227 protein-coding genes, 8 tRNA genes, 3 rRNA genes and 11 pseudogenes (2 of these 249 running past the window's edge) are annotated in these 222030 nt (G+C 63.2%); 100 read left to right on the forward strand and 149 right to left on the reverse strand.

What is annotated here, in order from left to right; translation table 11 throughout:
• From MET49242_RS18150 to MET49242_RS18175, 6 genes are all read left to right on the forward strand, one after another.
• A 16S ribosomal RNA gene (locus MET49242_RS18150) occupies window positions 1-199 on the forward strand; it begins 1287 nt to the left of the window's first position.
• A 189-nt stretch (window positions 200-388) separates the two neighbouring features.
• Window positions 389-465, forward strand: a tRNA-Ile gene (locus tag MET49242_RS18155).
• 33 nt (window positions 466-498) lie between these two features.
• Window positions 499-574 (forward strand) — tRNA-Ala (locus MET49242_RS18160).
• Between the two features lie 278 nt (window positions 575-852).
• Window positions 853-3694, forward strand: a 23S ribosomal RNA gene (locus MET49242_RS18165).
• A gap of 59 nt (window positions 3695-3753) precedes the next feature.
• Window positions 3754-3869 (forward strand): 5S ribosomal RNA (gene rrf, locus MET49242_RS18170).
• Together the 16S, 23S and 5S rRNA genes with 3 tRNA genes alongside form the textbook arrangement of a ribosomal RNA operon.
• Window positions 3870-3948: 79 nt before the next feature.
• Window positions 3949-4025, forward strand: a tRNA-Met gene (locus tag MET49242_RS18175).
• Between the two features lie 57 nt (window positions 4026-4082).
• Here MET49242_RS18175 and MET49242_RS26250 read toward each other — a convergent pair.
• Both MET49242_RS26250 and MET49242_RS18190 read right to left on the reverse strand, forming a co-directional pair.
• Window positions 4083-5068, reverse strand: a pseudogene (locus MET49242_RS26250) (IS630 family transposase); the annotation flags it as partial.
• A gap of 39 nt (window positions 5069-5107) precedes the next feature.
• Window positions 5108-6258, reverse strand: a protein-coding gene (locus MET49242_RS18190; protein ID WP_371212523.1) for an IS3 family transposase whose coding sequence is annotated in 2 segments (ribosomal slippage) — window positions 5108-5997 and window positions 5997-6258 — 1152 coding nt in all. Because the reading frame shifts where the segments join, the coding sequence is not laid out codon by codon here.
• A gap of 210 nt (window positions 6259-6468) precedes the next feature.
• Between MET49242_RS18190 and MET49242_RS25215 the strand changes: the two are divergent.
• From MET49242_RS25215 to MET49242_RS25880, 5 genes and pseudogenes are all read left to right on the forward strand, one after another.
• Window positions 6469-6606, forward strand: a pseudogene (locus tag MET49242_RS25215) (integrase core domain-containing protein); the annotation flags it as partial.
• Window positions 6607-7194: 588 nt separating this feature from the next.
• Window positions 7195-8274 carry a hypothetical protein gene (locus MET49242_RS18205; protein ID WP_036285079.1) on the forward strand — a complete coding sequence of 360 codons (1080 nt, stop codon included), beginning with the start codon at window positions 7195-7197 and terminating at the stop codon, window positions 8272-8274.
• Between the two features lie 1019 nt (window positions 8275-9293).
• Entirely contained in the window at window positions 9294-9497 is a 204-nt protein-coding gene (locus MET49242_RS18210; RefSeq protein WP_036285080.1) for a hypothetical protein, read from the forward strand.
• A 213-nt stretch (window positions 9498-9710) separates the two neighbouring features.
• On the forward strand, window positions 9711-11249 hold the full coding sequence (locus tag MET49242_RS18215) for a globin-coupled sensor protein (protein ID WP_084679187.1): 1539 nt from the start codon (window positions 9711-9713) through the stop codon (window positions 11247-11249).
• Window positions 11250-11480: 231 nt separating this feature from the next.
• Window positions 11481-12350 (forward strand): HD-GYP domain-containing protein, encoded by an 870-nt coding sequence (locus MET49242_RS25880; protein WP_210162339.1) that lies wholly within the window; start codon window positions 11481-11483, stop codon window positions 12348-12350.
• A 20-nt stretch (window positions 12351-12370) separates the two neighbouring features.
• Here MET49242_RS25880 and MET49242_RS18225 read toward each other — a convergent pair whose 3' ends face one another.
• Together MET49242_RS18225 and MET49242_RS23525 are read right to left on the reverse strand one after the other, a co-directional pair.
• Complete coding sequence (locus MET49242_RS18225; RefSeq protein ID WP_036285082.1) at window positions 12371-12988, reverse strand: response regulator transcription factor; 618 nt, start codon at window positions 12986-12988, stop codon at window positions 12371-12373.
• A complete protein-coding gene (locus MET49242_RS23525) occupies window positions 12981-16115 on the reverse strand; it encodes a PAS domain S-box protein (RefSeq protein ID WP_158497320.1) in 3135 nt (1044 codons plus the stop codon). The genes MET49242_RS18225 and MET49242_RS23525 overlap by 8 nt, the downstream gene beginning before the upstream one ends.
• A 489-nt stretch (window positions 16116-16604) precedes the next feature.
• Between MET49242_RS23525 and MET49242_RS18235 the strand changes: the two genes are divergently transcribed.
• Both MET49242_RS18235 and MET49242_RS18240 read left to right on the forward strand, forming a co-directional pair.
• Window positions 16605-18563, forward strand: coding sequence for an autotransporter assembly complex family protein (locus MET49242_RS18235; protein WP_036285084.1), 1959 nt, complete (start codon window positions 16605-16607; stop codon window positions 18561-18563).
• Window positions 18563-22864 carry a translocation/assembly module TamB domain-containing protein gene (locus MET49242_RS18240; RefSeq protein ID WP_036285087.1) on the forward strand — a complete coding sequence of 1434 codons (4302 nt, stop codon included), beginning with the start codon at window positions 18563-18565 and terminating at the stop codon, window positions 22862-22864. The genes MET49242_RS18235 and MET49242_RS18240 overlap by 1 nt, the downstream gene beginning before the upstream one ends.
• Window positions 22865-22868: 4 nt before the next feature.
• Here the strand turns inward: MET49242_RS18240 and MET49242_RS18245 are convergent, their stop codons facing one another.
• Complete coding sequence (locus tag MET49242_RS18245) at window positions 22869-24053, reverse strand: acetate/propionate family kinase (RefSeq protein ID WP_036288656.1); 1185 nt, start codon at window positions 24051-24053, stop codon at window positions 22869-22871.
• On the opposite strand from MET49242_RS18245, the gene MET49242_RS25220 reads away from it, so the two are divergent.
• The 10 genes from MET49242_RS25220 to MET49242_RS18295 all read left to right on the forward strand — a co-directional run bounded on the left by MET49242_RS25220 (window position 24043) and on the right by MET49242_RS18295 (window position 33241).
• A complete protein-coding gene (locus tag MET49242_RS25220) occupies window positions 24043-24267 on the forward strand; it encodes a hypothetical protein (protein ID WP_144259684.1) in 225 nt (74 codons plus the stop codon). The two genes, MET49242_RS18245 and MET49242_RS25220, sit on opposite strands and share 11 nt — an antisense overlap.
• Window positions 24268-24474: 207 nt before the next feature.
• The gene (locus tag MET49242_RS18250) at window positions 24475-24771 is read left to right on the forward strand and encodes an HdeA/HdeB family chaperone (RefSeq protein WP_036285089.1); all 297 of its coding nucleotides are present in this window, start codon (window positions 24475-24477) and stop codon (window positions 24769-24771) included.
• 24 nt (window positions 24772-24795) lie between these two features.
• On the forward strand, window positions 24796-25086 hold the full coding sequence (locus tag MET49242_RS18255; RefSeq protein WP_036285090.1) for an HdeA/HdeB family chaperone: 291 nt from the start codon (window positions 24796-24798) through the stop codon (window positions 25084-25086).
• Between the two features lie 606 nt (window positions 25087-25692).
• Window positions 25693-25911: a hypothetical protein gene (locus tag MET49242_RS18260; RefSeq protein ID WP_036285092.1), complete on the forward strand. Its 219-nt coding sequence runs from the start codon at window positions 25693-25695 to the stop codon at window positions 25909-25911.
• A gap of 133 nt (window positions 25912-26044) precedes the next feature.
• Window positions 26045-26281, forward strand: coding sequence for a hypothetical protein (locus MET49242_RS18265; protein ID WP_036285093.1), 237 nt, complete (start codon window positions 26045-26047; stop codon window positions 26279-26281).
• Window positions 26282-26523: 242 nt separating this feature from the next.
• Complete coding sequence (locus MET49242_RS18275) at window positions 26524-27339, forward strand: lytic transglycosylase domain-containing protein (protein ID WP_036285095.1); 816 nt, start codon at window positions 26524-26526, stop codon at window positions 27337-27339.
• A gap of 162 nt (window positions 27340-27501) precedes the next feature.
• Window positions 27502-28383 carry an outer membrane protein gene (locus tag MET49242_RS18280; protein WP_036285097.1) on the forward strand — a complete coding sequence of 294 codons (882 nt, stop codon included), beginning with the start codon at window positions 27502-27504 and terminating at the stop codon, window positions 28381-28383.
• A gap of 282 nt (window positions 28384-28665) precedes the next feature.
• Window positions 28666-29154 carry a polymer-forming cytoskeletal protein gene (locus MET49242_RS23530; RefSeq protein ID WP_158497321.1) on the forward strand — a complete coding sequence of 163 codons (489 nt, stop codon included), beginning with the start codon at window positions 28666-28668 and terminating at the stop codon, window positions 29152-29154.
• Window positions 29155-30011: 857 nt separating this feature from the next.
• Window positions 30012-31205, forward strand: coding sequence for a hypothetical protein (locus tag MET49242_RS18290; RefSeq protein ID WP_144259685.1), 1194 nt, complete (start codon window positions 30012-30014; stop codon window positions 31203-31205).
• Window positions 31206-31429: 224 nt separating this feature from the next.
• Window positions 31430-33241: a hypothetical protein gene (locus tag MET49242_RS18295; RefSeq protein ID WP_036285103.1), complete on the forward strand. Its 1812-nt coding sequence runs from the start codon at window positions 31430-31432 to the stop codon at window positions 33239-33241.
• 681 nt (window positions 33242-33922) lie between these two features.
• Here MET49242_RS18295 and MET49242_RS26255 read toward each other — a convergent pair.
• Together MET49242_RS26255 and MET49242_RS18310 are read right to left on the reverse strand one after the other, a co-directional pair.
• Window positions 33923-34114, reverse strand: a complete 192-nt coding sequence (locus tag MET49242_RS26255; protein ID WP_371212532.1) for an HdeA/HdeB family chaperone — start codon at window positions 34112-34114, stop codon at window positions 33923-33925.
• Between the two features lie 90 nt (window positions 34115-34204).
• The gene (locus tag MET49242_RS18310; RefSeq protein WP_158497322.1) at window positions 34205-34708 is read right to left on the reverse strand and encodes an SH3 domain-containing protein; all 504 of its coding nucleotides are present in this window, start codon (window positions 34706-34708) and stop codon (window positions 34205-34207) included.
• Between the two features lie 263 nt (window positions 34709-34971).
• Between MET49242_RS18310 and MET49242_RS18315 the strand changes: the two genes are divergently transcribed.
• From MET49242_RS18315 to MET49242_RS18325, 3 genes are read left to right on the forward strand one after another with little or no spacing between them, the layout of a single operon-like run.
• Complete coding sequence (locus MET49242_RS18315) at window positions 34972-35904, forward strand: polyphosphate kinase 2 family protein (protein ID WP_084679194.1); 933 nt, start codon at window positions 34972-34974, stop codon at window positions 35902-35904.
• Window positions 35901-37331 carry an MFS transporter gene (locus tag MET49242_RS18320; protein ID WP_036285108.1) on the forward strand — a complete coding sequence of 477 codons (1431 nt, stop codon included), beginning with the start codon at window positions 35901-35903 and terminating at the stop codon, window positions 37329-37331. Before MET49242_RS18315 ends, MET49242_RS18320 begins: the two co-directional genes overlap by 4 nt.
• Before the next feature lie 55 nt (window positions 37332-37386).
• Complete coding sequence (locus MET49242_RS18325; protein ID WP_051134301.1) at window positions 37387-37749, forward strand: MscL family protein; 363 nt, start codon at window positions 37387-37389, stop codon at window positions 37747-37749.
• Between the two features lie 1399 nt (window positions 37750-39148).
• Here MET49242_RS18325 and MET49242_RS24445 read toward each other — a convergent pair.
• Entirely contained in the window at window positions 39149-40255 is a 1107-nt protein-coding gene (locus tag MET49242_RS24445) for an AI-2E family transporter (protein ID WP_084679197.1), read from the reverse strand.
• A 250-nt stretch (window positions 40256-40505) separates the two neighbouring features.
• On the opposite strand from MET49242_RS24445, the gene MET49242_RS18345 reads away from it, so the two are divergent.
• Entirely contained in the window at window positions 40506-40853 is a 348-nt protein-coding gene (locus tag MET49242_RS18345) for a hypothetical protein (RefSeq protein ID WP_036285116.1), read from the forward strand.
• Window positions 40854-40961: 108 nt separating this feature from the next.
• Window positions 40962-41048, forward strand: a pseudogene (locus MET49242_RS25225) (transposase); the annotation flags it as partial.
• A gap of 161 nt (window positions 41049-41209) precedes the next feature.
• On the opposite strand, the pseudogene MET49242_RS18350 reads toward MET49242_RS25225, so the two are convergent.
• The 5 genes and pseudogenes from MET49242_RS18350 to MET49242_RS18365 all read right to left on the reverse strand — a co-directional run bounded on the left by MET49242_RS18350 (window position 41210) and on the right by MET49242_RS18365 (window position 46162).
• Window positions 41210-42024: pseudogene (locus MET49242_RS18350) on the reverse strand (IS5 family transposase).
• Window positions 42025-42234: 210 nt separating this feature from the next.
• Window positions 42235-42405: a hypothetical protein gene (locus MET49242_RS25585; protein ID WP_158497323.1), complete on the reverse strand. Its 171-nt coding sequence runs from the start codon at window positions 42403-42405 to the stop codon at window positions 42235-42237.
• A gap of 1 nt (window position 42406) precedes the next feature.
• Window positions 42407-42718, reverse strand: a complete 312-nt coding sequence (locus MET49242_RS25230; protein WP_144259686.1) for a DUF6626 family protein — start codon at window positions 42716-42718, stop codon at window positions 42407-42409.
• A 986-nt stretch (window positions 42719-43704) separates the two neighbouring features.
• Entirely contained in the window at window positions 43705-44496 is a 792-nt protein-coding gene (locus MET49242_RS18360; RefSeq protein WP_036288672.1) for an aminoglycoside phosphotransferase family protein, read from the reverse strand.
• 310 nt (window positions 44497-44806) lie between these two features.
• Complete coding sequence (locus MET49242_RS18365) at window positions 44807-46162, reverse strand: IS1380 family transposase (RefSeq protein WP_051134303.1); 1356 nt, start codon at window positions 46160-46162, stop codon at window positions 44807-44809.
• A gap of 902 nt (window positions 46163-47064) precedes the next feature.
• Between MET49242_RS18365 and MET49242_RS18370 the strand changes: the two genes are divergently transcribed.
• The 3 genes from MET49242_RS18370 to MET49242_RS18380 all read left to right on the forward strand — a co-directional run bounded on the left by MET49242_RS18370 (window position 47065) and on the right by MET49242_RS18380 (window position 49977).
• Window positions 47065-47388, forward strand: a complete 324-nt coding sequence (locus tag MET49242_RS18370) for a hypothetical protein (RefSeq protein WP_036285118.1) — start codon at window positions 47065-47067, stop codon at window positions 47386-47388.
• A 43-nt stretch (window positions 47389-47431) separates the two neighbouring features.
• Complete coding sequence (locus MET49242_RS18375) at window positions 47432-48445, forward strand: IS110 family transposase (RefSeq protein ID WP_036287984.1); 1014 nt, start codon at window positions 47432-47434, stop codon at window positions 48443-48445.
• A gap of 365 nt (window positions 48446-48810) precedes the next feature.
• The gene (locus MET49242_RS18380) at window positions 48811-49977 is read left to right on the forward strand and encodes an IS110 family transposase (RefSeq protein WP_244452947.1); all 1167 of its coding nucleotides are present in this window, start codon (window positions 48811-48813) and stop codon (window positions 49975-49977) included.
• A 428-nt stretch (window positions 49978-50405) separates the two neighbouring features.
• Here the strand turns inward: MET49242_RS18380 and MET49242_RS18385 are convergent, their stop codons facing one another.
• From MET49242_RS18385 to MET49242_RS18395, 3 genes are all read right to left on the reverse strand, one after another.
• Window positions 50406-51794 carry an ABC transporter ATP-binding protein gene (locus MET49242_RS18385; RefSeq protein ID WP_244430850.1) on the reverse strand — a complete coding sequence of 463 codons (1389 nt, stop codon included), beginning with the start codon at window positions 51792-51794 and terminating at the stop codon, window positions 50406-50408.
• A gap of 17 nt (window positions 51795-51811) precedes the next feature.
• Window positions 51812-53095 carry an FtsX-like permease family protein gene (locus tag MET49242_RS18390; protein WP_036285120.1) on the reverse strand — a complete coding sequence of 428 codons (1284 nt, stop codon included), beginning with the start codon at window positions 53093-53095 and terminating at the stop codon, window positions 51812-51814.
• Window positions 53096-53490: 395 nt separating this feature from the next.
• Window positions 53491-55161, reverse strand: a complete 1671-nt coding sequence (locus MET49242_RS18395; RefSeq protein WP_144259687.1) for a hypothetical protein — start codon at window positions 55159-55161, stop codon at window positions 53491-53493.
• A gap of 232 nt (window positions 55162-55393) precedes the next feature.
• Here MET49242_RS18395 and MET49242_RS18400 point away from each other — a divergent pair.
• Window positions 55394-56206 (forward strand): annotated as a pseudogene (locus tag MET49242_RS18400) (IS5 family transposase).
• 23 nt (window positions 56207-56229) lie between these two features.
• Here MET49242_RS18400 and MET49242_RS24455 read toward each other — a convergent pair.
• The 3 genes and pseudogenes from MET49242_RS24455 to istA (MET49242_RS18420) form a co-directional block, all read right to left on the reverse strand.
• Window positions 56230-56990, reverse strand: a protein-coding gene (locus tag MET49242_RS24455; RefSeq protein ID WP_144259567.1) for an IS5 family transposase whose coding sequence is annotated in 2 segments (ribosomal slippage) — window positions 56230-56657 and window positions 56657-56990 — 762 coding nt in all. Because the reading frame shifts where the segments join, the coding sequence is not laid out codon by codon here.
• Window positions 56991-57375: 385 nt separating this feature from the next.
• Window positions 57376-58219 (reverse strand): annotated as a pseudogene (gene istB / locus MET49242_RS18415) (IS21-like element helper ATPase IstB).
• A complete protein-coding gene (istA, locus tag MET49242_RS18420) occupies window positions 58216-59754 on the reverse strand; it encodes an IS21 family transposase (protein ID WP_051134304.1) in 1539 nt (512 codons plus the stop codon). Before istA (MET49242_RS18420) ends, istB (MET49242_RS18415) begins: the two are co-directional and overlap by 4 nt.
• Window positions 59755-59769: 15 nt before the next feature.
• Here istA (MET49242_RS18420) and MET49242_RS26675 point away from each other — a divergent pair, with 15 nt between their 5' ends.
• From MET49242_RS26675 to MET49242_RS18430, 3 genes are all read left to right on the forward strand, one after another.
• Window positions 59770-60330: a LysR substrate-binding domain-containing protein gene (locus tag MET49242_RS26675; RefSeq protein ID WP_084679201.1), complete on the forward strand. Its 561-nt coding sequence runs from the start codon at window positions 59770-59772 to the stop codon at window positions 60328-60330.
• A 96-nt stretch (window positions 60331-60426) separates the two neighbouring features.
• Window positions 60427-61239, forward strand: a complete 813-nt coding sequence (locus MET49242_RS18425; RefSeq protein WP_036279258.1) for an IS5 family transposase — start codon at window positions 60427-60429, stop codon at window positions 61237-61239.
• Between the two features lie 532 nt (window positions 61240-61771).
• Window positions 61772-62824, forward strand: a complete 1053-nt coding sequence (locus MET49242_RS18430) for a linear amide C-N hydrolase (RefSeq protein ID WP_036285121.1) — start codon at window positions 61772-61774, stop codon at window positions 62822-62824.
• A 138-nt stretch (window positions 62825-62962) separates the two neighbouring features.
• Here the strand turns inward: MET49242_RS18430 and MET49242_RS18435 are convergent, their stop codons facing one another.
• From MET49242_RS18435 to MET49242_RS18475, 10 genes and pseudogenes are all read right to left on the reverse strand, one after another.
• Window positions 62963-63772, reverse strand: coding sequence for a class I SAM-dependent methyltransferase (locus MET49242_RS18435; protein WP_036285123.1), 810 nt, complete (start codon window positions 63770-63772; stop codon window positions 62963-62965).
• Between the two features lie 5 nt (window positions 63773-63777).
• Window positions 63778-63969, reverse strand: a complete 192-nt coding sequence (locus MET49242_RS18440) for a hypothetical protein (protein WP_036285126.1) — start codon at window positions 63967-63969, stop codon at window positions 63778-63780.
• Window positions 63970-63995: 26 nt separating this feature from the next.
• Window positions 63996-64638 (reverse strand): annotated as a pseudogene (locus MET49242_RS18445) (arsenic resistance protein); the annotation flags it as partial.
• 116 nt (window positions 64639-64754) lie between these two features.
• Window positions 64755-66524, reverse strand: coding sequence for an arsenical pump-driving ATPase (gene arsA / locus MET49242_RS18450; RefSeq protein WP_036285129.1), 1770 nt, complete (start codon window positions 66522-66524; stop codon window positions 64755-64757).
• A gap of 9 nt (window positions 66525-66533) precedes the next feature.
• Window positions 66534-66893, reverse strand: coding sequence for an arsenite efflux transporter metallochaperone ArsD (gene arsD / locus MET49242_RS24465; protein WP_084679333.1), 360 nt, complete (start codon window positions 66891-66893; stop codon window positions 66534-66536).
• 27 nt (window positions 66894-66920) lie between these two features.
• A pseudogene (gene arsC / locus MET49242_RS18455) lies at window positions 66921-67325 on the reverse strand (arsenate reductase (glutaredoxin)); the annotation flags it as partial.
• Window positions 67326-67520: 195 nt separating this feature from the next.
• Window positions 67521-68018, reverse strand: a complete 498-nt coding sequence (locus MET49242_RS18460) for an ArsI/CadI family heavy metal resistance metalloenzyme (RefSeq protein ID WP_036285131.1) — start codon at window positions 68016-68018, stop codon at window positions 67521-67523.
• The gene (locus MET49242_RS18465) at window positions 67987-68355 is read right to left on the reverse strand and encodes a helix-turn-helix transcriptional regulator (protein ID WP_036285134.1); all 369 of its coding nucleotides are present in this window, start codon (window positions 68353-68355) and stop codon (window positions 67987-67989) included. The genes MET49242_RS18460 and MET49242_RS18465 overlap by 32 nt, the downstream gene beginning before the upstream one ends.
• 597 nt (window positions 68356-68952) lie before the next feature.
• Entirely contained in the window at window positions 68953-71076 is a 2124-nt protein-coding gene (locus MET49242_RS18470; protein WP_036285136.1) for an ABC transporter permease, read from the reverse strand.
• A gap of 26 nt (window positions 71077-71102) precedes the next feature.
• The gene (locus MET49242_RS18475; protein ID WP_036288690.1) at window positions 71103-72362 is read right to left on the reverse strand and encodes an efflux RND transporter periplasmic adaptor subunit; all 1260 of its coding nucleotides are present in this window, start codon (window positions 72360-72362) and stop codon (window positions 71103-71105) included.
• Between the two features lie 239 nt (window positions 72363-72601).
• On the opposite strand from MET49242_RS18475, the gene MET49242_RS18480 reads away from it, so the two are divergent.
• The 10 genes and pseudogenes from MET49242_RS18480 to MET49242_RS18530 all read left to right on the forward strand — a co-directional run bounded on the left by MET49242_RS18480 (window position 72602) and on the right by MET49242_RS18530 (window position 83385).
• Window positions 72602-73423 (forward strand): L,D-transpeptidase, encoded by an 822-nt coding sequence (locus tag MET49242_RS18480; RefSeq protein ID WP_084679203.1) that lies wholly within the window; start codon window positions 72602-72604, stop codon window positions 73421-73423.
• Between the two features lie 291 nt (window positions 73424-73714).
• Entirely contained in the window at window positions 73715-75253 is a 1539-nt protein-coding gene (istA, locus tag MET49242_RS18485) for an IS21 family transposase (protein ID WP_051134306.1), read from the forward strand.
• Window positions 75250-76093: pseudogene (gene istB, locus MET49242_RS18490) on the forward strand (IS21-like element helper ATPase IstB). The gene istA (MET49242_RS18485) and the pseudogene istB (MET49242_RS18490) overlap by 4 nt, the downstream one beginning before the upstream one ends.
• 888 nt (window positions 76094-76981) lie before the next feature.
• On the forward strand, window positions 76982-77836 hold the full coding sequence (locus MET49242_RS18500) for a hypothetical protein (protein WP_144259688.1): 855 nt from the start codon (window positions 76982-76984) through the stop codon (window positions 77834-77836).
• Window positions 77837-77890: 54 nt separating this feature from the next.
• Window positions 77891-78127: a hypothetical protein gene (locus tag MET49242_RS18505; RefSeq protein WP_144259689.1), complete on the forward strand. Its 237-nt coding sequence runs from the start codon at window positions 77891-77893 to the stop codon at window positions 78125-78127.
• Between the two features lie 315 nt (window positions 78128-78442).
• Window positions 78443-78973 (forward strand): bifunctional DNA primase/polymerase, encoded by a 531-nt coding sequence (locus tag MET49242_RS18510; protein ID WP_036285147.1) that lies wholly within the window; start codon window positions 78443-78445, stop codon window positions 78971-78973.
• A 3-nt stretch (window positions 78974-78976) separates the two neighbouring features.
• Window positions 78977-80668: a hypothetical protein gene (locus tag MET49242_RS18515; protein ID WP_144259690.1), complete on the forward strand. Its 1692-nt coding sequence runs from the start codon at window positions 78977-78979 to the stop codon at window positions 80666-80668.
• A gap of 501 nt (window positions 80669-81169) precedes the next feature.
• Entirely contained in the window at window positions 81170-82276 is a 1107-nt protein-coding gene (locus MET49242_RS18520) for a tyrosine-type recombinase/integrase (protein ID WP_036285151.1), read from the forward strand.
• Complete coding sequence (locus MET49242_RS25590) at window positions 82218-82409, forward strand: tyrosine-type recombinase/integrase (RefSeq protein WP_036285153.1); 192 nt, start codon at window positions 82218-82220, stop codon at window positions 82407-82409. The genes MET49242_RS18520 and MET49242_RS25590 overlap by 59 nt, the downstream gene beginning before the upstream one ends.
• 161 nt (window positions 82410-82570) lie before the next feature.
• Window positions 82571-83385, forward strand: a pseudogene (locus MET49242_RS18530) (IS5 family transposase).
• Between the two features lie 19 nt (window positions 83386-83404).
• On the opposite strand, the gene MET49242_RS18535 reads toward MET49242_RS18530, so the two are convergent.
• From MET49242_RS18535 to MET49242_RS18555, 5 genes are read right to left on the reverse strand one after another with little or no spacing between them, the layout of a single operon-like run.
• The gene (locus tag MET49242_RS18535; RefSeq protein ID WP_144259691.1) at window positions 83405-83929 is read right to left on the reverse strand and encodes a lipocalin family protein; all 525 of its coding nucleotides are present in this window, start codon (window positions 83927-83929) and stop codon (window positions 83405-83407) included.
• A gap of 26 nt (window positions 83930-83955) precedes the next feature.
• Complete coding sequence (locus MET49242_RS18540; RefSeq protein ID WP_036285154.1) at window positions 83956-84345, reverse strand: DUF2147 domain-containing protein; 390 nt, start codon at window positions 84343-84345, stop codon at window positions 83956-83958.
• 15 nt (window positions 84346-84360) lie between these two features.
• Window positions 84361-85599, reverse strand: a complete 1239-nt coding sequence (locus MET49242_RS18545; protein WP_036285156.1) for a cyclopropane-fatty-acyl-phospholipid synthase family protein — start codon at window positions 85597-85599, stop codon at window positions 84361-84363.
• Window positions 85587-86390, reverse strand: coding sequence for a DUF1365 domain-containing protein (locus MET49242_RS18550; RefSeq protein ID WP_036285158.1), 804 nt, complete (start codon window positions 86388-86390; stop codon window positions 85587-85589). Before MET49242_RS18550 ends, MET49242_RS18545 begins: the two co-directional genes overlap by 13 nt.
• Before the next feature lie 9 nt (window positions 86391-86399).
• Window positions 86400-87722 carry an NAD(P)/FAD-dependent oxidoreductase gene (locus MET49242_RS18555; protein ID WP_036285161.1) on the reverse strand — a complete coding sequence of 441 codons (1323 nt, stop codon included), beginning with the start codon at window positions 87720-87722 and terminating at the stop codon, window positions 86400-86402.
• 247 nt (window positions 87723-87969) lie between these two features.
• On the opposite strand from MET49242_RS18555, the gene MET49242_RS18560 reads away from it, so the two are divergent.
• From MET49242_RS18560 to MET49242_RS18580, 5 genes are read left to right on the forward strand one after another with little or no spacing between them, the layout of a single operon-like run.
• A complete protein-coding gene (locus tag MET49242_RS18560; protein ID WP_051134546.1) occupies window positions 87970-88548 on the forward strand; it encodes a sigma-70 family RNA polymerase sigma factor in 579 nt (192 codons plus the stop codon).
• Complete coding sequence (locus MET49242_RS18565) at window positions 88545-89210, forward strand: ChrR family anti-sigma-E factor (protein WP_084679209.1); 666 nt, start codon at window positions 88545-88547, stop codon at window positions 89208-89210. Before MET49242_RS18560 ends, MET49242_RS18565 begins: the two co-directional genes overlap by 4 nt.
• Complete coding sequence (locus MET49242_RS18570) at window positions 89207-90010, forward strand: DUF1295 domain-containing protein (RefSeq protein ID WP_036285164.1); 804 nt, start codon at window positions 89207-89209, stop codon at window positions 90008-90010. Before MET49242_RS18565 ends, MET49242_RS18570 begins: the two co-directional genes overlap by 4 nt.
• A gap of 25 nt (window positions 90011-90035) precedes the next feature.
• Complete coding sequence (locus tag MET49242_RS18575; RefSeq protein WP_036285166.1) at window positions 90036-91067, forward strand: cyclopropane-fatty-acyl-phospholipid synthase family protein; 1032 nt, start codon at window positions 90036-90038, stop codon at window positions 91065-91067.
• Complete coding sequence (locus MET49242_RS18580; protein WP_051134310.1) at window positions 91060-91632, forward strand: hypothetical protein; 573 nt, start codon at window positions 91060-91062, stop codon at window positions 91630-91632. The genes MET49242_RS18575 and MET49242_RS18580 overlap by 8 nt, the downstream gene beginning before the upstream one ends.
• Here the strand turns inward: MET49242_RS18580 and MET49242_RS18585 are convergent.
• The 4 genes from MET49242_RS18585 to MET49242_RS18600 form a co-directional block, all read right to left on the reverse strand.
• The gene (locus tag MET49242_RS18585) at window positions 91622-92041 is read right to left on the reverse strand and encodes a DUF2177 family protein (RefSeq protein ID WP_036285169.1); all 420 of its coding nucleotides are present in this window, start codon (window positions 92039-92041) and stop codon (window positions 91622-91624) included. The genes MET49242_RS18580 and MET49242_RS18585 overlap by 11 nt on opposite strands.
• Window positions 92042-92391: 350 nt before the next feature.
• A complete protein-coding gene (locus MET49242_RS25805) occupies window positions 92392-92703 on the reverse strand; it encodes a hypothetical protein (protein ID WP_192815608.1) in 312 nt (103 codons plus the stop codon).
• A 639-nt stretch (window positions 92704-93342) separates the two neighbouring features.
• Window positions 93343-93419 (reverse strand) — tRNA-His (locus tag MET49242_RS18595).
• A 147-nt stretch (window positions 93420-93566) separates the two neighbouring features.
• A complete protein-coding gene (locus MET49242_RS18600; protein ID WP_036285172.1) occupies window positions 93567-94091 on the reverse strand; it encodes a DUF721 domain-containing protein in 525 nt (174 codons plus the stop codon).
• Window positions 94092-94140: 49 nt separating this feature from the next.
• On the opposite strand from MET49242_RS18600, the gene mutY reads away from it, so the two are divergent.
• Window positions 94141-95208 (forward strand): A/G-specific adenine glycosylase, encoded by a 1068-nt coding sequence (mutY, locus tag MET49242_RS18605; RefSeq protein WP_036285175.1) that lies wholly within the window; start codon window positions 94141-94143, stop codon window positions 95206-95208.
• A gap of 28 nt (window positions 95209-95236) precedes the next feature.
• Window positions 95237-95533: an Imm74 family immunity protein gene (locus MET49242_RS18610; protein WP_227967039.1), complete on the forward strand. Its 297-nt coding sequence runs from the start codon at window positions 95237-95239 to the stop codon at window positions 95531-95533.
• Window positions 95534-95599: 66 nt separating this feature from the next.
• Here the strand turns inward: MET49242_RS18610 and glpK are convergent, their stop codons facing one another.
• Window positions 95600-97084, reverse strand: a complete 1485-nt coding sequence (gene glpK, locus MET49242_RS18615; RefSeq protein WP_036285178.1) for a glycerol kinase GlpK — start codon at window positions 97082-97084, stop codon at window positions 95600-95602.
• Between the two features lie 124 nt (window positions 97085-97208).
• Here glpK and MET49242_RS18620 point away from each other — a divergent pair, with 124 nt between their 5' ends.
• The 3 genes from MET49242_RS18620 to bfr all read left to right on the forward strand — a co-directional run bounded on the left by MET49242_RS18620 (window position 97209) and on the right by bfr (window position 98420).
• On the forward strand, window positions 97209-97442 hold the full coding sequence (locus MET49242_RS18620) for a hypothetical protein (RefSeq protein WP_036285181.1): 234 nt from the start codon (window positions 97209-97211) through the stop codon (window positions 97440-97442).
• 229 nt (window positions 97443-97671) lie between these two features.
• Window positions 97672-97908, forward strand: coding sequence for a bacterioferritin-associated ferredoxin (locus MET49242_RS18625; RefSeq protein WP_036285183.1), 237 nt, complete (start codon window positions 97672-97674; stop codon window positions 97906-97908).
• A gap of 32 nt (window positions 97909-97940) precedes the next feature.
• Complete coding sequence (gene bfr / locus MET49242_RS18630) at window positions 97941-98420, forward strand: bacterioferritin (RefSeq protein WP_036285185.1); 480 nt, start codon at window positions 97941-97943, stop codon at window positions 98418-98420.
• 24 nt (window positions 98421-98444) lie between these two features.
• Here the strand turns inward: bfr and MET49242_RS18635 are convergent, their stop codons facing one another.
• Both MET49242_RS18635 and MET49242_RS18640 read right to left on the reverse strand, forming a co-directional pair.
• Window positions 98445-99698: an MFS transporter gene (locus MET49242_RS18635; protein ID WP_051134311.1), complete on the reverse strand. Its 1254-nt coding sequence runs from the start codon at window positions 99696-99698 to the stop codon at window positions 98445-98447.
• A gap of 5 nt (window positions 99699-99703) precedes the next feature.
• Window positions 99704-100321: a helix-turn-helix domain-containing protein gene (locus tag MET49242_RS18640; RefSeq protein WP_036285187.1), complete on the reverse strand. Its 618-nt coding sequence runs from the start codon at window positions 100319-100321 to the stop codon at window positions 99704-99706.
• A 178-nt stretch (window positions 100322-100499) separates the two neighbouring features.
• Here MET49242_RS18640 and MET49242_RS18645 point away from each other — a divergent pair, with 178 nt between their 5' ends.
• Both MET49242_RS18645 and MET49242_RS18650 read left to right on the forward strand, forming a co-directional pair.
• Window positions 100500-101360 (forward strand): UDP-2,3-diacylglucosamine diphosphatase, encoded by an 861-nt coding sequence (locus tag MET49242_RS18645; protein WP_371212556.1) that lies wholly within the window; start codon window positions 100500-100502, stop codon window positions 101358-101360.
• Window positions 101360-102448: a glycosyltransferase family 1 protein gene (locus tag MET49242_RS18650; RefSeq protein ID WP_036285190.1), complete on the forward strand. Its 1089-nt coding sequence runs from the start codon at window positions 101360-101362 to the stop codon at window positions 102446-102448. The genes MET49242_RS18645 and MET49242_RS18650 overlap by 1 nt, the downstream gene beginning before the upstream one ends.
• Here MET49242_RS18650 and MET49242_RS18655 read toward each other — a convergent pair.
• On the reverse strand, window positions 102398-102967 hold the full coding sequence (locus MET49242_RS18655; RefSeq protein ID WP_036285192.1) for a hypothetical protein: 570 nt from the start codon (window positions 102965-102967) through the stop codon (window positions 102398-102400). The two genes, MET49242_RS18650 and MET49242_RS18655, sit on opposite strands and share 51 nt — an antisense overlap.
• A gap of 97 nt (window positions 102968-103064) precedes the next feature.
• On the opposite strand from MET49242_RS18655, the gene MET49242_RS18660 reads away from it, so the two are divergent.
• Window positions 103065-103847: a molybdopterin-synthase adenylyltransferase MoeB gene (locus MET49242_RS18660; RefSeq protein WP_036285195.1), complete on the forward strand. Its 783-nt coding sequence runs from the start codon at window positions 103065-103067 to the stop codon at window positions 103845-103847.
• On the opposite strand, the gene MET49242_RS18665 is transcribed toward MET49242_RS18660, so the two are convergent.
• From MET49242_RS18665 to MET49242_RS19015, 75 genes are all read right to left on the reverse strand, one after another.
• Window positions 103831-104184, reverse strand: a complete 354-nt coding sequence (locus MET49242_RS18665) for a RidA family protein (RefSeq protein ID WP_036285196.1) — start codon at window positions 104182-104184, stop codon at window positions 103831-103833. The genes MET49242_RS18660 and MET49242_RS18665 overlap by 17 nt on opposite strands.
• Window positions 104185-104342: 158 nt before the next feature.
• Entirely contained in the window at window positions 104343-104630 is a 288-nt protein-coding gene (locus tag MET49242_RS18670; protein WP_036285197.1) for a hypothetical protein, read from the reverse strand.
• Window positions 104631-104711: 81 nt separating this feature from the next.
• Window positions 104712-104948, reverse strand: a complete 237-nt coding sequence (locus MET49242_RS18675) for a DUF2312 domain-containing protein (RefSeq protein WP_036285199.1) — start codon at window positions 104946-104948, stop codon at window positions 104712-104714.
• 4 nt (window positions 104949-104952) lie between these two features.
• Complete coding sequence (locus MET49242_RS25595; protein WP_158497325.1) at window positions 104953-105093, reverse strand: hypothetical protein; 141 nt, start codon at window positions 105091-105093, stop codon at window positions 104953-104955.
• Window positions 105090-105389, reverse strand: coding sequence for a hypothetical protein (locus tag MET49242_RS18680; protein WP_036285201.1), 300 nt, complete (start codon window positions 105387-105389; stop codon window positions 105090-105092). Before MET49242_RS18680 ends, MET49242_RS25595 begins: the two co-directional genes overlap by 4 nt.
• Window positions 105386-106402 (reverse strand): phage late control D family protein, encoded by a 1017-nt coding sequence (locus tag MET49242_RS18685; protein WP_036285203.1) that lies wholly within the window; start codon window positions 106400-106402, stop codon window positions 105386-105388. The genes MET49242_RS18680 and MET49242_RS18685 overlap by 4 nt, the downstream gene beginning before the upstream one ends.
• Before the next feature lies 1 nt (window position 106403).
• Window positions 106404-106631, reverse strand: coding sequence for a hypothetical protein (locus MET49242_RS18690; protein WP_036285204.1), 228 nt, complete (start codon window positions 106629-106631; stop codon window positions 106404-106406).
• Window positions 106632-106636: 5 nt separating this feature from the next.
• Window positions 106637-106834 carry a tail protein X gene (locus MET49242_RS18695; protein WP_192815631.1) on the reverse strand — a complete coding sequence of 66 codons (198 nt, stop codon included), beginning with the start codon at window positions 106832-106834 and terminating at the stop codon, window positions 106637-106639.
• A gap of 5 nt (window positions 106835-106839) precedes the next feature.
• The gene (locus tag MET49242_RS18700; protein ID WP_036285209.1) at window positions 106840-107253 is read right to left on the reverse strand and encodes a phage tail protein; all 414 of its coding nucleotides are present in this window, start codon (window positions 107251-107253) and stop codon (window positions 106840-106842) included.
• Window positions 107254-107256: 3 nt separating this feature from the next.
• The gene (locus tag MET49242_RS18705; RefSeq protein WP_036285211.1) at window positions 107257-109377 is read right to left on the reverse strand and encodes a phage tail tape measure protein; all 2121 of its coding nucleotides are present in this window, start codon (window positions 109375-109377) and stop codon (window positions 107257-107259) included.
• Complete coding sequence (locus MET49242_RS25600; RefSeq protein ID WP_158497326.1) at window positions 109370-109507, reverse strand: hypothetical protein; 138 nt, start codon at window positions 109505-109507, stop codon at window positions 109370-109372. The genes MET49242_RS18705 and MET49242_RS25600 overlap by 8 nt, the downstream gene beginning before the upstream one ends.
• Window positions 109508-109572: 65 nt before the next feature.
• On the reverse strand, window positions 109573-110007 hold the full coding sequence (locus MET49242_RS18710) for a phage tail assembly protein (RefSeq protein ID WP_036285215.1): 435 nt from the start codon (window positions 110005-110007) through the stop codon (window positions 109573-109575).
• Window positions 110004-110534, reverse strand: a complete 531-nt coding sequence (locus tag MET49242_RS18715; RefSeq protein WP_036285217.1) for a phage major tail tube protein — start codon at window positions 110532-110534, stop codon at window positions 110004-110006. Before MET49242_RS18715 ends, MET49242_RS18710 begins: the two co-directional genes overlap by 4 nt.
• A 10-nt stretch (window positions 110535-110544) precedes the next feature.
• Window positions 110545-111828 (reverse strand): hypothetical protein, encoded by a 1284-nt coding sequence (locus tag MET49242_RS18720; protein WP_036285220.1) that lies wholly within the window; start codon window positions 111826-111828, stop codon window positions 110545-110547.
• Window positions 111829-112012: 184 nt separating this feature from the next.
• Entirely contained in the window at window positions 112013-112435 is a 423-nt protein-coding gene (locus MET49242_RS18725; protein ID WP_036285222.1) for a hypothetical protein, read from the reverse strand.
• Window positions 112436-112446: 11 nt separating this feature from the next.
• Window positions 112447-114180, reverse strand: coding sequence for a hypothetical protein (locus MET49242_RS23535; RefSeq protein WP_051134312.1), 1734 nt, complete (start codon window positions 114178-114180; stop codon window positions 112447-112449).
• Between the two features lie 4 nt (window positions 114181-114184).
• On the reverse strand, window positions 114185-114640 hold the full coding sequence (locus MET49242_RS18740; RefSeq protein ID WP_036285228.1) for a hypothetical protein: 456 nt from the start codon (window positions 114638-114640) through the stop codon (window positions 114185-114187).
• Window positions 114641-114656: 16 nt separating this feature from the next.
• Window positions 114657-116438, reverse strand: a complete 1782-nt coding sequence (locus MET49242_RS18745) for a hypothetical protein (protein ID WP_036285231.1) — start codon at window positions 116436-116438, stop codon at window positions 114657-114659.
• Window positions 116435-116854 (reverse strand): hypothetical protein, encoded by a 420-nt coding sequence (locus MET49242_RS18750; RefSeq protein ID WP_036285234.1) that lies wholly within the window; start codon window positions 116852-116854, stop codon window positions 116435-116437. Before MET49242_RS18750 ends, MET49242_RS18745 begins: the two co-directional genes overlap by 4 nt.
• A complete protein-coding gene (locus MET49242_RS18755) occupies window positions 116854-117309 on the reverse strand; it encodes a hypothetical protein (protein ID WP_036285236.1) in 456 nt (151 codons plus the stop codon). Before MET49242_RS18755 ends, MET49242_RS18750 begins: the two co-directional genes overlap by 1 nt.
• A gap of 6 nt (window positions 117310-117315) precedes the next feature.
• A complete protein-coding gene (locus tag MET49242_RS18760) occupies window positions 117316-118857 on the reverse strand; it encodes a phage tail protein (protein ID WP_036285239.1) in 1542 nt (513 codons plus the stop codon).
• On the reverse strand, window positions 118854-119459 hold the full coding sequence (locus MET49242_RS18765) for a phage tail protein (RefSeq protein WP_036285242.1): 606 nt from the start codon (window positions 119457-119459) through the stop codon (window positions 118854-118856). Before MET49242_RS18765 ends, MET49242_RS18760 begins: the two co-directional genes overlap by 4 nt.
• Window positions 119456-120400, reverse strand: a complete 945-nt coding sequence (locus MET49242_RS18770; RefSeq protein WP_036285245.1) for a baseplate J/gp47 family protein — start codon at window positions 120398-120400, stop codon at window positions 119456-119458. Before MET49242_RS18770 ends, MET49242_RS18765 begins: the two co-directional genes overlap by 4 nt.
• On the reverse strand, window positions 120397-120792 hold the full coding sequence (locus MET49242_RS18775) for a GPW/gp25 family protein (protein ID WP_036285247.1): 396 nt from the start codon (window positions 120790-120792) through the stop codon (window positions 120397-120399). Before MET49242_RS18775 ends, MET49242_RS18770 begins: the two co-directional genes overlap by 4 nt.
• Before the next feature lie 12 nt (window positions 120793-120804).
• Complete coding sequence (locus MET49242_RS18780) at window positions 120805-121032, reverse strand: hypothetical protein (protein WP_144259692.1); 228 nt, start codon at window positions 121030-121032, stop codon at window positions 120805-120807.
• Window positions 121033-121040: 8 nt separating this feature from the next.
• Window positions 121041-121670 carry a phage baseplate assembly protein V gene (locus MET49242_RS23540; protein WP_051134313.1) on the reverse strand — a complete coding sequence of 210 codons (630 nt, stop codon included), beginning with the start codon at window positions 121668-121670 and terminating at the stop codon, window positions 121041-121043.
• Window positions 121667-122188 carry a hypothetical protein gene (locus tag MET49242_RS18790; protein WP_036285252.1) on the reverse strand — a complete coding sequence of 174 codons (522 nt, stop codon included), beginning with the start codon at window positions 122186-122188 and terminating at the stop codon, window positions 121667-121669. The genes MET49242_RS23540 and MET49242_RS18790 overlap by 4 nt, the downstream gene beginning before the upstream one ends.
• Window positions 122185-122667, reverse strand: coding sequence for a phage virion morphogenesis protein (locus MET49242_RS18795; protein WP_036285254.1), 483 nt, complete (start codon window positions 122665-122667; stop codon window positions 122185-122187). Before MET49242_RS18795 ends, MET49242_RS18790 begins: the two co-directional genes overlap by 4 nt.
• Window positions 122667-123131: a phage protein Gp36 family protein gene (locus tag MET49242_RS18800; protein WP_036285256.1), complete on the reverse strand. Its 465-nt coding sequence runs from the start codon at window positions 123129-123131 to the stop codon at window positions 122667-122669. Before MET49242_RS18800 ends, MET49242_RS18795 begins: the two co-directional genes overlap by 1 nt.
• Window positions 123132-123272: 141 nt before the next feature.
• A tRNA-Met gene (locus MET49242_RS18805) sits at window positions 123273-123349 on the reverse strand.
• A 6-nt stretch (window positions 123350-123355) separates the two neighbouring features.
• Window positions 123356-123586: a hypothetical protein gene (locus MET49242_RS18810; RefSeq protein WP_036285258.1), complete on the reverse strand. Its 231-nt coding sequence runs from the start codon at window positions 123584-123586 to the stop codon at window positions 123356-123358.
• Between the two features lie 66 nt (window positions 123587-123652).
• Window positions 123653-124618 carry a hypothetical protein gene (locus MET49242_RS18815; protein WP_036285260.1) on the reverse strand — a complete coding sequence of 322 codons (966 nt, stop codon included), beginning with the start codon at window positions 124616-124618 and terminating at the stop codon, window positions 123653-123655.
• A gap of 35 nt (window positions 124619-124653) precedes the next feature.
• The gene (locus tag MET49242_RS18820) at window positions 124654-125028 is read right to left on the reverse strand and encodes a DUF2190 family protein (RefSeq protein ID WP_036285262.1); all 375 of its coding nucleotides are present in this window, start codon (window positions 125026-125028) and stop codon (window positions 124654-124656) included.
• A gap of 26 nt (window positions 125029-125054) precedes the next feature.
• The gene (locus MET49242_RS18825) at window positions 125055-126053 is read right to left on the reverse strand and encodes a phage protease (protein ID WP_036285265.1); all 999 of its coding nucleotides are present in this window, start codon (window positions 126051-126053) and stop codon (window positions 125055-125057) included.
• Between the two features lie 140 nt (window positions 126054-126193).
• Entirely contained in the window at window positions 126194-126490 is a 297-nt protein-coding gene (locus MET49242_RS18830) for a hypothetical protein (RefSeq protein ID WP_051134314.1), read from the reverse strand.
• Window positions 126471-127589, reverse strand: coding sequence for a phage minor head protein (locus tag MET49242_RS18835; RefSeq protein ID WP_051134315.1), 1119 nt, complete (start codon window positions 127587-127589; stop codon window positions 126471-126473). Before MET49242_RS18835 ends, MET49242_RS18830 begins: the two co-directional genes overlap by 20 nt.
• A gap of 1 nt (window position 127590) precedes the next feature.
• Complete coding sequence (locus MET49242_RS18840) at window positions 127591-129288, reverse strand: DUF935 family protein (protein WP_036285267.1); 1698 nt, start codon at window positions 129286-129288, stop codon at window positions 127591-127593.
• Window positions 129282-130868: a hypothetical protein gene (locus MET49242_RS18845; protein ID WP_144259693.1), complete on the reverse strand. Its 1587-nt coding sequence runs from the start codon at window positions 130866-130868 to the stop codon at window positions 129282-129284. Before MET49242_RS18845 ends, MET49242_RS18840 begins: the two co-directional genes overlap by 7 nt.
• Window positions 130865-131098 (reverse strand): hypothetical protein, encoded by a 234-nt coding sequence (locus MET49242_RS18850; protein WP_036285269.1) that lies wholly within the window; start codon window positions 131096-131098, stop codon window positions 130865-130867. Before MET49242_RS18850 ends, MET49242_RS18845 begins: the two co-directional genes overlap by 4 nt.
• Window positions 131095-131385, reverse strand: a complete 291-nt coding sequence (locus tag MET49242_RS18855; RefSeq protein ID WP_036285271.1) for a hypothetical protein — start codon at window positions 131383-131385, stop codon at window positions 131095-131097. Before MET49242_RS18855 ends, MET49242_RS18850 begins: the two co-directional genes overlap by 4 nt.
• On the reverse strand, window positions 131382-131948 hold the full coding sequence (locus MET49242_RS18860) for a phage protein Gp27 family protein (protein WP_036285273.1): 567 nt from the start codon (window positions 131946-131948) through the stop codon (window positions 131382-131384). The genes MET49242_RS18855 and MET49242_RS18860 overlap by 4 nt, the downstream gene beginning before the upstream one ends.
• A 1-nt stretch (window position 131949) precedes the next feature.
• The gene (locus tag MET49242_RS18865; protein ID WP_051134316.1) at window positions 131950-132243 is read right to left on the reverse strand and encodes a hypothetical protein; all 294 of its coding nucleotides are present in this window, start codon (window positions 132241-132243) and stop codon (window positions 131950-131952) included.
• A gap of 2 nt (window positions 132244-132245) precedes the next feature.
• The gene (locus MET49242_RS18870) at window positions 132246-132752 is read right to left on the reverse strand and encodes a DUF2730 family protein (RefSeq protein ID WP_036285279.1); all 507 of its coding nucleotides are present in this window, start codon (window positions 132750-132752) and stop codon (window positions 132246-132248) included.
• A 66-nt stretch (window positions 132753-132818) separates the two neighbouring features.
• Window positions 132819-133079 (reverse strand): hypothetical protein, encoded by a 261-nt coding sequence (locus MET49242_RS18875; protein WP_144259694.1) that lies wholly within the window; start codon window positions 133077-133079, stop codon window positions 132819-132821.
• Window positions 133033-133248, reverse strand: a complete 216-nt coding sequence (locus MET49242_RS18880) for a hypothetical protein (RefSeq protein ID WP_036285284.1) — start codon at window positions 133246-133248, stop codon at window positions 133033-133035. The genes MET49242_RS18875 and MET49242_RS18880 overlap by 47 nt, the downstream gene beginning before the upstream one ends.
• A 2-nt stretch (window positions 133249-133250) precedes the next feature.
• The gene (locus MET49242_RS18885; RefSeq protein WP_144259695.1) at window positions 133251-133526 is read right to left on the reverse strand and encodes a hypothetical protein; all 276 of its coding nucleotides are present in this window, start codon (window positions 133524-133526) and stop codon (window positions 133251-133253) included.
• Between the two features lie 26 nt (window positions 133527-133552).
• Window positions 133553-133726 (reverse strand): hypothetical protein, encoded by a 174-nt coding sequence (locus MET49242_RS25605; protein WP_158497327.1) that lies wholly within the window; start codon window positions 133724-133726, stop codon window positions 133553-133555.
• Window positions 133727-133851: 125 nt separating this feature from the next.
• On the reverse strand, window positions 133852-134028 hold the full coding sequence (locus MET49242_RS25610; protein WP_158497328.1) for a hypothetical protein: 177 nt from the start codon (window positions 134026-134028) through the stop codon (window positions 133852-133854).
• A gap of 37 nt (window positions 134029-134065) precedes the next feature.
• Window positions 134066-134191 (reverse strand): hypothetical protein, encoded by a 126-nt coding sequence (locus tag MET49242_RS26410; RefSeq protein WP_255679571.1) that lies wholly within the window; start codon window positions 134189-134191, stop codon window positions 134066-134068.
• 3 nt (window positions 134192-134194) lie between these two features.
• Entirely contained in the window at window positions 134195-134332 is a 138-nt protein-coding gene (locus MET49242_RS25615) for a hypothetical protein (protein ID WP_158497329.1), read from the reverse strand.
• Window positions 134329-134709 carry a M15 family metallopeptidase gene (locus MET49242_RS18895; protein WP_036285292.1) on the reverse strand — a complete coding sequence of 127 codons (381 nt, stop codon included), beginning with the start codon at window positions 134707-134709 and terminating at the stop codon, window positions 134329-134331. Before MET49242_RS18895 ends, MET49242_RS25615 begins: the two co-directional genes overlap by 4 nt.
• Before the next feature lies 1 nt (window position 134710).
• Entirely contained in the window at window positions 134711-135205 is a 495-nt protein-coding gene (locus MET49242_RS25885) for a septal ring lytic transglycosylase RlpA family protein (protein ID WP_051134317.1), read from the reverse strand.
• Window positions 135206-135299: 94 nt separating this feature from the next.
• Window positions 135300-135722 carry a hypothetical protein gene (locus MET49242_RS18905; protein WP_036285295.1) on the reverse strand — a complete coding sequence of 141 codons (423 nt, stop codon included), beginning with the start codon at window positions 135720-135722 and terminating at the stop codon, window positions 135300-135302.
• A complete protein-coding gene (locus MET49242_RS18910; protein ID WP_036285298.1) occupies window positions 135719-135940 on the reverse strand; it encodes a hypothetical protein in 222 nt (73 codons plus the stop codon). The genes MET49242_RS18905 and MET49242_RS18910 overlap by 4 nt, the downstream gene beginning before the upstream one ends.
• A complete protein-coding gene (locus MET49242_RS25620) occupies window positions 135937-136113 on the reverse strand; it encodes a hypothetical protein (RefSeq protein ID WP_158497330.1) in 177 nt (58 codons plus the stop codon). Before MET49242_RS25620 ends, MET49242_RS18910 begins: the two co-directional genes overlap by 4 nt.
• Window positions 136113-136661, reverse strand: a complete 549-nt coding sequence (locus MET49242_RS18920) for a phospholipase D-like domain-containing protein (RefSeq protein WP_051134318.1) — start codon at window positions 136659-136661, stop codon at window positions 136113-136115. The genes MET49242_RS25620 and MET49242_RS18920 overlap by 1 nt, the downstream gene beginning before the upstream one ends.
• A complete protein-coding gene (locus MET49242_RS18925) occupies window positions 136658-136873 on the reverse strand; it encodes a hypothetical protein (RefSeq protein ID WP_036285304.1) in 216 nt (71 codons plus the stop codon). The genes MET49242_RS18920 and MET49242_RS18925 overlap by 4 nt, the downstream gene beginning before the upstream one ends.
• Complete coding sequence (locus MET49242_RS18930) at window positions 136870-137250, reverse strand: hypothetical protein (protein WP_144259696.1); 381 nt, start codon at window positions 137248-137250, stop codon at window positions 136870-136872. Before MET49242_RS18930 ends, MET49242_RS18925 begins: the two co-directional genes overlap by 4 nt.
• 12 nt (window positions 137251-137262) lie before the next feature.
• On the reverse strand, window positions 137263-137619 hold the full coding sequence (locus tag MET49242_RS18935) for a hypothetical protein (protein WP_036285310.1): 357 nt from the start codon (window positions 137617-137619) through the stop codon (window positions 137263-137265).
• Between the two features lie 26 nt (window positions 137620-137645).
• Window positions 137646-138329: a regulatory protein GemA gene (locus MET49242_RS23550; protein ID WP_051134319.1), complete on the reverse strand. Its 684-nt coding sequence runs from the start codon at window positions 138327-138329 to the stop codon at window positions 137646-137648.
• A gap of 2 nt (window positions 138330-138331) precedes the next feature.
• Entirely contained in the window at window positions 138332-138529 is a 198-nt protein-coding gene (locus tag MET49242_RS18945; RefSeq protein ID WP_036285312.1) for a hypothetical protein, read from the reverse strand.
• Entirely contained in the window at window positions 138526-138765 is a 240-nt protein-coding gene (locus tag MET49242_RS18950) for a hypothetical protein (RefSeq protein ID WP_036285316.1), read from the reverse strand. The genes MET49242_RS18945 and MET49242_RS18950 overlap by 4 nt, the downstream gene beginning before the upstream one ends.
• Window positions 138762-138953, reverse strand: coding sequence for a hypothetical protein (locus MET49242_RS18955; RefSeq protein ID WP_036285319.1), 192 nt, complete (start codon window positions 138951-138953; stop codon window positions 138762-138764). The genes MET49242_RS18950 and MET49242_RS18955 overlap by 4 nt, the downstream gene beginning before the upstream one ends.
• Window positions 138953-139486, reverse strand: coding sequence for a host-nuclease inhibitor Gam family protein (locus tag MET49242_RS18960; protein WP_036285322.1), 534 nt, complete (start codon window positions 139484-139486; stop codon window positions 138953-138955). Before MET49242_RS18960 ends, MET49242_RS18955 begins: the two co-directional genes overlap by 1 nt.
• The gene (locus MET49242_RS18965; protein ID WP_036285325.1) at window positions 139479-140267 is read right to left on the reverse strand and encodes a helix-turn-helix domain-containing protein; all 789 of its coding nucleotides are present in this window, start codon (window positions 140265-140267) and stop codon (window positions 139479-139481) included. Before MET49242_RS18965 ends, MET49242_RS18960 begins: the two co-directional genes overlap by 8 nt.
• The gene (locus MET49242_RS18970) at window positions 140264-140527 is read right to left on the reverse strand and encodes a hypothetical protein (protein ID WP_036285328.1); all 264 of its coding nucleotides are present in this window, start codon (window positions 140525-140527) and stop codon (window positions 140264-140266) included. Before MET49242_RS18970 ends, MET49242_RS18965 begins: the two co-directional genes overlap by 4 nt.
• A complete protein-coding gene (locus MET49242_RS18975) occupies window positions 140524-140925 on the reverse strand; it encodes a hypothetical protein (protein WP_036285331.1) in 402 nt (133 codons plus the stop codon). The genes MET49242_RS18970 and MET49242_RS18975 overlap by 4 nt, the downstream gene beginning before the upstream one ends.
• Window positions 140918-141322 (reverse strand): hypothetical protein, encoded by a 405-nt coding sequence (locus MET49242_RS18980; RefSeq protein WP_036285334.1) that lies wholly within the window; start codon window positions 141320-141322, stop codon window positions 140918-140920. Before MET49242_RS18980 ends, MET49242_RS18975 begins: the two co-directional genes overlap by 8 nt.
• Window positions 141319-141960, reverse strand: coding sequence for a hypothetical protein (locus MET49242_RS23555; RefSeq protein WP_051134320.1), 642 nt, complete (start codon window positions 141958-141960; stop codon window positions 141319-141321). Before MET49242_RS23555 ends, MET49242_RS18980 begins: the two co-directional genes overlap by 4 nt.
• Window positions 141957-142745 carry an AAA family ATPase gene (locus MET49242_RS18990; RefSeq protein ID WP_036288748.1) on the reverse strand — a complete coding sequence of 263 codons (789 nt, stop codon included), beginning with the start codon at window positions 142743-142745 and terminating at the stop codon, window positions 141957-141959. The genes MET49242_RS23555 and MET49242_RS18990 overlap by 4 nt, the downstream gene beginning before the upstream one ends.
• Before the next feature lie 76 nt (window positions 142746-142821).
• Complete coding sequence (locus MET49242_RS18995) at window positions 142822-144939, reverse strand: DDE-type integrase/transposase/recombinase (protein ID WP_036285336.1); 2118 nt, start codon at window positions 144937-144939, stop codon at window positions 142822-142824.
• Between the two features lie 2 nt (window positions 144940-144941).
• A complete protein-coding gene (locus MET49242_RS19000; protein WP_036285338.1) occupies window positions 144942-145193 on the reverse strand; it encodes a hypothetical protein in 252 nt (83 codons plus the stop codon).
• Window positions 145180-146040 carry a ParB/RepB/Spo0J family partition protein gene (locus tag MET49242_RS19005; RefSeq protein WP_036285340.1) on the reverse strand — a complete coding sequence of 287 codons (861 nt, stop codon included), beginning with the start codon at window positions 146038-146040 and terminating at the stop codon, window positions 145180-145182. Before MET49242_RS19005 ends, MET49242_RS19000 begins: the two co-directional genes overlap by 14 nt.
• Window positions 146041-146226, reverse strand: a complete 186-nt coding sequence (locus MET49242_RS19010) for a hypothetical protein (RefSeq protein ID WP_036285342.1) — start codon at window positions 146224-146226, stop codon at window positions 146041-146043.
• A 117-nt stretch (window positions 146227-146343) separates the two neighbouring features.
• On the reverse strand, window positions 146344-146661 hold the full coding sequence (locus MET49242_RS19015; protein WP_158497331.1) for a helix-turn-helix domain-containing protein: 318 nt from the start codon (window positions 146659-146661) through the stop codon (window positions 146344-146346).
• A 98-nt stretch (window positions 146662-146759) separates the two neighbouring features.
• Between MET49242_RS19015 and MET49242_RS23560 the strand changes: the two genes are divergently transcribed.
• The 14 genes from MET49242_RS23560 (at window position 146760) to dinB (ending at window position 163699) form a co-directional block, all read left to right on the forward strand.
• Window positions 146760-147476 (forward strand): S24 family peptidase, encoded by a 717-nt coding sequence (locus MET49242_RS23560; RefSeq protein ID WP_158497332.1) that lies wholly within the window; start codon window positions 146760-146762, stop codon window positions 147474-147476.
• Window positions 147477-147488: 12 nt separating this feature from the next.
• Entirely contained in the window at window positions 147489-147836 is a 348-nt protein-coding gene (locus MET49242_RS19025) for a hypothetical protein (RefSeq protein ID WP_144259697.1), read from the forward strand.
• A gap of 448 nt (window positions 147837-148284) precedes the next feature.
• A tRNA-Phe gene (locus tag MET49242_RS19030) sits at window positions 148285-148360 on the forward strand.
• Window positions 148361-148634: 274 nt separating this feature from the next.
• The gene (locus MET49242_RS19035; RefSeq protein ID WP_036285346.1) at window positions 148635-149759 is read left to right on the forward strand and encodes an aminotransferase; all 1125 of its coding nucleotides are present in this window, start codon (window positions 148635-148637) and stop codon (window positions 149757-149759) included.
• 351 nt (window positions 149760-150110) lie between these two features.
• Window positions 150111-152636, forward strand: coding sequence for a TonB-dependent receptor (locus tag MET49242_RS19040; protein WP_036285349.1), 2526 nt, complete (start codon window positions 150111-150113; stop codon window positions 152634-152636).
• Window positions 152637-153072: 436 nt separating this feature from the next.
• Window positions 153073-153315, forward strand: coding sequence for a FeoA family protein (locus MET49242_RS19045; RefSeq protein WP_158497333.1), 243 nt, complete (start codon window positions 153073-153075; stop codon window positions 153313-153315).
• Window positions 153312-155318 (forward strand): ferrous iron transport protein B, encoded by a 2007-nt coding sequence (feoB, locus tag MET49242_RS19050; RefSeq protein ID WP_051134323.1) that lies wholly within the window; start codon window positions 153312-153314, stop codon window positions 155316-155318. The genes MET49242_RS19045 and feoB overlap by 4 nt, the downstream gene beginning before the upstream one ends.
• Window positions 155319-155320: 2 nt before the next feature.
• Window positions 155321-155620, forward strand: coding sequence for a hypothetical protein (locus MET49242_RS19055; protein ID WP_036285355.1), 300 nt, complete (start codon window positions 155321-155323; stop codon window positions 155618-155620).
• 74 nt (window positions 155621-155694) lie between these two features.
• Window positions 155695-157338, forward strand: coding sequence for an ABC-F family ATP-binding cassette domain-containing protein (locus tag MET49242_RS19060; protein WP_036285358.1), 1644 nt, complete (start codon window positions 155695-155697; stop codon window positions 157336-157338).
• 390 nt (window positions 157339-157728) lie between these two features.
• Complete coding sequence (locus MET49242_RS19065) at window positions 157729-158226, forward strand: spore coat U domain-containing protein (RefSeq protein WP_036285360.1); 498 nt, start codon at window positions 157729-157731, stop codon at window positions 158224-158226.
• An 11-nt stretch (window positions 158227-158237) separates the two neighbouring features.
• A complete protein-coding gene (locus MET49242_RS19070; protein WP_036285363.1) occupies window positions 158238-158960 on the forward strand; it encodes a molecular chaperone in 723 nt (240 codons plus the stop codon).
• Entirely contained in the window at window positions 158929-161400 is a 2472-nt protein-coding gene (locus MET49242_RS19075; protein ID WP_036285366.1) for a fimbria/pilus outer membrane usher protein, read from the forward strand. The genes MET49242_RS19070 and MET49242_RS19075 overlap by 32 nt, the downstream gene beginning before the upstream one ends.
• The gene (locus tag MET49242_RS19080) at window positions 161397-162377 is read left to right on the forward strand and encodes a spore coat protein U domain-containing protein (protein WP_036285369.1); all 981 of its coding nucleotides are present in this window, start codon (window positions 161397-161399) and stop codon (window positions 162375-162377) included. Before MET49242_RS19075 ends, MET49242_RS19080 begins: the two co-directional genes overlap by 4 nt.
• Before the next feature lie 173 nt (window positions 162378-162550).
• Window positions 162551-163699 (forward strand): DNA polymerase IV, encoded by a 1149-nt coding sequence (gene dinB, locus MET49242_RS19085; protein WP_084679219.1) that lies wholly within the window; start codon window positions 162551-162553, stop codon window positions 163697-163699.
• A 43-nt stretch (window positions 163700-163742) separates the two neighbouring features.
• On the opposite strand, the gene MET49242_RS19090 is transcribed toward dinB, so the two are convergent.
• The 4 genes from MET49242_RS19090 to MET49242_RS25245 all read right to left on the reverse strand — a co-directional run bounded on the left by MET49242_RS19090 (window position 163743) and on the right by MET49242_RS25245 (window position 165188).
• Complete coding sequence (locus MET49242_RS19090; RefSeq protein ID WP_036285372.1) at window positions 163743-164216, reverse strand: phosphate-starvation-inducible protein PsiE; 474 nt, start codon at window positions 164214-164216, stop codon at window positions 163743-163745.
• Between the two features lie 173 nt (window positions 164217-164389).
• The gene (locus tag MET49242_RS19095; protein WP_036285375.1) at window positions 164390-164689 is read right to left on the reverse strand and encodes a hypothetical protein; all 300 of its coding nucleotides are present in this window, start codon (window positions 164687-164689) and stop codon (window positions 164390-164392) included.
• A 106-nt stretch (window positions 164690-164795) separates the two neighbouring features.
• A tRNA-Thr gene (locus MET49242_RS19100) sits at window positions 164796-164870 on the reverse strand.
• Entirely contained in the window at window positions 164850-165188 is a 339-nt protein-coding gene (locus MET49242_RS25245; RefSeq protein ID WP_144259699.1) for a hypothetical protein, read from the reverse strand. Before MET49242_RS25245 ends, MET49242_RS19100 begins: the two co-directional genes overlap by 21 nt.
• Before the next feature lie 29 nt (window positions 165189-165217).
• Between MET49242_RS25245 and MET49242_RS19105 the strand changes: the two genes are divergently transcribed.
• Complete coding sequence (locus MET49242_RS19105) at window positions 165218-165586, forward strand: transposase (protein WP_051134550.1); 369 nt, start codon at window positions 165218-165220, stop codon at window positions 165584-165586.
• A gap of 42 nt (window positions 165587-165628) precedes the next feature.
• Here MET49242_RS19105 and MET49242_RS19110 read toward each other — a convergent pair whose 3' ends face one another.
• The 3 genes from MET49242_RS19110 to MET49242_RS19120 form a co-directional block, all read right to left on the reverse strand.
• Window positions 165629-166462: a transglutaminase family protein gene (locus MET49242_RS19110; RefSeq protein WP_036285381.1), complete on the reverse strand. Its 834-nt coding sequence runs from the start codon at window positions 166460-166462 to the stop codon at window positions 165629-165631.
• A gap of 9 nt (window positions 166463-166471) precedes the next feature.
• Window positions 166472-167419, reverse strand: a complete 948-nt coding sequence (locus tag MET49242_RS19115) for an alpha-E domain-containing protein (RefSeq protein ID WP_036288763.1) — start codon at window positions 167417-167419, stop codon at window positions 166472-166474.
• A 140-nt stretch (window positions 167420-167559) separates the two neighbouring features.
• Window positions 167560-168999, reverse strand: coding sequence for a circularly permuted type 2 ATP-grasp protein (locus MET49242_RS19120; RefSeq protein ID WP_036288766.1), 1440 nt, complete (start codon window positions 168997-168999; stop codon window positions 167560-167562).
• Window positions 169000-169282: 283 nt separating this feature from the next.
• Here MET49242_RS19120 and MET49242_RS19125 point away from each other — a divergent pair, with 283 nt between their 5' ends.
• A complete protein-coding gene (locus tag MET49242_RS19125) occupies window positions 169283-171391 on the forward strand; it encodes a carbohydrate porin (RefSeq protein WP_084679222.1) in 2109 nt (702 codons plus the stop codon).
• Between the two features lie 5 nt (window positions 171392-171396).
• Here the strand turns inward: MET49242_RS19125 and MET49242_RS19130 are convergent, their stop codons facing one another.
• The 3 genes from MET49242_RS19130 to MET49242_RS19140 are packed head-to-tail and all read right to left on the reverse strand — an operon-like array spanning window position 171397 to window position 173697.
• A complete protein-coding gene (locus tag MET49242_RS19130) occupies window positions 171397-171678 on the reverse strand; it encodes a hypothetical protein (protein WP_244430851.1) in 282 nt (93 codons plus the stop codon).
• The gene (locus tag MET49242_RS19135) at window positions 171675-172154 is read right to left on the reverse strand and encodes a glutathione peroxidase (protein WP_036285385.1); all 480 of its coding nucleotides are present in this window, start codon (window positions 172152-172154) and stop codon (window positions 171675-171677) included. Before MET49242_RS19135 ends, MET49242_RS19130 begins: the two co-directional genes overlap by 4 nt.
• 40 nt (window positions 172155-172194) lie before the next feature.
• Window positions 172195-173697 carry a sigma-54 dependent transcriptional regulator gene (locus tag MET49242_RS19140; RefSeq protein ID WP_036288773.1) on the reverse strand — a complete coding sequence of 501 codons (1503 nt, stop codon included), beginning with the start codon at window positions 173695-173697 and terminating at the stop codon, window positions 172195-172197.
• A 291-nt stretch (window positions 173698-173988) separates the two neighbouring features.
• Here MET49242_RS19140 and MET49242_RS19145 point away from each other — a divergent pair, with 291 nt between their 5' ends.
• Window positions 173989-175824, forward strand: coding sequence for a M3 family oligoendopeptidase (locus MET49242_RS19145; RefSeq protein ID WP_036285388.1), 1836 nt, complete (start codon window positions 173989-173991; stop codon window positions 175822-175824).
• 68 nt (window positions 175825-175892) lie between these two features.
• Here the strand turns inward: MET49242_RS19145 and MET49242_RS19150 are convergent, their stop codons facing one another.
• Window positions 175893-176261, reverse strand: coding sequence for a hypothetical protein (locus tag MET49242_RS19150; RefSeq protein WP_036285391.1), 369 nt, complete (start codon window positions 176259-176261; stop codon window positions 175893-175895).
• 204 nt (window positions 176262-176465) lie between these two features.
• Between MET49242_RS19150 and MET49242_RS19155 the strand changes: the two genes are divergently transcribed.
• Window positions 176466-177128, forward strand: coding sequence for an O-methyltransferase (locus MET49242_RS19155; RefSeq protein WP_036285394.1), 663 nt, complete (start codon window positions 176466-176468; stop codon window positions 177126-177128).
• Window positions 177129-177282: 154 nt separating this feature from the next.
• Here the strand turns inward: MET49242_RS19155 and MET49242_RS19160 are convergent, their stop codons facing one another.
• Both MET49242_RS19160 and MET49242_RS19165 read right to left on the reverse strand, forming a co-directional pair.
• Entirely contained in the window at window positions 177283-177723 is a 441-nt protein-coding gene (locus MET49242_RS19160) for a hypothetical protein (RefSeq protein ID WP_036285396.1), read from the reverse strand.
• A 181-nt stretch (window positions 177724-177904) separates the two neighbouring features.
• Window positions 177905-178297, reverse strand: a complete 393-nt coding sequence (locus tag MET49242_RS19165; protein ID WP_036285398.1) for a hypothetical protein — start codon at window positions 178295-178297, stop codon at window positions 177905-177907.
• A gap of 325 nt (window positions 178298-178622) precedes the next feature.
• On the opposite strand from MET49242_RS19165, the pseudogene MET49242_RS26680 reads away from it, so the two are divergent.
• A pseudogene (locus MET49242_RS26680) lies at window positions 178623-178988 on the forward strand (spore coat protein U domain-containing protein); the annotation flags it as partial.
• A 36-nt stretch (window positions 178989-179024) separates the two neighbouring features.
• The gene (locus MET49242_RS19170) at window positions 179025-180926 is read left to right on the forward strand and encodes a cytochrome-c peroxidase (protein ID WP_244430852.1); all 1902 of its coding nucleotides are present in this window, start codon (window positions 179025-179027) and stop codon (window positions 180924-180926) included.
• An 84-nt stretch (window positions 180927-181010) separates the two neighbouring features.
• On the opposite strand, the gene MET49242_RS19175 is transcribed toward MET49242_RS19170, so the two are convergent.
• The 8 genes from MET49242_RS19175 to MET49242_RS19210 all read right to left on the reverse strand — a co-directional run bounded on the left by MET49242_RS19175 (window position 181011) and on the right by MET49242_RS19210 (window position 187456).
• On the reverse strand, window positions 181011-181901 hold the full coding sequence (locus MET49242_RS19175; RefSeq protein WP_158497335.1) for a TadE/TadG family type IV pilus assembly protein: 891 nt from the start codon (window positions 181899-181901) through the stop codon (window positions 181011-181013).
• Between the two features lie 274 nt (window positions 181902-182175).
• Window positions 182176-183237: a GTPase ObgE gene (obgE, locus tag MET49242_RS19180; protein ID WP_036285401.1), complete on the reverse strand. Its 1062-nt coding sequence runs from the start codon at window positions 183235-183237 to the stop codon at window positions 182176-182178.
• 7 nt (window positions 183238-183244) lie between these two features.
• Entirely contained in the window at window positions 183245-183847 is a 603-nt protein-coding gene (locus MET49242_RS19185; protein ID WP_036288778.1) for a GNAT family N-acetyltransferase, read from the reverse strand.
• A 197-nt stretch (window positions 183848-184044) separates the two neighbouring features.
• Window positions 184045-184311, reverse strand: coding sequence for a 50S ribosomal protein L27 (rpmA, locus tag MET49242_RS19190; RefSeq protein WP_036285402.1), 267 nt, complete (start codon window positions 184309-184311; stop codon window positions 184045-184047).
• A gap of 126 nt (window positions 184312-184437) precedes the next feature.
• Window positions 184438-184746, reverse strand: coding sequence for a 50S ribosomal protein L21 (gene rplU, locus MET49242_RS19195; protein ID WP_036285404.1), 309 nt, complete (start codon window positions 184744-184746; stop codon window positions 184438-184440).
• A 191-nt stretch (window positions 184747-184937) separates the two neighbouring features.
• Window positions 184938-185276: a hypothetical protein gene (locus MET49242_RS19200; RefSeq protein ID WP_036288780.1), complete on the reverse strand. Its 339-nt coding sequence runs from the start codon at window positions 185274-185276 to the stop codon at window positions 184938-184940.
• Window positions 185277-185359: 83 nt separating this feature from the next.
• Complete coding sequence (locus tag MET49242_RS19205) at window positions 185360-186850, reverse strand: murein L,D-transpeptidase family protein (RefSeq protein ID WP_036285406.1); 1491 nt, start codon at window positions 186848-186850, stop codon at window positions 185360-185362.
• A gap of 78 nt (window positions 186851-186928) precedes the next feature.
• Window positions 186929-187456, reverse strand: a complete 528-nt coding sequence (locus MET49242_RS19210) for an adenine phosphoribosyltransferase (RefSeq protein ID WP_036285407.1) — start codon at window positions 187454-187456, stop codon at window positions 186929-186931.
• A gap of 119 nt (window positions 187457-187575) precedes the next feature.
• Here MET49242_RS19210 and MET49242_RS26415 point away from each other — a divergent pair, with 119 nt between their 5' ends.
• A complete protein-coding gene (locus MET49242_RS26415) occupies window positions 187576-187863 on the forward strand; it encodes a hypothetical protein (RefSeq protein ID WP_036285408.1) in 288 nt (95 codons plus the stop codon).
• Here MET49242_RS26415 and MET49242_RS19220 read toward each other — a convergent pair.
• Entirely contained in the window at window positions 187857-188738 is an 882-nt protein-coding gene (locus tag MET49242_RS19220) for an S-methyl-5'-thioadenosine phosphorylase (protein WP_036285411.1), read from the reverse strand. The genes MET49242_RS26415 and MET49242_RS19220 overlap by 7 nt on opposite strands.
• Before the next feature lie 240 nt (window positions 188739-188978).
• Here MET49242_RS19220 and MET49242_RS19225 point away from each other — a divergent pair, with 240 nt between their 5' ends.
• From MET49242_RS19225 to MET49242_RS19245, 5 genes are all read left to right on the forward strand, one after another.
• The gene (locus MET49242_RS19225; RefSeq protein WP_036285413.1) at window positions 188979-189542 is read left to right on the forward strand and encodes a F0F1 ATP synthase subunit delta; all 564 of its coding nucleotides are present in this window, start codon (window positions 188979-188981) and stop codon (window positions 189540-189542) included.
• Window positions 189542-191074 carry a F0F1 ATP synthase subunit alpha gene (gene atpA / locus MET49242_RS19230; RefSeq protein WP_036285417.1) on the forward strand — a complete coding sequence of 511 codons (1533 nt, stop codon included), beginning with the start codon at window positions 189542-189544 and terminating at the stop codon, window positions 191072-191074. The genes MET49242_RS19225 and atpA overlap by 1 nt, the downstream gene beginning before the upstream one ends.
• Before the next feature lie 67 nt (window positions 191075-191141).
• Window positions 191142-192023: a F0F1 ATP synthase subunit gamma gene (locus MET49242_RS19235; protein WP_036285418.1), complete on the forward strand. Its 882-nt coding sequence runs from the start codon at window positions 191142-191144 to the stop codon at window positions 192021-192023.
• A 25-nt stretch (window positions 192024-192048) separates the two neighbouring features.
• Window positions 192049-193485, forward strand: a complete 1437-nt coding sequence (atpD, locus tag MET49242_RS19240) for a F0F1 ATP synthase subunit beta (RefSeq protein WP_036285420.1) — start codon at window positions 192049-192051, stop codon at window positions 193483-193485.
• Window positions 193486-193595: 110 nt separating this feature from the next.
• On the forward strand, window positions 193596-193997 hold the full coding sequence (locus MET49242_RS19245) for a F0F1 ATP synthase subunit epsilon (protein ID WP_036288783.1): 402 nt from the start codon (window positions 193596-193598) through the stop codon (window positions 193995-193997).
• Between the two features lie 29 nt (window positions 193998-194026).
• On the opposite strand, the gene MET49242_RS19250 is transcribed toward MET49242_RS19245, so the two are convergent.
• The 3 genes from MET49242_RS19250 to recA form a co-directional block, all read right to left on the reverse strand.
• Window positions 194027-195265, reverse strand: coding sequence for a cyclic nucleotide-gated ion channel (locus MET49242_RS19250; protein WP_036285422.1), 1239 nt, complete (start codon window positions 195263-195265; stop codon window positions 194027-194029).
• The gene (gene alaS / locus MET49242_RS19255) at window positions 195262-197931 is read right to left on the reverse strand and encodes an alanine--tRNA ligase (RefSeq protein ID WP_036288786.1); all 2670 of its coding nucleotides are present in this window, start codon (window positions 197929-197931) and stop codon (window positions 195262-195264) included. Before alaS ends, MET49242_RS19250 begins: the two co-directional genes overlap by 4 nt.
• A gap of 280 nt (window positions 197932-198211) precedes the next feature.
• Window positions 198212-199282 (reverse strand): recombinase RecA, encoded by a 1071-nt coding sequence (gene recA, locus MET49242_RS19260; RefSeq protein WP_036285424.1) that lies wholly within the window; start codon window positions 199280-199282, stop codon window positions 198212-198214.
• A 230-nt stretch (window positions 199283-199512) separates the two neighbouring features.
• On the opposite strand from recA, the gene MET49242_RS19270 reads away from it, so the two are divergent.
• Window positions 199513-199941, forward strand: coding sequence for a universal stress protein (locus MET49242_RS19270; RefSeq protein WP_036285427.1), 429 nt, complete (start codon window positions 199513-199515; stop codon window positions 199939-199941).
• A 42-nt stretch (window positions 199942-199983) separates the two neighbouring features.
• Window positions 199984-200328 carry a cytochrome c gene (locus MET49242_RS19275; protein ID WP_036285430.1) on the forward strand — a complete coding sequence of 115 codons (345 nt, stop codon included), beginning with the start codon at window positions 199984-199986 and terminating at the stop codon, window positions 200326-200328.
• 5 nt (window positions 200329-200333) lie between these two features.
• Here MET49242_RS19275 and MET49242_RS19280 read toward each other — a convergent pair whose 3' ends face one another.
• Both MET49242_RS19280 and MET49242_RS19285 read right to left on the reverse strand, forming a co-directional pair.
• On the reverse strand, window positions 200334-200687 hold the full coding sequence (locus tag MET49242_RS19280) for a CZB domain-containing protein (protein WP_036285432.1): 354 nt from the start codon (window positions 200685-200687) through the stop codon (window positions 200334-200336).
• A 14-nt stretch (window positions 200688-200701) separates the two neighbouring features.
• The gene (locus tag MET49242_RS19285; RefSeq protein WP_036285434.1) at window positions 200702-200911 is read right to left on the reverse strand and encodes a hypothetical protein; all 210 of its coding nucleotides are present in this window, start codon (window positions 200909-200911) and stop codon (window positions 200702-200704) included.
• Between the two features lie 65 nt (window positions 200912-200976).
• Between MET49242_RS19285 and scpA the strand changes: the two genes are divergently transcribed.
• The 3 genes from scpA (at window position 200977) to MET49242_RS19300 (ending at window position 204485) form a co-directional block, all read left to right on the forward strand.
• A complete protein-coding gene (gene scpA / locus MET49242_RS19290) occupies window positions 200977-203139 on the forward strand; it encodes a methylmalonyl-CoA mutase (RefSeq protein WP_036285436.1) in 2163 nt (720 codons plus the stop codon).
• Between the two features lie 190 nt (window positions 203140-203329).
• Entirely contained in the window at window positions 203330-203728 is a 399-nt protein-coding gene (locus MET49242_RS19295) for a hypothetical protein (RefSeq protein WP_036285438.1), read from the forward strand.
• A gap of 76 nt (window positions 203729-203804) precedes the next feature.
• The gene (locus MET49242_RS19300) at window positions 203805-204485 is read left to right on the forward strand and encodes a sulfate transporter family protein (protein ID WP_036288789.1); all 681 of its coding nucleotides are present in this window, start codon (window positions 203805-203807) and stop codon (window positions 204483-204485) included.
• Between the two features lie 19 nt (window positions 204486-204504).
• On the opposite strand, the gene MET49242_RS19305 is transcribed toward MET49242_RS19300, so the two are convergent.
• Window positions 204505-205512 carry a complex I NDUFA9 subunit family protein gene (locus tag MET49242_RS19305; RefSeq protein ID WP_036288792.1) on the reverse strand — a complete coding sequence of 336 codons (1008 nt, stop codon included), beginning with the start codon at window positions 205510-205512 and terminating at the stop codon, window positions 204505-204507.
• 209 nt (window positions 205513-205721) lie between these two features.
• Between MET49242_RS19305 and MET49242_RS19310 the strand changes: the two genes are divergently transcribed.
• The 8 genes from MET49242_RS19310 to MET49242_RS19345 all read left to right on the forward strand — a co-directional run bounded on the left by MET49242_RS19310 (window position 205722) and on the right by MET49242_RS19345 (window position 215543).
• A tRNA-Leu gene (locus tag MET49242_RS19310) sits at window positions 205722-205806 on the forward strand.
• A 335-nt stretch (window positions 205807-206141) separates the two neighbouring features.
• On the forward strand, window positions 206142-207608 hold the full coding sequence (locus tag MET49242_RS19315) for a GAF domain-containing protein (RefSeq protein ID WP_144259700.1): 1467 nt from the start codon (window positions 206142-206144) through the stop codon (window positions 207606-207608).
• Between the two features lie 432 nt (window positions 207609-208040).
• On the forward strand, window positions 208041-209084 hold the full coding sequence (locus MET49242_RS19320) for a sulfate ABC transporter substrate-binding protein (protein ID WP_036285442.1): 1044 nt from the start codon (window positions 208041-208043) through the stop codon (window positions 209082-209084).
• Window positions 209081-209944, forward strand: coding sequence for a sulfate ABC transporter permease subunit CysT (gene cysT, locus MET49242_RS19325; RefSeq protein WP_036285444.1), 864 nt, complete (start codon window positions 209081-209083; stop codon window positions 209942-209944). Before MET49242_RS19320 ends, cysT begins: the two co-directional genes overlap by 4 nt.
• Window positions 209937-210824, forward strand: coding sequence for a sulfate ABC transporter permease subunit CysW (gene cysW, locus MET49242_RS19330; protein ID WP_036285446.1), 888 nt, complete (start codon window positions 209937-209939; stop codon window positions 210822-210824). Before cysT ends, cysW begins: the two co-directional genes overlap by 8 nt.
• A gap of 1 nt (window position 210825) precedes the next feature.
• On the forward strand, window positions 210826-211923 hold the full coding sequence (locus MET49242_RS19335; RefSeq protein ID WP_084679226.1) for a sulfate/molybdate ABC transporter ATP-binding protein: 1098 nt from the start codon (window positions 210826-210828) through the stop codon (window positions 211921-211923).
• The gene (gene tam, locus MET49242_RS19340) at window positions 211920-212738 is read left to right on the forward strand and encodes a trans-aconitate 2-methyltransferase (RefSeq protein ID WP_244430853.1); all 819 of its coding nucleotides are present in this window, start codon (window positions 211920-211922) and stop codon (window positions 212736-212738) included. The genes MET49242_RS19335 and tam overlap by 4 nt, the downstream gene beginning before the upstream one ends.
• A gap of 291 nt (window positions 212739-213029) precedes the next feature.
• On the forward strand, window positions 213030-215543 hold the full coding sequence (locus MET49242_RS19345; protein WP_036285449.1) for an alginate export family protein: 2514 nt from the start codon (window positions 213030-213032) through the stop codon (window positions 215541-215543).
• A gap of 388 nt (window positions 215544-215931) precedes the next feature.
• Here the strand turns inward: MET49242_RS19345 and MET49242_RS25250 are convergent, their stop codons facing one another.
• Window positions 215932-216294, reverse strand: a complete 363-nt coding sequence (locus MET49242_RS25250; protein ID WP_144259701.1) for a hypothetical protein — start codon at window positions 216292-216294, stop codon at window positions 215932-215934.
• A 465-nt stretch (window positions 216295-216759) separates the two neighbouring features.
• Window positions 216760-217662, reverse strand: coding sequence for an isoaspartyl peptidase/L-asparaginase family protein (locus MET49242_RS19350; RefSeq protein ID WP_036285451.1), 903 nt, complete (start codon window positions 217660-217662; stop codon window positions 216760-216762).
• Between the two features lie 688 nt (window positions 217663-218350).
• On the opposite strand from MET49242_RS19350, the gene MET49242_RS25625 reads away from it, so the two are divergent.
• The gene (locus MET49242_RS25625; RefSeq protein ID WP_158497336.1) at window positions 218351-218491 is read left to right on the forward strand and encodes a hypothetical protein; all 141 of its coding nucleotides are present in this window, start codon (window positions 218351-218353) and stop codon (window positions 218489-218491) included.
• Between the two features lie 420 nt (window positions 218492-218911).
• Here the strand turns inward: MET49242_RS25625 and MET49242_RS19360 are convergent, their stop codons facing one another.
• Together MET49242_RS19360 and MET49242_RS19365 are read right to left on the reverse strand one after the other, a co-directional pair.
• Complete coding sequence (locus MET49242_RS19360) at window positions 218912-219448, reverse strand: L,D-transpeptidase (RefSeq protein ID WP_244430854.1); 537 nt, start codon at window positions 219446-219448, stop codon at window positions 218912-218914.
• A 256-nt stretch (window positions 219449-219704) separates the two neighbouring features.
• Window positions 219705-220232 carry a hypothetical protein gene (locus MET49242_RS19365; RefSeq protein WP_144259702.1) on the reverse strand — a complete coding sequence of 176 codons (528 nt, stop codon included), beginning with the start codon at window positions 220230-220232 and terminating at the stop codon, window positions 219705-219707.
• A gap of 459 nt (window positions 220233-220691) precedes the next feature.
• Between MET49242_RS19365 and MET49242_RS19370 the strand changes: the two genes are divergently transcribed.
• Both MET49242_RS19370 and MET49242_RS19375 read left to right on the forward strand, forming a co-directional pair.
• The gene (locus tag MET49242_RS19370) at window positions 220692-221600 is read left to right on the forward strand and encodes an outer membrane protein (protein WP_036285460.1); all 909 of its coding nucleotides are present in this window, start codon (window positions 220692-220694) and stop codon (window positions 221598-221600) included.
• A 205-nt stretch (window positions 221601-221805) separates the two neighbouring features.
• On the forward strand, window positions 221806-222030 hold the start of the coding sequence (locus MET49242_RS19375) for an ethanolamine ammonia-lyase reactivating factor EutA (protein WP_036285462.1). 1206 nt of this gene lie beyond the right edge of the window; the window shows 225 of its 1431 coding nt (coding positions 1-225); the start codon lies at window positions 221806-221808; the stop codon falls past the right edge of the window.

Consider the following 222030-nt stretch of genomic DNA (forward strand, 5'->3'; position numbering starts at 1 on the left):
CTAGTAATCGCAGATCAGCACGCTGCGGTGAATACGTTCCCGGGCCTTGTACACACCGCCCGTCACACCATGGGAGTTGGTTTTACCCGAAGGCGTTTCGCCAACCGCAAGGAGGCAGGCGACCACGGTAGGGTCAGCGACTGGGGTGAAGTCGTAACAAGGTAGCCGTAGGGGAACCTGCGGCTGGATCACCTCCTTTCTAAGGAAGATCCTCAACAGCGGAGGTCATTCGTGATCTTTTCGCTTTCTGGATCTCTTGGAACAAAACGGCCAGTCAGGCCGATCATGCGGGACAGCCGCCGTCTTCGTTTCTCTTTCTTCATCAAGGACGAGCCCGCCCGGCGAGGGCGCCGGACGCGCGAGCGCTCTGGTGCGTTGGGCAAGTTTTGGGCTTGTAGCTCAGTTGGTTAGAGCGCGCGCTTGATAAGCGTGAGGTCGGAAGTTCAAGTCTTCCCAGGCCCACCATTCTTCCGCTCGCTTCCAATCGCTGCATGGCTCGGGGCCATAGCTCAGTTGGGAGAGCGCGTGCTTTGCAAGCATGAGGTCGTCGGTTCGATCCCGTCTGGCTCCACCAGACGGCGGATTGCCGGCGCCGCTCATTGGCTCGAGAAGTCCTTGAAACCGAATTCGCATCGTCGCGACAAGCGTGATGCGCGCTGTCTGTCATCGTGAAGAGGAAACATATCCGATCGTTTTGAGGGCTCTCGGGCCTGAAGGAACGAGCGCCAGTTGTGAATGCAGCTTGACCGCCGCATTCTCGGATATGTTTGAAGCAAATGGTCTTTCTATCGACGACATCGTCCTGGAAACGGGACGAGCCTCTGCCGAGGGGTGGGCGTCGATAATGAGAGCGATCAAGTGCCTTAAGGGTATTCGGTGGATGCCTTGGCGCTGAGAGGCGATGAAGGACGTGGTACGCTGCGATAAGCCGTGGGGAGGTGCGAACAACCTTTGATCCGCGGATTTCCGAATGGGGAAACCCACCTTCGATCTCTGTTATTCCGAAGAGTTCGTTCTGGCGCGCACAGCGCTGGAGCGACGTCATGCGTTTCGAAAGCGGCGCATGTCTTTGGACTAACAGAGATCATGAGAAGGTATTTATGGCTGAATCCATAGGTCATAAAAGCGAACCCGGTGAACTGAAACATCTAAGTAACCGGAGGAAAGGACATCAACGAGACTCCGTTAGTAGTGGCGAGCGAACGCGGACCAGGCCAATGCTTCAGTTCTTTCAACTCGAACCGATTGGAAAGTCGGGCCATAGTGGGTGACAGCCCCGTAGGGATTTCGAAGAACTGGAGATACGAGTAGGGCGGGACACGTGCAATCCTGTCTGAACATGGGGAGACCACTCTCCAAGCCTAAGTACTCCTCAGCGACCGATAGTGAACAAGTACCGTGAGGGAAAGGTGAAAAGCACCCCGACGAGGGGAGTGAAACAGTCCCTGAAACCGGATACCTACAAACAGTCGGAGCCCGCAAGGGTGACGGCGTACCTTTTGTATAATGGGTCAGCGACTTAAAGTAACGAGCAAGCTTAAGCCGGTAGGCGTAGGCGCAGCGAAAGCGAGTCTGAACAGGGCGTTCAGTTCGTTGCTTTAGACCCGAAACCGAGTGATCTAGCCATGAGCAGGTTGAAGGTGCAGTAACATGCACTGGAGGACCGAACCGGTGTCTGTTGAAATAGACTCGGATGACTTGTGGTTAGGGGTGAAAGGCCAACCAAACTCGGAAATAGCTGGTTCTCCGCGAAAGCTATTTAGGTAGCGCCTCGCATGAATACTCCAGGGGGTAGAGCACTGGATGGGCTAGGGGGTCCCACAGACTTACCAAACCCAACCAAACTCCGAATACCTGGAAGTACTATGCGGGAGACACACGGTGGGTGCTAACGTCCATCGTGGAGAGGGAAACAACCCAGACCAACAGCTAAGGCCCCCAATTCGTGGCTAAGTGGGAAAGGATGTAAGAATCCCAAAACAACCAGGAGGTTGGCTTAGAAGCAGCCATCCTTTAAAGAAAGCGTAACAGCTCACTGGTCTAAATAAGGGTTCTCGCGCCGAAGATGTAACGGGGCTCAAGCCACGAGCCGAAGCTTTGGGTTCATCCGCAAGGATGAGCGGTAGCGGAGCGTTCCGTAATCCGTTGAAGGAGCAGCCGTGAGGCGCTCTGGAGGTATCGGAAGTGCGAATGCTGACATGAGTAACGAGAAACACTGTGAAAGACAGTGTCGCCGAAAGTCCAAGGGTTCCTGCGTAAAGTTAATCTTCGCAGGGTTAGCCGGTCCCTAAGGCGAGGCCGAAAGGCGTAGTCGATGGGAATCACGTTAATATTCGTGAGCCAGCAGGTGGTGACGCGTTGCGAAAGTCGTTCGGACTTACTGGATTGTCCGGGCGGCCTGGCGGCGCCAGGAAATAGCCCCTGCATCAGACCGTACCCGAAACCGACACAGGTGGACTGGTAGAGTATACCAAGGCGCTTGAGAGAATGACGTTGAAGGAACTCGGCAATTTACCTCCGTAACTTCGGGATAAGGAGGCCTTCCGTTCGCGCAAGCGGGCGGGAGGGGCACAGACCAGGGGGTGGCAACTGTTTAACAAAAACACAGGGCTCTGCGAAATCGCAAGATGATGTATAGGGTCTGACGCCTGCCCGGTGCCGGAAGGTTAAGAGGAGGAGTGCAAGCTCTGAATTGAAGCCCCGGTAAACGGCGGCCGTAAATATAACGGTCCTAAGGTAGCGAAATTCCTTGTCGGGTAAGTTCCGACCTGCACGAATGGCGTAATGACTTCCCCGCTGTCTCCAACGTCAGCTCAGTGAAATTGAATTCCCCGTGAAGATGCGGGGTTCCTGCGGTCAGACGGAAAGACCCCGTGCACCTTTACTGTAACTTTGCATTGGCATTCGTGTCGGCATGTGTAGGATAGGTGGTAGGCTTTGAAGCATGGGCGCCAGCTCGTGTGGAGCCACCCTTGAAATACCACCCTTATCGTCATGGATGTCTAACCGAGACCCGTCATCCGGGCCCGGGACAATGCATGGTAGGCAGTTTGACTGGGGCGGTCGCCTCCCAAAGAGTAACGGAGGCGCGCGATGGTGGGCTCAGACCGGTCGGAAATCGGTCGTCGAGTGCAATGGCATAAGCCTGCCTGACTGCGAGACAGACAAGTCGAGCAGAGACGAAAGTCGGTCATAGTGATCCGGTGGTCCCTCGTGGAAGGGCCATCGCTCAACGGATAAAAGGTACGCCGGGGATAACAGGCTGATAACCCCCAAGAGTCCATATCGACGGGGTTGTTTGGCACCTCGATGTCGGCTCATCACATCCTGGGGCTGGAGAAGGTCCCAAGGGTTCGGCTGTTCGCCGATTAAAGTGGTACGTGAGCTGGGTTCAGAACGTCGTGAGACAGTTCGGTCCCTATCTGCCGTGGGTGTAGGAGAATTGAGAGGATTTGTCCCTAGTACGAGAGGACCGGGATGAACATACCTCTGGTGGACCTGTTGTGGCGCCAGCCGCAGTGCAGGGTAGCTATGTATGGACGGGATAACCGCTGAATGCATCTAAGCGGGAAACCCACCTCAAAACGAGTTCTCCCTCGAGAGCCGTGGAAGACGACCACGTTGATAGGCCGGGTGTGGAAGTGCGGCGACGCATGGAGCTTACCGGTACTAATAGCTCGATCGGCTTGATCGTTCTCATTATCAATGCCCACCAAAATAGAAATCCCATTTGCTTCAGATGTGTTTCGCCGGCCTGGTGGCCTTCGGCGAAGCGATCAGACCCGATCCCATCCCGAACTCGGCCGTCAAACGCTTCAGCGCCAATGGTACTATGTCTCAAGACCTGGGAGAGTAGGTCGTCGCCAGGCCTGCCAAACACATCAATATATCCTCCTCCGATAACCCCTCTTTATCGCGCCGCTCCATACGCGGCGCATTCCCCTTTGGCGCGGGGTGGAGCAGCCCGGTAGCTCGTCAGGCTCATAACCTGAAGGTCACAGGTTCAAATCCTGTCCCCGCATCCACATGAATGAAACACAACAAATATCAGCACTGAACGTAAATAAATATCGTACCAACGGTCATGACGGCTGACCGATATGCGCCCAATCTCGCATTCCGATTGAAGTTATGGTCTCTGGCTGGTTGATCAGCCTTTGCCATGCATCGCAGGCGGCGTCGATGATGGCGTCGTAGTTTTCGAAGACGCGGTTGGAGAGCCGGTTCTGACGAAGATACTGGCAGACGTTCTCGACCCGGTTCAGCTCCGGGGCGCGTGACGGCAACAGGATCGGCGTGATGTTTTCCGGCATGGCGAGCTTCGCCGTCGTGTGCCAGCCCGCGCGATCGAGCAGCAGCACGGCGTGCGCGCCCTTTGCGACATGGCGTGAGATTTCGTCGAGATGCAGTTGCATCATCTGCGTGTCGACATATGGGAGCGCCAGCGCCACGCCCTTGCCCCTGGCCGGGCAAATCGCACCAAACAGATAGGCGTTTTCGTAGCGCTGATCGGCGGGCCGACGCGGACGTGTTCCACGGCGAGCCCATTGTCACACCAAGCCGTTTTTCTGGCCGATGCGGGCTTCGTCACGGAACCAGATTTCGACGGGCGTTCGCGGCGGCAGATGAGCGAGAAGCGCCTTCAGCGTCGCGGCGAAGTTTTTTTTTAGGCATCGACGATCTCGCCGTCCTGCGCAGGATGGCGCGGCTTTGCGCTGATGTGAGAGAAGCCGAGTTTCTTCAGTAGAGTCCCCACATAGCGCTCGTGAAAATCGACGCCGAATTTCTCGGCGATGACGCGCTTGAGGTCGACGCGTCGCCAGCGCACGACGCCATCCCGCGCGCGAACCGGTCCGGCCTCGACGATTTTCACGAACGCGGCCAATTGCGCCGCCGACAGGCGCGACGTCGGACCGTCTGTCCATTGATCGAAGGGGCCGTCCGGCCCGGCGGCGTTGAAGCGATGGACCCAATCGCGCAGCGTCTGCCGATCCATGCCGCCAATCCTGGCGGCCTCGCCCCGGGCCTTCCCCTCGCGGACTGCCGCCAGTGACAACAAGCGCCGGCTCTGATGGACTGAGCTGCTGCCGGTTTCGTGGACACCGAGTTAAGTTACTCCCACCTTCTTTTCGAACTCAACCGGGCTGACGTAGCCGATCGTCGAATGCCTGCGGACGGGGTTGTAGAACCGCTCGACGTAATCGAAGACGTCTGCCCGGGCGTCGTCAGGCGTGCGGTAGAGTTTCTTCCCGATCCGCTCCGTCTTCAGTGAAGAGAAGAAGCTCTCCATCGCCGCATTGTCCCAGACATTGCCGGATCGGCTCATCGAGCAAACGACGCCATTGTCGGCCATGAGGCGCTGGAACTGCTCGCTCGTATATTGGCTGCCCCTGTCGGAGTGATGCAGCAAGGCGTCCGGCTTGCCGCGACGCCAGATCGCCATCATCAATGCATCCGCGACAAGACCAGCGGTCATCTCGGCTTTCATCGACCAGCCGACGACCCTTCGCGAGAACAGGTCGATGACTGCGGCGACGTAGAGCCAGCCTTCCGCCGTCCAAATATAGGTGAAGTCGGCGATCCACTTCTGGTTCGGCGCTTGCGCGGCGAACTGCCGGTCGAGAACATTCGGCGCGACGACCGCCGACCTTTGTCCGTCGTCCTTCGGCTGACCCCGGCGACGCGGTCGCGCCCGCAAGGCGTTTGCCCGCATCAACCGTTCGATCTTGTGCAGGCCGCAGGAGACGCCTTCGGCTAGAACGTCCCGCCAGACGCGGCGGGCGCCGTAGGTTCGGGCGCTGCCCACGAAGCTCGCGCGGATTTTCTTTGTCAGCTCCTCGTCCGCGACCGATCGGGCGCTCGGCCCGCGACGCAGCCAGGCGTGAAAGCCCGATCGGGACACGTCCAGCGCTTCGCAGAGCCACGCCACCGGCCAGACGCTCCGGTGCTTTGCGACGAAAGCGAACCTCATTTCGCTTCCCTCGCAAAGAAGGCTGCGGCCTTTTTTAGAATGTCGCGCTCCGCCCGCAGTTTGGCGACCTCACGGCGCAGCCTTTCGATCTCCAGTTGCTCCGGCTTCCGCTGGCCGTGTCCGGGGAAGGCCTGCACGGGATCCGTCGTCAGATCCCGAACCCAGCGCCGCAACACGTTCTCATGCACATCCAGATCGCGGCAGGCCTGCGCGACGGTGACGCCGCGCTCCTTCACCAACCGAACCGCCTCGACCTTGAACTCCCGACTGAATATCCGTCTCGCCATAACAAACCTCCGGCCTCATGAAACACCATTTCTCGGTGTCCACGAAACCGGCAGCAGCTCAGACGTCCTTCGAGCGCTGGGCCAAAGCCCGAAGCTCCCCAGCCGAGAAGTCCTCTCGAAGTTTCACCGCTGCTGGCATGGCGCGAATCTCCTCCGCGCCAAATGAGCCAGAAAATCCGCGCCAGGGGGATCCCCGGTGAGTCACAAAGCGAAGCCGTTGGTATGAGGCGCGCGTCGATCAGTCGGTATCTCGCGTTCTATAACGAGCGGCGCCCGCATTCGAGCCTTGACGGGCGCACGCCCGACGAGGCCTGCTTCGACAAACAGGAAACGGCGATGGCCGCATAATTGTCCCCTTCGATTTTGCCGCAGCTCTGGTCGGGCTACGCCCTCCCGACGCCGCGACAAAATCGAAACGCCCCGCGATCAGCAAAACCCGGCAGAGATCCACTTAAAATCCGCGGGGAGCTGTCCAAACAACCGGAGCCAGCTCTCGGCGAGAGCTCTCGGGCTATCTTGACTATGTTGTATCGCTCGACGCACCGCCTCTGTCGTGCGGGCGCTCCCGTGGAGACCGCCCATAGCGCATTCTTCCCGCCGCTGGAAAAGATTGCATCATCAAACCCTAGGATCAAACATCTAGGATTTTGTGCCAAAGTATACCCCCGATTTATGAATGAATGCCGATGCGCCAGTTCGGATGACGAACTCCGCTTCGACTTGCACTGTTGTGTCCGCCTTAAAAATCCTCTTTAGCTGCCTCTGCTTGAGTCGACCATAAAGGTCAGATATCAATGCTCGCCCAAGAGCGAAATCCGTGGTTGCCAAGCGGCGCGGCGAATGGCTCCATTATGGGACGCTGCCGGCCGAGCGGCGCGAGGAAAGCAAAGTCAGGCTCATCATGCGCGACGAGAGCCAAATCAGGCAGCCAGCGGAATGCATTTTATCATAGACTCCGATTCCGGCAATTCGATCAAGGGCTGGCTTGCGCCTGACAATCCTTCCGTTACGCCTACGATCATCATTATTATACCCGGGCGCAACGAAATCGCTATCCAGGCGAATGTGACGCGCGCGGGGATTCGCGACCTCGGACTCCATTCAACCGGTCTCGTCGGCTTCGACGTGAACACCAAAATCGTTCCGGATCTCGATCAGATCGATGATATCGAAATCGTCGAAGCGGAAACGAGATTGCCGATTTATCGGCGGCTCCAGAAGGGGCGCCACATCGAGCGGAAAATGTTTTTATTTGACTGCTCGATCATGCCTCAGCGCCGTATTTTGAGCGCTATTGAAAAACACTTCACACTTACTTACTCGAATTCCGAGCGGAACGGTCTCGAAACAACGATCAACATAATTAGTAATCCCTTCAATAGTTCAATCTTTATTTCTGGCCGTTCATTGCTCAGCCGCTATGACCAGTATCTGAAAAACAAGGGCTATGTCCGAGTTGCGCTGCTGCGGGAACCGTTCGAGGAACTCGCGGAACGGCTCTTGTTTCTGAATTTTCTCGCGAAGGAGGATGCGTCGTCCTATTTGGAAACGTATTCTACCGGCGTAACGACTCTTATCGATTTCGCTCGCGAACTGCCGCTAAACGATCCGCGTGGCCTGACAACGGCTTTCCGGGCGACCAGCGATCAGCAGCGCAGAGAACTAATGAGTCCGATGACGAAAGTCTTCGGATGCGATCTCGACGAGGTTCCAAAACGCGTGCATGTCTCAAAAGCCCTCGATAATCTAGCGACTATCGACGTCGTCGGCACAAGGGAACGATACGGCCTGTTCAAGGAATTGCTGTCGGGCGTTCTAGGTGTTGACGTGCTCGGCGAAGAGGGGCCGACGTCGTTTCGAACAGTCAAGGGCCTCGCGACGACACTATCGAGGATTGGCCTCGTTGCAGATCTTCTCGAGGAAGATCTTGCGCTGTATGCCTACGTCGATGAAGCGATTGCCGAAGGCATCTCTCATCATGGGGGCGAAATCCGCCGAGACGTCGCCTCGCGATAGCGTCTGACCTGTCTCTTCGAATTCGAATTTCAAAATTACCTCTTTTGGTCATATCATAATTAATAGCAACGCCATCTCGTTAAATCCGGCGTCCCGTTCCAGATCGTTCCGATAAGCTCACGCCATCGTGGGCAGGCGCGATTGCTTCGTCAATTCCCTTTCGTCAAATGCATCTGTTATCATTCCCGCCATGTCTCTTCATTGCGTGGCCGCGGGTTTGTTGCAACCTTGGTGAACCATGGAGGCGCCATGCGAGGAGTTCCCATCGGGAGGCTCTCTCAATCGATCAAGAAAGGCGTTTCACACGAGCGCATCCTGCGCATTTGTCACCCATTGCGGAGAACGAAAAAAAGAATGTCATTGCGCGCTGGAGATAGCGTGCAAAATAGATAGTTGGAAATCTTATCAACTTGCTGAAGGGACGCGAAGCGCAACAATCAATCGTGGCCTCACTCGCGGCCATGAAATCTGTCACGATTGCGTGCGATTGCAGTTCTGAGCTAGTTTGCATTCGAGATGACCGACCTGAAAAACAGGTCGGATTGTAATTTTGACATTCGGTTCTGAAGGCATCGGAATCTGACAACATCCCAAATGCAGTTGTTGCAGACAATTTCGCATCAGCCAGCCAATGAACGAATGAAGAGTTTGCGCGGCGCCTCGACGCAAGTCAGTGTTCATACGCACTGATGACGGCTGCACTGTGACGGAAAACGTTCAGTTAGTCACGACAACGACGCCGGAAATCCCTGCGGATGCAATCGGCAGCGTGTACATTGATATATGTCAACACTCTTTGTCGCTCCGTACTTCCCGGCCCTTATAGTTGCGCTGCAGGTCGGTTACTATGGATGTGTTAAGTCGAAAGCCAGGTAAGTCGAGCGACTGCAAATCCTCGATTTCCACGGCAGCAATGGATGAAACAAGAAGAATGATTTCGCCGACCGTTTGTCGACAGTCCTAGCGTATGTCCGCGGTTGGCGGACACCCCCAGCGCAATCGAATATTGAGCCAAACAAATGATGCAACAAGCCGTAAATCAAGTTGCCGCCTTCTCCCGCGAATCCCACGACACAAGCATTTCGACGGCCGTGTATGTCGCCGAAATGTCTGAAGAGCTCTCGAAGATCGCAACGCGTTCCGGGTTGCCGATGGTTGCTTACTTCCTCAAGCTTGCAGAATTGGAGGCTAAAGAATTCCTGAACGAATTTGACGAATTCTAATTGCGCAGCAACTGATGTCTGCATTCGAGTGCTCTGGTTTCGGCGAATTTGCCATCACTGTACGAAGGAGAGAATCAAAGCCCCCGGCTAACTAATTGACAGATATGAAATGTGAGACCTAGTATCCTACACTCGACGTGCATGACGCCGCCGCTCGTTGCCGGATGAACCGGATCCAATTCTCTCTTTCACGGTTCATTCCGGGGGCGTCCTGTGACAAATCTAGACAATTCGACTAGCACAGCTGTCTCAATATCCGAGCGGCTCGATTTTATCGGCCTCGATGAAAGGACAAGGGCCGAGCTTCGCAGCATGGCGCCTTTGATTGAAGAAAATATCGGTGGCGCTTTGACGGCCTTCTACGACAAGGTCCGCAAGACGCCGCACACGGCGAAATTCTTTTCCAGTGATAAGCATCTGGATGCTGCGAAGAGCCGGCAGGCGGCGCATTGGGGTGTGATAACTGGCGCCGCCTTCAATGAGACCTACGCGCAGGCAGTACGCGCTATCGGCAAGACGCATGCAAGATTGGGACTGGAGCCGCGCTGGTATATCGGTGGTTACACGCTCGTCATCGAGCAATTGATCCACGCTCTCGTAAAAGATCGCTGGCCGGGCATCATGGGCCACGGCAAGCATCGCGCCAGAGAAATGGCCGAATCGCTGTCGAGTCTCGTCAAGGCCTCCCTGCTCGATATGGAGCTGTCGATTTCGGTATATCTCGAGGAACTCGAGGAGAAGCGCAGACAAAGTGAGGCTGGGCGCCTGGCCGCCGAGGCGAATCAGACGCATGCGATAGAAGTTCTGGCTGAAGCCTTGAAGACGCTCGCTAGCGGCGATCTGCAGACGCGAATCAATGCAGATCTTGCCTCCGAGTTCGAGACGCTGAAGTCCGACTTCAATGAGACGGTCGAGCGCCTGCGGGAGTCGTTGACGTCCGTCGCCGAATCGGCGGCGATGATTGCCCAGGCGACCAATGAAATCGCCACCGCAGCGGATGACCTGTCCCGACGGACCGAATCGCAGGCTGCGAACCTCGAAGAAACGTCCGCCGCCCTGGCGGAAATCACCAACACCATCAACGAAACCGCAAAGACCACCCGCTCCGCCAACAACATAGTGTCGACGACAAAGGAGGAGGCCGAGAAGGCAAGCGTGATCGTCGCGAGCGCCGTCCAGGCAATGGCCGGCATTGAACGATCTTCTGAAAATATCGGCCAGATCATCGGCGTAATCGACGAAATTGCGTTTCAGACAAATCTTCTCGCTCTCAATGCTGGGGTGGAGGCGGCGCGAGCCGGTGAGGCAGGGCGGGGTTTCGCCGTGGTCGCGTCCGAAGTGCGCGCGCTGGCGCAACGATCCGCCGACGCTGCGAAGGAGATCAAGGGATTGATCTCGACATCGAGCGTAGAGGTTTCGAAAGGGGTGACGCTGGTTGGCGGAACGGGCGAGGCGCTTGCGACGATTGCAACCCGCGTCACGGAAGTCAGCGCGCTGGTGGCCGCGATTTCCGCCAATGCGCATGATCAGGCCATGGCGCTCAATCAGGTCAATGTCGCTGTCACTCAAATGGATCAAGCAACCCAGAGCAATGCGGCCATGGTCGAGGAGACGAACGCGGCGACGCAAAGCCTGAGACAGGGGACGATCGTTCTCGACGAGTCGATTTCCAAATTCAGCTTCGGAGACGCCGCGTATCGCCGCGCGCCGTCGAATCAGCCGCGCCCCGCGCTCAAAGTCGTGGGGAGATGATTGTCGGTCGACGACCAGAGCCAGGACGAGCGTCACGCTATGCTGATCTATTTCGAGCCATCTGGAGTTGACATCCGCTGCGCGGTGGATGCGCGGCCGGGCCACCCCGCAACGGCGGCGAAGTCGCCTGGAAGCGACGCTCCCATGTCGGCCTTCCTCGGTCTGGCGACGGAGGTCGAGGATGATCACGCCTTGCTTGCGCGCTTGCGGGAAGCAGCGGTCTCCTCGACCATGACGGTCCTCGTTTCCATTGCAAAACTGGACGCAAGGGATGAAGGCCGCCACGAAGAGACGTCATCGATCAGGCGGGTCGGCGAACTGCTGGAACAGGCTTTTCAATTTGCGCCGAAGCGAAAGCTTGTTGAATCGCCGCAGGAGAGAGATTTTTTCAGAGCCGAGATCGCCGCGCTGAGGGCGGAATTGGCGCGGCGCGACGCTGAAACCGGACGAGTCGAGCAGACGGCCATGCTTGCCTTGGCGTATCTGGCTGAAGCGCGCGACGCCGATACTGGAAACCACCTGCTGCGCACGCAACACTATGTCCGGCTGCTTGCGACAAAGCTGCGCGCATTCCCGCGTTTCTCACCCATTCTGACCGATCGCTATATCGACTTGCTGACATGGTCGGCGCCGCTGCACGATATCGGCAAAGTCGGCATACCGGATCGGATCCTGCTCAAGCCTGATCAGCTTACAGAGGAGGAGATGGCCATCATGCGAACCCATACGACGCTGGGCGCGCGAGTGATCGAGCAGACCGAACGGGACATGCGGCAGCCCGCGCCATTTCTCGCCGTGGCGAAGGAAATCGCTCATTGGCATCATGAGAGGTGGGACGGCAGCGGCTATCCTGATGGCCTTTCAGGCGCCGAGATCCCGCTGTCGGCGCGAGTAACCGCCATAGTGGATGTTTTCGACGCGCTGATATCGAATCGCGTCTACAAGCGCAGCCTGCCGTTCGAGGAGGCCCGCAAGATCATTGCGGCGGGAAGCGGCGCACAATTCGATCCTGACGTCACGGATGCTTTTCTGACTGGGTTCGACGACTTCGTGTCTGTCGCGGTCAATCATTCGGATCACTGTAGCGGCCCAACCGAATGACGCGACTAGCGCCATATTTCTCACCGTCGATCGAATTGCCCGATGAGGGACATGCGCACGAGGTCCGCGAAGCTTTCCGCTTGCATTTTCTCCATGATCGTTCCGCGATGGGTCTCGACCGTTCTCACCCCTATGCCGAGATTATGCGCGATGATCTTGTTCGAGCGCCCGGCGAGCAAGCCGTTCAGAACGTCGCGCTCTCTCGGGGTGAGGGTCGTAAGCCTCTCCTGTATCGCCTTGACCTCCGCTTCGCGCGCGCCCTGATCATTTTCATGAGCGAGGGCGCTGTTCACGACCGTCAGCAAGGTCGCATCGGTGAACGGTTTTTGAATGAGATCGATTGCCCCTTCCTTCATGACCTGAATCGCGAGCGGCACATCGGCGTAGGCCGTCATGACGACGACGGGAATCTTGATCGCCGACTCCTTCATTTTCATCAGAAGGTCGACGCCGCTCATTCCCGGCATGCGGATGTCGGTGAGAAGACAGCTGCAATCCTCGGGGCCAACCTCGGCGAGGAAATCCCTGGCTGACGAATAGGTTCGGACGACATGCCCGAGGCTTGTCAATAACAGTTTCAGCGCGTGACGGACGTCCGCGTCGTCATCGACGATGAATATCGTCTCCTTGTTACGCATCGGCCGCTCCGTTCGTCGCCGATGGCAATGTGAAACTGAATATGGCGCCGCCGTCGGGGTTTGGTTCAGCCCATAATTTTCCATAATGCGCTTCGATGATCGAGCGCGAGATCGACAGACCAACACCCATGCCGTAATCCTTTGTCGTGACAAATGGCTCGAACAATCTGGCCATGGTTTCCTGAGTGAGCCCGCAGCCCGTGTCGATAATATCGATGCGTATCATGTCATCCTCTATCGATTCGGTTGCAATGGTCAATTTCCGCGTCGTCGAATTGCTCATCGCCTGCTTGGCGTTCCGGATGAGGTTGTGAAGGACCTGCTTGATCTGCACCTTGTCCACGAGCACGCGATCCGGTTCCGCATTCAGTCGCAGGGTCAGTTCGACGTCCGCCTGTTTCAGACTATCCTCTGTGAGACTGCCGACGTTGCGGATCAGTTCGTGGAGATGCTGGAAGGTCTTGTCCGGCTCGCCGCTGGAGGCGAATTCGCGCAGGTGGTTGATGATCTGCCCCGCCCGCATGATCTGATTTGCGGCGAGGTCCAGCGTTTCCTCGATCGCGGGGAAATGTTGCGGCGTCTGCTTTCCCAATAGTTGCCGCGCCGTGTTGAGATAGGCGACGCTCGCCAGAAACGGCTGGTTGATCTCATGCGCCAGCGCGACCGCGATTCCGCCGATCGCCGTCGCGCGCTCCGTGCGCAACCGCTCGATATTCGCTTCGGCCTCGCGTTGGGCGGAGAGATCGCGCATGAAGCCCACGAACAGACGCGTCTTATCGAATTTGGCCTCGGAAATGGCGAGTTCGGCGGGAAACAGCGTCCCGTCCTTGCGTCGTCCTTCGACCTCCCTGCTGACGCCGATGATCTTGGCGACGCCGGTTCGCAGATAATTCTGAATATAGCCGTCGTGCGAGCTCCGGATTGGTTCGTTTGTCAGTAATTGAACCTTGCGGCCGATGATTTCGTCCCGCTCATAGCCGAACATGCGGACGCCGGCGGCATTGATCGACTGAATGACGCCGGTGTCGTCGATCGTGATGATCGCGTCGCCCGCGCCGTCGATCACTGCGCGCAGCCTCGCCTCGCTCGCCTTGATCTGCTCGGCGAGTTGCGCTTTCTCATGTAGCGAAAGCTCGAGACGACGCTCAACGGTTATATCACGAGCGACGCCGACGACGCGGACGGGCCGGTCGTCGTCGAAATGGACCTGTGCGTGCGAGCTGATCCATCGTTCGGCGCCGCTGTCCGGGCGGCGAATACGGTATTGCGCGCGATAACTGCCTCCGTCTCTCGGATCGAAAGCCTTGCGTCTCGCCTCGGCCACCATGGGCATATCGTCTGGAAAGATGCAGCGGTCGATCAGAGCCGTCGTGACAGGACTGTCGGGCGCAAATCCATACAGCTCGCGCCAGTTGTCGTCGACCACGACTGTGTCATGCAAGAGGTCGATGTCCAATGTGCCGATGGCGCCCGCGGCAACCGCCATGCGAAGGCGCTCGTTGTTCAATTCGGCTTTCTGGCGCGCTTCGTCCAGCTCCGCTGTGCGGGCGGCGACGCGCGCCTCCAGCTCGGCGTTCGCGCGCAGGATTTCGTTTCTCGCATTGACAATGCCGCTGATGTCCTCGGCAAAGATAACGATGCCGCCAACGGCGCCGCTGGCATTACGCCATGGACGCGCCTCCCAGCGCAGCCATTGGATGCTGCCGTCCTTGCGGACGAATTTGTCCTCGTTCGCCCGGACGACCTCTCCCGCCTGAGCCCTGCGGTGGACTTCCTTCCAGCGTTCGGGGATTTCGGGGAAGAGATCGTAATGCGAGCGCCCGATGATATCGCGCTCGTCGAGCGCATAATCATCCATCCAGCGATGGCTTGCGGAGAGATAACGCATCTCGCGGTCAAACATTGCCAGGGCGGCTGGCGCGTGTTCGATGAAAAGCTGCATCCTCTCTTCGCTTTCAATAAGCGCGAGTTCCGCTTTCTTGCGTTTCGTAATGTCCTGAACCGAACCGTAGGATCTGACAACCGCGCCGGTCGAATCTCGCTCCATCTCCGCGCGCATCGTGACCCATCTTGGCCCGCCGTCCGCCCGCGCCAGCTCGAGGTCGCATTCCCATCGCGTCCCGCCCGCCATGCATTTCGCGCGTTCCGCGACGAGTCGGGACCAGCTTTCGGGCGTGAAATATTTTTGCGTCTCCTGAAAGCCGGCGGGGCCGAGCGTGGGGTCACGTCCATAAATCTCGTAGACCGCGTCTGAATAATAGCCGGCGCCGGTGCGGAAATCCCACCACCAGGTTCCGAAGTCGCTCACCCTTTGCGCTTCGTCGAGCGCGGCCGTCTTGTTTCTCAGCTCGGCTTCGATCTTCTTGCGCTTCTCGATATTCTCGACGATGGCGATGATATAATCGGGTTCGCCATTCGGCTTTCTGCCGAGCGAAAGCGTGATATTGACCCAGAAAGCCTCCCCATCGGCGCGAATGTACCTTTTTTCAAATCCGTTTATCTGTATTTCGCCATCGATGAGCCGCTGGCGGTGCGAGAGACTTTCGGTCAGATCTTCAGGCTCCGTGATCTGCTGGAAGCTCATCGCCTGTAATTCGTCGGCGCTGTAGCCGAGCATCTCGCAAAGCTTGCGATTGACGAGGAAGAATCTGCCGTCGAGCCCTACGAGGCCGATGCCGACCGCCGCCTGATCGAAAATCGCCTCGAAGCGGCTTTCAATGCGCACATGCTTGCGGCGCAGACGCTCATGGGTGTCGCTGAAAAGATAGCCCATTGCCACGAAGCTGAGCGTCGACCAGGGGGGGATGAACTCCAGGCTCATCGCGCTGGCCTGCAATGGAATAAAGATGAACCACACCATCGCCGCGCCGAGGATCGTGCTCACGATCCCACCCCAGAAGCCGGTCCAGCGCGAGGCGAGGAAAACGGCCGGATAGACGAAAATCCAGATGCTGGGGGAAATCCACGGCCACAGCATCCACTCCATCAATCCGGCCGCGGCGGGCAGACATACGGCCAGCGCAAGACCCTGCCATGTAACTGGACTCGGCCACTGCCCGCCCGCAGGGAGCCAGCGTTTCAGGGCGGCGGCGGTTTGCTGGACTCGCCGCGACGGCGCATTGGTCATTTTCATGGTTTCGGGATTCTGAATCGCGAAAGGCGGCGATTTCGCCCGACGCCGATCTTCACATGCGGTCGGAAGCCAAGGCCGGGTGGGCGCGCATCACACTGCGAATAGGCTTCGAAAAATGACGCAACGCCCAAATCACTTTCCTCGCATCTTCGCCTGCGTCGATTTTACGGGAATTCGACCAAAGCGCCCAGCATGCGTGTTTCCAGAATCGTCATAGCTAGACCATTGCCGTACGGAAGACACAAGTCCTGTTTTGCCGAGGGACGCGCCGATCACGGTAATTCGGGCGTCGCCCCTGTCGGGCGCCTCGAAAAGCGGCGGCTCCGGACGGGTCCTCCGCGACATGGACCTTCTGTCGTCATATGAGTCGATCCGAACAATTCGTCCAGATTTTTAACCATCGCGACCCGCCCGAATATGCCGACATGGACCGGATTTGCGTTTCGGCTTATGGTTCCGGCTCGGATTTCAAGAAGGATTGCCGTGAAGCCGGACCGCCTTTCGTTCGTTGCGGCTGTCTGCGCCATTTTTGTTTTTGGCGGGAGCGAACCCTCGCGCGCCTTCGACTTCTTCGGGCTGTTCGGCGAACCGGAAAAGGCGACGCCGAATCCGGAGACGGTAGCCTACGAGGTCTCATTCGCCGGCCTCGACGGCGACGGGGCGCTCGATCAGAATCTGAAAGACGCGTCGAACAGCTGGCGCTTGCGGCTGGAGTCGCCCGACGCCGGCGTCGGGCTCGCCCGCCGCGTGGTCGCGGATTATCCGCGCCTGACCGACGCGCTCTGGGCGAACGGCTATTTCAACGCCACCGTCCGCGCGAGCGTCGCGGGCGTCGCGGTTTCGCCCGAGGGCCATGGCGTCGAAGCAGCAGCCGCGGCGGCCGAGCGCTACCGTAATGCGGCGCTCGTCCCCGTGCACTTCGAGATCGATCCGGGTCCGGTCTTCAAGCTTCGCCACGTCGTTGTTTACGACGCGCGGACGAATGCGCCTATCGATCCCACCCTCTTCTCGCGCAAGGCGCTCGGAGTCGAGCCCGACGAACCCGCCCGCGCCGCCGCGGTGCGCGCCCGCGAGGCCGAGTGGGTGGATCAGCTGCGCGACAAATCCTATCCGCTCGCCAAGGTCGTCTCCTCGCGCCCGGTCATCCTGCACCGGGAGCACGCGATGGACGTGGCGGTCACCATCGATCCGGGGCCGCGCGCCGGGATCGGCGAGGTTCAGCTCTCCGGATCATCCGGCGTCGATCCCGACGTCATCCGATCCTTCATCTATCTCGAGGAGGGCGAACCCTACAGTCCGAAGAAGCTCGCCGACACGCGCAGGTCCGTCGCGCGGATCGAGGCGCTGGGCGGGGTCAAGGTTTCGGACGGCGATCGTCTGGACAAGAACGGCAATCTGCCGATCCTCGTCGAAACCAGCGAGCGCAAGCGCCATGTGATCGGCGCCGCCGCGATGTTCTCCAATATCAACGGGCCGGCGCTGCGCGCCTATTGGATGGATCGAAATCTCTTCGGCGGCGGCGAGCGCCTGCGCGTCGATCTGGAAGGCGGCCTCGCCTATTACAACAATTCCTCGGCCTTTCTCGCCTTTCCGCATATCGAGGCCAGCAATCTCGTCGGCCTCGCCCATGTCGGCTTCCTCAAGCCCGCCCTTTGGGGCACGCGCAACGATCTGCTGCTGGACGCGTCCGCCGTGCGCGAGCGGACGGTCTATTACTGGGCGTCCTATGGCAATTTCACTGGCGCCATCCGCCACCGCTTCAGCGACACGGCGTCGATCCAGGGCGGAATCGAGGTCGAGGGCGGGCAGTTTTTCGACGCCTGGGGGCTGCACGATTATTCGCTTCTCGGTTTCCCCCTCTCCGGCAACTACGACAGCACCGACAATGCGCTGGCGCCGACGCGCGGCGTTCGCGTCGTCGGCCGCGTCACGCCCAATGTGAATGCGCTGCCGCATGGCGTCGGCATGGTGGAGTCGAAGGGACAGGCCTCCGCCTATTACGCGCTGGACGAAGACGCCTGGCGCATCATCGCCGGCCGCGTCGCCGTCGGGTCGATCGTCGGGGCGAGCATCGAGAATATCCCCGCGAGCCATCGCTTCTTCGCCGGCGGCGGAGGTTCGGTGCGCGGCTATCGCTACAAGTCCATCAGCCCGTATAACGGCTTCGATTTCCCTACCGGCGGGCGCAGCCTCTTCGAGGCCTCGCTGGAGGCGCGCCTCAGGGTGACGCAGAACATCGGCGTCGTGCCCTTCTTCGACATCGGCGCCGCTTTCTCGTCGCCATGGCCCGATTTCGGTTCGACCCTGCGCGCCGCAGCGGGGCTGGGCCTGCGTTACTACACCGCGATAGGCCCGATCCGCGTCGATGTCGCCACGCCGCTCAATCCGCGGCCGGTCGACAGCCGCATCGCTCTCTTCATCGGCATCGGGGAATCCTTCTGATGCGTTTGCGCCTCTCCCGCTCCAGGCTCGTCGCCGGTCTCGCCGCCCTGCTCATCGTCGGCGCGATTGGCGCCGCCGTGACCTTTCTCAACAGCGACAGGGGCGGGACGACGCTCGCGGGAATGATTTCGCGCGCCGTCTCCTCTCCAGACATGACGGTCGAGATCGGCGGCGTCGACGGCGTCGCCTCGTCCAGCCCGACGGCGCGCGACGTCACGCTCTCGGATCGCGACGGCGTCTGGCTCAGGATCGACCGGGTTTCGGCGAAATGGTCGCCTTTGGCGCTGCTGGCGCTGAAGCTAGACGTGGACCGCATCGACATCGGCCGGGTCGACGTGCTGCGCCGGCCGGCGCCGGGCACGGAGACGCAAAAGAAGCGGGAGCAGGCGAGCGGTTCATGGCGTCCCGATCTTCCGATCAGGGTCAGGCTCGGAGAGTTTTCCATCGGCCGGGTCGATCTCGACAAGCCCGTGCTCGACATGGCGGCGACGCTCGCCGTCGACGGCTCTGCGGAAATCGGCGGCGCCCGTCACGCGGCGCGCGCGAAGCTCGTGGCCCGGCGGCTCGACGCTCCTGGAACGATCGCCGCCAGCGCCGACTTTTCGCCGGCCGACGGGAAGCTCCAGGTCCGAGCCGCCGCGTCGGAGCCGGAGGGCGGCCTGATCGCGCGGCTTGCGAGGCTTCCTGGCCTGCCGCCGGTCGAGATCGCCCTCGATGGCGATGGGACGCTCGACGCCTTCGACGCGAAACTCGTCGCTCGCGCGGGGGAGGCGATCAGCGCCGAAGGCGGCGTGAAAGTCGTTCGCGACGGCGCGGCGAGACGCGTCGACCTCGGCCTCTCCGCGCGATTGGCGGAAATGCTGCCCAAGGAAGTCGCCGCGCTTTTCGCCGATGCGACGAAAGTTGAAGGCGTTGCGCATCTGGGCGACGACGGCGCCATCGCGCTGGATCGGCTGGCGTTGAGCGCTTCCGCCTTCAGGCTCGACGCCGCAGGCCGGCTCGCGGCCGACGGCGGGATCGAGGGCGCCGCCGCCCTTCACGGCGCCGAGGCCGGGGCGGGCTCCCGGTTCAGCGCAAGAAAATTCGAGGGCGAAGCCAATATCTCGGGCGCGCTGACCCGCCCCGCCGCACGGCTGCGCCTTCAGATCGAGGACGCAGACGGCCCCATCGGCCGCGTCGGCAAATTCGACATCGTCGCCAGGGCGGTCGCCGATGGCGATCTCGCCGACGCCGCCGCGCGGCTGGATATCGAGGCGGACGCCCAGGGCGACGGCCTCGCCTTCGCCGACGCCGCGCTCTCCGAGGCGGTGGGCGACAAATTCGGCCTCACGCTGCGCGCCCGCGCGAGCGGCGCGGGCGACGCGGAAATCGGCGTCGCCAAAATCGAAACGGGCGCGGGCGAGGCGAGTTTCACCGGTCGCGCGGGGCCCCATGCGCTCGACGGCAAGGCGCATGTCTCGGCGCCGGAGCTGCGCCGCTTTGCTGGGCTCGCCGGACGCGACCTGCGCGGCGCCCTGACGCTCGCCGCCGACCTCGAGGGCGCGCCGCAGGAAGGCCGCATCGCGGCGACGCTGAACGGCGCCATTTCGGGGCCGGGCGTCGGCGTGGCGGCGCTCGACGGATTGCTGGGCCGCCGCCTGTCGCTTTCCGGCAAGCTCGCGACGCTTCCCGACGGCGGCGTCTCCTTCGACAAGCTTGCCCTGCGCGGCGATCATGTCTCCGCGGTCGTCCAGGGCGAGGCGACCCGGGAGAAGGCCGCGATCGACGCGAAGATCGATCTGCCGGATCTGCGCCCGACCGGCCTGCCGCTCAGCGGCCGCGCCGATGTGGCGGCGGCGCTGTCAGGGTCGCTCGCAAAGCCCGACGTCATGCTGACGGCGACGCTTCGGGACGCCGCCGCCAATGGCCGGCCCATCCCGAAACTGACGTTGCAGGGCGAGGCGCATGACGTCCTGGGCGATCTGTCGGCGCTCGCCAGACTCGACGGCGTCATTGACGGAAAGCCGGCGCGCGGGCGCGTCCTCGCCGCGCGCGCCGGGGAGGGATGGAAGATCGACGATCTCGACCTTGCGGTGGGGAACGCGACCGCAAAAGGCGCGCTCGTTCTCGACGGCGCCGGCCTCGCCCGCGGCCGTCTCGCGGTCGCAGCGCCGGACCTCGACGATTTTTCCGCCTTCGCCCTGCAAAAACTCGCCGGCCGCGTGAACGCCAATATCACGCTCGACGCTGCCGGCGGCGGGCAGGATATTTCGGTCGACGCGCAGGGCGCGGGCGTCCGGGCGCAGGCCGCTTCGATCGAGCGGCTCACCGCGAAATTCTCGGCGCGCGATCTTTACCGCCGCCCGCTCCTCGACGGCGAGGTAAGCCTCGACAACGCCCGCGTCGGCGCGGAGACGATTGGAAAGGCCCGACTTCTCGCGAGCCCCGCAGGCGCCGGCGCGGCTGCGCTCGATCTCACGCTCGACGCGCGCGGCTTCAATATTACGGGTCGCGGAACGCTCACGCCCGGCGAGCGCACGCGGCTCGATATTTCCCAGTTCTCGGCGCAGCGCGCGGGAAGGAAGATCGCTCTCACGGCCCCCGCCGTCGTCACTTTTCACCGCGGCGCGCTCGATTTGCAAGGCGTCGCCGTCGCGCTCGGCGCGGGCCGTCTCGATGTGAGCGGAACGGTCGGCGACCGGCTCGACCTCACCGCGAGAGCGCGAGCCGTTCCGCTCTCCGTCGCCTCGATCGTCGATCCCTCCCTTGGGCTCGACGGGAATCTCGACGCCGAAGCGCGGATCACGGGCGCAAGGGCCGCGCCCGCCGGCGACTGGCGCGTGAGGGTCACAAAGGCGACGGCGCCGCAATTGCGCTCGAACGGCCTTCCGGCGCTCGATGTCTCGGCGAGCGGCCGGCTCGCCAATTCCAGAACGACGCTGGCCGCTGATATCACTGTCGGCGCGGCGAGCCGCCTCAAGGTGACGGGCTCCGCGCCGCTCGGCGCAGGGGCGCTCGACCTCACGGTGAAGGGTGCGCTCGACGCCGCGCTCGCAAATACGATGCTCGCCGCAAACGGCCAGACCGCCGCCGGCAAGGCGACTGTGGATCTGCGCCTCACAGGCCCCGCCGCCAGTCCGATCGTCGGCGGTTCGATCGCCATCGCCGACGGCGCCTTCAACGACCCGCTGAATGGCGTCAGCCTGACGAGGATCGCGGGACGGATCGAGGGGCGCGGCCATGATCTCGCGATTCCGGGCGTCACGGCGCAAACGAAAAACGGCGGACAGATCGCTCTCGCCGGCCGCGTGTCGGTCGCGCCGGGGTCCGGCATGCCCGGTTCGCTTCATGTTTTCGCGCAGAATGCGCAGCTCGCCAGCACCGACATCGTATCCTCCACGGGCGATCTCGATCTCACGATCAGCGGCGCCCTGGCGCGGGCTCCGAAGGTCGCCGGGCGCATCAAGCTCGACACGATGGAGGTGAACGTTCCCGATCGCCTCCCCGCAAATCTGAAGCCGCTGCCCGGATCGACACACATCGACGCCAGGGGCTTCGCCGCGCAGATGCTCGCGCTTGCGCGCAAGGAGAAAGAAAAGGCCGCCCGCCGCTCCAATTTCGACGTGGCGGTCGACCTCTCCGTCTCCGCGCCGGACCGCGTCTTCGTGAGGGGACGGGGGCTCGATGCGGAGTTCGGCGGCGAGGCGAAACTCACGGGCACGCTCCAGAAGCCCACCGTGCTGGGTGGTTTCGATCTGCGGCGCGGGAGGCTGCAACTGCTCACACAGCGTATCGACATCACGCGCGGCAAGCTCACTTTCACCGGCGGATTCCGGCCGGAGCTCGATTTCATGGCTGAGACGAGAGCCGCCGACATAACGGCGAAAATCGGAATCACCGGTCCCGCAGGCTCGCCGACTTTCACTTTCTCTTCCTCGCCGGAAATGCCGCAGGACGAGGTGCTGTCGCGCCTGCTGTTTGCGAAGGCCTCGGGTTCGTTGACGCCCTTCCAGGCGGTGCAGCTCGCAGCCGCGCTGGCGCAATATTCAGGGGCGGCCACCGGCGTCGACGCTTTCGAAAAAATGCGCAAGGCGCTGGGCGTCGATTCTCTCGACATCGATGCTGGCGGCGCCAATGGTCCGACGGTCGGCGCCTCGCGCTACATCATGGACGGCGTCAGTGTTGGCGTCAGAACAGGATCGAAGCCGGAGCAGACGTCGGTCAATGTCGGCGTGGACGTGACGAAAGGCGTGCGCGTGCAGAGCGAAACCCGCGTCGATGGCCAGACCTCCGCCGGCGTCGGCGTCGAATGGGAGTATTGAGAAATCACGTCGCGGGCGCGCCGCGTATTATCTCCGCCGTGCGCTTCGCGATTTCGAGCTCCTCGTTCGTCGGGATCACGAATGCGCCGACACGCGATTGCGGCGCGCTTATCAGCGTCTCGCCTCGCTGGTTCGCAGGGTCGTCCAGCGTCAACCCGAGCCAGCCGCATCCGGCCGCGACCTCGGCGCGCGTCGCCGCGTCATTTTCTCCGATCCCGGCCGTGAAGACCAATGCGTCGAGTCCGCCGAGCGCCGCCGCCATAGAGCCGATCTCGCGCACGATACGATAAATGAAAAGCGCGATCGCTTCCTTCGCGGCCGGGTCTCGGGACGCGCGCAGCGTCCGCATGTCGGAGGAAATGCCCGAGACGCCGAGAAGTCCGGATCTGCGATAGATGAAATCCTCGAGTTCGCGCGCGCCGAAACCGTATTGATCCATCAGATGGACGAGAACGCCCGGATCGATCGAACCGCAGCGCGTGCCCATCATGAGCCCGTCCGCGGCGGTAAAGCCCATCGTGCTTGCGACGCTTCGGCCATTCCTCACGGCGCAAAGGCTCGCGCCATTGCCGAGATGCGCGATGACGACGCGGCCTTCCGCGACCGCCGGCGCGACGGCGCGAAGGCGGCCCGCGACATATTCGTATGAAATGCCGTGGAAGCCGTAACGTCGAAGGCCGTCGTCCGAAAATTTTCTTGGAATGGCGAAAGTCTGCGCGATCGGCGGCTGGCTTCGATGGAAGGCGGTGTCGAAACAGGCCGTCTGCGGCAGCTGCGGATAAGCGGACCGGATCGCCCTGATGACCGCAAGATTATGCGGCTGGTGCAGAGGCGCCAGCGGAACGAAGGCGGCAAGCCTGTCGATGATTTGATCCGTTAGCAGCAGCGGCGCGGAATATTCGGCGCCACCGTGAACGACGCGGTGTCCCGCCGCTACAATGTCCTTGCCGTCGAGCCATCGGGCGCCGATCCGCATCATCGTTTGCGTTGCGGCTGCGTGATCGAAGCCCTCCCGGGGAAGCTCTTCCTGAAGAACGACATTGCCCTTCGCATCCGACAGTTTTGCGCGGGGCGTCGCGCCAATCCCTTCGATCTGCCCCTTCAGCAACAGAAGCGGCTCGGCCGCCGATTGAAAGACGGCGAATTTGATGCTCGATGAGCCTGCATTCAGGACGGCTATGCTCGACATGGTTTCATTATCCGGATTTTCAAAAAAAGCGCCCGTCATGGACGAGAAAGTTATAGTGGCGCTATTATCGCCATTGATAGCATCCTTCGCCGGGCGGGGCGTCTCACGCATTCCTTTCGATCGGGAATCGGAAGAGCCGTCCATTCGCGCGGCGCGCAAAAGCGTGCGCTTGGAAAACTGGATGGACGCGGAAAGCGCCGCAGGGCCATCTTGAACTATGCCATATGCGCCCGACAATCGGATGTGAACCCGCATCTGCGCGACAATCGCTCATTTCGCGGTGCATTGTCGCCCGTTTCAAGGCGACGACGCGCCGCGGCCTCTTGACTCTGCGCTTTAACCTTCGAATGAAAATAAAGTCTCACGTTTGATGTGTACATAAGACATTCTGAGACCCTACTGAATGTAGAAGGAGAGACGAATGAAACGACTGATATTCGCTTTGGCCATGGCGGCGGCGTTCGCGCCTTCATTGTCTCATGCGCAGGTGAAGGTCGATATGACCCGCGTCACCTGCGGCGAGCTTCTTGCCATGCCGGCCGACGACGCCGCAGATTTTGCCGCCTGGATGAGCGGCTGGTACGCCCAGAAGAGCGGCCGCACCTTCATCGATCTTGGCCTGTTCCAGAAGAATGTCGCAAGCGTGAGGGAGTGGTGCGGATCGCATCAATCCGAGTCTGTCATGGCGGGCCTGCAGCGCGCGATCGACAAAAAGTAATACAGGAACGATGGGGGAAGATCGATGAAACTCAAGCTCGCATACGCCGCCATTGTCGCCCTCGCCATGACGGCGCCGGCGTCGGCGCAGGTCATGATCGAAATGTCGGAAATCACCTGCAAGCAGTTTTCCGAATATGATCCGGAAACCAAGGCTTTCATTGGTTCCTGGATGAGCGGCTATTTCAGCGCCACGAAGAATCTCAGCGTCGTCGACTCGCGCTATGTCAAGCGCAACTACGACAAGATTCATGCTTACTGCAAGAAGCACTCCAAAGAATCGCTGATGAGCGCCATCGAGAAGAACGCGCGCTGACCCAAAGCGTTAGAAATTAATCGGAGCTGCGAGGACAGGGTCCGGCCCGCACCGCATTCGTGCATGGGGGCAGGAATGAACCTTCGCCTCGCAGCCTTTTCAATCCCCTCAGACGAATGCGATTGCTTTTCTCGAACTGGATATTGAAATCATACGAATTTCGAAGACCGACGTTCATGAAGTGAAGAGGCGCGTGACATAATGCGCGCGGAATATGACCCGCCTTCCCCCGCGCCGCCGATCACAGCAGACAAAAAGAGCCCGGCGCCAGGCCGGGCTAGTAGGAAGAGGGGAGGTTGGTTATTACCATTGAAGTAATGGAATCCTTGGGGGAAAACAGTCTATCGCTCGCCATTTCGGGCGCAGTTTTCGCCATCCGGCTCGTATCGGGCCGAATTGCCGCGGGCGCTGGAGATGATTTCAGCTCAGCTGTCGCTCGCCGGCTTGCCGGCGAATGAAAAAAAGGGGCCTGACCAACGAAAACGGCCCGCGCCTGTACATCCGAGGTCGCGAGCCGTTCTGTCTGGCGGTGGCGCCGCCTACTAATAAAAACTCTACGCGCCTGATTTGACCAAAAAATGGCGCGACGCCCCGCGGCCGCGGTCAATGGCGATGCTCGCGGATTTCGACGAGGACGAACGCGCCGCCCAACTCGGCCAGGCTGAAGGCGGCGCCGCAGACTCGAATTTCCCCCGACTTTTTATTTCGCCGCGCGTTCGGACAGAAAAAGCACACACATTTTATCGAACGCGCTCCAGACAGGAGCGTGCGCAGAAGGCGGTTGTTCTGATCGACAGACAAATTTCTGTCGTCGACGGCCCCTGAAGACATTTCCGTAGCGAGAGCCGTCATAGCGGAAAGGGCGGTCCTCACTGGCGGCTGCGCGGGTTTGCCGCTATCATTCGAGAATGCGAATACGAACGGCGTCGCCGACATTGGCGGCCTATCGAGGGTAACCATGCGCTTTTTGCTGCTTGCCGCTTTCTCCTTTGCGTTCATTGGCGGCGGCAATGCTCTTGCCGCCGACGATGAGACCGCGAAGGAAGACTATGCGCTTGAAGCATACGAACAGTCACTGAAAGCCTATCAGCTGTGCGCCGCGCGTAATTCCGCAAATCCACAAAATTGCAGCGCGCTCGCTCGCGTTATTGAGGCGGACAAAAAACGTTTCGAAATGAACAATTCGGGATTTTGAGCGCGAGGACGAGGGCTGACGACGCCATGCCGAATGCGATATGCGCGAATGACATGGACCTTCGTTGATATCTGTTCGATGAAGCCGATCGCGATTGGCGCGATAATCGATGGCGGACGTCGAGAAAGACCTTGCGATGCCTCTGTTTTGCGCGCGGCGACCGGCCGCCGGTTGCGGTTGTTGACGCGGCGACTTATCCAAACGCTGCGATGGGTCGAAGGACCGCTTCAGGGAGACCCAAGATGAACGTCCGCCAGACGCTGACCGCCGCCGCGCTTTTTCTGGTATGGACGAATGCCGCCGGCGCGGCGGCTTGCGGGAACTCCGCTGCGGGCTTCGGCGCGTGGCTGGAGGACTTCAAGCAGGAGGCGGCCTCAGAGGGGATGTCCCGGCATGTGATCGACGCTGCGCTTGCCGACGCCTCCTATGATCGTGCGGTCATCTCCCGCGACCGAGGTCAGAAGATCTTCCGCCAAAGCTTCGAGAAATTCTCGGCGCGCCTGATCACGCCCGCGCGCCTGAACCGCGGCCGCGCGCTGCTTCAGCGACATGCAAATCTGCTGCGTCAGATCGAAGCGCGTTACGGTGTGCCCGGTCCCGTCCTCGTCTCCATCTGGGGGCTGGAGACGGGATACGGGGCAGACAACGGAAACTTCAAGACGATGCAGGCGCTCGCGACCCTGGCGTACGACTGTCGGCGCTCCGCGCAGTTCACACAGGAATTGAAAGACGCGTTGAAGATAGTCCAGCGCGGCGACATGTCGCCAGCGCAAATGCGCGGCGATTGGGCCGGCGAAATCGGCCAGACGCAGTTCATGCCGTCGTCCTATCTGAAACATGCTGTCGATTTCGACGGCGACGGGCGGCGCGACCTCATCCATTCCACCGCCGACGCGCTGGCGTCGACCGCGAACTTCCTGCGAGGAAGCGGCTGGCGGCCGGACGCCGGCTGGGAGGAGGGCGAGCCAAATTTCCCGGTCTTCCTCGAGTGGAATCAGGCGCGGGTCTACGCCAGGACGCTTGCCTTGTTGGCCACCAAACTCAGCGGCGGGCAATGAGCGCAAACGAGGCGTTCCTCAAAGCCCGATTCTCGCAAGGCGTTGTCGGACCATCCATGGTCAATTGTTGTTGATTGATTAACCAAAGGCGTTAAGAATTTTCGAATGTCGACCCGAGCGGCAGGGCGACGGCAGTCGCGAACTGCAGATGGGAGTCCGCCGATGAAAAACGCTTTTCTCACGTTGACCCTGATGACCGGATCAGCGCTCGCGGCGGACCTCCCATCGAGCAAGGGGCCTGCGACGCTTCCGCCGCCTCCGTTGTGGACGGGCTTTTACCTCGGCCTGAACGCGGGTGGCGCGTGGAGCGACAATAATTCGGTACAGACCGCGACTTTCCCGATTTTCGACGCGATTCCGGCCGGATACGGGACCACGAGCGCCATCCTTGGAACGTTCAGCGCGCCCGCGAACGCGAGCGGCTTCATCGGCGGCGGTCAGATCGGCTACGATTACCAGTTCGGCGGCGCCTTTGTCGCCGGCGTCGAGGCGGATATTCAGGGCGTCGCCTCGAGCGACGGTTCTTCGTCCGTCGCCGGCGCTGCGTTCAACCCTGTCGTCCTCGGCGGCTCGACCGCGAGCCAACTGGCTACTGTCGGCAAATCACTCGATTATCTGGGCACGGCGCGAGGCCGCCTCGGCTATCTTGTCACGCCGACGTTGCTCGTTTTCGGCTCGAGCGGCCTCGCCTATGGCGGCGTTTCCGCAAACACGAGCATCTTCCAGAGCTATACGCCCGTCGCAGGCGCAACGAATATTTTTGCAAGCGGTTCCTATTCCGGCGCGCGAGCGGGCTGGACCGCCGGCGGCGGACTCGAATGGATGTTCGTGCCGAACTGGAGCGCCAAGGCGGAATACCTTTACTATGACCTTGGTAATGTAACTTATAGTGTCGCCCCGATGGTGAGCACGGTCATTGGCGTCGGCGCGCTCGCTTTCTCGGGCGCGTCGCATTCGTCGACCAGTTTTCGCGGCAATATCGTTCGCGCTGGCGTGAACTATCATTTCAACTGGGGCGCAGCGCCGCTTGTCGCCGGCTTCTGACCGTCACGACTATCCCTGACGGAAAGCCCGGCCGCATATCGACGATCGCTCCATTTCCCGCGCCCCGCATGCAGCAGCCCGGCTGGCCGTCGTCAGGCGGGGCAATCTCGCAAAGCAGTGCGGCGTGGGCGCAAGATCGAAGCCCTGCGTATTGACGAGACCTTGGCAATGAGCGACGGAATCGAGAGTTTGCAGCTCTTCGAGGCGGGCCATGAATTCGCCTCGTAACGGACGGAACGTCTTCGCCGTGCGCAAATGCGATTCGTCGAAGGAGAAGCCGCAATGGCTGAGTTCGAGGCTGAAGAAGGCGTCATTTTTGTCGGAAATGGCGCGAAGCTGACCGGCGTGCTTCGGGCTCAGGAATCCGTCGTGATCGATGGCGTGGTGGAGGGTGAAATCATAAGCAAAAGCTTGACTGTCGGGCCCTCCGGCGTCGTCAATGGTCAGATCGACGTTAGCGAGGCGGATATTTCCGGAGAGGTCGCCGGCTCCATCACAGCCAAGCATTTGCTCAAAGTGCGTTCTTCAGCGCGCGTGACAGGAAATTGGCTTTGTGGAGAAATCCTCGTCGAGAGAGGAGCCGTCTTGAACGGGATTGCCGGCGACGAGAAGCTGCGAGCGAGTTCCGACATGGCGCCGGAAGACCTTCGTTCGTCTTCTCGAGCGTCGACTGCGGACTTTGCCGAGCGGGGCGGAACTGTCGCCGCTCTCGCGCCCCGGCCGATAAAGCGCGCGCTTGGGGCAAAGCTCAACGCTCTCGGCCGCAAATAATCAGTCGGTTTTGCTTGAGCGACGCAATATTTTCGGTGATCGAGAAAATATAGGTCGGCCGCGCCGGGGAAGAACGCGCTGGAGGCGTCGCGGTGCGCGCCATTTCGACGACGAAGGGGCGCGTCAATCGCCCCGAACATTCTCGACACGCTACTCGAGGTCGAGCCGCCGGGTCAAAAAAGAAGCATAGATCACGCCTCTATCCTGACCGCAACAGGCTTGCCGCATGTCGTGGCTGGTGTGGTGCAATGCCGCATGATTCGGTCGACGACGGCAAACTTGCGATGGACAATTCCGAGTTCTGATTGTCGACAGCGGCGATGCGCGTTCGATGATGCGACCCGGGAATTTTCTGGTCGATGCGGCGATATCGAGCTCAGTCCTTGCGGCGCTGGCTCCGCGCGTCACTTCGGAAATCAAATTCGCGCGCGCGCCGCAAACCGAAAAATGGAATTACATTCATAATATTACATCCCTCGCGGAGGATTGATCGAGAGGCGGGCGAGCCGGCTGGATAGAGCCCGAAGCGAGCGGGCGGCATCCCAATGTTTCTTCAATCAAATGCCAAGGCGCAGCGCCGTTTTTACCATGCATGCGATCATATGAGCATTGCGACATTATGAATATAATTGCGTGTTGACTTCGCGCTCATCTTTCTCCATTTTCCGTGTCGACCGCTTCGATATTGATTGAAGTGGATGTGAGAGGGGCAGCCATCAACTCGACCGATTGGCGACCGGAAGCGACATTATGCTTCCGGAAGGCGCTCGCGGGATGATGGCCACCCTTTGCTAATTGATCCGCATAACTAGTCCTGCAACGGCGACTAATGCGGAGCTCTAGTGAAGGAGCTAACGATGAAAAAGATAGGTGTATTGCTTTCATTGGGCATGACGCTGACCGCAGGGTCCGCGCTTGCCGGTTGGAACGTCGCGAACACTTCCCAGAAGGGCAGTATCCTGATTTTCCCGCACATCACGGTCGAGCGTCACAGGGGCGCGGAAACGCTCGTCGAGATTTCGAACGACGGCCTCGGCAGCGTTCATATCCTTTGCACTTATGTGAACGAGAGCAAGGGCCGCAATACGTTCGACTTCACGATGACGGGCAAGCAGACCGTGTCGTGGACCGTCGGGGACCGCGATGGCGATGGAGTCACGCCTGGCGAATGGCCGAAGCAGGACGGCGGCTATAGGCCGGGAAGCCATTACCGCGGCGAACTGATTTGTTTCGCTGTCGACACTGGGGCCAATAACCAGATCGCCTTCAACCATCTGACGGGTAAGGCCACGGTGATCTACGGTGAAGGCAAAAAGCGCGACCTTACTGATCTTCAACGCATGCCCACCGACGTGAAGTCCGCCTTCCAATACAACGCCTGGCGGTTTGTCGCGCGCAACATGCGTGGTCTCCCGGCCGATCCTTACACGGTTCAGGGTGAACCGGGCAAGATCAAGCTCAATGGCATGGGCGGCCATTACGATGGTTGTCCGGCGTATAACACCGCCGAGTTCATGCCGAACGGCGCTGAATTGGGTCCGGTGAAGACCAAAGAAAATGATCTGGCGGTCGTCAGCTGCAACCAGGATCTGCGTCAGGACTTCGACTGGCATCTGACGAAGCTGAGCTTCGACGTGTGGAATTCGAGGGAACAGTCGTTCCACACCTCCTGGGTCTGCGTGGACAGCGTCAATTTCGTCCCGCTCGGATACAAGCGCTGGGATGACGAGCATAGCCACAATTGGCATGGAGAAAGAGGCGCCGAGGTTATCAACCCCGGCAACTTCGAATACAAGGTGATCAAGACGGAGAACGCCAGGTTTGCTGTGAAGGGCGTCGCCAGCACGCAATGCCCCAGGTCTGAAAATATGGGCCTGCTCGGCGTTCTCATGTCTTCCGTCCGAGTTGGCGACGACGGAAAGCCGGTGCCGTTGGCGGAATCCCAAGATCATGCCCCGGACTCGATCATCGGAAACACCACCACGGGCGCCGGTGTCACCACGGGTGGCATTCTGTGGGATCCGCATACCCCGCCCGCTCGTCCGAAGTGATATACGCGGGATAAACGACAGATGTTCCCCGGCCTAGCCGGGGGACATCGAGATAAGGCTCGCTGCCAGTCGTGGGAGCGAGCCTTTTTTGCGTGCGAGCCACCCAAGAATTCGGGCGCGGCGCCCATCGAGGAAATATCGGTCAAGATTTCCGGCCCGCTCGTCTCGAAGGAGTCCGGGGAGGATGAGCCGCGCGCAAGATTGAAAGCGGAGGGAAATCCGAAATGGCCGGCTGTCCGCGTGTGTTCATATTTGCAGGAATCGCTTCCGTATTGATTGCGACGCAGGTTGAGGCGCAACCGCAGTCGAACGAAGCCGGCGCCGTGACCGCGCCGACACGAGGCCAGCCGTCGCCGGCCGGCGGCGCGCTGCTTTATTCCTGCAATTATGTGACAGGCAGAAAGTTGTGCGGCGTCGAGACTTTCACGCGCACCGGCGCCAACGCTACGATGTTCGACAGCACGGGCAGACTGACCTTCGCGCCGAATAATCTGCTAGTCTACAGCAATACATTCTCCAACCCAGCCTGGAGCCATGCCGCAGCGAAAATCGCCCCCGCCGTCAAAGCTGATCCTTTCGGTGGAAAGGCCGGCTGGTCGATGCGATCGACGGCGAAAAAAGGCAGTTATTACCGGCAGGCTGTCAAAGTGGAGCCCGGTCTGAACTATCTCAACACGCTCTATCTCGCCCCCGGCGCAGCGTCCTGGGCGCAGATCGACCGATATGATGGTTCGTCTCATCCCTCATGGATAAATCTGTCGAGTTGCACGGCGGGAACGACGGCGCCAGGAACAACGTTGACCGTGACCGCCGTCAGCGGCGGCTGGTGCAAGGTCGACCAGGCCTTCGCTCCAGCGTCCGCGACTGTCTACCCGGGTTTCGCTCCCGCCAGCGGCGACAATGGCGGCCCCGCGATCGGCTCATCCATTCACATCTTTGGCGAACAATTGTCGCTCGTGACCTATCAGACGACCAGCGCCGACTATTATCCCACGAGCGAATCGCCCTATTACGGCCCGCGCTTCGGATACGCCTACAACGGCTCCGCCTGGGTTCCCGCAGGACTGATGTTGGAAGACGCCCGGCAAAATCAATTGCAATACAGTAACGATCTGACCAATCCGGTCTGGGTTCCCGGCGCGACGATGAAAGTCGCGCGCGACCAGATGGGCGTCGATGGCGTGGTCAATGGAGCATCCAGCCTGACAGGGGGCGCCGACAGCGCAACGAATACAATCTGCCAGGCCGCCAAAGCGTGGTTCCACGAACGTATATTTTCCGCCTATGTCAAGCGGATCAACGGCAGCGGCGTCGTGAACATGGCGACGGATGCGCAAACCATGGCCGGAACGAAGGCCACCTGGCGTACGATGACCATCACACCCGAGTGGACGCGCGTCTCATTCGTGCAACCGGGCATAACCGACCCGATAACCTGTTTTCAGATTACGACTCCCGGCGACAAGATCGCCGTGCAATATGTGCAGAATGAGAATGTTCCAAACGAGACGCGCCCGCTCGGCGCCACATCGCCCATAGCGACCACGTCCTCGCTCGTCGTCCGGGGCGACGAGATGCTCGTCAGCGAAAACCCGATTCTGCTCCAAGCCAAAGCCTTCGTGGTCGAAACCAGCGGTCAGCTACCAGCGACGGACATGGCTTTGCTTGGTCTCACCAGCGCCCGCGACGAGCTCGCGATCGGCCTTGGCGAAGATACCGACAACACGTTGTACAGCACCTTTTCCTTCCCTAAACTGTCCACGACCAACACTGCGATATGGAGCGGAACCAATCGCGCCGGCGTCGCCTGGGGCGACGAGCCGGTATGGAACGCCCTCTCGCTGAACGGCGGTCCCGTCGCCGCCGGGGACGGCGAACATGGCGTGCTGACGAAGATTTTCTGGGGTTCCGAACCTTTCGGCGGAAAGGCCTGCAATTGCTTCATCCGATCATGGGCTGCCTACTCCTCTCTGACGAAAGAGCAGTTGTCCGCAAAATCGGTCGTGGGCGCGCCTTTTTTAAGGCGAGTCCATTAAAAGCGCGGGCGGTCCTGCGTCCGACCGCGCGGCAAAATTGATGTGTGAGCGAATTCCGTTCAACGCAAATTCGCATCGGGCGGGCGCGTTTCCCGCTTCGACGCATTGAGGCGTCAATTGGCGTCCAATCCTGACCACAGCGCAAATGATCATGACATATTTATAATAATAGCAATCGGTGCTCTTACACTAGAAGCTATCGGTGCTCAGCCGTGATCCCGGCAAACCGTTCAAAGCGTAATTATTGCATTGTGAAATGAAAAATCGAGCGGAGGTCAATGTTCGACGCCGACTCACGGCGATCATGGCGCGAAAGACGACCGCGCCAAGGCCCGATATTACGCCGACCGCAACCGTGCAGAGCGTCAGGAGCCATCAAGCGATTTCGCAAGGCTCTGCGATGTTTTTTTCTTGCCTAGCGTGCTTTGTGCTCGGCGCCATCGCGTCCAATCGCCTCTAGGCGCGTGTTTATCAAGCAACTGCTCTGACGCGCCTGACAAGTTGAAGGACCGCCGTCGCTCCTTCTCCTCGGCGCCCGGCCGCCGATTCACATTTTATCCTTCACCTTCTTCGCTTCCGCCTCAACGCTGCGCCAGGCATTCTTCCGCTTTGCCAGAAAAGACTCTCCCGGCGCTTTCTTGCAGTCGTCGATGATCATCGGCACGACTTTCTCTGTGCCCTCTATGTCCACGATGGAGTCGGCCTTGCCGGCCTTTCCTTAGCGGTCGCGAAATAGACGACTTTGGGCTGGAAGTCGCTCTCGACGGCGAGAAACTCCTCGCAGGTCCACTTGGAGACCGGCTTCTTGGTGTCGGCGACAGCCCCCTGGGCGGCCAGCAGGCAGGCGACAAAAGCGAAATAGCGCAGTTTCATGGGGCCTCCCTGATGGGGCGAGGACCGACGCGCGGGCGCTGAAGCCTGATCGATCTTTCGATGACCATTCGCCGCCGGTCCACACCAAGATTAGTAGAAAGTCGTGGCGTAAGGGGCATTCTGGCGTCTCAGGACCAACCCGTTAACGAAGCCCGTCTGGCCTTCGTAGCTGATCTTGCACCAGCCATAGAGCCAGCCTTGCGAACAATATGCGACATCGACCTTCTCGCCAGAGGGAACCACTGCGAGTGAGGGCCAGTTCGTGCCCGGCCCCTTACGCAGATTTACGTTATCGATCGTGACGATGGGGGCGACGATGACGTCATTGGCGCCCGAGGGCGCCAGCGCGCCGACCTGCACATATCCCTTCACTTTCTTCCACTGCACGGCGCACCAGCCGCCTTGCCAGCCGGAGTAGCAGCCGGAGACATTTACATCGACTCCCGCCGGTATTTTCGCGATGGCCGGCCATTGAATTCCTGGCCCGGACCGAACGGTCGCGGGGCTAACAAGAGAATGCGCGTCCGCTTCGCCAGCCGTCGCGGCGAAAAAGGCCGCTGCAGCCGCGAGAAGCGTCATCTGCTTGAAACTCATTTTGTTCCTCCTTGACCCCTTATTTGACCACACGCTGGAGATAATGACGACGCAGCAGGTGACCGTTTTGAGCGCCGCTGCGCCGGTCTCACGGTTCCATGGAAGCCGGTGGTCCCGACCCCAGTCGATGCGTTTCGCAAGCACGCGCCTGTCCATAACGCGGACACTGATCATTTTGGCCAGTCGGCGACTTGACGGCTTGGGTCGCGCGCAGGACAAAATGATGCGAGAAAAGCCCTGTCCCGGGCAAACCGGAGCGCAAGATGAATTTCACGAAACGCTTGCGCATCGATCCCGGCTCGAAGGTTGACCTCTCGTCGATCGACCCGGGGTTTCACGGAACTCACGCGAACGACGTCGAGGCTGCCGAGGAGCTGCAACATCATTTGCAGCGCATTACCAAGGCCCAGCGCGCCCTCTATGCGGAGCGCAACCATTCGCTCCTGATCCTCCTTCAGGGCATCGACGGCGCGGGCAAGGACGGCTCGTGCTGGCATGTGATGAGCGCCATGGACCCGCAGGGGGTACAGGTGACGGGGTTCAAGCAGCCGACCGCCGAGGAGCGCGATCACGACTTCCTGTGGCGAATTCACCCGCATGCGCCGGCGCGCGGAAACGTCGCGATCTTCAACCGCTCGCACTACGAGGATGTGCTGGTCGTGCGCGTGCACAAGCTTGCTCCGAAGGAAATCTGGAAGCCGCGCTTCGACTTCATCAACGAATGGGAAAAGCTGCTGTCGGTCGAAAACAATACGACAATTCTGAAATTTTTCCTCTACATCTCGAAAGAGGAGCAGCTTGCGCGCTTCAAAGAGCGCCTCGACGATCCGACGCATCAGTGGAAGATCAGCGCGACCGATTATACCGAGCGCAACAAATGGGACGATTATATAGAGGCTTTCGAGGCGGCGCTCTCGCGCTGCTCGACCGAGCATGCGCCGTGGTTCGTGATCCCCTCCAACCACAAATGGTTCCGCAATCTCGCTATGTCCGCGATCGTCGCCGACGCGCTGGACGACATGAAGATCGAGGCTCCCAAGCCAACGGTCGACATAGAGGAAATCCGACGGCTGTATCGCCAGGCGAGCGAGGCCGAGACGCGCAAGGGAATGAAGAAGAAGAAAAAGAAGCGCGAGACGGATGGAGAGGCCGTGCCGCCGGAAGCAGAAACGACGCCGGAGCCGGCGCAGTCTTGAGCCCCGCCCCGCTTCCCAGGGGGCCGCTTTTCGGGGCGATCGACCAGGCACCGATGAACTGGCGTCATTACATGCTGTGGCTCGCCGCCAGCGGCGGCGCCTTTCTGGGTGGCTTCACCGTCGTCGCGCTGGGCCTCGCCGTGCCGCTGCTGAAACAGGATTTCTCGCTCGGTCCGCTGGTCATCGGCTTCATGGGCGCCGCCCTCGTGGTCGGCGCGGCGGCGAGCGGGTCGATCGGCGGCGTCCTCGCCGACAAGTTCGGCCGCAAGCGCGTCATGGTGATCGACATGGCGGTCGTCATCCTCGCCGCGCTGCTCGGCGCCTTCGCGTCGGACCCGTGGATGCTCGTTGCCGCGCAATTGCTATCGGGGGCGGGGGTCGGCGCGGATTTCCCGGCCAGCGCCACCTATGTTTCGGAGACGATGCCCGCCCGGACGCGCGCCCGCATGATCGTCGCGACGATCGGAACCCAGTCCGTAGGCATGGTCACGGCCGCGCTCGCCGGCATGGCGATCCTGAAGTTTCACCCAGCGGCGTCGGACTGGCGGCTGCTCGTCGGCGCGAGCGGCGTCATCGCGTCTCTCTATTTCCTCGCGCGTCTACGCGCGCCCGAAAGCCTGCGCTGGCTGGCGACGAAAGGGCGCGTCGAGGAGGCGCGGGCGCTTCTGTCGCAATTGGGCGCGCCGGCCCGCGACGCCGCGATGCCGGATGTCGCGGCGGCTCCGGCGCAACCGACCGCGCCGCCGCCCGCGCAACCGTCCCTTCATGGGGCGGGGCTCGGGACGCTGTTCAGCGCGCGCTATCGCGCCCGCACGCTGCTCGTCTCGCTGCCATGGCTGCTCATGGACGTCGCCACCTATGGCGTCGGCCTGTTCACGCCGGTGATCGTCGGCGCCTTTCATGTCGACGGCGCGAGCGGCGGGCTGATCGCGTCGGATTTCACTGACGCCGAGGGCAGCGCGGTCGTCGATCTGTTCCAGATGGACAGCTTTCTCGCCAGCATCTGGGCGGTTCCGATCTTCGGGCGCATCTTCATGCAGATCGCCGGCTTCGCTGGTATGGCGATCGGCATGACGCTGCTGCTGTTCGCGGCGGTCGCCAATGACGGCCCCATGATGCACATGAGCTTCGTGTTCGGCGGCTTCGTGCTGTTCAATTTCGCTATGAACGCCGGCCCCAACGCCACCACCTTCACCCTCGCGCCGACGCTCTTCCCGACCGCCATCCGCGCATCGGCGAGTGGCTTCGCGGCCGGCGCGGCGAAGGTCGGCGCGACGGCGGGTGTCTTCGTCGTGCCGCAACTGCAAGCGGCATGGGGCCTCGACGGCGTCGTCGCTTTGATGGCCCTCGTCAGCCTCGCGGGCCTTGCGGCGACAGCCTGGTTCGCCCATGCCGTCAACGACGAGGGCGCGCTGGAGGAGGATTAGCAGCCGGGCGAAGTTCGCTGATTAAGACGGAAAGCACTGGAGAAGAGCAGGAAAGATGCGCAGTCTCAAGGAATATCTCGCGCGGGCGGGTGCGCTCGACATCGCGCTCACCATCGTGCTGGCCCTGGCGATCGTGAAGGTGGTGGATTCTCTCGTCGTCGACATCATCATGCCGCTCATCAGCCATTTCGCCGGCAACAACCGCGACATGGCCGACTACTTCATTCCGGTGGGACCGGGCGTGCACGCCGATATGAGTTATGCGGAGGCGAAGCAGGTCGGCGCGGTGATCGGCTACGGCCAGTTCATCATCGCCCTCGTTTGCTTCATCATCGCCGCGACGCTGTTCTTCCTGATTTCGCATGGCCTGCGCGAGTGGCGACGCGAGGATCAGGCCAGGGAGCAGGCCGAGAAATAGCGGCGCGCGGGATCGGGCGGTTTGGGCCATGGGCAAGGGAAAAACGCGGCTTTCGGACTGGCTTCGATCGTTTCAGGGGGCGGTGAGAGAGGAACTCGTCAGCGATTTCGAGCTCCTTCTCGAACATCGCTACCTCGTCATTGCGCTGGCCGCGACGCTCTTCGGCGTTCTGCTGTTTTCGAATCCGCCCCCGCCCGGTCGCATCGTGCTCGCGGCCGGCGCGCCCGGCTCGGCCTATCGCTCCTTCGCCGAGGAATATCGTAAATTCTTTGCCGAGCGCGGCATCCGGCTCGAGATCGTTCAGACGCAGGGCGTGCTCGAAAACGCACGGCTCATCGGCGATCCGGGAAAGAAGATTGACGCAGCCTTCGTCCAGGCCGGGCTCGTCGACCCACGCGCGGCGGACCGCATCAGATCGCTGGGCAGCCTCAATTACGCGCCCGTCTGGCTGTTTTTCCGCGGCTCGGACAATGGCGGCAAGCTTCAGAAATTCATGGCGCTGGGCGAACGCCGCATCGCGACGGGCCCGCCGGAAAGCGGCTCCTACGCCGCCGCCATGCGGCTCCTGGCGCTCAACAGGCAGCCCGTCCCGAAAAATCTGATCATCATGCCCCCGGCCGAGGCTGTCGCCGCGATCAATCGGAACGAAGTGGACGCCGTGCTTCTCGTCGACGGCGCGGATTCGCCGAACATCCGCTCGCTAGTCGGCAATCCCCAACTGCAACTGGCGAATTTCGCCCGCGCGCCGGCCTATGCGCGGATCGTCAACCATTGGCAGGCGCTGGTGGTGCCGATGGGCGGCCTCGACCTTGCGCGTAACTTCCCGCCGCAGGACGCCCACATCATCGCGACGACGACCGATCTCGTGGTCAAGGAGTCGCTTCACCCCGCCATTCAGATGCTGTTTCTGCAAGCCGCGGAGGCCGTCAATGGACGCCCCGCCTTCTTCGAAAAGCGGGGAGAGTTCCCGGCGTTCAAGAACGACGACATTCCGGAAAGCGACGAGGCGAAGATCTTCTACAAGAGCGGCGCGCCGTTTCTGATGAGATACATGCCGTTCTGGCTCGCGGAATTTTTCAGCCGGCTGTCGTTCTACGTCGTGCCGCTGTTTCTTCTGTCCTATCCGACGATCAAGCTCATCTTCGATTATCGGGTCAAGCAGGGTCGGATAAAGATCGGCGCGGTCTACAAACGTCTGGCCGCGCTCGAAAAGAGCGTCATCGACTCTCCGGGCGAAACGGGACGCGAGGCCTGGCTCGACCCGTTGAACGAGATGGAGCGCGCCGCGATGGCCCTGCGTCTGCCGCGCGAGCTTTCGGGCGACTATTTCGTCCTGCGTTCGCACATCGATTACGTCCGCACCTGTCTCTCACGCGGCGCGCCCTACGCAAAGCGAGAGTCAGCGTCCACTCCCGGCGTCACGATCGTGAAGCCAGGCGTCGGCAAGATTCCAGGCGACGGCGACGACGATCGGTCCCACGAAGAGGCCGATGATGCCATGCGCCAATATGCCGCCGATCACGCCGACAAATGTGACGATCATCGGCGTCGTGAGACCGCGCGAGAGGAAGAAGGGCTTGACCAGCGCGTCTGACAGGCTAACCGCGCCGAGGCAGATGGTGAGGCCCAAGGCGGGCAGGGGAGAAAGACTGAGCCAGGCCCAGATCGCCACCGGAACCGTAACGAGGCCGGGTCCGACTTGCACGATGCCGAGGATGAGCACGAGCAGCGTCAGCACGCTCGCGCCCGGCACGGCGGCGAGCGTCATGCCCGCGCCCGCGACGACCGCCTGAAGCAGGGAGACGCCGATGACGCCGCGCGATACGGCGCGGATCGTGTCGCCCGCGAGAGCGACGAAGCGCGCGCCCTGCGCGCCGTCGATCCGAGACGCGAGATTTTCGACCACGGCGACGAGAGGCTCGGCGTAAAGGAACAGAAACCCCATGACGACGACCGACAGCAGGAATTTCAGCGTGCCGACGCCGGCGCTGCTGACCGCCTCGATAAGCTTCTCGCCGAGCGGCTTCAATTGCGGGAGCAAAGGCGCGAGCGCGCTGCGCATATTGGTCGAGGCGAGTGACCAGAAGTCGTAGAGCTGCTGCCCGATGAGCGGCCATTCCTTCACCGACGCCACCGGCGGCGGAACGGCAAGCTTCCCCGCGTTGACGCTGTCGATTAGGCCCGTCGAGGCTTCGATCAGATCGAGGCCGAGCCAGGTGACGGGGCCGACGACCAGCACGAGGCTCATGCAGGTGAGCGCCACGGCGGCCAGACGCGGCCGGCCGCCGAGACGGGACGAAAGCCATGCGAAAACAGGATAAAGCGCGACCGCCATGATCACGCTCCAGGCGATGATCGGCGCGAATGGAAAAACGATGACCGCCGTCCAATAGATGAGGATGGCGATGAGCGAGAGCCGGATAGCGAGCTCGATCGCATTGTGGTCGCGTAGCGAGGCCCCATCGCCTGCTTCGGGCTTTCTTGCGCTTTTCCAAAAAACATCCATCCATCTGTGACTTCTGGGAGCGACGATCCGTTCGTCCGGTGGAGGGCTCATGGGGGGCCATATGTTGGAGTTGAGTATCAGAATACGTTGGCGCGATCGCGCGGCCAAGGCGACCGCCGCTCGAAACGAGCAGGGAACTCATTGACCGATCAACGACCGCTTTTATACTCCTGTCGTTCGGACAATCGCTCAAATTCGTGAGTTATTTTATGCGAGCGATTTTTTCCCGCCCTACAAAAGGAGCGCTTCCATGCTCGATCCAACCGCTGGATTGCCCACCGGGGTGTTTGGTCTCACTGCGAATGGCACGGTCATCGCGCAAGATGTCGCGCAGGCCCTTCTTCTCGCAAAGGCGGCGCCGGCTGGGGCGTCGGGGTTCATTCTCTTCGTGGATCCGGATCTTGACGGCTATCTTGCCGAGATCGTTTCTGCGCTCGAGACGGCCGCCGCAGCGAAGCCACCTCAGTATCGCCGTTGGGCGCTCGTTGTCCCCGACGACGCCGTCAGTGAAGCCGAACAATATAAAGGCGGCGGAGAGCCGACCATCTTCCCGTGCAGCCGCCGCCAGGACGCCCTCTCATGGGCGAGTGGAGAGTGAGCGCGGCGAGAGGGGCAACTGCTGCGCCGAACGCAATGCCTGGGAGATGTTGCGCACACTCTAGAGGGTGTTATGTACTTTGGTGATTGATTGTCTTAGTAGAATCGGATGTCTCCGATTCGCAAACCTTATCCGTCTGACGTCAGCGACGAAGAATGGTCGCTGGTTGCGCCTTATCTGACGCTCATGGACGAATGTCAATGGCGGGGACAAAATGTGCATGAAGGCGGGGTAAAAGTGTACCGGTCTGGTTTCGAGAAAAGGGCCGCACGGCCCTTGTAGTTTAGTTGACGCGCGCGTTGAACCGCGCTGCGCTACGCTCCGCGCGCCTCAACGCCCGCGTCAACTAGAGGGTGTTATGCACCTTGGATCATGAAATCTGCTGCGCGCTTGAGCATGAGACATGCGAAGGCGACGACGTGGAGTCCTGCGAGGGTCTGAGCATAGCGCTCGTAGTCTTTGACGAGCCGCCTGCATCGCGTCGCCCAGGCGAATGAACGCTCGACCACCCAGCGCTTGGGCAGCAACACGAAGCCTTTTTTGGCCTCGGCGAGTTTGACGACGCAAGGCTCGGCGCCCTGCGCCTTTGCGGCCTCGGACGCCTTTTCGCCGGTGTAGCCCTGATCGACATAAACGAGTTCGACGCTTTCGCCTGTCACATCCTGCACGGCTGCGATGAGCTTGCCGGCCTCGGCGCGGTCATCGACATTCGCCGGCGTGACATGCAACGCCAGCAAAGGGCCCAATGTGTCGACTGCCATGTGCAGCTTCGAGCCGCGCTTTCGCTTCGCGCCGTCATAGCCCGCTCGTGGGCCGCTCTCAGGGGTCGAGCGCAAGGTGCGGCTGTCGATGATCGCCGCCGTCGGCTCCGCCGCCCGCCCGGAAGCGACGCGCAACTGGGCGCGCAGATCCTGCGCAAGCGCCTCGAACACGCCCGCCGACAGCCAGCGCTGCGATTGCTGATACACGGCGAACCATGGCGGCAGATCGTTGGGCATGGCGCGCGCCAGGCGATGCCGTAGCGCAGCACGTAACGCAGGCCGTTGAACAGCTCGCGCAGCGAATGTTGACGCTGCGGCGCGCCTTCGTCCATGAGCGTCAGATAAGGCGCAACCAGCGACCATTCTTCGTCGCTGACGTCAGACGGATAAGGTTTGCGAATCGGAGACATCCGATTCTACTAAGACAATCAATCACCAAAGTACATAACACCCTCTAAACTACAAGGGCCGTGCGGCCCTTTTCTCGAAACCAGACCGGTACACTTTTACGCCGCCTTCATGCACATTTTGTCCCCGCCATTGACAACAGATTACGTTTACAAAATCAATAACTCGAACATGAATAGCCGATATCTGCCGAACTTTGACCCTGCACCTGACTATGCCTGCTGAGCCCGCAGCAAGCCCTGTTGTGCCTTTCGCAGACGCAGCTGGGCTTTTTGTACCTTCACCGCCTTCTTGTCGGCCTTGATCTTGTTCTCCTTGGTCTTGATGGCGATAGCCTGCGGGTCAACGGTCTCATCCACGGGAAGAATTTCAGCGATACGCATCTCAAGCCTCATACTCGACGAACACGGCTTCGGCACAGGCTTCTGCCAGCTCCTTCATCCGTTCGGCAACTTTTTGAACTTTTGGCGGTTGTTCGACCGAGGTGAGCAGATTGCTAGCTCGGCGGAGACGCATGGAGCAGTGAGCAAGCACTCTCGGACTTGGCTGGCGGTCTCGTGACCTCAAGCAATGCAGATAGCCGGCGTTCATGCCAAGCCAATTGACGCTGAAATCATTCGTGCTGCGTACAGCCCCAAGCTGCTTCAGTTCATTGAAAATGTTTTCGATAAATTGCCTGTTTTCTGAATGGGTCATAGGTCCTCCAATGAATTTTATATTGTAACTATTTATGCAATTTCAGCGTCCTTAAACGCAAGAATATCGCAACCAAAACTACATTGAGCGTATAAATAAACAAGCAACGGAAACAGGTGACGACATGAAGCCAATAGACAGAAAAACACATAGGACATCAAGCCAGAATGATCGGCCAAGGCACAACGCCAGCTACGCCAACTCGAAGACCATGCGAGTGATCGATTTTACCACAGCTAAAACCAAACGTGAGAAGGCCGAAAGGTTCTCGCAATACAAGATTGCTATGGCTCGGGTTTTATACGGCTGGAACAATGAGCCAGGGGAGAAATACCCCGAGACTTGGCGTCCAGAACGAAATCGCAGAGAATATCGGAATTTTTGATCTTTTTTGTCGTCGATGTGAGTCTCGTTGCTAAATAAACTTGTCAAGCGTCGTTCTCGGAGAAATGGGAGCTCGCGGCATCGAAATTGCCCTGCAGTGATATCGCCTTTGTTTAAATGGGGTTTTCTCTCATCTGCGCCTCGAGTCTCGCGCACAGCGTTCCAGCAAACCGGAATCGGAATGCTCACGCGAATTCGAGCAGAAATCAAAAGGATTAATTTACCGTAAAGCCGGAGCGCCATTGAGATAGAAAACGCCGATCGCGCAATTGGCTGATTGCCCGACCTGAGCAAGCGGAGAATTTTAATTCGGTCCTTTCGGGGAAATCAAAAACGGCATTCGAGCCTTGTCCATGACCTCCGCAGCCTCGCCCGTATCGAGGCCGACGGCGTCTGAAAACAAGGCTACCGCCCGAGTGTCACGACATTCAGCGTCCATCACTTCGTCGCCGCTAGGCGAGAGCGGCAGGGACGGTTCGAAACACGGGTCAATTGCTTGCGGAAATTTCCCGTTTCGCCGAGCCGTTTTCTCCGTGAAAATCGACGCTCGATCAAAGATGACGGGCTCCAGATCTCCTCATGACGATCACTGGACTGGACCTTCAATTTAATTCCGCCGCCGCCGCTTCCGCCACGGCAAGACGCAGGCTCGCTTCGTCGGGATCATGAGACAACCACGTGACGGACCAACCCGCGTAGGAAAGAACCCATTGCAGCAACCGTCGACGCTCGAGCCCCGCAGCTTCGGCAATCACGGTGGCTTGCCGCGCGAGGCGACCACCCGCCAATGCTAAGTCGCTGTCCGGATTGCAGAAGATATTTGCGTAATCGAATCCTCGCTCGCCGAGGCCGGGAATGGAATCGATCGCAAGCCAGCCTCGAGCGCCAAAATGGAGAATATTGTCGTGATGAATGTCGCCATGCAGCACGACAACGTCTTGCGGCGCTGCGAGCAAGTCCTTTGCCGCGGCGGCCGCCGTCACCAATATTCCCCCAAGTCCCGCAGCCGTTGATTCGAACCCCTCGAGGCATTTGTCTAGCGGCAGGAGCCCGCCCGGCGGATCGGGTCTGGGAGCATGGAGGCCTGCTATGACTTCGCACATGATGCGACTTGCCTCGTCATCTCTCCCGTTTCTCGCCAAGTCGGCGAGCGAGATATTGTTCTCGGCCCACTCCAGCAGGATTGCTGCGCCGTCTCTCGCTAGGACACGCGCCGCTCGGTCTCCACCCCACCATGACATGATGACGCCGCCGACCTTTTCGCGCTCGGTCAAAGCTATTTTGAGCATTGCCGCGACGCCATATCGCCTCACCGGCAACAATCTGCTGCTGTGAGTGACGACAGGCTCGCCGACAGGAGTCAGCTCCCATCGATCGAGGTAATCCGCAAACATGGCGCTAACCATACCACAATCCGGATTCGCCGGGAGCCCCCCCGCGGGGAAAACAGCCGGTTCGTTGATTTGATGCCGATTTCGGAACGCTTCTATCCGGGATTCGCCAGATGACCCCGGGTTCGGAGGTAAGCTTTGCGTCATTTGGACGCTTTGGCAAGTCCGAGGCGCGGGTCTGAGCAGCCTCAGGGGCGGATACGGGCCGGTGATCGACCGAACCCGCCGGGGACCAACCAGCACTGGCTGGATTTTCCATCATCGAGACGCACCTCTTCCGTCCTTTGGCTCGAACTCATGACGCGGAAACGCCCTATGCCGTTGACGACAAGGGCGGCGCTCGCAACGCGGCGATCATCCGCAAGATGTCAGCGAACGAGCTTCGCGGAATCGCGACCTCCGCCATCTGGAAGGCGACATAGCGAGCGTGAGCGACGACCTTCGCGCCAATCTTGATCAGCTTTTCCTTGAGCGTCGTCAGCGACCAATCTTTGATCGGCTCGGGCGTCGCGAGCGTGCGCAGGAAGTTGCCGAGGTTGTAAGCGAGCGCATGAAGCTGGAGACGCACGGCGTTGGCAGCGAAGGAGCGACAGGACAGCCGGGTCCAATTGATCGCCCCTTTGCCTTCCTTGATGTATTGCTCGCAAGTCCCGCGCTTGTTGTAGAAAGCGACAACATTCTCGGCGCGCCTCGCCATGTTGGTGACGATGAACCCGACGCGCGGATAAAGCTCGCCCACATGCCATTCGACTTTCGCGACGACCCGGCGCGGTTTCCTCCGGCTTCCAGCCTGATAGCGGAAGCTCGCATAGAAGCGCCGGACGGCATTCGGCGGGCGTCCCACGGGGCGCGTCAATAGATGTGCAATCCGCTCTTGCAAGACGCGGTTCGTCGGCAGGCGAATGGCGTATTTGAGGCCCTCGGCTTCGAGACAATCGTAAATCTCAGGATTGGCGAAGCCGGCGTCGCCGCGGAAGTAGATGCGCGAGACGCGACCTTTGTAGCGCGCCAGGACCGGCTTGAGCACGCTCTCCCAGCCGTCGGCGCTATGGACGTTGCCCGGCCGCAGCGCGCAGCGCTCCAGATCGCCGAACTGGTTGAACAAGAACAACGGATGATAGCAGGTACACTCGTAGTGCCCGTTCCAGCAGCTCTTTTCCTGTTCGTCGTGGGTAGGACTGACGCTCGAATCCATGTCGAGCAGGATGCCTCTTGGCGGTCGGCGGCTGTGGACGCGGTCGATCCATCTGCCTGAAAGATCGGCCAGGGCGGAGAGGTTCTTCTCGGCGGCGAGCCAGCGCGTCTCGAAGCGGCCGATTTGGCTTGGCGACGCCGCGCCGGAGATGGCGGCCCTGCCGCCGACGACCCAGCGCATTGCCGGATCACGCCGTAGCCGCTCGGCGTCGTTCACGTCCTCATACCCGGCGAGCCGCCCGAACACAGACTGTCGAAACATTCCGACGAGACCATGCCGGCCATTCTTTCCGGTGCGGGCGTCGGCGAGAGTCTCGCCTGCCAAGGCGCTCAGGCCAAGCGCGTCGTCCAGTTCGCGGTAGGCGAGCAATCCGGCATCGGAGGTCACGACCGAACCGCGAAACTGAAGCATCAATCGCCGGTCGAATTCGAGCCGGAGAACCTCGCGGTTTGATTCACCCGTCGGGTTCGCCATAGCCGCCTCGACCAATCGAGCACAAGATCCTGAAAATTATGCACCAATAGTCGGGTTCGTACAAGAAATTCGTGCGTCATCCGGCGAATGCGGGTTAAAGACAATGGATTGAGCGGTTGGACGGTCTGCAGAGGAGCAAAGGGCGAATTGACATATCGAAGACATGGACCAGACATCTGTTCTGAAGTCCGAGCCATGAGTGGGCTCTGTTGACTACCTGCAACCCACAGACCACAGCTGGTCGTTCGCATGGCCAGCTGCTCGGTCGCGTTTGAATAAAGTCTGCACATAATGGTCGACAGCCAAACCACCCCTACCTCGTAAAAGAGACTGTGCAATGCGGATGACCGACGCCTCATCAGAATGGCGATGAACTTTAGCCCCAAAACGGGGCTAAGTATGACCTGTCCTATCAGAATAGCTCATCGAGAAAATAATCAATGAAACAAAATCGCTATCGAGCTCGACTGATGCGAGTTGATCGAGCATCAAGAGCGAAGATAGCTGCATCCAAGCATCGAGCGTGGTGCATTCAGCTCAGACAATATCATCCCACACAGCAATCAATCCCAATCACAGAAAATCATATATGCGGCTGACCAAGGCATGATTTTTTGGTCGTTAGTCAGGTCATTGTGTTTCGAACAATCGATTTTTGGATTTCTAGTTCAGGACTTTTTGTGGGTGATTTTTACATCGATTTAGAATGAATAGATTCAATTACTTGTCTCATCTGAAATTCTTTTAAGAAGCTCAAAATGGATGGCCATCTATGTGCTGTGACTGATCTATTTTCTGGTCTTTTATCGAACAAAAAAATGAATTTTTCAGCTTCGTTTATTGAGCAGCTCGGACAGCTGAGATTACAATGTTAGCATAACACATTTTGGAGGTGACGAATTATGAATATTGAGATGTTTTATGAATGCAAGGATATGTATAGAATTGTTGTGGTTCTTGGTGATGACGATGATGATGCAATAGACCGTGCTCAGGCGACCTGGCAGGATTACCGCGAAGTATGGCTTGGCGATGTAGGCACTTCGTTGCATGAAGCCTTGCTCTCCGCCGTCACTCGTTCCACGCATGAATATGAATGGGGAGATTCGAACTACTACTATATCGAGTTTCCAAACAAACGGACTGCAAATAGGGTTCTCAATCAGGCAGCTGCTACGGGCTATGAACTGATGGGGTGGATGCCCCCTCCACCCAGCATTGTGTGATGCTGGGTCGGCGCCGGGAGGCGCAGTTATGGAGGACGTGCATATGTCTGAAGTTCATGTTTTGGCGATCGATTTGGCGAAACGCAGTTTTCAGCTTTGCGGGACGGATCGCGGTGGGGCGGTTCTGTTCAATCGGACCGTGTCTCGTTCGAAACTCGAGCAAATCCTCCGGGCGCAGCCGCCCTGCATCGTCGCGATGGAAGCCTGCGCGACGAGCCATTACTGGGGCCGAATGGGAGTTGCTTGTGGACACGAGGTTCGTCTGATCCCGCCGATCTACGTCAAGCCGTTCGTGAAGCGTCAGAAGAATGACGCCGCGGATGCTGCGGCGATCGCCGAGGCCGCTTTGCGGCCGAACATGCATTGCGTGGCGGTCAAGAGCGCCGAACATCAGGCGCGGGCCGTCGCCTTCCGCGCCCATCAATGCTTCGTCGGACAACGCACGCAATTGATCAACGCGCTTCGCGGTCACCTGGCGGAGTTCGGACTGGTCGTCGCGAAAGGCCCCGCGAATTTGAAGTCACTCGTCGACATGATGAAGGATGAAAGCGTCGATGTCCCAGAAGCAGTGCGGGACGTCGTCCAGCTCTTCCTCGATCAGATCGAAGCGATTACTTCCAAGATCGAGGATCTGGCTCTGCGGCTCAAAAAAGCGACGAAGGAAAACGACGAGATGCGGCGTCTTTGCACTGTCCCGGACGTTGGCCCTGTGACCGCCGGAGCCGTGCTCGCCTTCGCTCCGGACTTGCGGGCTTTTTCGAGCGGCAGAAATTTCGCCGCCTGGCTCGGCCTTGTGCCACGCCAGCATTCGACAGGCGGGAAAACCCGACTGGGGGCGGTCAGCAAGATGGGGCAGAACGATATCCGCCGGTTGCTGATCGTCGGCGCCATGAGCAGGATCCGCTGGATCGTGCGCAAGGGCGTATTGCCCGACAATTGGCTTGGCCGCATTCTCGGCCGCAAGCCGAGGATGGTCGCAGCCGTCGCCCTCGCGAACAAAATGGCGCGCATCATCTGGGCCATGATGACCAGGGAACAGAATTACCGAATGGCGTGATCCGCGAAAGCCCAACCGGGCGCGAAGCGGAAAAGCGCTGACAGGGCCGGCGTAGCGCCGGTTCCGGCGAGGAGATCGACCGACGACATATGCGGCAAGGACTTCAATGTTCAGAATGGGGAAAGCCGGTCCCGGGGCTCGAGCCAACCAAGCTCTCTGAACCGATGTGGACCCTGTTCTTCGAACGGCATGCCGGCCCGTGACGCAAAGCAGGCCACGTCAAGAGGCCTGACACACGACCGATAGAAGCGCCGCGCTGAAATGTCGCCGAAGAATCACCTTGCCAAAACGGGGGCAATGGTATGGACCCCGCCCTTGGCCTAGGCTGGGATGTCGAACTGTCACTCGCAGAGCAGGAGACGACCATGCACATCGTCCGTATCGGCCTCGATCTCGCGAAATATGTTTTCCATCTTCACGGTGTTGACGAACGCGGCAAAGTCGTTTTGCGTAAGACTTTACGCCGCCCGGCCGTTGCGCTCTTCTTCGCGAATCTTCCGCCCTGCATTGTTGGAATGGAAGCCTCGAACGGCGCGCATTATTGGGCCAAGACGTTCTCCGAGCTTGGGCATGACGTTCGATTGATCAGCCCGCAGTTCGTCACGCCATACGTAAAATCCAACAAGAATGATCGGAATGACGCCGAGGCGATCTGTGAAGCAGTCGGCCGTCCGAACATGCGGTTCGTTCCGGTCAAATCCGCCGAACAGCTGGCGATCCAGGCTATTCATCGGATTCGCAGTCGTCTAGTCGCCAATAGGGTTAGACTTGTGAACCAGATCCGCGGCCTACTCGGCGAGCACGGCGTCGTTATTGCGCAGACCATCGGCAATCTTCGGCGCGCTTTGCCGCGGATCGTCGACGAGGAAAGCAACGGTCTGAACAGCATTGTTCGGGAGTTGATCGGCGAATTGCGGGAGGAATTGATCGACCTTGATAGGCGGGTCGCAATTTACGATCGCAAAATCCGGGAATTGTATCGAACAAGCGCAGCATGTCAGCGCCTCGGCATGGTCGAAGGAATTGGACCTATTACTGCGACAGCGCTGGTCGCAGCGGCTGGCGATGCAAAATGCTTCAAGAATGGACGGCAGTTCGCGGCATGGATCGGACTTGTCCCGAGACAACGATCGAGTGGCGGCCGATCGCGGCTGCTCGGCATCAGCAAACGCGGCGACCGATATCTTCGTACCTTGCTTATCCACGGCGCACGCGCCGCCTTGGGCCGGATACGAGGGAAGCAGGATCCGAGAAGCCTTTGGCTGCTCAAAGCGCGCGAACGCCATCATCCAAATGTCGTCGCCGTCGCGCTCGCCAACAAGAACGCGCTCTTCGCGGGCTCAGACGGCGGCGCCGAGAACTGGGCGATCGTCGCCTCGCTCATCGAAACGTGCAAGCTCAATGGCGTCGATCCGCTCGCCTACATGACCGACGTGCTCATCAAGATTGTCAACGGCCATCTCTCGAGCAAGCTCGACGAACTCATGCCTTGGGCCTACGCGCCGCCCGTCGGAATCAAAGACGTGGCCTGAAAACATCGGATACTGATCATCTGAACGAACTCATATTGGATCAGGATGTCTTTTGGATCGACCGTATGCTTAGGCTTGCTAGATTTCGATTTCGTCATGGGCTTCCCCGAGCGTTGAGCGGCTTGACGAAAATCATAAGCTGCTCAGAATGGCCAGCCCCCAAGTGCTCAACTTGAGCAGGGACCTCGCAGCGGGCAAATTGTAGGCAGAAGCAGACGCGTCCTTCGTTCATTATATCTCGCGCCAGGTGATTGCGTAGGTAGCGACTCGAAGCTGCGGCCGAGCCAACCGCCGTTTTGCTCCAACCGGAAGCAAGATTGTCGGTGCGGCGACCACTTCCGACCACACATTACTCGAAAAATCTCCTCGTCGGCCCCGTCTTTTACCCAGAACACGCTCCGTGGGGTTCTCAATTACCAAGTCTCATTCTAATGCGGCGGCATCCAGATCCATAAAGGCGGCGCGCTCGGGAAGTGGACGTCCTTGAGGATTGTTTCGTCGGAAACGTCGTCCGGCTTCAGATAGACGTAATAGTTGTCGTTGCGCTGGAACAACTCATCCTTCGGCGTGCTCTCAGGGCTAATCAACATGTTATTGGCGAAACGCACATGCATGTAGTGGGGAAGCAGTTCGGTGAATTTGTCGACACTTGCCTCAAGCGTAAAGCGATAGAGCTGGCGGCCCGTAACTTTCAGCACCGCCGCGGTCGCTTCCGCGATCGGCGTGAGCGGCGCCTCCTGCCAGCCGGTCCCAACCTGCACAAAGGCCAGCACGCTTGGCGACATGACATAGATCGGCGGGTCCTGACGGGTGTTTTCGATATAAATCGTCACCTCGAAGCGGTTAGCGCCGAGACTCGTGATCGAGGCAATATCACTGCGCAGGGTCGAGGTTGCGAGTTCCTCCAAAGCGGCGAGACGCGCGCGGTGCGCCTCAATTTCATACCGTTGGTAGCGAGCCACGCCCTCGTTCAGCAGGAACGCGAGCCCAAACAATACTCCGGCGACGACGCCCGCCCGCCGAACGCCCGCCCAGAGATTGCCGCCAAGCCTATGAAACGCCTGCGCGCCCTCGGTCGCGGCGACGATCGGTGGCTCATGTCGGGCTGGCGCAGGCAGCACAATTGGCGTAGCGAAGCGCGGCGGCGCCTCGATGCAGACGCCGCCGAGCGCCGTGAGGACGCCCTGCTGCATTTCCAGGACGCGGTCCGCGAGTCCGGCAAGGTCCCGATTGTGCGTGACCATCACCATGCCGAAGCCCTCTTCGGCCCGCAGCGCCTGCAGCAACGATACGATCTCCCGCTCGGTTTCTTCGTCGAGATCGCTCGTCGGCTCGTCGGCGAGAAGCAGGCGCGGCGCATTGATTAGCGCCCGAGCGATGGCGACGCGACGCTGCTCGCCGCCCGACATTTCACCAGGGAAAGCCGACAAGCGGCGAGACAGGCCGACTCGTGTCAGTAGATCATGCGCACGCGCGTAAACCTGCTCGGGCGGGGCATCCCCGCCGAGCAGCGCGGGAAGCGCCACATTGTCGATGGCGCGCAGATTGGAGAGCATGCTCGAAAACTGGAAGATGAAACCGATCTCTCGACGGCGGACGTCGGCGAGGCGCGTCTCGGGGAGCGACCAGAGGATCTCGCCACCGATGGCGATTTCCCCGCCTGTGGGCCGCGTGAGCGCGCCAATCATGGCAAGCAACGTCGATTTGCCCGATCCCGACCGGCCCACGATAGAAACGAACTCCCCCGCCTCGACCAAGAGATCGGCGTCCGCCACTGCGTCCACGCGCTTTTCGCCGTCGCCGTAGGACTTCTGCAAGCGTGTCGCCCGGAGGATCATGGCGCGCTTTCCATCTGAATCATGCGGGCCGGCTCCAGGCGCATCGCCTGACGGCTCGCCAACAGGGCGCCGATGAGGCCGAGCATGAGGCCGAAACACAGGGACGCGGCGCCCGCGCCGATGATGAAGCCATCCGGCGGGCCCTCGAAGGGCACGCCCAGCGAGGTGAAATAAAACCCGAGGGAGCGCGCCGCGAGGAAGATCAGGGATATGCCGAATACGACGCCGGCAACTCCTCCTATTCCGGTGATGAGGAGCGCCTCGAGCAAAGTGAGCGTGATGATCTGGCGGGGCCGCGCACCCATCGCGCGCAACATGCCGATCTCGCGATAGCGCTCCTGCACGATCGCCGAAAACAGCAGCGATACGACGAACAGCAGCGCCATCAGGAGCAGCGCGGCGAAAGCGCCGGCGCCCCACACGAGGGTCCCGAGCGATTGACGCGCTGCGGTGAAGATCGGATTGCCCGAAACGACCTTGATCGCCGGTATCTGTCCGATGGCGAAACGCGCCTGTTCGAGCGAGGCGCCCGGCGCCAGTTGCAGCAGAAAGGCGGAAACCCTTCCTGGCGCGAGGTCCGGCAGACATTCGGCGCCCATGTGGTGGTGATGGTGCGAATCGCCGGTCTCGTGCGGCGCCGGCGCGCCGTCTGGACGCATCTGTCGGGCCGCATCGATCAGCTGTTCGAGACCGGCGAAAGTGAGAAAGTAGGATTCGTCCACGGGACCGACGCCCGTATGGCCCAGCCTGCCATCGATCGTCAGGGTTCGGCCACAAACCGAGAGCGCTTCACCGGGCTTTTGCGTCACCCTTTCACCGACGAGCAGCCCGGTAGGGGCAAGTGAACGGCGTTGGCCTTGTGGCAACCACGGCTCGACCGTGAAGTCGGCGTCCGGATCATAGGCGATAAGCCGGATTGCACGACCCTCGACGCCCGCCTCGACGAGCCGTTGCGGCGCCACTTTGGCGACCCCGGGAATTTGATGAAGCGCCTCTCCGAGCTGTGTATCCAGTTCGAGTTCCGTCGGTTGCACTGTGAGAAGCGTGCTGGTGAGATTGACCAGCGTTCCCTGCGGCACGATGCCGAGATCGGCGCCCATGCGCGAGAAGCTGGTGACGATACCGTCCCGCAACGACCATCCGAGAATAGCCCCGGAAAATCCGACGCCAACCGCGATCATGATGGCGAGGCCGAGGAAGACGCTGCGCAGCAGCCGGCGGGCGACATTTTGCGAGGCGAGCCTCAGCAGAAGAAAGCGCGCGCGGGACCGGTATGACATGGGAGGCTCAGGGTTACGCGTAAAAGCGGCCCGACGTTGAAGTCGGGCCGCCGTTGTTGTCGGGATGCTTACTGATCCCTGAAGCAGGCGAGATGAAAAGACCGTCGTGACGGCTTCCCACTCACGCCATAGGTGCAGACCCGCATTTGCACAGGGTTTTCCAGGAGGCCAACCGTGCAAAAACCAGGCTCAACAGACTCATAAGCCACGCTACCGATGACACAGGAGAAATTCGTCTTCGCCGAGTTCTGGAGTGGGATCCCACAGCTCACGACATAGACCCCTTCACTCGTCATTTCGCATTTATCGATCAGATACCCGCGCGCGATCGAACCATCGGCGTTGATGACGCAAGCGAGACGATGTTCAAAAGCAGCCACTCAACCTCTCCTGCCTCAGACAGTCGTCGAGCGACTGTGGATCAGTTCCTGATTGTTTCTCGGAACAATCACGCAGTCATGGTGCCCGCCGAAGTTCGGGATGTAGCCGACAGGCTCGAGTGTATCTTGGGTGAAGATGAAAGTCCCGCCTTCCAGCCGCTGGAAGCCGCTGAAGATCGCCAGAACATATTTGCCGTCGTAAGTGACATGCATCGTCTGCGTGTCGACGCCGACATTCTCGAAGCGTTTGATCGTCGTCCAGCTCTTGGTGTCGACGACGACGATCGAGCTTTTTGCCGGCTTTTGATGCAACTCGGAGACGAACATTTTCGAGGCGTCCATCGAGAAGGTGATGTGGAAGGGACTCGGCGTCGATCCTGTCCAATGAGAGTCCTTGAAGACGGTGACGCGCTTCCAGTTGCGCGGATCGCGATCCTCGCAGTTGAACACGCCCATGCTGTTCTGACGGGTGTTGTTGGTCATGGTGAACCACTTGCCGTCGGGGCTGAAGCCGCATTCATGGCCCGAGGTCACGACGTTGTCGAGCGTCAGTTCCCAGATGCCGTCGGCGATCTTCTTGATGGGAAGCGCGTCTTTCGACGTGCCATCCGGTGAGGAAACCGCGGCGACCGGCTCCATGGTCGTGCGGTCGAAGACCACGCCGACAGAGAACATGCGAAGCGTCACGAGCGACAGCGGGTGGATCGGGTGATGCACGCAGTTGTCCGCGCCCGTCAGCGCCTTGACGTCGCTGCCGGGAAGCTGGCCGGTATAAGCGAGATATTCGCCCATCGGCACCATTTCCCATTCCAGCTTGTTGCCCTTGATCCCGCGATAATCATAGAGGCCGGTTTCGGGCGCCTTGACGAGGCGGCTGATGCGCACCTTGCCGCCCTTGAACCAGTTGTCCTGCAGCAAACCGTTGGACTCGTTGCCGATCCAGTCGAAACGGAAGGCGTCGATCACTTCGGTCTTGTTGTATCCGGTGGCGCGCTTGAAAAAAGCGACGATGTCCTTCTGACCGTCGGAGACTGAGAAGCCCGATGCATCCGGGAAAATCACCGTGTGGACGCCAAGGCCGATGCCCGTGGTCTCGGCGATATTCTCCAGCAGGTTCATCTGCTGGCCATCAAAACCAACGCGATAAATCTGGTTGCCTTGACCCCACAGCGGATCGAGCATGCCATGTTCGCGGATTTGTGTGGGAATCCCGTAGATGAGGACATTCTGAGCGCCTTGCGTGGAATTCAGGAATTCGAAGCCCTTCCGCGGATCAGCCGATGGGAAGGCGGCGAGATGGTGGGCGATCGGGCAGCTGTCGCCATAGTTCCAATATTCGATCCAGGCCATCGTCTTGCCGGTCGCGAGATCCTGAACCTGCGCGCCGCCGCCGAGTTTGGTCGGTGTAAGCCAAACGTAATCGCCCAGCGTGGCGAGACGGAGCGCGCTGGATTCCGCCGCGGAAGCGGAGGGAGCCAGCGGATTGGATTCTCCCATCAGCCGCGACAGGAGACCTCCCGCAGTGGCCGATCGAGCGCCCAGAATGCTCCCCACGATGCCGGTCGTCGCGGCGGTCAACAGCTTCCGTCGATCGATCGGGCCGCGCTGATTATAAAGACGCGTCACGTTCGGCGCGCTTGCGCCCGCTGCCTCTGCGCCCTTTTTCATGTTCTGATCATTGGACATGGCGTGCTCCAAATGGATTCTTATCGCGAGCCCCGGTGACGTTCTACCATCCGGGCGGACCGGCTTCCAACCTGACGGGCGTCTGAGACACGAAAATCCTCAATCGCGGAGGTTCAGTCAATCGGCGTGCTGCTCAAAGTGAGTGGCAAGAATTTGACAGACGGTCTTAGTTTAGACCTAGGTTTTAGATGGTGTTATGTACTTTAGCGATTGATTGCCTTAATAGAATCGGATGTCTCCGCTTCGAAAGCCTTATCCGTCCGGCGTCAGCGACGAAGAATGGTCGCTGGTCGTGCCTTATTTGACGTGCAAGGACGAAGCGCGCCGCAGCGTCAACATCCGCTGCGCGAGCTGTTTAATGGCCTTCATTACGTTCTGCGTTACGGGATCGCATGGCGCGCCATGCCCAACGATCTGCCGCCGTGGTCGGCCGTGTATCAACAATCGCAGCGGTGGCTGGGGGCGGGCGTGTTCGAGGCGCTGGCGCAGGATCTGCGCGCCTTCTTGCGCGTCGCTTTCGGGCGCGCCGCGGAGCCGACGGCAGTGATCATCGACAGCCGCACCTTGCGCGACTCCGGAGAGCGGCCCACGAGCGGGCTATGACGGCGCGAAGCGAAAGCGCGGCTCGAAGCTGCACATGGCAGTCGACACATTGGGCCATTTGCTGGCGTTGCATGTCACGCCGGCGAATGTCGACGGCCGCGCCGAAGTCGGCAAGCTCGCCGCCGCCATACAGGAGGCGACCGACGAGAGCGTTGAGCTGATTTATGTCGATCAGGGCTACACCGGCGAGAAGGCGGCAGAGGCTGCCAAGGCGCAGGATGTCGAGCTTTGCGTCGCCAAATTGGCCGAGGCGAAGAAGGTCTTCGTTCTCTTGCCCAAGCGCTGAGTAGTCGAGCGTTCATTCGCCTGGGCGATCCGATGCAGAAGGCTCGTCAAAGACTACGAGCGCTATGCTCAGACCCTCGCAGGACTCCACGTCGTCGCCTTCGCATGTCTCATGCTCAATCGCACCGCAGAAGATTTCATGCTCCAAAGTGCATAACACCCTCTAGGTCCTGTGGACACTTACCTTAACCAGAGGACGATGGCTGCGACTGTCACAACTGCGAGGTAGTTTTTCGCGGTTTTTTCATATCTCGTGGCGACGCGCCTGAATTGCTTGAGCTTGCTGAAGGAGCACTCGACGAGGTGACGCTGCGCATAGTGATGCGCGTCGAGCGGATGCTTTATGGCCCGGGATGGGTTGTTGGGAATGACGGCCGTCGCATTTTTGGCTGCGATCGCTTTGCGGAACGCATCGGAATCATAGGCTGTGTCGGCCATGACGAGGTCCGCTTGCAGACCTTCGACAAGGGCGAGGGCTTGCGGCGCGTCGCCCGACTGCCCGGCGGTGAGGCGAAAGCGAACAGGACAACCGAGCCCGCGCACGGCGAGATGGATTTTCGTGCTCAGGCCACCGCGCGAGCGGCCGATGGCCTGATTTTGAGCCCCCCTTTTGCGCCGCTGGCGTGCTGATGCGCCCGGACGATGGTGGAGTCGACGATCAGATATTCAAAGTCGGGATCGTCAGCCAAGGCCTCGAACAACCGAAACCATACGCCCTTCTCGCTCCAGCGGCTGAAACGCCGAAACACGCTGTTCCATTCACCAAAGGCTTCGGGAAGGTCGCGCCAGGGCGAACCCGTGCGCACCAGCCACAGAACCCCTTCAACGAACATGCGATTGTCGCGCCCCGTGGACCCACGCTGATCCGGGCGGCCAATGATCAAGCCAGATATCCGAGCCCATTGCGGATCCGTAAGAACCAGTCGCTCCGAGACGCCCAAGGCTTCCTCCTCAAAAGAAAGCCTTGAATCATCTCGACCCCGATTCGGGAATCCCCCCAAGAGTCCACAGGACCTAGCGTCCACGCTCAGCGGACAAAGCGGCGGGCGCGGACGTCTGCAAACGTTTGTCCGCCGAGCGGATAGGCCTTAACTCAGTATGGGTGGCGATCTTTCTTCGCCTGCCAAGCGCGGTATGCTTTGAGGTCGGTGTCACGTTCGAAGTTGGGCGTTTGTCAATGGCGGGGACAAAATGTGCATGAAGGCGGGGTAAAAGTGTACCGGTCTGGTTTCGAGAAAAGGGCCGCACGGCCCTTGTAGTTTAGTTGACGCGGGCGTTGAGGCGCGCGGAGCGTAGCGCAGCGCGGTTCAACGCGCGCGACGGCGATCAGTTCGTCGTGTCGGCGCCTCCTTTGTCGATTGCGGGCGCGTCGGGGAGATCGCGGTTTCGCCGTTGCGCTTTCTTTGCGGTCGCCAGCCGATAGCTCTCGCCGTTCATTTCCAGAATGTGGACATGATGGGTGAGCCGGTCGAGCAATGCGCCGGTGAGACGCTCGGAGCCAAACACCGACGTCCATTCATCAAAGGGCAGATTGCTGGTCACCAGCGTCGCGCCGCGTTCGTAGCGCTGGCTGAAGACCTCGAAGAGCAGCTCTGAGCCGACCGTCGTGAACGGCGCATAGCCCAGCTCGTCGACGATCAGCAGTTTGACGGTGTTGAGATGCTTTTGCAGCGCGCGCAGGCGGCGCTCGTCGCGCGCCTCCATCAGTTCGTGCACAAGAGCCGCGGCGGTCGTGAACGCGACGCTGAACCCCTTCTGGCAGGCGGCGGAGCCCCAGGGCGAGCGCGACGTGGGTCTTCCCCGTTCCGCTTGGCCCAAGGGCGATGCAGTTCTGTCGCTTCTCGATCCATTCGCACCGCGCCAGCTCCAGCACGAGCGGCTTGTTGAGTGAAGGCTGGGCGGTAAAGTCAAATGTGTCGAGGCTTTTGACCTGCGTAAAGCGCGCCAGCCGGATGCGGCGCTCGACATTGCGCCGCTCGCGATCAATGCGCTCCAGTTCGCACAGGCGTAGCAGATAGCGCGGGTAATCGGCGCGGTCCTGCGCCGACTCCAGCGCCACCTTCTCATATTCGCGCGCGAAGGTGGGAAGCTTCAGCGCCTTGAGATGATTACCCAGCAGCACCTGCGGCGCGACGATCGTCTGCGAACCTGGCTCATGCGAGATGGTCATGCCGGCCCCCCCGCGTTCGAGTCCATGACGCCCGCGATGACGCTCGCGCCGGCGACGAGCCCGAGATAGGCGCGCGGATCCGTCGCGCCGACCGTAGCCGCCGGCAGGTAGGGGTAGAATGTCAGATCGAGCCGCGCGGGCCGGTTCTCCAGCCTGGCCAGCAGCAGCATCTTCACTGCGTCAAAGCTGATCGCGCCAAGACGCAGCGCCTCCGCGACCGCCTGTTCGACCTGATGCTGATGAAAGTCCTCCATCAGCCGCAGCACCTGGATGAACTCGCGGCGCCCGCTATTCCCCATGCGCGCCTCCATCAGCCGCCGCAGACGATGCACGCAGTCGGCAAGCCGCCAGTCGTCGAGCGGCGCGGCCTGATCGAGCGCGCGGCTCTTGTGTTCGAGTAAAGCGAGATAATGCAGCGGGTTGTAGATGAACTCGGCCTTGCCGTAGCTGCGCGCATGCACGGCGATGGTCTCCCCGCCGCAGACAATCTCGACCCGATCGACATAGCCCTTGGCCAGCGCCTCCCGATGGCCGAAGCGCATCGGGACCGAGTAATCGTTGTTGCGGTAGCGCACCAGCGCCATCGACGACACGCGCGTCGCGACCTTGTGACAGGCGTCATAGGGAGCCGGCGGCGCCGGCAGGAATGCCGCCATATCCGCCTGCATGCGTTCGCCGATCGGCGTCGACTGGCCGCGCAGGATCGCCCGCCGTCGTTTCGTGCAGGCGTCCAGGAACCTCGCGTTCAGCGCCTCGAAACTCTCCGCCACGGGCAGTGGCGTCATGAAGTTGCGCCGGACATAGCCGACAAGCCCCTCGACCTTGCCCTTGTCATTCCCCTTGCCGGGCCGGCCAAAGCGATCAGCAAAAAGGTAATGGCTCTGGAGTTCCGCAAACATTTGCGAACGCAGACGCTCTCCACCCTTCACGATCCTGGCGACCGCGAGACGCGTATTGTCGTAAAGAATGGACTGGGGGACGCCGCCAAAGAAGGCGAAGGCCGCGACATGGCCGTCGCAGAAGGCTTCCGCCGTCTCCGCCGGATAGGCCTTGACGAAGCAGCCGTCCGAATGCGGCAGGTCCATGCAAAAATAATGAAAGCGGACCTTCCTGCCGGCGATATAGGCGTCCGCCTCGCCAAAATCCGCCTGCGCATTCCCCGGTCGATGGCTGAGTGGAATAAACATCTCGCGCGACCGCAACTGCGCCTGCGCGACATATTCCCGGACGATCGTGTAACCGCCGGAAAACCCTTCTTCGTCCCGCAGCCGTTCGAATATCCGCTGTGCCGTATGACGCTGCTTGGCGTGAACAAGCCGATCATCCGCCAGGACCTTGTCGATCCAGGCCATATACGGCCCCAGCTTCTTCGAGATCGGCCGCTCCCGACGCCGATACCCCGGCGGAACCGAATATTGAAGCATCTTCGTGATCGTATTGCGGTGCACGCCGAAGCGCCTGGCCGCTTCCCGGCGGCTCAGCCCTTCCGCCATCACCGCGCGTCTCACCCGGGCATAGAGTTCCACTGTGAACATCCTTTCGGCCTCTCCATGCCAGTCGATGACATCGAGTTCGGCCTATCAGGACCGGTACACTTTTGCGCCGCCGTCAAAGCAGCCCCCAAAGCCGGTTCAGTGGTACACTTTGCCGCCGCTGTTCATAGTCGACTGGCTCACCAGTACATGCGTGTATGCGCATCGCCATCCTATATTGCGACGAGAGGGGTTCCAGTTAAGCTGGGCGATCTCTCGACACACACGGCCGTTCTATACGGGAGAGGCAGTCAGGTATTGCCTTGGCAATTCACACGTCGCCACGGAGACATCGCCACCGTCACGCCGCCGCACAAGCTGCGTCTCGACGACCTCGGCGCAATTCGCGACGCAGTGATTGCTGGAGCCGGTCTTGCATGGCTGCCTTGGTGGCTCGTGAGAAATGATCTAGCTGAAGGGCGCTTAGTACCCGTGCTCGATGCTTTAACATCGCATGTGACCGATACGCACGCAGTCTGGCCTGAAGCTACTCACCTGCCGCTGCGCGTCCGAGTTGCCATTGATGCGCTCGCTGCGGAACTACCCCGAGTGACAGAGATGAACGACTTTAAGACGTAGGTCTCGTCACCTTAACGAGTCGCTGCTCCGACTTGTAGAGGAGCAAGTCTAGAGGGTGTTATGTACTTTGGTGATTGATTGTCTTAGTAGAATCGGATGTCTCCGATTCGCAAACCTTATCCGTCTGACGTCAGCGACGAAGAATGGTCGCTGGTTGCGCCTTATCTGACGCTCATGGACGAAGGCGCGCCGCAGCGTCAACATTCGCTGCGCGAGCTGTTCAACGGCCTGCGTTACGTGCTGCGCTACGGCATCGCCTGGCGCGCCATGCCCAACGATCTGCCGCCATGGTTCGCCGTGTATCAGCAATCGCAGCGCTGGCTGTCGGCGGGCGTGTTCGAGGCGCTTGCGCAGGATCTGCGCGCCCAGTTGCGCGTCGCTTCCGGGCGGGCGGCGGAGCCGACGGCGGCGATCATCGACAGCCGCACCTTGCGCTCGACCCCTGAGAGCGGCCCACGAGCGGGCTATGACGGCGCGAAGCGAAAGCGCGGCTCGAAGCTGCACATGGCAGTCGACACATTGGGCCATTTGCTGGCGTTGCATGTCACGCCGGCGAATGTCGATGACCGCGCCGAGGTCGGCAAGCTCATCGCAGCCGTGCAGGATGTGACAGGCGAAAGCGTCGAACTCGTTTATGTCGATCAGGGCTACACCGGCGAAAAGGCGTCCGAGGCCGCAAAGGCGCAGGGCGCCGAGCTTTGCGTCGTCAAACTCGCCGAGGCCAAAAAAGGCTTCGTGTTGCTGCCCAAGCGCTGGGTGGTCGAGCGTTCATTCGCCTGGGCGACGCGATGCAGGCGGCTCGTCAAAGACTACGAGCGCTATGCTCAGACCCTCGCAGGACTCCACGTCGTCGCCTTCGCATGTCTCATGCTCAAGCGCGCAGCAGATTTCATGATCCAAGGTGCATAACACCCTCTAGTCCTGTCGCATAAATCAAGAATTCCGCAACACGGGCCGACCTCCCGAAAATCAGGGCTTTGCGAGGTGCAAGAGTTTGTTGCGAAAGTCGGGTGAGTGCGGTTCGATCGGAGCCGTGACAATAGCCGCCTTGGGTGATGTGCAGAACTAAAGCGTCCCGCGCCACCTGTTCACCCGCCCTTACAATCGCCTCCCCGCGATTCAACAAGGAGCGTCAGATGCGGATGAGGGACGAGGCAATGCGAAATGAACGGCCATCGCGCCGTCGGGATGCATTCGCGGCGTCGGCGCGGCATTCCCGTGCATTCCCGGTTCTGCAGCACAGGCCCGGAATTCCGCACGCCGCCGCGCGGCGCCCGTTGGAGCAGTTCTGAAGGTTACACTCAAGCTGGTGCCAAAACCCGTCATAAAATAAGCTGCTTGGGTGACTTGACGGGGACCACCGGACGGGCTGGAACGACGAGCCTTTAGGCCGATTGCACAAGTCGCACATTCGACGGAAAGCGACTTAGGAGGCATTCAAATGCGTCATGGCTTGCGACGAGCATTTGCTGTTGTTGTTATTGTGCTGTTTTCAACTTCAAGCGCCTTGCCATGCACGCGCGTTCTCTGGAGCGCCGGGGATGGGCAGGTGTTCGTCGGCCGGACGCAGGACTGGACCGAGAAGGCCAGTTCCGCCTTTCGCATCTATCCACGCGGGATCGAGCGAAAGGGAGCTGTGGCCGAGAATCCACACAAGTGGACCTCCAAATATGGAAGCGCGGTCCTTTCGGCCTATGACATCGGCACCCATGAGGGGGTCAACGAGAAGGGCCTGAGCGCTCACGCATTATATCTGGCCGTCGAAGCCGCCTTCGGCGAACGTGACCCGAAGCGCGAAGCGATCGGCATCATGCAATGGGTGCAGTATTACCTCGACAATTACGCGACGGTTGCTGAAGCTGTCGAAGCGCAGGAGTCATTCACGTTTCAAATCGAACCGCTGATTTTGCCGAACGGCTATCCGACGCTGGTGCATGTTTCGCTCTCAGACAAATCCGGCGACTCGGCTGTGATCGAATACATCGACGGCAAGGCTAGGATTTATCACGACAAGCGGTTCACCGTGATGACCAACGAGCCGACCTACGACAAGCAGATCGAGAACCTGAAGCAGTATCGCACGTTCGGCGAAGACAAGCCCTTGCCCGGCGAGCGGACCCCGACGGACCGATTCGTGCGGGCGGCGTATTACGCCAACGGCCTGCCAACGCCAGCCAGCCGCGAGGAAGGTGCGGCATTCATGTTCAGCGTCATCCGGAATGTTTCGGTGCCCTTTGGCCTTGGCGACCCGGACAGGCCGAATGTCGCCAGCACGATCTTCCGGACGGTGCAGGACCTGACAAGAGGGCGCTACTACTTTGAGAGCACTTACGCGCCGAACGTGATCTGGATCGACTACGCCAAGCTCGACTTCAGCAAAGGGATGCCCGAGATGGAACTGCAGGTCGAGAAAAAGATTTTCTCGCTCGACGACGACGTGACCAGCCAATTGGCGAAGGCAAAGCCGTTCATGTTCGGCATGAACAAACGCTGAGGCTCATTCTGGCCTCAGCGTCCGAAACGGGCGTCAGATTCGAGTGGCCACTTCGGGTCATAAGCGCCCCTTCGAAGATAGCCGCTTTGCGCCATTTCCTGACCTTCGGGCAGATCTCTCAATGCAGCTTATGGGCTCCTACTTGACGGTCACGCTATAGAGAACGTTCGTCGTGATCTTTTCGCATCCATCCAAGAGCACGAGATTCCTCGTGCGAACCCGAGCCAAGGTCGCAGCGTCAAGTTGGGCGAGGGTGCCACGATAGCCGCTGCCCATGGCGATCAGCCACCAATCGAGGGGAGAATTGAGCGGGTGGCTTCCGGCTTCCGCGACAACTTCGGTCTTCTCGATTCCTGCCTCGCCGAGCATCTCGCGCAGCCCCGCAGGCGTCGAAATCCGCTCCCAAGGGTTGAAGCCCTTCATAAGGTCGGGGCGTTCCGTGCGAATGGCTTCCCAAAAGGCGCTATTGGCGGGCTCGAAGAGGTCCGGCCCCCATGTTGTGATTGCCAGCCGCCCGCCGGGGCGTAACATGCGCCACAGCTCCTTGGTGGCCGCCGCCATGTCGGGAACGAAGAAAATCCCGAAGACGCAGACCGCCACATCGAAGCTGGCGTCGGGGTAGCCGAGCGCCAGCATATCGCCCGTACTGAATTCGATATTGCCGAGCCCCTTCTCGCGCGCCTTCGCCGCCCCCAAGGCGACAAGCCGCTCAGCGAGATCGACCGCAACAACTTTTCCTTTCGGACCGACGAATTCGGCAGCGGGCAAAGCCGACCCGCCGCTCCCGCAGCATACGTCGAGAACGGTTTCACCCTCGCGCAGGTCTAGGCGCTCCACCGTCCGCCGTCCGAAGCGGTGCCAGAAGGAGCTGACAGGATGGTCAAAATAGTCCGCCGCAGCGTTATAGGCGGCGGCGGCCTTGGCTTTCGCCTCTTCCATTTCACCCATGGGATCTAGCCAATCCCCTCGACGATCCGCCCGGTTCCGTCGCAGCGTTCGCAGGGCTCCGCCGTGGGCTGGCCCGTCTTTTTGTCGACCTGTTTGCCGGTCCCGTGGCATTCCGGGCAGACATCTTCCCCGGTGCCAGGCGTGCCGGCTTCCGGGTCGTCGTCAGGCGTGTGATGGCGAAGCGGGTTTTTCGACATTTCAATTGCCTCGTCTGAGCTAGGGGTTAAGCCGCTTTGTGTTCATACCATCCACGCGAGCGGCGGACGATATGGACGACGGAGAGCATGACCGGGCGTCTCGACGAGCACGCGACGACCGTCGCCAGGGCCGCGCCCGACTGGAAGCCGAACAGCGCGATTGCCGTCGCGACAGCCAGCTCGAAGAAGTTGCGCGCCGATCAGCGCCGGAGGCCCGGCGACGCGCCACTCGACGCCAAGGGCGCGGTTGAGCAGATAGGCTGGCCCCGAAATGAAATAGACCTGAATCAGGATCGGCACGGCCAGCCGGCCGATGACGAGCGGCTGGCGTATGATCTGTTCGCCCCGCAGGCTGAAGAGGATGACGAGGGTCAATAGCAGGGCCGAAAGCGACAGCTGGCCGAGCCGCGTGAGAGTCTTCTGCAGGGCGTCTTGCCCGCCTTGCGCTAGCAGCGCCCGCCGCCAGAGGTGCGCGATGATGACCGGTTCGACGATGTAGAGCACAATTGACAGCAGCAGCGTGTTCCATGACACACTGATGGACGAGAGGCCAAGTAGCAAAGCGACAATCGGCGCGAAGGCGATCACCATGATGCTGTCATTGAGGGCGACCTGCGACAGCGTGAAATGCGGCTCGCCCTCTACGAGGTTTGACCAGACGAAGACCACCCCGGCGACGATGCAGAGCGCGACCCAGAGCGTCAGGTAACGCTCGAATACGCCCATGGCGGGCGCGGGAGGGTTGAGGCTTCACTCATGGCCGATACTCTTCCTCTAAAGCAGGCTTAGGCCGGTTCTCTGACGGGCGCGGCCAGTTTGAGAAGGCGCTCGACGCCGACTGGCTCTTCTTCAAGCAGCGGCACTGCGGCGTAGCGGCGGGCGTGGACCGTCGCCACCTTCTTCACTTCGCCCAGCTCGTTTTGAGCGCGCTTGCGCAAGAGGGGCGAACGCGGCCGCGCCGCCGCCACGCTGTTATTGATGACCCATGCCCAAGGTTCGATACCGGCGCGCCGCAGATCGGCTTGCAGGTTGACGGCTTCGAGGACGGGTGTGGTTTCCGCCAAAGTGACGAGAAGGACCTTGGTGCGCTTCTCGTCCTGAAGCTGCATCATCGGGGTGGTGTAATGCGCGCCTTTGGCGTCGAGCATGCGCGCGACCTCGCGGTGATAGGCTCCGGTCGCGTCCAGCAGCAGCAGGGTGTGGCCGGTCGGCGCCGTGTCCATGACCACGAATTTTTCGCCAGCCTCGCGGATGATGCGCGAGAAGGCCTGAAAGACGGCTATTTCCTCGGTGCAGGGCGAGCGCAAATCCTCTTCGAGCAAAGCGCGCCCTTGGGAATCGAGGCTCCCGCCCTTCGTCCGCAGCACTTCCTGCCGGTAGCGTTCGGTTTCGGCGTGCGGGTCGATACGGCTGACCGCCAGATGCTCCATGGAGCCATGCAGCGTCTCAGTGAGATGCGCGGCGGGGTCGGAAGTAGTGAGGTGAACCGGCAGCCCGCGCCGCGCCAGTTCGACGGCGACGGCCGCCGCCAGCGTCGTCTTGCCGACGCCGCCCTTGCCCATCAGCATGACCAGCCCATGGCCGTCAGCGGCGATGTCATCCACGAGATCGGAGAGGCTTGGCGCGCGCAGATCAACCGGCTCCCCACTCGCCGCGTCCGGCTGGGACCAGGTTTCCACAAGGAGCTGGCGCAAGGCATCGAGGCCGACGAGGCTGAACGGCTTCAAAGGCAAATCATCGCGGGGCAAGGCGCGCAGTTCGTCCGGCATCGCGGCCAAGGCCGCTTGCTCGCGTCCGTAGATCGCCTTGGCGAGCGGATCGAGCGCCGCTTCCTCCTCGGGCAGCAGCCCGTTGACGATCAGGAATTGGTGAGTGAGGCCGATTGCCGCCAGCTCGCCATGGGTGCGCGCCGCTTCGCGCAGCGCCGAATTCTGGGGGCGGGCGACAAGGACGAGGCGGGTGCGTTGCCCGTCCGCGAGCGCCTGCACGGCGGCGTTGTATTGTGCGCGTTGTTTTTCGAGCCCTGCCAGCGGCCCGAGGCATGACGCGTCGCCTTTCCCAGCTTCAAGGAATCCTGACCATGCGACGGGCAGCTGCAGCAGGCGGATGGTGTGGCCGGTCGGCGCGGTGTCAAAAACGATATGATCGTAAGCCGTAGTGATTTCCGCATCAGTCAGCAGGGCGGTAAATTCATCGAAGGAGGCGATTTCCGTCGTGCAGGCTCCGGAAAGCTGTTCCTCGATGCTCTTGACCACGGGGGCCGGCAGCTTGCCGCGCACCGGGTCGACGATACGGTCGCGATAGGCTTGCGCCGCCGCTTCCGGGTCGATTTCAAGCGCAAACAGCCGGGGAACGTCACTAATCGGTGTGATGTTGTTTCCGATAGAGACCCCGAAAACCTGCCCGACATTTGACGCCGGATCGGTGCTGACCAGCAGCACCCTGCGTCCTGCTTCCGAGAGCTGGATCGCGGTGGCGCAGGCAATCGACGTTTTGCCGACGCCGCCCTTGCCGGTGAAGAAGAGGAAGCGGGGCGCGCCTTCGAGGAATTTCATGGCGTTCCTTCAGCAGCAGGAGGTCTTGCCGCCGCAGCATGAGCCCTGTTGCGGCTCAGTCGCTTCCTTGACGCCCGCCCAGCGCGCCAGCTCGGCGCGGTTCGGATAGCGCCCGGCTAGCGCAATGTCGCCATTGACGAGGATCAGCGGCAGCGCCTCCTGACCGGAGCGCTCGAGAAAGCCTTTCACCGTGGCGTTGTCGGCAAAGGCCATAGGTTGCTGCGCAAGGTTGAAGCGCTCGATATGCGCGCCGTTCGTTTTCGCCCAATCGACATCCGCCGCAAAGCTGACAAGCGCCTGATCGGCATCGACGCCGCAGACGCCGCTGCTGCAACAAAGGGCGGGATCGAAAACGTGAATGGTGGCCATGGGAATCCTTTCAGGCTTGGGGTTGAGCGCCTTGCGGGTGACAACTTCCCCATCTTCCTTGGTGAAGTCGCCAATGTCCGGGTTGGGCAGAATATCGAGCACGGCCTCGGAAGGGCGGCACAGCCGCACGCCTTTCGGCGTCACGACAATAGGCCGGTTGATAAGGATCGGATGTTCGAGCATGAAGCCAATCAGCTCGTCTTCCGTCCAGTTGGGATCGGCAAGGCCGAGCGCATCATAAGGCGTGCCCTTCTGCCGCAGCAGCTCGCGTGCGGTAATGCCCATGGCCTTGATCAGCTCGACGAGCCGTTCGCGGGTGGGTGTGTCTTTCAGATATTCGACGACGACCGGCTCCTCGCCGCTTTGTCGAATCATCGCCAGCGTGCTCCGCGAGGTGCCGCAAGCCAGATTGTGGTAAATGGTGATCGTCACGACTAGGCCTCTGTTTTATGGCCGTGGATTACGACTTCCGCGTCGCCGATTTCTCGAAGGCGGTTGCTCAGCGCCAGCTTGTCGAGGCGGTGAATCGGCGTCGCCAGCAGCAAGGAATGCGTGTCTTCGTTTAGCGGAACGATCGCGCGGTATTGCCGCCGGCGCAGAGAAAGAAGACATTGTAAACGTGCTCGTTCATTTGTTGGCTCCTGTTCCAGAACAACAAACGGCTTCAACGACAGGCGCAGGTTTGGAGCTGCAGCAGGGGGAGGCCTCCACCTTCTCGCGACTCGTGCGGAATCCCACCAGCTTTTCATCGTCGCCGTAAACCGTGCTTTCGCCGGTCGTCAGGAACGCCTCCCACAAAAGCCCTTGCGGGTCCGAGGTCCACGCTTTCTCGGAGTTGGCGTAGCAGCAGGTGGTCGCGCCTTCTTCAAGCACAGGCCGTTCAGCCTGTTGCAGCCGGCTATAAACTTCTCTCAACTCTTCGGGCGTCTCGACCTGAATTCCGAGGTGATCGACGCCCGCCTTTCCGCCCCGCGCCGAAATCGCGAAATTAACGCGCGGATCATCGAGCATCCATTTTGCGTAGTCGGGTTTGGCGACGGTCGGCTCAGACCCGAAAAGCGCGCTGTAAAAGTGAACGGACCCCGCAAGGTCATCAACGGAAACGTGCAGGTGCAGGCGTTTCATGGCTTCCCTTTGGCTGGCAAGTTGGAGGAGCAGCGGCTTCGCATGAAGCGATTGCGCCCTGGCAGCAATTCTCTGTCATGTAAGCGAGCAGTGCGTTCATGACCGGATAGGCCGCCGTATAAATCAGCGATCGGCTTTCGCGTCGGAACGTCACGAGGTCTGCGTGTTTGAGCTGGCTGAGATGAAAGGACAGCGTTGCAGGCGGGAGCCCAAGCTGCTCGCCGATTTTCCCCGCAGGAATTCCCTCGGGGCCGGCCTGCATGAGCAGCCTAAAAATATCGAGCCGCGTCTCGTGCCCGAGCGCGACGAGGGCCGCGATGGCTTCTTGTTTTTCCATATTTCTAATATGGTGGAAATATAAGACGCGTCAAGCCTGGACACGGACAGGGTAATCTTGAAATTCAAATCGGTTGCGGCCTCCAAACGATAGGCTCGAAACTCGAGCGCCATTCCGTCCCCGGCCTTTGGTGGATGACCGCTTCGGGTGAGAAATGGTAGTTCAAGCCAACCACTAATCGGCAGAGCACCGTCGATGTTTGGCGATTCTGACGACATCTAAGGCTGAGCGGCTGCGGCCCCGTCCGCCAATTTCGTATGGCTCTATGCATGCGCACGTACGAAAGGAAAGCGCTTCTGCGGCTTTTGGCCCGACAGGAGAACCTCAAAATCGGCCGCAAGCGTAAACCATGCCGCGCCGGTCAACGCGCCGGCGTCCATCTCCACCAATCGCCCGGCGGCGAAGCCGATTATCTCTCGCGACATATCGGCGTCTGGCGGGCTTCTCCACGAGCGCGCGCAGGTTCATCATTTCGTCGGTCACCGGCGGTTCCTCGGTTGCGTTGGACTTTCGCAACCTGATCCCACCGGCGAATCGCCGATAACCGCCGCGAGCCGCTTGCTCACATCCAGCTACGCCACCCCGGGGAAACGACCGTCATTCGTAGCGCAGCGCCTGGATCGGATCCAGATGAGCCGCCTTGCGGGCCGGATAATAGCCAAAAAATATCCCGACTGCGGCGGAGAACAGGAAACCGATTGCTATCGCCGACAGGGAGACCGGCGACGACCATTCCGAAAATAGGGAAATGACCAGCGACACGCCGACGCCCGCCGCGATTCCGGCGACGCCGCCGGTCACGCTGATCAGCACGGCCTCCGCCAGAAACTGCGTGAGGACATGCAGGCGCCGCGCGCCGACGGCCATGCGCAGGCCGATTTCGCGTGTCCGTTCCGTCACGGACACGAGCAATATGTTCATGATGCCGATGCCGCCGACAACGAGCGAGATCGAGGCGACGACAGCCAGAAGAACCGCCATCACCTTGCTGCTGCTTTCGGCCGTCTCTGCGATCTGGCTGAGATTACGGATATGGAAATCCTTCTCGGCGCCCGGCTTGACGCGGTGCCGGCGCATGAGGACCTCATTGATTTCGTCGATCACTGGCCGAATGCGATCGGGCGACGAAGCCTGCACAAAGATCTGATTCACATAGCCTGTCAGCCGAGGCTTCAGATTGAAGGGATTGGGCGGCGGCGGATAAGCGACGGTGAGATTCGTCTGCTGCGCCGGCGCGGCGACGCCAAGAACCTTCTGTTCGGCCGTTCTGAAAGGGATCATCACCAGATCATCCTGGTCCTGTCCCCACATGCTCTGGCCTTTCGCCGCCAGCACGCCCACGACCTGCACCGGCGCGCCCTTCACCAGGATCGACGCGCCGAGCGGATTTTCATCACGCGGGAACAACTCGCGGTAGACGGTTCGTCCGATCACTGCGACCATCGCGGCGCTCCTGTCGTCCTCCTCGCCGAGACCACGCCCCGCCTGGATGCGCCAGTTGGTGACCGGCGGATAGTTCGCCGAGACCCCCTGCACAATCGTCGTCCAGTTCTTGTTGGCGTATTGCACCTGGCCGGACTGGCGCGTGAGGTAGGCGACGAGCCCGGCCGACGCCGCCTCGCGGCGGATCGCCTGGGCGTCGGCCACAGTAAGCGTCGATGCGCTGCCGAAGCCCGCCCTTGCGCCTCCCGAAGTGACCGCGCCGGGGACCACCACGACGAGGTTGGTGCCGAGGCTCTGGATTTGTCGACGCACGGCCTCATTGGCGCCCTTGCCGACCGCGACCATCGCGATCAGAGCAGCGACGCCGATGAAGACGCCGAGCATGGTGAGCGCAGAGCGCAGCTTGTTGCGGGCGATCGCCTGGATGGCGGCCGAAATGACCATGGAGCCGAAGGCCGCGGCCGAGATGCGCGCGACTCCTGCCTGCGCGGGCGCGCGGGCGGAGTCGAAAAGCGCCGCCGCTGCGCGCCGGCCGGCCTCCCGCATGGGCGAAGGCGCTCCGGACGCCAATGCGGCGCCGGGCCCGCGGCGCTCGTCGGAAATGATCGCCCCATCGCGCATCGTGACGACGCGGTCCGCATAGGCGGCGATATCGGATTCATGCGTGACGACGATGATCGTCACTTTCTGGTCGCGATTGAGCGCCGCCAGCGTCTCCATGATTTCGTGCGACGTCTTCGTGTCGAGATTGCCTGTCGGCTCGTCGGCGAATAGGACGCTCGGCGCATTGATGAGCGCGCGCGCGATTGCAACCCGCTGCTGCTGGCCCCCCGAGAGCTGCGAAGGCGTGTTGTTCTCACGATCGGCGAGGCCCATCGAAGCAAGCGCCATGCGCGCCTTTTCGCGCCTCTCCCGTCCATCGCTTTCGGCGCCGGAATAGAACAGGGGCAAGGCCACGTTCTCGAGGGCGCTCGTCCGCGCCAGCAGATTGAAGCTCTGGAAAACGAAGCCGAGTTTCTCGCTGCGGAGGCGGGCCAGCTCCGGCTCCGTCGCCGCGGCCACGTCAGCGCCCTCGAGCAGATAGCGCCCGCCGCTCGGCCGATCGAGGCACCCCAGGATCGCCATGAGGGTCGACTTTCCAGATCCGGAGGCGCCCATGATCGCTACGAATTCGCCCCGCGCGATTTTCAGATTCACCCCGCGCAGGGCCTGAACCTCGACTTCGCCGACAGTGAATGTCCGCGTGACATTTCGCACTTCGATCACAGCGTCGTTCATGGTCTCGACCGGCTTCCTTCTGGCGGTCAGCGACGCGATGAAGCGCGGGCCGGCGGACGGGGAGACTCGGCTGTTTCCTCCTCGCCGATGATCACCTCGTCGCCGACCCGGATTTCGCCCTCGACGATCTCGGTAAAGGCGTCGTCGTCGAGTCCGGGCAGAACGACGACAGGCTGCGGGCGTCCATCCCGCAGGACCCAGAGCCGCGCGCGGCCCTCGGGAACCTCGCCGGACGCGGAGAGCGTTGCGAGACCGCCGGGGGCGTAGCGAAACGCCTGATCGGCCACGCGCAGGACGTCCTTGCGTTCATCGACAGTGATGCGCGCGGTGGCTGTCATGCCGGGCTTCAGCAGTCCATCGCGGTTCGGCGCGCTGATGACCGCGTCATAGGTCACGACGTTCTGTATTGTCTGCGGCGATTGCCGCACCTGTGTGACTTCGCCGTGGAAAACCCGCTTCGGGAAGGATTCGACCGTGAAGGACGCCTTGTCGCCGAGCTTCACTTCGCCGATGTCGCTCTCGGAGACATTGGTGTCGACCTGCATGGCGGTCAGATCCTCGGCGATCAGGAAAAGCGTCGGCGTCTGAAAGCTCGCGGCCACGGTTTGACCTGTCTCGACGCTGCGGGAGACGACCGTTCCATCGACGGGCGAAATGATGCCCGTGTATCCGAGATTGATTTCCGCCGCGCGCAACTCCGCTTCGCGCTGAGCGACCATCGCCTCGTCCAGCCCGACTTGCGCCTGCGCCTGGTCATAGACGCTTTTGGCGTTGTCCACGACATCAGGGGAAACGGCTTTCGTCGCCGCCAAACGACGGCTGCGCTCGTAATTTATGCGCGCATAGGCGAGACCTGCCTTGTCTTTGGCGAGCTGAGCGCGGGCGACGGCGAGGCTGGCTTTGTTTTGATCGACGACGATCTGATAGGGGCGCGGGTCTATCTTGGCGCAAAGCTGTCCTTTGACGACGCGCGTGTTGTAATCACAATAGCGCGCCTGGATCACGCCGGAAACGTAACTGCCGATCTGCACGGTAATGACCGGATTGATGGCGCCGCTCGCCGTCACCTTTCGCGTCACCGGCCCGCGCGTAACCTTGCGGGTCACGAAGCGCGTCGCGCCGTCCGCGCCCAGCGTCCAGTAAAGCGCCGCCCCCGCGACCGCGGCCGCAAGCGCGAGGATCGCCAGCGCGAGCCGCCATGGCCGACGTCGCCCCACGGCGCTTGCCGGCGCGGCGCGCCTTGCTCCCCACTCCGCCTGTTGCTCAGGAGCGTTTGTCTCAGTCATGTCTCCCGACATCCGGCCTGCTTCACGCCTTGACGCGGCCACGATAAACGCGAACTCTGTCGATGGCGAGCGGTTCCGGCGTCGCCCCCCCTTTGGCGCGCGGGCATGCCTGACGGCGCGGCCCGGTCGCAACCGAAAGGCGGCGAGGCGTCCGCGAGTCTCTCCTCGCGCGGCCTTGTAATTCGAGCGACTGTCTTTACTTCTACCACGATGCGGCGGAACGCAAGAGTGGGATCATAATGCTGGAACGGCCGAAGTCTCGCCTCGCATGTCTGATCGGGGGCGCAGCATTGCTGTTGGGGGGCTGCTCGACGGGCCAACAATATGCGCATTACCTTGACTATTCACGCGCGACAGAGCCAAGTTATTCAGGACCGCCCGAGTCCTATGGCGCGGGCGCTCCCGACGTCGAACCGCCGAAAGATGAGCGGGACTTCGGGGCTGCGCCCGGCGAGACATTGGATCAGGAATATGTCCCCGACGCCGAACCGCGCGCGACGCTCCCGCCTCGCGCCAATCCGCAGCGCAAGGTCCGCGTCGCCGCGCTTCCGCCCGACGCTGATCCGGCCTATTCGACCCCGGTCGATCTCGACGCCGACATTGATCCGACCGCGACGACGCGAAACTTCGTAGACGATACGACCGGCCAGCCCCCGGGAACCGTCACAATCAACACCAGAACGCGCAAGCTTTATCTGTCGCTGAAGGATGGTCAGGCGATCGAATATGGCGTCGGTGTGGGACGGCAGGGGTTCGAGTGGAAGGGCGTGGCCGAAATCGGCCGCAAAGCCTTTTGGCCAGGATGGACGCCGCCAAAGGAAATGCTGCTGCGTCGTCCCGACCTGCCGACGCATATGGATGGCAGCCTGGAAAATCCGCTCGGCGCGCGGGCGCTTTATCTGTTCAAGGGTGGCAAGGACACGTTGTTTCGCATCCACGGCACCAATGAGCCCGACACGATCGGCAAGGCGGTGTCCTCGGGATGCATTCGCATGATGAATGCGGACGCCATCGATCTTTATCGCCGCGTCTCGAAAGGAACGCGGGTCGTGGTGCTCTGAGCGGCCTGATCGGGATAGGCCGGCTCAATCACGAAGCGCTTTCACCCCCGCGAGGGGACGGCAGAATCGCGTTGCAACCATGGCTGGCGGCAAGTCGCATGATCGACGCGCACGCCGAACTCTCCTGATCGCTTGCCGGAACGCGCAAAAATGCTGAAGGGTTGTATGAACAGCGGCGGCAAAGTGTACCACTGAACCGGCTTTGGGGGCTGCTTTGACGGCGGCGCAAAAGTGTACCGGTCCTGATAGGCCGAACTCGATGTCATCGACTGGCATGGAGAGGCCGAAAGGATGTTCACAGTGGAACTCTATGCCCGGGTGAGACGCGCGGTGATGGCGGAAGGGCTGAGCCGCCGGGAAGCGGCCAGGCGCTTCGGCGTGCACCGCAATACGATCACGAAGATGCTTCAATATTCGGTTCCGCCGGGGTATCGGCGTCGGGAGCGGCCGATCTCGAAGAAGCTGGGGCCGTATATGGCCTGGATCGACAAGGTCCTGGCGGATGATCGGCTTGTTCACGCCAAGCAGCGTCATACGGCACAGCGGATATTCGAACGGCTGCGGGACGAAGAAGGGTTTTCCGGCGGTTACACGATCGTCCGGGAATATGTCGCGCAGGCGCAGTTGCGGTCGCGCGAGATGTTTATTCCACTCAGCCATCGACCGGGGAATGCGCAGGCGGATTTTGGCGAGGCGGACGCCTATATCGCCGGCAGGAAGGTCCGCTTTCATTATTTTTGCATGGACCTGCCGCATTCGGACGGCTGCTTCGTCAAGGCCTATCCGGCGGAGACGGCGGAAGCCTTCTGCGACGGCCATGTCGCGGCCTTCGCCTTCTTTGGCGGCGTCCCCCAGTCCATTCTTTACGACAATACGCGTCTCGCGGTCGCCAGGATCGTGAAGGGTGGAGAGCGTCTGCGTTCGCAAATGTTTGCGGAACTCCAGAGCCATTACCTTTTTGCTGATCGCTTTGGCCGGCCCGGCAAGGGGAATGACAAGGGCAAGGTCGAGGGGCTTGTCGGCTATGTCCGGCGCAACTTCATGACGCCACTGCCCGTGGCGGAGAGTTTCGAGGCGCTGAACGCGAGGTTCCTGGACGCCTGCACGAAACGACGGCGGGCGATCCTGCGCGGCCAGTCGACGCCGATCGGCGAACGCATGCAGGCGGATATGGCGGCATTCCTGCCGGCGCCGCCGGCTCCCTATGACGCCTGTCACAAGGTCGCGACGCGCGTGTCGTCGATGGCGCTGGTGCGCTACCGCAACAACGATTACTCGGTCCCGACGCGCTTCGGCCATCGGGAGGCGCTGGCCAAGGGCTATGTCGATCGGGTCGAGATTGTCTGCGGCGGGGAGACCATCGCCGTGCATGCGCGCAGCTACGACAAGGCCGAGTTCATCTACAACCCGCTGCATTATCTCGCCCTGCTCGAACACAAGAGCCGCGCGCTCGATCAGGCCGCGCCGCTCGACGACTGGCGGCTTGCCGACTGCGTGCATCGTCTGCGGCGGCTGATGGAGGCGCGCATGGGGAATAGCGGGCGCCGCGAGTTCATCCAGGTGCTGCGGCTGATGGAGGACTTTCATCAGCATCAGGTCGAACAGGCGGTCGCGGAGGCGCTGCGTCTTGGCGCGATCAGCTTTGACGCAGTGAAGATGCTGCTGCTGGCCAGGCTGGAGAACCGGCCCGCGCGGCTCGATCTGACATTCTACCCCTACCTGCCGGCGGCTACGGTCGGCGCGACGGATCCGCGCGCCTATCTCGGGCTCGTCGCCGGCGCGAGCGTCATCGCGGGCGTCATGGACTCGAACGCGGGGGGGCCGGCATGACCATCTCGCATGAGCCAGGTTCGCAGACGATCGTCGCGCCGCAGGTGCTGCTGGGTAATCATCTCAAGGCGCTGAAGCTTCCCACCTTCGCGCGCGAATATGAGAAGGTGGCGCTGGAGTCGGCGCAGGACCGCGCCGATTACCCGCGCTATCTGCTACGCCTGTGCGAACTGGAGCGCATTGATCGCGAGCGGCGCAATGTCGAGCGCCGCATCCGGCTGGCGCGCTTTACGCAGGTCAAAAGCCTCGACACATTTGACTTTACCGCCCAGCCTTCACTCAACAAGCCGCTCGTGCTGGAGCTGGCGCGGTGCGAATGGATCGAGAAGCGACAGAACTGCATCGCCCTTGGGCCAAGCGGAACGGGGAAGACCCACGTCGCGCTCGCCCTGGGGCTCCGCCGCCTGCCAGAAGGGGTTCAGCGTCGCGTTCACGACCGCCGCGGCTCTTGTGCACGAACTGATGGAGGCGCGCGACGAGCGCCGCCTGCGCGCGCTGCAAAAGCATCTCAACACCGTCAAACTGCTGATCGTCGACGAGCTGGGCTATGCGCCGTTCACGACGGTCGGCTCAGAGCTGCTCTTCGAGGTCTTCAGCCAGCGCTACGAACGCGGCGCGACGCTGGTGACCAGCAATCTGCCCTTTGATGAATGGACGTCGGTGTTTGGCTCCGAGCGTCTCACCGGCGCATTGCTCGACCGGCTCACCCATCATGTCCACATTCTGGAAATGAACGGCGAGAGCTATCGGCTGGCGACCGCAAAGAAAGCGCAACGGCGAAACCGCGATCTCCCCGACGCGCCCGCAATCGACAAAGGAGGCGCCGACACGACGAACTGATCGCCGTCGCGCGCGTTGAACCGCGCTGCGCTACGCTCCGCGCGCCTCAACGCCCGCGTCAACTAAACTACAAGGGCCGTGCGGCCCTTTTCTCGAAACCAGACCGGTACACTTTTACCCCGCCTTCATGCACATTTTGTCCCCGCCATTGACACCATTCTATGTCGGGCCGAGCAAGCTAATGGCGACGCGATGGCGCATAGCCTGCGCCTGCACTATGATCCCCATGACTTCGACGTTGGCGCGGCATCCAGCCAGATGGCGCAACTTGTTCCGATACTCTTGCGCCGCTTTGACTTTGGTGGCTGGACCCCTTTTTGGGAATGCCTTGGCTGCAGCCGCCGCCGATGGGTGCTTTATGGACCGCTGGACAGTTCGTTTAGATGCTCCAGCTGTCATCGCTTGAGTTACATCAGCGGCCTTATCTCCAAGCCTAGACAGGCCGAACGGCGCTACGCCCAAATTCGAAAGCGCCTCGGAGCCCAGACTAGCGACTATCCCAGGCGAAGGCTCGTGCCGAGCGTCCCGCCGCCGCCGCCGCGCCCCAAGGGGATGCCGAAGCAGGACTATGAGGCAGCTGAGCGGGTCGCACTCAGGTTGGAAGACCAGCTCTGGCAATACAGAGAAAAGCTAGTCGCGAGGCTGTTTCGATGATCAGCGCGATGCGGCTTTGCTGGGTGGATGAACGGCTAGGGCTGGACGCTGATTACATTGTTTGGCTTAACGACGTATTATGCGCGCGGCGGGAAACGCCTGGGATCTTTGTGCTCGCTACCTCCTCACGCATGTGTGGACCAGCATAGTAACGGATTGCTGAGATGTCGCCTCTTTCGGCTCCGTGCGGCCACGGACGGGCTTCATTCACTCCAGATATAGCTTCACCAATTCATGACGGCGCTCGGCGCGCTCTTCCTTCAGGTAGAAGTCATGAGCGTTAGTGCGGCGGCTATGCGAGTATGGCGCAATCAGCATCAGTCACTCTTGGTCGCCCGAAGCGTTCGCATGGTGATGGGCCGAACACGAATTCATGAGGTTGATCCGATGCCAAAAAAGCCGGCGAAAATTGCGAAGAATCCCACTACTTCGAGGCGAAGCAAGCGTCCGCAAGTAAACTATGACTCAATTTCGGATTATGCCAAGAATTACCAAGGACCGAGGACAAATTCGACATTGGGTCCCGAGGACTTTGCATGGATTGGCAAAGACGGCACGTTGGACGGTGAAGCGCTGCTGGAGAATGTTGGCTATGAACCAGAGGGGCCGCTTCGGCTGATTTTAGGCGCCATCATCGCTGCTCATCCCACCGACGAGAAAAGAACCAACGAGGACCGCCTACTTGAAGCTGAAGCGGCGTTGCTGGGCACGCACCGAAAGCGTGGGAATCGCGAGAGCGACGACGAGGAGCTCCTGCACGAAATCGGCAATAGGTTTTTCGAAGAGTGGCTCAAAGACACAAACGCCACAATTGATGTCGGTCCAATAGTAAGGAAGGTTCTGAACGATCGTGAGATCCGTTTTCGCATGGTCACTGAAGAGTCGGTCGTGCGAAGGCTTCAACGAAAATTTGATAAAGACCGCGACCGAATTCTCGCCCGCGTGACGAGGTCGTTGAAATGGTATTTGCTCGATTTCTACAAGCGCCTTCTTCGTGTCATTTCAGACCTTCAAGCACTGGGAGTCGAGGTGGACAGTTCACTGCTATGGCGCCGCATCAATCCCGGGGAGCCAAAAGCGCACGAATAACTACGTGGATTTTCTGACCGAAGCGCCGTTATTTAGCTCCACGGAGAGATTCCAATGAAAGCACCGATGCCGATGGACGCAGATCACACTACTCTGGATGCCAGCAACTCGCTAGTCCACAAACTCGATAAGCTGCGCACGTTCCGCGAGGCCGCTGAGCTGAGCGGACTCAAATATCATGTGATTCAGAGAGCCGCAAAGAAAGGCTTGCTGAAGACATACTCGCTTGGGTCTTCGAAAAAATTCGTGACCCTGAGGGGCATCTATAGCGCCGCGACGAACGAAAGCTAACGCCCTCGGTCGGCCCAACGGCCCCAAAAATTCAGTCTCAACTCCGCTAATTCCTAACGCGCGGCCACCGTTTGCGCGCACGGGATCGGCTTCTCTAAAGGAACCGGAAATGAATGAGGCTCCGGACGTTTCTCAACCGTCGCCGGCTTGCTGCTGTTGCCCGCTCCGGCCGCAGTGTAACTTCATGCGCCCTTTCGCGAGCTGGTATACCGCGCGGAGCGCGCCCGTCTCCACTTTGGTCATTCGCGTCAACGAGCACGACATGGTCGATCACGACCAGGATCATCTGCTGCGCGATTTCCAGGAGTGGCGCTCATGACTGCAAGAATATTTGCGGAACACGCGCCGCTTTATCGCGCTGCCGGCTTTTGGCCCCGTCCTGTGTCGCTCGGTTCGAAAGCCTGCCACGTGCGCGATTGGCAGAAGCCCGACGGCGAACTGCCGCCCGAGACGCTGCAGTCGTGGCTGAAGTCGCATTGCTACTTGGGCATCGGGCTCCTCATGGGGAGCCCGTTTCCGGACGGCACGACGCTCGGCGCGCTCGACATCGACCATGACGCCTACACGCGCGTCGGCCATGCTCTGCTCGGCGATCCGCCCTGCTGTCGGTTTGGCAGAAAGGGAATGGTCGTCTTCGTCCGTGTCCGCGGCGAGCCGCGCAATCTCGAGTTTCGCGTCAAGGGCGATGTGGGCAAGCGCTTCGGAAAGGTCGCGGAGTGCCTGTTCTCGAAGAAGCTCTGCGTGGTCCCGCCGACCATCCATCGCGAGACAGGTCGGCCATACCGCTGGGTTGGCCAATCGTTGCTCGATGTTGACTTCAACTCCCTCCCCCTCGTGGAGATATAGACAATGCAACACTCCGTAGTCGTATCCATCGGGATGATCAAAGCAGTCTTCGAGAGCGAGCATGTCCCCGTCCTCTTGCAAGGAGAAGCGACACATGACGCCGCGACGCGCTTCGTTGCGCAGCTCGTCCGCTTCACTGCTGACGAAGGTCGCATCCTCGCGCTCGTCGCCGCCACCCTACCAGAGGATTACGGTGGAAACACCCTGAACGAGGTCCCCGCTATGATCGCTGGAGCGCTTCAGAAGGGTTTCGATGCGCATCCCAAAGCTGGCGTGAAACGGAAGCTCAAGCCCATTGAAGTGCTGATGGAGTGCTTTGACGCCGTGGGCCCCGAGCTCTTTCAAAGCCCGCTACGCAACGCCTTCATCGCCTTGCCAGTGAAAGGCGGCGACGGCGTCGTCAACGTCGGCGTCCCTTCACGAGCCTGCAAGCTGTTCCTGCGGGAGCTTTACTTCCGCAACACCGGTCGGGCTATCCCGACGCGCGATCTGGACGAATTTCTTGAACTCCTCAAAGCGCGCGCCGTTTTCGATTCGCCGATGCGCGACGTGTTCATCCGCGTCGGCGGCGACCACAATCTGGTTTGCCATGACCCCGGCCGTGAGGATGGAGCCGTTGTCGAGATAACTGCCGACGGCTACTCGGTCACGCACAGACCGAGAATCAATTTGATCCGCTCCCATGGCATGCGCCCATTGCCGCTTCCGCGAGCCGGGTCCACGCCCTATTCCGGCTTCGAAATGTTCAAGCGGCTTGCCAGCCTCGACGAACGAACTTGGCCGCTTGTGTTGTCCTTCCTCATTGGCGCAATGCGGCCTGACGGTCCTTTTACATGCTTGGCCGTCGAAGGCGAGCAGGGCAGCGGTAAGAGCACGATCTGCGAGATGTGCAAGCGCGCGATAGACCCTTCGATCCCTATGCGATCAAACCTGCCGGATAGCGCCCAGGATTTGATGATTGTCGCGCAGCATCGGCACGTCGTCGTTTTCGACAATCTGTCCGGCGTCAAGAACGATATGTCGGACGCGCTCGCTGCGCTGGCGACAAAAGCCGGGTTCGAGAAAAGGCAGCTCTATACGGATGGCGAACTCTATACGATCGAGGTGGCGCGGCCATTCGCGCTGAATGGTAATGGCGACTTCATCCATCGGCCCGATCTGATGGATCGGGCCATCCCGCTCCTGCTGGAAGCCCTGCCCGCCGGCGCTCGACGTACCGAAGAGCGGATTTGGTGCGAATTGGAGGCGCTGCTTCCGGAGTTTCTACACGACCTCTATTCTGCGGTATCCTGCGCCATTCGCAATCTTGTGACGACGCCCGCGCCTACAACGCTGCGCATGGTGGACGCGGCGCATTGGATTGCCGCCGCAGAGTCAGCCACGGGACTCGCGCCGGGAACGATGCTAACGGCCCTGGAAGAAGCTCAGGCTTCCATCCAGGCCGATCTCGCGATGAATGATTCGCTGTTTTCCGCGCTGGAGCGGGTGTTGCTCAGGGGCCCATTCGAAGGCCGCGCCTCCGAGCTGCTAAATTTGCTCTGCGAGGACGAGAATAGGCGCTTCGACCGCTTCTTTCCGACGACGCCGCAGGCCTTGGCTACGAAGCTCAGACGCATGCGGCAATCGCTCGGCAAAGCCGGCGTCATGGTCGAGTTCCTGCGGCGAACGAGAGAAGGACGCAAGCTGACGGCATAATTGACCGAGCAAGCCGCCGCAGCGGCGGCGGAAGCCAGGAAAAACGAAATGACGCATCTCAGTGACTGGAGCCAATACTGATGGACGGCGCCAACAAACCGTGTGACGATGTGACGAGCGTGACGGCGATTCCCCCTACCTTGCACACAAAAGAAAAAAGGAGAGGTGGAGGTGTCGTGGGCGTCGACGTGTCCGGAAGGTGGCCGATTCGTCGTCACGGTCGTCACATTGTCACGGGATGCCTCTCGCGCCGCACATGCGCGACCCCCAGCTATGCCAGCGGGAAGCTAGGCAGCCTCATCGCCTGACCAGCGCCTCTTCCCGCCCGTGCGGCAACGTCGGTGCTCGGCTTCGTGAACGCTGCACCGGGGCTTCTTGCGGTCGTGGTTTCACATGCGGTTACACCCGCGACGCCGAGAGGCCGTCTCCAATGCGCTCAAAAAATTGTTGACGTTTCTAACGCGTGTTTTCGTTTTGGCAACGCACTCGGAACGAACTGACATGGCTCTCGACATCAACATCACCAAGCGCCTCCGCCACCGCAAGCTCGCTTCCGGCGAGACGGTGGAGCAGCTGCGCTACGTCCTCAACTGGCGTGATCCGCGCACCGGCGCGCGCGAGCAACGCTTCTTCGAACGCCAGAAGGATGCCCAGGAGAAGCGCGTCGAACTCATCGCTGCATATGAGCGCGGGACCTATAGCGCCGAACGAAAAACGCTCACCGTCGCCGACGCCGTCGCAGCCTGGCTCGACGCGAACCGCGACGCCGTGCGGCCGAACACTTTCGCCAGCTACGAATTCCAGGCCCGCTACGTCACCGGCCCGCTGCTGCCCGCCGCGGCGCGCCTGGCGACGAAGCAGTCGGGCGTCGGCGCGAGGCCCAACGTTCGTCCACTTGCCCTGCTTGGCCATGTCAAAGTCCAGGAGCTGACCACCCGGCAGATACGCGCCTGGCACAGGCCGGTCTCCGAGGAGGTGTCGATCTATTTGGCGAACAAGGCGATGGCGATCCTGAAGGCGGCGCTGGCCCTCGCTGCCGAGGACCATGAGTTCCGCTCGCCAGCGATGCCGACGGGCCTGCAGCGCCAACGCGACAAGGCGCGAAAGGCTGTGCTAACCCCCGATGAGGTGGCGCGCCTGCTCGACGCTGCGCGCGAAGATCACGACAAGGGCGTCTACATCGCCTTTCCGTTTCTCGCCGGAACGCGTCCGTCGGAGCAACTGGGGCTGTTGTGGGACGACGTCGACTTCAGCGCCAACCTCGTCCACATTCATCGCATTCAGTTGAAGGACGGAACGCTCTCCGAGGTGACCAAGACCGCCGCCGGCGCGCGGTCGATCCTGATGTCGCCGCTGCTGCGCGAGATGCTACTCGCCTGGCGGCTGCGCTGCCCGCGCAAGGATGGCGCGTTGCATCGGGTGTTCCCGACGCTGGGCAAGCGTCGCGCCTGGCGGCTGCTGCGCGAGAATGGCGGCGGGGGCGCTACTCTACAACAACTTCCGCGCTCGGATTTGGGCGCCGACGCTAAAGCTGCTGAGCCTGGCGGCGGTGGCGCCGCACTCGGCGCGTCATTCCTTCATCTCGACGCTGCAGGCGCAGGGCGTTGAAGTCGGGCTCGTCGCCAAGCTCGCTGGCCACAAGAGCGCGGTGGTGACGCTGTCTCACTACACCCATGCAATGCGCGGCGGCGAAGACGCGGTGGAGGCGCTCGATCGCGCCTATGGGGGAGCGGCGAGATGACCGCCATATATTCGTCGATGCGTCGGAGCGTGCATCGCTCGATCAGCGATGCGCGGCTACGAAGTCGTCCGAACATGACGTCGCCAAAGCCTGAGCGCAGAAGCTCTCGAGCGCTAGAGGGTGTTATGTACTTTGGTGATTGATTGTCTTAGTAGAATCGGATGTCTCCGATTCGCAAACCTTATCCGTCTGACGTCAGCGACGAAGAATGGTCGCTGGTTGCGCCTTATCTGACGCTCATGGACGAAGGCGCGCCGCAGCGTCAACATTCGCTGCGCGAGCTGTTCAACGGCCTGCGTTACGTGCTGCGCTACGGCATCGCCTGGCGCGCGCCATGCCCAACGATCTGCCGCCATGGTTCGCCGTGTATCAGCAATCGCAGCGCTGGCTGTCGGCGGGCGTGTTCGAGGCGCTTGCGCAGGATCTGCGCGCCCAGTTGCGCGTCGCTTCCGGGCGGGCGGCGGAGCCGACGGCGGCGATCATCGACAGCCGCACCTTGCGCTCGACCCCTGAGAGCGGCCCACGAGCGGGCTATGACGGCGCGAAGCGAAAGCGCGGCTCGAAGCTGCACATGGCAGTCGACACATTGGGCCATTTGCTGGCGTTGCATGTCACGCCGGCGAATGTCGATGACCGCGCCGAGGTCGGCAAGCTCATCGCAGCCGTGCAGGATGTGACAGGCGAAAGCGTCGAACTCGTTTATGTCGATCAGGGCTACACCGGCGAAAAGGCGTCCGAGGCGGCGAAGGCGCAAGGCGCCGAACTGTGCGTCGTCAAACTTGCCGAAGCGAAGAAGGGCTTCGTGTTGCTGCCCAAGCGCTGGGTGGTCGAGCGTTCATTCGCCTGGGCGACGCGATGCAGGCGGCTCGTCAAAGACTACGAGCGCTATGCTCAGACCCTCGCAGGACTCCACGTCGTCGCCTTCGCATGTCTCATGCTCAAGCGCGCAGCAGATTTCATGATCCAAGGTGCATAACACCCTCTAGAGCGGGCGCCTATTCGCTCCAGGGAAATTCGAGCTTCGACGTATCGTAGCCCAGCCGCCGCGTGTGGTTGACGAGCTCCGTCAGCTGCTTTCGTGATGGAGGTTTGCGCGTAAAGATGAAGACATTGTCGAGCGTCGGGCTGGCCTCGATGAACCAGCTATAGTCCGGCGCGTGGTCGACGATGTTGTATTCGACAGAGAGAAGCGGATTGTAGCGCACCATCAGCTTCGAGTTGACGCCCGGATCGAGAATCTCCGCCTCGCCGTTCAGCACGGTCTCCTCAGCGCCCTTGCGGCAGGCGTCGCGCAGGAGAATGCGGTTCAGCGCGGCCGTGCGCGTATAGCCCGTCGTGCCCTTGATGCAGCCATCGGTAATCCACATCGGACGGCGCGCCACTTCCAGCCATGTTCCCCTGTAGAAGCGAGCCGGATCGATCCGGCGTGCGGCGTGCTCCTGCGCCAGCGCGTCGACGCCAACGCCAAAAGCGAAAACCGCGACAAGCGCGGAAAGCGGGCGGACCATCTGGCTTTTCATTTTTGCTCCTCCAACGCGACGGACGATCAGCGCGACAGGCGCGTCCAACTGATCGATTTGCAAATAATGCCGGCCAGCACGCAGCCGCGCGTCTGCATCGCCTCCGGCCCGTAATCAATCTCCAGGCTGTAATTGAGCTTGCGCTGCGGATCATAGGCGGTGCCGGACATGGACGAGCCGGCGCCCGAAACCTTCATCACCAGGCGATCGCCGACATGTTCGCCGCTCGACGGGTCTCGGATCCAGGTGTTGATGGCGCAGAGCGCGCCGCCGCAGGGCGCGATTCGCACACGCGCATTGCCGTCGCCGCGCGCCCAATTGCCGACGATGCCTTCGCTCCTCGCCGGCGCAGACAGAAGTATCAGCGCCGATGCGACAAGCGTGGCAAGGGCCCCGACGGTGAGACATTTGCGCATCGCTTCCTCCCTTCTTCACGCATGCGAAAGGCGATACAGTCCGACATCAATGGCTCCGGCGCGGAACCCGCCCTCGCAATAGCAGAGGTAATAATCCCACAGCCGCCTGAAGGACGGATCGAAGCCCAGCGCTTCGATCTCGTGCCAGTTCGCATGGAAGCGACGCCGCCAGTCGACCAGCGTTCGCGCATAGCCCTCGCCGAATGCCTCGACCACTTCGAGGCGCAGGCCGGCGCGCGCCGCTTCGTCCTGGAGCGCGCGCGGACAAGGCAGCGCGCCGCCGGGGAAGATGTAGCGCTGGATGAAGTCCGGCGTGCTCATATACTTGTCGAAGCGGCAGTCCTCGATCGTGATCGCCTGCAGCACGATATGGCCGCCTTTCGCGAGTCGATCGCGCAATGTCGCGAAATAGACCGGCCAATAATCGCGGCCGACCGCTTCGATCATCTCGATGGACACGATCCGGTCGAAGACGCCGCCGACGTCGCGATAGTCCTGCAGCCGCAGATCGACCTGCGCCTGCAGCCCGTGCTTTGAAGAGACATCCCGCGCATTGGCGAGCTGCTCCTTCGAGAGGGTCAGGCCGGTGATCGCGCCGGCGCCGGCTTTCGCCATTTCCGGTGCCAGACCGCCCCAGCCACAGCCGACCTCGAGAACCGTTTCGCCCTTATGGGCATCGAGCAGTTCGACCACACGGTCGATCTTGTTGCGCTGCGCCTGCTCGAGCGTGTCGTCATCCGACCGGTAGATGCCGGAGGAATAGAACATCTGCGGGTCGAGCCACAGGCGGTAAAAGTCATTGCCGAGATCGTAATGCGCGGCGATGTTGCGACGGCTGCCCGAGCGCGAATTGGCGCGCAACCTATGCATCAGCCAGTTGGCGAAGCGCGCTGGCGCGGAGCCCTCCACCGCGCGCATGAAGGCGTCGCCATTCACCGCCGCGACTTCGATCGCCGCCGCGAGATTGGGGCTGCTCCATTCGCCGCGAACGAAGGCCTCGGCAAATGCGACGTCGCCCGAGAACAATAGGCGGCGCAGCGCGGACGTTTTGTGAATGATGATGGTGGCTTCTGGTCCGCCTCGCGCGCCGCGGCAGTCGACGCGCGTTCCATCGGGAAGGACGAAGGTCAGCCGACCCTTTTCCATGGCCGCCATCACTTTGCGCAGAACGAGCGCTGCGAGCCCCATGCCGCTCCCGGCGATAACGCTGGAGAGCGAAACGGATGGCGTGCCGGGGGAAATCAGATCTGACATGAAACGCTTTCCTTTTCCCTGTTCTTGTTGGCGACGGTGACAGCGTGGCCGGGCGGCGGCGGCCGCACGTGCAGCGCGACTCCCTTGAGCCAGATCAGCAACGCTTCGTAATGGATGCCTGCGATCACTTTCAGCGTGAGCAGCGGATGCGAGAGGAAGACCCGCATCAGCGCGCGATCGTCGAGCGCCTCGCGCGAGAGATGCTGCGTGGCGAACAGCATGTCGCCGTCTTTGTCGGCTACCGAGATCGAGACGGCGTAGGCCTCATCCGGCGGCTTGATCCGAAAGCTGTAGGTCATGTCCATCGCCATGAAGGGCGAGACATAGAACTGCTTCGCGCAGGCGTGGCGCAGCGTGCGGTCGTCTGTCCCGACCGGAAAGAGATAGCAATGACGCTGGCCGAATGTGTTGTGGACCTCGTAGAGGATCGCCTGCAGCGCGCCATCGACGCGATAGCAGAAGAAGATGCTGAGCGGATTGAAGCCATAACCGAGGATGCGTGGCATCGTCAGCAGGCGGATCGCGCCGCCTTTGGCGTCAAGACCGGCGTCACGCAGCAACGCCTCGACCTCGCCGCGAAGATCGCCGCTGCGCGCGAAGAGATGATCCTGAGGGCGGAAACCGAAAAGATTGAACCGGCCGAGCGAAAACAGCCGAAGCTTGCGATCGAGAGCCGGCAGTTCGTCGAGATCGAGCAGAAGCGCAAAAACGCGATAGCGCAGCCGATGCGATTTCGGCCGAATCCGCCGGTGCGCGACCGAGCCGACATAGAGCGCGGATTTCATTGTCATAATCCGCTCCTATGTCGTTGGCGCGGGGCCGACATGAATGCGGCTGGATTCATTTTCGACGGTCCATGGCCGGCGCACGCCGCCGAGCTGCTCGGCGACAGCGAGGCCCGCCTGTAGCCCGTCCTCGTGAAAACCGGAACCGAAATAGGAGCCGCAGAACCAGGTGCGGCGCACGCCCTGCAGTGACCAGAGTTCACGTTGCGCGTCGATGGCGGCGAGATCGAAAATCGGATGCTCGTAAACGAAACGCCGGGAGACGAGATCTTCTCGAGGCGCCGCCATCGCGTTCAGCGTGACAAATAGCGGAGTCGACGGCGACAGCCCTTGCAATCGATTCATCCAGTAGGTGACGCAAAGCGGCGCATCTGGTCCCGAGGCTAGATAGTTCCAGCTCGACCAGATGGAACGCATTTTCGGCATCAGCCGGGCGTCGCCATGGAGGATGGTTTCGTTGCGGCTATATTTGAAGCAGGACAGCAGGCGCGTTTCCTCTGCCGATGGATCGGCGAGCATGCCCAGCGCCTGATCGGCATGCGCGGCGATCACGACATGATCGAAACGCCGTGAGCCGCCGGGCCATTTGACGGTGACCCCATCGGCGTCACGCGTTACGCGCTGGATCGGCGCATTGAGCAGTACGCGCTCGCCGACCGGGGCAATCAGCTTCCTGACGTATTCCCGGCTTCCGCCGGCGACCGTTCGCCAGACGGGACGCCCGGCGATCTTCAGCAGACCGTGATTTTCGCAAAAGCGCGTGAAGGCCCTCGCCGGATAGGCGGCGATGTCCCGGGCCGGCAGCGACCAGATCGCCGCCGCCATGGGATAAAGATGATCCTCGCGGAAGGGCGCGCCATAGCCGTGCGCGTCGAGATAGTCGCCGAGCGTCACGCCGTCCATTTGCACGATATGGCCGGGGGCCTCCGCGTAAAAGCGCCGGATGTCGAGGAGCATAGACCAGAAGCGGCGACTGACAATGTTCTTCTTCTGCGCAAAGAGCGTGAAGAGGTCGTTTCCTGCATATTCCAGCGCGCCATTCGCGATCGACACCGCGAAAGTCATCTCGGTAGGAATGGTCGCCACGTCGAGATGGCGGAAAAGACTGGTCAGGTTTGGATAGGCGGGCTCATTGTAGACGATGAAGCCGGTATCTACGGCGATGGCGCCGTCCCGCCCCATGACATCGACAGTATTGCTGTGTCCGCCGGGGTAATCGCCCTGCTCGAAGACGGTGACGTCATGGGCGTCCGATAGCAGCCACGATGCGGAAAGCCCTGCGACGCCGGCGCCGAGCACGGCGATTTTCAGCCGCTGATTCAGGCCACTAGCCGCCATACGCCGCCTCTTGCGAAAAGTCTCTCTGGCACGCCGTCACAATCATGTCCTTTGCAAGTCATTTTGTTATACGCTCGGGCTCGGCGCTTGGATCACTGGCTGTGTCTTTGCGGAAAATGGCGAAGCTATGATCCAAATTTGCTGGCCGACAGTATAAGGGAGCATGATTGGCGCCGTTGCTGCAGAAACGATCGAGACCGCTGAACGGAGATGCGCGCCGGGAATCCCCGCGCGCAGAACGCCGCCGATGAATGTGCGGACGGCTCCCGTCACAGTTTCCGCCGCAGAGGCGAGCAGCCTGATTAGGAAGATCGCCAACGCGCATGATCGACAGGCCTTCGCGATCCTCTTCGCTTATTATTTTCCGCGCGTGAAGGCATACATGCTTCGCGTCGGCGCGTCGCCCGCCGCGGCGGAGGAGCTGGCGCAGGAGACGCTCCTGCGCGTCTGGCGTAGAGCTGCGAGCTTTGATCCCGCCGTCGCCGCAGCCTCGACCTGGATATTTGTCATCGCCCGCAATCTGCGCATTGATCGCCTCCGCGGCGAGCGTAGCGCCGACGCCTTCGATCCCGATCCGAGCGACCAGCCTGACTCTCCGCCGACCGGCGAGGCGCTCGCAATTCTTAACGAACGCCGTTCACGCGTGCGCGGCGCGCTTGCCGCGCTCTCCGCGGAGCAGGCGCGCATCATCGAACTTTTTTATTTCGAGGAGCTTCCGCACTCGGAGATCGCGCGAATTCTGGACCTGCCGCTCGGCACCGTTAAGTCGCGCGTCCGGCTGGCGATCCAGCGCCTGCGCGCGGAGCTCGAGGATCTCGGATCATGATGGATCTCAGCCGCGCGCCTGAAGACCTTCTGCTGCGCCATGCGGCGGGCGCTCTCGACCCCGCATTTGCGCTGCTCATTGAGACGCATCTTTCGATGTCGCCCGCCTCCCGGCGGCTGCATGGGCAGTTCGAGGCGCTGGGCGGCGCGTTGCTCGACGAAATCGAACCCGCTGATGTCGATCCAGCCGCCCTGAACCGCGCGCTCAATGCGCTGGAAGATGCGGAACCGGCGATCGCTGGCCATGCAGGTGCGCCGAAGGCTGCAAAGCATCCCGACATGCCGGAGGGATTTTCCTTGCCAGCGCCGCTTCGCGCCGTCGACATTGGCCCATGGCGCTGGATTGCGCCGGGCGTGCGCTCCGCGCGCATCGCTTTGCCCGTCTCATCCGCTACACGGGCCTTCATGCTGGAGATTGCGGCTGGGGCCACCGTTCCCCGTCACGGCCATGAGGGCGATGAAGCAACATGTGTGCTGCGCGGCGGCTTCCGCGATCGTGACGCGCAGTTCGGACCGGGAGACATCGCGCAGGTCGATGAGACGATCGAGCACGACATCGTGGTAGATCCCGGGGTTCCATGTCTCTGTCTCATCGCCATGGAGGGACGCACGGTGCCAAGCAGCTGGTTCGGCCGGCTCTATCAGAAGTTCAGGGACATATGAACGTCAGCCTTCTCTTTGTCGCGACGGCCTGCGGCCTTTCCGCGCTGATGGCCTTTGCGTGGCTGCTTCAGCGCAAGACCGGACAGTCGGGCTGGATCGACGCGACCTGGTCGTTCGCCATCGGCGCCGCGGGCGCCTTCCTCTCGCTTGCGCCGATTGACGGAGAAGGGCCCGGAGCGCGGCAATATATCGTGGCTGCCTTCGCGGTCGCGGGCGCCGCACGGCTTGGCCTCCACATCGTGGCGCGCAGCATCAATGCGGGCGAAGATCCGCGCTACCACGAGCTTGCCCTCGAATGGGGCGCGGATTTTCCGCGACGCTTGTTTGGCTTCCTTCAGATTCAGGCGGCCTGCGCGTTTCTCCTGTCTCTCGCGGTCTTTCTCGCGGCTCGCAATCCGATCGCTTTTCCGGCGCTCACCGACTTTGCCGGCGTCGCCATTCTCGTCGCGGCGATTGCCGGCGAAGCCTGGTCCGACGCGACGCTCGCGCGCTTTCGCGCGACGCAGGGTCCGGGCAAGAGCGTCTGCAGAAGCGGGCCATGGGCGTGGTCGCGGCATCCCAACTACTTCTTCCAGTGGCTGAGCTGGGTCGGTTTCGCGGTCATCGCGATGAATGGCACGGGCGCTTGGCCTCAGGGTTGGCTAGCCCTCCTCGCGCCAGCCTTCATGTATTGGCTGCTCGCGCATGTGTCCGGCGTGCCGCCGCTCGAAAAATATATGCTGGCGTCGCGCGGCGCCGCGTTCCGCGCCTATCAGGCGCAGGTCAATGTCTTTTTTCCGGGGCCGCAAAAGCGCGCGTGAAACCGGTTTTCTGGAGGATAACGCCATGTCACTGATCGCTTCCGCCGTCAGCGTCGTCGAACGCGCGCCGCTTCCCGACGCCGTCTTGCGCATGGGCGTCGGTTATCTCGTCGGCCGCACCCGCGAGCGTCTCAGCGCCGCGCCGCCAACCTCTGTCGACGCCTTTGCGCGGGATATGGCCAATTATCCCATCGCCATCCATACCCGCGAAGCCAACGCCCAGCATTACGAAGTGCCGGCGCGCTTCTTCGAGTTGGCGCTCGGTCCGCGCCGCAAATATTCCTGCTGTTTTTACGAAAGGCCCGAGACGACTCTGGCAGAGGCGGAAGTGCGCGCGCTGGAAGAGACAGTGCGGCATGCTGACCTCGCAGATGGCCAGAGCATCCTCGAACTCGGCTGCGGCTGGGGATCGCTCTCCCTCTCCATGGCGCAAACCTTCCCCAAAGCGCGCATTACCGCCGTCTCCAACTCATCGAGCCAGCGCGCGCATATCGAAACCGAGATCGCGCGGCAGGGACTCGCGAATTTGCGCGTGATCACCGCCGACATGAACGACTTCAGGACGGAGGGGCCTTTCGACCGCATCGTGTCGGTCGAGATGTTCGAGCACATGTCCAACTGGCGCCCGCTTCTTTCGCGCGTCCGTGAATGGCTTGCGGCGGACGGGAAGCTGTTCATCCACATCTTCACCCATCGCAATCAGCCCTACCGCTTCGACCACAACGAGAAGGCGGACTGGATTGCGCAGCACTTCTTCACAGGCGGAATCATGCCCAGCCGCCAGCTCATTCACAGCTTTGGCGACCTCTTCGAGGTCGAGCAGGAATGGCTCTGGAACGGCGTACATTACCAGCGCACAGCGCTGGACTGGCTGCGCAATTTCGATGCGCGGCGCGACGAGATTGACGCAGTCCTGCGGGACGCATATGCCTCCGACGCCGCATTGTGGCGCCGGCGCTGGCGGCTGTTCTTCCTCGCGACCGAAGGCCTCTTCGGCGACAGCAATGGCGAGGAATGGGCGGTGAGCCATTATCGCCTGCGTCCATCGCGTGGCTGATTTCGAGGCCCTGTGGCGGCGTGTGCGGGATTACGTCGCCGCCCCCGACCCGCTGACGGCGACGTCGAACAGGCTGGCGCTGATCCTCGCGTCGAACCAGCCTTTTTACCCATTCTATGTGAGCTGGTCCACCGGGGACGCGAGCCCGCTTCTCGCGCTGACGCTCTTGTCGACGCCGTTCTTCCTGGCGTCGCCTTGGGTCGCGCGACGGCTGCCGGACGTCGGGCGATTGTGGTTCCCGGCCGTCGGCGCGGCCAACACCTTCTTCTGCGCTTTCGTATTCGGCCAAAGATCCGGCATCGAATTCTTTCTCGCGCCCTGTCTCATCATCGCCGCCCTCTCCTGCCGTCGGGCGCATATCCGCGCCCTTGCCGGTTACGTGGCCGCGTTTCTCGGCGGTTACCTGCTACTGCACGGAAATTACGGTTCACCGCTCTACCCGCTGGATGCGCGCCAGCAGGACGCTCTCGGCTCCCTCAATTTCTATAGCGCCATGTCATTGAGCGTGATCGCAGTGTGGATGTTCCTGCCGGCGCGGCAAGACTCTCTGCGCATCACGCGGTGAAACGTTTATTATTGCGGCGTCTAGCCGCGAGATAGCCGGCTGTGGCGGCGACTGCCGTGAGCAACGCACCCCAGCACAGATCGATGAGCGTCACCAGCACCGGCCAAAGCTTCAGCGTCGCCTGATTGGTCAGATCATATGTGCCATAGGCCACAAGGCCCAGCATGGCGCCGTTTAGCGCCGCCTTTCGCCAGTCGTCTTCCTCCAGCGCCGGCGCCGCAGCAAAATAGACGACGCCGCAAAGATAGAGCGCATAGAAGGCGATCGCCGGCCCAGCCCGGAACTCATCAGCAAGCAGCGGCCCAAGTTGCGGGCGATAGAGCCTCTCCGCCATCGACGACAGCCAGATCGCATCCAGCGCCAGCATGCCGAAAGCGGCGCCCGCGTAGGCAAAGACGAAGCGGAACATTGTTGCTCCTCAGGACCTTGATGCTGTTTACGAGCGTGACCGCGAAACGGATCAGCTAAACCAACTTAGAGCGCTCGTTTTTTTATCCTTGCGCCAGGCCCGGTCCCAAGGTCAGCAACTGGGGCATCGGAGATATGGGGTGACAGCGGACAGTAGCCCGTTGCAAACTTTCCCCGGATCGCTAATCCTACGCCCATAGGCACGCAAATCGTTGCACCGGATGATGGAGGCCGATATCGCCTACACGACGCAGCGTTCATCATTGCGCGTATGCCTTGTCCGAGCAACCGGAACGATAGGCCGAGCGACGCTGCGCGCGCTCCTGACGCGCGGACATAGCGTGGTTTGCTTCATTCGCCCCGCTTGCGGGCGGTTGCCGGTCCCTCTTGCCGGAGAGCAATAAGGCGCTGTTCGATGGCGCCGCCGTGAGATTCGTCGATGTTTCGAAACTCGCATCGTTCGTGAAAGACGGATTTCGGGGCGAACGGTTCGACGCCGTCATATCCTGCATGGTCTCCTGAACGGGGGCGCCCAAGGACGCCTGGGCGATCGATCATCAGGCGCATTTGAATTTGCTCATTGCAGCGCAGGAAGTCGGCGTCTCCCATTTCGTGCAGCTCTCGGCGATCTGTGTACAAAAGCCGATCATCGAATTTCAGCACGCGAAACTCGCGTTCGAGACGGCCCCCATGGCGTCAGCTATTCGATCGTAAGGCCGACCGCATTTTTCAAATCGCTCTCAGGACACGTTGCGCGTTTGCAGCGCGGGGCCCGGGGGATGCAATCACGCCAAGGCAGCAGGGAGAGTTCCTTTTTGCGCTCCTGCGCCGTCCGCCTCTGTTTCGCAGCGTTCCGCTCGCATTGCTCGACGGCATTGTCGGGGCCCTTGGCATGGCTGCCCGGGTTGCGCCTCATATTGCGGAAAAGGCCGAACTCGCGCGGACCGGCCGTTATTACGCTATCGAATCCATGCTTTGGCTGAACCCTGAGACCGGCCACTACGACTCGGCCGGCACGCCGTCGACAGGCACCGAGACACTCTTCGACTTTTACAGATCGGTGATTGCTGGCGACCAAACGCCAAGCGGGGAGATCACGCCGTTTTCTGAACGCGCAAATTCCGGGAAGAATGTCCGCTTTTGGCGCATCGCGGCCCGACTGATCGTGCTCTTTTCCGAACTTGTAACCACGCGGCTCCGCTCACGCCTCCTCTCATTCGCCCAAGAGCGGCGCTTGCGTTTCCCGATTGCACGAGAGTGCGCGACCGTTCACCTCCGTCTACCGGAAATTGCAGGAGAAAATGGTACCGCCACCCCGGCTCGAACGGGGGACCCCCAGATCCACAATCTGGTGCTCTAACCAACTGAGCTATGGCGGCCCAACGCGGCGGAACCTAAAAGCAAGCGACGACGATTGCAAGCCTGTCCGGGCGCTGAAATTCACATGACGCCCGCCCGTGCGCGAGAGGGTCCGCCCCTTTGCTCCCGCTGCCCGGCGGCGCGCCGGAACGCTGCGGCGCGAGGAGCTATTTCTTCGGGCGCGACGGGGCGAGCGCGTGCTCCCCGAGTCTCACCAGCGCCGCGCGCAGCCCCTCCTCCTCGATGCCCTGAGTCGCCGCCTCGGCGCGGGCGTGGACGCCGGGATCGGTCGGCGGCGGCGCCCTGCGGAGGCTGCGACCCTGCGGCTCGCGCTGAAGCGTCTGCTGGCGCAGAACGATCCGTGAGACGCAGCGCCAGCCCAGATGCGCGTTGACGCGATCGACGATCGCCGGCGCCAGATGCTGGATTTCGAGGCCGAAGCCCGGCTCCACGCGCAGCACGAGGGTCGCCGGCTCCTGCGGCTTGTCGGGCGCAGGCTTCTTCGCGCGGGGCGGCCATTGCAGGCGCTCGGGCGCGCAAATGTCTGCGATGCGCGGGCCGACGATCTCGCGCCAGCGCATGAGGAGCGACGATTCGCCGAAGCCCTGCCTGGCGACGAGCGGGTCGATCTGGCGCAGGACATAGTCCGCCAGTGGCCGCGCCCACGCGCCCTTGCGCGGCGAAACGCCCATGCGCCTCTCTCCCTTGCCTGAACGGGGCCGCGCCCCTAATGACCGCGGGATGATAAAGACCTCCCGCCCCGGGCGAAAGCCCGCCGCCGCGCTGCTCGCCTGGTACGACGCGCATCGGCGCGAACTGCCCTGGCGCGCGCGGCCGGGGGAGGCGGTCGACCCCTATGCCGTCTGGCTTTCCGAGATCATGCTGCAGCAGACGACGGTCGCGACGGTCAAGGGCTACTTCCTGAAATTTCTCGCGCGCTGGCCGAGCGTCGAGGCGCTCGCCGAGACCCCGCTGGAGGAGACGCTCGCGGAATGGGCGGGACTCGGATATTACGCCCGCGCCCGCAATCTCCACGCCTGCGCGGGAGTCGTCGCGCGCGAGTTCGGCGGCCGCTTTCCGGCGAGCGAGGAGGCGCTGCTGGGCCTGCCCGGAATCGGGCCCTATACGGCGGCGGCAATTGCGGCGATCGCCTTCAACCAACCTTGCGTCGCCGTCGACGGCAATGTCGAGCGCGTCATCGCGCGGCTTCATGCGATCGACACGCCGCCGCGCCGAGCGAAGCCGCTCATCCGCGAGACGACGCAGGCGATGCTGCCGCCCTCGCGCGCGGGCGATTTCGCGCAGGCGCTGATGGATCTCGGCGCAACCGTCTGCGCGCCGCGCGCGCCGGATTGCCCGGCCTGTCCGCTCGCCGATTTCTGCGCGGCCTGTCGCGACGGGACGCAGGACCGCTACCCCGTAAAGGAGGCGAGGGCAGAGAAGCCGAAGCGGCGCGGCGCGATTTTCATCCTTCGGCGCGGCGACGAGGTGCTGCTGCGCCGGCGCCCGCCGAAGGGGCTACTGGGCGGCATGAATGAATTTCCCTCGACGCCGCTGACGCAGGACGTCGCGCCGAAAGAGCTGCGCGACCACGCGCCCTGCGCAGCGCCTTGGCGCGCTCTCGAGGAGCCCGTGTCGCATGTCTTCACGCATTTTTCGCTTTCCGCGACGGTTTTTGTCGCCAAAACGGCCGCGGCCGCGCCGCCGGCGCATAATTGCCGCTGGGCGGCGTGCGACAATCTCGATAAAGAGGGATTGCCGACGCTGATGCGAAAGGCGGCCATTCGCGCAGGTCTCGTCGAAGGTTGAAGCATCTTCCGCCGGGCAGGCGGAGAAAATGCGTGATCAGTTTCAGCAGGAGGCGATCATGGCCCGTCGCGCGAGCGCATTCGAGGTCGAGGTCACGGAAGGCGCCATTCGCGTGCGCCACGGGGGCCGCACGCTCACCATTCCCGCCGCCCCGCCTGACGCCGAATCGGACGAGGACGCCGATTTCATCGTGCGGCTCGACGACATAGAGCATTGGGACGCGCCCGACGACGAGACGCCGATCGACATCGTCGAATTGCAGAAGATTCTCGACGCCGTCGAGAAGCAGCTCGAGAAGCACGGGCTGAGCGTCGATTTCGACTGAGGGGCGTTCAGGAAAAGCGCGAGCGATTTTCCGTCCGAACGTGCGATATTTCAAACGCTTCAGCCTTCATGCCGCCCACCCCAGCGAGCGCTCCACCGCCTTCTCCCATGATGCGACGAGGCGCGCGCGCTGCTGTTGCGTCATTGTCGGCGCGAAGCGGCGCTCCGCGCTCCAATGCGCGGCGATATCGTCGACGCTCCTGAAAACGCCCACCGCAAGGCCGGCGGCGTAAGCGGCGCCAAGCGACGTTGTTTCCAGATGGCGCGGCCGCACGACGGGCGCGTCGAGAATGTCGGCCTGAAATTGCATGAGCAGATCATTGGCGGCCATGCCGCCGTCGACTTTGAGCTCGGATATTGCAACGCCCGAATCCGCAACCATCGCGGCGAGCACTTCGCGGGTCTGGAAGGCCGCGGCCTCCAGAGCGGCGCGGGCGATATGGCCCTTGTTGGAGAAGCGCGTGAGCCCCGCGATGATTCCGCGCGCGTCCTCGCGCCAGCGCGGCGCATAGAGCCCGGAGAAGGCCGGCACGAAATAGACGTCGCCATTGTCCTCGACGCTTTTCGCCAAAGCTTCGACCTCGGCGCTGCTGTCGATGATGCCGAGATTGTCGCGCAGCCATTGCACCAGCGCCCCGGCGATGGCGATGGAGCCTTCGAGCGCATAGGCCGGTTTTTCATTTCCCAGTTTATAGGCGAGCGTGGTGACCAGCCCTTTTGTCGAGACATGAGGCGTCTCGCCGGTGTTCATCAGCAGGAAGCAGCCGGTCCCGTATGTATTCTTCGCCTCGCCAGGCCCGAGGCAGGCCTGACCCAGAAGCGCGGCGTGCTGGTCGCCGAGAGCGCCGGCGAGTGGAACCCCCGAGAGCGCGCCGACGCAGTCGCCGTAGATTTCACTGGACGACCGGATGTCCGGCAGGCAGGCGCGCGGAATATCGAAGAGGCGCAGCAGCTCGTCGTCCCATTGCAGCTTGCGCAGGTCCATGAGTTGCGTGCGCGAGGCGTTGGTGGCGTCGGTCGCATGGCGGCCGCCGGTCAGGTTCCAGATCGTCCAGCAGTCCATCGTGCCGAAGAGCGCCTCGCCCCGCGCCGCTTTCTCGCGCGCGCCGGGGATCGTGTCGAGGAGCCAGCTCAGCTTGAGCGCAGAGAAATAGGTCGCAAGCGGCAGGCCGGTTTTCGCGCGCACGAGGTCGGCGACGCCTTGCGCATTGAAACGCTCGACGAGCGGCTGCGTGCGCGTGTCCATCCACACGAGCGCATTGTGCAGGGGCGCGCCTGTTGCGCGGTCCCACAACAGGCTTGTTTCACGCTGGTTCGTGACGCCGACGGCGGCAAGATCGCGTGGCCCGAGCCCCGCCGTCGCCAAAGCGCCCTCGATCACCGCCTGCGTGTTGCGCCAGATCTCCGCGGCGTCATGCTCCACCCAGCCGGGGCGGGGACAGATCTGCGCATGTTCGCGCTGGTCGAAGGCGCGGACGTCGCCGCTCTCGTCGACGATGACGAAACGGGTGCTCGTCGTTCCCTGGTCGATTGCGCCGATGAATCGGGACATGTCGCGTCTCCTGGAGAAGGCCCAATTCCGGCCATGCGATGAACAGGCGTTTCAGTATCCATTCAGCCCGGGGGCTTCAGCCTGATTCTCATTGAACAACAGGTCTGTGAAAGGAGAATGAGCGATGAAATCCGACACCGTCAAAGCAGCGCTCGCCACGCTCGTCGTCATTGGCTTCTCCGGCGTCGAAAAGACGCGCTGGGTGTGCGGGCCCTACCGCTGCTGGCGGCGCCCAAATCATTTTTACTATGGCGGCGGGCCGGCGAATTACGGCTGGAGCGGCTATGGGTGGGGCGGCGGTTACGGCGGCTGGGGCGGTTACGGCTATGGCTGGCGCCCGCGCCCCTATTGGTGGTGACGATGATGTTTGCCGCGGCGCTAGGCGCGCTGCGGCTTTTTTGATCGGGGAGATTGCAAGTCCCTGACATCGACCAAACTTACAAAAGTAGGCACGCCCCTTGCGATGACAGCATGGGCGGCCGGTCCATTGTCAGGAAGCCGACAATGCCGGTTGCGAAAATGGGGGAAAAGTTGTAACCTACTGATGTAAAAGGTAGTTTGCAACCTTTCCAAACTAGGCGAAGGTGATGATCGTCTGTTCCTGCAACGTCCTGTCCGACCGCGACGTCCGAGATTCCCTTGGCGGGAGGGGCGACCGCCCGACCGTCGGGGCTGTCTTCCGGCACATGGGTTGCGAGGCGAAATGCGGGCGTTGCGTGCGCAGCATCGTCGCCATCGTCGACCAGCATGCCGCATCGAGACTGGACGAATGCGCGGGAAGCGGCGATTGTGACAGCTGCCGCGCCGACGATCTCGCGGCGTAAGGTCGGCACACGGTCATGGAAAGGATTTGCACATGCGCGGTGACGCAAAGGTCATCGAATATCTCAATCGCGGGTTGCGCGCCGAGCTGACGGCGGTCAACCAGTATTGGCTGCATTATCGCATTTTCGACAATTGGGGCTTTCTCGAACTCGCCAAGAAATGGCGCGAGGAGTCCATCGAGGAGATGCGCCATGCGGACCACTTCGCAAAACGCATCCTGTTCCTCGAAGGTTTCCCCAATATGCAAGTGCTCGATCCGCTGCGCATCGGCCAGACGGTCGAGGAGATCATCAAATGCGATCTCGCGACGGAGCTGGACGCCCGCGCCATGTATATCGAAGCCGCGGCCTACTGCCTCTCGATCAACGACCGCGTGTCGGAGGAGCTGTTCAAGGACATCATCAAGAGCGAGGAGGGCCACATCGACTTCCTCGAGACGCAGCTCGAGCTGATCAAGCAGCTCGGTGTGCAGCTCTATTCGCAGAAGCACGTCGGCGGGCTGGACTCCTGACGGATCGTTCCGCGGCCTGAAGCGTCAGGCGGTGGGATCTCTTTCATTCACGAGAGCAGGGCGGGCGACCGGCGTCGTTCGCCTTTCGTCTTTTATGACGCCATTGCGCACCGCCGCCGCGACAGGAAGGGACAGCAACAGTCCCGCGCCCGCCATCGCGGCCATGGCAAGATAACCCTGCACGCCGAAAGCGGCGTTCAACGGCCCGGAGAAATAGAGAGAGGCGCTCAGCGTCACGCCATTGGCGGCCGCGAGCCAGCCATGCACCCGCGCCGTATAGGCCTTGCCGCCCAGCTCCGCGATCAGATAGGCGGGCCCGAGCGTCAGCGCCGCGCCCGAGAATGGCTGCATCAGCAGCGCCGCGATGATCCCGGCCGGGCCAGGGTCGCTCGCGAGCAGCGCCCAGCGCAGCACTGCGCCGGCGGCCCCCGCCGCCATCAGCGGCGCCGCGTGCCTTTCGCCGCCGAACCAGCGGGTGGCCGAAAGAAAGAACGCCACTTCGGAGAAGGCGGCGGCGCTCCAGGCGATGGAGATGAAAGTGGCGTCGAACCCTTTCGCCGCCCATTGCAGCGAACCGAAGACGGTGATGAATCCGTGACTGCCGTGGACCAGCGCGGCGCAGGCGATGATCAGGGCGAGGAGCCCGGGACGACGCAGCGGCGTCGGGTCGTCGATGGGCCGGGCGGGCTCTCGCGGCCGGCCAGCCTCGAAGCCCCGCAGCAGGAAAAAGCTCGTGACGAGCGAAAAGACCGAGATCGCCGCCATGATCAGGATCAGCGCGTCGTCGGGCATGGCGCGTGCGACGGGCCCGGCCCCGAGCATGAAGACCAGCACGGCGCCAGCCGCCCATGCGCGCACCCGCGCGAGCCGCAGGGCCGGCAAACCCGCCTCGCGTCGCCGCCGCGCTTCGTCGAGCACGAGGCCGTCATTGAGCGGTCCGATCGGCCCCTGCACGAAGCACAAAGCCGTGTGGCCGGCGAAAAGGGCGAGGAAGCCATAGGCGAAATCCATGGCGATGAAGATCAGCGCGACGCCAAGGAGATGCAGAAGGATCAGCCGCCCATAATCGCCGCGGCGATCGCCGAAATGGGTTCCCGCGAGATTGGACACGATGCGCGCGGCCGGCGCGGCGGCGAGCAGCGTCGCGATTTCCCCGCCGCCGAGGCCGCGCGCCCCGAACCAGATCGGAAAAAATGCGACCTGCACCCCGCCGATCGCCGAAATGGCGGCGGCGAGCATCGACAGCCGCCGCTCGGCGTCATCCTTGACCTTGGCCATTAAGCCTATTCCATCACGGCGGCCTTAAGAATGCACACCATCATGGCCTGCGCGGGCGTCGCGCCGAGATTTCTGATCACATGGGGCCGGTCGCAGCGGTAGCGCAGCGTCTCGCCCGCCTTCACGGTTTCCTTAACGCCTGCGACCTCGACCTCGAGTTCGCCTTCGCGCACGGAGAGGCTCTCGACCGAGCCGCGCTGATGGGCGTCCGACTCGAGCACGCCGCCGGGATCGGCCGAGAATTCGTAGCATTGCAGCCATTCGACCGTCTTGATCCAGCCTATGATAGCGAGCCGGCACTTTCCGTCGTCCGACAGCAGGATCGGCGTGTCGGCCTTTGTGACCTTTTCCAGAAAGGGCTCGTCCTCGGTCGTCTGCAACACGCGCTCGATCGAGACGTCGAGGGCCTGCGCCAGGCGCCAGATGGTCGCGAGCGTCGGATTGGTCTCGTTGCGCTCGATCTGGCTGATGATCGATTTGGCGACCCCAGACTGCTGCGAGAGCTCTGAAAGCGAGAGATTATAGGCCTTGCGCAGCCGCTGAACGGTCGCGCCGAGCTGGCCGGAAAGCGCCAGAGCTCCGGCCTCGAGGATTTTCTGCTTGTCGCGACCTTCGACGCCCATGGCCTTCGGCGCCCTTGCGGCGCCCGCTCCTTCGATTCGAAACCGGACGGCACACTAGCCGATTTCGTTCGAAATATCGAACGCAACCGCGGACGGCGATCCGGCCCCGCTGTCATCGGACTGTGACGTGAATCTGGTGAATGTCCTTAAGCGGCGAAGGCGGGAGGCGATGACGCTCATGCCCGAAACGAACTCAACGGAATTCATGACGGACGATATGACGGATATTGCCGCCAGGCGGTATCGCACGATTTTCCTTTCCGACCTGCATCTGGGAGCGCGCGGCGCGCAGGCCCACCTTCTCCTGGATTTCCTCAAGCACAATGACGCCGATCAGATCTATCTCGTCGGCGACATCGTGGACGGCTGGAAACTGAAGAACGGCTGGTACTGGCCGCAGGCGCACAATGACGTGGTGCAGAAGCTGCTGCGCAAGGCGCGCAAGGGCGTCCGCGTGATCTACGTGCCCGGCAACCACGACGAATTCGCCCGCGACTATGCGGGTTTGACTTTCGGCGGCGTCGAGGTGATCGAGGAAGCGGTCCACGAAACCGCCGACGGGAAGAAAATGCTCGTCATCCATGGCGACCAGTTCGACATCGTCGTGCGCAACGCCCGCTGGCTCGCCTTCCTCGGCGACTGGGCCTATGACCTCGCCATCGTCGCCAACACCTGGCTCAACCGCGCGCGCCGCCTGTTCGGCGTCGGCTACTGGTCGCTCTCCGCCTGGGCCAAGATGAAAGTGAAGAACGCGGTCAATTTCATCGGCGACTTCGAGAAGACATTGGCCGCCGAGGCCGGGCGCCGCGGAGTTGACGGCGTGATCTGCGGCCATATCCACCATGCGACGATCAAGACGATCGAGGGCGTGCTTTATCTCAACACCGGCGATTTCGTGGAAAGCTGCACGGCGATCGTCGAACATGACGGCGGCGGCTTCGAAATCATTCATTGGCGGACCACGGCCGCGGAGCGCGAGGCTGCGCTCGCGGCGAGGAGAGTGAAGGCGTTGCCGCCGCCTCGGGCGGCGGCGGCCTGATGCGCATTCTCGTCGCGACGGACGCCTGGCGCCCGCAGGTCAATGGCGTCGTGCGCTCGCTGGAGTCGCTGTCCCAATCGGCGCGGGCGCTCGGCGCGGAGATCGACTTTCTGACGCCGCGCGACTTCATGGCTTTTCCGATGCCCAGCTATCCGGAGATTTCGCTGGCGCTGGCGACGCCCCGCGCCGTGCGGCGACGGCTGGCGAGCGGTTACGATCATGTGCATATCGCCACGGAAGGGCCGATCGGGCTCGCGACGCGCGCCGTCTGCCTGCGCGACGGAAGGTGCTTTACGACGAGCTTCCACACGCGCTTCCCCGAATACATCCACGCCCGTTCCAGACTTCCGGTCGGCCTGTCCTACGCCGCCTTGCGCCGCTTCCACAACGCCGGCGCGGGGGTGATGGTGTCCACGCCGAGCCTCGCCCGCGAACTCGACGGACGGGGCTTCCGCCGCCTGCTGCGCTGGTCGCGCGGCGTAGACCATGGGGTGTTCTCTCCCCGCGCGGCGACGGCCCTCGATTTTCCGCGGCCGATCTTCCTCTACGCCGGCCGCCTCGCGGTGGAGAAAAACATCGAGGCGTTTCTCGCGCTCGATCTGCCCGGAACGAAGCTCGTCGCCGGCGACGGCCCGGCCCGGGCTTCGCTCGAAGCGCGCTTCCCCGACGGGCATTTTCTGGGCCTGAAGAACAGCCGTGAACTCGCGGCGCTTTACGCGTCATCCGACGTCTTCGTCTTCCCCAGCCGCACCGATACTTTTGGCATGGTGCTGCTCGAGGCGATGGCCTGCGGCCTGCCGGTGGCCGCCTATCCCGTGATGGGGCCGCTCGACGTCGTCGGCGCGAGCGGCGCCGGCGCGCTGGACGAGGATTTGCGCGCGGCGGCGCTCGCGGCGCGCGACATTCCACGCGCCGCTGCGCGCGCCCATGCGCTGAGCTTCACCTGGGAGAATTGCGCGCGTCAGTTTCTCGACAATATCGCCTATGCGCGCGGCGCCGCCTCCCTCGGGGGAGTCGGCGTCGAGGCACTGCGCAATTCAGGCGAAGAGCGACATCCGGTCGACAAGCGGCAGCCGATCCAGCCATAACAGCGCCTCGAGACGCGGATCGACCGGCGCGGGTTCTGGCGCCGCCTCGGGCTCCGGCCTCGCATCCATCGCCATGATCGGCTCCGGCGCCGAGGCGAGCGGCTCCGGCTGCGCCGCGGGCGCGGCGATCGGGGCGACGGCGATTTCAGGCGCAGCGCTCCCGGGCTCTTGTGCCGCCGCGCGTTTCCGCGCCGCGCCGCCAGCCCCATTGAACTCCCGCGCCAGCGCGTCGATCTTGCCGCAGACGAAATCCTCGACGCCGCGTTCGCGAAGCGACCAGGAGAGTTCGCTCAGGCGTTCGGCGATGCTGAACGCCTCCGCCGGCGCCAGCGCGTTCTGCGCCTCGAGCCGCGCCTCCAGCCGTTCGATCGCCGCCAGCATGCGCGCGCTCTCGGCGTCGCGCACGCGTCGCGCATATTCGGCCAGAAACCAGCGGCCGCGCGCCGTCTCCATGACGGCGGCCTCGATTTCTTCATAGTCCTCCGGCTGGAGGCCGGACGGCGGAGCCGCTATGGTCATCAGGGAAAGCCGACCTGCTGTTCTGGGCGCGAATCAACGTCTTCGCAGCATCGCCGGGCTGACGTTTTATGCAAGCGCCCTGCGCGCCGAGGATTGAATGAGCCTTACCAGCGAGGAGATCGAACGCTACGCCCGACATCTGGTGCTGCGCGAGGTCGGCGGTCCCGGCCAGCAGAAACTGAAGCGCGCCCGCGCGCTCGTCGTCGGCGCCGGCGGGTTGGGGGCGCCGCTGCTGCAATATCTCGCCGCCGCCGGGGTGGGGACCATCGGGATCGTCGACGACGACGTCGTCTCACTCTCCAATCTGCAGCGGCAGGTGATTCATGCGACCGACGCCGTCGGGCGGCCCAAGGTCGAGAGCGCGCAGGAGGCCATCGCGCGCCTCAATCCGCATGTCGCGGTCGAGAAACATGCGCTGCGGCTGAACGACGACAACGCCCGCGGGCTCATTGCGCAATATGACATCGTCGCCGACGGCTCCGACAATTTCGCCACGCGATATCTGGTCTCGGACGCCTGCTTTCATGAAAAAAAGCCGCTGGTGACGGCGGCGGTGGGGGGCTTCGACGCCTCGCTCACCACGCTGCGGCCATTCGAGACGGCCCCCGACGGTCGGCCGAACCCGACCTATCGCTGCCTGTTTCCCGAGCCGCCGCCGCCGGGAACCGTCCCGAGCTGCGAGGAGGCGGGAATTCTCGGCGCGCTGACCGGGGTCGTCGGGGCCATGATGGCGCTCGAAGTCGTGCGCGAGATCGTCGGCTTCGGCGAGGGCCTCGTCGGCCGCCTCCTGCTGATCGACACGCGGGCAATGCGTTTCGAGACGCTGCGCTACGCCTACGACCCCGACAATCCGCTCTCGGGCGTCACTTCGCAGCGATGACGGCGATCTCGACCTTGTAGTCGGGCGTGACGAGCTTCGCCTCGACCGTCGCGCGGGCCGGCGGGTTCTGCTTGTCGACCCAGACGTCCCAGACGCTGTTCATCTCGGCGAAGGTCGAGATGTCGGAGAGATAGATGGTCGCCGAGAGGATTTTCGCCTTCTCGCTGCCGGCTTCGGCCAGCAACTCGTCGATCAGCGCGAGAATTTCGCGGGTCTGATCGGCGACGGAGCCGCCCTTGGTCTTTTCCGCCACCTGGCCCGCCGTATAGACCGCGTTGCCGCGCACGACCGCCTTGCTCATGCGCGGACCCGCGCCGATTCGCCTGATATCGCTCATATCGCCTCCTGTTTCGGGCGCGGGTTTAGGCGATGCGCCCGCCGCCGGCAAGGGCGGGAGCCGGGGAGTCGCGGCCGGCGGCGGACAGGCAGGACGAAAAATGCCTGTAGCGCGACAAAACAAATGGCAGTTCGCGACAAATCATTTGGCATAGCCCCTCAGCCTTGGCCGTCTATGCCCTGAAGCCGCGCCCTGACTGCCTCTGGCAATCGGTCTTCGCAGGCCTTGCGGGCCTCCGCGCCGGTGAGGGAGACGCCGGTCCCGCTGTTGGCGGGCGCGCCATCCGGCCCGATCTGCACGAACCACGCCCATCGCCCGTCCTGCGGGCCTCCCTTCAGCCGGTAAAGCCGGGCGAGGGAGAGGCCGCCGTCCGAGAGGCTCCAGTCGTCCTCCATAACGTCGATTGAGCCGTCGAGCCGCTTGAATGCCGTTCTGCGCCACTTCATGCCGCCTCCGATTCGCCCCCGAGGATGAAGTTTTAGGGCGGCTGGAAGGGGCTTTGAAAGGCCGTTCAATCGGGGCTGGGGCTACGCCATCCCCAGCGCGGAGAGGTAGAGGTCCAGAATTTCCGCCTCCTCGTCGCGCTTGGCCCGGTCCTGCCGCCGCAGGGAGACAATCTTTCGCATCACCTTTGGGTCATAACCCGCGCCCTTGGCCTCGCCGTAGACGTCCCTGATGTCGTCGCCGAGCGCCCGCTTCTCTTCTTCGAGCTTTTCGACCCGCTCGATCAGCGCCTTCAGATGGCCGCTGTCCACTTCGCTCATTGGCTCAACCCTCCCTCACGAGAAAAACCCAGACCACCGTCAGCATCACGACGCCGCAGGCGACGCCGGCGGCGCTCGCGACAGCCAGCGCGCAGGCCAGTTCGGCGGGCCCCACGCCGGCGAGATGCTCGAAGAGGGCGCTCACGGCGCCAGCTCCCAGTCCTCAGCGAGGATGTCGTCGTCGTGCCGGTCCCACCGCCAATCCGAACCTTCCCGGTAGTAGCGTTCCCGAAACGCGCCGCCGCAGGGATAGGCCCCGGCCAGAAAGATTTCGGTCCTGCCCTCCCAGCTCCGCCGCCGCACCGCCTTGCCTTCCTTCAGCAGCGCCAGAGCCCGCCCGAAGCCGAAGGGGCCGCTTGCCGCAGCGGCGGCCAGCTCAGCGCGCGCCTCCGCTACCGCCTTTGCGAGCTTCTCCTCATGCTTCCGGAGAGCGTTCCTCATCCCTTCTTCCCCTTCTGATCGTCGCCCGCCTTCACGGTCACGGTGGTCATGAAGCCGCCGCGGGCGTCCCATGTCTTTTCGACCGTCTCTGCCTTCCAGCTCCCGTCGAGCGGCTTGCCGAAGCCCGAGACCGTCACCTGCGCCTCGGCGTGGGCGCGGGGCAGGCCGGGGCAGTCGAAATGCCCGCCGGCCGTGTCATTGCCCATCTCATAGGCCTGCGACTCGGCGGCCGCCTTGGCCTCGTCCTCGCTGCGGAACGGATGCGGCAGCATGTGCAGCGGGCCGTCGCGGCCGGTCTTGTGGGTCTTGGCCTTGCGCTTGCCGGCCTTCTCGTCGTGCCAGTGGGCCTCCACCTCGCCGACCTCGGGCCGGGGCTCGATCTCCGCCTCATAGGCGAAGCACTCCGCGCGGCGGATCGTGATCGGCGTCAGCTCCTTGCCGGAGGCGCTCTTGCCCGAGCCGCGCTTGACGGCGATGAGCTTGCCGCCCGCGGGCTTGCAGATCGCCCCCACATGCTCGGACAGCTCGGTGAGGCAGTCGATGTGCGACTGCCGCCAGCGCAGCCAGTAGGGGATTTTGACCTTTGCCACGTCCTGGTCGACCTGCGCCTTCAGCCCGACCTTCTTGGCGATGTCCTCGACGATGTCGCCATAGGTCTTGTCGTCATAGTGCTTCGAGGCGTGCGCCTTCAGCTTGTCGACATAGTCGGCGGCGCGCAGCTGAATCGTGATCGTGTCGCCCGACTCGGCGTCGCCGGCGCAGACGATCTTCTGGACCGTGAAACGGCCCTGCTCGACCGGGCCTTCGTCCTCCCAGCCGCCGAGGATCGTGAATTCGTCGCCGCGCCCCGGCAGGCCGAACCGGCCGGGCGGCCCCACCATCACGATCTCGGCCGTGTCGCTCTCGCCGCCCGCCTGTTCGGTCACGCGCGCCGAGATCCACAGGCCGGCGAGGCCGGGCAGGATATTCTTGCCGGAGCCGTTGACGATTTGCAGGACAGGGCGGCGGCGCATGTCAGGCGGTGATGTGCTTCACCGCCCACATCACCGCTTCTTCGATCTTCGTCCGGGCGATCGAAAGCTCGCGGCTCTGGCCCAGCGCCTCGATCTGCCCGAGGAAGGCTGCGCCCATGTCCTTCACGGCCAGCATATCGGCCTTCTCCTTGTCGGAGAGCACGCGATACTGATGGCGCACGGCGCTGTTGACGGTGCGGGCGTCGGAAACGGAATCGACCTGAGACATTTGCTTCACTCCCACGGGTTGACGGTCGGGACCGCCGGCGGCGCGGGCGGCGCGGGGATTTCAACCTCGCGCGGCGCCTGCAGATAGGGGCCGCCGTCGGCGAGCCCCGGATTGGCGTTCAAAAGGGCTTCGAAAGCCCCGTCGCCGGCCTTGCCCATCGTCTCGGCGGCCAGAATGTCGAGCCGCAGCGGCTCGGTGATCATGCGCTTCAAAACACGCCTCCCGCCGTCTCGCCCACATAGAGCAGCTCGACCGTGAACTCCCATCGCCAGCCCATGCCGTCGGGGGCGATGCGCTGCTCCTCCTTGGAGACCGTCTCGACCGCGACGAGGCCCTGATAGCCGCCGACGAGGCCGCTCATGCGGATGAAGGGGACGGGCCGGCGCTCGCGGCAGGCGCGCTGCAGGGCGCGGTAATTGTCGAGCCCGCCCATCACATGCGGCCGGCAGGCGAGATGCAGCGTCTCGCGGTGCTCGCCGCCGCCGACCGGCTGGTAATAGGGCTCGCTGTCGAAGACCATGTGCCGCGCCCAATTGGCCTCCATGGTCTCCGCGAAGCCCATCGGGCTTATCCCGATGACCTCGCAGGTCGCTGCTCCGATGAGGGCGAGGGGCTGCGACATGGGTCAGGCCAGATCATGCAACGCGGCGTCGCGCGACGAGCGGATGCGGCGGGCCTCCAGCGCGGCGAGCTGGCGATACATGGAGCGGGCGTCGCGCACGCCGTGGAAATGCGCCTGCGCGATCTGCACGCCGCCGCGCCCGCCGGCGCGGGCCTGCTTGCCCGGCGTCGTCGCGGCCGGAGCCGCCGGAGCGCCCCCGCCCGTCGAGCCGCCGGCGCCCCGCCCGCCGGTGAGCGAGGGGCCGACGCGGATGGCCGCGCCCGGCGCGCCGAAACTCGAAAGAGCCGCCCGCACCGCCGCCCCGGTCGCCTGCGCCTTGGCGACGAGCGCGTCCATCGCGGCCGAGGCCGGGCCGATGTTCACGCCGGGCGTCACTGTCGTCGAGAGCTTCTGCAGGGCGTCATAGAGGCTGTTCGCCTTGGCCACGCCGTCGGCGACGGCCGTGTCGATCTGCTTCACGTCGATATGCGGCGACGCGCCCTCGATCTGCTGGAACATGGGCTTCGGCGCGGGAGCCCGGTTGAGCCGCAGCCGCGTCTCATAGGCCGAAACCGACTCGCCCACGGGCGTCGCCATGGCCCGCGTCGCGGCCGAGCGCTGCGTGGCCTCGCGCCAGCGGTTGGCGGCGGCCGCCCATTTGTCGGAGACGCTGTCGAGCCACGGCAGCACGATCGGCTTGGCCGCCTGCGCCGCAATGTCGAGCAGCGCCTGCTTCAGCCTGTTGAGCTTCGCCTCGGTGGTGCCGAGGTCGATGTCCATGGCCTTCTGGATCGAGCCGTCGAAGCCGCCCTTGGCCAGCGCGTCGCGCAGGCGGATGAGTTCGGGCAGCGCCTCCTTCATGCGCAGGATTTCGTCGAACCATTCGCCGCCGCCGATGTCGTTGGCGATCTTGACCGGGTTTTTGGCCTTGCCGAGCCGGTCCAGCAGATCGACCATGGTTTGCAGCGCATTGGCCTGCATGCCCTGCTCGACGCCTTCGGCGGAGAGCCCAAGCTCCTTGAAGGCCGCCTGCGCGTCCTTGGAGAGCGTGGAGGCGCGGCGCAGCTTCGAGGAAAACTGGCCGAAGAAGCGCGCCGCCACCTCGTCCTGCATGCCGACGCCGCGCAGCGCGGTCATCGCCACCATGGCGTCGTCATAGGTGACGCCCGCGGCCTTTGCGCCCGCCGAGGCGCGCTGCCACATCACCCCGATGTCCTTTTCGGCCGCCGCCGAAATGTCGCCCAGAAAATTCACCTTGTCGGCGAAGGTCTCCAGCTCGCGATTGTTCCATCGCGTCTGGCCCTTCACCTCGGTCAGCATCTGCGCGGCTTCCTTCGCGCCGATGTCCCATGCGGTGGCGACCTTCGCGCCGAGCATGGCGAAGCCTTCGAGGTCCTTGGTCGCGACGTTTCCCTGCCCGCCCTGGGCGAAGATCGCCGCCGCCTGCTCATAGCTCATGCCGATCGAGGTCGAGACCTTGGCGACCTTGCGGTCGAGGTCTTCCCAGCTCTGGCCGGCGTCGAGGTTCACCTTCTTCTGGATTTCCGCGAAGGCCTTGTTGCGCGAGATGGCCTCGCGCGTCGCCAGCGCCGCCGCGCCGAGCCCCGTCGCCGCCGTCGCGCCGATGGCCGCCCCGGCGATCACCGCGCCGCCCGCGCCGATGAGATAGCCCTCGGGGGAGAGGCGCGATGCCGCTTCGGCGAGCCCCTCCTTCATCGCCCGGCGCCGCCGCGCCGTCGCGCCGCCGGCGGCCCCGGCCGCGACAGCCGCGCCCGCGCCGAGGCCCTCGCCGCCGCCGGCGAAGCGACCGCGCGCGTCGCGCAGCCTGCGGTCGGCCGCCGTCGTCGATTTCGCCAGCCGGTCCACGGCGGCCCGCGTGCGGTCGATGTCGCGCGCCTCCGCGCCGATGCGGTTGAGCGCCCCGGCCGTGCGCGCGGCGGCGGAGGCGCTCTTGTCCAGCGCCCCGCCGAGCTTTGCGGAGGCCGTCCACGCCCTGGTCAGCGAACCGGAGAAGCGGCCGGAGGCGGAGCCCGAGAGCTTTGCGCTCGCCTTGCCGAAATCATTGAGGGCGCGCGCCGCGCCCTTGAGCTGATCCTGCCCTTGCGTGAGGAATTTGAGCCTTACCGCGACGTCGAGATCAGCCATTGCCGCCACCTGTCAGAGATTGGACGAGCGCGTCGAGCGCCCTGATCTGCGCCCCCGCGCCCTCCTCGGCCTCGATCTCCTGCCCCTCGAACACGCCGAGGATCACCTCGCCCAGCGGCAGGCGCAGCACGCGCGACCACGGCTCGTGCAGAAATCGGCAGGCCAGCAGGCCGACTCGGCGCAGCTCGCCCGGCTCTATGTGGAGGCGCTGTCCTCCCCGGCGCGGGGCAAGAAAGGGAGGCAGGCGTCCGTCAGCCTGTCGGCGTCGCCGGCCTCCATGCCGCGGATCACCGCCGCCGGCAGGCCGGTCATGGCGGCGAAGAAGTCCATGTTGGTCACGGCGCGCCCCGCGGCCTGCGCCCGCTCCGACAGGCGCAGCGCCTCGCCGAAGGAGAGGCGGCGGATCGTCACCATGCGGACCTCGCGCCCGTCGAGACGGAAGGGGAAGGCGAGGTCGACCGTCGCGCTCATGGCGGCGGGGTCGAGGAAGTCGAGCGCGGCCGCCTCCTCCGGGGCGTCGGCGCGGGCGGGCGCGCCGGGCGCCTCGCCCTCCGTTCCCTCGGGCGGGAGCGGGAAGGCCGAAAAATCGGCTTTCGGGGCGCCTTCAAGAGAGTTTGAACGCGGGCTCAAAGCGCCGTCCCTCCGCTGATCGCGAGGTTCGTGGCCATCTCGGCGAAGAGGGCGACGCCGCCGACGATCGTCGCGCCGGGGCCGGCGAACTGGTCGAAGCGATGCGTCACCGCGCCGCCCGTCACGTCCTCGTAGCGCACGATGGTCGAAAACTCATATTCGGTGCCGCTCGCCTTCACGCCCTTGCGCGCGTCCGGCTTCACCGAATTGAGCAGCCCCTTGAGAAGGATGACGCGGCCGCGGTTCGTCCCGTCGCGGAAGCTGCGCAGGTTCTCGTAATAGGTCGCAGTCACATAGGCGCCGGGCTCGCGCCCGCAGAGCCCGCGCACGCGCGGGTCGTCGCTCTTGAGCTTGATGGTCGCCTTGAGCGGCTGCATCTCCTCCGGCCAGGCGACTGCCATGTTGTGGCCGCCGGGGACGAAGTCCTCGGTGTTGAAGGTCAGCTCGGGGAGCGTCACCTCGTCGAGCACGCGCCAGGCGTTGAGCGCGTCGAAATACCAGTTCCCGCCTCGGACGATGTAATCCATGGAGCCCTCCTCAGACGGTCAGCTGGCCGGTGACGTTGTATTGCGCCATCGCCGCCTGAATTTCGGTGGCGAGAATGTCGAAGCTCGCCTCGCGCCGGCCGGTGTAGATCTGCAGATCGACGAGCGCCGGGCTCTCCTCCCAATAGGCGGAGAAAACGAGCCCGCCGACGCGCATGACGGCGTTCGAATTGAGGTCGCGGTCCCAGCGCACCTCGTAGCCCGGCAGGATCGCGGGCTCCGGAAGCGACGCCAGCTCGCCGAGGAAGTCGAGCACGCTCTGGCGCAGCACGACGGCGAGATGCGAGCCGATGTTCTTGCCGATGTATTTGACCAGCGTGCGCGGGATCACTTCGCGGATCGCCTTGCGCGTGCGCACGACATTGATCATGCGCCACAGCGGATCGTCGCTGCTGTTGAAGAAGCCCCAGAAGATTTTCCCTTGCGGCGAGTTCACGCTGCGCGAGGTGCGGTTCTTTTCGAGCTGCACGATGCTGTTGACGCCCCGCTGCAGCAGCCAGTTGGCCTCGCTGTCGGGGTCGGAGATATTGACGCTCACGGCGCGCGAGGGTCCGAGAATGCCCATGAGCGGCTGATTGCCCGGATTGTAATAGGGCCCGCCCATGGCCTTGTCGGTCTTCACCATCAGCGCCGCGACATAGGGCGACGCCGCACGCGTGATCGGCAAACCATTGAGCGAGACGCGCACGCCCTGGCCGACGGGGATGACGTTGAGAGTGTCCGCCCAGTCGGCCGCCCATTCGACGGCGACCGTCTTGTCGGCGGAGGGCGTGTCGGCGACCACGACCGGCGTGATGAGCCGCTCGCAGATGGCGTCGAAGGCGGTGACGATGGGGTTGGCGGCGTTCCCCGGCCGCAGAGACGAGAAGTTGGGGGCGATGAGGATGTCGGGAACCGAGCCCGTCTCGGCCTGCGCCTCGAGCAGCGCCCACGCGCCCGTCTTGGCGGTGGCGTCGCCGACCATCTTGGTCATCGACTGCACGACGGTGTCGTCGGCCAGAATGTCCGGCACGACCGCGACGATGGAGGCGACGACGCCGGAGGCGATGCAGGCGTCGATCGTCTGCTTCAGCGTGCCCGTGCCGGCCGCCGCGATCATGTCCGCATCGTCGGTAGTGAAATGGACCGGCGTGTCGACGGGGAACTTCGCGCGGTCGATGCCCGTGCCGGGCGTGAACACGCCGCCGATGGTCGACATGTCGGCGATGAGGAACGGGACCTTGTCGATCCTGTCGAGAAACGTCCTTACGCCGACGTTCGGGGTGGTCGCTGGCATTGAGCAAATCCTCGCTTGACGCGCCCTTGAGAGAGCTTCAAGCTACGTTTGCCCCCTGAAAACATTGCCCCCGAACGCATTCGGCCCGCTTGCCCGCGCCGCGCCGAAAAGTGCGAAGCGGTTTTCGGATGCAGCGGCGCGAAGAAAAAGCTGCGCGGCGCTTTTCGGATGAAGCGGCGCGAAGCTACTGCGCCGGCGTCACCGTGATCGGCGCGACGGCGGCGCGGGCGGCCTCGGCGGCCTGCGCCTGCTCATAGCTCACGACATAGGTCATCATGCCGTTGATCAGCCCCTGCGAGATCGCGCGCATCAGCTCCTCGCCGGTCGGCGGGCGCATGACGGCGGGCGTCGGCGTGCAGGGCTGCGGCGGGTCGCTGGCGAGCATCTCGTGGCAGTCGACCGCCGGGCTCGCCTCCACGCCGTTCGGGAAATAGGCGGCGGCATAGGCGGCGACGATGCGGCCCATGTCGGCGTCGGGCACATTGACCGTGATGGTCGTCGGCGGCTGCGCCCCGATCTGGCTCGTGAGCTGCAGCGAGCCGGCGAGCGCCGGCAGGGCGGCGAGGGCGAAGGCGAGGGCGAAGGCGAGAAGCCTAAAGAAGCGCATGGGGTCTCCTGTTAGTCGATGAGCCAGTTTGCGCCGTCGCTGTAGACCGGCACTTTATTTGAGCCGCCGCCGGTAACAATGGCGCCGTGGTCAGCGGCGAGGGTGCCCGTCGCGTCGGTGACGAATGCTCTCGCGCCGGCACCGGCAGTCGCAGCGGATGGCAGAGAGGCGACGGTAGTTGGAGTGGTGACGATGGCGCCAAAGCCGTTAGCGCTAGCGCCGCTAACGATCTTCACCACCCCGGTTGTGACTCGACCAAGCGCGGTGTCTACCGCGCCATAAAATTCAGAAGTGCCCGTCCAGATGTATCCCGCGGAGGAACTCACGCCGAAGCCAGAAATTCCAGCAGAGTTGTTTTTCACACCTTGCTTATTGCCCGAAAGTGCAATGTTCGTGTCATCTCGAAGGCCAATCCAGGCTGCCATCGAATATTGACTTGTCGCCGTCGCTATTATTTGAGACCCGCTGAAGCCAGTTTTACCCAGTGTAATTGCACCTGGCTGCATACCGAGTGCATTTTCGCCACCGACTACAAACTGGATGTTCCTCGCCAGCCCCGTTCCGCCCTTTTCGGTTCCGATACGCAGGACATTAGCGGTCGCCTGCCAGTCGAAGACGCCGCGCTCGTAATTCGCGGCGTCGGTGTAGGAGGCGTAGACGATCAGGCGCTGGGCGTTGGCGCCGTTGCGCAACTCAGTGACATTCGGCGCAGGCGCGTAAATCGTCGCATTCGGGCTCGCAAGCGAGCCGCCCAGCGAGAGGGACGACGTCAGTTTGAGAGCGCCGCTCGCATAGGCCAGCGACGCCCCATCGCCGAGCGACAACGTCGAGCCCGACAGCGTGAGCCCCGCGCCGATCGTATAGGTCCCCGCCGCGCCCGCGTCGCCCCTCGGGATCACGAGATTGAGCGTCTGGTTCGGCGTGGTCCCGGTGATCGTCGCCGCCGCCGCCGAACCCGGCGCGGCGGTCGTCACCGTGCCGATCGTCAGCGTGTTCGCCGGGCCAGCATCCCCGCGCGGGATGGTGAGGCTCAGCGTCTGGTTCGGGGCGGCGCCCGTAATCGTCGCCGCGGCGGATGAGCCCGCCGCGCCGGTCGTCACGGTCCCGATCGTCAGCGTGTTCACCGGCCCAGCCGCGCCAGCCGCGCCCTGCGGACCAGCGGGCCCCTGCGCGCCGGCAGGCCCCTGCGGCCCCGCCGGGCCCGGCTCGCCCTGCGGGCCGCGCTGGCCGCGCGCGAGCATGGTCATCACGGTCTGCTGGCTCGCCCCGGCGATGTCCTCCACCGGCCCCCAGGCCGGCAGATCGTCCCACGCCGGCGCGGGCGGCGGCGGGGTCTGCGTCACGCCCTTGCGGATGTTCCAGGCGAATGACCCGAGGTTCGCGCTCTCGCCGCCATCGGCGTAGACCAGATCGGCGACATAGGCGCCCGAGAGCGCCTGCATCTCCGCCTGCGAGGCGAGCAGCGTGAGCACGACGCGCTTGGCCGGCGCGTCCACCGCCGTCACGCGCAGATTGCCGATGGCCGTCGACCAGGAATGATCGAGCGGCGCGTCCGGCCGGCGGCGCAGATCGAGCCGGAACACGCCCGCCGGCGGCATGTCGTAGCCCGGCATGGCGACGGTGATGGAGCGCGCGAGGTTGGCGTTGTTGACCGCGCTCACCTCCACCGGCGCGGGCGCCGACGCTCGCAGCGGCCCCGCGACGAGCGCGACGATAACGGCGAGGGCGAGGGCGATGAGCTTCATGACGTCACTTCTTCATCAGCACGCGCAGGCTCGCGAGCGTGCTCACGCGGATTTCCTTGTTCTCTTCGAGCGCCAGTTCTTCGGGCGTGAGCGTGTAGAGCGTCACCTCCTTCGTCTCGCTCCCCAGCGCGATCAGCTGCTCCATCACGGCGGCGCGGGTCGCGTCCGTCTCGGTCGCGCGCAACTTCATGATCGTCGCCTGCGGGGCGCGCAGCGCGTCGCGCAGGGCCTCGATATTCTCGGCGATGGCGAGACGGACATTGACGCTGAACTTGAACGCCTGCGGCACGGCGCTCTTCTTCGCGCCGTCCTCCACCGCCACCGTCGCGCCATCGAGCTTACCGAGGGCGTCGGTCAGATCGAGCATCTCATTGACCGAGAGCGTGAAGCTCTTCTTCTCGGCAGCCTGCGCGAACATGGGGGCGAGGCAGGCGAGGACGATCATCAGTTTACGCATCATGCATTTGCTCCTTTGGTTAAAAGCCCGGCACATAGCGGTTCGCGCCGCCCGTGCCCTTGATCACGATCCACTCCTGCACGCTCGCGTGCGCGCCCGCCGGCCCGACCGAGCCGAGCGTGGTGGCGACGCTTCCATTGGCGGCGACGGGAGCGGTGATGCTGGTGTCGATGACGATGTTGTGGCCGTAGATCGTCGACCATTGCGCGAAGCTCGATCCAAGCGTGCGGGCGTTGTCGATCTGCGGCCCGAAGCGGACGGCGTTCCAGAGGTAAAGATTGCCGCCGTTATAGGTGCTGAGAAAACCGCTGTGCGACGCGGCCACGCGCAGGAACAGGTTCTCGCCGTCCGAGTAGATGTCGCCGGCGTTCGCGCCCGCCGGGCCGCTCCAATGGAGCGACGCATTGGCCTTGCCGCTGATGGCCGACGTCGGCATGTCGAGCGCATAGCCGAGCCCCGTCCCGTCGAGAGACGTCGACAGCGAACCGTCGCGGAACACGATGCCAGCGAGGAAGGGGGTGCTGTTGTTGAAGATGTAGAGCGCGCCCGAGCATTCGTCGCCGCCCGCCGAACCGCCGCCGCAGCCGAGCGTCAACGTCGTCGTCACATGCGCGAAATTTGCCGTGTGAGGGGCGATGCGATGCGCGCCCCAGCCATTGTAGATTTCGAACTCGCCGAATGTCGCCTGCGCGGTCGGGCCGTCCGCCGCGGGCATTGCGAATGTGACGCCGTAGAGGCTCCACAAATGCACGTCTTCGCCATTGATGGCCTTGTCGTCGCCGACATTGAAGAGGCGCAGCACATGATTGTCCTGCACGGCGCCGTCGCTCGATCGATGCGCGAAGATCGGCCCGCCGATGCCGCCCGGCAGGCCCGTCACGATGAGCGGCGACGAGGTCTGCGGATTATTGCCGACGAAGCCCGAGAAATAGCCGTTGAGCCAGTTCGCGCCGTCCTTCGACGCGCCGCCGATATAGGCGGCCTGCGCGCCGAGCGTGTTCACGCGCACCGTCGACGTGGACGAATACATGTCGCGGCGGATGTTGAGGTTCGCCGTCTGCGTATCCGCCGGGGCCGACATGCCGGGCGGGGCCGGCGGGCCGGCGGGCGTCCATACGGCGGCGCAGGTGATCGTGATGCTCGTCGACGTCTTGGCGACGATCTGATTGCGCGCCACGCCATGCGGCACGATGCAGCCCGGCACGACGAGCGTGTAGCTGTTGCCCGAGACCGTGACGCTCTTTCCGCCCGTCACCTCGTCGCCGATGTTGAGGCCCGTCGTGTCGATATTGTCGATCGTCGTCGAGCCCGCCGTGAGATCGCCGGTCCGCACGACGCGGCCGAGGATCTGCGGGAAAAGGCTCGTGCCGATCGTCGTGACCGGGCCGAAGAGGGCCAGCGCCTGCGACGCTGACGTCGCCGCCGCCGTGGCCGCCGTCTGCGCCTGGTTGCGCGCCAGCTCCGCCGCCGCGCGGGCGGTCGCCGCGCCGTCGCGGTCGACGCGGGCGCGATTGGCGAAGCCCTGCGCCAGCAGCACCGGGCTCATGGTGAGCGGCGCGCCCCACTGGCCCAAGGCTTTCGGGCCCCACACCTTGCCGGCCGCGGCGTCGAAGGCCCAGTCGCAATCGCGGCCGAATGACGGGGCGGGCGCGCCCGTCGTCGGCAGCACCGAGCAGCCCTGATCGCCCTTCGGCCCGCGCGGCGTGATGCTGTTCGGGAAGGTCGGCGCGTTGGTGTAGCCGCCGGCCTGCGCAGCCGTGGCGAGACCGAGAAAAACGAGCGTGGCGAGACGGCGGATCACGCAGTGGCTCCCTGAATGGTGAGGGTGATGATGGCGACGCGGCTCCGCGCCGGGCCGAAGGGACCGCCGCGCGGGCGCACATGGATAAGGTCGCCGACATAGTCGCCGGCCGGGGCCTGGCGGATTTCGTCCTCGGCAGCGCTGAAGGAGAGGGAGAGCTTCCCTTCCTCATAGGCCCCGAGGGTGAGGTTCGGGACCGAATAGGCGGAGGAGAAGCGCAGGAAGGTTTGAACGTCGCCGCGAACGCGCTTGAAGGCGATTTCAAAGACGCTTCCATCGCTCTCGGGCGTCTCGGCTCCGCCCGGGCCCGGGGCCGAGCCCCCGCCTTCGACGGCGTAGTCCATCGGCACGTCGATCGTGAGGTCGAGCGTCTCGCCCTGCACGACGGTCCAGGCATATTGGAGCGGCGCCGCCATCAGAACCTCGCGGCGAGGGCGGCGGCCTCGGCCGGGCACGGCGGCCAGTGCGAATTGAGGCCATAGGTCGCGTCCTCCTCCGCGATGAGGGTGGCGCAGACGGCTCGCATCGCCGCAACCCATTCGACGCCCGCGACGAAGGCCGCCTGCGCGGCTTCCGCGTCCGCCTCGCCGGGCCAGCCGGCGGCGGCGGCGGAGGCCATGTTGCGCTGGGCCACCTCATCCGCGACCGCGAGGATGCGCTGCGCGCACATCGCCTTGACGAAGCCCGGGGCGAAGGCCGCCTGCGCGCGCGGGGCCGGGGCCGCCCAGCCGCCGCCGTCGAGCGGGCGCGAGCCGATCACGATCCCCTCGACGCCCGTCACGTCGCGAACGTCATATCCCTCGACGTCGGCCCATGCGGGACGCTCGTCGAAAAGCTCGCGGACCGCGCCGTTCATGATCAGTGCAAACATCTCAGATCACCCGATTGCGAGAAGGAGGGCCGCGCCGTGCTTGCCGGCGCCGGCCTGCGGAAAGAGGCCGAAGGTCGCGCCGGAGGCGGAGCCGCCGCCGCCGTAGAATTCGCCGGGGCTGCCTTCGGTCTGCGACGAGATGAAATGCGTGAGGCTCGGCGGCATGCAGAAGGACGCGCCGCCCGCGCCGGCCTGCCAGGGCGCGCCCTTGCCGCTCTTGCCGCCCGGCACGCCGAAGCCGCCGAGGCCGCCGGTTCCGCCGTCGACGGCGGGCGCATAGGTCGCCGTCGCCGAGCCGATGCCGCCATCGCCGCCTATGGCCAGCACGAGCGAGCCGATGGAGGTGCTGCCGCCCGGCGCGCCGTCGCCCCCATTGTTGGGGCTGGGCTGCCCGCCCGCGCCGATCGCGACCGGCAGCACGTCGCCCGGATCATAGTCAACGCCCGCGACGAGCACGCCGAAGCGGCATTCCGCGCCGCCGCCGCCCGAGCCCGCGCCGCCATTGTTGCCGCGCCCGCCCGCGCCGCCGCCGGCCCAAGCGATGTAGAAGATCGCGCGCGACCATGTCGGCGTCGCATAGTTGAAATTGCCCGGCGTCTTGTAGGCCGAGAAGGCGCGCGAGAGGTCGGGGGTGAAGAGGTCGCGCAGCGAGGCGAGCGTGAACTTCTTGTAGCTTGCCGGCGTCTGCCCCACGGCCGGGCGCAGCAGCGCGACGATGTCGGTGAGAGCGGGGGTCGTGGTCGCGAGCGGCTCATAGTCGAGATTGACCGTGCGGTTTTCCGCGACGCGCACGCCGACGCCCGATGCATAGGTGAGGATCGCGTTCTTGACCTGCTGGATGGACGGCCACGGGAACTGAAACACGCCCGGCCCCGCCGCCGCCTGCCCGGCCGCGAATTCCGCGTCCGTCGCCTGCCGCCCATAGCCGGTGAGAGCGGAGGTCGCGGCGCGGATGCGATAGAGCACGTCGAGCCAGCCGTTGGACAGCATGGTGTCGACGCGTTCGAGCGGCAATTGCACGCGCGGATGATGCGCGTTGATCATCAGGATCACGTCGAGGATCGTCGCGAAGGCTGCGCTGGGCGGCGTGAGGATGACATTGCCGTTCGAGACCTTCTCCGCCGCGATCCATGCGAGATCGGAGAGGCCGCCATTGGCCGAGACGAATTTCGCCATGGCCGTCGTGCCCACGAGGCAGACGTCGCCGTTTTCGTCGGTGATGGCGTATTCCGTCACCCAGAAGGGGCCGATCTCCTCGCCGCTCCCGTCCACCGCCGGCACGACGCAGAGGATGTCGACCTGGGCGGCGTCGGTCGGGTTGACCGTGACGCCCTGCACCCATGAGCCGCGCCCGACCTCGTGGATCACGCCGCCGGCGGCGAGGAGGGCGGAGATGAGCGGGATCTCGCCATTGCCGTCGCCGACGATCACCTCGCCCTGCGTGAAATTGACCGGCGTCCCGCCCGCCTGCGCGGCGGCGATGCGATTGAGGTAATGCTGCGTGGCCTTGGTCGAGACCACCACCGTGCTGATCGTCGGCAGCGTCATTGCGGATTGATCCTGATCTGCGGGAGGAAGCGCGCGCCCGCGCCGTGGAAGAGGTTGCGACTGCGCGGCTCGACGGTGCGGATGCGCACCGAGAAGAAGCTCGCGGAGCCGTGGAAGAGATTGCCGTTGGAGTTGCGGTAATGCGGGCGGACCTTCGCCGGCCAGTCGCGCACATTCTTGCGGCGCATGACCGAGCGCATCACGGCGTCGAGGTTCGGCGGCTCCTCGCCGGGATAGACGAGACTCTCGACGATGATATCAGGCCATTCCAGCTCGCGGTCCTCGAAATATTCGACGATGCGAACCTCCTGCCCCGTGTCCCGCGCAATCTCCTCTTCGAGTTTCGCGGGCGTGCCATAGGCGAGATGATCGTCGAAGCTCTCGGCCGTGCGCGCGCGCTTCGCGGCGAGCCCGCCGGCATATTGGTGCACGCTGCGCTCGGCCGCGAGGAACGGCAGGAAGGCGGCGTCGCACCGCGCGGGGTCGCGCTCGCGGCGAATGACGGCCGTGTCGGTGTCGAGAATGCGCGCCGAGGTTTTCGACTGCGCCTGCTCCCAGGCTGTCGCATTGCCGGGCAGGAGGTCGTCCGGTTCGTCGCTCATGCCGCCCGCCAGTTGAGCCGGATGCCCGTGCAGACCGGCGCGTCGAAATGGCCGCCGCCGATGACGGGCGGGTTGGCCGGGTTGAATGTCGTGAAGGGCGCGCGCATCTCGACGCCCAGCACCACGCGCGGGTCGTCGTGGCCGATTGCGTCGAAGAGGCCCGAGGGCGTCACCGAGCCGCCGATGAGCCGGCGCATGGCCGCATATTTCTGGACCGCCGCATATTGCGCGTCGCGCACCACCTGCGCGTCCGCGCCGCCGGGCAGCACCAGCGTCGCGTCGACCTCATAGGGGACGATCCGCGCCGCGCGCACGACGATCTTGTCATTGACCTTGCGCGCGTCGCGCGACGCGAAACGCGCGCGCACGCGATCGAGCAGCGCGGGCGGCGTGCGGCCGAGCGGCGAATTGCCGAGCACGACGATATGCACCTCGCCCTTCGGCACGCCGGGCGCCTCGTGCCCATAGACCGCGACGTCGAGAATATCGACCGGCGCGACCGAGCGCGCCTGATATTCATAGCCGCCATAGGAGCCGCCGATGGAGAGGTTCTCCCAGGCGAGGATGGCGCGCAGACGCAGCGACGCGTCGCTCTCGCCCGGCGCGCGAATGGTGTTGTATTCGGCGGCCCGCGCGTCGAGATCGGCGCCCTTGGCGAAGAGCAGAAACGTCGCCAGCACCGCCTCGTTGACGCGCTGGCGCACGAGCCCCTCGCGAAAGGCGTCGACCTGCTGGAGGATGACGGCCGGGTCGCTTTCGAGCAGGGCGACCGTGAATTCCGGCGCCCCCGGATCGTCGCCGTGGGCCGCGTTCCAGTATCGCAGGAAGGTGTCGAGCCGCGCGGCGAGAATGGCCTCGAAGGTCCATGTCTCCAGCGCCGCTGGCGTCGCGACGGCGGCCGGGTTGACGGGATCGAAGCGGCGGGTCGCGAGGATCGTCATGCCGCGCCCCGCTTGATGAGGGCGAGCGGAATGTTGAAATTGGCCGGCTCCTCGACGGCGTAATTGCCGTAGCGCCCCTCGGGGAAGTAACGCCCTTCGAGATAGATCGCGAGGCCGCCCGTCCGGTCGACCGAGACGAGCTGCATGCGCACGATGCGGAACTCCGGCTCCCATTTATGGATAGCGGTCACGAGGTTGCGATAGAGATGCGCCGCGAGCTGCGGCGAGATGTTGCGGCCGAGCCGCCGCGCCGGGTCGAGCCCGAAGTCGAGCCGCATGACGCGCTCGGTCGGGATCGTCATGATGATCTTGTCGAGCGACTGCGCGAGATGCGCATAGCCGGAGAGCGGAGCGCCCGTCGTCGACGAAATCCCGGTGCGGTAGCGGATCATTCAACGGCCCTTTCAGGCGCTTTCAGAGCTGCTTTCGGGCGCGTTTTTTTTTGCGCGCGGCTGGGCGAGGACGATCGTCTGCTGGGCCAGCTCATATTCGGCCTCGGCGTCCGTGAGACGCAGCTCGTGGCCGACCGTCGGGCGCGCGGGCTTGCCCTCCTCATAGACGGGCGGGATGCGATGGCCGGCGACGACGAAGCCGGCGCGCTCGGTGGTGACGTAGGTCTTCTTCTCGCTCATGGTTCTTCTCACGCGCTGGTCGGCAGCAGGGCTTCCTCGCGAATGCGAAAGGCCTGCCCGCCGACGATGAATTTGATCTTGTCGATGCTGTCGCCGTGGACGTAGCTCGTCTTGCCCTTGAGACGCGCCTCCTCGCCCTCGATCGATGCCTTCTTGTCGGCCTTGACGCTGATGTCCTTCTCGGCCGTGACGCTCACATCCTCTTTCGACTGCGCGATCGAGGTCTTCTCGGTCGTGAGGGCGAGCGAGTCCTTTTTCTGCGAGATGCGCGTCTTGTCGTATTCGCGCGCGCTCTCGTCCTTGTCCTGCTGGGGCCGCTTCAGCTCGTCGTCGAAGGCGGAGGGCACGGCGTAGGAGGCCGCGCCGACAATGCCCGAGGGGCTCATCATGCGCATGCGGTCGCCCACGGCCGGGAGCGGCGGCGAATATTTATAGGCGCCCGCGCTGTTCGAATGCGGCTTCATCCAGGGCGAGAGGATGGGCTTGTCGTCCTCGTCGCGGCCGATCTCGAGCCGCACCTTCCACTTCTTTTCGTCGCGCTCGGCGACAATGCCCTCGACATGCGAGAGGGCGAGCCGGCGATTGACCCGCACCAGCTCGCGGCGCGCGCGGCGAAGCTCCTGCGCGGCGAGGCTCATGCGTCGTCTCCCGTGAAGAAGGACGCGTCGGCGACGGCGTAGAGCGTCTGCTTCCACGTCACGGCGTAATAGACGCAGCCCTGCGCGAAATCCCTCGCGGTGAAGAGCGGGGCGGCGCTTGCCTCGCGGGCTTCGCCGATGTTCTCGACGCCCCAGCGCGCGAAATCGTCGTCGGTGAGCGCCTTCAGCAGCCCTTCGCAGATCGCGAGCGCCATCTCGTCGCGCTCGACGCGGCGGCCCGCGACCATCAGATCCTCGGCGACGACATAGGCGGTCATCTGCGCCTCGAAATCGTCGGCGCCCGAGAGCCGCCCGTCGGGCAGGATGCGCGTCGCGGCGACATAGACGCCGGGCGCGTTGAAGACGCCCTTCTTCATCACGTCGGAGATGTCGAGCTTGCCGTAATGCGCCTTCACCTCGATGTCGGCGAAGCGCGCGGCGAGGGCGGCGACGATCGCGTCGCGCAGCGCATGGACGCGGGCCTGATCGATAAGTGAGGCGCGGGTGAAGGCGGTCACAGCATCGCCCTCATGAAGTCGGTGACGAGTTCTTCGATTTCCCGCGCGTCATCGGCCGAGACGCCGACGAAGGGGCGCGCCGGGATCGTCACGCTTTTCGCGAAGACGCGTTTAGGCCCGAGCATGAAGGCCAGCCGCTCCGCGTTTTTCGGCGTGATGGTCGCGCCATCTTGATGGACGTGAGCGAATTCCCAGCTGTCGCCCCATTCGCCGCTGCTCCCCGACGACGAGGAGGCGACGTAGTAGCGCAGATGGTCGCCCGTACGCATGAGGATCGGCGTGCCGGTGAGGTTCGGCGGCCAGGCTTCGCCGTCGGGGCCGGGGCCGCCGCTCTCGATGCGCTTGCGCGTCTGGTTTTCGCCGAGGTCCACGATCTCCGCGACCAGCTCGCCCGCGTCGAATTCCGTGAGCCGCGTGACGAGCGCGTTGACGCGCGCCAGATCGGCCATGTCGATCTCGATGCGGACGCCGATGTCCATCACCAGCCCCCCATATTGTCGCGGGTGAACTGGCGCGGCGGCGCGATGACGATGGCTTCGCCCGGCGACGTCGTCGGCGTCGCGCCGTCGACCGAGCCGCCGCCGGAAAGGAAGGTGAGCCCGCCGCGGCCCTTCACGATGCCTTCGAGCCGCGCGACGGCGGTGTCGTAGCGCGCCTTCATCTCCTCCGAGCCGCGCGCGAAGGAGAGAGCGACGCGATGCATGGCCATGTCGATGGCGAAGAGACGCAGCGCGCCGAGCGACTCCTCGTCGAGATCGTCGATCTGCGCGCGCGTGTAGCGGCCCTGCAGGATGATGCGGATTTCCATCGACACGTCGGCGAGGGCGGCGTCGAAGCGCGCCCAGTCCGGCAGCCGCGTCGCCTCGTCGGCGCAGACGAGCTGCGCCTCGTTGGGATAGCGGGCCTGCACGTCGTCGATGGTGGCGAAAGGTGTGGCGGCCATGATGTCTCGCGGGATGGGGCGCCGGCCTTCCACCGGCTTGGCGCTTGCCGCTGCGCTAGCGGGATCGTCCGGCGGGTCTCACGCCCGCTCCCGATAAAGGCGAAGCCAGAACCGGGCGCTGCACGGCATTGCGGACGAAACTGGATGCGGGGGCTGGATTTGAACCAGCGACCTGCAGGGTATGAACCTGCCGAGCTACCGGGCTGCTCTACCCCGCAGAAAACTCACTTCCACTCGCCTTCGATCGCGCCGAGAGCGGAGAGCGTCTCCCATTCGGCGCGGGTGAGCTTCGCCTTCTCGCCCGGCGCGAAGGTTCCCGCGCTCGCGACGACCTTGAAGACGGCGGCGAATTCCTGCGTCTTCTCCTTGGCCGCTTTCGTTTCGGCCGCCGGCTCGGCGGGGGACGTCGCGCCCTGTTCGGCCGTCGTCGCGGCGCCCTGATCTGTTCTGGCCATGATGCGTCTCGATGCTTGAAGGAAAGATGCGCGCCCGACGTCCGGGCGCGCGGTTTATTGGAGCGATCAGCTCACCGCATTGGTGATGAGCGCGCCCGCGTCCTTGGCCATCACCAGCTCGGTGATCTTCTCGCCGACGCGGATTTCCTCGCCGCCCTCCAGGCCGACGTCCGAGTCCATGACCGAGCCCGCGATGCGCTCGCCGAACTGGGGCGAGAGGCCCCACGTCACGCCGCCGTCGGGGCGCGCCGCGCGGTCGATGTAAGTGAGCGAGATGTGCTTGCCCCACACGCGCTGGAGACTGGCCGCCTGCCCCTTGCGCGCGGTGTTCACCCAGCCCTCGCCGACGAAGAGGTTCTTGATCTCGAAGAAGTCGGCGAACTGCTTGCGCGTGATCATGCCCTCGCCGGAATAGCTGTTAGCGATGGCCTTCACGAGCTTGGGATGCGAGCGCAGCTTCTGCCACACCGCAAAGCCCATCGTGACCGTGTTCGGCCGATAGATGAGCGTCGAGTCGAGCGCGGCGTTGATGACGCCGATCGGGTCGCTGTTCGCATAGTCCTCGAAGCGGGCAGTTCCCGTGAGCGCGGTGATGCGCGCCGGGGCGTAATTGGCCGTATTCTGCATCATGGCCGCGACGCGGACCTCGCGGTCGAGCATGAGCAGATTGGTGAGCCAGTTCACGGCATGCGCGCGCGGGTCATAGCTGGAGATGCCGGCGCGGCGCTGCGCCTCGGCTGCCTTGATGTCGGAATTGGGGATCACGTCGCCGAGGCCATAGCTGTCGACGGCGCCATTCTGCTCGATCGCGCTGAATTCGACGAGCGGAACGCGGCCCTTGCGTCCGACCTTGGTGTCGGGGAGCGAGAAGCCTTCGGCCAGAGGGTATTCAAGCCATTTGAAGCTTTCGCCAGCGACCGGCACGCGCGGCAGCACCTGGTCGGCGATGAGCGTGAGGTCGGGGTTGGAATAGCCGATCGCATAGCCGGTGAGCACCGGGTTGACGACGAAGGGGCGAGCAGGAGCAGCCATGATTGCCTCGATTGCGAAAGAGGGGCGTCAGCCGGTCAGCCGGCGATGACGCCCTTGGAGACCTGGAAGGGGATGACGTCACCGGCGACGCCCGAAACGAGCGCGAAGCCGATGACGTGCTTCATCTGGCCGGAGGTGAAGGTCGCCGCGACAGCCTTGCTGTTGGCGTCCGACGTGAGCGGGTCGCCGGCGGCGACCGTGCCGCCCAGCGTGACCTCGTGGACGTCGTCGATGGCGACGTCGACCATCTGTCCGGCCCCGGTCGCGCCCATGTCGATGACGCCCGCGATCTTGTCGGTCGCCGCCGTCGCCGGCGCGACCTCGCCGCGGTTCGATGTGTATTTGACGATCGTCTTCGCCGCTGCGGCGGCGGTGATCGAGAAGCTCTTGAAGCAGGGGCTGGCGCTCATCGCTTAAGTCCTGTCGTTAGCGGAGGTCAGGCCGTGGCCTGATATTTGGCTTCGAGGGCCGCCATGGCGGACATGAAGTCGGGAGCCTTGCCGGCGGAGACGAGGCCGCGCGCTTCAGCGGCGAGCTGCGCGCCGGTCGGGACGCCGCCGCCCTCCGGCGGCTTCTTGTCGTCGAGGCCGGAGCCGGAGAGCACGGGCGTCTTCGCCGAGAGCAGCGCCTTCACCGTCTCCAGGCCGGCGTCGGTGGCGCAGAGCCGCGCATAATGCTCGCGCTCGGCGGGAACGATCTTCTTTCCCTTCACCGCGTCCTCGAGCAGCGCGTCGACCTGCGCCTTGCGGCCCGCGGCCTTGATGTCGGAAAGCTCCTTCGACGTCGCGGCGAGCTGCGCCAGCGTTTCGTCGTGAACCTTCTTCTCCACGAAGCCGGCTTCGAGAGCCGTCAGCATGGCGGCCTCATTGGCGCCGGCCGTGACGCCGAGCGCGCTGGCGAGTTTGTCCATCATGTTCTCCTGGGAGGATGCGGCGGCGAGCGCCTTCTGATTGCCGAGCGCCGGGGCCGTGACGAGCGCGACCGATCGCAGCCATGTCGGCCTGCGCTCCGGCGTGTGGAAAAAGTCGGGGGAGACGAAGCGGTATTTCCGCGCCGCGAGCAGCGCCTTGCCTTCGTCGAGCCATTCGACGCGGCCCTGCAACGCGCCGCCGTCGACGCGAAGCTCCCTGATCCAGCCGATCGCGTCGGCGCGGGAGCCGGTGAGCGCGGCGTGATGCGTGGCGTGATTGACGTCGACCGGCAGGTCGACGCCGTCCGCATTGAAGCGGGAGACGAGCAGCTCGGGGTCTACATCGAAAGACCTCCCGTCACGGGTGTCGACGCGACCGCGCTTTGCGAAGATCGTGATCCACTCCGGCGGCGCGTCGCTTTCGGGAAGCACGGCGGCCAGAGCGTGAAATGCGAAATCGGCTTGCGAAGCGGTCTGCATGTCGGCAAGATGCAATTGCCGGCCGGGAGCAATGGCCCCGAACATGTTCGGCCCGCCCCGAGAGGCGCAAGCGCGAACCGCGCGCGACCCCTTCAGATAAAATCGACGTTAAAAGGGTATTGAAAGCCCTGGACGCGCGTTTTCAGCCACAATGGCCGAAGACAGCGGAAATCGCATTCGACGCATCAGCGGCCGTTTCTGCGGCCCGCGCCTTTCCTCTCTGGCAGGCGCTCCAGAACGAGTTTCGAATAGCCCGCGTCGTCGCGCCAGTGCTCCAGCTCGGCGAAGTCGCCGCAGAGCAGCCGCGCGAGCTTCGTGGCCTTGAGATCGAGCGCGCTGCGCATCGTCGGCGGCATGCGCTCCCAGTTGGGCGCGCCGCGCATAAGCTCCTTGAGCGACTGCTCCAGCTCCGCGACCGCGCCGAAGTCGCCATGCGTCGTCTCGCGCGCGGCGAGCAGCGGATCACGCGGGGTCTTTCGCATCGTCTTTCCCGAAGCTCAAAATCTGCAGCAGGCGCGACAGCGACAGCCGCCAGCGCGTCCTGGCAATCAGCGCGCGCAGCGTGAAGCCGCGCGGCTTCTCGCCCGCCTCGCGCTTCGCGGCCTCGTCGATCACGCGCTGCACGAGCGGAAGATCCTGCGCGCGCACGCGCGGCCTCTTGCCCGTGAGCGCGCCGCTCGGCGCGGTGACGATCCTGCCGTCCATCACGGCGGCGGGAATGTCGAAGCTCGCGCCGGGGATCGTCGCGAGGAAGCGCGGCGCGGGCGAGGCGACGAATTCCGCGATCGACTTGCGTGCGGCCTCTTCGCCCGCGTCCGCGAGCCGCGCCGAGAAATTCTCGACGAGCGTCCGGGCGCGGGCGAGGCCGGGGTTCGTCTGCCAGCCGGGGTCGATCCCGACGGGCACCTGCGTCACCTCGCCGGTGCGGTTATTGACGAAGGTCGTCGTCTCCATGGACGGCCGGTCGGTCGTGTAGCCGTCCTGTCCGTCGAGCCGCTGGAATTCGAATTTCGTGATCTGCCGCACGGCGCATTTGCAGCCCCAGCCGTTGGGCGGGAAATGCGTCTTCCAGAAATCGTCGTCCACGGGCAGGATCACGCCCGCCCAGACGAGATGCTCGGGCCGCGGCTCGACGCTCGCCGTGCGCACATAGAGCAGATAGGGCAGGCCGCGCTTGGTGCGCTGGATGCGCTCCCACTGCCCGGCGGCGCGCGCGGCGCGGACATTGTGCCAGAAGATCGTCTGCAGCCGCGCGGGCTTCGAGAAGTCGACGATCTTCGACTTCCACCGCCCCTCGGGATCCGCGACCTTGCGGCGGCCATACCAGCCGAGCCGCTGCAGCTCGGGAACGATCCCCTGCCGCCACGTCTCGAAGCCCTGACCGTTTTCGAGCGCCTTTTGAATGGAGCTTTTGAAGAGGTTCAAAAGCTCGAGATCGACGGCCTTGGCGACGGTGAAGGCGTGGGCGTGCTCCTCGCCGTAAACATCCTTCCACGAGAAGGAGGGCTTCAACCCCTTGTCGGCGAAATAGCGGATGACCTCCGGCGGCGTCTGGAAACCGCGCTGGGCGGGCGGCTTCACGTCAGTCTCTCACGTCGCCGAGGCCGCGCGATTTCGCGGTCGCCTTCGCCAGCGCGTCGACGAGTGGGCCGCTGTCGATCTGCGCCGCGGCGAGCTTCGCCAGCGCGTCCTCGAAGGACGTCGCCTCGCCGATCGCCGAGAGCAGGCCCGCGAGCAGCGGGTCTCGGATTTCGCGCCAGTCGGAGAGCGCATCGTCCGTGATCGCGTCCGTGTCGTCGAGCGCCGTGAAGCCCTGCGCCGGATCGTCGGCGGCGAGGCGGGCGGTTCGCGTCTCGCCGCAATTCGGGCATGTGCAGCCGAAGGCGGCGAGATTGGCCTGGTCGCTCCCCGGCTTCTCGTTCTTGGCGCGCGCCGCCCCCTTGTCGCCGTCCTTCGGCTGCTCCGCCGCATTCGTTTCGTCGCCAGCGGCGCTGTCTTCCCCGCCGCTCGAAACATCTGCGGCGGGCTTCTCGCCCATAAGCTCGTCGTCTTCGTCCGGCTCCGGAATCGAGGCGCGCTTGCGCACATATTTCTGGCCGACCTGAAGACCGAGCGGGATCGTCTTTTCGAGGAAGGTCGCGAGCGCCGCGAGGTCTTCGTTCTCCGCCAGCTCCATCTCGACGATCGGATAGACGTCCTGCGGGCCGAAGTTCATGGCCACGGCCGGGCGCACCAGGTCGCGATTGATCGTCGCCGCCGACTGGCGCAGGTCCGCGCGGGTGATGTCGGTGCGGACATTCTCCTGCACCTTCGCCTGGGCGAGCGAGCCGCCCGACGACGAGACCTCCGACGTCATCGTCTGGCCGAGAATGATGAGCGACACCTTGCGGTCGAGATAGTCGATGAAATTGCCGAACACCGCCTCGCCGCGCGAGCCATTGACCTCGTGGAATTCGATCTGCGTCGCCTCGGGAATGATGGCGGCCGCGTCATTGGCGATCGAGCGCACCGCGCGCAGCAATGTCGCCTTGTCCCGGTCGGTCGCGGAGGCGTGATATTTGCCGACGCGAAACGGAAGGCCATAGACCTCGCAGAAGGCCGCCCAGTCCTGCAGCGCGAAGGTCTGCATGACGAAGGCCCATGCGGCCGAGCGGGCGTAGCCGCGCCGCACCGGCGAGCCCGCGCGCAGGAAGGGCTCGTGCCGGATGAAATAGGGCGCCGTGATCTCGGCGCCGGGAAGCCCCGAGTCCTCCAGCAGGCAGAGCGTGTCGAGCCCCGTCTCGTCGTAGCGGAACCAGCGCGCGTCGCGGTGCTTGTATTTCACCGGCCGCAGCGCCTTCTGCTGATATTCCCAGATCGGCTCGACGACGGAATAGCCCTTGCCGACGCCGTCCTGCAGGGCCGAGACCATGTCGGGGAACATCGGGTCCGCGATGAGGCTCTCGACGAAATCGACGGCCTCCGGCTTCACACCCTTGGGCGCGGAGACCGAGACCGTCGCGCCGTCGAGCGCGAGGCGGCGGGTCTGCAATTGCGAGGCGTAATGGAGGTAGCGCTCCTCCATGTCGATCGCGAGCGTGAGATAGGGCTTGGCGTGCCCGAGGTTCGCGCCCTTCATGATCTCGGCGAGGCGCTGCGGCGTGAGGCCGGAGGCCTCGGAATAATAGACCAGCGCCCGCGCGCCCTGCTTCTCGGGGCTCGCGATCTCGCCGGTGAGCAGCGGGACTTCGATCGGGCGGCCGTCGGGGCCGAGGATCGAGGATCGGCGGGTCGCTACCATAGGGCGCGCTCATGGCTGGAGGATTCGGGAAAGAGCCAGTCGCCCGGCTCGTCGCGCCCTTTCGACGCGGGGGTGTAATCGATCTCGACGACGCCTGTCCGCGTCGCCGCATAGGCCAGCATCAGGGCGACGGCGGCGTCGCCGTGGCGGTCCTTCTTGACGCCGCTCTTGAGCGCCGGCACCTGCGGCACGCCGTTCTTCACGACCAGCAGGCGCAGGTCGGAGGCGATGTCGGCGTCGGCGGGGATCTCGATCCAGTCGTCTTCAAAGGCCGTTTTCAGCGGCTGCGCGTTCTCGCGATACCAAGGCACATTGAGCATCACGGCCTCGGTCCGCAGCTCGCCATAGGTCTGCACGGCGAATTCGGCCGTCGACATGCCGAGGCCGGTGGCGTCGTGCTTCGACGCCGAGAAGCGCGGCAGGCGGTCGCAGATGAATTTGAGCACCTGCCGCTGCTGGTCGAAGGGCATGTTGCGCATCTCGACGACGAAGGGCGTCACGCGCTTGAGCGTCTGCGTCACGGCCAGCGGCCAGAGCACGGTGAGGTCGGAGACGCGGCCATAGTCGCCGCCGAGATAATGCGCGCGGGACTTGTCGAGCGTCGCGAGCAGCGGCGCCAGCTCCGCCTCGCACCATTCGCGCACGTCGCGCTCGCGCAGCTCCGCGCGCCAGTGCGTGAAATCATTGGGCCGCGAGAGGCGCAGCACGGGGACGCCCTGCCGCGCGCGCGCCTCGATGAGCGGCGCGGGCAGGAAGGCGCCGTCGCCCTCCGAGGGGATGCAGAAAAGCTCCTCGTCCGCTGCGTCGCCATAGAAGGCGATGACGTCGTCGCGCCATTTCGCCTCGCCCTCGGGGCTCCACGCCTCGCCGCTCTTGAGCATGATGCGGCGCGCGAGCCCGTCGTCGAGCGCCTCATCGAGATCGACGCGCAGCAGCGCATATGGCTTGTCGCCGCCGCGCGCCGCGCAGCTCCTGATCAGGCGGTTATAGGCGTTGTCGACGCCATTATGCGTCGAGATGACCAGCACGCGGCCGCCCCACATCAGCAGCGCGAAAGCCGCTTTCAAAAGCTCTTCAAGGTCGTCGTGAAAGGCCGCCTCGTCGACGCAGACGAAGCCCTGCATGCCGCGCAGAGAGCGGGCGCGCGAGGGCAGCGCGACGATGTGATGGCCCGAGGCGAAGGTGATGCGAAACGCCTTGATGGCCTTGTCGGCCTCATCGTCGAAAAGGAACTCCTCCACCGCGCTCGCGGCCTGGTCGAAGTGTTTCGCCCATTCGGCGCAGGTGTCGATCGCCTCGCGCGCCATTTCGAGATTGTAGCCGATGTAGAAGCAGTCCATGCCGCCCGCCGCGGCGGCGGAAATGAGCACCATGGCCGCGCAGCCCGCCCAGGTGACGCCGGTGCGGCGGCTCTTCTCGACGACCGTCACCTTCTCGCTCATCGCGAGTTCCACGAGCCGCTTCTGATAGGGCAGCAGCACGTCCGGCGTCGCGCCCTCGTCCGGCAGCGGATGCGCGCGGCGATGCGCGATCCATTCGTCGCGGGTGATGAGACGGGGGCTTTTGGCCTCGTCGGTCATGCGTCGCCCTCTATGTTGGCGCACACGTCACGGGGATCGCCGCCGGCGGCTTTGAAGCCTTGGCAATAGGCGGCGATGTAGGAATAGTCCGCCTCGCCGCCGCAATTCGCGCAGCGATATTTCGCGATCCAGTTCGCTTCGAGCGACGGGAAGCGATGTTCGACGCAGGAGCCGAGCCTGCGCCTGTTCTCGCTGATTTCAGCGACGATCCTTTGCGTGTCGGGCGTCACGCCGTCGCCTCGAATCCGAACGCCTTGAGCGAGCCCTCGGGGATGTCGTGGCCCGGCCCGACGCGGAAGACCTTCTCGCCCGTGTTGCGCACATAGGAGACCGGCCACGGGCCGCGGCGGTTCACGCCGCCGCCTTGCTCCACGGCCTCGCGCGAGAGCTGGATGCAATGGCGCGCATAGCCGAGGCGATCCCTCCCCGCGCCGACATTGGCGATGATCTCCTCATCGCTCATGCCCGCTTTCACCATCCTCTCGACTCTTTCCCGCAGCGTGTAGTGATGGCTCATTTCTTGATCCCCAAAATCTGCGCCTTCAATTCGTCGACCATCTCCGGCTTCAGGCCGCGCGACTTCGCCACGGCGTCGACCGCCACGGCGGCCTTGCTCTGGAACTCCGCGACGAGCTTCGCGCGGTGCTCGCTCGATTTCTTCTGGCCCTCGATCGCCGCCTTGTAGCCGCTGGCCAGCTCCATCGCGCCCTTGGGCGAAATCCTGCCCGCGCCGGCCGAGATGATCTCGGTGATGAGCGTCTTGATGAATTCGCCGAGCACGATGTTGCCCTCGTCGATCGACTCGGGCGTGAACTGGTCGGCGATGCCGGCGAAGAGCGCGCGCTGCTCGGCGATGCGCTGGCTCGCGGCGTAGGAGCGCACCGCGCGGCGGTTGAAGGCGCTCTTCGAGATCGGCGCAATGCCCTTCGCCGCGAGGCGGTCGTTCAGCTCGAAGAGAATGTCCGCCTGCGTGCGCTGGCGCCGGTTGAGTTCGTCCATCGCCCAGCAGACGTCGTCCTGCCCCTCCTCGGGGATCAGGTCGATCGACGACAGCCGGCCGCGGCTCTGGCGATCCTCCACGTCACGCCTCCGGGCTGGGGCGCTTAACGCCGGTGATGATCATGCGGCGCTCGACGTGATCGAGGCCCTTGGTCGTCAGCGAGGCGATGAGCACGCTCGATCTTTCGATGATCGTGACGGCGCCCATGGTCTCCAGCCAGCGCAATTCGTCATGCACCCATTCGCGCGGCCTGTTGATCGCCCAGCGCAATTCGAGGTCTTCGCGCAGCGCCTCGCTGTTCCATCGCCGGTCGGGCTGTTCGGCCAGGTCGCGCAGGATGATGAGGCGGGCGTGTTCGCGGATGATGTCGGTCATGCTCATTTCCGGTCTTCCCTTTCGGCCAGACGGTCCTGCGCGCGTTCGTTCTGCGAGATCAGCGTGTCGATCTGCCGCGACAGCGACTCGAACCGCGCTTCGAGCGTCGCGGCGATGCCGGTGATCTTCACGTCGATGCGATGCACCTCCTCGCGAGTCGGGAGATGCTTGATCTCCGTCTCGACGGTCGCCATGCGCTGCTCGACCTTGTCGACGCGCTCGAAGAGGCGGGCGTCGTCCTTGCGCAATTCGTCGATGTCGTCCCTGATCGCGCTGAGCGTCGCTTCGTCGCGCCGCGAGAAGGCCGCCCACAACGCAATGAGCAGCGCCGCAGCCGACGATACCCATGGTGCGACCCATTGCGCGATCGAGCCCCATTCGACGCCGCCGTGATCACTCACCAGAACCTCCCCTCGAAAAAAAAACGCCATGAGCGCGAGGATCGCGGGCGCGGCCGCGATTGCGCTGATGACGGCGACGCCGAGCGCGTCCTTCGTTTTCCTATGCATGGCGCCGCGCCTTCAGCTTCCAGAGCCATGCGGTGAGCGCCACGGCGCGCATCAGCGTGCGGGCGATCATTGCGCGCCCCCGCATTTGCGCCTGTAGTTCTCATTGTTCGCGGCCACGTCGCGGATGAAGGGCGCGAGGTCGGCGCAGATCGTGTTCGCGCTGGCCTCGCCCTTCGGGCACTGGCTCTTGAGCCATTGCTTCAGCGCCGGGCTGGCCTTCGCCGCGCGCATCGTCTCGCAGGTCGAATCGACATAGACGGGCCCGCCCATGGCGAGCGCCTCAGAGCCGATCGACAGCGTCGTCAAAATCACCGCGATCGATCTCATGGCGCGTCTCCGCTGATCTGGCTGCGTCCGTCGCCCGGTCGCGCGCGGCTTGCAGGTCTTTTTCGAGCTGTTCGGCCTTCGTGGCCTTGGCGACGGTCTTGCCGTAGCGCGCGAGCAATGCTCCGCCGGCGACGACGATGGCGAGGGCGATGAGGGTGAAGATCGGCATGGTCAGACGCCCTTGGTCGGAACATAAGGATCGTCGACCAGCCCCTTCGTGATCACGTCATAGTCGCCCGACCAGGCGTCGAGCGTCGCGATCATGTCGCGGCCCGAGTCGTCCCAGTCCTCATAGACGCCGTCCTCCGCCGCCTGGGCGATGCGCGCGGCGTAATGCTCCAGGCGCCGATTTGCTGCGGCCAATTCGCCTCGCAGCACGAGGAGCTGCAGGCCGATCAGCCCGACCGAGAAGGCGATGAAGGCGAGAAGGATTTCGATATTCGTCAATGTGCGCTCCTGATGATCGAGGGGGCTCACGCGGCCAAAGCGCGCTGACGGCGGCGTGCGCATTCCCGCGCCTGTCCGCGAGCGCGTATCTCACGCAGGGCCGCGCCGTCGTAGCGTGAGCGCTTTGGCGCATAGTCTCGCCGCGCGGTTCCATGCGCGACACGGTGCAGATCGCGGGTCGCGAGGAGAGCGCTCATCATCGTGTTTCTCATCGACAACGCTGCAAAGGCCGAGGCCATGAGAGAAAAACGCCCAGAAAACATTTGTTGCTCCTGATGATCGAGGGGAACGCCGGCCGCGTGTTGCGGCCGGCTTGAAAGCGGCTTTAAACGCCGACCTTGTTGATGGCGCTGCGCGCAGCGCCGACGCCCGCTCCGGCGATCATGGTCATCACCCAGCTCGGCACCTCGTAGCCCAGCGCCTGAAGGCCGCCGACGACGAAAGTCGCGAGCATCACGAGATAGGTCTTCTTGCCGTCGAGCACGGCCATCCAGTCTTTCATTGCTTTCTTCCCTGTCTGCCCGCGAGGCGGGCCTTGCTTACTGGGCGAGTTCCCAGCGCATTTCCTCCGCGACGGAGAGCCCGACGCGAATGATGAGGTTCGCGCCCATCGCGACGACGGCCGCCGTCATGAGCGCGTAAATGAAGCCGCGAGGATCGATCATGGCTCACCGTCCCGTTCGCGGATTGACGATTTTCTTGACGACGTAGCCGCCGATCATCAGCGCGTCGCGCGGCCCCTCCGGGCTGGCGCAGCCGGAGAGCGCGAGGGCGACGATCGCGAGGGCGAGCGCGGCGCGTCTCATGCCGGATACTTCGCCCAGGGCAGCTGGAAATGCGGGCCGTCCTTGAGGCTGCGCCAGTCGCCGCCCCATTCGATCGGCACGCCGACGGCGGCGGCGGCCTTTTTCATGTCCGCCGCGAGACGGGCGTAGAGCGGCCAGTCCCAACGCACCTTTCCGCCCACCTTCACGGCGAGGTCGATGGCGTGGCCGGTGAGATGGCGGGACTTCAGCGTCTTCGACGCGCCGGCGGCGACGAGCGCCTTCTGCCGCTCCATCGTGCGCCGGCCCTCGGTCACGATGAATTCGATCTTCGAGTCCTTCGCGCATCGCCGCACGACCTTTGCAAGATCGGCGTGCACGCCGTTGAGACGGGATTCGCTGCGGGTGTCCATGGGCATGTCAGCCTCCAATCCTGACCGACACGCGGGCGACGCCCGCGCCGATCATGCCGATGCGGGCGGCGGCGCCGCGCGCGAGGTCGAGGGAGCGGCCGGTCCAGGCGGCGGGGCCGCGATCATTGACGCGCACCGTCACGCAGCCATGCAGGCAGACGGTGAGGCGCGTGCCGAAAGGCAGGCTGCGATGCGCGGCGGTGTAGCCGCCGGCATTGAAGCGCTCGCCGGTCGCGGTGTGGGCGTTGAGGCGCTCGCCGCCGCCGTAGTAGCTCGCGACCATGCTGCGCGCGCCCTCTGGCGTGACGAAATGCGCGCGCTCGATCTGGCGGCGCAGATGCGGGCGGCGCCAGCCGGTGTTGGAGGGATGCAGCGCGGCTTCCTGCGCGCCGAATATCTCGTCGAGAAAGCCCGCATGGGCGGGCGCGAGCCACAGCAGCGCGAGCGCGAAAGAAAGCGCCGCGATGAAGGAGCCGATGATTTCGAGTGATGATTTGCTCATGCCCCGCAGGCTATGAGCAGGGCCGTCCCGCAATAGGCCCGAACGCGTTCGGGCGGGCGCTTCGCCGTCGATTCAATATGCCGCCGAACGCGGCTTAAAACAAGTTGCCCTGCCGATTGTCGCGCAGGCGCAGCCGCTGGCGCAATTTCTCGATCGTGCGCAGATGCAGGCCGGAGGCGCGCGCGGCAGCCGGGTTGCTCGCGCCCGAAAGCAGCATGTCGACCGCGCGGCGGCGCGCCTTCGCGACGACGCTGGTGACGCCGAGCGGGATGACGATCTTGAGGCCGTGATGCGAGGGCTCGGCGTCGCTCGGCATGTAGCAGGCGTAATGCCGGCAGATGGCGTCGGCGGCGGTGCGCCCCACGCATTGCACGAGCCAGTGGCCCTCCGGCGCCCGCGCGGGGATATAGACCGCCTGCCCGCCGCGCGCCTCGGCGAGCTTCAGCGCCGCGTCGAGACCCGCGACCTCCGCGATCTCGGCGAGCTGCTGCGGGAGATAGGCGAAGTCGTCGCTCATGATTCCCTCGGGGAGAGCACCGTGACGACGTTGAAGCCGACGACGCGGTAACGCACGCCCTCGGCGTTGATCACATAGGAGCCGCCGCCGATCCCCTCCGCCGCGTCGGCCGCGCGCAGCAGCCGCTGGCGCATGTCCTCGCGCAGCCGCTCGATGTCGACGCCGTGGATCCGTTCGATGTAACGCAGCACGGCGTGGTCGGTGACGTGGAGCGTCATTTGCCGTTCGCCTCCTTCGCGCGGCGCTTTTCCTGCGCCGCGATGATGCGGTCCATGATCGCCTCGATGTGCTTCTCGAACAGCTCACGCTGCGACGGCGTGAGGCGCACCCGGCCATGGGCGAGATCGATGGCGGTGCGCAGCGCGGAGAGCTGGCTCTGGTCGCTGATCATCAGCGCCTCCACATGGTTTCAAAGGCCGTTTCAAAGCGCGTGACAGCCGGCTTGCAGCGCAGCGCGATGAGCGAATTGTCCTGCCGCGTGAGGCCCGAATGGGAGAAATTGCCGGCGCCCTCGCGCAGCAGTTCGCCGTCGATGGCGTAGGCCTTCAGATGCATGAAAGGGGCGGGCTCGGCCTTGTAGCGGATCTCGACATTCATGCGCGCGGCGAGCCGGTCATAGGGCGCGGCGAGCGCGCGCGGCATGGGCTGGTCCGCGCCGTCGCGATAAAGCCGAACGGCGACGCCGCGCGCGGCCGCCGCGTCCAGCGCCTCCACGACGCGAATATTGGTGAGCACATAGGCCGCGAAGTCGATACGGCGGCGCGCCTGGCCGATGAGCGCGACGTCGATCGCCTCCAGATTGTCGGCGGGCGCATAGGCGAGCCGCTCGACGCGGCAGCTCGCGGGAAAGGGCGGCTCGTCGACGGCGCCCAGGGCGAGCGCGCCCGCGCCGAGCGCGGCGGTGAGATAGGCGACGAAAGCAGTTTTCGCGGCGGTCATCTGGCGGCTCTCTTTTTGTTGCATTTCACGCAGGGCGGGCCGTCGGCGCGGTCCTCGGGCTCGCAGCGGATCATGCCGCTCTTGAGCCCGCATTGATGACACTCGAACCAGGCGACCGACTCGCCCCGCACATTCCAGCCGGCGTCGACGAAGCTCATCCTGATCTCGCGCGGCTTCGAGACGCGCTTGAAGAAATCGAGCTGCAGGGTCATGCGGCCGGCTCCTCCCGCGCATCGCGACGCGCGAGAGTCATCAGCCTGCCCGCTATCGAATTGGGAGCGCGGCCGAGGGTCCGCCCGATCTCGGAATAAGATGCGCCCTCGGCCTCCAGTTTCAGCAGCAGGGAATCTTCGACGGGCGTGAATCGGCGAACGACATGATTCCCCCTGACCATGGAGGCCGGCCCTTTCACACTCGACCAGCATTTGGCGACGACCGGCGGCTCGACGCCCATCTTCAGACAGTAGTAGGAGATTGAATTCCCGCTTATCCCGAAGCGCTGGCCAATGCGGGCGTATGTCCATCCGGCTTCCCGCAATTCCGCGATTTCCTGCATGTCGCGATCAGAGAATCGACGCCTCCTCGTCATGCGCCCCTCCTCTCAAACCCGATAGACGCCGTCCGCGCCCTTGCGGGCGTCGATGGCGCCGCCGTAATGCGGCAAGGCGGCGGGGGCGGCCGTGCGGCGGATGGCCTCGCGCGCGGCGCGTTTCACGGCGGTCACGGCGCGGGCGGCGAGGTCAGCGGCGCGGTCAACGTCCACGCCATAGCGACGCAGGGCCGCGCGGGCGCCGGAGGGCTGCGCCTTCACGGCGACGGTCGCCACGGCCTTCGCGGCCTTCGCCTCACGCCACGCCTCGCTGATCGCCGCGCCGAATTCCATGCCGCCGGCGCGCAGCTCATGGGCGCGGCGCATCACGGCCGCGCGGTCATAGTTCGATTTACGTTGCTTCTTCATCGTTTCTCTCCTTTGCAAAATGGCCGTCACGCGGCCTCCTTCTTCATCGCTTCGAGCCGCACGCGCAGGCGCTTGCCGAGCGCGCTCGCGAGCTTGTCCCAATGCTCGCCGGTGTAGAATTCGAAGCTCGCCGGATTGCCGACCGCATAGCCATAGCGTTCGAGATTGGCGTCGACGGTGTTGTTCTGGCCCTCGCGAATGAATGGCCTGAAGCAGCCCGTCTCGATGCAGCGCGCCGCGACCGCCATGGCGACCGCCTTCTTGATGTCGGCGGGCGAATCCGTCTCCGGCCAGTCGATCTTCGCGCCGCGCGAGACCATGGATTTGAGCGCCTCGATCGCCTTCATCGCGTCGGCGGGCTCGGTGAGGAAGCGCGTGTGCGAGAGCTTCGTCTGCCGCTCGACGAAGGCGATGAGCGCCTTGTCGTCGCGCGAGCGCACCAGGCCCAAATTCCACGCGCTGATCCACAGCGCGCGCAGCTTGCCGGCATAGGGGCCGGAGGCCGTGTCGCTGGCGCGGCGCACGCGGGCGTGACTGCCCGCGAGAACCTTCAGCATGTCGATGAGTTTCGCGGCCTGCCGTTCCGAGAGCAGCGACGAGGACGAGACGGAGAAATTGTCGCGCAGCAGGGCGCGATAGTCGTCATCCGTGAAATGCGCGACCTGCTTGCGCAGCGAATGAATGGCGCGGGTTTGCGCGGCGGTGGTCATGATCAGCCTCCCCTGTGTCCGGAGCCGCCGCGGCAGGCGCAGCCAAAGGCGATGAGCAGCGCGACGCCGCCATGGCCGATGAGCGCGAAAAGCGCCGCGAAGCCCAGTGATCCGCGCCACAGGCAGAAGCCGGCGCCCGCATAGGTCGCGAGCATGAACATGCCGAGGGCGATGAGAAAGATGCGCTCTGTCGGTTTCATGCGGCCTTCTCCAGTCTGTAGCGACGCGCCATCTGCCGCCTGAAGGCTTCGGCGTTCGAGAAATTGTGAAAGGTGAGAACGTCCTTCCCCTTGGCGAAGGCGAGCCAGCTTTCGCCGACGCGGGCTTCGACGACGAAGACCAGGTCGACGAATTGCGTGTCGACGGCTTCGCCCTCGCAGAGAAAGCGGACGCCGCGCGTGCGCAGCTCGGTGACTCTCGGGTCGACCCTTTTCATGCCGCCTGCTCCATCTGCTCCGGCCGATGCAGCGCATCGACGTCGACCGAGAAGGTCATGCGATTGGCGGCGCGCACCAGCGCGCGGCCATCGACGACGGCTTCGAGCGTGGCGAGGACATGCGCCTCGCCGTCGCTTGTCTCGACGGCGAAGGCCACCGTCTCTCCGATCTGAAGGGACTCGCGCATCACTCCGCCCCCGTCAGTTCGGCCTCGAAGGGCTCGACCGAGAAATTCTCGCCGGCCGTGCCGATGGTGACGCCGGCGATGAGGCGGGCCTTGTCGGGCTCGCGCAGCATGGCTTCCTTGTCGATCTCGGTCTTCTCGCGCAGGAACAGCAAGAGGCCGAGCGTGCGGATGCGCGCGATGACCTCGTCCACGCCCTTGATCGTCACGCGCGGCGGCGCGAAGCGCCATTCGATGCGGCCCGTGCCCAGCTCCGCGTGCTTGCGCTTGCCATTGTCAGTGAGGCTCACGCGGTTCGCCTCCGCCCAGGTGCGCAGGCCGTCCGTCAGCTCCTCGATGCGCGAGCGATAGGGCAGCGCATTCGCCTCCGCCGTCTTCTTGGCGAGGGCAATCTCGTCGTTCATGTCGGCCTCGATGCGCGCGATCGCGCGCTGCGCCTCGCCGATGTCGTGGATGAAGCGCGCCGCCTCCTCGCGGCTTTGCGGCACCGGAACATTCGAGCCGCGGGTCTTCGCCTTCGTTGCAGCCTTAGCCATTGGTTTCTTGCTCCTTGCGAGCGTTGTCCGGAAATCTCTTTGAAAGCACGTTCACGGCGCGCTGGTAGCGCGCCTGCGCATCGCGTTCGGCGGCGGTGTATTCGGCCCGCCGCAAGATGTCGGCGGCCACGACGAGCGCGCGAATGTCGTCGTCGTCGACGCGATCCCGCAGACTGTCGATCGCGCGGTCGCGCAGCTCCCGCAGATTGATCGAGGGGCTGCGCCGGTAGCCCGCCTCCAGCGCGAGGAAGTCTCTGACGAGCGTCGACAGCGCGACCGGCGGGGCCGGGACAAGGACCGGCGCCGGCGCACCGTTCTCTGTCTCGAAGTCATGCGCGCTGATCAGCGCCTCGCACAGTTCGAGCACATGGTCGGGGGAGACGCGCATCGCCGCGCGTCGCCCCCCCGCCATGATGCGCCGCGCGAGATCGTGCGGGACGATCGGCTCGACGGGCGCGGGCAGGACGCCCCGCCCGCGCATCATCGAAAGCGAGACGCAGGCAAGCTCCAGCGCATAGACATGCTCCGCGAAGGTCGCGTCCTCCGCGACCCGCGCGGCGATCCTGTCGCGGCCATGCAGCACGCTCGTATGATCGCGCCGCATGAGGAGCCCGATCTGCGGCAGGCTTTTGTCAGTCAGTTTCGCCGCCAGATAGGCGGCGATGTGCCGCGGCTCGACGAGCCTGCCCGTGCGCCGCGCCGACCGGATGTCGGTCTGCGTCACCCGATACTGCTCGCAGACAACCTCGATGATGTCGGAGATATGGACGGGGGCGCTCATGCGTCACCTCGCATGACGGAACACCGCGAAAACCCGTTCCCGAGGTTCGTCATCAGGGCAGACAACGCATTGGCGCGATGCTCCGGCGCCAACATAGCGATGAAGGACATGATGGTCGCGTGGACGTTCGCCTCGATGGCTATGCTCAGATCATCGACCGTCGCGCCGCACGCCGCCTTGAGAACATAGAAGCGATGCACATCGTCGAAGGTGACTGCGGCCATCTCTTCGGTGAGGTCGGTCTTGGTGGAGGTCGTCATGCGGCGTCTCCCGGGTCGCGGTCGGCTTCGATCTGCGCGGCGATGTCGGCGGCAAGCGCGTCGGCCATGTTTTCCTGCATCTCGCGGGCGAAGACGCCGCGCAGGTCGATGACCTTGCCCGCGCATTCGGCCTCATGGATCGCGATATTGCGCAGCGCCTCGCCGACGTGATCCGTCGATTTCAGCGCCGCGATGCGCGCATCGGCGGCGGCGAGATGCGTGGTCGCGCGCCGCAGCCCGTCTTCGAGCATGCGCGCCTCGCTGGCGAGCAGATCGAGCGAGCGCGCGAGGTCGATCGCGCTGGCCCGCGTGAACTCGCAATTCTGATCGACGATCATGCGCACCCAGCCGGCGAGCGCCGATATGTCGCGCGAAAGGAAGGGGGGATGATCAGACATCCGCGCCTCCCTCGTTGCGGATGCGGGAATGCGGGCAGCCGTTGCGGCATTCGTGATAGAGCGCCGTGCGCGCGGCCGATGAGCCCACGAACTTCTTGCCCTGCTCCTGCAGGCACTGGTCGCGGCCGATCTCGCCCAGGACGGGGCAGATCACCATGGCGCCCATCAGCGCGCCGCGCACCGAGCCTTCGACGGAGGCGATGTCGCCCGCATATTTGCCTCGGCAGATGCTGGTGACGACGCTCGACGAATAGCCGATGCGCTTCGCGGCCTGCACGCCGGAGGTCTGCGAGGCGTATTTCGCCAGCTCCTCCACCCAGTCCGGCAGCGCGTCGCCATAGGCCTCGCGCGCCGTTGCGAGATAGTCGGTCTTCAATTGTGTTTTGACGGCGGTCATTGACGCGCCTCCGTGACGATGGCCGCGCCGAGGACGCGGGAAGAGTTGGGATCGAAGACGAAGCCGGCGTTGCAGACCTTGGGCGCCTGCGGGCCGGTGTTGGCGGTCTTGAGCAGGCGATAGACGCCCGCCGTCGCGCCCTGCGGCGCGCCCGAGGCGCTCTTGCCGCTGGCCCGCGCGGGCGCCGTCACCACCTGCAGCACGCCCGCCTGGACGAGCTTCTGCACATAAAGCTCCGCCGCGCGCAGCGAGACCGGGCGCTCCTCCGTCGCGGCCGCAACGGCAAGCTCCCGCGCCGTGAACTGCGACAGCGTGCGGATGGCGTTCCACATGGCGTCGCGCGCGGTGAGCGGGCGCGACGCCGGGTCCGGCCGCTCGATCGGCGCCTTCGTCTGCCGCTTCTTCACGGCGTAGACGTTCTGCGTGGCGTAGCCGTCGAGCTTCTTGCCGATCTTCAGGACATAGCCCTGCTTTTCGAGAAACCAGACGTAGCGCTTGACCGTGTCATAGGCGACGCCCTCGGAGGCGAGCGCGATGGCGCGGATGGTGAAGCCCTTCGCGCCAGCGGAGAGCATCGCCTTCCAGTAATGCGCCGGGCCCGAGGGCATGGCGACTTCGATGTGGATGGGCTTTCTCACGCAGCCCTCCCGCCATTCGCCTTTGCGGCGTTGATGCGGATGGAGCGCGCGCGGGGCGGCTCGCCGGTGTAGATCGCGCCCGTGTAGCTCTCGCGCGTGACGGTCTTCGCGCCGTTGTTCTTGGCCCAGTTGGCGACGCCGTCGAGCGAGGTGGCGATGCGGCGCGCGCGGCCTTCGCCCTTCACGCGGATGTCGTCGAGCAGATCATCGCTGATCGCGACCGGCGCGAGCAGCAGATCGGCGAGCGCGCGCGCGTCTTCGAGATCGCAGGGCTCGGCGCCATACCAGTCGAGAATGCGGTTATGCACGCGCTCGACGCGGGAGAGCTTTTGCGGCAGCAGCTCCTCGCCGATGAGCAGCACGGGCACATTGGAGCCCATGGCGATCTCGCGCACGAGTTCGATATAGCCCTTGTCGCAAATCTTGTCGGCTTCATCGATGAACAGGGGGCGCTTCAGCTCGCTCGCCAGCTCCGCGATCACCTGCTGCGACAGCTCCGAGATCGAGCCCTGCGGCCGCACGACGCCGCATTCCTGCAGGATCGCGGTGAGCAGCGTCTTGCGCGTCCAGGTGTCGCCGACTTCGACGCGGATCGCGCGCGTCCTGTTCTGCGCATAGATCGAGGCATAGGTCTTGCCGTAGCCGGAGTGCCCGTACATCACGCCGATATTCGGCAGGCTCGGCGCGCGGTCGCGCACGCGGAAAACCAGCTCCAGAAAGGCGGAGACGTTCTTGAGCGCGCCGATCGTGCCGCGCGGTTTGACGGGAGGTTGTATCTCTGTCATTATTCCCTCGTGCTTTTTGATGATTGAGGGGCGCGTCCGTTGCACCGGGCGCGCCTCTCGCCTTTTCGGGCGACGGCTATTTGAGCGCCGCCTCCCCGAATTCCTCGAACATCTCCTTCATCGCGAGATATTCAGCGCCGGTCTGGTAGCCGACGAGCCAGCGCATCTCCTCCATGTCGATGCGCTCATTGTTCGCGAGCCGCGCCTCCAGTTCGCGCGCGCGCCGATAGCGCTGCTGGCGCGTCTCGGGCAGGCGATGGACATGCGTCTCGATGGCCGTTGCAGCCGGTTTGGCGGGCGCTTCAACGGGCGTTGAAGCGTCGCTCACGGCCGCCTTCGCGGCCTCCAGCCCCGGCGTCGTGTAGCTCTCGACGGGCTTCGGGAACTCGACCAGCTTGCCCGCGTCGCGCGCCGCGTTGCGCACGATCACGTCGACCATGTCGCGCGGCTTGATCTTCTTCATGTCGGCGCGCAGCCGAGCGGCGTTTTCGTCGAGCAGCCGTTTCTGCTGCACGCGCGCCTCGGCCACGGCGGCGGCCGGATCGACGCCCGCCAGCTCGGGACAGATCGCCTCGCCGAGGAACTCCGCGCCGTCGTCCGAAAACAGCCAGGCGCGGCCCATGTCCTCGGGGTCCATGCGCACGAAGACGCGCGTCTCGGGCAGCACATTCGGCGCGAGATAATAGGAGCCGTCGATGCGGACGCCGCGCTTGGTGACGATACGCGTGCCGTCCCCGGCCGCGATCGGCGCGAGCAGCAGATCGAGCGCGCGAATATCGTCGATGCGGCGCACGACGCCGGCAAAGGCCGCCGCGGCCTGAAAGGGCGTCGCGCCATTGATCCCGGCGTGCGGGCGGTTGGCATAGCGGCCCGCCGCCCAGTCGTCGCAGATGGACTGCAATTCCTTGGCCGTGAGTTCGGCCTTGAAGGCGCCCGCGTCGTCAATCCCGAGCCGCTGCGCAAAGGCGCGGCGCTCCTCGATGACCTTGCGGTCCTTGACATTGTGCCCGATGAAGCCCGGCAGCAGCGGCGTGAGATCGTGCTGGAACGTCTTCACCGCGCGCTCGATGTGGCCCTTCTCCTCTGGCGAGAAGGACGCGGAGGCCTCGACCTCTATGCCGAGCGCGGCGAAGAGCCGCTGCGTGCTCTTGGCCTTGAAGTCCGAGCCATTGTCGGTCTTGACGCGCTCCGGAACGCCCCAGGCGACGATGGCGCGGCGCATGAGCAGCTGCACGGCCTGCGCGCGCGGCGTCTTCGACACATAGACGATGAGCCGCCGCGAGAAGATGTCGACGCAGAGATAGACCGAATGACGGCCGTCGACGCAGAGCGCGTCGACTGGCGAGGCGTCGATCATCCAAAGCTCATTGAGCCGCGAGACGGGGTGCGAATTCGTGCCCGACAGGCGGTATTTGCTCTTGTAGGCGTCGGGGTTGGTGACGCGCGTGAGGAGCACCTTCTCCTCGCGCTCGATCTTGGCGCGCATGCGCTGGAAGCTGCGCGGCGACACATCAGCGAGCGATGGGAATTGCGCGATCGTCAGCAGGCGCAGATGATCACTGGAGAGATGCGGCTGTTGGGCGATGGCGGCGAGGAGGAACGCTCTTACCTTTCCCTCCTCGCCGGACTCGAGCCTACCCTTACCGCGACGCGCGGCGCCCTTGTCGACGCCGAGCCTTGAAATTCCTTCGGTCGATTTCAGCGCCCGCCAGCGCGCCAGCGTGCGCGGCGAGAGCTTTCTGACCGCCGCCCGCACCCATCCTTCGACCTCGATGCGGCCCATGTTGTAGAGCCCGGCGAACATGCGGTCGGCGTTGACGCGAGAGAGCCCGCCGTCGCGCGCCAGCCGGTCGGCGGCGGCGATGATGGAGAGACGCGCGTCGCGCGCCTCCTGCGCCGTGATGGTCTGCGCATCGTCGAGCGCGGCCTCCTCTGCGTCGGCGACGGGCAGATCGACGCGCCCGACATGCTTCGCGACATAGGCCGCGAGCGTCGCGGGCGGCAGCAGGTCGATGTGATATTGCAGGCGGCCGCCGCCCACGCCCTTCACGACGCGCACCAGCGGGCGCCCGTTGGCGTCCCGGCGCTCCAGCCAGCCCTCGCGCTCGGCATAGTCTGTCCATCCCCGCTTGGTGGCGGGGAGGCCCGGCAGGCCGAGACCGGCGAGGTCGGAGGCGGAGAGCCAGTCGCGCATGGTCAGGCGCCCTCGCCGAGACGTTCGAAGCGATAGGCCGCCGGGAGGTCGGCGTCGCGCCAGTCGAAAGAGTCGGCTGGGACGCCGATGTGGCGCAGAAAATCGCGCCGCCGGGCGGCGTCGAGCCGGCGGAATAGCCAGACAATCTGTACGCCGAGCAGAGCCTGATAGAGGCTTTCAACGTCGGCCGAGGTCAGATGATCGAAGTTTTTGCGCACATAGCGCAGCAGCGCGTCGGCGTCAGTCTTTGACATGTTCCAGCACCAGCTTCTTGAGTTCCGACCCCAGCGTCTGGACGATCGTGATGCGCGTCAGCTTGCTGCTGCGCCCCCAGGCATCGAGGACGGTCGCGCAGTAGCGCGCCTGCGGGTCGTCGGTTTTTTGCTTGTCGAGCCCGATCACGACGCGGGCCTGAGCGATGTTTTTCGCCTCACCGCGCTTGATGGCGGCGGCGGCCTCGCGGCGCTTCCCGGCGGGCATATCAACGAGCTGCTTCAGCTCATTCTGATTGTCCGCGACCATAGTGCCGCGGATTTCGTCCACGGCGTCCGCCTCGATCAGCCGCTCAGCAATTTGCTTGGCCAGCTTCACTTGCGTTTTGGACAAGCCGACGCGCTCTGCGGCGGCGTCGGTGAAACGCTCGGAGGAAAAAAGGCCGAACTCCGGCTCTTTTTTATCCTCTTGAAGCTGCTCGATTTTCGATTTACGACCGCGCGTCTCGCCTTTCTTCGCCCGATAGGCTTTCCATGCGTCATAGATGAACAGCGAGCGATCGAGCTGCGTGAGACCGGCGTTGGCGAGGTTCTCGAAAAGCTCGTCCTCGAACGCCGCCTGGTCATCCATCTCCTTCACATTGACTTCGACGCCGACGCTCAGCGTCTCGAAGCCGATTTCCTTGAGCATGGCGAGGCGATGGCCGCCTGTGACGAGCTTGTAGCCGCCATCGATGGGGCGCACCGTGATGGCCTGGATGAGCGGGCTCCACCCCTCAGCGATGCGCTGCTCGGCGATGGCCGCATAGGCGGCGACGGTGTCGGGGTCGATCGGGCGCTTGCGGTTTTCAGCGTCGATGTTGGAAATCTTGATGGTCTTCTCGGTCATTTAGGCGCTCGTCTGAGGATGGGGGAAACAGGGGATGGCGCGCGGCGCTGGCTGAAAGAGCGGCGGCGGGTCGTCGCCGGCGTCGGCGTCCTTCAGCGCCGCGCGCAGGCGGGTGCGAAAGGCGTCGTAATCGTCGCCATGGGCGAGGGCCTCGATGAGCAGGCGGCGGATCGTCTCGGCGGTCATTGAAAAGCCTCACAAGGAAGAAAAAGCGCTGCGGCCGGAGGAGCCTGGGAGGCCGGGAACACGGCCGCAGTGCGAGTTGGGGCGGGGAGTGATGTCGAGGCCCGCCCGGATTCGGGGTTACGCCGCCAAGTTGCGCGGTCTGGACGGTTGAAACCGCCGCGCGGTAAGGTCGCGCGCTGGCTTGGGGATCGGTCGCGTGGAGATGATTTTCCCGTCCACGTCGTACCACTGCGGCCACAGCAGGTGCACAGGAACGCCAATGACATTGGCGATGGCCATATTCGCCTTGGGGTTCGGCTTGGAAAAAAGCGCCCAATACATCGTCTGCCGTCGCAGGCCGATGCTCTCGCCGATCCGGGCGAGATTGGTCCCGGCCTTGCGGACAGCCGCGTGGATGTCCGCCCGATGCCAACCGTCCGTGGTGGCAAAATCCATCTGCATCGCCTCACCTAACTGCAAATCACCATTGATGGTGAATTTACAACCAAGGTTGGCGCTCGGTCAACCATGGTTGGTGAGGCGCGATGACAAAAATGCGTCGTAAGGTCCCGCCCGAGCACCTGGCCGAGTTCGCTCGCCGCGTCTGCGAGCTGACTGACCCGCTCGGGTCAGTCGCTAACGCCGCGAGAATATTGGGTGTTCCGGACAACACGCTGCGCCGCGCGCGAGCCGGAGAAAATGAGCCGCAGGCGCCTCTGCTTCTCGCGCTCTCTGAAAAACTCGGCGTCTCGATGAGTTATCTGCTGGGCGTCGACGATGATCCGACGCCTCAAATCGCCACGCATGGTGAAAAGCGGGCGCCGGAGACGCAGTTCGCCGTCGTGCCGCATCTCGACGTGCGCGCCGCTGCCGGCCCCGGCTCCGTCAATCACATCGTCGCGGTCAAGGAGCGGCTGGCCTTCCCGGCATGGATGCTTCACAAGCTCGGCGCGGCGAAGGCGAAGCTCGCTTTCATGCGCGCTTCGGGCGACTCGATGCTGCCGACGATCGCAGACGGGGCGCTTTTGCTGGTCAATGAGAGCGAGACCGATCTGCCGCCGCGCCCGCCCCCACGGAAGTCGGATTGGGACCATCCCGACATTTACGTCTTTGGTGATGAGCCCCGCGTGAAGCGCCTGCGCCGGAACGGCAAGGGCGAGATCGTCGTGATCAGCGACAATCTCGCCTACGACCCCGAAATCCTGCGCGGCCCAGAGCTGAAGCGCTGCATTATCCACGGCCGGGTGATATGGTGGGACAACCGGCTTTGAGGGAGGATTTCGATGCGTCGTTTTCTGGTGGCCATGGCTGTTTTCGCGCCGCTCGGCGCGTCGGCGTTGACGACCGAGCAGGGGAATTTCGCCAAAAACTTGGCCATTCTTCTATATGCCGAGAAGCGATGCCCCGAACTGCGCATGAATATGCTGGTGATCGTCCAGGCGATGCGCGAATTCGGCCTCCCGAAAGACGCGCTCGAGCCGGGCGGCGAGATTGCCCAGACGGCGCGCGCCGAAATGGACAGGATCGACGCAACCTTCGGCTCGCAGGACAAGGCGACCCTTTGCTCGTGGATGGAAGACGGCTTCGGCCCCAGAGGATCGATCGCCTCGGGCTTTCTGAAACGGCGTTGAAAGCCGCTTGAAACGGCCTCCCCGGTTCCCTCTTTACAATTTTGGTAGACTATTCGCTATCGGCCGCAACGCCAAGGAAACCGGGGAGTTATGAATTTTTTGAATTTTTGACGATCGGGCGCTTCCAGTTCCCACTCCGCCAGATCGGCAAAATGAAAAAGCCCGTAAATCCGGGCGTTTCGGCGAGGCGTCGGCCGGATCGGCCTCGGCAAATGTGCCATTTGATTTGTCGCGCCGCGCAGCCCGCTCGGCCCCGCGCAGTTTGCCCTAAAGCCCGGTTTTCAAAGCCCTTCGCCCACGAAATCCCGCCAACCCCCGCCTACGCCCGCCTGTGCCATATGATCTGTCGGGTCACAATGCCGGCGCTCGAAAGCAGAAAGTCGGCGCAAGAGGTCTGGACAAGTCGCCGCCCGCTTTCTATAAGCCCCCTCAACGCGCTGCGGCGCGGGCCCAGGTAGCTCAGTTGGTAGAGCATGCGACTGAAAATCGCAGTGTCGGTGGTTCGATTCCGCCCCTGGGCACCACTCCCCCGTTAATAGCAATTTCCTGCGATCAAAACTGCGCCAGCGGCGCAGGGTGGCCTTTGCGGGTCGAAGGCGCGCAGATCTCCGGGATGCTGAACGCCCGGGCGGCATATGACGAAAACACATTTCGTGTTGTAGTCGCCCGCGCCGGCGAGAGCTTGCGCCCTCGATTTCGCGATTTCGCGCGACGTTCTATACCCGGCGGCAAACCGCGCTGCGCAGGCGTAACCGGCCGCGCGCCCCGCGCGACAGCCGCTGCTCGAGGACGGATGACATGCAAATCAGGGAATTCGGGGTCGAACGCTGGATGTATCTCTACGAGAACGATTGCCAGCTGAATCTCGCCGAGACCTGCGTCGAATCGCTGACGGTCGGCGAGCTTTTGAAGATCGCGGGCAAGGAGGACGCTTTCCTCGGCGAGATTTTGCCGATGAAGCTCACATATGGCGCGATCGACGGCACGGAGCGTCTGCGCGGCGCCGTCGCGTCGCTATACGAGAATCAGGGCGCCGAGAATGTGCTGATTACGCATGGCGCGATCAGCGCGAACGCGCTCGTCTACGAGACGCTCATCGAGCCGGGCGATCATGTGATATCGGTCTTGCCGACCTATCAGCAGCATTATTCGATTCCCGAGAGCTACGGCGCAAAAGTCGACGTTTTGCGACTGCGCGAGGAAAATGCGTTCCTGCCCGACCTCGACGAACTGAAACGAATGATCACGCCGGCGACGCGCGTGATCGTCATCAACAATCCGAACAATCCGACCGGCTCGCTGATGGAGCGCGCGTTTCTGGAGCAGATTGCGCAGCTTGCGCGTTCATGCGGCGCTCATGTCTTGTGCGACGAGGTGTATCGCGGCGCGGATCAGCATGGCGACGGTTTCACGGCGTCGATGGCGGACCTCTACGAGAAAGGGATCAGCACGGGCAGCATGTCGAAGACATGGTCGCTCGCGGGCCTGCGCGTCGGCTGGATCGTCGCGCCCGCCGAGGTGATTGGCCGCGTGCAGATCCATCGCGACTACAATACGATCAGCGTCGGCATGCTGAACGATCTGCTCGCGTCGATCGCCCTCGAAAATCGCGGCGCGATCCTGAAGCGCAATCATTGTATTCTGCGCACGAACCTCGCGCTGCTCGACGAATGGATCGCCGGAGAAGCACGCCTCTCCTATGTGAAGCCTAGGTCGGGCACGACGGCCTGGGTGCGCATCGACACGCGGATGACCTCGCGCGAATTTTGCGTCGCGCTGCTCGAAAAGACAGGCGTGATGTTCACGCCCGGCAGCGCGATGGACAGCGAAGGCTATGTGCGGATCGGCTATGCGAACAACCGTGACGTGCTCAGGGCGGGGCTGGCGAGAGTGTCGGATTTCATGCGTCACATCGCGCGATAGGACGCCGGCCGAGCCTCCGCCGGGAAATTGCCGGCGAACCCGGCGCGCCCGTTAAGCTCGACCGTTCGGCGTCAAACGGGGGGTCGTGAATGTTCGCCCGGGCTTCGGGAAAAGGCGAAGCGTCGCCGTTCGGATTCCGCTGTCCTGAGGGGGAACATGTTGCAAGCACGACACCAGTGCGGGCGCGGCGGTTTGCGAGTTTCTTTGCATTGCAAAGTCGCGCGCCAAATTGTGACATATCGGCAACAGATATGAGTAAAAGCTGAAAAGCGCTTACCGAGCCTATAGCCCTTTCCGTCCCTATCGGTCAATTTGCAGCAACAAGGTCCGTTTGATCCGGGGACGATCAAAATGCGCATTAAACAATCGGCCGCCACCTCCGTTCTCGCACTTCTCGCCGCCGGCTGTTTCAGCGAAGCCTTCGCTCATACAGTATCGCTGCCGACGATCGACGTCGGCGGCCATCGCAGAATGGTCTCGGTGCCGCACGAACATGCGCGCGCCGCGAGGCAGCCGGTGACAGCCGCCCGACCGTCGTCCCCGATCATCGCCGCGGCGCCTGCTCCCGCTCCCGACAAGAATGATTCTTTCGGCTCCTCCGCGCAGCAGAACACGGCGCTTGGCCCGAGGATCAACTATCCGGCGCCGCCGAAGGAAATGCCTTCCTCGAGCGAGCGTTTCTTCACCGGCGGACAGGTCAACACCATCCCCGCATTCAGACCCGGCGAAGCGCTGGAGATCGTTCCGGGTCTCGCGGTCACGCAGCACAGCGGCGAGGGCAAGGCCAATCAATATTATCTGCGTGGCTTCGATCTCGATCATGGCACGGATCTGGCGCTCTATCTCGACTCCATGCCGCTCAACATGCGCACCCATGGTCATGGCCAGGGATACGCGGACGCCAATTTCGTCATTCCCGAAATGCTGGCCTATATCGACGCGCGCAAGGGGCCCTATAACGTCGAAGACGGCGATTTTTCCAACGCCGGCACGATCCGGATGCAATATCTGCAGAAAGTTCCGGAGGGCGTCTTCTCGTCGACGGCCGGAGCCTTCGGCTACGGTCGCCAGTTCGGCATGAAGTCCTGGGAATACGCCGGCGGCGACATTCTCGGCGGCGGCGAAATCTCCACCTATCAGGGGCCGTGGATTTCCCCGAACAACGCGCGCAAGATCAACACCGTCCTGCGCTGGTCGCGCGGCGAGGAAAACAACGGCATGTCGATAACCGGCATGGCCTATGCGAATCGCTGGAACTCGACCGACCAGATCCCGATGCGCGCGATCGACACCAACCAGATGTCGCGCTGGGGCACGCTGAACCCGACGGACGGGGGCGACACGACACGCTTCAGCCTTTCCGGCCGCTGGGCGGAGGAGACGGAGAATTACAGAACGAAGGTCGAAGCCTTCGCGATGCATTCGACGCTCAATCTCTACAACAACTTCACCTATTACCTCGTCAATCCCGTGCTGGGCGATCAGTTCCGCCAGTTCGACCGGCGCACGATGGTCGGCGGCAACGCCTATCACACGCGGAAATTTACACTTCTGGACAAGGAGTCCGAACTGAAGTTCGGCTTCCAGTCGCGCTACGACGATATTCGAATCGGTCTGCAGGACACGTTCCTTCGCAGCCCCTACGACACGATCCGGAACGATCATGTCAGCGAGGGCAATATTTCGCTGCTGACGGAACTCAAGACCAAATGGTCGCCGTGGCTGAGAACGATCGTCGGCACGCGCTGGGATTATTTCTGGGGCAGCAATTACGGGCTCCAGACCTATTTGCAGGCGCCTATCGCCGGAATCGGTCTGGACCCTGGCGCCAATCTGTTCCAGAACGCCTTCCGCGTGTGGACGGGGCCTTTCAATAACGGGGCGTCGAACGCCCAGCTGATCAGCCCGAAAGCCTCGGTCGTCATCAATCCCTGGGATGACAAGACCGATTTCTACATGAACTTCGGACGCGGCTTCCATTCGAACGACTTCCGCGCGACGACGCAGCGCTTCAACGCTTCCGAAGTCACCGAGGAATTCGGCTATGTGCCCGTCCAGAGACAGGGGCTTCTCTCGGCTTCGACCGGCGCGGAAATCGGCGTCAAGACGAGGGCGATCGACAAGCTCGAAAGCGCCGCGACGCTGTTCTTCATCCGGACGAATCAGGAAAACATCTTCGCCGGCGACTCGGGCAATACGGAAATCGCGCGCGGCGCCAATCGCGTCGGCATCGAATTCACCAACCACTACCGCCCGCTGTCATGGATGGCCTTCGAGGGCGACGTGACGGCGACCTACGCCCGGTTCAGAGGGTATAATCAGGATCAGGCCGATCTCTATTGGGCGCTCCTGCAGCCCGGCGCATTCGAATGGGGCGCCTGGGCGGGCAACGCCCCCGGCAATTATCTGGTCAATGCGACGCCGATCGTCGCGACCGGCGCGATCGAACTGGGCGAGGCGACCGGATGGTTCGCCAACGCCAAATATCGTTATATCGCGCCGCGCGCCCTGACCGAGGACGGCTACTTCAAGAGCCCGGCGATCGGCACGGTGAACCTGCGCGTCGGCTATCGCTGGAAGGAAGGCTGGAAGCTTCAGCTCGATGTCTTCAACATGTTCAACTCGCGTTCGCAGCAGATCGCATACGCCTATGGATCATTCCTGCCGACCGACCCGCTCTTCAGGGCGTGTAACGGCCTTTCCGGCCTCCCGACGACGCCGGATGTCTGCGGCGTCGGTCAGATGGGCGTTGTCGGCCACCCGGTCGAGCCGCCGTCATGGCGTCTGACCTTTGGCGGACCGATCGAGTTCGATCCGTCAATCAAGAAGGGTCCCGACCTGACGGAGCCATTCCAGTTGGTGAAGTTCTGGGAGTGACGAAGAACGACGGCCGGAAATCGGTTTACGGCAAGCAGGGGACCGCTACGTTGGACGTAGCGGTCCTTTCCATTTCTGCGCCGGCTTTCGTTTCGACAGGCGCCGCGCCGGAGGCCCTGTGATTTCTCGCCGCTGGTTGCGGAACGGCGCGCGGCCGGGCGGCGCCGGCAAGATCGCCGGGATGCGGCGACGCTCGCGCCCGATCCGGAATCGGGCCCGCGGCGCAATGACGGCGGATCCATGAGGGTCCGAACGACGCCCGTCTTCGCGCGTCCCTCCCGCAAACAACCGGGTTCTGTCCCCAGCGTCCAAATGACGCCGACGCCTTTGCCGAAGCGGGCTTCTTGAAAGAGGCGCGAAGGGGTTAGATTTGGTTGGGAGACAGGAAGCGACCATTCTCGCCGCAAGGGGACGCTTGCGCCGGCGGATCATGACGATGTCAGACGTTAAATACCCTTCCCTCGACCAGATCAGGGCCGGCGCCCATGTGGTCGTGCGCGAGCTGCGGGCCGATCGGGAGCTCAACGGGCGATTCATGCTGCTGGGGCTCGCGGTCGGCACGGCGGCGGAGGTTCTGCAAAACCCTTTCCGGGGGCCGATGCTTATACGCGCGCGCAACACTCTCCTCGCTATCGGCCGCGATGAAGCCCGCCAGATTATCGTGGAGGTCTCCCAGTGAGCGCAAGCGACCCCAATCGCGCGATGACGATCGCGCTCGCCGGTCAGCCGAACGTCGGGAAATCGACGATCTTCAACATGCTGACCGGTCTCAGCCAGCATGTCGGCAATTGGCCCGGCAAGACCGTGGAGCGCAAGGAAGGCGTGTTCATGCATGGCGGGCGGGAGATCCGTATCCTCGATCTCCCCGGCGCCTATGGCCTCACCGCAAGTTCGGAGGAGGAGAGAATTGCGAGAGACTTTATCATAAGGGAGCAGCCGGACGTCGTGATCATGGTGGCGAACGCCGCGGCGATCGAGCGCAATCTTTATCTTCTCGCCGAATTGCTCGCGCTGCCCGCGCCGGTCGTGCTCGGGCTGAACATGATCGACGTCGCGGCGGATGAGGGCGTTCATATCGAGCCGGCGATGCTGGAGGCCGCTCTCGGCGTGCCCGTCGCGCCGATCGTCGCCACCCGTAATGAGGGCGTGGCCGAAGTCGTCGAAGCGGCGATCCGTCTGGCGGACGATCCTCGCTCGTTCCATCCCGTGCGTCCGCAGATCGGCGCCGGCCACAAGCGCGCGCTCGCCGATTTGCGCGCGTTGATAGGCGATCACGCGCCGCGCCCCTATCAGGCGGAATGGGTCGCCACCAAGTTGCTCGAAGGCGATCGCGAAATAAGCGCGCTGGCGCAAGGCTGGCTCCCGGAGAAAAGCTGGGAAAAGGTCATGACGCTTCTGGCGCAGCATGAGGACGCCGTCCTCGACGTAGCCGGCGGCCGCTACGAATGGGTCGGCCGCATGGTCTCGGCGGCGGTGGAGCGGCCCCGGCTCGAGGCTGTCAACGTCACCGAACGGATCGACCGGATCGCGCTGCATCCGCTGTTCGGCATGGCGATGCTCATCTGCGTGCTGGGCCTGACTTTCTGGCTGACTTTCGCGATCGCCTGGCCGCTTCAGCGGATGCTCGAAACCGGCGTCATCGCGCCGTTGCGGGAATGGGCCGGAACGGCGCTCACAGGCGCGCCAGCGGCGTTTTCACATTTTCTGACGGACGGCGTGCTGGGCGGCGTCGGTCTCGTGATGACCTTCGTTCCGCTGCTTCTCGTCTTCTACGCGATTTTCGGCCTGCTCGAAGACACGGGCTATCTCGCGCGCGTCGCCTATCTCACGGACCGCTTCATGCATCTCATCGGTCTGCACGGCAAAAGCTTCCTGCCTTTTTGCCTCGGCTTCGGCTGCAACGTGCCGGCGATCATGGGCGCGCGCGTGATCGAGTCGGCGAGCGGACGCCTGCTCACCATCCTTCTGGCGCCGCTCGTGCCGTGCAGCGCGCGTTTCGCGGTCCTCGCCTTTCTCGCCCCCGTGTTCTTCGGCCAATATGCGGTCTGGGTCTCCTGGGGGCTCGTCATGCTGAACATCGCCGTTCTGGCTGTCGTGGGCGCCGTCCTCAATCACACGCTCTTTCGGGGCGAGCGCGTGGCGTTCATCATGGAGCTGCCGCTGTATCATCGGCCCAATATGCGCTCCATCGGGCTGTTCATGTGGAATCATACATGGTCGTTCCTGCGCCGGGCGAGCACGATGATTCTCGCCGTGGCGACCGCGGTGTGGACGCTCGGCTATTTTCCCACCGGCGATATCGAGCAAAGCTATCTGGCGCAGCTTGGACGCGTGATCGAGCCGCTCGGGGGTCTTCTGGGCTTCGATTGGCGCCTTACGGTCGCCCTTCTGACGAGCTTCGTCGCCAAGGAGAACGCCATTTCGACTCTCGGCATCCTCTACAAGGCCGAAGGCGGCTCGCTCGCCGACGCGCTTTCGACCTCGGTGACGATGGCGTCGGGCCTTTCGTTTCTCGTCACCACAATGCTCTTCATTCCCTGCGCTGCGACGGTCGCCGCGATGAAGCAGGAGACGCGCAGCTGGGCGTGGACGCTTTTCAGCGTCGCGCTGCTCTTCGTCATAGCGGTCCTCGGCGGCGCGCTCGCCTATCACTCGGCGAGCTGGTTCACAAAGGCGGCGTAGACATGCTCGACAATGTCCTTCGTCTTGCGGCGGACAAGGGCGCGTTGACGATCGACGCGCTCGCGCGCGAGATGGCGGTAAGCCCGGCCGTGGCGGAGCAGCTTTTCGAGGAGCTCGTGCGCCTGGGCTATCTGGCGGCGGTCGCGTCGCAATGCGCGGCTCCCTGCGGGCATTGCCCGGTGAAGGAGAGATGCCGTTTCATTCGCCAACCCCGTCTTTGGGTGATCACCGAAAAGGGCGACCGCGCGTTCCGTCGCCTGTCCGGCCGCGACGGCGGCGCCTGCCAAGGCCAGGAGGTGTGATCCCCTGATCGCTCTTTCGCCCGCGCGCCGCATGGCGTAAGGGCGAGGCAGTCTCCCCCGGTTCCCGTGAGCACATGATTCGCCTCGAAAACATCAGCAAACAGAACGGCCACCAGATCCTCTACATCGAGGCTTCCGCGACGCTCCTGAAAGGCGAGAAGGTCGGCCTCGTCGGGCCCAACGGCGCCGGCAAGACGACGCTCTTCCGGATGATCACGGGGCAGGACCAGCCGGACGAGGGGCAGGTCGCCGTCGATCGCGGCGTCACCATCGGCTACTTCAATCAGGACGTGGGCGAGATGTCGGGCCGCAGCGCGGTCTCCGAGGCAATGGACGGCGCCGGCCCGGTGAGCGCCGTGGCGGCCGAGCTGAGGGAGCTGGAGCAGGCCATGGTCGATCCCGACCGGGCGGACGAAATGGACGAGATCATCGAACGCTATGGCGAGGTCCAGGCGCGCTTCGAGGAACTGGACGGCTACGCGCTGGAGGGACGGGCGCGCGAAGTGCTGGCGGGCCTGAACTTCACGCAGGAGATGATGGACGGCGACGTGGGCGCGCTGTCAGGGGGCTGGAAGATGCGCGTAGCGCTCGCGCGCATCCTCCTCATGCGCCCCGACGCCATGCTGCTCGACGAGCCGAGTAACCATCTGGACCTCGAAAGCCTCATCTGGCTGGAGGGGTTCCTCAAGGGTTACGAGGGCGCGTTGCTGATGACCTCGCACGACCGCGAGTTCATGAATCGCATCGTCACGAAGATCGTGGAGATCGACGCCGGCGCGTTGACGACCTATTCGGGCGACTACGAGTTTTATGAGCAGCAACGCGCGCAGAGCGAGAAGCAGGCGCAGGCCCAGTACGAGCGTCAGCAGGCGATGCTCGCCAAGGAGATCAAGTTCATCGAGCGCTTCAAGGCGCGCGCCTCGCACGCCGCGCAGGTGCAAAGCCGTGTGAAGAAGCTGGAGAAGATCGAAAAGGTGGAGCCCCCCAGGCGCCGCCAGACGATCTTGTTCGAGTTCCCGCCGGCGCCGCGGTCCGGCGAGGACGTGGCGACGCTGAAGAACGTGAGCAAGCGCTATGGCTCCCGCAGCATCTATGAGAGGCTCGACTTCCAGGTTCGCCGCAAGGAACGCTGGTGCGTCATGGGAGTCAATGGCGCCGGCAAGTCCACGCTGCTGAAGCTGGTGGCCGGCGCCACTGCGCCGGACGACGGCGCGGTCGATCTCGGCGCCAGCGTGAAGATGGGCTATTTCGCGCAACACGCCATGGACCTGCTCGACGGAGAGCGGACGGTTTTCGAGTCGCTGGAGGATTCTTTCCCGCAGGCGGGGCAGGGCTCGCTGCGCACGCTGGCCGGCTGTTTCGGTTTTTCCGGCGACGACGTCGAGAAGAAATGCCGTGTGCTCTCGGGCGGCGAGAAGGCGCGGCTCGTGATGGCGAAAATGCTCTACGACCCGCCGAACTTCCTCGTGCTGGACGAGCCCACGAACCATCTGGATCTCGCGACGAAGGAAATGCTCATCACCGCGCTGTCGAATTACGAGGGCGCAATGCTTTTCGTTTCGCACGACCGGCATTTCCTGGCTGCGCTGTCCAATCGTGTGCTGGAGCTGACGCCCGAGGGCGTTCATCAGTATGGCGGCGGCTATACGGAATATGTGGCGCGCACGGGCCACGAGGCTCCCGGCCTGCATGGCTGTATGAAGCGGACAGGCGCCTGACCGCTTCACGCAATCGTCGGCGCCCCCAGCGACAAAGAGAGCGCGCGGCGATCGCAATGCAGTGCGAGATCTCGGACGGGCGCCCGCTCATCCCTGTGACGTGATTTGATGACTTCGCAGGAATAGTTGCGACAAGAGCATCTGTTTGTCGTCGCCTTCTCAGGCTGGCGAAAGATACGCGCGCCGCTACTGTAAATCGTTAGTGCGATGACATCACGCGAATTTGCAGCCGATGTCCAGCGGAACAAGCTGCGGAATCGCAAGAAAATACATAAAAAATGTAAAATGCGCACATTCTAATGTAATGTAATTATCTTTCAATGGCAACGCTTGCACTGGCGAGCGCATTAAATATGAATAACTACATCTACACATTCAGGGGCGGGCTAAATGCGATATCGTGCGATAACGCTGCGGATGGCGGCTGCGGCGTTCGGGTTCTTCGCCTGCACGGCCTACGCCGCGACAGAGACAACAACCTTCAACGTCCAGATCGTCATACAGAGCGCCTGCACATTATCGGCGACGACTCTGGACTTTGGCTCGTCCGGCGTTCTCTCGGCCAATGTCGACTCGACGAACACCATCACCGTCACCTGCAACAACGGTCTTCCCTGGAGCATCAGCCTGAATGAAGGCACGGGCTCCGGCGCGACGCTGGCTGTGCGCAAGATGACGGGACCGGCGTCGGCCACCGTCGATTATACGATCTACAGGGACCCGTCCCGCACGGAGGTCTGGGGCGATGGCGTTTCCTCGACCTTCACCGTGAGCGGAACCGGGACCGGCACGGGGCAGGCTCAGACAGGCTATGGCCGCGTTCCTTCGCAATCGACGCCCGCCGCCGGCACATACACCGACACCATCACGGCTACGGTCACATTTTAGGGAGGGCGGGCTTGCGTTCGCGCTTGTTGATCGCCGTCGCCGCAGCTTTGCTGGGCCAAGCCGCCGCACAGGCCGCGTCGCTCCGGGCCGCTCCGGCGAGGCTTGATCTCATCGCTCCCGACGCCGCCGCGACGCTCAGTCTGCGCAATGAGGACTCCAGGCCCCTCAATGTCCAGATCCGCGTCTTCCGGTGGTCGCAGGAGGGAGGGGAAGAGATTCTCGAACCGACGGGCGACGTCGTCGCCAGTCCGCCGTTGACGACGCTTCCGCCGGGCGCCGATTATCTGGTTCGCGTCGTTCGTGTGACGAGATCTCAGGTCGAAGGGGAGGAGAGCTATCGATTACTCGTGGACGAACTGCCGGACGACTCGCGACGCGTTCCCGGCGCCGTCACCGTCGTCGTTCGCTATTCGATCCCGATATTCATCACGAGTCGCGACGCCGAGCCGCCGCAGGTCGTGTGGACCGCGGAGCCGTCCAAGGCCGGAATCGAGCTGAGCGCGAAAAACAATGGCTCCCGTCATTTGCGCGTCTCCGATCTGAAACTGTCGGACGGCGGCAAGACCGTCGCCGTCCGAAACGGACTGGTGGGCTATGTGCTGCCGGGCGCCGTCATGCGCTGGTCGATTCCGCGCATGAAGGGCGGCGCTATCTTACGCCGTCCGCTCACGCTCTCCGCCAAAGGCGATTCGGGAGCGATCAATGCGACGGTCGCGGTTTCTTCCGGCCGCTAGCTGGCTCCTGCTCGTGGGCGTGTCCGTCGTCACTCCCTGCGCGGCGCGCGCTCAACAAGTCCCTGATGCGAGCGGCTTGTCGAATGGAGTCGCGATCACGGCCCGCGAACTTCAGCTCGAAGTTTTCATCGACGGGGCTCCCATTGGCCTCATCGGCGCCTTCAGGCAGCTCACCGACGGCTCTCTCGCGGCGACGCGGGAAGAAACGCGGGCGATCGGTCTCGAGCCAAGACGCGAAGCCATCGGGACCGACAAGCTCGTCCACATCGATCGCCTCGCGGGCGTGCAATATCGAATCGACGAGGCGTCGCAGCGGATTTTCTTTACCGTCGCGGAAACCGCGCGCGCGCCGCGCGTCATCGACCTCAGTCCGAGGCGGACCGCGGAAAATCCGATTCCGCTGACGAGCTTCGGCGGCGTGCTCAATTACACGCTCTTTGCAAATTCCGACGGAACATTCTTTCGCTATCCGCTGAATCTGCGCGGCGTATCGGGGAATTTCGACGCGCGCGTCTTCAGCCCCTATGGAACATTGAGTCAGTCCTTCCTCGCGAATTCCGCGGTTCGCCAGCTCGGCTTCGTGCGCCTCGACACGCGATGGACCTATTCCGACCCGGAAAGGCTGATAACCTATCGCGTCGGCGACACTATTTCCGGCGGTCTTGCCTGGACTCGGCCCGTGCGCATGTCCGGCGTTCAGGTCCAGCGCAATTTTGCGCTTCGGCCGGATCTCGTCACCTTGCCGCTTCCGGTTCTGTCCGGCAGCGCGGCCGTGCCCTCCACCATCGACGTCTATGCGCAGAACGTGAAGACATATTCCGGCGCGGTGCCGTCCGGGCCGTTCGAGATCACGCATATGCCGGTTGCTAGCGGCGCAGGCACGGCGCAAGTCGTGCTGCATGATTCTCTCGGGCGTGAGACGGTCGCCACTTTGCCGTTCTATGTGTCGAGCAAGCAGCTTGCGGAAGGGCTCTATGATTTTTCCATGGAAGCCGGTTTCGCGCGACGCTTCAGTGGAATCGAATCCAATAATTATGATCGCCGGCCGATCGGATCCGCCAGCGCCCGCTACGGTCTCACGAACTGGCTTACGCTCGAGGGGCATGGGGAGGGCGGCGGCGGCGGATTGATCAACGCCGGGGCGGGCGCGGCCTTCACGCTCGGCTCCTGGGGCGCCGCCTCCCTGGCTTTGGCTGGCAGTCGTTTCGGAGGATTGACCGGCGGGCTTTTCAACGCGAGCTTCGAGACCAATATCCGCGGCGTCTCGATTTATGCGCGCAGCCAGCGCACATTCGGCAATTATCTCGATATTGCCGCGGTCACCGCCAATTGCACCTTCCTGACCGGAAATGTCTGCGCGGTTCCCCAATGGGGAACGCCGGCATTTCCGCCTTCCATTCTCGGCGGTTTCGCGGTGACGAATATTCTGCCGCCCAGAGCCATCGACCAGTTCGGCCTCGGAGTCCCGATCCCTTTCGATTCCTCGAGCTTGAGCGTCAATTTCACGCAATTGCAGAATGCGCTGGGGAACCGGACGCGCGTTCTGGGGTTCTCCTACAGCCGGCCGATCATCTTTGGCGGCTCGGCGTTTCTGTCCGCCTTCAAGGATCTCGCAAATGAACGCAATTTCGGCTTTTTTGCCGGACTGTCGTTCCCCTTCGGCAATGACATTACCCTGTCCACCGGCGCCGAGCGCGCGCCCGACGGCGTGAGATTCATTACGAGCGCGGTGAAGGCGGAAAAACGCGAGGAGGGCAGTTACGGCTGGCGCCTGCGCAATGGCGAAGGCTATCGCACGGACAGATTTGCTGGCGCCAGCTACCGCGCGTCATTTGCGCGCGTCGAAGCGAATGTTCAGCAATACGCCAATCAAACGCGCGCGACCGGCCAGGCCGAGGGCTCCATTGCAGTCGCAGGCGGCGGCGTTTTCTTCGGAAACCGGATCGACGACGCTTTCGCCGTCGTCGACGCGGGCGCGCCCGATGTCGAGGTGCAATATGAGAATCGTCCCATCGGGCGAACGAACCGCCAGGGCAAGCTGCTGGTGCCTTATCTGAATTCCTATCAGAAAAACAAGCTGTCGATCGATCCGAAAAGTGTGCCGGTCGACGCGGATGTGACGACGACGAATGAAATTGTCGTCCCTGCCGACCGCAATGGCGTCGTCGTAAAATTCGGCGTGTCGCAAACGCCGAAGGCGGCGCTCGTCGCATTCGTGGACAGCGCGGGCAAGCCATTGCGCGTCGGCGTCAGGGGAAGGCTGGAGAGCGATGGCCAGCCCTTCGTCATCGGCTACGACGGGCAGGCCTATATTCGCAATCTGTCCGATCAGAACGCCGTGCGCATCGACGTTTCCGAAGAAGGCTCTTGCGTTGCGGAATTCGAATATGCCCCGCGCGCGGGGGAGCAGACGGTCATAAGGGGCGTCATATGTCGATGATGCGACGTTCGCGATATTTGTGCGGGTGGATATTCGCCTTCCTGGCGTCGCTCATCGCCACGAACGCCCTTGCGCAGCACGCCTGCAGCTGGAGCGTGGATAATGTGGCCTTTGGCGTGGCCGATGTCCTCGGAGGCGGCGCCGTCGACGTCACATCGACGGTGAACATCGATTGCAGCGGTGGGCTTGCAAGTCTCGTTGTTCGCGCTTGCCCGAATATCGGGGCCGGCTCCGGCGGAGCCACGTCGTCGACGCGACACATGAGCAATGGCTCGAATCTGCTCAATTACCAGCTGTATCAGGACGCCGCCCGCACAACGGTCTGGGGCTCCAGTTTGTGGGGTTTCGCCGACCCGCCGCCGACTCTGACGGTTCCACTCGGACTATTGGGCAGCGGCTCGCTGACGACGACGCTATACGCGAGACTTCCGGGCGGGCAGTCGACGGCGCCGGCGCTCTCCTATCTTTCGTCCTTTTCGGGCGTCAACGCGCGGCTCAACTGGACCTTTTGCCTTCTCGTCATTTGTCCTGCGTGCAGCAGCTCAATGGAGGGCTCCAGCGATACGACCTTCACCGTCAGCGCGACAGTCGCGTCCAATTGTCTCGTCTCCGCCACGACTCTCGATTTCGGGTCGACTGGCGTGCTGAACGCCAATGTCGACTCTACGAACACGATCTCCGTCACCTGCACGAACGGCACGCCCTGGAACGCCAGCCTCAGCGCGGGAAGCGGCGTCGGCGGAACTGTCGCGCTGCGCAAGATGACCGGGCCCGGCGGAGCGACGATCGATTACACCATCTATCGCAATGCCGGTCGCACGGAGGTCTGGGGGGATGGAACTTCCGGCACTTTCACGCTGAGCGGGACGGGCACGGGGCTCGCGCAGGCGCAAACGGGCTATGGCCGCGTGCCGGCGCAATCGACGCCTGCGGCAGCGACTTATACGGACACGGTGGTTGTGACGATTACTTACTGAACGGCCTGATCCGGAAGGCGTCATTGAAAGCGGGAGCCAAAGGCGCAGATAGAGAAGGCGCCCGGGCCGGGATGGCTTGCAAGATGGCTTGGCGGGAGGGCGCGTCGGGCGTAATTCGAAGCGGATAGGGAAAAATCGGGCGCCGGGGCGGCGCGAAAAAGTGGCGGTGAGACATGATCGCCGAAGACCATGAGGAGCGAGCGCCGCAGGGCCGCCCGTCCGGAGGGGATCCTCCGCGCCAATTCCAGACGCCGCCTCACCGCAAGATCATTCATGTCGACATGGACGCGTTCTTCGCCTCCGTCGAGCAGCGCGATAATCCCGATCTGCGCGGAAAGGCCGTCGCTGTCGGCGGGTCGAGCGAGCGTGGCGTCGTGGCCGCCGCAAGCTATGAGGCGCGGAAATTCGGCGTGCATTCGGCGATGCCGTCCGTGACGGCGCGACGCAAATGTCCCGATCTCATCTTCGTGAAGCCGCGGTTCGACGTCTACAAGGCGGTGTCGACGCAGATCCGCGAGATCTTCGCGGAATATACCGCGATCATCGAACCTCTGTCGCTCGACGAGGCCTATCTCGACGTCACCACAAATCTCAAGGGAATCGAAACGGCGACGGAAATTGCGCAGGAGATCAGGGCGGCGATCCGATCGAAAATCGGCCTGACAGCCTCGGCCGGCGTATCCTACAACAAATTCCTCGCAAAACTCGCCTCCGACCATCGCAAGCCCGACGGTATGTTCGTCATCACGCCGAGGATGGGTCCGGCCTTTGTCGAGGGCATGGCTGTCGAAAAATTCCACGGCGTGGGGCCTGCGACAAAAGCGAAAATGAACCGGCTCGGCATTCACACCGGACGCGATCTTCGATCACAGGCGCTTCCATTCCTCATCGAGAATTTCGGAAAAGCGGGCGGCCACTTTTACTGGATCTCGCGCGGGGTCGACCACAGACCCGTGCGCGCCGATCGAATACGCAAGTCAGTTGGAGCAGAGCAGACATTCGCTCTGGACATGACTGATCTGGCGGCGATGCGTGAAGCGCTGGAGCCTGTCATCGACAAGGTATGGCGCCATTGCGAAACGACCGGCGTGCGTGGGCGAACCGTGACCCTGAAGGTGAAATTCTCCGATTTCGATCTCATCACCCGCAGTCGGACCTTGCCGCACGCCATCGACACGCGCGCAGAACTTGCGCGGAATGTGTTTGAAACCCTCACCGGAGCGTTTCCGTTCAGGAAGCCGGTTCGCCTGCTCGGCGTATCGATCTCCTCGCTCGGCGCGGCTCAGGCTGGCGATCAAGATCAGTTGACGCTCGGGCTTTGAATTGGAGCGCGGTTCGGGCGAAACCGGCGCATTGCTCACCGACCTAGTCGGCCATTTTTGTGTGTCTGGGGAATTGGTTCAAATCCGGCGCCGAGTAGTGGAATGTCGCGTAACGGATGACGAGCACGGCAAGAGCGAGAATCAGGGTGCCTCCTGCGAGGATCAACACGCCGAAGTCCGGCACGCTGTCCGTTTGCACATAGACGATGAGATGACGGGTGAGCGCGGTGATGCCGACGTAGAGCAGAAATCGCACCGGCATGTGGTTGGTTCTGAAATATATGCCGACCATGGAGCCGATTTCGAGATAGATGAACAGGAGCAGCAGGTCTTCGATCGACGCATGCCCCTTTTCGGACATTGCGATGAAAGCCTTTACCGCCGACCAGACGGTCGCTCCTCCAATCGCAAAGAGGCCAAGAAAGTGAAACGCCTCGGAAAGGAAGTGGCCGACCGGGTCAACAAGAGCGCGCATGCGTCTTGCGCTTTCTTCTTCGATAATGGTCTTGTCGCCCATGCGAGGCCCCGTTTCGTTCGTTGACCGGAATAAAAGGCCCCGCGCCGCCGGGCAGGTCAATCGAAATCTGCTTTATCGTCTTGGCGAAGCGGGCGATCGAATGCAGCCATGATGAGACGAATTATCGTCATGCTTTACCCGAAATCATTGAGCGACAAGGATCAGGCGATGATTCAGAGGCCCCGTTTCGCCGGCCCTCCTTCGACCCGCGCGAGCGAGCCGAACTCCTCGACCAAATTGGCGAGGTTCGGGCCGGTGATGGACTGACCGAACTTGGTCTTGATCCGCAACCCGTCGGCGAACTTCCCGGCTTGGTAGAGGTCGCAGGCTCCCGTGCCCCGGCGCATGTATCCGGTTCCATTCTGAACCTCAATTCGACGCAGCCAGAGCTGCTTCGTGCGATTTTCGAGCTGATGGAGGATGACCTTTTCGGCGTGGAAGGACTGCTGATGATTGGCTGTGGAGGTCGCCAAGGGGCGATTCCGCCTCCCGGTCAGGCGATATGACTGTATTGCCGCCTGAACGAGAACGTCGCGCCGAGGACAAATTCGTAAGTCTTTGAAATTTAAAGGCAAAAAATGGTGCTGCAAGAGAGGATTGAACTCTCGACCTCTCCCTTACCAAGGGAGTGCTCTACCACTGAGCTACTGCAGCATTGGTTCCTGCGCCACCACTCGCCGTGGTCGCCGCGAAACGAGGGCCTTGTGCCACAGCGCGACGCGAGTCGCAAGCGGGAGGTGCGGCGAGTTTTGCGTGGCCGTTTGGCGAAATATGAAGGTCAATTCGGCTCGCGGCAAATTTCAGGCGAAATGTGGACAGGTTGTATTGCAAAAATATACAACCAAAGGTAGTGTCTATCCAAGCGTTGCGCGAGACGTCGCGGCGCCTTCGTGAAATTTTTAGTGAATCGGCGAAGCGTTCGCAGACCGAGAGCGCTTCCGAATCTCCGATCACCACGAAAGGCGTCAGCATCGCGCAGAACGCTCGAGATGGAGGCTGGCTTGACCGACAGATATATCTCCGACGAGCTCTGGACGGCCCTTGCGCCGGTATTGCCCGGAAAAGAGGGCGATCCCGGGTGCACGGGGCGCGACAATCGTCTGTTCCTGGAAGCGGTGTTCTGGATCGCAAAGACCGGATCGCCCTGGCGCAATCTGCCGGGTGAGTTCGGCAAGTGGTATACAACCTATACGCGATTCAACCGCTGGGCGAAAAAAGGCGTCTGGCCGAACGTTATCGCCGCCATGGAGGAGCAGGGAGTCACCGACTTCTCGTTCGATCACAGTGGCTTGCACTGGACGCCCTTCCGCGGCGCGCCGGCGCGGGATCAGGTTATGGAGGCGAGCGGCGACCACGCCGCGGCGGCCTGAATTGCCGATTTACGCCCCGCGCGTCTCACGCGGGGCGTTTTTTCATGATTGCGTCTGAACCTGCGCCTGAGCATTGGTCGGCGCGACCCGCACCCTGACTTCCATGGTTTCGCCAGCGCCGCCGATCCGCGCCCCGCGGATGGGGGCGGCGCCGAGATAATCCAGCGCGGCGGCGAGACGCACATGACGCTCACCCGGCGATACGCCATGCGCCGGATCGAACCCGACCCAGCCGAGACCCTCGACATGGGCCTCCGCCCATGCGTGACCCGCCACCTGATCGTCGCTGTCGCTCCGCAAGTAATAGCCGCTCACATATCGCGCCGGCGCGCCGATCGCGCGCGCGCAGGCGATAAAGAGATGGGCGAAATCCTGGCAGACGCCCTTCTTGTGTGCGAAGGCCTCTACCGCGGTCGTCGCAGCATGGGACGCATCGGTGTCGAAGCTCATCGTCTCGTAAAGCGCGCCGAGCAGCGCGTGCAGTCGGCCGAGCGCTCCATTCTCGCCCGCTGTTGTCGCGCGAGCGAAATCGACAATCGCGCGGCTCGACGCGGTGAGCGGCGTCTGGCGGAAATACAGCGCGGTCGGGAAGCGCTCGACCGCGCCTGACGCGACGCCGGCGGTGTCGAAGGTAGTGACCTCGCCTTCGACCATCGTCGAGATCGATTCGAGCGGCCCGTCGGCCGTGAAGCGGTTCACGATATTGCCGAAGGCGTCTTCCGACTGGCTCAGGCGGCAGTCGCGATCGACGTCGATGCGCCAATGCGCGACATGCTGGCCATCGTAGTTGCGCGGCGTCAGCCGCAGCGACTGGATCGCCGATCGCGCCGGTTCGCTGTAGCGGTAGATCGTCTCGTGGCGGATGCGAATGCGCATGTTTTCCCGTCAGAACAGATATTGTTCGGAGATCAGCGTCCCAAGCTGATTGTTCTCGCCGATGAAGCCCTGCACGAATTCATGCAGGCCGCCCTGAAAGACGCTCTCCATCGTCAGATTTTCCAGCTTGCCATAGACGCTGCGCGCCTGCCGCTGGGCCGCGCCCTGACGCCCATGCGCGCGGGCGAGATAATCGAGATTGCGCACGATGCTCTCGTAGCAGGAAATGAGCGAACGCGGCATCTCGGGGCGCAGGATGAGCAGGTCGGCGACGAGCCACGGTTTCATGCTGGTGCGATAGACCCAGTGATAGGCGGTGTGCGCCGAGACCGCGCGAAGGATCGCGGCCCATTGGAAATAGTCGAGCGAGCCGCCGACGACCTCCTTCTCCGGCAGCAGCACGTGGTATTTAACGTCGAGCAGGCGCGCGGTGTTGTCGGCGCGCTCGACGAAGAGACCGACGCGCGAGAACCAGTAGGCGTCATTGCGCAGCATCGTGCGATAGGCGCCGCCGTCATATGTGAGGGACGTCTGTTTCACGAATTCGAGAAAGCGCGCCAATTCGTCGGCGGAATGGGCGCCGCGGCGCGCTTCGAGCGCTTTCATTTCGAGATAGGCGCCGTTGATCGCCTCCCACATCTCGACCGTGAGCGCGGTGCGCACGGCGCGCGCGTTGGCGCGGGCGTATTCGATGCAGTTGCGGATCGACCCCGGATTGTCGGGCGCGAAGGTGAGGAACTCCACCACATTCGCTTCGTCGAGCGGACGCCCGGAATCCTCGAACGCCTCAGATGCGCCCGACGAGAGAAGCACGCTTTCCCATTCCGATTCGGCGCCGCCGTAGGTCTTGGGCAGCGAGGCGAGACGACGCGACGCTTCTATCGCGCGCGCGAGAAAGTCGGCGCGCTCCATGTAGCGGGCGAGCCAATAGAGGTTGTCGGCGGTGCGTGAAAGCATGTGACGTTCCGGTTGCGCGCGCTCGCGCCTGAATTTGTCTGCGGCCTTTGCGAGGGGAACGACGGGATCGGGAACGGCGAAAGCCTCTTCCGGATGCGCGATTCCGTGATGTTCCTCGAACGATTGGAAGCTATCGAGCATCAGGCCTGCCCCATGAGCGCGTCATCGATGATCCAGGTGTCCTTGGTGCCGCCGCCCTGACTCGAATTCACGACCAGCGACTTCTCTGTCATGGCGACGCGGGTGAGTCCGCCCGGAACGACGCGCACGCCATTCGCGCCCTGAAGCACGAAGGGCCGCAGGTCGACATGGCGCGGCGCGACGCCCTGCGCGACGGAGACGGGGCAGGTGGAAAGGGCGAGGGTTGGCTGGGCGATGAAATTGTCGGGATGGGCTTTGAGCTTGGCGCGGAATTCCTCGATCTGGGCCCTGGTCGCATGGGGGCCGACGAGCATCCCGTAGCCGCCCGAGCCATTGACCTCCTTGACCACCAGCTCGTCGAGATTGTCGAGCACATAGGACAGCGCCTCCGGCTCGCGACAGCGATGGGTGGGGACGTTTTGCAGGAGCGGCTCCTCGCCGAGATAGAAACGGATGATGTCGGGCATGTAGGTGTATGTCGCCTTGTCGTCGGCGACGCCTGTTCCGACTGCATTGGCGAGCGTCACATTGCCTGCATGATAGGCGCCCATGAGTCCCGCGACGCCGAGCGCCGAATCCGGCCGGAACGCCAGCGGATCTAGGAAATCGTCGTCGATACGGCGATAGATGACGTCGACGCGGCGCGGGCCTTCCGTCGTGCGCATGTAGACCACGTCGTCCTTCACGAAGAGATCGCGGCCTTCGACCAATTCCACGCCGAGCTTGTCGGCGAGAAACGAGTGCTCGTAAAAGGCGGAATTATATTGGCCCGGCGTCATCAGCGCGATAGTCGGATCGCTCGACGCGCGCGGCGGCGCGACGGAGCGCAGCGTCGCGAGCAGTTCGTCGGGATAATCCTCGATCGGCGCGACGCGATGCATCGCGAAAAGCTCGGGAAAGAGCCGCATCATCACTTCGCGGTTCTCGAGCATGTAGGAGACGCCCGACGGCGTGCGCGCGTTGTCCTCCAGCACATAGAAACCATGGTCGTCCGTGCGCACGATATCGACGCCGGCGATGTGGACATAGATGTCGTGCGGAACGCGGCGGCCCGCCATTTCCGGGCAATAGCCGGGATTGCGATAGACGAGATCGGCGGGAATGATCCCGGCCTTCAGCGCCTCGCCGCCGTTATAGAGATCCTTGAGAAACATGTTCAGCGCGGTGACGCGCTGCACGAGGCCGCGCTCCAGCGCCGCCCATTCGCTGCGCGCGATGATGCGCGGCAGAATGTCGAAGGGAATGAGCCGTTCGGTGGCGTCCTGAGCGCCATAGACGGCGAAGGTGATGCCGATGCGCCGGAACAGCAACTCTGCCTGCTCACGCCGCGAGGCGAGAAGGTCGGGGGTCGTGCCCGCCAGCCATTGCGAAAGCTTTTCGTATGGCGCGCGCGTCGCCCCGTTCACGCCGCCCATTTCATCGAATTGCGTCACACGCAGATCCACTGTCGGCGCTCCTCGTATTTTCGGGCCGAGCCTGTATTCACAGGGGTTCCGGCCTTTGAGACTGCGGTCGGGAAGAGCTTCGCAAGAACTGCGCCAGAAGTTCGAAAAAATTGTCATATTGTCTCTGTAGGACTCTGCCGGGCTGGCGTAACCTGCGCTTGCCGACATATGATTCATCGGGTTTTCGGTTTTGCCGACGCGTCGCGAATATGTGAGAGAGGCGCGAGATGGCGCGCGCCTGCGACATGCGCTTTCGAGCCCCGCCAGTTCCCGGCGAATGGGCGCAACCGGGTTTGCCTTGCTTTCGCTTCTCGCCGCGCCGGCGGCCCGCGCGGAAGCGCCGCCGCCGGTGTTCAACTGGGTCGGCATGTATCTCGGAGCGAGTCTCGGCGCTGCCTTTCCGCTTCACGGCGGCGAGCGGTTGCAGGCGGGGAGCGGCTTCGGCTCGCCCGTTTACGATCTCTACCCCGCAGGCGCGACACGGCCGGGCGTCACGGTTGGCGCGCAAGTCGGCTACAACTGGCAGGACGGGCCCTGGGTCTGGGGCTTCGAGACGGATTTGAGCCTGCTCGACGGCCGCCGCGGCCCGAACGGACTATTCGCGTCTTCGGACGCCTATGCGCCGGGACTACCCGTTTACACATTGCATCCCGGTTCGAGCGCAAATTATTTCGCCAGCATTCGCGGCCGCGTCGGCTTCGCCTACGACCGCGCGCTCCTCTATCTGACCGGCGGCGTAGCGGCGGGCGGCGCGCGCGGACCTGAAACGCTTACGCTCGGCGCCGACGGCCCCGATGCGATTTTCGAGGCGCCCTGGTCGCAATCCTCGCGGATGAAATATGTTTTCGGCGCCGGTTTCGAATACGCCTTCGCAGATAATTGGTCGGCGCGCGCGGAATATCTTTTTCTGAACCAGTCGCTGAACACGCAGACTTTCGACAATGGCGCGGGCTATCTCTACGCCTCGCGCATCCGAAATGAAAACCAGATCCTGCGCTTCGGGCTGAATTATCATTTCGGCGCCAAGAACGAGATCGTCGCTCCGTTGCAATACGGCGGAATAAACGGCCACGGCGGAAATGGCGCGAGTGGCGAGAGCGGCGAAAACGCGCCGGAGTTTTATAGCGTGCACGCCCAGACCACCAATGTCGTGCAGGGCTATCCGCGATTTCGCGCGGCCTATGACGGACCCAACAGCTTTCCTTCCGGCGGAAAGGCGAATTTCGGATCGACGACGAACATCTTCCTTGGCCTGCGCCTGTGGGAAGGCGGCGCGGTCTATCTCAACCCCGAGATCGATCAGGGCTACGGACTCGCCAATTCGGTTGGAGCCGCCTCTTACGTCAACGGCGCGGTCGCCAAGGTCGGCGCCAGCGCGCCCTACATGCGCTTTCAGCGTTATTTCCTGCGCCAGATCATCGGGCTCGGCGGCGGCGACCGCGGGCATGATCCAGACCAGGGCTCGCGCAGTGAAGTGCTCGAATCGACGCAGAACCAGATCTCCGGCAAGGTCGATCGCGACCGCATCATCATCACGCTGGGCAAATTCGCCGTGGGAGACGTCTTCGACGACAACGTCTACGCGCACGATCCGACGACAGGCTTCATGAATTTCGCCTTCAACACCATGGGCGCCTTCGATTACGCGGCCGACTCATGGGGCTACACGCATGGCCTGGCCGTGGAATGGAAACAGAACTGGTGGACGGCGCGCGGCGGCGTGTTTCAGCTCTCGACCGTGCCGAACGGGCTCGAGATCGAGCCAGAATTATTCCGTCAATATATGGCCGTCGCAGAGTTCGAGGGCCGCTACGACCTTTTCGGCCAGCCGGGAGCAATCAAGTTTCTCGGCTATGGCGACAATGGCAATCTGAGCAAGATGGACGATGTGGTGCGCTACGCCTATCTGACAGGCGAGTTCCCGCCGCGCGTCGACTCCTTCCGCAAGCGCGCCGTCAAGATGGGCGGGGGAATCAATGTAAAGCAACAGCTGGCGCCGAATCTCGGGTTCTTCCTGCGCGCGAGCATGGCGGACGGTCGCTATGAGACAGTGGATTACACTGACGTCGACCGGTCCGTGTCGTTCGGACTTGTCGGCGGCGGCGCCTTGTGGGGGCGCGATCACGACGAGATCGGCGTTGCGGCCGCCTTCAGCGGACTTCATGGCTCACGCGTGCGCTATTTCGCGCTTGGCGGAACGAGCGTCTATATCGGCGACGGCGCGCTCTCCTATGATGGCGAGAAGAATCTGGAGGCCTATTACAAGGTCGGCTTCGGCAGGAATTTCGACGCCACTTTAGATTATCAGCTGCTCGTCGATCCCGGGCACAACAGCGCGCGCGGGCCGATCAATGTCTTCGGCCTGCGGCTGCGCGGCGCGTTCTGACGTGATCAGAAATAGGCCGGCAGCGTCTTCTCGAAGTCGGGAAAATAGCGCGAGATGACGCTGACGTCGAAACGCGGGAGGATCATTTCCTTCGGCTCGCGGTCGAGGAGGAAGCGGAAGGAGGCTTCGATCATCGCCTCCGCATTCGCTTCGCCGGCGAGGCGGGCAAGGTCATCTTGCGAAAGCGTTACGCGATGGCGTGTTTCGCCATTCGCTTCCCGAACCGTCACGTCGAAGGACATCGGATCGCCCCCGCTCACGCGCAAGACGCTTATCGTCGCGCTCACAGAAGCGCCTCGATGTCTCTCTCGATCGCCTGCGGCGTATCGGTCGGCGCATATCGCTTCACGACAGCGCCATTGCGATCAACGAGAAATTTCGTGAAATTCCATTTGATGGCCTCGGAGCCGAGCAGTCCCGGCGCCGCATGTTTCAACAGGCGATAAAGCGGATGCGCCTTTTCGCCATTCACGTCGATCTTGGCGAACATCGGAAAGGTCACGTCGTAATTCGTCGAGCAAAAGGCGGCAATCTCGCTTTCCGAACCCGGCTCCTGCGCGCCGAACTGGTTGCAGGGAAAGCCGAGAATGACAAACCCCCTGTCCGCGAATTTGCGATAGAGCGCCTCGAGCCCCTTGTATTGGGGGGTGAAGCCGCAGCGGCTCGCGACATTGACGACGAGGAGCGCCTTGCCCGCGTAATCGCGCAAGGATCTGGTTGCGCCGTCGATCGTCGTGGCCTCGATATCATAGAGCGTCGTCATGCGCGCCTCCTTTTACAATAGGCTCGCATAAATTTCTCTCTCACGCCACCAGGCTGTCGGAGGGCTTGGCCTCGGATTCAGCGCCTTCGTCGAGGCCATATTCCTTCATCTTGCGATAAAGCGTCGAACGGCCGATGCCGAGCCGTCGCGCAATCTCCGACATCTGGCCACGATAATGCGTCAGCGCGAAACGGATCGTCTCCGCCTCCAGATCCTGGAGCTTGCGCATCTCGCCATTGGCGCCGAGCATGGAAATGACGTTGGGATCGCGGATTTCGACATGCACGATCTCGCGCTGACGCGGCGCGTCGGCCGCGGGCGCGAGCGCCGGCGCGGGCGGCACACGCACGTCATATCCGTCGACATGGGCGGCGATCTGCGGAAATTCGGCGACCGTCAGTTCATCGCCGTCCGCGAGCACCACGGCGCGAAACACGGCGTTTTCAAGCTGCCGCACATTGCCGGGCCAGTCATAGGTCGTCAGCAGCGACAGCGCTTCGGCCGTGACCCCGCGAATGTTGCGGCCCTCTTCGGCCGCGAAACGCGCCGCGAAACGCCGCGCGAGATCGGCGATGTCCTGACGGCGCGCGCGCAGCGGCGGAATGCTGATCGGAAAGACGTTGAGACGGTAGAACAGGTCCTCGCGAAACTGCCCGCGCTTCACGAGTTCGATGAGATTCTGGTTCGTCGCGGAGATCAGGCGGATATCGACGCGCACCGGCCGCCTCGCGCCGACGGGGTCGATCTCGCCCTCCTGCAGCGCGCGCAAGAGCTTCACCTGAATGTCGAGGGGCAGTTCGCCGATTTCATCGAGGAAAAGCGTGCCGCCATTGGCTTCGAGAAACTTGCCCGAATGCTTTTCGGTCGCGCCGGTGAAGGCGCCTTTCTCGTGGCCGAAGAGTATCGACTCCACCAGATTGGCGGGGAGCGCCCCACAGTTCACAGTAACGAAGGGCTTGCCCCTGCGATCGGAGCCGCCCTGAATGGCGCGGGCGACCAGCTCCTTGCCGACGCCGGATTCGCCCTCGATCAGCACGGGTATGGACGAATGCGCGGCGCGTTCGCCGAGACGAATCACGCGCGCCATGTCATCGCTGCGCGAGACGAGATCCCGGAAGGTGAGCGCGCCCGAGGCGCGGCGGCTGATGCGGCGGATTTCGCCGGCGAGCGCGTCCGCCGACAGGGCGTTCTTGATGGAGATCTGCAGCCGCTCGGCGCCGACCGGCTTCACGACAAAGTCGTGCGCGCCCGCGCGCATCGCCGAAATCACGGCCTCGATCGAGCCATGCGCGGTCTGCACGATGACGGGCGTCGCGATCTTCGTGTCGCGCATGCGCGTGAGCACGCCCATGCCGTCGAGATCGGGCATCACGAGATCGAGAATGAGCAGCGCGATCGGCGGCGCGCCGGGCTGCGTCAGCCGCGCAAGGGCCTGTTCGCCGCCCTCCACGGTCTCGGCTTCGTAACCGAATCGCCGCACCATGGCCTCGAGCAGGCGGCGTTGCACCGGATCGTCGTCAGCAATGAGAATTATGGAAGTCATCACGCCCCTTTGTCCCGCCCCGCAGCCTGCGGCCGCACCCTCGTCGCATCTGCGCCGGGACTGTTTGTCGGCGCGCCCATCGTTGCGAAACAGGGTAAAGGGCGGGTTAATCCGGCGCGGGGGAAGGCGCAACGGCGCGTTGTAAATATGCGCGAAAAATCGAAAATTCGAATTCGCGCCCCCAATTCCCGGCGATTGTCGACGTCGCGGATCGGGTTGATCGCGCTTGGGCTTTGCCCATATGTTTGACCATTCGCCTCGCGGCGTCCGCAACTCGAAACGGTTTTCGCCATGCTCTTCACAACGCGCTCCACCCGCGCCACGGCCGAGGCCGCGGCGGGTGCTTCCGAATCGCTGCCCGAATGGAACCTCGCCGACCTTTATCCGGGAACCGATTCGCCGCAGTTGAAGAGCGATCTGGCCAGAGCGGCGACGGAGGTTGCGCAATTCGGCAAGGACTATCGCGGCCGCCTCGCTGAGATGGCGACGGGCGCGGACGCGAGCGTCGCGCTCGGAAAGGCGCTCGCACGCTACGAGGCGCTGCAGGATCTGCTCGGGCGCCTCATGTCATTCGCCGGGCTGCTTTACAGCGGCGACACCACCGACCCGGCGCGCGCGAAATTCTACGGCGACGTACAGGAAAAGGTGACCAACGCCTCGGCGCAGCTCCTCTTTTTCCAGCTCGAACTCAATCGCCTCGACGACGAGACGCTGATGGCGGCGGCCGGCAAGGAGCCGCTCCTGCGCTGGAGGCCCTGGCTCGAGGACATTCGCAAGGAGAAGCCCTACGAACTCGAGGACAAGCTCGAGGAGCTTTTCCACGAGAAATACATCTCGGGCGCCGCGGCGTGGAACCGCCTTTTCGACGAGACCATCGCCTCGCTGCGCTTCAAGGTCGGCGGCGAAGAGCTCGCGATCGAGCCTGTACTGAATCTGATGCAGGACCCCAACGAGGCGAAGCGCAAGGAGGCGGCGCTGGCGATCGGCGCGACGCTGAAGGCCAATCAGCGCGTCTTCTCGCTCATCACCAACACCCTCGCCAAGGACAAGGAAATCTCGGACCGCTGGCGCGGCTTCGAGGACGTCGCCGATTCGCGCCATCTCTCCAACCGCGTCGAGCGTGAGGTGGTGGAGGCGCTGGCCAAGGCGGTGGAGGACGCGCATCCGCGCCTCTCGCACCGCTATTACAGGCTCAAGGCCAAATGGTTCGGCAAGGACGCGCTCGACTACTGGGACCGCAGCGCGCCGCTGCCGGCGACGCCGAGCAAGCTCTACACCTGGCCGGAGGCGCGCGCGATCGTGCTCGGCGCATATAAAGGCTTTGCGCCGCGCATGGCGCAGATCGCCGGGGACTTCTTCGACAAGAAATGGATCGACGCGCCGGTGCGGCCGGGCAAGGCGCCGGGCGCCTTTTCACATCCGACCGTTCCTTCGGCGCATCCCTATGTGCTGCTCAATTTCCAGGGCAAGACGCGCGACGTCATGACGCTCGCGCATGAGCTCGGCCATGGCGTGCATCAGGTGCTCGCCGCGCGTCAGGGGGCGCTGATGGCGCCGACGCCGCTGACGCTCGCCGAGACGGCCTCGGTCTTCGGCGAGATGCTGACCTTCCGCGCGCTGCTCGCGCAGGCGACCGACAAGAACCAGCGCCGCGCGCTGCTCGCCTCCAAGGTCGAGGACATGATCAACACGGTGGTGCGACAGATGGCCTTTTACGCCTTCGAGCGAAAGGTTCACACCGAGCGGCGCAACGGCGAACTCACCGCCGACCAGATCTGCGACCTGTGGATGAGCGTGCAGGCGGAGAGTCTCGGGCCGTCCATCCGGCTCGGGCCGGGATATGAATGCTTCTGGGCCTATATCCCGCACTTCATCCATTCGCCCTTCTATGTCTACGCCTACGCTTTCGGCGATTGTCTCGTCAATTCGCTCTATGGCGTCTACCAGAAGGCGCACGAAGGTTTTGCGGAACGCTATTTCGCGCTGCTCGAGGCCGGCGGCGCGAAGCCCTACAACGAGCTGCTGAAGCCCTTCGGGCTGGATGCGCGCGATCCGGCGTTCTGGAACATCGGTCTTGAAATGATCGAGGGGCTGATCGCGGAGCTGGAGGCGATGGAGGAGGCCTGACGGATCTGCTCCCGAAAATTAGAACGCCGGCCAGAGGCCGGCGTTTCGATGCTCGGTTTGCGAAGCGCTTACTGGACGCCCGCGCGGATCAGGAACTTCTCGCTGCCGCAAACGACTTCGCCGTTGTAGACCTTGCCGTTTTCATTCGGCTTGCCGGTCCAGACGCAGTCCTTCTTGCCGTCGGTGCGGTCGGTGAGGTTGAGCGTCATGACGCCGCCTTCGACCTTGCCGTCGAGCTTGTAGGTGACGACCGAGCCGTTATCGAGCTGCATGTCGGCCTTGCCGCTCACCTTGTCGCCTTCGGTGTTGAGCGTCCAGGTGCCGTTGGCGCGCTTGATGCCCGACGAGGCGATCTCGGTGACGCTATAGCCGGCGGCGAAAGCTGAGGCGCTGAAAGCGACGACGGCGACGGCCGTGGTCAAAGTGAGCTTGATCATTCGTTTCACTCCCATAATTTTCGGCTGAAAGGCGGCATTGTCGGCCGCAGGGAACTGGGGCTTGAGACAATGCGGCCATCAAGCCTTCCCTGTTCCGCTCCCTCTTCCGAGCGGGAACTGCGGCACTTCGCACGAAGAATCGCTTGAGGTCAAATAGTTTCGAATGTCGGCTCGGCAAGCGCCGGCCGATCCGGAGGCGGTCTGATGATAAAACAATGGCAAGCGGTCGACGATTATATCGCGGGCCGGCTGATTGCTCGGCCCGAGCAGCAGCACGAGACCCTGGACGCGAACAGGCGATCGGGTCTGCCGGCCATCGACGTCTCGGCCCCGCAGGGGAAGCTCCTCCACATTCTCTCGCGAGCGCTTCGCGCGCGCCGTATTCTCGAAATCGGGACTCTCGGCGGTTTTTCGACGATCTGGCTGGCGCGCGCGCTCGAACCCGGCGGCAAGGTCGTCACCGTGGAATTCGACCCCCGTCACGCGGAGGTCGCGCGCGCCAACATTGCCCGCGAGGGCTTGACCGACCGGGTCGATCTGCGGGTCGGCGCGGCGCTCGATATCCTGCCGAAGATTGAGGCGGAAGGGGCGGGACCTTTCGACCTTTCCTTTATCGACGCGGACAAGACGAACAACGCCGCCTATTTCAACTGGGCGCTGAAAATGTCGCGGCCCGGCGCGCTGATCATCGTCGATAATGTCGTCCGGGACGGCGCGGTGGCCGATCCCTCGACCAAAGAGGACAGCGCGCTCGGCGCTCGCGCCTTGTTCGACGCAGTCGCCGACGAATCGCGTGTGACGGCGACCGCCATCCAGACCGTCGGATCCAAGGGGTGGGATGGCTTCCTGATCGCCATGGTGAAATAGCGCGGGCTGGACTGCGCCGCAGCCGGCTCGCGCGTGGCAATCGCTTCGAAGCGCGACGAGCCGCCGCGCTGATGGCGCCGCACACAAAAAAAAGACGCGAGCGAATTTCTCGCGCGCGTCTTTTTGTCTGGCGCTGCCAGCGCCGCTTTTCAGCTCAGGCGCCTTCCAGCTGCCGCTTGCGGTTTCCCGCGGGGCTCGAGATCAGCGCGCCATCCGCGCCGAAGAGGGAGGCCTCCACGCGTCTGCCGCTGTCGTCGTAGCGCCAGGCGATGCGGGCGGCCCCGAGATCCTTGCGAACCGTGGGCTTGCCCTCGGCGTTGAAATAGGCCTCCTCGACCTGGTTTCCCTGAGCGTCATAGGCGCGCGCGACGCGCGCTGCGCCGAGACTCTTGCGCTTGATTGGCCGCCCCTCCGCGTCGAAATAGGCCTCGACGACTTCGACCCGGCCTTTCTCCGGCGCCGGCTCGGGTTTGATCCGAATGGCGCCGTCAAGCGCCGCGGTTAAAGTCCCGTTCTGCGAACAGCGTCGCTCCCGGGAGGAGATGCGCGCAACCGTCTTGATCGGCTTTCGCGTCCTTTGAGGTTTCTGTTCCATGATCCGAAGTCACTGAACGCGGTCCAGTCGGATGGCTGATCGATCCTCGGCGCAGCGGCGTCAAAGCCCTGTGCAATCGAAGGTTTTTTCAAGGGTCAACTTCCGATGGAAACGCGAATCTGAACCGGTCTCGGCTCGCGAGGGCGAGCCGGACGACATGCGCCGCTGGCCGCGGCGGGCTTCAGATCAGGGCAGGGGGCGCTCGGGAGCCGAGCGGCGGAGTGGCGGCGTCCGAGCGAAGCTGCGTCCCATCGAAGGCGAGCTTGATCTCGATATAGGACAGCGACGGCGGAGGTTCGCCCACGAAGGGCGAGGGCGTCGCCGCGCCGCCCAGCGACACGCTGTGAAATACGCAGCAGCCGTCATGCCGGGAATGCCGCGCCGGGGCCGCCGGATTATTGTCGAGGGGGCCGGAACTCTTGCTCAGGCAGATCGCGTCGGCGAACAGACCGGCACCCCGAACCCCCGATGACACGCCGACCGCAAGGCCTTGAAGGACAAGCAGATAGGCGACGAGCAGCGTAACTGCCGTCGGTCCAAACTGCCAGCTTCTCGCCTCGCTCCGCGGGTTCATAACTCTCGAAGCTAGTCATTACGGGCGGCAAGGTCAATGGCGCAGCCGTAAGCGATCGGGTCTGGGACATCGGCGCTGTACGCTTTTTTGAAACAGTTTTGCTGGCCCGCCGCTTGCGCCCGAGGCCCCACGAAGCTGCAACATGGCAGTTTTCGAGACCGTGCCTGATGGGGGGCGTATGAGTAAACTCTTGAGAAGTCTGTGTCATGCGGGGCGCTTGCGCTCCGCGTCGCTTTTTTTGCCGGCCGTAGCGGCGATCTCGCGGAAAGCGCTTCACGCGCGGGGCGCTTTGAGAGCGTTGCTGACAGTCGGCGGCCTTTGCGGAATGACGCTTACGGCGCAGGCCACCTGTTCCATTTCGGGAACGGGTGGGGTCTCTTTCGGCGTCAGGACCGATTTGACCGCCAACAATACGGCGACAGGCTCGATGACGGCAAACGTCCTGTCGCTGTTGTCTTCGTGCCGCATAACCTTGAGTTATGGCGCCAGCGGATCGGGAACGAGACGCTTCTTGACGGGTCCGGGCGGCTACAAACTGGAATATAATCTTTATCAGGATTCCGGTTTTTCGAAAATCTGGGGCAATAGCCTCGGCGTAGATTCTGTCTCCGTCGGTCTCGGATTCAGCAACAGGACCGTATATGCAAAGCTGATAGACAAAACGGCTCCGGTCAACGGTACATATACGGATACGATTACTGCAAGCATATTCTACGGCAGCTTGCGGATGAAAAGCATTACGTGGCAGGTTTCCGTTACGACTGGCGAACCGCCGCCCAGGCCTGAAGGCCTGAAGGGCGTCGCCATTCCCACGCCGTCCAATCTTTACGACTTTGTCGCGAACAGGGAAGCCGCGATCGGTCTCGGCAAGGCGCTGTTCTGGGACATGCAGGTCGGCAGCGACGCCGTGCAGGCTTGCGCCTCCTGCCATTTCCACGCCGGCGCGGACAATCGCAGCAAGAACTCGGTCAATCCGGGTCTTGCCCGCGCGTCTTCTCCCACGGTGGCGTGGCCGGATACGACTTTCCAGATCGGCGGACCGAACCATCAGTTCGTCGCCAGCGACTTCCCCTTCTTCCAGCGGCAAAACCCGGATGACCCGAATTCGTCGGTCACCCGGGACTTCAATGACGTCGCCAGTTCGCAGGGCGTGTTCAATTCCCGTTTCGCTTCGGGGCCGCCCGGCCAGTCCTGGGACAATTTCTATTTGAGCTCCGACCTCATCTTCAAGGTCGGCTCGCTCAACACCCGCCGCGTCGAACCCCGGAATACGCCCACGACGATCAACGCGGTCTTCAACTTCCGCAACTTCTGGGACGGGCGCGCGCAATTTATCTTCAACGGGGTCAATCCCTTCGGCGCACGTGACGAGAGCGCCCGGGTGTTCAAGAACGTGGGCGGGACCGTGACGCCGGTGCAGGTGCGCATCGACAACGCCAGCCTCGCGTCGCAGGCCGTCGGGCCGCCGTCGAGCAATTTCGAGATGAGCGCCGACGGCCGCACGCTGATGGACATCGGCAAGCGGCTTCTGACCGCGCGTCCGCTCGCCCTCCAGAGGGTCGCGCCGGACGACAGCGTGCTCGGACCCTATGCGAGCCTCTCGGGCAAGGGCCTGACTGTCGAGAGCTACGCCCAGGCGATCCAGGTCGCGTTCAAGCCCGAGTGGTGGAACGGCTCCCAGGCCGTTCAGGTCGACGCGGCCGGAAACAAGACGGTGATCGCCATGCCCGGCTCGCTGGCGGCGAACCAGTACACGCAGATGCAGGCCAATTTCAGCCTGTTCTTCGGTCTGGCGATTCAACTCTACGAGTCGACGCTGGTCTCCGACGACTCGCCCTTCGACCGCTACATGGCGGGCAACAAGTCGGCGATGACGTCCTCGCAGACGGCCGGCATGAACCTGTTCTTCGGAAAAGGCAAATGCGCCAACTGCCATGGCGGCGCCGAATTCACCAACGCCAGCGTGCGCAAGACCCTCAAGGAGCCTCTGCAGCGCATGGTGATGGGCAACGGCGGCGTCGCGGTCTATGACGAGGGCTTCTACAACATCGCCGTCACCAGGACGTCGGAGGATTTGCTCAATGGCGGCCGAGACGCCTTTGGCAAGCCCCTGTCGAACACGGCGATCGCGCAGCAGTTCGGATCGTCCGGCTTCCAGCAGATGATCGGCATTTCGCCGAATATCTCTGTGGCGCCGGGCGAACGCATCGCCGTGATGGGCGCGGCCAAGACTCCGACCGTCCGCAACGCAGAACTCACGCAGCCCTTCTTCCATAATGGCGGCGTGTTGAATCTGCGGCAGCTGGTGGAGTTCTACAACCGCGGCGGAAACCACAAGTCATTCAACATCAATGACTTCGATGCTGATATCGAGCGGCTTGGCTTAAGCTCTGCCGAAAAGGCCCAGCTGATCGATTTCGTGAAGTCGCTGACCGACGATCGCGTGCGGCGTGACGCGGCGCCGTTCGATCACCCGGAACTCCTGGTCCCGAACGGGCATGTCGGCGATACGATCAGCGTGCAGCAGGAGGACGGTCACGCCAAGGACGCCTTCATCCAGCTGCCGGCGGTCGGCAGGAACGGCGTCGCCGGCGCCGCGCGGCCGAACTTCCTGGGGGTTGTCGAATAGCGTCCCGCGCCTGACGGAAAGACGAGACCGGGGGTCGGGAGATCCCCGGTTTTTTTCACCGGCGTATGACAGCGTTTGCGCCGATCATTTCGATAGCCGCGCGACGGTCTTCGCGGCCACGCCCGTCGCGCATTTCATGGTGTAGACGAAATCGACGAAGTTTCCGTCGCCGCCGTCTTCCCAATTGTAGGTCGCGCCCGCATCGTCTGTACAGAGACCGCTCTGTCTCATGAAGGTGGAGGCGTTGGCGGCGTCGCTCCACAATTCGACCGGATTGACGAGGGCCCCCGAATATTTTTGCCAGTCCTGATAGACGACCATGCCGACGCCGAAAGTCGAATATAACGGCACGGTGAACGTCAGGCTCCATGAGCCGATCGCTGGCGTGGTGACCTTGCTCCCGTTCGACGAGTTGTAACGATAGGTGAGCACTGTTTGCCTTGAAACGACCGTGCCGGCGGCGTTCTTCGTCCAGATGAAAATGTCCTTCGAATAGGCGCCCTGGGCACTGGTCGGCTTGAAGGTCGCCGTCACGATCTGGGCCGGCAGGGTCGCTTCCGAGTGGGAGTGCAGTTTTATGGCGCCGAGGCCGGCCATCTTCAGGAAGTTCGTCGCGACCGAAAAATCGGCGTCGCCGACGAAAGTCACCGCTCCCCCTGTCGCAACAGACCTGGTCAGGGTGACATTCGTCGCCGCGCCGCCGGGCGACATATTCGAGTTCAGATATCTGGCGAGCTGCCCGGAATCCGGATTGCCGCCCTTCACCGCGGCGGAGAGCACGCCGGCGTCCAGCGCTTGTTGGAGATTCGATCTGGCGCCGATCGCGCGCGAGTAATCGACCGCTCCGCCGATGAGAAGGACCATTGGCAGAGTGGCGAAGGCGAAGATCACCGCCACGGCGCCGTTGCGGTCTCGCAAAAGCGTCCGCAATCGGTCGCCCGCGGCGGGCTGCGAGTTTTCCCAAAGACGTGACATTGGCCTGTCCTTGCGCAAGGGGTTTCCTTCAGGGCTCGCATCGAAGCCGCCTCGAAGTCCCGTCATTGCACGGACATTGGGTCCAGGCCTTGCAAAAAAATGTTAAGGCGCTGGAATTGCTTTTGTTTTCATTTACGCTCGCTTGTCGAAATTCAATAATCCCGCGGATTTTTCCGCTTCTCCCGCAGTAGTTATCAACATCTTCGCTCGCGGAGAGACGAACGGACCCCCGATGAAGGGCCCGGCGGACTCCATTAATGCCGTGGAAGCTGCCTCACGGCCGCCATTCGGCCGGCGTTTCCGCCGAGCGCTCCTGCGCGCGCGATTCATCGATGGCCGCGCCGACGGCGCGCAGCGCCTCGGTCACGCCGGCGCCGGTCGCCGCCGAGACCGTCAGCACCCCGCCCCGCGCTTCCGGCGGCGGTCCGGCGCGGGCGATGGCGCGCTTCAGGCGTTCGCGCTGCTTCTTCAGGTGCTCCGGATCGACGATGTCGATCTTAGAGAGCGCGACGATCTCCGGCTTTTCGTCGAGCCCGGCGCCATAGGCGGCGAGTTCGCCCCGCACGGTCTTGTAGTCCTTGCCGGCGTGTTCGCCCGAAGCGTCGACGAGATGCAGCAGGACGCGGCAGCGTTCGACATGGCCGAGGAAACGGTCGCCGAGGCCGTGGCCCTCATGCGCGCCTTCGATCAGGCCGGGAATGTCGGCCAGCACGAATTCGCGTTCGTCGCGGCGCACCACCCCGAGGCCGGGATGGAGCGTCGTGAAGGGATAATCGGCGATCTTCGGCTTTGCGGCGGTGACGCTGGCGAGAAAGGTGGACTTTCCGGCGTTGGGCAGGCCGACGAGGCCGGCGTCGGCGATGAGCTTCAGCCGCAGGATGATCGTGCGCTCCTCGCCCGACTGGCCGGGGTTGGCGCGCCGCGGGGCGCGGTTGGTCGAGGTGGTGAAATGGGCGTTGCCGAAGCCGCCATTGCCGCCCTTGCAGATCACGACGCGCTGGCCGACCTCGGTCAGATCGGCGATCAGCGTCTCCTCGTCCTCCTCGAAGATCTGCGTCCCGACCGGCACCTTCAGCACGGCGTCGGCGCCGCGTCCCCCGGCGCGGTTCTTGCCCATGCCGTGCATGCCGGTCTTGGCCTTGAAATGCTGCTGGTAGCGATAGTCGATGAGCGTGTTCAGCCCGTCGACGCATTCGGCCACGACGTCGCCGCCACGGCCGCCGTCGCCTCCGTCCGGTCCGCCGAATTCGATGAATTTTTCGCGCCGGAAGGAGACGCAACCCGCGCCGCCGTCGCCGGAGCGAACATAGACCTTGGCCTGATCCAGAAATTTCATTTGTCGCTCAGGTGGATGTGAGTTTCGGGCGGCGCGCGCCGAAGGCGGTGTGCGCCGCGCCGCGGGTGAGGCGCGTGCGTTCGACCGTCACCTTGCCGCCGCGCGCCGGCGCGTCGATCTCGATCTGACCGAGGCTCGTGAAGCCGAGCTTCTCCTGCACGCGGCGCGAGGCGAGATTGGCCGGCAGCGCGTCACAGGTGATTTCGCCCAGCGACGACACGCCGAAGATCAGGTCGACGAAGCCGCGCGCGGCCTCGGTCATCAGCCCCTGACCCCAATATTCCCGCCCCAGCCAGTAGCCCAGGCGCGCGACGCCTCGAAAGGATGAGCCATGCGCGCCGATCACGCCGATCGCGTCATTGGGCTGGCGCTTGAAGGCGAGCGCGAGAACGAGCCCTTCGCCAGCCGAATTTTCGGCCCGGGCGCGCAGGATGAACTCCTCTGCGTCGCGAATATTATAGGGGTGGGGAATAGTCGCGGTCTGCGAGGAAACCTCGGGATCGCCGAGAAACCGCGTGAAGGCGCGGGCGTCGGCGGCGCGCGGCCAGCGCAGCCACATGCGTTCGGTTTCCAGCCTGAAAACGTCGTCATGCGTGATTTCAGGAAACATCGAAAGCTCCAAGCGAAAGACCGAATTTGGCCCCGGATCGAAAAAAGGGGAAGCGGCGCCCGCTTCCCCTATCGACCCAGTTGGGCCTTTTCCGGACATTTCGCTCAATCGGAGCTTTCTGCTCCTCGCGCTGGTCGAAACGACCATTGTCCGCCGGGGAATGGGGCCGGCGGAGGGTCGTTACCGATCCGACCGCCTTACTCTGCGGCTACCGCCGCCGGCACGACGGATACGCTTGCGCGCCCGCCGCTGGATTTAAACAATACGACGCCGTCGACGAGCGCGAAGAGCGTGTGGTCCTTGCCCATGCCGACATTGCGGCCGGGATGCCACTTCGTGCCGCGCTGACGCACGATGATGTTGCCGCCGACGACCGATTCGCCGCCGAATTTCTTGACGCCGAGACGGCGGCCGTCCGAGTCGCGGCCGTTGCGCGACGAGCCGCCCGCTTTCTTGTGAGCCATTGTCCTGCTCCGACTTTACTTTCCTGCGACGCTCACGCGCCGCGTTGAAATCTGGTTGGCGCTCGACGCCTATCGAAATGATAACGCGCGGCGCCCGGTTTCACCAAGCCTTTTGGCGCGAGAGGCTCAGCCCTCGATCGCCGTGATCTTGACGAGCGTCAGATCCTGGCGATGACCGCGCTTGCGCTTGGAGTTCTGGCGGCGGCGCTTCTTGAAGGAGATCGACTTGGCGCTGCGCGTCTGCTCGGCGATCTCGCCCGAAACCTTGGCGCCGGCGACCGTCGGGGCGCCGATCTTCGGCGTATCGCCGCCGACCATCAGCACTTCGTCGAAGGTGATCTTGTCGCCCGGCGCGCCGTCGAGCGCCATGACGGTGATAATGTCTCCGGCGGACACGCTATACTGCTTGCCGCCGGTTTTGATGACTGCGAACATCGTTTTTTCCTGTGTTCGTCCCGACTCTGGCGTTTCCGCCGGCCGGCTTTTTGACAGTTGAACCGGTTGCGCTTCGCTCTCCTGCGCGGTTGGCGCAAAAGAAAAACGCGGCGAAACCGCCGCGCCGAAGCGAAGGACGACCTAAACCGCGCGAGACGCTTTTGTCAATGCTCGCTGCGCCGAATGGCCGCTTACTGCGTGCAGCCGCTGGCCTGCATCTGCGCCAGCCAGATGGCGCAATTGGCCTGGGCGCGCGCCGCGCGTCGCTGCTGCCGGTAGACGCGATACTGATAGTCGTCGTCGTAATCCCCGCCGTTCCAGCCGCCGCCCCCATAGCCGCCATAGGACCCCGGACCTGCGTTGTTCCAGCCGTGGCGCCCGCCGCCGCGCTGAAACTGGCGCATGCAGTTGTTGTAATTATTGGCTATCGCGAAACACAGCGGCACATTGGGCGCGGCCTGCGCCGAGGGAGCCGGCGCCAGCGCTCCGACGATGGCGGCGAGGGTGAGATAATGAACAATTCGCCGCATTGCGGCCTCTCCCGGTTTCGGCGCGGCGGCGCCGCGCGACTGATTCAATCTCGCCGATCAGAGCTGAAGCTTGTGTGAACGGCTCACCAGCCGGCGACGCGGCGGCAGGACGCGCCGCCGCCGTCGAACTCGTAATGGTCGCCGCAGGCAAAGGCGACGGGCGGCTCTCCGGTGCGCTCGAACAGATCATAGCCCTGTTTCAGATTTTTCCAGAAGCTGGTCCACTGCGCATAATTGCCGCCGCCGCCGACGAAGGCGAGCCAGCCGCCGCCCGTCTCGCGGGCGATCGCCGCGTCCGTCATGCGGAAGGGAAAGATGTGGACCGCGATTTCCTTCTGCCCGGCGCGCAACGCCGCCTCCACGAATCCGTAGATTTCCTCGATGCCGCGGTCTGTCATGGCGAAGCAGCCGACGGACTTGCAGGCGCCATGGACCATGACGAGCCCGCCGGTCCGTCCGTTTTGCCGGTCGAAGGCGTTCGGATAGCCGACGTTGAAGGCGCGGTGGTAGTTGGAGTGCGGGTTCAGTTGGCGCGCCGAGACGCTGTAGAAACCTTCGGGCGACTGGTAATCGGCCTCCTTGATCTTCGGCCCGAGGCGCCCCGACCATTTGCAGATCGGAAATGTCTTGTAGAGGTTGAACCGGCCATTTTTCCTCAGCCAGAGTTCGAGCTGCCCCTCCTGCTTGAAGATGCGCACAAAGACCTGGTCGCCCATGCCGAATTTCGGCGGCGGCTGCTGGAAGGCGTCCTCGGGCGCGGGCCGCAAGGCCGGCTCCGGCAGGCGGGCGACCTGCGTCGTCGGCGCGGCGGCCGCCGGCGGAGCCGGCGCCGCGGCGGCGGGTTGAGCGGGCGTCGCCTGATCGGCCGGCGCGGCGGCGACCCGCGTCGAAGCCGCGACGCCGGCGAGTTCGCGGGGCCGGGTCGGCGGGAGGGGAGCGTCCGGCGCGGGCGTCCGCTCGGGGGTCTGCGCCGCCTCGCTCGCGGGCGGGACGGGTGCGACGGAGGGCGATTCAGGCGCCGGCGCCGAGGCGGCCGGGGGCGCTTCGGGCGGGGGCGCGGTCACTGCGGCAAGCCGGTCCAGATCGCCCGGGCGGCTCGGCGGCAGGGGCGTCTGGGCCGCGATTTTCGCCAGATCGGCCGGCCGGCTCGGCGGCAAAGGCGGCGCGGCGGGTTGCGGCGGGAAGGAGACATCGCCTTCCACATCCGGATTTTCAGCTGCAGGTGAAGCTTCCGGCGCGACAGCGGTGGGGAAGGGCGGCGTTTGCGGCGGCTCCTGCGCTGCCGTCGCGACCGGGGCCGCGGGCGCGAGGGCGGGGATCGTGACCGGCGCAGGCGTCTCGGCAGGCGCAGCGACTGGCGAGGTCGCTTCTGGCGGAACTCCGCGGCGCAGGCCGGGCAACATCGCGCCGCCGATCGGGCCAACGGCCGGCTTCGCCGCCATTGCGGTCTGTTGCGCCGGAGAAGCGCCGCGCTGCGGCGCGACGCCCGGCAGGAAGCGCAGGATGGCGACCCCTCCGCCAAGCGCGGCGAGGGCGAGAGACGCCAGCAGCAGATGTGTGAGTCGCGGCTTCATCCGGAGCGTTTTGAACTTCCTGACTGCAAATCCTACCGATAGAGCCGCAACGTGGCAAACATATCGTAAGCTTGACCGTCAATGACCCTCGAAGGCGACGAGACTGCGCACGGGCACGCCGAGCGCCTCGATCTTTTTCGCGCCGCCGAGATCGGGAAGGTCGATGACGAAACAGGCGGCGACGACCTCTGCGCCCATCTTCTGCAGAAGCCGGATCGCCCCCTCGGCCGTGCCGCCGGTCGCGATCAGGTCGTCGACGAGAATCACCCGCTCCCCCGCCGACACGGCGTCGACATGCATCTCCATCTCGTCGGTTCCGTATTCGAGCGCATAGGACATCGAGACAGTCTTGTGAGGCAATTTGCCTTTTTTGCGAATGGGGATGAAGCCGGCCGAGAGCTGATGCGCCACCGCGCCGCCGAGAATGAAGCCGCGCGCCTCCATTCCCGCCACCTTGTCGATCTTCGTGCCGGCCCAGGGCTGCACGAGCTCGTCCACCGCCCTGCGGAACGCCCTGGCGTCGCCGAGAAGCGTCGTGATGTCGCGAAAGAGAATGCCCTTTTTCGGATAGTCCGGAATGGTGCGGATGGAGGATGCGAGGGGCATGGAAGACCTTTTTTCTCTCGTGATGATTCAGGTTTGTTCAACTAAAGGTTGAGTTCAGGCTGGAGCATGCGTCGCGAGTCATTACACTCGGACGTCACGACCTCCAAGGATTTCAGCCCATGTCCAGCTTCGCGCGCGTCGCCTGCCTTCTGGCCGCGTCCTTTCTCCTCGCCGCCGAGGCGCGAGCCGCCGGCGGGCGGGGCTTCGGCGGCGCCCCCGGCTATCCGCCGCCGCCGAACGTCGGGCGCCGGCCTTACCCGCCGCCCTATCCGGGGCCTGTTCCCGTTCCCGTCCCTGTCCCGGTTCCCGACAGCGCCGACTATTACGGCGGCGGGCCGTCGGCGCCTCCGCCCCCGCCGGCGCCGCGCCGGGAGGGAGAGTCGATCAACGGGCAGTGGTATTACTGACCTGCGCCAATGAGTCGCGCCATCACCGCGTCGAGCTTCTTCATCACTTCCGGATCGCGCGCCTCGGGCGGCGTCAGTATGGCGTTGTCGAGCGCGCGGTCCGAGCCGACGGGGCAGGGTTCGTGCTCGGCCGGGAAATCCGCCAGCACGCGGGCGATCAGTTTCGTGGCGGCGGCGGAGTTCCTGCGCACGATTTCGATCACCGAGGAAACATCGACATTGTCGTGCTCGGGGTGCCAGCAATCGAAGTCCGTCACCATGGCGATGGTCGCGTAAGAAATCTCCGCCTCGCGTGCGAGCTTCGCCTCCGGCATCGCGGTCATGCCGATGAGATCGAAACCGGCGGCCTTGTAGTGGAGCGATTCGGCATAGGAGGAGAATTGCGGCCCCTCCATGCACACATAGGTTCCGCCGATCGCGATCTCGATTCCCTCGTCCCGCGCCGCCCTCGCGATGCGCTCGGAGAGTTTCGGCGCGATCGGATGCGCCATCGACACATGCGCGACGCAGCCATTGCCGAAAAACGAGGATTCACGTGCGAAAGTGCGATCCACGAATTGATCGACGAGGACGAAGAGACCAGGAAAGAATTGCGATTTGAAGGAGCCGCAGGCCGAAACCGAAATGATGTCCGTGACGCCGACGCGCTTCAGCGCGTCGATGTTCGCGCGGTAATTTATGCCCGAAGGTGAGAGCCGATGACCGCGCCCGTGGCGCGGCAAAAAGACCGCGCTCGTGCCGCCGACCTCGCCGAAAACAAGTTCATCGGAGGGCTCGCCCCAGGGGGTCGCAACCCTTTCGCGCCGCGGATTCTTCACGCCGGGCAAATCATAAACGCCTGAACCGCCGATAATTCCAACCACAGCTTTGGTCATCGCCGCTCCTCTCGCAGAATAAGCGCGCGCGAAAAATTCACGCGCGCTGCGGCGCCGTGACAGGGTTGCGCCGCAAAAATGCCTGTGTTAGTGGACGCACGCCTTGGGACTGGGGCGTTGCAGCCCTTGTCCCTTGTTCCTACAGCATCCGTCGCTTGAAGCTACCGCTATCTGCTGCGTTCGCGCGTTTTCGCGTTGCGGCCGGCGCTTCGAACGATGCGAATTTGACGAGCGAAAAAAGTGGCTCAAGACGGAGTTTCGCTTTCCGGCGTCGCAGGACGTTACGCCTCCGCCCTCTATGAACTGGCGACTGAAAAACGCGCCGCTGACGAGGTCGCCGCCGCGCTCGCCGCATTCCAGACGCTGGTGAACGACAGCGCCGACCTCAAGCGCCTAGTGAGGAGCCCTGTCTTCTCCGCGCAGGAGCAGGTCAAGGCGCTCGACGCCGTTCTGAACAAGGCGGGAATTTCCGGCATTGCCGCAAATTTCATCCGCCTCGTCGCGTCGAAGCGCCGCCTCTTCGTCATCTCCGACATGATCGACGCCTATCAGAGTCTGCACGACGCCTCGAAGGGCCTCGTGCGCGCCGACGTCACGGTCGCCGCGCCGCTGCGGCCGGAGCAGGCGACCGCGCTGCGTCAGACGCTCTCGGGCGTCACCGGCGGCAAGTCGATCAATCTCAATATCGCGACGGATCCGTCGATCATCGGCGGCATCATCGTCAAACTCGGTTCACGCATGGTCGACGCTTCCGTCCGCACCAAGCTCAACGCAATCCGCACACGTATGAAAGAGGTCGGCTGATGGATATCCGCGCCGCAGAAATTTCCGCGATCCTCAAGAACGAGATCGCCAACTTCGGCACTGAGGCCGAGGTTACAGAGGTCGGTCAGGTTCTGTCCGTCGGCGACGGCATCGCTCGCGTCTATGGCCTCGACAATGTGCAGGCCGGCGAGACGGTCGAGTTCGAGAACGGCGTGCGCGGCATGGCGTTGAACCTCGAAAGCGACAACGTCGGCATCGTTATCTTCGGCTCCGACCGCGACATCAAGGAAGGCCAGACGGTCAAGCGCACGGGCGCCATCGTCGACGTGCCGGTCGGCAAGGAGCTTCTCGGCCGCGTCGTCGACGCGCTCGGCAATCCGATCGACGGCAAGGGCCCGATCAAGGCCGCGACCCGCGCCCGCGTCGACGTGAAGGCACCTGGCATCATTCCGCGCAAGTCGGTTCATGAGCCGATGGCGACGGGCCTCAAGGCCGTCGACGCCCTCATCCCGATCGGCCGCGGCCAGCGCGAGCTGATCATCGGCGACCGCCAGACCGGCAAGACCGCGATCGCGCTCGACACGATCCTGAACCAGAAGTCGCTGAACGTCGAAGGCGCGCCCGAGAGCCAGAAGCTCTACTGCGTCTACGTCGCCGTCGGCCAGAAGCGTTCGACCGTCGCGCAGTTCGTGAAGGTGCTCGAGGAGCGCGGCGCCCTCGAATATTCGATCATCGTGGCGGCCACCGCCTCGGACCCGGCCCCGATGCAGTTTCTGGCGCCCTTCGCGGGCTGCGCCATGGGCGAGTATTTCCGTGACAACGGCATGCACGCGGTCATCATCTATGACGATCTGTCCAAGCAGGCCGTCGCCTACCGCCAGATGTCGCTGCTGCTGCGCCGTCCGCCGGGCCGCGAAGCCTATCCGGGCGACGTGTTCTATCTGCATTCCCGTCTCCTCGAGCGCGCGGCGAAGCTCAATGACGATCGCGGCGCGGGCTCGCTGACGGCGCTGCCGGTCATCGAGACGCAGGCCAACGACGTGTCGGCCTATATTCCGACGAATGTGATCTCGATCACCGACGGCCAGATCTTCCTCGAGACCGACCTCTTCTATCAGGGCATTCGTCCGGCCGTGAACGTCGGCCTCTCCGTGTCGCGCGTCGGCTCGTCCGCGCAGACCAAGGCCACGAAGAAGGTCGCAGGCAAGATCAAGGGCGAGCTGGCCCAGTATCGCGAAATGGCGGCCTTCGCCCAGTTCGGCTCCGACCTCGACGCGGTGACACAGCGTCTGCTGAACCGCGGCGCGCGCCTCACCGAGCTCCTGAAGCAGCCGCAGTTCTCGCCGCTGAAGATGGAAGAGCAGACCTGCGTGATCTACGCCGGCGTCAACGGCTATCTCGATCCGCTGCCGGTCAATCGCGTCCGCGCCTTCGAGGACGGGCTGTTGGCGCTGCTGCGCTCGTCGCACAACGACATTCTCGAGAGCATCCGCACGTCGAAGGACCTGTCCGACGATACTGCGGCCAAGCTCAAGAGCGTCGTCGAGTCCTTCGCGAAGTCCTTCGCCTGATCCGACTGCTGACGGTTCGCGCGCCCGTTGACGGGCGCGCGACGACCTCGAGACAAGAAGCACGCTCATGCCCTCGTTGAAGGATCTTCGAAACCGGATTTCTTCCGTCAAGGCGACGCAGAAGATCACCAAGGCCATGCAGATGGTCGCGGCGGCCAAGCTGCGCCGCGCGCAGACGGCGGCCGAAGCCGCGCGTCCCTATGCCGAGCGCATGGAATCCGTGCTCGCCAATCTCGCCGCCGGCGTTTCGACCGGCGGCCCGCAGCTTCTCGCCGGAAACGGAAAGGACGACGTGCATCTGCTCGTCGTCGCCACCGCCGAGCGCGGCCTCTGCGGCGCGTTCAACTCCTCGATCGTGCGAATGGCCCGGGAGCACATCCAGCGCCTTCAGGGACAGGGCAAGACGGTCAAGATTCTCTGCGTCGGCAAGAAGGGTTTCGACCAGCTGCGCCGCCAATACGAAAAAGAGATCGTGGAGCTGATCGAGCTGCGGGGCCTCAAGACCATCGGCTTCGAGAACGCCGACGAGATCGGCAAGAAGGTCATCGCAATGTTCGAGGCGGGCGAATTCGACGTCGCCACGCTGTTCTTCTCGAAGTTCAAGTCGGTGATCTCGCAGATCCCGACGGCGCAGCAGCTGATCCCGGCGCAGATCGCGGCGAATGAGAACGCTCCCGCCGTGGAGGGCGCGCAGCCGTCCTATGAATATGAGCCCGGCCAGGACGAGATTCTCTCGGAACTCCTGCCGCGCAACATCTCCGTGCAGGTGTTCCGCGCGCTGCTCGAAAACGCCGCCTCGGAACAGGGCGCGCGCATGAGCGCGATGGACAACGCCACGCGCAACGCCGGCGACATGATCAAAAAGCAGACGACCCTCTACAACCGGTCGCGTCAGGCGATGATCACCAAGGAACTCATCGAAATCATCTCGGGCGCCGAAGCGCTCTGATCGTTAAAATAGACGAGGACGTAACATGGCCGCCAACAAGCCCACCGGGCGCATCACCCAAGTCATCGGCGCCGTCGTCGACGTGAAGTTCGACGGGCATCTCCCCGAGATTCTCAACGCGCTCGAGACCACGAACCAGGGCCAGCGCCTCGTTCTGGAAGTCGCGCAGCACCTCGGCGAGAACTCCGTGCGCACCATCGCCATGGACACGTCGGAAGGTCTGACGCGCGGCCAGGAAGTGGTCGACACCGGCGCGCCGATCTCCGTGCCCGTCGGCGACGAGACGCTCGGCCGCATCATCAACGTCATCGGCGAGCCGGTCGACGAGGCCGGCCCGCTCGTGACCGCCAACAAGCGCGCCATTCACCAGCCGGCGCCTTCCTACGCCGAGCAGGCGACGGAAGCCCAGATTCTCGAAACCGGCATCAAGGTCGTCGACCTTCTCGCGCCCTACGCCAAGGGCGGCAAGATCGGCCTGTTCGGCGGCGCAGGCGTCGGCAAGACCGTTCTCATCATGGAGCTCATCAACAACGTCGCCAAGGCGCACGGCGGTTATTCCGTTTTCGCGGGCGTCGGCGAGCGCACCCGCGAGGGCAACGACCTCTATCACGAGATGATCGAGGGCGGCGTGAACAAGAAGCCGGTGAACGGCTCGGCCGCAGGCTCAAAGGCCGCGCTGGTCTATGGACAGATGAACGAGCCGCCGGGCGCCCGCGCCCGCGTCGCGCTGACCGGCCTCACGGTCGCCGAACATTTCCGCGACCAGGGCCAGGACGTTCTGTTCTTCGTGGACAACATCTTCCGCTTCACGCAGGCGGGCTCGGAAGTCTCCGCGCTTCTCGGCCGCATCCCTTCGGCGGTGGGCTATCAGCCGACGCTCGCAACCGACATGGGAGCGCTGCAGGAGCGCATCACCACCACGACCAAGGGCTCGATCACCTCGGTGCAGGCCATTTACGTGCCCGCCGACGACCTGACCGACCCGGCGCCGGCCACCTCCTTCGCCCACCTCGACGCCACGACCGTGCTCTCGCGCTCCATTGCGGAAAAGGGCATTTATCCGGCCGTCGACCCGCTGGATTCGACCTCGCGCATGCTCTCCCCGGCCATCGTCGGCGAGGAGCATTACGAAGTCGCCCGCAAGGTCCAGTCGACCCTGCAGCGCTACAAGTCGCTGCAGGACATCATCGCCATTCTCGGCATGGACGAACTCTCGGAAGAGGACAAGCTCGTCGTCGCCCGCGCCCGCAAGATCGAGCGCTTCCTGTCGCAGCCCTTCCACGTCGCCGAAGTCTTCACCGGTTCGCCCGGCAAGCTCGTTGCGCTGGCCGACACGATCAAGGGTTTCAAGGGTCTCGTCGAGGGTCAATACGATCACCTTCCGGAGGCTGCCTTCTATATGGTCGGCTCCATCGAGGAGGCGATCGAAAAGGCCGCCAAGCTCGCCAAGGAAGCGGCCTGACGCCTTCGCTCATGGTCCGGGTTCCGCGGGCCAGGGCGATTTACGAAACTGAATGGCCGGCGCCGCCGGCCATCATTTGCTGAATGCAAGAAGCGCCGCCGGAGAAAGACATGGCCGCATTCCACTTTGAACTCGTCTCTCCCGAAAAGTTGCTGTTCTCGGGCGATGTCGAATCCGTGGTCGCGCCGGGGGCGGAGGGGCAGTTCACTGTCCTCAAGGACCATGCGCCGGTCATGACGACCTTGAAGTCGGGCGTCGTCACGGTCGCAGGCGGCGACGGCAAGGTAGAGAAGCTTTTCGTGCGCGGCGGATTCGCGGATGTGAGCGCGGCAGGTTTCACCATTCTCGCCGAACTTGCGATCCCGCTTTCAGAGATCGACGTAGCCAAGGTCGACGCCGACCTGAAGGATGCGCGCGAAGATCTGGCCGACGCCAAGACTGAGGAGGCCCGTCACGCGGCCGCCGAGAAAATCGTCCAGTTGCAGGAGTTGCGCGCGTCTGTCGGCGCCTGAGCGCATAGGCGCGATCTGGGGGGCCTCTCTTACTCCTTTGGCTCCGGCTCGACCGGCTGTTCGAGTTCAGCCTCGATCATGTCGCCGTGACGTTCCTGCGCACTCAGTTCCGTGCGGCTTGCAGCCACTCGTCGGACAGTCAGTCCGATCTCCGGGTTTCGGGCCGTGAGCGTCTGAAGATCATAGGCGTCAAGGATCAGGAGTTTCGTCGGCTCCGTGGCGCGCACGCTGGCGGTGCGAAGCGTCTTGTGGAGCACCGCGATTTCGCCGAAGAACTGACCGACGCCGAGGCGAACGACTTCCGTCGGTAATTCGATCTCGACTTCGCCTTCCGCGATAAAATACATCGAATGCGCGACTTCGCCTCGCCGCACGATCAGCGTGCCGGCCGGAACCGATTGCGCGCGCAAGTAACGCATGATCTCCGCAATCGCCTGCGCGTCAAGTTCCCGGAACAATGGGACGCTCGCCACCATGCTCCAGGTGACGACGAATTCGCGACGGTGAATTTCCTCGGCGAATGCGGTCGCCACGATGCCGACGGGCAGGCCCAGCATGACATAACCCAGCACCATGGTGAAGGACGCGATCACGCGTCCGGCGAGCGTCACGGGCGTCACGTCGCCATAGCCCACTGTTGTGATCGTCACGATCGCCCACCACATGGACGCCGGGATCGAACCGAATTTTTCGGGTTGCGTCGTATGTTCGGCGACATGCATGGCGGTCGCCGAGAACAGGACGGCGCCGAAGAGGAGGATGCCTGAGGCTAAAAGCGCCTTTCGCTCCGCCTCCAATACCGCAATTATCGTGCGGATCCCCGGCGAGTAGCGGGCGAGCTTGAAAAAGCGAAGCAAACGCAAAATCAGGAAGACGCGAAGATCCGCTTCGATGAAAAATGACAAATAGACCGGCAGGATCGTGAGCAGATCGATGATCGCCGACCCGGATTTCACGAAAGCTACGCGCGCCCCGAAAGGCGTGCGGTCAGAATAGGGGGTATGTTCCGGCGCGCACCACAGGCGCAGAAAATACTCGAGCGTAAAGGCGCCAACCGCGACATATTCGATAAATGTGAAGATGCGTTCGTACTCTTCGGCGTATTCGGGAACCGATTCGAGGATCACCGATCCGACCGAGAGAGCGACGAGGCCGATCAGCGCGCGATGGACGAAGCGCGCGAGCCGATCATGCGCGCCCCCGTCGAGAATCACATGAAGGCGACGGCGCCACCAGGCGAGGCCGCGGCGCCGTTCCTCCGTGCTCACTGCGCCGCCTTGCCGCGCAGCGCGTCCTCGACCGAGGCGAGCGCCTGCTCGATTGCCGCGGCGTTGGGGCCGCCGGCCTGCGCCAGATCGGGACGACCGCCGCCGCCCTTCCCGCCGAGCGTCGCGCTGGCGACGCGGACGAATTCGACGGCGCTGAATTTCGAAGTCAGGTCGTCCGTGACCCCGACTACAATGCCGGCCTTGCCATCTGGCGAGGCGCAGGCGAAGGCGACCACGCCGGAGCCGATATTCTTCTTGGCGTCGTCGACGAGGGATTTGAGATCCTTGGCGTCGACGCCGTCGACGGCGCGGGTCAGCAGCTTTACGCCGGCGACGTCGCGCCACTCCTGGCCGCCGCCGTTACCCGATCCACCGCCCATCGCGAGCTTGCGCCTGGCGTCGGCAAGGTCGCGCTCGAGGCGTTTACGCTCTTCGAGAAGCTGGCCGAGGCGGGCCGGAGCCTCCTCCATGGGCGCGCGGATGAGGGAGGCGATTTCGCGCAGCGCGCGGGACTGCGCGACGAGTTGGCTGCGCGCGCCTTCCGCCGTGCGCGCCTCGATTCGGCGAACGCCCGATGCGACTGCGCCCTCGCCGACGATGGAGATCAGGCCGATGTCCCCCGTGCGCGAGACATGGGTGCCGCCGCAGAGTTCGACCGAGAAAGGATGCGCGACGCCGGGGTCCGGCCGGCCCATGGAGACGACCCTGACCTCGTCCCCATATTTCTCTCCGAACAAGGCGCGGGCGCCGGATCGAATGGCGTCGTCCTGAGCCATCAGGCGCGTGTCAACCGGCGCATTGTCCTGGACGATTTCGTTGGCGAGCGCTTCGACGCGGGCGAGTTCTTCCTCGGTCAGCGGCTTGGGATGCGTGAAGTCGAAGCGCAGTCGCTCCGGCGCGACGAGCGAACCCTTCTGAGCGACGTGGTCGCCGAGCACCTGGCGCAAAGCCTCGTGAAGGATATGGGTCGCCGAATGGTTGGCCCGCGTCGCGCGGCGTCTTTCGTGATCGACGTCGAGTTCGAGCACGACGCCGGGGACGATTTCGCCTTCCTCGACGACGCCTTCATGAACAATGAGGTCGCCAAGTTTCTTCTGGGTGTTTTCGACACGGAATCGTACATTCCTGCCGCGCATGACGCCGACGTCGCCGACCTGGCCGCCCGATTCGCCATAGAACGGCGTCTGGTTGAGGATCACGGCGCCGCGCGCGCCCTGCTTCAGGACGAAGGCTTCGGCTCCGTCGTGGACGATGGCGGATACTACGCCTTCGCTCTTCTCGGTCTCGTAGCCGAGGAATTCGGTGGTGCCGAGACGCTCTTTCAACGCGAACCAGAGGGTCTCGGTCGCGGTCTCGCCCGAACCCGCCCAGGCTTTGCGCGCTTCGGCGCGCTGGCGCTCCATGGCGGCGTTGAACGCTTCCTTGTCGACGCCGACACCGCGCGGACGCAGGGCGTCCTCGGTCAGATCGAGGGGAAAGCCGTAGGTGTCGTAGAGTTTGAAGGCGGTCTCGCCTGACAGCTTGTCCCCCCTGCCGAGGTTCGCCGTCTCGTCGTCCAGAATGGCGAGGCCGCGCGCGAGCGTCGCGCGGAAGCGGGTCTCTTCGGTCTTCAGCGTATCGACGATGAGCGCCTGTGCGCGAACCAGTTCGGGATAGGCCTGTCCCATTTCCGCGACCAGGGTGGGGACGAGACGCCACATCAGCGGCTCCTGGGCGCCGAGGATCTGTGCGTGACGCATCGCGCGGCGCATGATGCGGCGGAGCACGTAACCGCGACCCTCATTCGACGGCGTGACGCCGTCTGCGACAAGAAAGGACGACGCGCGCAGATGATCTGCGATGACGCGATGGCTTGCGCCCTGGGGGCCGCCGACGGGCGCGCCGGTATATTCGGCGACGGCGCCGGTGAGGGAGCGGAAAAGGTCGATCTCGTAATTGGAGGTGACGCCCTGCATAAGGGCGGCGATGCGCTCGAGCCCCATGCCGGTGTCGATCGAGGGTCGCGGCAGCGGCGCGCGCTGGCCGGGGGCGACCTGCTCATATTGCATAAAGACGAGGTTCCAGAATTCCAGGAATCGGTCGCCGTCTTCACCCGGGCTCCCGGGCGGGCCGCCGGTGAGCGTCTCGCCCTGATCGTAGAAGATTTCGGAGCAGGGGCCGCAGGGACCGGTGTCGCCCATGCTCCAGAAATTGTCGGAGCTCGCGATACGGATGATGCGGCTGTCGTGGAAACCGGCGATCTTCTTCCATAAATCGAACGCCTCGTCGTCGTCGTGATAGACGGTGACGAGGAGTTTCTCGACCGGCAGGCTGAATTCTTTGGTGATCAGGCCCCAGGCGAGTTCGATCGCGCCTTCCTTGAAATAGTCGCCGAAGGAAAAATTCCCCAGCATCTCGAAGAATGTGTGATGCCGGGCCGTGTAACCGACATTGTCCAGGTCATTGTGCTTGCCGCCGGCGCGCACGCATTTCTGAGCGGAGGCTGCGCGCGCCTGATGGCGTTTTTCGACGCCGGTGAACACGTTCTTGAACTGCACCATGCCCGCATTGGTGAACATCAGCGTCGGGTCGTTGTGCGGCACAAGCGGGGAGGAGGCGACTTTCTCATGCCCATTGCGCACGAAGTAGTCGAGAAAGGCCGAACGGATCTGGTTGACGCCACTCATTGTCATGCAGCTCGCTGGAGCAGGATCGGGATCACTCCACGATCATATGGGGAAACCGGCCGTCCGCGCGAGGGCGCTTGCGGGCAAGCGCGCCCGATCGGGAAACGGGCGCCGGCGGCGGTTCATGTCGCCGGACATCCGGGATTTGCGGGCGATATGCCAGTCCTGCGCGGTTTCGGCAATGAAAAAGGCCCGATGAGCGGGCCTTTGACGCGATGAAAACCCGCCGGGGTCACACCATATGGCGCCCAAGCAGCGCATGCGAGGCGCGCCGGTCGGTTCAGTCCTCGGCCTCGTCGCCATCGGCGACGTCGAGAATGCGTTCCGCGATGAGACCGGCGTTTTCGCGAATCGCCTGTTCGATACGGGCGGCGGCTTCGGGGTTCTGGCGAAGAAAATTCTTGGCGTTCTCGCGGCCTTGGCCCAGTCTCTGGCTGTCGTACGAGAACCAGGCGCCCGATTTTTCGACCACGCCCGCCTTCACGCCCAGGTCGATCAATTCGCCGACCTTGGAGACGCCTTCGCCATACATGATGTCGAATTCGACCTGCTTGAAGGGCGGGGCAACCTTGTTCTTGACCACCTTGACGCGAGTCTGATTGCCGATCGCCTCGTCGCGGTCCTTGATGGATCCCGTGCGGCGGATGTCGAGCCGGACGGAGGCGTAGAATTTCAGGGCGTTGCCGCCCGTCGTCGTTTCCGGCGAGCCATACATCACGCCGATCTTCATGCGGATCTGGTTGATGAAGATGACGAGCGTGTTGGAGCGGGCGATGGAGGCGGTAAGCTTGCGCAACGCCTGGCTCATCAGGCGCGCCTGCAGGCCCGGCTGAACGTCGCCCATCTCTCCCTCGATTTCCGCTCGCGGCGTCAGCGCCGCGACCGAATCGACGACGAGCACGTCGACCGCGCCGGATCGCACGAGGGTGTCGGTGATCTCGAGCGCCTGCTCGCCCGTGTCGGGCTGGGAAATCAGCAGCTCCTCCAGATTGACGCCGAGCTTGCGGGCGTAAACGGGATCGAGAGCGTGCTCCGCGTCCACGAAGGCGCAGACGCCGCCCATCTTCTGCGCCTCGGCGATGACATGGAGGGTCAAGGTCGTCTTGCCCGACGATTCGGGCCCGTAAATCTCGACCACGCGACCGCGCGGCAGGCCGCCGACGCCCAGGGCGATGTCGAGCCCGAGCGAGCCGGTAGAGATCGTCTCGATCTCGACGGCTTTCTGATTCTTGCCGAGCCGCATGATCGAGCCCTTGCCGAAGGCGCGCTCGATTTGCGACAGCGCGGCGTCAAGGGCCTTGGTCTTGTCCACGGACGATCCTTCCACGAGGCGGAGATTGGCTTGGCTCACAGCTGAAATTCCTTCTGGCACGGTTTTGTGGGCAGAGGCAACGGTCGGTTGATATTCCTATTGTGCATGATTTGTTCTTGCCGCCAAGTTCTTTTTTTGTTCGCGCGTCGATTTTCGTCGATCACGCCAGCGGCCGCGGCGGGCGAATGGGTGGCGCGCGGCCGCCGCTCTAGTATAGTCGGACAGATTCGGCGGATCGCGCGCAGATTGGCGAACAAAGGGAGGCGCCCATGTATTCCAAAATTCTTGTGCCGGTCGACGTGGGCGAGCCCGAAATGACGCAGCTCGCGCTCGATGGGGCGCTCGCGCTGGCCAAAGCGAATGGCGGGGCGCAATTGCGGCTCATCAATGTGCAGCCGCTCGTGCCGGTGGCCTTCATCGACTATATCCCGCCGAATTTCGACGAGGAGATGCGCGAGACAGCGGAAAAGGAGCTGGCCGCCCTGACGGCCGCGATCGACCTGCCGCGCGAGCGGGTAACCTCCACAGTGCGGTTCGGCGCGGTCTACCCGGAGGTTCTCGCCGAGGCCGAGGACTGGGGAGCGGATCTCATCGTCGTCGGCTCCCACCGTCCCACCATGGCGACCTATCTTCTGGGCTCGAACGCCAAGACGATCGTGCGCCACGCGAAATGTTCCGTTCTGGTGGTGCGCAAATAAGCGCGGCGTGACAGGGGCGGGAGCGGCGACTAGAGTTTGACCATGCGTCGATTCGAAATCTCCGCGCTTGCCCTTTGCGCCGTTTTCGGCCTTTCAACGGCGGTTTTCGCCGCGGCCGGAAATGCGGCCATGCTCAGGCGCGGCCTTGTGATCGCGCAGGAAAATTGCGGAAAGTGCCACGCCGTCGGCCGCGCGGGCGAGAGCCCGAATCCGAAGTCGCCGCCCTTCCGCCATCTCGCGCGCAAATATCCTCTTCACAATCTGGAGGAGGCGCTGGGCGAGGGCATCGTCGTCGGCCATGAGGGCATGGAGATGCCCCAGTTCCGCTTCAGCGCCGCGCAGATCGAGGCTCTGCTCGCCTATCTGGGCTCGATCCAGAGGCGCTGAGCGTCTCAGGCGCCGACTTCCTTGCGCAACTTGGCGATCGCGACGCCCGTCGCCATGGAGGCGGAGGTATAGGGCGTGCCGGCGCCGAGGGCGGCGTCGGCGTCGGTATAGCGTTTGTCGTTGATCATGGCGGCGACCCGGCCGGCCTCACGATGGAAAACGGCGTGAGCGCTCACGCAGCCGGCGAAAGTCGGCAGATGCCCATATTTGATCTTGGCGTCGCCATGAAGCCATTGGCCGAGCGGGCAGGCGTTGTCCTTGCCGATTGCGGCGGCGTCCAGAGTCGATTGTGCGGCGATCGCGCCACGCAGTTTGGTCTTCCACTCGACATGCGCGTCGATGGCCTTGTCGAAATCCATGGGGAGCCTCGTTTTCACGGCCGCGATGGCCGGATTCCGGGCGCGAGATTAGCCAGCCGGGGCTTGCCCGAGGCTGTCGTCCAGCCGATTTGACCCGATCCGTCAATGACGAAGCGCGGCTGGTCGACTGCGGACGGATGCGCGTCGCCATAATAGTCGAGCTTGCGCCGGGCCATGGGGGGCGGATGCGGCGCCCGCTTGCCCGTGTCCTTGCGCGCGGCCATCCGCCGCCTTTGCGCTCCGGGTTTTGCTGGTCTAATAAGCGCGCTGAAACCAGCCGAGGCGCAAAATGTCCGCGATCCCCGATTTCTCCAAGATTCCCTTCGCCGCCACCGACGTCGCGCAGGAGGCGCCGCCGCGGGCCTGGCTGACGCCAGAGGGGATCGAAGTGAAGAGCGCCTATGGCCCCGATGATATAGCGGGCCTCTCCTTCGTCGATGGTTTTCCGGGCGTCGCGCCATATGTGCGCGGGCCCTATTCCACCATGTATGTCGCCCAGCCCTGGACGATCCGCCAATATGCCGGCTTCTCCACGGCCGAGGATTCCAACGCCTTCTATCGCCGCAATCTTGCGGCCGGCCAGAAGGGCCTCTCCGTCGCCTTCGACCTCGCGACCCACCGCGGCTACGACTCGGACCATCCGCGCGTGATGGGCGACGTCGGCATGGCGGGCGTCGCGATCGATTCGATCTACGACATGCGGACGCTCTTCGACGGCATTCCGCTCGATCAGATGTCCGTGTCGATGACCATGAACGGCGCGGTGCTGCCGGTGCTGGCGCTCTTCATCGTCGCGGCGGAAGAGCAGGGCGTTTCGGCCGACAAGCTCACCGGCACGATCCAGAACGACATTCTCAAAGAATTCATGGTGCGCAACACCTACATCTATCCGCCGGAACCCTCCATGCGGATCGTGTCGGATATTTTTGCCTACACCAGCAGGCATATGCCGAAGTTCAACTCGATCTCAATCTCCGGCTATCACATGCAGGAGGCGGGCGCCTCGGCCGATCTGGAGTTGGGCTACACGCTGGCCGACGGCGTGGAATATGTGCGCGCCGGCGTCGCTGCGGGCCTCGACATCGACGCCTTCGCGCCGCGCCTCTCCTTCTTCTTCGCCATCGGCATGAATTTCTTCATGGAGGTCGCCAAGCTGCGCGCCGCGCGTCTGCTCTGGGCGCGACTCATGAAAGACCTCGGCGCCAGGTCCGAGAAGAGCATGACGCTGCGCACCCACTGCCAGACCTCCGGCTGGTCGCTCACCGCGCAGGACGTCTACGTCAACTCGATCCGCACCTGCGTCGAGGCCATGGCGGCGACGCAGGGCCATACGCAGTCGCTGCACACCAATGCGCTGGACGAGGCGCTGGCGCTGCCGACGGACTTCTCGGCGCGCATCGCTCGCAACACGCAGATCGTGTTGCAGCAGGAGAGCGGCACGACGCGCGTCATCGATCCGTGGGGCGGTTCTTATTATGTCGAGCGCCTCACCGCTGAACTCGCCAAGGGCGCCTGGAAGCATATCGAGGAAATCGAACAGCTCGGCGGGATGGCTAAGGCAATCGCGGCGGGGGTGCCGAAGCAGCGCATCGAGGAAGCGGCCGCGAAAACGCAGGCGCGCATCGACAACGGAACGCAGGTCGTCGTCGGCGTCAACAAATACCGCCCTGAGAACGACGCCAAGCCGAATGTGCTCAAGGTCGACAACGCCGCCGTGCGCGCCGCGCAGCTGGAAAAGCTGAAGCGCCTGCGCGCCGAGCGTGACGAGGCGACGACCCAGGCGGCGCTCGACGCGCTGACGGAAGGCGCGACCTCGGGCGCCAATCTGCTCGATCTCGCCGTGAAGGCCGCGCGCGCAAAGGCGAGCGTCGGCGAAATTTCCTTCGCGCTCGAAAAGGTCTTCACGCGCCACAAGCCCAAGGCGAACGTCATTTCCGGCGTCTATGCGCGCGAGGCGGGCAAGGACAGCGCCCAGATCGGCCGCATTGTCGGCATGACGCGCGACTTCGAGGAAAACACAGGGCGCAAACCGCGTATTCTCGTCGCCAAGATGGGCCAGGACGGCCATGATCGCGGCCAGAAGGTCATCGCCTCCGCCTTCGCGGACATGGGCTTCGACGTCGTCATCGGCGATCTTTTCGCGACGCCGGACGAAGTGGCCCGGAAGGCCGCCGAGGCCGACGTGCACATCGTCGGCGTCTCGACCATGACCGCCGGCCATCTCACGCTGACGCCCGAATTGCGCGACGCCCTTTCGCACGTGGGCCGCGGCGACATCATGATGGTCGTCGGCGGCGTCATTCCGCCGGACGACTTCCAGCAGCTTTACGATTCCGGCGCCGCCGCAATCTTCCCGCCGGGCACCAATATCCCGCAGGCGGCGGAGCAATTGCTGCACGAGCTGAATATTCGCCTCGGCTTTGCGCAACGCGAGGTCGCGAAGGCGGGATGATGCGAAGGGGCCGCGGCGCCGGACGACGCGCAACGGCCTCATCCACTCGATCAGCTATTGAAAACGGGGTTGGCGCTTGCGTTCGCGAAGCGCGCCTTCCCGTTCCGGACGCCATTCGCCCGGGCGATTTGCCAAGACAGGCGGCATAGCCTGAGCTAAAAGAGCTTCGCCCAATGAAAAGGAACCCGGGATGGAAGTTCTTCTGATCGGCTCGGCCGCCTGCATCACCGCCCTCATCGTCACAGCCTGGTTGATGACGCTCGCCAAATGGTTTCCCATCAAGGCCGTGGACGCTTTCGTCGTTGACTACAAGACGATGATCCGGGCGCATGTCGACTATGCGCTGATGGCGCTGTTCGGGGTCGGCTTTTATGGCTCCGGCGTGGAATTGCCGGTCATCGCCTGCTGGTGCGTCGCCATTGGCGGCTTCTCCAATCCGACCGTGTTCACGATCGCCGCTTTCGATCCGAATTTCTGGGAAAAGAAATTCTGGCGCGCCTACACGGCGCTGAGCTTTACCGTATCGACCATCGGCTTTCTGTGGATCGCCTATGCGTTAGCGGCGCATGCGGTGACGCGCTGGGCCTGAGTCGCCCCTTGCGCGGGCGGCGCCGCCACGCCATTTGCAGGGCGGCCGTCGCACGCGGCCGTCAGAGGCCACTGAAATGACCTTCATGTTCGACGCCGCGCTGGCGGCGCTGCGCGAGATTCTCTCGCCGCCCTTCCGCAACGTGCTTTTGAAGAGTCTGGGAATGACCTTGCTCTTCCTGGCGCTCGCCTGGGTTGGCCTCGACAAGCTCGCGCTGTCGTACATTGCAGTGAATCATCCCTGGCTCCAGATCGCGCTGACCTACGCGGCGGGCCTCGGCCTTTTCCTCTTTCTGGCGTTCTTCATCGGCCCCATTTCGGTGCTGGTCGCGGGCCTTTTTCTCGACGATCTGGCCGATGTCGTCGAGGAGGACCTTTATCCCTCGGGCCAGCGCGGGCGGGCCATTCCCGCCTCTCAGGCGATCATGATGGGCGTGCGATTCGCGGCGGTCTCGGCGGGCGTCAATATTCTGGCGCTGTTCCTTTTGCTGATTCCTGGAATCAACGCCATCGCCTTCGTGCTGGCGAACGCCTATCTGCTGGGCCGCGAATATTTCCTCTTCGCGGCGACCCGCTTCCGGACATTGGAGGAGGCGATGGAGTTGCGCCGTCGCTATGCGCCGCAACTTTTTCTGGCGGGGCTGTTCATCGCCGCCTTCGTGATGACGCCCGGGCTCAATGTGCTGACGCCGCTGTTCGGCGTCGCTTTCATGTCGCGCATCCACAAGATGCTTTCGCCCGAGCGTCGCGCCCGCTGAAAGGCGCGTGGCGGGGGCGTCAGGCCCCCAGCCGCTGCGACTGATACTGGCCGGTCTTGCGATAGCGATAGAGATAGCTCGGCACGATCGCCTCGATCGACTGCGGCTCAATGTTCAGCCCCGCGAGGGTGCGGCCTTCCCTGATGGCGGCGTCGCTGACGACATTGTCGTGGCGCAGCAGCTCCACCTGATCGCCCGTCATGCGCAGGAGCGTCGGGAACAGCCCGAGCGACAGCTTGGTACATGTCTGGGTAACGCCGGCGACGAGCTTGCCCGTGCTGAAGGACAGCTTCGCGACGCCGCGCTCGCGCTCCGTCACCTTCAGCACATAGTCGATCAGCTCCGCGAAGGTCTTGATCTCCGGCCCGCCCAGTTCATAGATCGCGCCCGCCTTCGCGCGGCCGGCCAGCGCCGTGGCCACCGCCTCGGCGACGTCGCCGACATAGACGGGCTGGAATCTGGTCTCCGCGCCCACGATGGGGATGACGGGGAAGAAACGCGCCATGGTGGCGAAGCGGTTGAAGAAGTCGTCTTCGGGCCCGAAGATGATCGACGGGCGCAGGATCACGGCGGTGGGAACCGCCGCATGCATGGCGGCCTCGCCTTCGGCCTTGCTGCGGCCATAGGCGGAAGCCGACTTCGGGTCCGCGCCGATGGCGGAAATATGAACGACATTATCGATGCCGGCGGCCTTCGCCGCCTCGGCGACGGCGCGCGCGCCGGCCGCCTGCACGTCGCTGAACTTCTGCGCGCCGGTCTCGGCGAGAATGCCGACGAGATTGACGACCGCCTCCGCGCCCCGCAGCGCCGCGGCCACTGATTCGGGCTTGCGCACATTCGCCTGCACCGCCATCACCTGACCGACGCGGCCGAGGGGCTGCAGGTGGAAGGCGAGGTCCGGACGGCGGCAGGCGATTCGCACGCGCCAGCCGTCACGCGCCAACGCTCGCACGACATGGCGGCCAACGAAGCCCGACCCGCCGAACACCGTCACAATGCGCCCCGCCCCAACGCTCTCGCCGCTCATCGTCCTTGCTCCGCTTGTCCCGCGCCGGCCCGGCCGGCTGAATTCTTCGCCCAGTCCTGTAGCGAAATTCGCGCGCAAAGGGAATGCGCCGGCAGGCTCCGAACGACTCCGCGCGGCGGCTTTTTGGGCTTTTTGCCGAAGCCGCGGCTTTTTCGCGCAGGAGCGCATTGACAGGAGGCGCCCGGCGCCCCTAAGACACGGCCGCAGATGCCCAGGTGGCGGAATTGGTAGACGCGCTGGTTTCAGGTACCAGTGGTGAAAGCCGTGGAGGTTCGAGTCCTCTCCTGGGCACCATATCGACAATCAAATTCCATTGAGAATAATTGATTCGGACGTGGCGGAACGGCGTCGCGCCTATTGTTTCCCCCTGCTTGCAATGTTGTCCCTTTCGAAACGACCGCGCATCCCATGCGGCGCAGCTCCCGGGCAAGCGGCGATCCTCCGGCCAACCGCTACAGCCTCGCGACAGACGCGGAGGAAATAATCTAGCTTACGCCATTTTTTTACAGGCGATTGGCGACAGAACATGTGTTATCTCTGGCGCCGTAAGCTTCACGTCAGGGCCACGGAGTGAGGGCGCCTGCTTGGAAAAGGCCGAAAATGACGAATGCGCCCCAACGACGAGCGACATGAGCGCCGACGTCGAAGTGGAGGCGGAAGCGCTGCGGCGCCTCAACGACGCCGCGTCCCGCCTTTGGCGAACGCGCAACCTGCAGTTCGGGCTCGAGGAGATGCTCGCGGCGACGATGGCCCTGCTCGGCGCGAACATGGGGCATCTGCAAATCTTCGATCGCGAACGTGAAACGCTGACGATCGTCGCGCAGCAGGGCTTCGACAATAATTTCCTTTCCTATTTTCATGAAATTTCGACCTGGAACAGCTTTGCCTGCAGCGGGGCGCTGCATTCCGGCGAATGTCTCATAATCGAGGACATAAACGCCGACCCCGCAATGAGCCTTTTGCGGTCGCTTGCCCACGCAGCCGGCGTTCGCGCCGTTCAGTGCACGCCGCTCATTGGACGTACCGGTCTGCGAATGGGCGTCATCACGACATATCATCGCGCGCCCCGTCGCATCAGCGGGCAGGAATTGCGGCTGCTCGCACTCTACGCGCGGCAAGCGACCGACTTCATGGAGCGCCAAGAAAACGACGAGGAACTGCGCCAGCGCGCCGAGGAGCTCGAGGCGGTGATCGACGCCGCGCCAGCTTTCATCTGGTTCGGTGACGCCGATTGCCGTGTCATTCGCGGCAACAACGCCGCCAACGAAATGACGGGCGTCACGCCCGGCGCGAATGTCTCGCAAAGCGTCGTCGCCATCGGGCAGGCGATCTATTTGCGCCAGTTGAAACAGGACGGCTCGGAGTTCCGGCCTGAAGAACTGCCGATACAAAGGGCGATCGCGACGCGCCGACCGGTGCGCGACGTCTATGTCGATTTCCGTTTTCCGGACGGGAAGCGCGTGGAGGCGACAGGAAACGCCGTTCCCTTGTTCGACGCGAATGGCGGCGTCCGGGGCGGCGTCGCCGCGCTGATCGACATCAGCGAACGCAACAAGGCCGAGCGTGAGTTGCGCGAGCATCTGGAGACGCAGGCCTTCCTGCTACGGCTGACGGATCGACTGCGTGACCTTGTCGATGCGCCACAAATCATGACGGAAGCAGTTGAGGCGCTCGGACGGAAGCTCGGCGCCGATGGCGTCGGCTACGAGACAGTGACCGCCGGGGACGCCGCCAGAGTTGTCATGACCGAATGGACAGGATCGGGGATCGTGACAGCCGAACGCTCTCCACGGCTCGAAGATTTCGGTGCGGCTTTTGTCAGGGAGATGCGCGCCGGCCGCCGTTTCGCGATTGCGGACCTGTCGAGAGAGCTTGCGGCGTCGGAGGCGCCGACGGCGTCGATGAGCGGCGTCCGCGCCATGATCTGCGCGCCAATAGTGAAGGCCGACCGGCTGCTCGGGGTTCTTCATGTTCAACAGGCGCGTCCGCGCGACTGGACGGAAGCGGAAATCTCCCTGACGCAGGAAGTCGCGCGGCGGACATGCGATTACATCGACCGCGCGAAAGCGTTGGCGATGACGCGCGAAAGCAGGTAGCGGCGTCGATTTCGAGGCGGGCGGTGGCCGTCCCTCGCTCGCGGATGAGCGAATATATGGTTTCGCGCCTTGATGTAATCGGAAGCGGCTGTGGCCGCGGCATAGACGTGAATGGCTCCCGGTGAAGCACGCCGGGACAGCGTATCGAACCGGTCTTCCGGGCGAAGCCTTTTCCGTGCACCCGCGAAAAAATGCGGCCTGGACCGGCTGTCTCCCTGAGGCGACAGCACTGATCCAGACGCCATAAGCATCAGTTTCTACACCAATTTTCTTTTGCTGCGGCGTAATGCCTCGGCCGATCTGACGGCTTTCAGAGCCGTGAGGCGCGCCCGCTCCCGTCTGGAAAACGCGGCGCTTTTCAAAATCCCTCTTGCCTGATCAAAATACTAGATTTATAGACTATATCAGAAGGTCGATTTTGGAGCTCGAGACATGAACAAGCGCACGCGAAAAACCGAGGCTTTTCTCCGTATCTTTACGATCGCCACCGCCGCGCTCGGCGTCTTTGGAGGGCTCTATGCCCAGGCCGGGCAGACATTCCTGAACGTCTCCTATGATCCCACGCGTGAGCTCTACAAGGCGATCAATCCGGCCTTCGTCGCCGACTGGAAGGCGAGAACCGGGGAAAGCGTGGAGATCCAGACCTCGCATGGCGGCTCTGGCTCCCAGGCGCGCGCAGTGATTGACGGGCTCAATGCGGATGTCGTGACGCTGGCTCTGGCTGGCGACATCGACGCCATCGCGAACAAGAGCGGAAAAATCCCGGCCGACTGGCAGAAGCGCCGGCCGAATAATTCGTCACCCTATACGTCGACGATCGTGTTTCTCGTTCGCAAGGGCAATCCGAAGGCGATCAGGGACTGGGACGATCTGGCGAAGCCGGGCGTCGCGGTCATCACGCCCAATCCGAAAACATCGGGAGGCGCACGCTGGAATTATCTCGCGGCCTGGGGATATGGGCTGAAGAAATTCGGCGGCGACGAGGAGAAGACGAAGGATTTCGTCAAGGCGATCTACAGGAACGCGCCGGTGATGGATACGGGCGCGCGCGGTTCGACCATCACTTTCGCGCAGCGCGCCCTGGGCGACGTGCTGATCACATGGGAGAACGAGGCCTTTCTCGCATTGAAGGAGTTCGGCGGCGACAAATTCGAGATCGTCGCGCCGTCCCAGTCGATACTCGCGGAGCCTCCTGTCGCCGTCGTCGACGCCAACGCCGACCCCAAGGGCAATCGGCAGGTTGCGGAAGCCTATCTCGATTTTCTCTATTCGCCCGCCGCGCAGGCGATCATCGCGCGCTACAACTATCGTCCGGTGCATCCCGAGTATGCGGCGAAAGAGGATCTGAAGAAATTCGCCAAGATAAATTTCATTACCATCGACAAGGCTTTCGGCGGCTGGGCCGCCGCTCAGAAGAAGCATTTCGCCGATGGCGGCGTCTTCGATCAGATCCAGACGCAAGAGGCCGTGAGGTGACCTCCCCGACCCTCGCTGGCCGCAACGCTCGGCGCTTCACGGCGCCGAGCGTCATCCCCGGTTTCGGCCTGACCTTCGGCTTCACGCTGCTCTATCTCGGGCTCATCGTGCTGTTTCCGCTGGCCACGTTGATATGGCGCGCGTCGGGACTTGGTCTGCATGGACTCTATGCAATCGCCACGGAGCCGCGCGTTGCTGCGGCGTTGCGAACGACTTTCCTCCTCTCCTTCCTGGCGGCTATCATCGATCTTTTCTTCGGCCTCATCATCGCATGGGCGCTCGCGCGTTATGACTTCTTTGGCCGTCGCCTGTTCGACGCTTTCGTCGACCTTCCCTTGGCGCTTCCCACCGCCGTCGCCGGCATTTCGCTCGCGGCGCTCTATTCTCCCAACGGCTGGTTCGGCGCGCCGCTTGCGGATGCAGATGTGAAGATCGCCTTCACGCGCGCAGGCATTCTTGTCGCCCTGATCTTCATTGGTCTGCCCTTCGTCGTGCGCACGGTCCAGCCAATCATCTCCGAGCTGGAGGCGGAGCTGGAAGAGGCCTCCGCCACCCTTGGCGCGGCGCGCCTGCAGACTGTAATCCGCGTGTTGCTGCCGCCGCTCGTTCCGGCGTTGCTCACAGGCTTTGCGCTCGCATTCGCGAGATCCATTGGCGAATATGGGTCCGTGATTTTCATCGCCGGCAATATTCCCTATGTGTCGGAGATTGCGCCGCTGCTGATCGTCGTGAAGCTCGAGCAATATGATTTCGCCGGCGCGACGGCGATTGCGACGATCATGCTGGCGATCTCTTTCGCCGCGCTGCTCATCATCAATTTCGTTCATGCGTGGAGCCGAAGGAGATTCGGGCATGTCTGAGACAGCATTTGCCTCCATATCGCGCCGCCGCGTCAAGCTTCGCGCCGTCACGCAGGATTCACCGCTGGCGCGCCATGCGCTGATCACGATTGCAGTCGTCTTTCTTCTCAACTTCCTCTTTGCGCCGCTCGCCGTCGTGTTCGCAGAGGCCGCCAGCAAAGGCGCATCGACGTTTTTCGAGACTTTCAAGGATCCGGAATCGCTTGCCGCCATCCGCCTCACCTTGCTCATCGCGGCGATCAGCGTGCCCGCCAATCTCGTCTTCGGCCTTGCAGCGTCCTGGTCGATTGCCAAATTCTCCTTCCCCGGAAAGAGCCTTCTGATCACGCTGATCGATCTGCCTTTCTCCGTATCGCCAGTAGTCTCTGGCCTCGTCTATATGTTGGTGTTCGGCGCGCAGGGGCTGTTCGGCAAGTGGCTGCTGGCGCATGGCGTGCAGATCATCTTCGCCGTGCCGGGCATTGCGCTCGCGACGATCTTTGTCACCTTCCCCTTCGTTGCGCGCGAACTCATTCCGCTGATGCAGGAGCAGGGAAACGTCGAGGAGGAAGCGGCGCTGACGCTGGGCGCATCGGGTTTCAGGACCTTCCTCACCGTGACGCTGCCCAATATCAAATGGGGCCTGCTCTATGGCGTGCTGCTGTGCAATGCGCGCGCCATGGGCGAATTCGGCGCCGTCTCTGTCGTCTCCGGCCATATTCGCGGCCTGACCAATACGATCCCGCTGCAAGTGGAGATACTCTACAATGAATACAACAGCGTCGCCGCTTTCGCTCTCGCGGTTCTTCTTGCGGGGCTGGCGCTCGTCACCCTCGGGCTCAAGACCCTCCTCGAGTGGCGTCACGCCGACGCGCTTTCGGGACGGGCGCGGCGGCGCTGAGTTGAACAGGCGCGGCGCAGCCATTCGCGTCGAGCATGTCGCCCAGGATTTCGGCGCTTTCGCCGCGCTGCGCGACGTCTCCCTCGACATCCGGCCCGGCGAACTCGTCGCGCTGCTCGGGCCTTCGGGCTCGGGAAAGACGACTCTTCTGCGCATCATCGCTGGCCTCAACGCGCCCGACCGCGGCCATGTTTACTTCGACGGCGAGGACGCCACCAATCTCCCCGTGCAGGATCGCCGCGTCGGATTCGTGTTTCAGAACTATGCGCTGTTCAAACATATGACTGTCGCCGACAATATCGCCTATGGCCTCAGGGTGCGCCCACGCCGTTCGCGTCCGTCGCGCGCCGAAATCAGGGCGCGCGTCGCCGAACTGCTGCGTTTCGTCCAGCTCGAAGGTCTCGACGCGCGTTTTCCCGCGCAGCTCTCCGGCGGCCAGCGCCAGCGGGTGGCGCTTGCGCGCGCCCTCGCCATCGAGCCGCGCGTCCTCTTGCTCGACGAGCCCTTCGGCGCGCTCGACGCGCGCGTGCGCAAGGATCTGCGTCGCTGGTTGCGAGAGGTGCACAAGGAAACCGGCCTGACCACGGTTTTCGTCACTCATGATCAGGACGAGGCCATGGAGCTCGCCGATCGCGTCGTCGTGCTCAATGAAGGGCGCATCGAACAGATTGGCGCGCCCGAGGAGCTTTATGATCGGCCAGCGTCTCCCTTCGTCATCTCCTTTGTCGGCGAGGCGGTCGCGCTGCCGGTCACCGTTGCGGCGGGCCATGTCGAATTCGCCGGGCGCCAGCTGCACATCGATACGCATGGACTGCGCAACGGCCCGGCCAAGGTCTTCTTTCGCCCCGCAGATATCGCGGTCGCAACGCCGGGACATGGCGAACTCGAAGGCCGCGTCGAAAGCCTGCGCCGAACGCCCGCCGGCGTGCGCGCCACAATCGCCATCGATGGTTATGATCAGACGCTCGAAATCGACTCGCCGCTCGAAAGCGCCGCGGCGCTCGGCGATCGCGTGCCTCTTTCGCTGGCGAATGCGCGCATCTTCCCCATGGAGTCATCGGAGAGCGGTGATTATCTGAACGCGGGAGACGGCATTTGAGCCACTCGTCAGCGATATTGCGGACGGATCATGGCGCAGCCCCCGTCAACGACTGGAACTCCGATCTTTATCTGAAGTTCGAAAATGAACGCACGCGCGCGGCGCGCGATCTTCTTGCGCGCATTCCTTCCTTCGAGCCGAAGGTCGTTTTCGATCTTGGCTGCGGTCCCGGAAACAGCACGGAATTGCTGGCGACGACCTTTCCGGGCGCTTCAGTCGTCGGGATCGACAATTCGGAAAATATGCTTGCCGTCGCGCGCGATCGCGCGGTGGCGGCGACATTTCTCAAACAGGATATTGAAAGCTGGCGTCCCGCTCAGGAAGTCGATCTGATTTTCGCCAATGCGGCGTTGCATTTTCTTCCGGACCATCCCGGACTGCTGACGCGCCTCTCGTCCTATCTTCGGCCGGGCGGGCGTCTCGCTGTGCAGATGCCGGACATCGTGCATGAATTGTCACATGCGGCGATGCGCATGGTGGCCGCAGACGGACCCTGGGCGAGCCGCCTCGTCCCGATCGCCAAGTCCAGCGTGGTGATCGGCCCGCCTCAGGAATATTACAATCTGCTGACCCCGCTCTGCCGGGAACTCGACATCTGGCGGACGATCTACATCCATCCGCTCGACGGACCGCAAGGCGTCGTCGATTGGTTCGAGGGATCGGCTTTACGTCCGTTCCTCGATCTTCTCAGCCCGGATGAACGCGCCGATTTTCTCTCACGCTATCGTGAGAAGCTCGCGGAAGCCTATCCGCGGCAGCCGAACGGCAAGGTTCTGCTGCGCTACCCGAGGCTGTTTTTCGTCTTGCAAAAATAGCGGCCGAGGGCTTCTGGCTGGCCGCGCGATGGGAAGCGGCGGCACGTGGGCGTCGTCGCACCGGCGCGCGCCGCGAGATCGATTTCGCGGGGCTTTTGCGCGACCGGGCGCGCCTTTGTTCCCGGCTGTTGCAATTGTGCAACGGAATGGGCTGAATGTGCAGTTAGTCTATCTTTTCGATAGACATAAAAACGCAGATGCGGTTCACTTGGCGTGTCAGGCCGGTCAGAGAATTACATTGCTGGCCGCGCGGACCGCGCTCTACAAAGAACGAACCGAGAGAGTTGGGGAATGGCGAAGTTTCAACGAAACAAGAGGCTCGGACCGGCGATAGCGGCTCTTTTCGCAATGTCGCCCGGATACGCATTCTCCGAGGAGAATCATCCCGTAAAAGTAGACACGCCAAAAGCGGACAGCGTCGCCAGGAGTGGCGCGAAGCCGAAGGCGACGTCAGGATCAAAGGTTGCGCCCGCCGTCGCGGCCAGTGAAAAGAAAAGTTACTTCGTCAAGACTCGCGGCTATCGGCTGGAGCCGCAGCCTGACGTGCCGCCCTATGTTCGGGAGCTTGGCAAGACATACAAGCAATTCGAGGGGATCGACTGGTTGAACGTCGGCCTCGATTCGCGCGTGCGTTTCGAATATCGCAAGGACGATTATCGCCGGTGGAGCGACACCAGCGTCAACCCGCCAGCTTCGCAGCGAAGATATTTCCCGAACTCCCTCTGGTTGTTGCGCACACGCGCCTATTTCGGCGTCAAGAATGTGCTCGACCCACTGCGTTTCGTGGTTGAGTTCCAGGATTCTCGCGCCTTCAACAGTATCTATGAATTGCAGGGACAGGAAATCAATCAGACCGAACTGCTTCAGGGCTTCGCGGAACTTTATTTCAAGGACGCATTGGGAAAAGACCCTTTGGGGAACGACCGCCCGTTGAGCCTGCGCGCCGGCCGCTTTCATCTGGAGCTGCTCGACAGGCGGTTGATCGGAAGCAACGAATTTCGCAACACGACGAATAATTTCGAGGGCTTTCGCATCAAGTTGGGCAAGAACGAAAACGACTGGGCCGTCGACAGCTTTCTGATGCGGCCGGTCATTCGCTATCCATATGAATTCGACCGTCCCGAGTGGGGCAATTGGATTTACGGGAGCGTTCTCAGCATTCGCCGCTGGTCGGAATATGCGACGATCCAGCCCTATTTCATCGGCCGCAAACAATATGGAGACGTCCTCAATACCTCCAATGCGCTCAAGGTTCATCGAGACACCTATGCGCCGGGGTTGCGCGTCTATGGCGTGCTCGGCAACTTCGACTATGACTTCGACATCAACAAGCAAATGGGCGAAGTTGGAGAATTCCGCGATCTCGGGACGCGCAGAAACGCCATTCAGACGACAGTCCAGCATGACGCCATCGGCTATGGCTTTGAGGCGGGTTACACATTCTCGGACCATCCGTGGAAACCGCGCGTCAGCGCCGTCTATGTCTACGGCACTGGCAACAAGAGCCCCTATGACAGCGCCAACCAGAACTTCGATCCCTTCTATGGCTTCAATCAGCCATTTTCGCGCAATGATTATCTCGGCTGGAACAACGCGAAGAATGTCAAGGCGCGGCTGGAGTTCGAACCGGCCAAAAATACGCAGATCGACACGGCCTTCAGCGCCTATTGGCTGGCGAGCACGGCGGCTGCGTGGGATCGCGCCAATTTATACGCCCCCCTCGGCAACAGGGGCGATTTCATGGGCACGGAGTATGACATCCGTATCCGTCACAAGTTGAATCAGTTCATCAATCTCACCGCCAGCTATGCGCGTTTCTGGCCGGGCTCCTTCACCTCGAGTTTCGCGCCGCCGACGTCGCTGCAATGGCCGCCGGTCGCCTGGCCCGGGCAATCCGCGCTCGGACAGACCGGAACGACGAACGGCCTGACCGCGCGGCCAACCGATTTCTTCTATCTGGAAGTCTCGGCGAACGGCTTCGGCGACGGACAGCCCATCGCCAAACCGCCGGGTTCCGACTTCTTCGCCAGCATGGCGCCGGATGCGCCGCCCGCGCCGCGTCCCAGCTGGACGGACGTCTATGTCGGTCTCAATGGCGGCGGCGCATGGTCCAGCCCCACCTCGAACGTGCAGGTTGTGGGCGTCGGCCCGGCGCCGGCGAGCTTGCCTGTCGCTTTCAGCGCGGCGCCGACCGATACGGGCAACCATCTCGCCGGCTTCATCGGCGGTCTGCAGCTCGGCGCGAACTGGAATTTTTCGGGCAATTTCCTCGCCGGCGTCGAGACCGATCTCCACGGCGTCTCGGGAAACACGGACACGAAATGGCAGCTCACGTCGGCCAATGGCGGCGGCGATACGTTCCTGACCTATGAGCAGCGCACGGCGACGCTGAACTATCTCGGCACGGTCCGCGGCCGCCTCGGCTATCTCGCGACGCCGACGCTGCTCGTCTATGGAACCGGCGGCATGGCCTATGGCGGCGTCGTTTCCAACACGGCGATTTTCACCCGACGCGTCGGCGGCACGAGTCAGACGCAGGTCAATCCCGTGTTCCAGGACACGCTGGTTGGATGGTCGGCCGGCGGCGGCGTGGAGTGGATGTTTTTGCCGAACTGGAGCGCCAAGGTCGATTACCTGCATTATGACCTCGGCAATGCGCGCGCCTCCGGCTTTGCGGCGCCGAGCAGCGGCGCCTTCAATTACAACGCCTCGACCTCCACCCGGTTCAACGGCGATCTGGTTCAGGCAGGCGTGAACCGCCACTTCGATCTGTTCGGCGCAGAGCCGGCCGTCGCCAGGAATTGATGAAGTATCCGCAGCGGCGCGGAATCTCCGGATAGAGCGCCTTCAGGAAAAGTGTATGCGGTTTTCCGTTTGAACGCGCGACAGGATGTAAAGCTAGAGCCCCGCTTATGCGGCGGGGGCTTGCCGTTTTCGGGCTGACAGTCGCAACACGTTCGCCCCGTCTCCGGTACATTCGGCGACTCAAGCGCGCCTCTCCACCGCGTCGGGGAATTTATCTTGAGGCGGCGGGTCGTGCCTTCGTCGGAACCCGTCCATTTCGGCCATGCGGCCACGCACGATACGAATAATGTAATACGGGGCGCCGATGTAGTAGCCTGTTGGCGGAGATCGCGGCGACGCCCCGTGTTTTCAAAAGACTTCGCAAATTCGAAATACTGAGATGTCTTCTCTAGGCGAAACATACCGCGGCCTGCTTGTAAAGCAGAAGCGGCAAATCGAAACAGTGAACTGGGTGGTCTTTTGGAAGGCGCGAGTCGCTTGTAAGTAAATACTTTCTCTGTCCTTCCAAAACGATCGGCTCGCCTAAGGCTGTTCGTCCCAAATAGAAGATATTCTTTTGTTCATTTCCATCATTAAATCTCATTTTCAAATTTTCATTTGAATGTATAACATTATCACCTGCATCTATTATAGCTGAAGTCAGCTTGAACGATGAATCTATGATGTAATCGGAGCTGAAATCTCCGCATTTGAGGATATAGAATCCGGCATATGTTTCCATTTTCTCAGACTCCGCACTCAAATAATCCATTCTCGCCGGCCGGGTGCTTTACCGACTATTTTTTCGGCCCATTCGATCTCCTTTCGTCCCGCCTCGCGAACAGTTCATCTCCGGGCAGTTGAAAGGTGGGAAATACAGGCTACATTTCCCGGTAAAATGTAACATAAGAACTGGAAATGCAACATCAAATCCGAAACGAATGTTGACGCCGTGGCGCCGCCAGGTTTGGGTCAGTCGTTTGGGTCTCGACCACGATCGGGGGCGCGCTGACGCAGGCCACGCAGCCGAGCTAACCTCTAACAGAGATCCGGAAGACGATGCGTCGACCAGTCGAGGGATGAAAGATGGGTTAAAACTCCAACGCCGTAAGAACGATAAATGATTCCGCAACGGTTGATTTGGGGCGGCAACGCCGGTCTTTCGCTCTTGGCGCCGGCCCTTTCAATTTATCGTCGTCGTTCATAAGCCGCCGCGACAGAGGCCCCCTATCTTCGCCTAGCAAGGGCGCAGCGTAATCTCGCCGTCCGCAGCCGTTGCTGTAATCATCCCCGGCGTCGAATGGGCGCGCGCGCATTCGCCATTGCGATCGATGATGATCAGGCCGCCATATCCCTGCACTTTGTCGACGAGGAAGAGTATCGCTTCATTCGCCGCGTCTTGCGCATGCATGCCGCGATATTCGATGAACAGCGCGGCAGTGCGGGCGAGCGACGTGCGAATGAAATCCTCTCCAACCCCGGTGCAGGATATTGCGCAGCTCGAATTATCCGCGAAGGTTCCCGCGCCGATGATCGGGGAGTCGCCGACCCGACCCGGACGCTGGTTCACGACGCCGCCGGTCGAGGTCGCTGCGGCGAGGTCGCCGGATTGATCTCGCGCGACGGCTCCGACAGTGCCAAGCTTCACTTCATTCGCTCGTGAATGGTCGAGCGCGGTCGATCGCGCCGCGCGAACATTCTCGAATTGCTCAACGCGCTCCGCCGTCAGGAAATAATCCGAATTCTCGAAGTCGACGCCATTATCCCGAGCGAATCGTTCAGCTCCTTCGCCGATGAGGAACACATGATTGCTTTTCTCCATGATGGCGCGTGCAAGGAGCACCGGGTTTCTGACGCCACGCAGGCCGGCGGCGGCGCCGGCGTCAAGATTGCGACCGTCCATGATCGACGCGTCGCATGAAACGAGTCCATCTGCGTTCAGGACCGATCCACGGCCCGCATTGTAAAGCGGGTTGTCTTCTAGCCGCATGATGCACTCGGTTACGACGTCGAGCGCCGACGCGCCGGTCTCGAGCCGGCGTGCGCCGGTTTCCACTATGTCGCGAAGAGACGCTTCATATCGTTCGGGCGCATGTATCGTTCCCGCGCCGCCGTGGATCATCAGCGAGTATTTTTTCATGGCGCGGGATTGTAATCGTCATGCGCAATGAAATCACGTGCGAAGTCGCGTATCGGGACCTGACTCGTCCCCTCGCGCAGGATCGCGTCCGCTGCGATCTCCAGCACAAAATTTCAAACTCGCTGGCCCCCTAAACGGTTCCAGGCTGGCGTCGCTTCAGCGTCCATGCGGGATTGAAGACGCCTGTACGAGGGCATGGCGGAAAACTGGCGGTATTTGGCAGGAGAACCACTGTCGTCAAAGGGGGAGCGGAGTATCTTTATTTTACGACCATCCCAGGTTCCCCCTTCGGCCCGGAGACTTCCGGGCCTCTTTTTTGCCATAGGAGAAAAGTGAAGATAGAGGCGCTGGCCTTTGCCCGCAGCGCCATTCGATCGACCAGGCCCTCCGACACATGCGTCGCATCCACAGGAGACGGCCCCTCCGCCGAATCGCGCTCATCCATGCCAGCAGATTGTTGCTTAGAGCGTTTTCGCCATGACCCATGCGCCGCGTCCCGGGAAAAGCCCATAACGCATGCGAGGATCGGTTTTTGGTCAATCCACGTCGGGTGAAGCGCCGCATTCATAACGCATCCTATGGTCAACGGCTTTTTAAGAACCACGCATTAACCATATAGCCTCGGATCGCCGGCCGCGACGCGACAGGCGGGGCAAGCGCTCCAGTCAAGCCGTCAGGAGGCAGCAACATGCGTAAATTCTTTTTGGGTTTCAAGAAAGCGACAACCGGCGACGTTCGGGTCTCGACCCTCGAGCACGGGTTGATGCTTTGCGTCGTCGCGTTCGGGCTCATCGTCTACACCAAAGTGATGATCGTCGATTTCAACTAGGAAGCGGCATAATCGATTTTCTCTGGAGCCTTTCGCAAGGAGCGGGCGCAACTGAGCGCACGGCGGCGAGATCGCCTGACAAGGCGTCTTCATGTTCGCTCGGGCTATCGTTTGTTTTCCAGATCGGAAGCGGAATGCATTTGACGGCAGCCTCAGCCGGATCTTCCTTCACCGGGCTTTTCCAATAAGCTCCATGGCGAACTGCGTTCGGCGAATGGCGGAGAATGTGCTGTGCGGCGAGAGGCGATCGAATATTTTGAGAAAGCTCAACTTCTTTGGTTTCTTCGGGTCCGGCCTTACGCCGGACCCTTTTTTATCTCGCGCGATGGCCGTGTGCAGACCCGCTTACACTTAACGCTCACCGCAAGAGGATTTCGCGGCGCCTGACCGGTGTCGCGTCATGCGAGCCGCGCAGATCGGTCAGTTCAAGACGACAACCTTCGTGCCGACCTTGACTCTCCCATAGAGGTCGACGACATCGCGATTCGTCATACGGATGCATCCCGAGGACACTGCTGCGCCGATCGTGTCCGGCTCGTTGGAGCCATGGATTCTGTATTCGCTCGAGCCGAGATACAGTGCGCGCGCGCCGAGCGGGTTCTCCATTCCGCCGGCCATATGTCTTGGAAGATCGGGGCGCCGCTTCAGCATCTGTGGCGGCGGCCGCCAATCCGGCCATTCGCGTTTTCGGGTGACCGTTTTCGTTCCCGACCATGTAAATCCTTCCCGACCGACGCCAACGCCGTATTCGATCGCCTGACCGTCGCCGAGCACATAGTAAAGGCGCCGTTGCTTCGTCGCCACGACGATCGTGCCTTTCTTGAATTGCGGATGGCGCCAGATCACAAACTGGCGAGGTATCGCCTGCTCCCGGAACAGATTGACAAAATCGGCGAGCGCTCCACGGTTCAATGGATTGTCCAGCGCCGGGGCCGGCGACGCGACAATCAGGGCCATGAAGCTCCCAAAAAGCGATGCGCGTGCTCGAACCATTCCCAAAGACTCCGCCAGAGCTTCCGTTTGAACAGGAAAACAAGTCGGGCGGCTTATTGTTTACAAATGCGGCCGAAGTCGGACCTGAATGTGTTCCGCACGTCGCCTGGCCATGGATGACGCCTTTAGCGCAGGTGAAACCTGGCCGTGCTGCGCGTTACGATGTTGGTGGAAGAAGGCGGAGAGTCACTTCTGTTTCGGCGAGGCTATGGCGACGAGGCTATTTCAATTTGAAGGGCGGCGTGAACGGTCCCAGATTGAAAGTCGCCGCCGCGCCAACCAGCGCATTCAGCTTTGAATCCGGCTCCGAACACACGCCGCTCAATGGCGACAGGGATTGTACGGCGAGAACCGACGTCACCTTGATCATGGTCATTGGCGGTTCAGGAAAAACAAGGGCGCCGGAAGCTGTGTAATAGCCGTCCGAGACCATGGATCCGGCGCCCGGCGTCGTGAATATGACGCCGCGCAGAGGGCTGTCATTTGCATTCATGTAAGCCTGTCCGCTGCAATTCTTCGTTGCGAAGTATAAAATCAGTCCCTCCGATTTAAGACCACTGTATCCAAATGGAAAGCTTACCCAGGTTCCGTTTACTTGCCGCTGCACGAGATTTCGTTCGACGAGTTGCCCTACCGCTTTCCCTCTCGCGTCCACGACAATAAAGCCCTGCGTCGCGGACGGGGATGCCTCGCCGCCTTGCCCTAGGGCGGAGGGCGACGCGCCGATCAGAACGACGCCGATGAGCATGCGACACAGTGATCGCGGAAGAAGCAGCATTTTCGCCATTGAAAAACACCTGCGGCTGGCTCGATCGTCCCGTGAACATGGGGAGCGCCCGAATCTTAAAGCATTGTTTGCGTTCGAGCCAGAGCGACGGCGTCGTTGCCCGGGCAGGGGCGTCCCAATGGCGGATTTCTGGTTCCTTGCGTGCGGACGCGCCGCCGCTTTTCGCCAAACATGTGTTTTCGTTCGAGCACGAGCAGCGATTCGAAATTTGGCGAATGCGGCAGTCGAGACGAAACACGTCGGTAGATTGTCAACAGTCTATGGCTTAACATTATGAAACTATTTTCAGTTTAGGTAAATATTTACCATCAATATTTACGTTTCCCACCGCCCCGAGTGCAGCGATCCGCTTGCGAGCTGCGATCTCCTAGCTTGCCGAACCATGCGGATGAACGCGACAGAATTGATAGGCGCACCACAATGAAAAGCATCGCTTCCTCCGCCGTGTTGACATTATCCCTGATCGGGGGAGGGGCTTTTGCCGCGGATCTCTCGTCACACAAGCTTCCACCCTTGCCGGAGCTTCCGGCGATGGAGACGACGCCCTGGGCCGGATTCTATATCGGCTTGAATGCCGGCGGCGCATGGAACGCAAGCACGGCTGTCAATTTGCTGTCCGCGCCGGTCTTCGTGGCCCCGGGGATTGGCGAGGAGATATGGGCGGCGACCTCGTCCTTTGCCGCAAGCCGCGCGCTTTCGACACAAGCAGCCGGTTTCATTGGCGGCGGCCAACTTGGTTACAATTGGCGGTTCAGTGAAACCTTCATCGCCGGCGTCGAGGCGGATATTCAGGGCGTGGCCGGCGGCGCAAATAGCGCTCGCAACGTCAGCTTGCTCCCAACGCCGGCCGCTGGCCTCAGCTATCTGACGACGCTGTCGGCCAGCAAACGGCTCGATTATCTCGGGACCGTTCGCGGCCGCATCGGCTATCTCGTCACGCCAACCCTCCTCGCATATGCGACCGGCGGTCTGGCGTATGGCGGGGTCACGGCGAGAGCGGATTTCTTCCAGACAATCCCAAATGATACGCCGGGATTTGAACTCCTCGCGATCAACGCCGGCCGCTTTTCCAACACTCGCGCCGGCTGGACTGTCGGCGGCGGCCTCGAGTGGATGTTTTCATCTGACTGGAGCCTCAAGGCGGAATATCTCTATTACGATCTTGGCGGTGTTACATTTCCCACCGGCGTAACAACCGATCAGGCGTTCGGCGCGCTCATCATGATCAGCAACAATCATGCGTCCACCCGCTTCGATGGACATATTGCGCGCGCAGGCGTGAACTATCATTTCAATTGGGACGCAGATCCGGTCGTCGCTTCCTATTGATCGAAGCTCATTCTGGAATTCGACGATGGGGTGACAAAGCCCGCCCCGGCGATGGAATCATCGAGGCGCCCGGCTCAAATGGCCGGGCCGGCTCTTTTTTCCCGGTTATGCGGCGCGAGAAACCCGATCGCCTCCATCCCTGTTCGGCAAGCCGGGCGACATTAAATAACAACTGCGAATGTCTTTTGACTGGAGCCGCAGGGGGATGGTTGCACGCGTCGGTTTGAACCAGGTGAAGCTGGTCGGATTGGACTTCGGCTCGACGACGACAAGTTTTCTCGCATTACAGGCGGAAATCTCCGGCAATTGCGTCACCGGGCGAATGGCGCTTCGTAATCCTCGCGCCATTTATCGTCCTGACCCGATCTTCACGCCGCTCAATCAGCAAAAACTCGATCTCGAGGCGATACGGTCCCGGGTCTTGTCATGG

Source organism: Methylocystis sp. ATCC 49242 (genome assembly GCF_000188155.2).
Lineage (GTDB): Bacteria > Pseudomonadota > Alphaproteobacteria > Rhizobiales > Beijerinckiaceae > Methylocystis.

What these genes read in the sequence shown, in the direction of transcription:
- MET49242_RS18205 (WP_036285079.1), top strand. Translation starts at nt 7,195, where the DNA reads ATGCATTTTATCATAGACTCCGATTCCGGCAATTCGATCAAGGGCTGG.
- MET49242_RS18210 (WP_036285080.1), top strand. Translation starts at nt 9,294, where the DNA reads ATGATGCAACAAGCCGTAAATCAAGTTGCCGCCTTCTCCCGCGAATCC.
- MET49242_RS25880 (WP_210162339.1), top strand. Translation starts at nt 11,481, where the DNA reads ATGACGGTCCTCGTTTCCATTGCAAAACTGGACGCAAGGGATGAAGGC.
- MET49242_RS18225 (WP_036285082.1), bottom strand. Translation starts at nt 12,988, where the DNA reads ATGCGTAACAAGGAGACGATATTCATCGTCGATGACGACGCGGACGTC.
- MET49242_RS23525 (WP_158497320.1), bottom strand. Translation starts at nt 16,115, where the DNA reads ATGACCAATGCGCCGTCGCGGCGAGTCCAGCAAACCGCCGCCGCCCTG.
- MET49242_RS18240 (WP_036285087.1), top strand. Translation starts at nt 18,563, where the DNA reads ATGCGTTTGCGCCTCTCCCGCTCCAGGCTCGTCGCCGGTCTCGCCGCC.
- MET49242_RS25220 (WP_144259684.1), top strand. Translation starts at nt 24,043, where the DNA reads ATGCTCGACATGGTTTCATTATCCGGATTTTCAAAAAAAGCGCCCGTC.
- MET49242_RS18245 (WP_036288656.1), bottom strand. Translation starts at nt 24,053, where the DNA reads ATGTCGAGCATAGCCGTCCTGAATGCAGGCTCATCGAGCATCAAATTC.
- MET49242_RS18250 (WP_036285089.1), top strand. Translation starts at nt 24,475, where the DNA reads ATGAAACGACTGATATTCGCTTTGGCCATGGCGGCGGCGTTCGCGCCT.
- MET49242_RS18255 (WP_036285090.1), top strand. Translation starts at nt 24,796, where the DNA reads ATGAAACTCAAGCTCGCATACGCCGCCATTGTCGCCCTCGCCATGACG.
- MET49242_RS18260 (WP_036285092.1), top strand. Translation starts at nt 25,693, where the DNA reads ATGGCGATGCTCGCGGATTTCGACGAGGACGAACGCGCCGCCCAACTC.
- MET49242_RS18265 (WP_036285093.1), top strand. Translation starts at nt 26,045, where the DNA reads ATGCGCTTTTTGCTGCTTGCCGCTTTCTCCTTTGCGTTCATTGGCGGC.
- MET49242_RS18275 (WP_036285095.1), top strand. Translation starts at nt 26,524, where the DNA reads ATGAACGTCCGCCAGACGCTGACCGCCGCCGCGCTTTTTCTGGTATGG.
- MET49242_RS18280 (WP_036285097.1), top strand. Translation starts at nt 27,502, where the DNA reads ATGAAAAACGCTTTTCTCACGTTGACCCTGATGACCGGATCAGCGCTC.
- MET49242_RS23530 (WP_158497321.1), top strand. Translation starts at nt 28,666, where the DNA reads ATGGCTGAGTTCGAGGCTGAAGAAGGCGTCATTTTTGTCGGAAATGGC.
- MET49242_RS18290 (WP_144259685.1), top strand. Translation starts at nt 30,012, where the DNA reads ATGAAAAAGATAGGTGTATTGCTTTCATTGGGCATGACGCTGACCGCA.
- MET49242_RS18295 (WP_036285103.1), top strand. Translation starts at nt 31,430, where the DNA reads ATGGCCGGCTGTCCGCGTGTGTTCATATTTGCAGGAATCGCTTCCGTA.
- MET49242_RS26255 (WP_371212532.1), bottom strand. Translation starts at nt 34,114, where the DNA reads ATGAAACTGCGCTATTTCGCTTTTGTCGCCTGCCTGCTGGCCGCCCAG.
- MET49242_RS18310 (WP_158497322.1), bottom strand. Translation starts at nt 34,708, where the DNA reads ATGAGTTTCAAGCAGATGACGCTTCTCGCGGCTGCAGCGGCCTTTTTC.
- MET49242_RS18315 (WP_084679194.1), top strand. Translation starts at nt 34,972, where the DNA reads ATGAATTTCACGAAACGCTTGCGCATCGATCCCGGCTCGAAGGTTGAC.
- MET49242_RS18325 (WP_051134301.1), top strand. Translation starts at nt 37,387, where the DNA reads ATGCGCAGTCTCAAGGAATATCTCGCGCGGGCGGGTGCGCTCGACATC.
- MET49242_RS24445 (WP_084679197.1), bottom strand. Translation starts at nt 40,255, where the DNA reads ATGGATGTTTTTTGGAAAAGCGCAAGAAAGCCCGAAGCAGGCGATGGG.
- MET49242_RS18345 (WP_036285116.1), top strand. Translation starts at nt 40,506, where the DNA reads ATGCTCGATCCAACCGCTGGATTGCCCACCGGGGTGTTTGGTCTCACT.
- MET49242_RS25585 (WP_158497323.1), bottom strand. Translation starts at nt 42,405, where the DNA reads ATGCGTATCGCTGAAATTCTTCCCGTGGATGAGACCGTTGACCCGCAG.
- MET49242_RS25230 (WP_144259686.1), bottom strand. Translation starts at nt 42,718, where the DNA reads ATGACCCATTCAGAAAACAGGCAATTTATCGAAAACATTTTCAATGAA.
- MET49242_RS18360 (WP_036288672.1), bottom strand. Translation starts at nt 44,496, where the DNA reads ATGTTTGCGGATTACCTCGATCGATGGGAGCTGACTCCTGTCGGCGAG.
- MET49242_RS18365 (WP_051134303.1), bottom strand. Translation starts at nt 46,162, where the DNA reads ATGGCGAACCCGACGGGTGAATCAAACCGCGAGGTTCTCCGGCTCGAA.
- MET49242_RS18370 (WP_036285118.1), top strand. Translation starts at nt 47,065, where the DNA reads ATGAATATTGAGATGTTTTATGAATGCAAGGATATGTATAGAATTGTT.
- MET49242_RS18375 (WP_036287984.1), top strand. Translation starts at nt 47,432, where the DNA reads ATGTCTGAAGTTCATGTTTTGGCGATCGATTTGGCGAAACGCAGTTTT.
- MET49242_RS18380 (WP_244452947.1), top strand. Translation starts at nt 48,811, where the DNA reads ATGCACATCGTCCGTATCGGCCTCGATCTCGCGAAATATGTTTTCCAT.
- MET49242_RS18390 (WP_036285120.1), bottom strand. Translation starts at nt 53,095, where the DNA reads ATGTCATACCGGTCCCGCGCGCGCTTTCTTCTGCTGAGGCTCGCCTCG.
- MET49242_RS18395 (WP_144259687.1), bottom strand. Translation starts at nt 55,161, where the DNA reads ATGTCCAATGATCAGAACATGAAAAAGGGCGCAGAGGCAGCGGGCGCA.
- istA (WP_051134304.1), bottom strand. Translation starts at nt 59,754, where the DNA reads ATGTTCACAGTGGAACTCTATGCCCGGGTGAGACGCGCGGTGATGGCG.
- MET49242_RS26675 (WP_084679201.1), top strand. Translation starts at nt 59,770, where the DNA reads ATGCCAGTCGATGACATCGAGTTCGGCCTATCAGGACCGGTACACTTT.
- MET49242_RS18425 (WP_036279258.1), top strand. Translation starts at nt 60,427, where the DNA reads ATGTCTCCGATTCGCAAACCTTATCCGTCTGACGTCAGCGACGAAGAA.
- MET49242_RS18430 (WP_036285121.1), top strand. Translation starts at nt 61,772, where the DNA reads ATGCGTCATGGCTTGCGACGAGCATTTGCTGTTGTTGTTATTGTGCTG.
- MET49242_RS18435 (WP_036285123.1), bottom strand. Translation starts at nt 63,772, where the DNA reads ATGGGTGAAATGGAAGAGGCGAAAGCCAAGGCCGCCGCCGCCTATAAC.
- MET49242_RS18440 (WP_036285126.1), bottom strand. Translation starts at nt 63,969, where the DNA reads ATGTCGAAAAACCCGCTTCGCCATCACACGCCTGACGACGACCCGGAA.
- arsA (WP_036285129.1), bottom strand. Translation starts at nt 66,524, where the DNA reads ATGAAATTCCTCGAAGGCGCGCCCCGCTTCCTCTTCTTCACCGGCAAG.
- arsD (WP_084679333.1), bottom strand. Translation starts at nt 66,893, where the DNA reads ATGGCCACCATTCACGTTTTCGATCCCGCCCTTTGTTGCAGCAGCGGC.
- MET49242_RS18460 (WP_036285131.1), bottom strand. Translation starts at nt 68,018, where the DNA reads ATGAAACGCCTGCACCTGCACGTTTCCGTTGATGACCTTGCGGGGTCC.
- MET49242_RS18465 (WP_036285134.1), bottom strand. Translation starts at nt 68,355, where the DNA reads ATGGAAAAACAAGAAGCCATCGCGGCCCTCGTCGCGCTCGGGCACGAG.
- MET49242_RS18470 (WP_036285136.1), bottom strand. Translation starts at nt 71,076, where the DNA reads ATGAACGACGCTGTGATCGAAGTGCGAAATGTCACGCGGACATTCACT.
- MET49242_RS18475 (WP_036288690.1), bottom strand. Translation starts at nt 72,362, where the DNA reads ATGACTGAGACAAACGCTCCTGAGCAACAGGCGGAGTGGGGAGCAAGG.
- MET49242_RS18480 (WP_084679203.1), top strand. Translation starts at nt 72,602, where the DNA reads ATGCTGGAACGGCCGAAGTCTCGCCTCGCATGTCTGATCGGGGGCGCA.
- istA (WP_051134306.1), top strand. Translation starts at nt 73,715, where the DNA reads ATGTTCACAGTGGAACTCTATGCCCGGGTGAGACGCGCGGTGATGGCG.
- MET49242_RS18500 (WP_144259688.1), top strand. Translation starts at nt 76,982, where the DNA reads ATGACGGCGCTCGGCGCGCTCTTCCTTCAGGTAGAAGTCATGAGCGTT.
- MET49242_RS18505 (WP_144259689.1), top strand. Translation starts at nt 77,891, where the DNA reads ATGAAAGCACCGATGCCGATGGACGCAGATCACACTACTCTGGATGCC.
- MET49242_RS18510 (WP_036285147.1), top strand. Translation starts at nt 78,443, where the DNA reads ATGACTGCAAGAATATTTGCGGAACACGCGCCGCTTTATCGCGCTGCC.
- MET49242_RS18515 (WP_144259690.1), top strand. Translation starts at nt 78,977, where the DNA reads ATGCAACACTCCGTAGTCGTATCCATCGGGATGATCAAAGCAGTCTTC.
- MET49242_RS18520 (WP_036285151.1), top strand. Translation starts at nt 81,170, where the DNA reads ATGGCTCTCGACATCAACATCACCAAGCGCCTCCGCCACCGCAAGCTC.
- MET49242_RS18535 (WP_144259691.1), bottom strand. Translation starts at nt 83,929, where the DNA reads ATGAAAAGCCAGATGGTCCGCCCGCTTTCCGCGCTTGTCGCGGTTTTC.
- MET49242_RS18540 (WP_036285154.1), bottom strand. Translation starts at nt 84,345, where the DNA reads ATGCGCAAATGTCTCACCGTCGGGGCCCTTGCCACGCTTGTCGCATCG.
- MET49242_RS18545 (WP_036285156.1), bottom strand. Translation starts at nt 85,599, where the DNA reads ATGTCAGATCTGATTTCCCCCGGCACGCCATCCGTTTCGCTCTCCAGC.
- MET49242_RS18550 (WP_036285158.1), bottom strand. Translation starts at nt 86,390, where the DNA reads ATGACAATGAAATCCGCGCTCTATGTCGGCTCGGTCGCGCACCGGCGG.
- MET49242_RS18555 (WP_036285161.1), bottom strand. Translation starts at nt 87,722, where the DNA reads ATGGCGGCTAGTGGCCTGAATCAGCGGCTGAAAATCGCCGTGCTCGGC.
- MET49242_RS18560 (WP_051134546.1), top strand. Translation starts at nt 87,970, where the DNA reads ATGAATGTGCGGACGGCTCCCGTCACAGTTTCCGCCGCAGAGGCGAGC.
- MET49242_RS18565 (WP_084679209.1), top strand. Translation starts at nt 88,545, where the DNA reads ATGATGGATCTCAGCCGCGCGCCTGAAGACCTTCTGCTGCGCCATGCG.
- MET49242_RS18570 (WP_036285164.1), top strand. Translation starts at nt 89,207, where the DNA reads ATGAACGTCAGCCTTCTCTTTGTCGCGACGGCCTGCGGCCTTTCCGCG.
- MET49242_RS18575 (WP_036285166.1), top strand. Translation starts at nt 90,036, where the DNA reads ATGTCACTGATCGCTTCCGCCGTCAGCGTCGTCGAACGCGCGCCGCTT.
- MET49242_RS18585 (WP_036285169.1), bottom strand. Translation starts at nt 92,041, where the DNA reads ATGTTCCGCTTCGTCTTTGCCTACGCGGGCGCCGCTTTCGGCATGCTG.
- MET49242_RS18600 (WP_036285172.1), bottom strand. Translation starts at nt 94,091, where the DNA reads ATGGGCGTTTCGCCGCGCAAGGGCGCGTGGGCGCGGCCACTGGCGGAC.
- mutY (WP_036285175.1), top strand. Translation starts at nt 94,141, where the DNA reads ATGATAAAGACCTCCCGCCCCGGGCGAAAGCCCGCCGCCGCGCTGCTC.
- MET49242_RS18610 (WP_227967039.1), top strand. Translation starts at nt 95,237, where the DNA reads ATGCGTGATCAGTTTCAGCAGGAGGCGATCATGGCCCGTCGCGCGAGC.
- glpK (WP_036285178.1), bottom strand. Translation starts at nt 97,084, where the DNA reads ATGTCCCGATTCATCGGCGCAATCGACCAGGGAACGACGAGCACCCGT.
- MET49242_RS18620 (WP_036285181.1), top strand. Translation starts at nt 97,209, where the DNA reads ATGAAATCCGACACCGTCAAAGCAGCGCTCGCCACGCTCGTCGTCATT.
- MET49242_RS18625 (WP_036285183.1), top strand. Translation starts at nt 97,672, where the DNA reads ATGATCGTCTGTTCCTGCAACGTCCTGTCCGACCGCGACGTCCGAGAT.
- bfr (WP_036285185.1), top strand. Translation starts at nt 97,941, where the DNA reads ATGCGCGGTGACGCAAAGGTCATCGAATATCTCAATCGCGGGTTGCGC.
- MET49242_RS18635 (WP_051134311.1), bottom strand. Translation starts at nt 99,698, where the DNA reads ATGGCCAAGGTCAAGGATGACGCCGAGCGGCGGCTGTCGATGCTCGCC.
- MET49242_RS18640 (WP_036285187.1), bottom strand. Translation starts at nt 100,321, where the DNA reads ATGGGCGTCGAAGGTCGCGACAAGCAGAAAATCCTCGAGGCCGGAGCT.
- MET49242_RS18645 (WP_371212556.1), top strand. Translation starts at nt 100,500, where the DNA reads ATGCCCGAAACGAACTCAACGGAATTCATGACGGACGATATGACGGAT.
- MET49242_RS18650 (WP_036285190.1), top strand. Translation starts at nt 101,360, where the DNA reads ATGCGCATTCTCGTCGCGACGGACGCCTGGCGCCCGCAGGTCAATGGC.
- MET49242_RS18655 (WP_036285192.1), bottom strand. Translation starts at nt 102,967, where the DNA reads ATGACCATAGCGGCTCCGCCGTCCGGCCTCCAGCCGGAGGACTATGAA.
- MET49242_RS18660 (WP_036285195.1), top strand. Translation starts at nt 103,065, where the DNA reads ATGAGCCTTACCAGCGAGGAGATCGAACGCTACGCCCGACATCTGGTG.
- MET49242_RS18665 (WP_036285196.1), bottom strand. Translation starts at nt 104,184, where the DNA reads ATGAGCGATATCAGGCGAATCGGCGCGGGTCCGCGCATGAGCAAGGCG.
- MET49242_RS18670 (WP_036285197.1), bottom strand. Translation starts at nt 104,630, where the DNA reads ATGAAGTGGCGCAGAACGGCATTCAAGCGGCTCGACGGCTCAATCGAC.
- MET49242_RS18675 (WP_036285199.1), bottom strand. Translation starts at nt 104,948, where the DNA reads ATGAGCGAAGTGGACAGCGGCCATCTGAAGGCGCTGATCGAGCGGGTC.
- MET49242_RS18680 (WP_036285201.1), bottom strand. Translation starts at nt 105,389, where the DNA reads ATGAGGAACGCTCTCCGGAAGCATGAGGAGAAGCTCGCAAAGGCGGTA.
- MET49242_RS18685 (WP_036285203.1), bottom strand. Translation starts at nt 106,402, where the DNA reads ATGCGCCGCCGCCCTGTCCTGCAAATCGTCAACGGCTCCGGCAAGAAT.
- MET49242_RS18690 (WP_036285204.1), bottom strand. Translation starts at nt 106,631, where the DNA reads ATGTCTCAGGTCGATTCCGTTTCCGACGCCCGCACCGTCAACAGCGCC.
- MET49242_RS18695 (WP_192815631.1), bottom strand. Translation starts at nt 106,834, where the DNA reads ATGATCACCGAGCCGCTGCGGCTCGACATTCTGGCCGCCGAGACGATG.
- MET49242_RS18700 (WP_036285209.1), bottom strand. Translation starts at nt 107,253, where the DNA reads ATGTCGCAGCCCCTCGCCCTCATCGGAGCAGCGACCTGCGAGGTCATC.
- MET49242_RS18705 (WP_036285211.1), bottom strand. Translation starts at nt 109,377, where the DNA reads ATGGCTGATCTCGACGTCGCGGTAAGGCTCAAATTCCTCACGCAAGGG.
- MET49242_RS18715 (WP_036285217.1), bottom strand. Translation starts at nt 110,534, where the DNA reads ATGGATTACATCGTCCGAGGCGGGAACTGGTATTTCGACGCGCTCAAC.
- MET49242_RS18720 (WP_036285220.1), bottom strand. Translation starts at nt 111,828, where the DNA reads ATGCCAGCGACCACCCCGAACGTCGGCGTAAGGACGTTTCTCGACAGG.
- MET49242_RS18725 (WP_036285222.1), bottom strand. Translation starts at nt 112,435, where the DNA reads ATGCGCTTCTTTAGGCTTCTCGCCTTCGCCCTCGCCTTCGCCCTCGCC.
- MET49242_RS23535 (WP_051134312.1), bottom strand. Translation starts at nt 114,180, where the DNA reads ATGAAGCTCATCGCCCTCGCCCTCGCCGTTATCGTCGCGCTCGTCGCG.
- MET49242_RS18740 (WP_036285228.1), bottom strand. Translation starts at nt 114,640, where the DNA reads ATGATGCGTAAACTGATGATCGTCCTCGCCTGCCTCGCCCCCATGTTC.
- MET49242_RS18750 (WP_036285234.1), bottom strand. Translation starts at nt 116,854, where the DNA reads ATGGCGGCGCCGCTCCAATATGCCTGGACCGTCGTGCAGGGCGAGACG.
- MET49242_RS18755 (WP_036285236.1), bottom strand. Translation starts at nt 117,309, where the DNA reads ATGTTTGCACTGATCATGAACGGCGCGGTCCGCGAGCTTTTCGACGAG.
- MET49242_RS18760 (WP_036285239.1), bottom strand. Translation starts at nt 118,857, where the DNA reads ATGACGCTGCCGACGATCAGCACGGTGGTGGTCTCGACCAAGGCCACG.
- MET49242_RS18765 (WP_036285242.1), bottom strand. Translation starts at nt 119,459, where the DNA reads ATGAGCGACGAACCGGACGACCTCCTGCCCGGCAATGCGACAGCCTGG.
- MET49242_RS18770 (WP_036285245.1), bottom strand. Translation starts at nt 120,400, where the DNA reads ATGACGATCCTCGCGACCCGCCGCTTCGATCCCGTCAACCCGGCCGCC.
- MET49242_RS18775 (WP_036285247.1), bottom strand. Translation starts at nt 120,792, where the DNA reads ATGATCCGCTACCGCACCGGGATTTCGTCGACGACGGGCGCTCCGCTC.
- MET49242_RS18780 (WP_144259692.1), bottom strand. Translation starts at nt 121,032, where the DNA reads ATGAGCGAGAAGAAGACCTACGTCACCACCGAGCGCGCCGGCTTCGTC.
- MET49242_RS23540 (WP_051134313.1), bottom strand. Translation starts at nt 121,670, where the DNA reads ATGAGCCTCGCCGCGCAGGAGCTTCGCCGCGCGCGCCGCGAGCTGGTG.
- MET49242_RS18795 (WP_036285254.1), bottom strand. Translation starts at nt 122,667, where the DNA reads ATGGACATCGGCGTCCGCATCGAGATCGACATGGCCGATCTGGCGCGC.
- MET49242_RS18800 (WP_036285256.1), bottom strand. Translation starts at nt 123,131, where the DNA reads ATGGCCGCCACACCTTTCGCCACCATCGACGACGTGCAGGCCCGCTAT.
- MET49242_RS18810 (WP_036285258.1), bottom strand. Translation starts at nt 123,586, where the DNA reads ATGGCCAGAACAGATCAGGGCGCCGCGACGACGGCCGAACAGGGCGCG.
- MET49242_RS18815 (WP_036285260.1), bottom strand. Translation starts at nt 124,618, where the DNA reads ATGGCTGCTCCTGCTCGCCCCTTCGTCGTCAACCCGGTGCTCACCGGC.
- MET49242_RS18820 (WP_036285262.1), bottom strand. Translation starts at nt 125,028, where the DNA reads ATGAGCGCCAGCCCCTGCTTCAAGAGCTTCTCGATCACCGCCGCCGCA.
- MET49242_RS18825 (WP_036285265.1), bottom strand. Translation starts at nt 126,053, where the DNA reads ATGTTCGGGGCCATTGCTCCCGGCCGGCAATTGCATCTTGCCGACATG.
- MET49242_RS18830 (WP_051134314.1), bottom strand. Translation starts at nt 126,490, where the DNA reads ATGCGAAAGACCCCGCGTGATCCGCTGCTCGCCGCGCGCGAGACGACG.
- MET49242_RS18840 (WP_036285267.1), bottom strand. Translation starts at nt 129,288, where the DNA reads ATGGTAGCGACCCGCCGATCCTCGATCCTCGGCCCCGACGGCCGCCCG.
- MET49242_RS18845 (WP_144259693.1), bottom strand. Translation starts at nt 130,868, where the DNA reads ATGACCGACGAGGCCAAAAGCCCCCGTCTCATCACCCGCGACGAATGG.
- MET49242_RS18855 (WP_036285271.1), bottom strand. Translation starts at nt 131,385, where the DNA reads ATGAGCCATCACTACACGCTGCGGGAAAGAGTCGAGAGGATGGTGAAA.
- MET49242_RS18865 (WP_051134316.1), bottom strand. Translation starts at nt 132,243, where the DNA reads ATGACCGACATCATCCGCGAACACGCCCGCCTCATCATCCTGCGCGAC.
- MET49242_RS18870 (WP_036285279.1), bottom strand. Translation starts at nt 132,752, where the DNA reads ATGCATAGGAAAACGAAGGACGCGCTCGGCGTCGCCGTCATCAGCGCA.
- MET49242_RS18875 (WP_144259694.1), bottom strand. Translation starts at nt 133,079, where the DNA reads ATGAGATCGATCGCGGTGATTTTGACGACGCTGTCGATCGGCTCTGAG.
- MET49242_RS18880 (WP_036285284.1), bottom strand. Translation starts at nt 133,248, where the DNA reads ATGCCGATCTTCACCCTCATCGCCCTCGCCATCGTCGTCGCCGGCGGA.
- MET49242_RS25605 (WP_158497327.1), bottom strand. Translation starts at nt 133,726, where the DNA reads ATGATGAGCGCTCTCCTCGCGACCCGCGATCTGCACCGTGTCGCGCAT.
- MET49242_RS25610 (WP_158497328.1), bottom strand. Translation starts at nt 134,028, where the DNA reads ATGAAAGACTGGATGGCCGTGCTCGACGGCAAGAAGACCTATCTCGTG.
- MET49242_RS26410 (WP_255679571.1), bottom strand. Translation starts at nt 134,191, where the DNA reads ATGATCGATCCTCGCGGCTTCATTTACGCGCTCATGACGGCGGCCGTC.
- MET49242_RS25615 (WP_158497329.1), bottom strand. Translation starts at nt 134,332, where the DNA reads ATGAGACGCGCCGCGCTCGCCCTCGCGATCGTCGCCCTCGCGCTCTCC.
- MET49242_RS18895 (WP_036285292.1), bottom strand. Translation starts at nt 134,709, where the DNA reads ATGCCCATGGACACCCGCAGCGAATCCCGTCTCAACGGCGTGCACGCC.
- MET49242_RS25885 (WP_051134317.1), bottom strand. Translation starts at nt 135,205, where the DNA reads ATGAGCAAATCATCACTCGAAATCATCGGCTCCTTCATCGCGGCGCTT.
- MET49242_RS18905 (WP_036285295.1), bottom strand. Translation starts at nt 135,722, where the DNA reads ATGAGCGACGACTTCGCCTATCTCCCGCAGCAGCTCGCCGAGATCGCG.
- MET49242_RS18910 (WP_036285298.1), bottom strand. Translation starts at nt 135,940, where the DNA reads ATGACGCTCCACGTCACCGACCACGCCGTGCTGCGTTACATCGAACGG.
- MET49242_RS25620 (WP_158497330.1), bottom strand. Translation starts at nt 136,113, where the DNA reads ATGATCAGCGACCAGAGCCAGCTCTCCGCGCTGCGCACCGCCATCGAT.
- MET49242_RS18920 (WP_051134318.1), bottom strand. Translation starts at nt 136,661, where the DNA reads ATGACCGCCGCGAAAACTGCTTTCGTCGCCTATCTCACCGCCGCGCTC.
- MET49242_RS18925 (WP_036285304.1), bottom strand. Translation starts at nt 136,873, where the DNA reads ATGACCCTGCAGCTCGATTTCTTCAAGCGCGTCTCGAAGCCGCGCGAG.
- MET49242_RS18930 (WP_144259696.1), bottom strand. Translation starts at nt 137,250, where the DNA reads ATGACGAGGAGGCGTCGATTCTCTGATCGCGACATGCAGGAAATCGCG.
- MET49242_RS18935 (WP_036285310.1), bottom strand. Translation starts at nt 137,619, where the DNA reads ATGAAGAAGCAACGTAAATCGAACTATGACCGCGCGGCCGTGATGCGC.
- MET49242_RS23550 (WP_051134319.1), bottom strand. Translation starts at nt 138,329, where the DNA reads ATGACCACCGCCGCGCAAACCCGCGCCATTCATTCGCTGCGCAAGCAG.
- MET49242_RS18945 (WP_036285312.1), bottom strand. Translation starts at nt 138,529, where the DNA reads ATGAAACCGACAGAGCGCATCTTTCTCATCGCCCTCGGCATGTTCATG.
- MET49242_RS18950 (WP_036285316.1), bottom strand. Translation starts at nt 138,765, where the DNA reads ATGAAAAGGGTCGACCCGAGAGTCACCGAGCTGCGCACGCGCGGCGTC.
- MET49242_RS18955 (WP_036285319.1), bottom strand. Translation starts at nt 138,953, where the DNA reads ATGCGCGAGTCCCTTCAGATCGGAGAGACGGTGGCCTTCGCCGTCGAG.
- MET49242_RS18960 (WP_036285322.1), bottom strand. Translation starts at nt 139,486, where the DNA reads ATGGCTAAGGCTGCAACGAAGGCGAAGACCCGCGGCTCGAATGTTCCG.
- MET49242_RS18965 (WP_036285325.1), bottom strand. Translation starts at nt 140,267, where the DNA reads ATGAGCGCCCCCGTCCATATCTCCGACATCATCGAGGTTGTCTGCGAG.
- MET49242_RS18970 (WP_036285328.1), bottom strand. Translation starts at nt 140,527, where the DNA reads ATGACGACCTCCACCAAGACCGACCTCACCGAAGAGATGGCCGCAGTC.
- MET49242_RS18975 (WP_036285331.1), bottom strand. Translation starts at nt 140,925, where the DNA reads ATGTCTGATCATCCCCCCTTCCTTTCGCGCGACATATCGGCGCTCGCC.
- MET49242_RS18980 (WP_036285334.1), bottom strand. Translation starts at nt 141,322, where the DNA reads ATGACCGCCGTCAAAACACAATTGAAGACCGACTATCTCGCAACGGCG.
- MET49242_RS18990 (WP_036288748.1), bottom strand. Translation starts at nt 142,745, where the DNA reads ATGACAGAGATACAACCTCCCGTCAAACCGCGCGGCACGATCGGCGCG.
- MET49242_RS18995 (WP_036285336.1), bottom strand. Translation starts at nt 144,939, where the DNA reads ATGCGCGACTGGCTCTCCGCCTCCGACCTCGCCGGTCTCGGCCTGCCG.
- MET49242_RS19000 (WP_036285338.1), bottom strand. Translation starts at nt 145,193, where the DNA reads ATGTCAAAGACTGACGCCGACGCGCTGCTGCGCTATGTGCGCAAAAAC.
- MET49242_RS19005 (WP_036285340.1), bottom strand. Translation starts at nt 146,040, where the DNA reads ATGACCGAGAAGACCATCAAGATTTCCAACATCGACGCTGAAAACCGC.
- MET49242_RS19010 (WP_036285342.1), bottom strand. Translation starts at nt 146,226, where the DNA reads ATGACCGCCGAGACGATCCGCCGCCTGCTCATCGAGGCCCTCGCCCAT.
- MET49242_RS19015 (WP_158497331.1), bottom strand. Translation starts at nt 146,661, where the DNA reads ATGGATTTTGCCACCACGGACGGTTGGCATCGGGCGGACATCCACGCG.
- MET49242_RS23560 (WP_158497332.1), top strand. Translation starts at nt 146,760, where the DNA reads ATGCGTCGTAAGGTCCCGCCCGAGCACCTGGCCGAGTTCGCTCGCCGC.
- MET49242_RS19025 (WP_144259697.1), top strand. Translation starts at nt 147,489, where the DNA reads ATGCGTCGTTTTCTGGTGGCCATGGCTGTTTTCGCGCCGCTCGGCGCG.
- MET49242_RS19035 (WP_036285346.1), top strand. Translation starts at nt 148,635, where the DNA reads ATGCAAATCAGGGAATTCGGGGTCGAACGCTGGATGTATCTCTACGAG.
- MET49242_RS19040 (WP_036285349.1), top strand. Translation starts at nt 150,111, where the DNA reads ATGCGCATTAAACAATCGGCCGCCACCTCCGTTCTCGCACTTCTCGCC.
- MET49242_RS19045 (WP_158497333.1), top strand. Translation starts at nt 153,073, where the DNA reads ATGTCAGACGTTAAATACCCTTCCCTCGACCAGATCAGGGCCGGCGCC.
- MET49242_RS19055 (WP_036285355.1), top strand. Translation starts at nt 155,321, where the DNA reads ATGCTCGACAATGTCCTTCGTCTTGCGGCGGACAAGGGCGCGTTGACG.
- MET49242_RS19060 (WP_036285358.1), top strand. Translation starts at nt 155,695, where the DNA reads ATGATTCGCCTCGAAAACATCAGCAAACAGAACGGCCACCAGATCCTC.
- MET49242_RS19065 (WP_036285360.1), top strand. Translation starts at nt 157,729, where the DNA reads ATGCGATATCGTGCGATAACGCTGCGGATGGCGGCTGCGGCGTTCGGG.
- MET49242_RS19075 (WP_036285366.1), top strand. Translation starts at nt 158,929, where the DNA reads ATGCGACGGTCGCGGTTTCTTCCGGCCGCTAGCTGGCTCCTGCTCGTG.
- MET49242_RS19080 (WP_036285369.1), top strand. Translation starts at nt 161,397, where the DNA reads ATGATGCGACGTTCGCGATATTTGTGCGGGTGGATATTCGCCTTCCTG.
- dinB (WP_084679219.1), top strand. Translation starts at nt 162,551, where the DNA reads ATGATCGCCGAAGACCATGAGGAGCGAGCGCCGCAGGGCCGCCCGTCC.
- MET49242_RS19090 (WP_036285372.1), bottom strand. Translation starts at nt 164,216, where the DNA reads ATGGGCGACAAGACCATTATCGAAGAAGAAAGCGCAAGACGCATGCGC.
- MET49242_RS25245 (WP_144259699.1), bottom strand. Translation starts at nt 165,188, where the DNA reads ATGCTGACGCCTTTCGTGGTGATCGGAGATTCGGAAGCGCTCTCGGTC.
- MET49242_RS19110 (WP_036285381.1), bottom strand. Translation starts at nt 166,462, where the DNA reads ATGCGCATTCGCATCCGCCACGAGACGATCTACCGCTACAGCGAACCG.
- MET49242_RS19115 (WP_036288763.1), bottom strand. Translation starts at nt 167,419, where the DNA reads ATGCTTTCACGCACCGCCGACAACCTCTATTGGCTCGCCCGCTACATG.
- MET49242_RS19125 (WP_084679222.1), top strand. Translation starts at nt 169,283, where the DNA reads ATGGGCGCAACCGGGTTTGCCTTGCTTTCGCTTCTCGCCGCGCCGGCG.
- MET49242_RS19135 (WP_036285385.1), bottom strand. Translation starts at nt 172,154, where the DNA reads ATGACGACGCTCTATGATATCGAGGCCACGACGATCGACGGCGCAACC.
- MET49242_RS19140 (WP_036288773.1), bottom strand. Translation starts at nt 173,697, where the DNA reads ATGACTTCCATAATTCTCATTGCTGACGACGATCCGGTGCAACGCCGC.
- MET49242_RS19145 (WP_036285388.1), top strand. Translation starts at nt 173,989, where the DNA reads ATGCTCTTCACAACGCGCTCCACCCGCGCCACGGCCGAGGCCGCGGCG.
- MET49242_RS19150 (WP_036285391.1), bottom strand. Translation starts at nt 176,261, where the DNA reads ATGATCAAGCTCACTTTGACCACGGCCGTCGCCGTCGTCGCTTTCAGC.
- MET49242_RS19155 (WP_036285394.1), top strand. Translation starts at nt 176,466, where the DNA reads ATGATAAAACAATGGCAAGCGGTCGACGATTATATCGCGGGCCGGCTG.
- MET49242_RS19160 (WP_036285396.1), bottom strand. Translation starts at nt 177,723, where the DNA reads ATGGAACAGAAACCTCAAAGGACGCGAAAGCCGATCAAGACGGTTGCG.
- MET49242_RS19165 (WP_036285398.1), bottom strand. Translation starts at nt 178,297, where the DNA reads ATGAACCCGCGGAGCGAGGCGAGAAGCTGGCAGTTTGGACCGACGGCA.
- MET49242_RS19170 (WP_244430852.1), top strand. Translation starts at nt 179,025, where the DNA reads ATGAAAAGCATTACGTGGCAGGTTTCCGTTACGACTGGCGAACCGCCG.
- MET49242_RS19175 (WP_158497335.1), bottom strand. Translation starts at nt 181,901, where the DNA reads ATGTCACGTCTTTGGGAAAACTCGCAGCCCGCCGCGGGCGACCGATTG.
- obgE (WP_036285401.1), bottom strand. Translation starts at nt 183,237, where the DNA reads ATGAAATTTCTGGATCAGGCCAAGGTCTATGTTCGCTCCGGCGACGGC.
- MET49242_RS19185 (WP_036288778.1), bottom strand. Translation starts at nt 183,847, where the DNA reads ATGTTTCCTGAAATCACGCATGACGACGTTTTCAGGCTGGAAACCGAA.
- rpmA (WP_036285402.1), bottom strand. Translation starts at nt 184,311, where the DNA reads ATGGCTCACAAGAAAGCGGGCGGCTCGTCGCGCAACGGCCGCGACTCG.
- rplU (WP_036285404.1), bottom strand. Translation starts at nt 184,746, where the DNA reads ATGTTCGCAGTCATCAAAACCGGCGGCAAGCAGTATAGCGTGTCCGCC.
- MET49242_RS19200 (WP_036288780.1), bottom strand. Translation starts at nt 185,276, where the DNA reads ATGCGGCGAATTGTTCATTATCTCACCCTCGCCGCCATCGTCGGAGCG.
- MET49242_RS19205 (WP_036285406.1), bottom strand. Translation starts at nt 186,850, where the DNA reads ATGAAGCCGCGACTCACACATCTGCTGCTGGCGTCTCTCGCCCTCGCC.
- MET49242_RS19210 (WP_036285407.1), bottom strand. Translation starts at nt 187,456, where the DNA reads ATGCCCCTCGCATCCTCCATCCGCACCATTCCGGACTATCCGAAAAAG.
- MET49242_RS26415 (WP_036285408.1), top strand. Translation starts at nt 187,576, where the DNA reads ATGTCCAGCTTCGCGCGCGTCGCCTGCCTTCTGGCCGCGTCCTTTCTC.
- MET49242_RS19220 (WP_036285411.1), bottom strand. Translation starts at nt 188,738, where the DNA reads ATGACCAAAGCTGTGGTTGGAATTATCGGCGGTTCAGGCGTTTATGAT.
- atpA (WP_036285417.1), top strand. Translation starts at nt 189,542, where the DNA reads ATGGATATCCGCGCCGCAGAAATTTCCGCGATCCTCAAGAACGAGATC.
- MET49242_RS19235 (WP_036285418.1), top strand. Translation starts at nt 191,142, where the DNA reads ATGCCCTCGTTGAAGGATCTTCGAAACCGGATTTCTTCCGTCAAGGCG.
- atpD (WP_036285420.1), top strand. Translation starts at nt 192,049, where the DNA reads ATGGCCGCCAACAAGCCCACCGGGCGCATCACCCAAGTCATCGGCGCC.
- MET49242_RS19245 (WP_036288783.1), top strand. Translation starts at nt 193,596, where the DNA reads ATGGCCGCATTCCACTTTGAACTCGTCTCTCCCGAAAAGTTGCTGTTC.
- alaS (WP_036288786.1), bottom strand. Translation starts at nt 197,931, where the DNA reads ATGAGTGGCGTCAACCAGATCCGTTCGGCCTTTCTCGACTACTTCGTG.
- MET49242_RS19270 (WP_036285427.1), top strand. Translation starts at nt 199,513, where the DNA reads ATGTATTCCAAAATTCTTGTGCCGGTCGACGTGGGCGAGCCCGAAATG.
- MET49242_RS19275 (WP_036285430.1), top strand. Translation starts at nt 199,984, where the DNA reads ATGCGTCGATTCGAAATCTCCGCGCTTGCCCTTTGCGCCGTTTTCGGC.
- MET49242_RS19280 (WP_036285432.1), bottom strand. Translation starts at nt 200,687, where the DNA reads ATGGATTTCGACAAGGCCATCGACGCGCATGTCGAGTGGAAGACCAAA.
- MET49242_RS19285 (WP_036285434.1), bottom strand. Translation starts at nt 200,911, where the DNA reads ATGGCCGCGCGCAAGGACACGGGCAAGCGGGCGCCGCATCCGCCCCCC.
- scpA (WP_036285436.1), top strand. Translation starts at nt 200,977, where the DNA reads ATGTCCGCGATCCCCGATTTCTCCAAGATTCCCTTCGCCGCCACCGAC.
- MET49242_RS19295 (WP_036285438.1), top strand. Translation starts at nt 203,330, where the DNA reads ATGGAAGTTCTTCTGATCGGCTCGGCCGCCTGCATCACCGCCCTCATC.
- MET49242_RS19300 (WP_036288789.1), top strand. Translation starts at nt 203,805, where the DNA reads ATGACCTTCATGTTCGACGCCGCGCTGGCGGCGCTGCGCGAGATTCTC.
- MET49242_RS19305 (WP_036288792.1), bottom strand. Translation starts at nt 205,512, where the DNA reads ATGAGCGGCGAGAGCGTTGGGGCGGGGCGCATTGTGACGGTGTTCGGC.
- MET49242_RS19315 (WP_144259700.1), top strand. Translation starts at nt 206,142, where the DNA reads ATGAGCGCCGACGTCGAAGTGGAGGCGGAAGCGCTGCGGCGCCTCAAC.
- MET49242_RS19320 (WP_036285442.1), top strand. Translation starts at nt 208,041, where the DNA reads ATGAACAAGCGCACGCGAAAAACCGAGGCTTTTCTCCGTATCTTTACG.
- cysW (WP_036285446.1), top strand. Translation starts at nt 209,937, where the DNA reads ATGTCTGAGACAGCATTTGCCTCCATATCGCGCCGCCGCGTCAAGCTT.
- MET49242_RS19345 (WP_036285449.1), top strand. Translation starts at nt 213,030, where the DNA reads ATGGCGAAGTTTCAACGAAACAAGAGGCTCGGACCGGCGATAGCGGCT.
- MET49242_RS25250 (WP_144259701.1), bottom strand. Translation starts at nt 216,294, where the DNA reads ATGGATTATTTGAGTGCGGAGTCTGAGAAAATGGAAACATATGCCGGA.
- MET49242_RS19350 (WP_036285451.1), bottom strand. Translation starts at nt 217,662, where the DNA reads ATGAAAAAATACTCGCTGATGATCCACGGCGGCGCGGGAACGATACAT.
- MET49242_RS25625 (WP_158497336.1), top strand. Translation starts at nt 218,351, where the DNA reads ATGCGTAAATTCTTTTTGGGTTTCAAGAAAGCGACAACCGGCGACGTT.
- MET49242_RS19360 (WP_244430854.1), bottom strand. Translation starts at nt 219,448, where the DNA reads ATGGCCCTGATTGTCGCGTCGCCGGCCCCGGCGCTGGACAATCCATTG.
- MET49242_RS19365 (WP_144259702.1), bottom strand. Translation starts at nt 220,232, where the DNA reads ATGCTCATCGGCGTCGTTCTGATCGGCGCGTCGCCCTCCGCCCTAGGG.
- MET49242_RS19370 (WP_036285460.1), top strand. Translation starts at nt 220,692, where the DNA reads ATGAAAAGCATCGCTTCCTCCGCCGTGTTGACATTATCCCTGATCGGG.